The following is a 173063-nucleotide window of genomic DNA, read 5'->3' as shown; positions in this document are numbered from 1 at the left end:
CGCCGTCAATACAGTGGAATTAGTGGTCGTTGGGATACCATGTGTGAATTTAAGAGGAAGCACCAAAGCGGGAAATGGTGCAAAGGTAAGGCCTCTAGCCAAGCAATTCATCCATCACCCTCAGAAAGATAGGACAGCCATATCTTTTGTCTTTTGAGCTATCTCTTACTAGGCTTTAAGTTATCTTGCTTTAGTTTTCTATGAGGTAGCTTCTATGACTTCAGCTCGCCGGATTTTAATCGATGCAGAAACAACGCCATTTTATCATGTGATTAATCGTTGTGTTAGAAGGGCTTACCTCTGCGGTGAAGATAAACTGACGGGAAAGAGTTTTGAGCATAGACGTGGCTGGATTGTCGATAAAATCAAAGCGCTTTCTACCATATTTTGTATTGATATATGTGCTTATGCGGTGATGAGCAATCACTATCATTTAGTGCTCAAGATTGACTTGAATGAAGCTAATGCCTTAAGTCATCGAGATGTGATTAGTCGCTGGCAGCAGTTATTCCACGGTAATGAAGTGGCTTCTAAATACATGAAAGGTGAAGGGCTTATTGAGGGGGAGCAGATACTGCTGGATGGCCTTATCGCAGAGTGGCAGGAACGCTTATCGAGTATTAGCTGGTTTATGCGCTGCCTCAATGAGGAGGTTGCACGCAAAGCTAATCGTGAAGATGAGTGTAAAGGTGCTTTCTGGGAGGGACGTTTCAAGTCACAAGCTTTGCTCGATGAACAAGCAGTCCTTGCATGTATGATGTATGTGGATTTAAACCCTATCAGAGCGGGGATTGCTGACTCGCTGCAAACTTCTGATTTCACTTCTATTCAAGAGCGTATTACCGAGTTAAATACAACACGAAATACTGAAGAAAAAGCGCTAAAAACAAAAGATATGGCAGTCACTATCACTGTGATGCCATTAAAAGCCCTTGCTGAATTTGATGGTGCAGCTCACCAGGGAACACAATCCGGTATTCCATTTCACTTTTCTGATTACCTACAACTCATTGATTGGACAGGCAGAGCTATTAGGCATGATAAGAAAGGCTTCATTGATTCAAGTCGTCCTAAACTACTTTGTGAACTTGGTATTTCATCAGATGCTTGGTTAACCTCAACCCAAGAGTTTCGCCGTCAATACAGTGGAATTAGTGGTCGTTGGGATACCATGTGTGAATTTAAGAGGAAGCACCAAAGCGGGAAATGGTGCAAAGGTAAGGCCTCTAGCCAAGCAATTCATCCATCACCCTAAAATGACGAGAAGCCAAACGCCGCTGCAGGTTACAAGACTCCCCCGTTGGAAGTTGCCGAAGTATAGAGTTTCAAATTGCGTAAAGCTCGCATGGATGCGAGCTTAGCTTTCGAGGTACAGGATGTACCATTGGAAGCGTTAGCTATTTGAAATGGAATACAAGGCCCGAACTCAATGCATGTAACTTCGTCGGGGCGGCAAGGGGAGATGCAAGGCGAATAGTCACCTTTGGTGACTGTGCTTATGAGCGAGAGCCAAGGAGGGCGAACTGGCCTTTGTGCATGGAAGCATTTGGATTGCTGTTGATCCCCTTCTTGCCCTACTTTTTATTACAAGAAGGGAATGGAATTCCACGACCTTAATCCAAACGAAGTTTGGACATAAAAAGAGTAACTCTATGATTACTCAACATCATAGTCCAACACTGGTGCAAGCCAGCGCTCTGTATCCTCAATACTCATCTCTATTCCTTTGTGCATAATCCTCTACCTGATCTCGGCCTATAGTTGGTCACGCCAAAGTAACGTGATTTAGGATGGGCAAAATACCAGCCAGATACAGCAGCCGTTGGGAGTATGCGTAGCTCTCAGTGATACTTAACGCTTTTTATGTTTTTAAGGTTATGATTTTAAGACTTTTATTTTTTCTAGCTCAGAAACCGCAACTTTGTTGCTATACATTCATGTAGCGACTAGTTACATATCTAGTATTTTAAAAATTGGAGTTGAAATGAGAGTTGTTAAATCAAAGTTGGTCGAGCGTAAATATTCGGTTTTTATAACCACATTTTTTGACGATTCAGTATACTTTTCGTCAAAAATAAGGGGCCCTGAGAGTGCAAAGGCAAGTTTTAAATGGGCTAGAGATCAAAAAAATAATCGCCCACTAGTTCAAAGGTATCTGAAATATAATGGCGAAGCAGAAAGTGTTAAATTTGCTAGTGGAGTCTCTAAATTAGAGGCTGAGCTGATTAAATATATACTTATAGAGTCTTATCTAAGTCATGGGCATGTGATTCTTAATATTAAGATGAAAAAAGAGATTCTCTTGAACAGTAAGAGGATCTCTTTTATTCAGCGTCAGTGTATGTGTGGCTACAATAGAGCTGTGGAATTAACGAGTATTATTGATAAGTTGATATCAAATAAATCTACATTAGCTACGGATATAACCTGACCGCCTTCTGATACTTGAATTCTAGTCAATTATCTGAAATGAGATTAGATTAGATTAGATTAGATAGAATAATTATGGATGCCTTAGTTAACTTGTTTCTCTTCGCTTCACATTATTGCGATTATTAATCACTATTTATGATGGTGTAATCGTTAAAGTTCAAATGAGGTTTTAATATGTATAAATTTACAGTTTTACTAAATAGATCGAAAAATATGGCTTACCTTTCAGGTAACAATAATTGTATGCCCGATTTAACACTGAATGAGATGTATGAAATTGCAATTAATGTTGAAAATCTTTCTCCTACGTCACCTTATGTTTTGTGGGCAAGTCTCTTGGAATCAGTTACTGATTTCGAGTTCTGTATTTTCTACAGTGAATCTAAAAAAGAAGTAACTTCTCAAGCTGAGGCTTATGCTAGAAAGATGGGGTGTACGAATATTTCTAAGGGGCGCCCGTCAATAGCTAAAGAAAAAAGACAGGACAGCCATACCTTTAATTGATTCCAAACGCCGCCTAAAGCTACAACATTTTCCCGTTGGAAATCCTTCGTTTTTCAGAAGGATTTCGCCGGGGCGCCGAGGGATTTCCAATAAGGGGGACTGGCGCTTTCCCCCTTTTGGTCGGGTGTGGGTTGAAAACCCACGACCTTAATCCAAACGAAGTTTGGAAAAACTAACCTTCTAAAGCCAAGAATAGATCCCGGCTAAAAGCATCGCCGGGATGACGATCAAACATAAAAAGAGTAACCCGCTTACTATCCCGCTCAGGGCTGCCTACTCAACATCCTTTTTATTCAGGGTCATAGTCCAAAACTGGTGCCAACCAGCGCTCTGTATCCTCAATACTCATCCCTTTCCTCATCGCATAATCCTCTACCTGATCTCGCCCAATATTGGTCACGCCAAAGTAACGTGATTTAGGATGGGCAAAATACCAGCCAGAAACAGCTGCCGTTGGGAACATGGCGTAGCTTTCAGTGATGTTCAAACCTATGGTTTCATCAGGCTTTAGCAAGTCCCACAACAGCCCTTTTTCGGTGTGATCAGGACACGCAGGGTAACCCGGTGCTGGACGTATGCCTTTGTACTTTTCACGGATCAGTGACTCGTTATCGAGCACTTCATCAGGTGCATAACCCCAGAACTCTTTACGGACTCGTTCATGCATACGCTCGGCAAAGGCTTCGGCTAAACGGTCAGCGAGACACTTGACCATGATGGCGTTGTAGTCATCGTGGTCAGCTTCGAAACGTGCCACGTGTTCGTCGATGCCATGACCTGTGGTGACGGCGAAGCCGCCCATGTAATCGGCGACGCCAGAGTCTTTTGGCGCAACAAAATCGGCTAGACAGAAGTTGTCGTTACCGACACGTTCTATCTGCATGCGCAGGTGATGTAGGGTCATTATAGGCTTGTCGCGTGTTTCGTCTGTCCCCTCAGAAGAGTAGAGTTCGATGTCATCATGTCCCACTGTGTTTGCTGGGAACAGGCCGATCACTGCTTTGGCGGTGAGCCATTTTCCATCGATGATCTGTTTAAGCATGGCTTTGCCATCGGCAAACAGCTTAGTGGCTTCTTCGCCGACGACTTTGTCGGTTAAGATTTGTGGGAAGTGCCCGTGTAGCTCCCAGCTGCGGAAAAACGGCGTCCAATCGATACGCTCAACTAAGTCTTCGAGTGGATAGTCATCAAACACCTGACGACCCAGTAGGTTAGGCACAAACGGAGTGTAGTTTTCCCAATCGTGCTGGCAGCGATTTTCACGCGCCGCTTCAATAGAGGTGATCACTTTGCGTTTTGCCTGTGACAAACGCTTTTCGCGCATTACATCATACTCTTGGTAAGCAGCATCAATGGTCGCTTGGCGAGTTTCGTTGTTTATCAGTTTCGATACCATAGGCACGGCGCGTGAGGCGTCGGCAATGTAGATCGCGCCCGTTGGTGCATGGGGGGCAATCTTAACTGCGGTATGGATTTTTGAACAGGTCGCGCCGCCGATAATCGATGGGATTGTTAGGCCTGCTTTATGGAAGGCTTTAACGTTGTGAACCATCTCATCGAGACTTGGGGTGATAAGCCCTGACATGCCGATGATGTCGACGTTTTCGGCAACGGCCACATCGATAATCTTCTCAACGGGCACCATCACGCCTAAATCAATCACTTCATAACCGTTACAGGCCAGTACCACGCCGACAATGTTCTTGCCGATATCGTGGACATCCCCTTTTACCGTGACCATTAAGATCTTACCGTTCGATTGACCTGGGGTCTTTTCGAGTTCGATATAAGGGTTGAGGTACGCCACGGCTTTTTTCATTACGCGGGCTGATTTAACCACCTGCGGTAGGAACATTTTACCTGAGCCAAAGAGATCGCCAACGATATTCATGCCGTCCATCAGCGGACCCTCAATCACATCCAGTGGTCGTGTTGCGGCAGCACGGGCTTCTTCAGTATCTAGGTCAATAAAGTCGGTGATGCCTTTAACCAGTGCGTGGGCGAGACGTTCATTGACTGGCTTAGTGCGCCATTCGAGATCTTCTTTCTTGGCAGCTTGGCTGCCGTCACCACGGAACTTCTCGGCGACTTCTAATAGCAGCTCAGTGTTGTTCGTCGGCTCACCGTTTTTATCGACAGCGGTACATGGCAAGTTCTGCACAATCGCCTCAACTCGCTCCTTTAACTCAGGGTCGATATCATCATAAATCGCCAGCTGTCCGGCGTTGACGATACCCATGTCCATTCCCGCTTGAATCGCATGGTAGAGGAACACGGCGTGAATGGCTTCTCGTACAGGGTTATTACCACGGAACGAGAACGACACGTTCGATACACCGCCGGATATCATGGCGTGTGGCAGGGTACGTTTAATCTCGGCAGTCGCTTCAATAAAGTCAACGGCGTAGTTGTCGTGCTCTTCGATACCCGTGGCGATGGCAAAGATGTTTGGGTCGAAGATGATATCTTCAGGTGGGAAGCCCACTTTGTCGACCAACACGCGATAAGCGCGGGTACAAATTTCGATTTTACGTGCTTTAGTGTCGGCTTGGCCTTGCTCATCGAACGCCATGATAATCGCCGCCGCGCCATAGCGTTTCACTAAAGTGGCTTGCTCGATAAACTTCTCTTCGCCCTCTTTTAGGGAGATGGAGTTAACGATGCCTTTGCCTTGGATACACTTAAGTCCCGCTTCAATCACTTCCCATTTAGAGGAGTCGATCATAATCGGTACACGAGAGATATCAGGTTCAGAGGCGATAAGGTTGAGGAATTTGTGCATCACCTCTGCGCCATCAAGCATGCCTTCATCCATGTTGATGTCGATGACCTGTGCGCCACTTTCAACTTGCTCACGGGCGACACTGAGTGCTTCTTCATAGGCGCCGGTTTTTATGAGCCGCAGGAACTTGGCTGAGCCAGTCACGTTGGTGCGTTCACCGACGTTTAAAAACAGTGAATTTTTGTCGATGGTTAGCGGCTCAAGCCCTGATAGGCGGCAAGCCACTGGAATATCGGGTAACACACGGGCTTGGTGCTTAATGACGGCTTCACGGATCGCGCGGATATGAGCTGGCGTGGTACCACAACAGCCACCGATAATATTGAGGAAACCCTCTTGGGCCCACTCGCCAATAATATCGGCCATCTGTTTAGGGGTTTCATCATAGCCACCAAACTCATTTGGCAGTCCCGCATTCGGGTGAGCTGAGACAAAACATTCAGAAATCTTAGACAGCTCTTCGACGTAAGGGCGCAGCTCTTTGGGACCGAGGGCACAGTTAAGGCCGATAGACAGGGGCTTAACGTGACGTAATGAGTTGTAAAATGCTTCGGTTGTTTGACCTGTGAGTGTACGACCAGAGGCATCGGTAATGGTGCCAGAGATCATAATTGGCAGACGTCCGCCTAAGGTGTCGTAGACGGTTTCGATAGCAAACAGCGCAGCCTTGGCGTTCAAGGTATCGAAGATGGTTTCGACCATGATGAGATCGGCGCCGCCTTCGATAAGGGCATTGATCGATTCAACATAGGCTTCGACCAGTTCATCGAAGCTGACGTTACGGTAACCAGGATCATTCACATCTGGGCTGATTGAGCAGGTACGGTTGGTCGGGCCAAGCACACCAGCGACATAACATGAACGGCCAGTCTCAGCTTCGACTTCATCACAGGCAGCACGCGCTAAGCGTGCGCCTTGAAGGTTGATTTCTGCCGACAAGTCTTGCATGTCGTAATCGGCCATGGCGATACGGGTGGCGTTGAAGGTGTTGGTCTCGATAATATCGGCACCAGCAAGCAGGTAATCTTTATGAATGCGTTTGATGGCGTCAGGTTGTGTGAGCACTAACAGGTCATTGTTGCCTTTGACATCGCTTGGCCAGTCTTTAAAGCGTTCGCCGCGAAAATCTTCCTCTTCAAACTTACGATCTTGGATCATGGTGCCCATGGCGCCGTCGAGAATGAGGATCCCTTCGCTCAGTTGCTTAGTCAGCTTGAGTTCGAGCTGTTGACCTTTTGTTTTAAATTCTGTGGTGTTGAGGATGCCAGTGGTCATAGATTCTACCTGTTTTAACGACTTAATTGCTCAGGCTCAAGCATGTGTCTATTATTATAGTTACGTACTTTCAACTATTTATCTGATTCTTTTGACAGTTGTGATGAATAGCATGTTCAAAAAATATTTTAGATGTTTATACGTATAGACGTCCATAATAAACCAGACGTCCATGAGTGTCGAGTACCCTTGTTTATACCTTATAAACATTAAAAATAAGCATTAAAAATACGCTAAATTTTTGTCGAACAATCGCATCTTGATATCGATTGGTATTAGAGTGTTATCGTTATAGGCTATGTGAAGCAAGCACGATGAGTTAGATAAGTGGTATTTGATGCGCGATGGTGATTGTGGTTGATGATGGGCAAATACTCGCTGCTTAGTGAACGTTGAAAGGTTAAGGGGATTAGCATGGTAAAGAGTGAAACTCAGGGTTGGGGTAGAGAGAAGTAATGGTAAAACAACAAGTCTGTATTTGATGCGCCAGATGAGAGATCGATACTGCTTAGTGAACGTTGAAAGGTTAAGGGGATTAGCATGGTAAAGAGTGAAAGTCAGGGTTGAGGTAGAGTGAAGTAATGGTAAAACAACAAGTCTGTATTTGATGTGCTAAATGAGAGACCGATACTGCTTAGTGAACGTTGAAAGGTTAAGGGGATTAGCATGGTAAAGAGTGAAAGTCAGGATTGGAGTAATGGTAAAACAACAAATCTGTATTTGATGCGCCATGGTGAATGTGAGGGAGGCCAGATACTTCGAGGTCAAACCGATGTGGCTTTAAGTGCTCTTGGTAAAACACGGATGAAGCAAGCGATTGAGCAGCTTGACCTTGACCCTGAATTTGACCGAGAAACCGGCTTTGAACAGGTGATCTGTTCGCCATTACGCCGCTGCAGTGAGTTTGCGCTGTCAATTTATCTCGAAAAAGGGATCCCGTTAAAGATGGAGGATGGCCTGAAGGAGATTGATTTTGGTGACTGGGATGGCGAAACCTTAGAGACCTTATATGAAAACAGTGCCGATGTGATTGAGATGTACTGGAAAAATCCGTGGGCTTTTACTCCGCCTAATGGCGAGACAATGCAGGCATTTGAGTCAAGAGTGAATAAGAGTTGGGACAGTATCGTGAGTCAGTATGCTGGGCAAACACTGTTACTTGTCACCCATGGCGGGGTTATTCGTCATCTGATGTCCAAAGCTTTAGGCGCGACTGGCGTTGCAGGGTTTTATACTCAATTGGCACTCGCTTACGCATCGATTGTTAAAATCACCGTTTATAGCTCACCTCAAGGGGAACACTTCACTAAGTTGCATTGGGGTTGATTTCAACTCACTGCAAGAGGCTGAGTTGTCCCCCTAACGTTGGGGGATTTAAAGATTAATGACTGACAATTCAATCGCTACTGTTTGCCTAGCGTGTTAAACACGGCATAATAGCGCCACTTAGGATCTGTGATGACTCTGCTATCGAGATTTACTCGTAGAGAATGACAGATCCGCAAAGTTAGGTGTTGGGAGCGAGCAAGTGCTGAGTACAACAAAGCGCTTGAAAGCGAACTCAATCTTAAAAGGGAATTGGGAACCGTAAATGTTAATCATTAACGGAGATAGCCCAAACTGTACCCGCAACTGTGAGTGCTTTAAAGAAGCTGTGAGGACCTAAATCTAGGGCTTAGAACCTAGAATCTGATCCCTTCCTTAAAACATGAGTCAGGATACCTGCCTAATTTTGTCGCGATTGAACTCAAGCGGGTGACTTGAGGGGGCATTTCAGATGATTTTTTTTCACTGTGCGAAAGCGCTGTGCCGCACTTTTCTCATCAATACTCAAGCTTACGAGACCAGTCGTGTCTCGATTTTCATGCTGCCCCCAAAACGCGCTTTCATTGATTTAATCCATGGCGAGACAGATTCACATGCCTGAAGTGACCCCCTCTAAGAACGCAGTGCTAATGGTTAAAGGCTTAACCTGGTTAGCGGATCGACGTGAGATCTTATCTGACATTCATTTCTCTCTGCCTGAGGGAAAGATGTTAGGCATTATTGGCCCTAACGGCGCTGGAAAGTCTAGCTTGCTGCGTTGCTTGTATCGTTATATTAAGCCACATTCTGGCAGTATTACCCTGTTTGGCGAAGATATCTCAATCCTGTCTGCCAAGGAGTTTGCTAAGCAAGTTGCTGTGGTGCTGCAAGATACACCGCACCATTTTGATTTGACCACTGAGCAGTTGGTGGCCATTGGTTTAACGCCGCACAAAGGGCCTTTTGAGGTAACGAATGCAAGTGATCGAGAGATTGTGAGCGATGCTTTGGCCAAGGTGGGATTGTGCCATAAGGCAAAGCAGGCTTATGAGCATCTTTCAGGTGGTGAAAAACAGCGTGCGCTTATTGCCAGAGCCATCGTACAGCGACCTAAATTGCTGATTCTAGATGAGCCGACGAATCATCTCGATATCCGTTACCAGATCCAGATTTTAGAACTGCTGCGTAGCCTGAGCATTTCGGTTATCACCTCTATTCATGATCTCAATCTTGCCAGTGCATTGTGCGATCAACTATTGCTTCTGGACAGCGGCAAAGCCATCTCCCATGGCACCCCGAGTGAGGTGTTAACAGAGCAGCGAATTGGCGAGGTATTCGGCGTGTGTTGCAAGGTGGAGGTGCATCCCCAGCACGGCAACCCACAGATCAGTTATTTCTACGGCTACGATAACCTTAGTGCAGGGGATAAAGATCATGAAGGCTAGTGTCAATAATGCTTGGGTGATTAGTGCTCTGCTGGTGCTCAGTATTATCTCATTGATATCCGCTGCCAGTTTTGGTGCTGCTAACCTGTCATTTGCTGATGTGGTGAATGTGTTGCTGCATAACACGTTAGATATCGGCAAGGTGTCGGGGATTGCCGAGCGGATTATCATCGAACTTAGATTTCCGAGAGTATTGCTGGCGTTCATTGCTGGCGCGGGGCTGTCTATTGCGGGCAGCGTGTTGCAAACCGTCACCCGTAATCCTTTGGCGGATCCCTATCTGTTTGGCATTTCCTCCGGCGCTTCGTTTGGGGCTGTGATGGTGCTGACCTTGTTTGGTGGCTCAGGGCTGCTGGCAAGTTCAGGGCTCTTTTCTGGTTTAAGCCTGTTTGCAGGGGCTGATCTGCTTGACACTCTGGAGTGGTTTAGTCTGCCACTGGGCGCCTTTATTGGGGCTGGATTATCAGTGCTTATGGTGCTGAGTTTATGTGGCCGAACCATGAGCAGTCAGATTGAGCGAATGCTGCTTTCTGGTGTTGCTATCTCATTCATGTTTGGGGCGTTAACCAGTTTGTTGCTCTATTTTTCCAGCCCGCAAGCGGCGGCTTCTGTACTGTTTTGGAGCTTGGGCAGCTTTGCTAAAGCCAGTTGGGAAGGATTGATATTACCTGCCATCGTGGTGAGTGGTGCAACGGTCATCATACTGTTATTTAAGCGTCAGATAATGGCGATGCGAGCTGGAGATGAAACGGCTCATACCTTGGGCGTGAATGTCGGCCGTCTGCGTTTGCAGATGTTGCTGCTGTGCTCGTTAATCACCGCCATTTTGGTGGCTAACTGTGGTGGGATAGGCTTCGTTGGTTTAATGATCCCTCATACGGTTAGGATGTTGTTTCCAGGGTCTTTTTCCTTGATGACTACCGCCCTGTTTGGTGGGTTGTTCATGGTGTGGGTTGATGTGCTGGCCCGCAGTCTTTTAAGCCATCAAGAGTTACCCGTTGGGATCATTACAGCTGTGATTGGCAGTGTCTTTTTCTTGGCTATTTTGGGACGGAAAAACTGAATTCTAAGGTAAATATGAGGAGGAGGGCTTGCGACCTTTTCGCTTTCATGCTTTCTTGGGTGGGTCTTTAGCTACGACTTATGACTTATTTCTTTAACAGTAAAATTAAAGCTAAAACTAAAAATAATTAAATTTAAGGTACTAAATATGTTCGCTATTGGGTTTGATATTACGCCGGTCAGTCATGAATTCGATGACGAGATACAGAGCATCATTGATAATAAAACCAAGCCATTAGGGGCACTAGGTGAGCTTGAACACCTAGCAAAGCAGATAGCGCGAGTGTTAGGTAAGGATCAACCTAAAATATCGAATCCAAAACTTTTGGTTTTTGCCGCAGATCATGGCATTTCCGCTTTTGGGGTATCGATAGCACCGAGTGAAGTGACGACTCAAATGGTGGTGAATTTCATTAATGGTGGCGCTGCCATCAATGTCTTTTGCCGTCAGGTAGGCTTTGATCTTGAAGTGATTGATTGTGGGATTTTGAAGCCGTTGGAAGGCGTTGATGGCATTATCGATCAGCGACTGGGCGCGGGAACAGCTCCTATTCATCGTCAAGCTGCGATGCCTTTAAAGAGTGTGATGCAAGGTATGGAGATGGCACGAGAGCGTGTTGAGTATCATCACCAACAAGGCTGTAATTTAATCGCGTTGGGAGAGATGGGCATCGGTAATACTTCATCTGCGGCGGCGATAATGGCGACGCTTATGGAGATGGATTGCATAGATTGTGTGGGACGCGGCACCGGCATTGACGCCGATACCTTAAAACATAAACAAACGCTGGTGGAGCAAGCACTGCATATTCATGAATCAGAGTTGACCGACCCTTACAATATTCTGGCCTGTCTTGGTGGGTTTGAAATCGTGCAGATGACCGGTGCTATGCTAGCCGCTGCAGAAAGAAACATGTTAGTGATCATCGACGGTTTTATTGCCACCGCCGCGGCGCTTCTTGCGGTTAAGATTAACCCGAATGTGCGTGATTATATGATTTTTGGTCATCAATCCGATGAGCGTGGTCACTGTTTAATGATGGAGCATCTACATGCGCGTCCACTGTTAAAACTTGATATGAGACTGGGTGAAGGCTCTGGGGCTGCGCTTTCGCTGCCGATTATCCAAGCCGCTGCCGCATTTTATAATGAGATGGCCAGTTTCAGTGATGCGGGAATTGAGATTTAACTACGGGTTTCGCCCATTAGTTAGGGGCTGCGAGCTAGAGCTTACTGGCTGTGAGTGATGAGTCGTTAGGTTCACGTTAAAGCCGGATTTTGAGTTTATCTCAAGATCCGGCTTTAATTTGTCATCTGAGGCTCATTTCCCCAGTTTTTAGCCCAAAATTTTACACTGCCTGTTGTTCCTTTTATGGATGTATTTATGGACGTTTGTCGTAAACAAGTGACGCTTTTTTTGATTGCCATGGGCTTCTTTACTCGGATCCCCATGCCCGGATGGCTCAAAGTCGATGCCGAGAATCTTAATCAGGCCAACCGTTACTTCGGCTTGGTGGGGCTCTTAGTTGGGGGGATTAGTGCACTGGTTTATGGACTCAGTACTCAATTTCTGCCAGCTTCGGTGAGTATCATTTTGGCCATGATGACGGGAATAGTGGTGACGGGCGGTTTTCATGAAGATGGCTTAGCTGATACTGCTGATGGTTTAGGCGGTGGTTGGACTGTTGCTGACAAACTCAGGATCATGAAAGATTCGACAATAGGCACTTATGGGGCTTTAGCTCTGGTGATGGCGCTCATGCTGAAGTTTGTTGTGCTGAGTGAGCTGGCGCTTTATAACCCTGAAGTGGTGATTGTGGCTCTGCTCGTTGGCCATTGTCTGAGCCGAGTGCTGGCCGCGAGTATTATCTTCTCTCAAGCCTATATTCGTGACGATGCAAGCAGTAAGAGTAAACCTCTGGCTCAGAACCAAACGCTGAATGAATTGTTGATCCTGTTGGCCACGGGTGTTGCCGTACTTTGGTTTAGCAATCTAAGTGCTGCTGTGTATATTGCCGTTGGTCTTGTGCTACTACGTTGGGTGATTATCCGTTTCTTTCATCGTCAAATTGGCGGGTATACCGGAGACACTTTAGGAGCTGCTCAGCAAGTGTCTGAGTTAACTTGTTATCTTATATTATTAGGATTTTTACTGTGATCCATTTGATATTAGGCGGCGCAAGAAGCGGTAAAACCCGTTTTGCGACCCAAGCTGCCACTGAGTTGTCAGCTCAAGGCTATGAATGTGTTTATCTGGCGACGGCTCAAGCGCTCGATGATGAAATGCGTGACAGAATTGCCAGACACCAAGTTGATAGAGCGCAAGATAGGGTGCAATGGCAGTCCTTTGAAACCCCGTTTACCTTAGTCGACACACTCAGAGAGATTGCCAGAGACGATAGGGTCATCGTGATCGATTGCTTAACGCTTTGGTTAACTAACCATCTGCTTATCGAACCCCAAAGTGAGGTTGATGAGCGTTGGAAAGCCGCGAAACATAGCCTATTACAAGCACTGCCTACGCTTGCTGGGGAGATCTATCTCGTCAGCAATGAGGTGGGATGTGGCATCGTGCCGCTGGGGGAGTTGAGCCGCCGTTTTGTCGATGAGGCAGGCTGGCTTCATCAGGATATCGCAACCATTGCCGATGAGGTTGTGCTGGTTACCGCGGGATTACCGATTAGATTGAAAGGCTAAATCCTGTATCTTGAAATGATATGGGCAATAACAACAATAACTAAAAGTTAGCAGAGCATAAGCTCAAGGCGAGACAAGTATGAAACCAAGTCATCCATCTAAGAATAGAGGCGATGAGAGTCAAGCTGCCAAGGTACTCATGGTACAAGGCACAACATCCGATGCGGGCAAGAGCACGTTAGTGGCAGGGCTATGTCGCCTGTTTGCTCGCCGTGGTGTTAACGTCGCCCCCTTTAAGCCACAGAATATGGCGCTCAATTCAGCCGTAACCGCCGATGGTGGTGAAATTGGTCGAGCGCAAGCGTTGCAGGCGATCGCCTGTGGGCTACCACTGCACACAGATTTCAACCCCATCTTACTTAAACCCAGCTCTGATACTGGGGCTCAGGTAATTGTGCAGGGCAAAGCATTGGATCAAATGGAGGCTAAAACCTTTTTTGGTCTGCATGGCGAGCGCGTTAAAGAAAAACAGGGCTACAGAGTTAAGGCGATGTCGGCGGTGCTCGACTCTTTTAATCGTTTATCAGCCCAATATGACACCATTTTTGTGGAGGGAGCGGGCAGCCCGGCAGAGATAAACCTGCGTGAAGGTGATATTGCCAATATGGGGTTTGCCGAAGCGGTGGATTGCCCGGTGATTATCATTGCCGACATTGATAAAGGCGGCGTGTTTGCTCATCTCGTTGGCACGCTAGCGCTGCTTTCTGAATCTGAGCAAGCAAGAGTGAAAGGCTTTGTCATTAACCGTTTTCGTGGCGATATTGCCTTACTCCAATCAGGTTTAGATTGGCTTGAGGCTTACACGAATAAGCCGGTACTTGGAGTGTTGCCCTATTTGCACGACCTGCATCTTGATGCTGAAGATGCCCTGATTGAATCGCCAACGAAGTCACAAGCGAGCAAGCTAAAAGTGCTGGTGTTGGTCTTCCCACGGATCAGTAACCATACGGATTTCGATCCGCTGCGATTGCATCCTCAGATACAATTTAATTACGTCTCGATGCAGACCCAATCCCAAGCCAATAGCACTGAACTTCCACAAGCGGATCTTATTATCCTCCCCGGCAGTAAAAACGTGAGGGCTGATTTGGCCTTTATGCACGAGCAAGGCTGGGATATCGGTGTGGCTAAACATCTTAGATATGGTGGTAAGGTGGTGGGGCTGTGTGGCGGTTATCAGATGCTGGGTTTACTGATTGATGATCCTAGCGGCGTTGAAGGCGAAGCGGGAGATTGTGACGGCCTAGGCTACTTCTCTTTGGTGACCGAACTTAAGCCTGACAAGGTGTTAAGGCAAGTTAGCGGTCAGCTATCTCTACTTGGTGAACAAGCTGAGGTTAAGGGGTGTGAGATCCATTGTGGACAGTCCCGCGTATTAACTGCCGATCCAACGCCAAATCAACCGATGAGAATCGTGACCGAGGATGAATCGTTCAGCGACGGCATGCTGTCAGCTGACGGTCAGATATTTGGTACTTATCTGCATGGCTTATTTGATTCTCCTGAGGCGTGTACGCTTATTCTCAAATGGGCGGGACTAGATAATGCGGAAGTGGTGGACATTGATGCCATTCGCGAAGAGCAGCTAAACCGGTTTGCTGATCAATTAGAACAAGATTTAGACATAGAGAAAATAGAAGACATTTTAACAGCATCTTAGCGACAAGCAGGGAGCTTCGAGTTGGAGCTGGTCATCTTGAGTTTATCTCTGGAGCTAGATTTCACTCGACACGATTAATTAATTTACGGAAATACCATGACTGATAATAATGAGACTTCAGGCGCCAAAGATAACACCGAACTGACGCTGGAAGAGCGCAAAGCTGCTCGTCATAAAGAGAGACAGCAAAGAGTCAAAGAGACCGTTGATGCTAAAATAGCAGCGGCTCAAGAGGAGAAAGGGATCCTGCTGGTATTAACTGGCAACGGTAAAGGTAAGTCCACCTCTGGTTTTGGCACCATCGCTCGCGCTGTTGGCCACGGCCAAAAGGCTGCGGTAGTGCAATTTATTAAAGGTAACTGGGCATGTGGCGAACGCACCTTACTCGAAGGTGCAGGCGTTGATTTCCATGTGATGGGCACTGGTTTTACCTGGGAGACCCAAGACAGAGAAAAAGATACTCAAGCCGCTGAACAAGCGTGGGAAGCCGCAGAAGCTTTACTCAAAGATGAGAGCATAGATTGTCTCATGCTCGATGAGTTGACCTACATGGTGAGTTACCACTACCTCGATGTTGAGCGAGTCATAGAAGCACTGAAGAACAGACCGAAAATGCAGCATGTGATAGTGACGGGCAGAGCATGTCACCGGGCAATCATTGAGTTAGCTGATACCGTGAGCGAGGTGGTTCCCCTCAAACACGCATTTGATGCAGGAATCAAAGCCCAGCCTGGCTTCGATTACTAAATTTCTTTGTGCTCACCACCGTGGCGTTATTGTCTGCGCTTTCTCACCCAATTACATACTACTCGTATGCTCATGGGCTGAGAAAGCTTGACGGCTTAGTCACAACTTCGAGCGCTGTGAAATATCCAGATTTGAAATATCTTCCTGCTCAGAATGAGGGCGGTATTGTCTGCGTTTTTGCTTCCCATTACATGAGCCCTCAGCGGCTTTTGGGTGAAAAGTGCATATGCTCAGGGACAGCAAAAAATCGACGGCTTAGCCACGAAGGCGATCACTTTGAAATTGCATTTCTTCGGGGTCTTTGTGGTGACGTATAGTCTGCAGAACCCAGAACCTGCTGCTTTTGGCTTTTGATTGTATAGCAGGACGAAGTCCGCTCTAGCCGCGAAGCGTCCTAGCAGTGAGCTTGCGAACGCTCTAGAGTCCTAAAACCTAAACTTAAAAAATATGAAAGGGATGTTGATGCAACATAGTGTAAAAGGGCTGCTGCTGGCCATGGTCTGTTCTCTATCTGTTTCTGTGGCGGTTGCTGCGCCTGCGAAACGTATTATTGCCTTGTCGCCTCATTCGGTGGAGATGCTGTATGCGATAGGGGCGGGGTCGAGCATTTTGGCGACTACAGATCATGCTGACTTTCCTGCTGCGGCGCTGGATATTCCTCGAATTGGTGGTTATCACGGGGTTCAAATTGAACGTGTGATTGAGCTCAATCCCGATCTTGTGTTGGTGTGGGGCAGTGGTAATAAAGCGGAAGATATTGAGCGGATAACAGAGTTAGGCTTTAAGGTGTTTAACAGCGATCCCAAGAGTTTAGAAGCGGTTGCGTCGGAGTTAAGGGCATTGGGTGAACTCACGGGTTATGAAGATAAGGCGAACAAGGTTGCCGATGAGTACCTTGCTGATTTGGCTGAGCTGCGTAAGCAAAATTTGGAAAAATCGGAAGTGAAGGTGTTCTATCAGCTTTGGTCTACCCCCTTGATGACCGTCTCGAAGAATAGTTGGATCCAACAGATCATAGAGGTTTGTCATGGAGATAATGTCTATTTTGATGCTGCGAGTGATTACCCTCAAGTGAGTTTGGAAGCGGTGCTATTGAAGATGCCAGAGGTGATATTACAGAGTCAGGATAAGGGCAATATTTTAGGGGTTGATTGGAGTCAGTGGCAGGAGATACCGGCAGTAAAGCATAAACATATCTACCCGTTAAACGCGGATCTTTTACATAGAGCTGCACCTAGGGCACTATTGGGAGTTAACGCGCTCTGCGAAGCGTTGGATAAAGCGAGATAAGCGTTAGCTTAGCAGCTCTGTTTTATGAGCCTTAGCTCGCCACTGTTTTTAACCAATAATAAAAAGGAACTCTGATCTATGACCACGTTACTTATTTGTCTGTTTATCGCCATGTTACTGCCCTATCTTGCCAAAGGCCCTGTTGCAGTGGCGATGGCTAAAGCTGGGGGATACGATAATGCGCACCCAAGAGATCAACAGGCTAAGTTAACGGGCTTCGGCGCGCGCGCTGTTGCTGGGCATCAAAATGCGTTTGAGTCGCTTCTTATTTTTGGACTTGCCGTGGTGACGGTTATTGCGAGCGACAGTGTGAATAGTACTGCGGTGACCTTTGCGATAGTCTATGTTATTGCACGTATTGCTTATCAGGTTTTATACCTTATCGATAAAGGAACATTACGTTCACTGAGCTGGTTTGTGGCGATTATCTCCTCCTTCGTTATTTTCTGTCAGGCTTTTTAGCACAGGGTAACAACCCTATACCTGTTCCCTTAAGTAGTTGACGACTTTATCTTCAAACGTGACATTAGAATAGAATTGTTTAATCAAATTAATGGGGCTTATATCGGTGCGTTCCATCAAAGGTGCTGCGCGTCCCGTTGCAGTGACATAGGCATGGATATCAGTATACCGCGTTAATAGGGGCTTAATAATATCAAGATACATTACATCAGCGAGTAGAGTCGCATACCCCTTATTACGATGTTCATTGATTGTGACAAAATGAACCACACCTAAATCTTGATAAATCGTCCCTTGATAATCCGTTATTTTGTCAGCACGTGCTGTGTAGTTTTCAAACAAACTGTATCCGACTAACTCGTTATCTACATAGAGTTTAATCATCTCTGCTTGTGTGCCATGTGGTAACTCATCATGTTCAGTTAACCACTTAAAAAGATACCACATCTTCGTGTTGTCTTGCCCTAAGGCAAGCAACTCTTCAGCACATGTTTTGGCATTACAGTGTTCAAATCGTTGCATGTTTTGAAATCTAACTATTTGCTGCGCAAATCGCGTCTAATTTACAGGTGATGGCCCATACATTGTTATAACCCATTCTGACCAGTTGCTCAGCCGCTAAACAAGCCCTAACCCCTGAAGCACAGTGAACGAAGATGGCTTTATCTGCATCGGGATATAGTGTCAGCATTTTCATCTCTAATATCCCACGGGGAACAAGTATCGCGCCATTAACGGCCTGTTGTGCGGCTTCTACAGGTTCGCGTACATCGATCAATGCACCCTGCATCTCTTTGCACTTAACCGCCGCTTCTTCTGCATTGATGCACTGGATGGTGAGCTTGGTCTCGACAAGGAGATCGGCTATTGTCTTTAGCATGTTAGTTATCTTCCTTTTAGGTTAACTGTTTGAATTAATATCAAGTTAAAGCATTTTAGTCATGGTGCATAGAGTTTCAGTTTTTATCTTTGCTCAATTTCTATGAGTTTAGCTGAATTTGTTTTTCATCACTGCATAGTAAAGGACAGGGATCACCACTAAGGTGAGCAATGTCGAGATTAAGATGCCGAAGATTAAACTGATGGCTAGACCGTTAAAAATGGGATCGTCGATAATAAACAGCGCGCCAATCATGGCAGCAAGGGCTGTCAGCATAATGGGTTTTGCCCGAACGGCGCCGGAGTGAATGACCGCTTGCTCGAAAGGCACCCCTGCAGAGGTCTCTTTATTGATGAAATCCACCAATAATATGGAGTTTCGAACGATGATCCCTGCAAGGGCGATCATGCCTATCATCGAAGGTGCGGTGAAGTTTGCCCCAAGTAGCGCATGACCCGGCATCACACCGATAATCGTCAATGGGATGGGGGCCATAATAATCAGAGGCACAATGTAGGATCTAAATTGTCCAACGACTAGCAGGTAGATGGCTATCATTCCGACGGCGTAGGCAATTCCCATGTCCCGAAACGTCTCGTAGGTGATCTTCCATTCCCCATCCCAGAGTACGGCGACCGAATCCAGCCCTGATGGTTGATTGATGTAATGTTGCTCGAACCCAAGCCCTTCCGCTTTATCTATATTGGCAGCCATATCAAACATGCCATACAACGGACTGTCGATTTTCCCTGCCATGTCGGCAACCACCATGATCATCGGGATCATATTTTTGTGGATGATAGGGGCATCAATCACCCCTTTATTGATGGTCACCAACTCTGAGATTGGCACGCGACTGCCATCCTTAGCCGTGAGTTTTAAGTTGAGTACCTGATCTAGGTTAAACTTGGCTGATTCCTTGAGTTGCAAGCGGATTGGAATGGGCTTTTTTTGCTGTTTATCATGCAGGTAACTCAGATCTTTACCGCCTACGGAGGTGGCAATAAGGTCGACAATATTCTGATAGGGTACGCCTAACAAGCTGGCTCGGCTTCTGTCTATGATCACCTGCCATTTCTGCTGTGCGGCGGGAAGGAAAATATCGACATCGACGACACCATGAGTCTGCTTGAACAGGGCTTGCAGCTCATTGGCTGCAAGCTCACGGATCGCTTCGTTGGGGCCATAAACCTCAGCGACAATGGGAGACCAAACCGGCGGGCCAGGCGGCACTTCAACAATCTTAATATTGGCGTTATAACGCTGACCTATCTCTTGCAGTGGCCCGCGTACCGATTGAGCGATGCTATGACTGTCGCGTTCACGCTCGCTTTTATCCAGTAGATTGACTTGAATATCGCCAAGCTCTTGGCTCTCTCGAAGAAAGTAGTGTCTGACCAAGCCGTTGAAGTTCATCGGCGCATTGGTGCCGGCATAGAGTTGGTAGTTTTCAACTTCATCAACCGTCGACAGATAACGGCCAAGATCCTGCAGTACTCGCTGTGTCTGCTCAACTGGCGTACCTTCCGGCATGTCGACCATCACCTGAAACTCGGATTTGTTATCTAGAGGCAGCATTTTGAGAATAACCTGCTGACCGATAGGCAGAGCAACAGCGATGCCGATTAACACAAAGATAGCGGCTGCGAGTCCGAATCTGGCTTTTCTGGCTTGCTTGCCCTGTACAAATGGGCCGATGAGACGAGTAAAGAGCTTGAGCATAAAGCCGCTTTCTTCGACATTATGCGTGTTGTCAGCCTGATCCTGTTCCAAGTTGTGATGCTTATTTTTCAGCAGTTTACGGCTGAGCCAAGGCGTAACGGTGAAGGCAATCGCTAATGATATCAACATGCCCATGCTGGCATTGATAGGAATTGGTGCCATGTACGGCCCCATCAATCCAGACACAAAAGCCATCGGCAGTAGGGCAGCGATAACGGTAAACGTTGCCAAGATGGTGGGACTGCCGACTTCATCGACGGCGGCTGGGATCAGCTCACTCAGGCTCTTTTTCCCCATGGCCATATGTCGGTGAATGTTCTCCACCACCACGATGGCGTCATCGACCAAAATGCCGATCGAGAAGATAAGCGCGAAGAGCGATATTCGGTTCAAGGTGAAACCCCATGCCCATGAGGCAAACAGGGTGATAGCCAAGGTGATTATGATGGCGGCACCAACCACTGCGGCTTCTCTTGCTCCCATCGTTAACAGCACTAAGATCACTACGGCTGCGGTCGCAAATATGAGTTTAACGATCAGAGTATTGGCTTTATCGCCAGCGGTTTTACCATAATCCCTTGATATGCTGACCTCGATATTGTCGGGGATAAGGATGTTTTTAACCCTGTCGACACGGCTTAAGATCTGCTTCGATACCGCGACCGCATTCTCGCCTGCTTGCTTGCCGATGGCCAAGGTCACCGCAGGATACATTCCCTGTTTGTCACCATGCCAAGCACTCTTTACGGGGATGTCGGCTTTGAGTGACAGCTCGGCGATATCATTGAGATAAACGGGCGCACTTTGGCCATCACTGCCACGATAGACAGAGACAACCAGCTGCTTAACATCATCTATATTTTGTAGAAATTGACCCGCCTGAACCTTTATCTCTTGATTGCCTTGAATCAAGGAACTTGGCATGGATATCTGATTATTAGCCGACAGGGATTGACTAATGGCATCAAAACTTAAGCCGTAATAGTTCATCTTTACGGGGTCGATACGGACATTCAGTACCAGCTCATGATCGCCGACGGTGGAGATTTCACGTGTACCAGGGATGCGTTTAAGTTCGGTTTCTAACCCATTTGCGACATGGGTTAATGCCTCTGCAGAGACATTGGGATCTTTAGACCATAAGGTGAGGCTGACAATCGGCACATCATCTATGCCTCTAGGCTTAATAAGCGGTTCGCCGATGCCAGAGCCTTTGGGGAATCTATCTGCACTGGAATAGATCTGGTTGTAGAGTTTTACGATGGCTTCACTGCGCGGGATCCCCACTTCGAAAATGGCGATGATCAGCGCGCCGTCTGGTTGAGAGAAAGAGTACAAGGTGTCTATGCCCTTAATCTCTGAGATGATCTGTTCTGCTGGCAGGGTGACTAAGCTTTCAACTTCCGCAGGGCTTGCACCAGGAAAGGGAATATAGACATCAGCAAAAGTGACATCAATCTGCGGCTCCTCCTCTTTTGGAGTGACGAGCACTGCAAACAGGCCGAGTAACAGCCCGAGAATGGCCAAGAGGGGAGTGATCGCACTGAGCTGAAATGCAGCGGCTATCTTGCCTGAGATCCCAAGCTGTTTTCTAGCCTGGTTATTGGCTGCATCAGTAGGTTTAGGGGTGAGTGAATTGCTCATATCGTCCCCCTTATTTCGACTGCTGACTGAGAAGCACTTGGTAAGCATCAAGTGCCACGGTGTCGCCTTCATCAAGACCGGACAAGATCTCAACATTGTGACTGTCAGTTTTACCAACCCGCACTTGATTCAACACGAAACGCTCACCAAGTTGTCGATAAACTGCGCTTAGCTCCCCACGCTCAATTAAGGCTGACTTAGGCAGTGTGATACTGCGGGTGACTCCTGCTTTGAATTTGGCTTTTGCCCACATGCCAGGCATTAGATTGGCTTCACCTTTAGGCAGTAATATCCGCACTTTGTAGCTGTGACTTTGGGGATCGGCAAAGGTGAAGATGGTTAGTTTGTCTGATTGAAAGTTGCGTCCATCGTTGAGGGTTATTGCAAATTCAGGCTGCTGTTTCAAGGCATCAATGTAGCGCTGAGGCACTTGAGTGACGGCGCGCATCTGGCTTAAGGAAAAACCAGATAGCAGCGCTTGGCCTGGGCTGACCGTTTCGCCTTCTTCAACATATCTGTGGGTAACAATGCCTGAAAATGGCGCTGAAACAGAGGTGTAGGTGAGTGATTCGTTGGCGCGAACAATATTAGCATTCGCCGCCGAAACAGCTTGCTCGGCTGACTTTGCTTGGGCGATGGCTTCATCCATATTCCCTTGTGATATCGCCCCTTGTGGAAATAACGCGGCATAACGTTGTCTGGTGAGTTGGGCTTGGGTGTCTTGGGCTATGGCTTTGGCCAATTCCGCCTCTGCGGCAGCGAGCGCTGCGCCTTGCTCTTTACTGGTGATTTCTAGCAGAGGGGCACCGTGAGGCACGATATCGTTGACATCATAGTGAAGGGACAACACCCGTCCTGAAGTTTGAGCTGATACGGTGGCAGCTTTAACGGCTTCAAGTTTGGCATCAAGCTCAATCCATCTGGTGTGATCACTGAGTAACACTTTTATGGTTTTAGTATGTGAATCAGCAGCACGTAAAGAGAAGCTTGTTAGTAGCACTAAGGTGATGAACATTAAGCGGAGATAAAAGCGCGTCGAGCTAGTCATGGTAAAACCCAATAAATAATCCATAAGAAAATTCTAATGGACTTGGTGCTAGCTTGTAAATAGTCCATTAGGAAAAAACGATTAACTATGCATAATCGTCATTTTTTTAGTGTTTTATGCTCCACAGCGAGTATGTACTTTGAGAATGTAATGCGGACACATAAGTCAATATCGGACACTTTTCTGTGTCTCTGCAAATAATCGGACACTTTTCCAGTGTGTCCGCGGACACTTCCTCCTCTTTATCATTATTTGAATTTAACTAAGGTGCTGATAATAAAGGTTTTATTGTTTTTGGCATGTAACTTGTAATACTTAGTTGTAATTGCAGGTGCTGGACACTTATTAGGTTGGCACTCACCACACGGACAGGAACAAGACGATGATTCAAGATACGAGCGGACAGGACACAGTGGTACAACCAAATATGGGAAAAAAGCTTAAGTGGCCCTTGGTCGCTGGTGCTGTGGTAGTACTCATCTCGGGTCTGGTTTGGTCAAGTGTCGGTGGTAGCCAAGTCAGTGAGTCTATTAAACGTAGCGAGTTGAGATTTGCCACCTTAGAGCAAGGCACACTCACTCGTGATATCGCCACCTCTGGTAAAATTGTCGCGGCCAATGCGCCGATCCTTTATAGCACCGACCAAGGCACTGTGACGTTACTGGCCAAGCCGGGTGACAGAGTGGAGTTTGGTGATGTGGTGGCTACCATCGAAAGTCACAAACTAACCAACAGCCTTAAGCAACAAGAAGCCTTGTTAGAGGGAATGCAGAGTTCACTGGAGCGAGCACGTCTTGATGCTCGCCGCGCACAACTGAAGGCGCAACAGACGCTGGATATGGCCAAAGTCGACCTTGCCGCTGCTGACAGAGAGAGCCGCCGTGGTGATGAGCTTATTCAAAATAAGTTGATTTCAAAAATTGATTTCGAGAAGGGTAAGGATGACCTGTATAAGGCTAAGTTATTGTCCGCCCACGCATTACAAGAAGCAGACTTAATGCGCGATACCTTAACGTTTGAGGTAAAGAACAAGGTCTCAGAGGTTAATCGTCAGAAGCTGGTGGTCAGTGAGCTTGAACGTCAAGTCGCCGCGTTAAGCGTTAAAGCTCCAGTGGGCGGGATTATCGGCAACTGGTTAACCGAGCAGAAAGCCCGTATTGGGCAAAGCCAACCGATATTAACCGTGGTTGATTTAAGCGCCTTTGAAGCTGAACTAGCAGTGCCTGAGTCTTATGCCGATGAGTTGGGGCTGGGCATGGATGTTGAGCTGCGTTTCGGTGATTTGACCTTGATAGGCCAGCTGTCATCGATTTCACCGGAAGTGAGAAATCGTGAAGTAACGGCTCGTGTCCGATTTGAGCAAGATGATCGTTTGAAGTTACGTCAGAATCAGCGCTTAGCCGCTCGAGTATTACTGGAAAACAGACCTAATGTGTTGATGGTACAGCGCGGTGCATTTGTGTCAACCGGTGGTGGTCAAGAGGTGTATGCCATGAACGGTGATATTGCCGAGCAAAAGAATATTCAGTTAGGTGCCCGCAGCATGAGTCATATCGAAGTGCTTCAGGGCGGAAAAATTGGTGATGTTTGGGTGATATCCAGCATTCAAGATTTCAACAAAGCGCCGCAAGTGCTCGTTCGCTAAGGAGAACAAGATGAACAGATTAACTCACAGTCAACACGATGAAATGAGCGGACAGAAAGTCTTTAGCACACAAAAAATCATCACGATTACTGCACTTTTATTACTGCTTATCGCAGTGCAAGTGTCGACTCAGAATGCCAGTGATTGGTTTGTATTTGGTTTGAATGTGTTGGAGGTCACGGCTCCGCTCCACGTGCCTGTTAGTGAAATGTCTACTGTTAGCACGGGTGTTGTTAGCGGCTTACATCACGTAAGCGACATGATTTGGACCTTGGTGATAGCACTGATTGAGTTCATTGCTAACTATTAATGATTAACCTCTAGCAGTTAAGAGGTTACAAGAATAAACGATAAAAAAGGGAATAATAAAATGTTATCGATGAAGAATATCAGCAAGGTATTTAAAACAGATTTAGTTGAGACCCATGCGCTGCGAGATTTTAATCTAGAAGTTAAAGAGGGTGAGTTTGTCGCGGTAACAGGGCCCTCTGGCTCAGGTAAAACCACCTTTCTTAATATCGCAGGACTGCTAGAAGGGTTTACTCATGGTGATTACTTTCTCGATGGCGTCAATATCTCTAATTTGAGTGATAACAAGAGCGCGACAATTCGAAATGAGAAGATAGGCTTTATCTTCCAAGGGTTTAACTTAATTCCTGATCTTAACTTGGCCGAGAACGTTGAAGTGCCATTGCGCTACCGTGGTTTTAATTCGGCGGAGCGTAAGCGACGTGTACAACATGCACTTGAGCAAGTGGGACTGGCTGCACGAATGAAGCATCTGCCATCACAGCTTTCTGGTGGCCAGCAACAAAGAGTGGCAATTGCCCGCGCGCTTGCTGGTGAGCCAAGATTCCTGCTCGCCGATGAGCCCACGGGTAACCTCGACAGCATGATGGCACGTCAGGTGATGGAACTGCTAGAGGAGATCAATAGAGCGGGGACGACCATTATCATGGTGACCCATGATGCCGAATTGGCCCGTCGTGCTCAGCGTAATATTCAAATCGTGGATGGCCAAGTCTGTGACTTTACCATGTATCAACATGGCGCTGTGGCAGACAAACCACACTTAGTTGCCGGTGATAAGCGAGCTGTTGAGCCGTCATCGGTTGAAGCCGAAGAAGCGACAAGCTAAGGAGAGTATTTATGTTTTTTTATTATCTAGATCTGGCTTGGCGCAGCATTAAAAAAACGCCTCTTTTGTCGCTTTTGATGGTGTTAGCTATCTCAATTGGGATTGGAATTACCATCACCACCTTGAACGTTTATCAACTCATGTCAGAAAACCCAGCGGGTGATCGCTCCGATAAGCTCCATGGAGTACAGCTTTGGAGCCAAGGTAAAGATGCGTGGAAAGAGTTTAATGGTCAAGTGACCTATCAAGATGCCTATAACCTGCGCAAAAGTGATGTACCTGTGCGTCAAACTGCGATGTTTGTCACAGGGTTAGCCTTGCAGACCGAGGATCCAGACTTTTCGCCTTTGTTAGAGTCTGTTCGAGTGACGGATAGTGATTTTTTCGAGATGTTTTCGGTGCCATTTCTCTACGGTAAAGCTTGGGATAAAGGCGTTGATACCGAGGCCATGTATCAAGTGGTGATCAATGAAGATCTTAATAAACAGTTATTTTCCGGTGAGAACAGCATAGGTAAAACCTTATATCTGGATCGTAAGCCTTATCAGATTGTGGGCGTCACTAAAGCGTGGAGCCCAAGTCCACTTTATTACGATGTGACTACTGGAGCTTTTAAAGATTCAGCGAAACTCTTCGTGCCCTTTTCGCTAGCGCCGATAGAGGAGTATCAGAGCTGGGGCAACAATCAAAGCTGGAAACGAGAGCCGATTAATAACTACAGCCAACGTTTGAGTTCAGAGATGCATTGGATTCAGTATTGGGTTGAAGTGCAAGATGATAAACAGCGTGATGAATACGCCGAATGGTTAACGCGTTATGTTGAGCAGCAACAGCTTATTGGTCGCTTTGAAAGTCCAGAGGCGGCAGCCAAAGTATCAAATGTTGAGCAGTGGCTGAAGATTAATGAAGTGGTGCCTGAAGATAACAAAATTTTGGTGGGTCTCAGTGTGCTCTTTTTGTTGGTTTGTCTGGTTAATATGTTAGGTCTGCTACTGGCTAAGTTTCTTAAGCGCGCACCTGAAGTGGGTGTACGCCGCGCCATTGGTGCCAGCCGTGCTCAGATTTTCTCTCAACATATGGTTGAAGTAGGCTTGATTGGTTTCGGTGGTGGTTTACTCGGTCTGCTATGGGCTTGGGGCTCGCTGTCGATGTTGTCTGCTCACTTTGATTTGGAAGCTGCGTTAACCCAGCTGGATTTGACTATGTGGATAGTGGCACCGAGTATCGCTATTTTTGCGGCATTAATTGCTGGGGTGTATCCAGCGTGGCGGATATGTTCTACCAACCCTAGCGCTCACCTGAAAAGCCAATAAGTAGAGAAGAGAAAGGAGTTCATTATGTTACAGATTAAACCTATTTTGAGTACGTTAATGCGTAATAAGAGTGGCCCGATATTGCTGCTTATTCAGATCATTCTCTCGGTCGCAATAGTGGCAAATGCCAGCTTTATTATCAGCGAACGCATCGCTTTGATGGACAGAGACTCAGGCACAGCCGAAGAGGAGGTATTTAATTTTCGCCTTTATAGTTTCGATAGCAGTATTGAGCTTGAGTCTCAACTGCAGCGCGATATTCGAACTATTCGCGACCTGCCGGGTGTGATGGACGCATCAGCAACGAGTATGGTGCCATTGAGTGGTGGTGGCTGGTCATCGGGTTACACGGTCGGCAACACTGAGGAAACAGCCAAAGATACCGAGAGTGCTGCCGTCTATTATGGCGATGAGCATATGCTCAATACCTTGGGCGTGGACTTGATAGAGGGTCGTAACTTCTATGAAGAAGAGGTGTTGACCGGCAGCCCAGATTTGGCGACCCATGGCATCGTATCAAAAGCGTTTGCTAAAGCGAGCTGGGGTGATGAACCTGCAATTGGACAGATAATGTATGCGGGAGATTTTGGTGATAAGCCCATCCAGATCATCGGTGTGGTTGATAAGCTGCAAGGCGCATGGGTTAACAGTTCATATTTGGATAACAGTGTCATCTTAAACATAAACCTTGTTAATGTATTTACTAAGGTATTGGTACGCGCCGAGGTTGGCACCTTAGCTCAACTAAAAGAGGCGATTCCAGCGGCGTTGCATAAAGATAACCGTAATCGCGTTATTGAAGGTTTTACCTTGATAAGCGAACATAGAAAGCGGGTGTATCGTAATCACGAATTGATGGCTACGGTGTTGTCTATGATGGTGGTATTACTCTTGTTGATCACGTCATTAGGTTTGGCTGGGATGGTGATGTTCAACATTGAACGTCGCACTAAACAGATTGGTACCCGTCGTGCATTGGGCGCTAAAAAACGTGACATTATCAGCTTCTTCTTAGTTGAGAACTATATCATTTGCCTTGTGGGCGGTGTCATTGGCGGCCTGGTTGCGGTGCAATTAGGTCAACAGCTGATGAGTGTTTATAGCCTACCTAAACTTGAACCTATCTATCCGATAATGACAATTATGGGACTATTACTGTTGACGACTGTGGCGGTTATTTTACCTGCGCGTAAAGCGGCAAAGATCTCTCCAGCTATCGCAACAAGAAGTGTTTGATCTTAACTCGCTGAACTAGATCGAGAACCTTGGGTAAAGACAAGAGGATTAACCTTTAATTCTCTTGTCTTTTCAGTTAGTTTTAACCCCATGTCTGCAAACCTTTAACAGCATAAGAACGATACTAAGTATGGATACAATCCTCATTGTTGATGATAACCAAGCCGTGTGTAATGCATTGTCATTGATGTTAGAGCTGCACGGCTTTAACACGATCACCTGCTTATCACCAGAAGTGGCACTGGAGCTTATCTCGTTACATGAGATCTCTTTGGTGGTTCAGGACATGAACTTTACCCAAGACACGACATCGGGGGAGGAGGGCAAGACCCTTTTTTATGCCCTTAGAGAGGTGCAACCTCTGCTGCCGATTGTATTACTGACCGCGTGGACTCAACTTGAGATAGCCGTTGAACTGGTTAAAGAGGGCGCGGCCGACTATATGGGCAAACCTTGGGATGATGCCAAGTTACTCACCAGCATTAACAATCTCATCTCCATCTACACATTATCGAAAGCCAACACCCAATTGGTCAGAGTGGACAATGATCGAATGTCGGCCATCAAAGGCGCGGATTTGTGTGGCATCGTTTTTGGTAGCGGTGCTATGCAGCGATGCGTGGACTTAGCGTTGCAAATTGCGCGCTCCGATGTGTCGGTGTTGATAACGGGCCCGAACGGTGCGGGTAAAGATAAACTGGCGGACATTATCCATGCTAACTCTTCGCTTAAGAATAAACCGTTTATTAAGGTGAACGTGGGCGCATTGCCTATGGATTTGCTCGAAGCTGAGCTGTTTGGCGCCGAAGCTGGGGCGTTTACTGGGGCAAACAAAACCCGTATTGGTCGATTCGAAGCGGCCGATGGTGGCTCTCTGTTTCTGGATGAGATAGGTAACTTGCCCCTGTCTGGTCAAATAAAATTATTACGCGTGTTACAGACCGGTGAGTTTGAACGACTGGGCAGTCACCAGACTCGTAAGGTGAATGTGAGAGTATTAAGTGCGACGAATGCTGACCTTGCTGAAGATATTCGCGAGGGGCGCTTTAGGGAGGATCTTTTCTATCGCCTTAATGTTATTGAACTTGAATTGGCACCGCTTAACCAAAGGCAAGACGATATATTTCCTCTGGTGAAACACTTTATCGGAGAAGAGTTCTCATTGAATAAACAAGCCCAGCAAGCGCTAATTGCTCATGGTTGGCCGGGGAATGTTAGAGAGTTAGAAAATGCCTGTAAACGTGCAGTTATTTTAGCTAAAACCAGTGTGCTAACCCCCGTGGATTTCGGATTAAGCCCAACACTTTTGGTTGATTCGTTGCAAGTTGCTGGTGGCTGTGAACGCAGCGTGGATGCGCAAACGGCTTTCGCCCAGCCCAGTGTTAATCAGTCAGAGCATATTGATACCAGCCGTGTCGATAGCCAGCAAGTCGCGTCGAGCAATGAAGCGTTAGATAAAGCGGACATTGAAGCGGCAATAGCTGAACATGGCGGCGTCATTGCTAGAGTGGCCAAGTCGTTAGGCTTAAGCCGTCAGGCTCTGTATCGACGTATGGACAAGTTTGGTATCGATAAGTGAGGCTGTCTTGATGGCATTTATGTCCTATTTCTCTTTACGCACTAAGCTGATTTTTGGTGCGGTCTTAGCTTCGCAAGTTGGCTCGGGTTTGTCGCTATGGATGGTGATGCAGTTAATTCAGCCGCAGACCTTTATTGCCACATCAACGTTTGTTTTTGTGCTGATCTTTATGTTTTCAGGTCTCTGCGCTGGGGTAATGAGTCACTTTTTTACTCGGACATTGGCAACGAGTCTCAGTGCCCTTGAAGTGGGCTTACTTAATTTCAAAGATAACGATTTTAGTGTGACGATTCCGGTCAGTGGCGATCGCCAGTTGCAAGCGCTGACGACGCTATTCAATGACTCTGCGGAAACGTTAAGGCGGGAACGTCAGTACATCTATCAACGCGAATTGCTGCTTGATAAGGTGATACAAAGCTCACCTAATGTGATGTTACTGCTTGATGATGAACAAAGAATCATTTACGCCAACGATGCTGCTAGGCATTTGTTTAATCAAGGTCACCATATTGAGGGTTTTGCACTGCCGGACTTGATAGAGCGGGTGAGTGCCGAATTGTCTTCTGCGTTGAGCAAACCTAAAGACGGGCTATTTACCTTACCTGTGGAAGGCCAAGATGAGGATGACACTTGGCACTTGTCTCGTGGCCAGTTTATGTTAAACGGTCAGTATCATCACTTATTACTGCTTAAGCAGATGACCCATGAGCTGAATCGTCAAGAGGTGGCGGTGTGGAAAAAGGTGATACGTATTATTAGCCATGAGCTGAATAATTCGGTGGCGCCTATCTCGTCGATGGTGAATTCGGGGCGGATGCTGACCAAAAATCTTAACGACCCTAAGCTTAAGATGATCTTCGATACGATTGAGGATAGAAGCCGTCATTTGAGCCTGTTTATCTCTAACTACGCTCGTTTTGCTAAACTGCCCCAACCTAAAAAAGACAAAGTGAACTGGCGTAAACTGGTGGACCAATTAGGTCAGCATTATCAGTTTAGCCTCCTTGGCGAGCTGCCTGATGAGGGGGGGGAGTTTGATCTGATCCAGATGGAGCAAGTGCTATTGAATTTGCTTAAAAATGCTCATGAGTCAGGCACTCCAGCCAATAAGGTGACGCTAACCATTGAACCATCGAATCTATTTAGTGGCCATAACACCGCTAACGTCAGCGGATTGGATAACGAAGGTAAGGTTTATCAAGGCACTGTTATCGAAGTGAAAGATGGCGGTTCAGGTATGCCGGCTGATGTGCTTAAACAAGCACTATTACCTTTTTACTCCACAAAACAATCCGGAACCGGTCTTGGTTTGCCCCTGTGTAGAGAGATTATTGAAGCCCATGATGGCAGAATAACCCTACACAATCGTGATAGTGGTGGCTTGTGTGTGAGAGTCTTTTTGCCTTAAGGTACTTTTAAAATAAACATTGGGAGTATCAAGCAATGAAATATTTCGCCTATGGCTCAAATATGTCGATTGCCAGATTACGAGAGCGTACGCCAAGTGCTGAGCGAGTTGGCACCTTCATCTTAATTGGTCATGAGCTGCGTTTTCACAAGCTGGCCAATGATGGTTCAGGTAAGTGCGATGCTTATCAAACCAATGACTCCTTATCTCAAGTATACGGTGTCCTTTTTGACATCGATGAACAGGAGAAGCCCGCTTTAGATATCGCCGAGAGTTTAGGTCTTGGCTATGATGAAAAATGGGTGACAGTAACCAGTGAAAACGGTGAACAGTTTGCAGCGATTACGTATTACGCCATCAAGACCGCTCCGGCGCTAAAGCCTTTTTCATGGTACCTCAATCACGTTGTCATCGGCGCGCATGAGAGCCAACTCCCTGAGCCATATCTTAAGCTGATTGAGACTACCGAGTGCATCGAAGATGGTGATACTCTTCGGGATAAACGCGAGCGGGCAATGTATTAAGACTATATTGATAGACATAGTTATAGAGAGATTAAGATGAGTAAACCTGTCGAACAAAAAATTGGAAGTGTCGCTTTAGTTGTTGATAATTATGATGATGCTATTGAGTTTTACACTAGTAAATTACAGTTTGAGCTTATTGAGGATTTAGATTTAGGCGGCGGAAAACGTTGGGTATTGCTCTCTCCTCCTAATTCTACAGGGACTAACTTGTTGTTGGCGCAAGCGAGTAATGAAGAGCAGAAGAAATCTGTAGGTAACCAAACTGGTGGGCGAGTTTTTCTTTTCCTTCATACAAACGACTTTTGGCGCGATTACGAGAACATGAAAAGTAAAGGCGTTGAGTTCACAGAAGAACCTCGTACTGAAGAGTATGGCATGGTTGTCGTTTTCAAAGACTTGTATGGCACCAAATGGGATTTACTGCAGTTAACGAGTTCATAATATGAACATGAAGGCATTTTCGGAGTTGGTAGGCTTGTCACCGTATACACTGCGTTATTATGAAAAAATGGGCCTACTCAACAAGGTCCAACGTAATACCAGTGGTCATCGAGATTACACCAACAAAGATGTGGATTGGATTAATTTTGTTATTCGTCTGAAAGACACCGGAATGCCTTTGAGCAACATTTTGGACTATGCCAAGTTACGCGCATTAGGTTCGTGCACGGTGGAAGAGCGTCAGGACTTACTGGAACAGCATAAAGAAAATCTAAAAGCTCACATTGAATTGCAGCTAAACCACCTCAAAGCCCTAGAGGAGAAGATTTTTTTATATAAACAGAAAAAAGTGAGTTGACTTAGAGTTAACTCTAACTTGTAAGGTGTACTTCTAATGATTAATAGGAGTACACACATGGAAAACTCAAGATTTGTCACAGGCCTAGAACAGTTGTCTAAAATCGACGGTGAAGCTGGGCATAACGTCATACAAAGCCTGCAAGATATTTGCCCCGATTTGGCTAAGTTCACCATTGAATACCCCTTCGGCGATATCTACTCCCGACCCGCACTAGACCTCAAGTCCAGAGAAATTGCCACCATCGCAGCCCTCACTGCATTGGGTCACTGTAAACCTCAACTAAAAGTACATCTGAATGCTGCTTTGAACGTAGGCTGCACTGAAGATGAGATTAAAGAGGTACTACTACAAATGTCGGTCTACGCCGGCTTCCCCGCAGCACTAAACGGGATGTTCGCATTTAAAGAAGTACTGCAAGAGAACAAAGCGAATCAGCCTTAAAGCTTTTTAATACTTGTGGTGCAGCAAGTGAATAGAGCTAGTTACTCATCACCTTAAATGAGCAACATCGAAGAGGTAAACATCCAAGTGTGAATGCGGCTGTGACCTTCCAAAACAGGGTCGGAAATGTTCCCTTCATTTCTAGGCATTTCCCACACTGACCCATAGGGATATGGGAAATGTCTTTAAAGCGTCTGGAACGCTTAAGACCATGTGGGTCAGATGTTTTAGTAGAGACTATCGGGACATACTTGTGCCATGTCACAGAAGCATTTACATATTCGGCGAACCGCAGCTATAGATAGAAATGAAGTCATGGCTACGAACAATCGATCACATGAGATAAACGTTAGGTAAGAATACTCAAACTTGTTATTCGACAAGTCAGCAACTTTGGTTAGGACAGCCTCATCCATCCCCTAGATACTAATACCAATTCCATTAAATAAGTGATCAATTCAGAGTCACTCAGGTTTTTTAATTCAAGGCACATTGATGAAGAAATGGTTATTCCCTTTTAAGTTAATGCAAAGCAGAAGTGGAATACCTGAGAGGCTCACGTAGTGCGGCTGATGTTCAAAGCAAATGGCAAAGCCCTTTATGCTACGTTAGAGGCTTTCGATATAGAACAACTATTAGCTTCAAGCCTTCGCCTTGCCTGCAGGGCTTTGAACTCCCGCTGAAAAATCACGTTATTAGTGGAACTGGTATAAACATTCAGTAGAGGATATGTTAAACAGGTGTATCCCATTTAGATGACTAAATGAAAGCGGACAAGGAAGTATATGAAAACCAATGCTCAACTAGATAACTACATCAGGGTGATGGACTGCGTTTGTGATTATATCTATGCAAATTTGGATAAAGAACTCACAGTCGAGCATTTGAGCCAGTATGCGGGGTTTTCTAAGTTTCACTTTCATCGTCAGTTTTCTGATTACCTTGGTATCGGTATCGCAAAATACATCCAGCTTTTACGGCTAAAAAGAGCTTCTTATCGGCTCTATTTTGACCCTGAAATTAAGATTGTTGATATCGCTTTAGACGCTAAATTTGGTTACCCAGAGTCGTTCGCACGGGCATTTAAAAAAGCGTTTGATCAATCTCCTACTGAATTTCGTCGCCAGCCAAAATGGTTGGAATGGAATGAGAAATATCAATTTGGAGTCAAAACCATGGGTAAAGAACAGCAGGTTGAGCTAGTCAATTTTGCAGAGACTAAAATCGCGGTTTATGAGCACAGAGGGGCGCCTGAATTAGTTAATGAGTCTGCGGCTAAGTTTATTGCTTGGCGTAAACAAACTGGGTTATCGCCGGTGACTAAGAGTCAAACTTTCGGGTTGATCTATGAAGATCCTAAATCGGTATCAGGTGACGATTTCAGGTTTGATATTTGTGGTTCAGTACTGCATGAGGTGCCCCAAAATCCCCATGGAGTGATAAACCGCACTATCGAGCAGGGACGTTGCGCGGTGATCCGTCATCACGGCTCTCACGATGACCTCGATGCCAAAGTACACTATCTTTACGGTCAGTGGTTGCCACAAAGCGGCGAATCACTCAGGGATTCACCTTGCTTCTTTCACTATCAAAACTTCTTTCCAGAAGTGGCTGAGCATGAACTTATCACGGATATCTATCTGCCATTGAACTAAGGCTAGGGATGGTTGAAGAGGTGAGAGTCTTCGGTACTGGATAACAGCCACTTTAGCTCTCTTCAATGATGCGAACATGAGCCAATGCTACAGAGTCAGTGAGTTTTTACTGTTGAGTGTTTGCAAAATACTTTGTAAGGACTTCATTTGAACTGCTGATAATGGCTCGAACATTTGCTCATAGCATTGGTTCACATCACTTTCCAACTTGGCGTGCAGTGCCTTGCCTTTGCTACTGCTGATGATAAGTATCTTTCTTCTGTCTTTTGGGTGTGGTCGACGATATACCAAGCTGTCGTTAACCAATTTATCTACAACTTTAGTGAGTGTTGAATCGTTAGTGTGGGTGAGCTGCGATAAATCTTTCATGCTCAGACCTTCATTAGCTTCAATAAGATTGGTGAGTATCCGCCACTGCACGTTACCAAGCGTTTTTTTTCTTTGTTGTAAAGCCGACTCTAATTTTTTATCTAGAAGACGTTCATTTTGAACTAAAAGCTTCGCTAGCTCTGACTTTAAATTACTTGCAGTAGGACTCATCTATTGACCCTTACAGTGGGAGGTTCACTTCATAATAAGATATTCTACATCTGGAATAAATTATAAAGGATTATAATTTATTGAACAATAGTAAATAATCCCATAGAGTATATAAAATGAACAGTTGTTGTGTGAATGATCTGCATCAATGACTGTGCAATTGATATTCTCTTTTAGCTATGGCGGTATACTTTGAATGAAAAAGTGAGTGATCAAACCGTCAAGATTGGTGTGCTGTTGCCATTTAGTGGGCCAATCGGCCTTTGGGGCAACTCTTGTGAGGCTTGTTCTATACTGGCCGCAGCAGAACTCAATAGTTATCGAGGTATACTTGATTACAAAGTTGAACTTGAATTTATTGATGCCAGTGTAGCGCCGAGTGCCGTCGCCAAAGAAGTCTCAGCCAAGGTCCACTCAGGCGAAATATCAGCATTGGTTGGAACCCACACGAGTGATATACGTAAAGAGGTTGCTCATGCCATTCGAGGGCGAGTGCCCTACATATACACCCCAATGTATGAAGGCGGCGATCAATGCACGGGGATGTTCCTTACCGGACTTACCACAGAGCAAAGTGTGTTACCTACACTCGAATGGCTCTGTATTAATGTAAAATCTCAACGTTGGTTTTTTGTTGGAAGTGACTATGTTTGGCCTGCTAAAACTCACTCCTCCGCGATTGATTTTCTCCATTCAAGGCACCGTCAAGTTGTTGCTAACGAGCTTTTACCTCTCCATTGTAAAGACTTTTCAAGCACGCTTGATCGTATTGAACAGGAAAAGCCTGATGTTGTTTTTATTAATTTGCTTGGTGAAGGCTCAATTGATTTTAATCGACAGTTTGCTCAACGGGGTTTAGATACCCAAATCATTCGATACTGTAGCGCGATTGAAGAAAACATGTTGTATGCGATTGGTAATGAAAACAGTCGAAATTTATTTTCATCAATGGGGTATTTCGAGGGTTTAGATACCAATGAGGCTAAGAGTTTTAATAAGCTTTATTATAATAATTTTGGCGAGTTGGCACCTGGACTCAATCAGATAAGCGTTTCAAGTTATGAAGGTATTATGTTACTTGCTGACTTAGCGGAGAGAAGCCAATCTTTACTGACGAATGATATTGAGAAAACATCTATGTCGGCGGTTAATTTTCACAGCCCAAGAGGCGAAATAACCTTGTTAAATAAAAATGTCCAAGCGGATGTGTTTATTGTTCAAGCAAAAGATAATGGGTTTGTTCCTCTTCATCGTGTCGGTTATTAGCATTCTCTCTTTCTATTGTTAATCAGTCTATCCCATTAAACTTACTGAAAAAGAACACCGCTAATTTGAAGTTAACGGTGTTTTAATTCGTTTTAAAACTTCATCTCAAATGTTGCGCCGTAAGTTGACGGAGCACCGTAGCCTCTAAGTAACCAACCAAATGCAGGGAGGTCGTTGAGGTAAGTCACATACTGAGTATCTGTTATATTCTTCCCCCATAAAGAGATACGCCAATCATTTTCAGATGACTCGAGAGCAATTCTCGCATTCACGATCCAATAGTCATCAATTAAATTACTTGGTTGATTATTAACTTCTAGGTATTGCTCAGCTCTCCAACTCCAGTCACTGGCAAAAATCAGATCGTAACCATTGTTTAGATCCCACGCATATCGCGCTTGTCCGTTGTACGTGTATTTTGGGTTAAAAGCCGGACGGTTTCCTTGTAGTTGAACTTCACCAATTCCTGTTTTTAACGTGAGGTCACTTTTTAATTCAGCATCGACCCAACCCACACCTGAAGTGAGTTTCAAACCATCAATAGGCACCCATTGTAGGTCGAGTTCAGCCCCTATGGTTTCAATTTCAGCGGCGTTAATCGTGATGGGGACAGGGGAGTTAGGCGCATCTACATCAATGTGGCCATTTTGAAAGTCGTAACGGAAAATAGACCCGTTAAATTGTAGGCTTCTATTGGCTAAGGTAGATTTAAATCCGATTTCATAAGAGATTATCTCTTCGGGTTCTAAGCTCGTCAGTTCATCCTGTGTAGCAGCAAAAGCAACACTATAGCCTCCACTTCTAAACCCTGTTGAGATTGAACCGTAATACAGTATGTCCTCTTGAGGAGTCCACTCTAACCCAGCTTTAAAGGTGACGTTTTCATCCGTTCGTAGGCCGCCATCGCTAAGGTTTGCTGCGGTAGATGCGATACCTGTGATGGTGACGGGCTGCTCTTTACCATTGATAGATTTCAGTCCATCTCCTTTATAAGTTCCGCCTGTTAGATTTGTTTGTTCCCAGCTGTAGCGAACACCACTAATTAACCTTAATTCTTCTGTTAACTCATTCTCTATGTGTGCAAATAACGCGACAGCATCGACTTTTTGATTGTATTTTGAGTAATTGTTTAGCCCATTAAATGGCAAATAAGCCGTTAAATAATCTGCGTTATCAAAGTCGTCATGTTCATAGAATAATCCAACAATGTAATTCCAATCGTTATGATCAAAATCCGACGCTAATCTGAATTCTTGAGTAAACTGCTTAAATTCGGTGTGCCAATAAACTTCAACAGAGGTCACAGGACTACCATCAGAATCTTCGCGTTGATCTTGGCTGAATTGTTCATAGGCCGTTATAGAAGAAAATAATGCATTATCAAGCTGGTGCTCTACTCTGACTAAACCCCCTAAACTTTCATTATCGACATCGAAACTAAGATTATTTTGAGTAGTATAAGGATCATTTTCTCCAGGATAGTATTGGCTGACATCTTGACCTGGATTGAAAATAAGATCTAACCCACGTAAGCAATTAGCATTGTCACCTTGTACTGTTCCATTGAGGTATTCAGGGCAAAACCCACTGCCATCGGGTAGCGTATTACCGACCCCTTCATAGGGATGCAGTTCAGATTTGTCCTTACCATAGTGTATTGAAAGCAAAGCGGATGTTCCTTCATCATTTTCCCATAAAAGTTGACCACGAACGGCTTTTTCTTTTACAGCCCCCTCATCATCTTGACGAGTAGTATTGTAGTAATAGCCCTCACCTTGTTCTGTGATATACATGGAGAGTCTTCCGGAGAGGTTTTCAGACAAAGGCCCTGAGATAAAGTTTTCTGTGGTGAACGTGTCATAGTTGTCATAGCCAATATTGACCCCAGCTTCAAAATAGGAGGTCGGTTTGTTGGTGAAAAAATTAACAGCTCCGCCAGTCGTGTTCCGACCAAAAAGATCCCCTTGGGGGCCTTTAAGTACTTCGACATGCTCAATATCAAACAGTGTCATTCCTGTCATAAAGCCCTTACTCATGTAAACTTCATCCACATGAACTGCAACGGGGGCGTCAAGATTGGAGGTAAATTCGTTTAAACCTAATCCTCTTATATTGAAAAAGTTATTGCCTAGCCCGTAATTGACCTGCACATTTGATACGTTTGCAGCAACATTAACGACATCGGTTACACCTAACTCTTTTAGTTGATCTTCACCAAATGCAGCCATAGTGATACCGACTTTTTGTAATGGCTGAACTCTTTTTTGAGCTCTGACTTCAATAACTTCAATTTCCGAATCATCACTTAAGACAGGAAATATAGCGAAAGACATTGAGATTATTAGTGTTAGATTTATTAATCGATTCATAATATTCATCATTCCTTTTATTTGTTTATTGTTAGAATAACTAGCGAGTAAACATTGAACATTTAGGCTATGGAGAGGCTAAACGGATTTCCAATCAATGCTTTGCTCATAAGCTTGCGCAGCACGATATAACGTCGCTTCATCAAAATGATTGCCTACTAACATCATTCCGACGGGTAAACCGTTCCGCATTCCGCAAGGTATAGATAAAGCTGGGTGACCAGTTGTATCAAAGGGGCAGGTGTTACCGATCATTTCAAAGGCACGTTGGACATGCAGAAACTCATCATCGTCAGTAGTAGGAATAAGAGGGGATTGCATGGGGGTCGTTGGCATGACTAAAATGTCAAAGTGCGACAGGAGTTTGTTGTATTCGTCGGTTAAGCGACGACTTAGATTCTGGGCTTTTGCATAATAATGACCGTTATATTTCTCAAGCATGTATTGACCAGTTAACAAGCAAGACTTTAGATTATTTGGCAGCTCATTAGCACGCATGCGCCAACTTGAGTGACGGTCAATTAAACTGGTGCTGTACAACCCTTTCCAGCCTAGCCCCATACCATTACGGATCATCATTTGATCGGTTAAACCTTCTAATGCTATCGCCAGCCAGATGGATTGCCCTATGTTGTGCCAAGGAGTCGATACTTGATCAACACTTGCACCAAGTTTAGAAAATACATCGACGGCATCGAGTACAGCTTTATCTACATCACTTTCTGATTCTGGACGGTTAAACCCATCAGTGAGAATACCTATTTTCAAATCGTTAATATTAGATTTTAAACCAACAAGATAGTTATCTACTTCTTGTCTGTACTGCCTTGGATCGAGTCCGTCATGACCTGCTATGGCTTGCAAGAGTTTGGCATTGTTCTCTACATTGTTGGTGATAGGTCCTGCATTATCGATAGTATTTTCAATGGGCATGATCCCACTGTAAGGCACTAGACCCCAAGTTGGTTTCATGCCAACGCAACCAGACCAAGAGGCGGGGATTCTAATCGAGCCACCTTGATCGCACCCTATTGCCATCTCAACTTCGCCTGCGCCGACTAAGGCACCACAACCTGAAGAAGATCCCCCACTAGAGTGCAGTGGGTTGTAAGGATTTTTGACTGGATTCTTACTGTTGGTGTGACTTCCTCCAGACAAACAGAAATATTCACAGTGGGCTTTGCCAATAATTTCGCCGCCAGCGTTGAGGATTCGACTCACTATTGTTGCGTCAAACTCAGGAACATATCCCTGCAATGTCGATGCTCCGTTCATCATCGGCACCCCAGCAAGGAAAATATTATCTTTTAAAACAACTTTACATCCTTCTAGCAAACCTGATTTTGAGCCTTTGATTGAGACTTTACGATGCCATGCGTTAAGTTCATTTTCTTCCGGTTCGGGTTCGTAACCACTGGTGCGTGGATAGGTCACATCAGGAACATAATCAGGAAGTGAATCAATGAGTTCATAAGCAGCAAGGTTGGGCTGTAATAAAGAAAAATGTAATTCCAAATCTGAGTCAGATAAGTCCATAAAGAGACTTTTAGCGATCAAATTTAACTCATCTAAAGTAGGACTTTTAATTGCCATTGTTTTTATCCTTGGTCTAATTTCAAAGTACTAACGTATAGCTATGATGTTAATTGTGTCAAGAAAGATATTACATGTCGGTATATTCTACTTTGAGAATAAATGTTGCGTTTTACAAGCAAGTTTTATAAGTTATAAACTTGTTAGATAGCTGAGAGGAACACAAATGAAGCAGGGCTTAACGAAACAAAGCTACAGGGAGGGGGAGAGTCATGTGGGCTTTCTCAATAGTACGATTGGGCAGGCATTTGATCGCATCGCTTTACAATCTCCAGATGAGAAAGCCCTTGTTGTTAAGCATCAAAATATTTCTTGGAGTTATCAGCAATACCATCAAGAAGTGACTCAATTCGCCGCAGGATTAATCAAACTCAATGTGGCACCGGGTGAAAGAGTCGCTATTTGGGCCCCTAACTGTGTGGAGTGGTGTATCGCTCAGTTTGCCACCGCTAAAATAGGCGCGGTATTGGTTTGTATTAATCCTGCTTATCAGATTTCAGAACTCTCCTATGCACTTAAAAAGGTGGGTTGTAAGGTGCTAATTACAGCTACAAATTTTAAGTCAAACGATTACCTTGAAATGATTGAAAAGATAGTGCCAGAGCTCAAGTTTTGCGCGCCAGGAGAAATTGTTTCTGAACATTTCCCGCTGTTGAAAAGCATCATTCAAATGGGGAATCACAATCGTGCAGGTATGTTCCGCTTTGATGAGGTTAGTGAATATTACACCGAAGCTTTAATTGAAAAAGTGATTAACCTTAGCGAGATCTTGTCGCCTGATGATGCGATTAATATTCAATTTACAAGTGGTACAACTGGCGAACCTAAAGGGGCGACGTTAACCCACCGAAGTATCTTAAATAATGGTTTTCAAGTAGGGGAAAAAATGCGGTTAAGTCCGGAGGACAAGTTATGTATTCCTGTGCCTCTATATCACTGTTTTGGTATGGTTATGGGAAACTTAGCTTGTATTACTCATGGCTGTACCGCTGTATTTCCCAGTGATTCATTTGACCCCGTTGCATGTTTAGAAGTGATAAATGATGAGCAATGTACAGCGCTTCATGGTGTTCCGACTATGTTCATCGCCATGTTGAATGAACCTAAGTTTAGGCAATATAACCTGTCGAGTTTACGCACCGGTATCATGGCTGGGGCGTTATGCCCAATAGAGGTGATAAAAAAAGTGATCGATGATATGAACATGAAACATGTGCTTATCGCCTATGGTCAAACAGAAACGAGTCCCGTTAGTCATATGACAGACATCAATGATGCTATTGAAAAACGCGTGTCGACGGTAGGAAAAATTGGTCCAGGTTTAGAAGTAAAAGTAATTAATCAATGCGGTGATATCGTTCCTATAGGGGAGCAGGGTGAGATATGCATTCGTGGCTATGCTGTCATGAAAGGTTATTGGGAGGATGAGCAGAAAACAAAAGAAACGATCACTGAAGATGCTTGGTTACATTCTGGTGATTTGGGTGAAATGGATAGCGATAATTACTTAAAAATTACTGGGCGGATGAAAGATATGATTATTCGTGGTGGTGAGAATGTTTATCCAAGAGAAATTGAAAACTTTTTATACACACACCAGAGCATTTTAGATGTGCAGGTTTTTGGGATCAAAGATACCAAGTATGGAGAAAGTGTTTGTGCATGGATTATATGTAAAAAAGGGAGAGCATTGACTGAAAAGGAAGTACAGGATTATTGTAGAAATAGCATTAGTCATTTCAAAATCCCTGAGCATATCTCTTTTGTCTCTAAATTTCCTATGACGGTGACCGGAAAAGTTCAAAAATTTGTGATGAGAAATATGATGGAAAAGCGTCATTAGCTTACTGGGTTAAATCACTTATTTTTGTTTGAACAGTGCAGGGTTATGTGACAGAGACCTACCTCATGAGGTAAAGAGGTAGGCCATTCAGCTAGGAACGGTGAGTTATGGCAAGCCTTCTGTTTCCTAGACACTTTTATCTTTTTAATTATTACGTTAATTTTTTTGAGGTGCTGACTCTACTTGTGCTGTAGACGCCTCTTTTGCTAAGGCGCTAGCTTGCTCTTCAGCAACAACTTCAGTTTCCCAAACCAAATCTGGTAATTCTTTAAGTGCAAATTGAAGTGCACTTGAGTCTGAGGATGCTCCGACTTTTCTATTTGCCCAAACAACCTTACCAGCAGTTGTTTCAACTAAAGCAACGTCAATAAAAGAACCTTCGGTAGCTTGAATCGGAATGACAGCTCCCAAAGTCAATACTCCAATTAATACGCTAGAGGTTACATCTTTTGCAATCACACCTTTTGATTTTTCAAATGAGCGAAAATGCACTAATAGAGCTGATTCAGCCCCCGTTTTTTCTGCAATAATGTTTAGTACGCTACCAAGGTTAGTTTGAAAGTTAGCTTTATCTTTCTCTCCCACTACTCCCTTTTTATACATGTCTTTTTTTGAGATATCCCAGGCTTCGCGGGCCTGAGTTAAGGCATAAGCAAACTCTTCATCATTTTCAGCTTCTTTTTTGAAATCAAAATCGATAACTTTCAAGTTTTCAGCTTCTAACTTAGCCTTTGCAAGTGCATGAATTTCAGCTTGAATTATTTTTTCCTTATCAACTAACTTTTCGTTATCACCATCAAATACAATTAGTTCTACGTCTACGTCTGCAGGGATAATGACTACAGATTCTATGTTTCGAGCAACTTCTTGAAAATCTTCATGATGCCTAACTGTTGTTTGAGCACAACCGCTTAACCAAGTTAAAATGCTTAGTAATAGCAGACTCTTAATTATTTTTATCATTTTTAAACTCCCTTTAGATACTATCTCTTAGTGATTCAATATATCGACGGTCTCGAATGCCATCTGTTTTTAAATACTTGTTAAATAAATATTTTGCTTTTTCTTTTTCATTTTCAGCAAGCGCCAACATTCCTAAGCCACGATAGCTTAGGGTAAATGTTTCATCTATAGCGATAGCTTTTTCGTAGCTCTGTTTGGCACTGTCGAGATAAGCAATATGATTCTCTCGAAGCAAAGCCTTTAGTTGCTCATCATTTTTTTGATCATATAACCAAGAGTACTCTTTCGCAGCGGCTTCAAATTCTTGTACTTTTAAGCGATTTACTTCCCCTAAATAAAAATACAACATTGCATTTTTGGGGGCTAATTCTAGTTCCTGAGAAATAACATCTTCTGCCAATTCAAATTGTTTGTTTCTTATTCTTATATCAATGACTTGCTTTGCCAATTCAGCTCGAAATATTTGATAGTTTTCAATTGCTGGTTCTGACGTCGATAGATTCCATTGATGCTGTTCAACCCTTTGATAGTAAGTATCAATTCTATCTTCAATGCTGTCATGAGAGCCCCATATGGAAGAGCTTTCTTTAGCATGTTTGACCTGTTTTAACCGCCTAATGGCTTCCGCCCCTTCATTTAGGTTTATGTTTGTTTGTGCAATAATTTTCATCGCTTCGTAATCAGCTTCGTCTTCGGTTTCACGACTAAATGAAGCTAAATCATTCAAGGTTGCAAAATAAATAATATTAGTGCCCATCAAAAACATGTTTACAACATGCGAAGAAGCAATGGTATTTTTACTTGAGATGGTTTTTAAAAGGCCATGACGTTTAACAACGTGGGCGATTTCATGGGCGATAACAAAAGCGAGTTGTTCTTCAGACGCGAGTTTAGTAATAAGTCCTACATTGAGATAAATATTACCATTGGGCAATGCGCTGGCATTAACGGAGGCATCTTTTAAGATGTAATAATTGAGCTTTATTTTGGGATGGTTAAAGGCAGGTGCCAATGTTGAAGCAATACTTGCTACATAATTATTAGCTGCGACATTTCGAACTATTAATCCTTTTTCGACAAGTTCATCATGCGCCCGCTGTGACTTTCTCAGCAGCTTTTCCTCTTCAGGCGATTGTAAAACCGGCGAATTCGTTGTTAAAGGTAATACATCTTTAGTTTTAGTTGTGGACGTACAAGCCGTTGTTAATAGCAATCCGCTTAATAGCGCTAGTTTTTTTCCATTCATGATCGTTGTTCTTATTTTTGTTTTTAGCCTGTTAAGGGACGATGCGAACAAGATAAATGTAACAGAATGGTTGCTGGTATGTAATGTGAATTTAATGTAAATAATGTTGATGACTTAAATTAATTTATGTCTTTTATCATGCATAATATTTTTTAAATTTAAAATCAATCGGTTACTTTTAAGACGGGAATTATACACAAAGATCTTATCACTTGAATTAACGCATTTTAGGAAACTGGACGCTGGTTAACTAGTGTGGCCAGCGTTAATTAGGTTTAACTCCGATTTAGACATTCAACATTCGCTATCCGCAAGGTTATCTTTGATGTCTAGAATGAAGATCCTGGTTGAGACAGAAACTCTAACTCATCAGCTGTGGAGGAGCGCCCTAAGATCTGATTTCTATGGGGGTAACGGCCAAAGCGGTCGATGATCGCTTTATGTCTCTCTTCAAAACTTAAACTCACCTGTGCAGCTTCACGTTTAAATAGCACCATTGCGATTTCATGTATCTTGGCCGATTCACTGTGCATATAGGGCATAAACAGAAAGGGGACGTATGTGGCGTTAATCTCCTGATCTACCTTAAATGCGACCGCTTCTTGGGCTAAGACTAATGCCATAGGATCCGCTTCGAAAGCTTGGGGGGTATCGCGGTAGATGTTACGGGAGAACTGATCTAATACAATTATCTCGGCCAATCGCCCCTGTGGTGTCGCACGCCAGTGATAGAGTTCGCCAGCTTTGGCTTGCTCAAGTAGTGGACCGAAACTGGTGCGAAGTTGCTCATCAAAGTCATGGTCTTTAACCCAATGACATTTAGGGTTTATCTCTTCAAACCAAAAATTGATGATGGTTTCGGGTGTTATAAGCTGTGTTGGTAATTGCTTATTGGAATTCAAGAGTACTCTCCTTTATTTCATATCTTCAGGCTGTTGGACTTGGCACTTACCCTGATAAGTAATAGCCATTTATATCCAGTTATTAGGATTATTTACTGTGATAGCAAGGGCTCGTTCGGCGATAACTCGAGCATCTTCAACTGGCATATAGGGGATGGTTTGGGTACCACTGGCTAGACCCAGCTCGAGATTGGCAACGCCACGCTTGCGCTGACCTTTTGTTTGGGTGATTGCCACATGTTGCACCTTTATAAGGGAGATTAGGTGCCAAGACTGGCCTAATACCCCAGTGTGTATCCAGCAAGTATCGTCGTTATATAGGTAACCCCATTGACGATATCTTAAGTACAGGCCGGCAGTGAAGGAAAATCCTGCGACCCACAACATTTCTGTCATGGGGTTGAGCCCCATACCAATTGTATTCACAGCAGGGATAATAAGTGGGAGCAGAGCTCGGCGCCAAAACCAACCTATGTGTATTGGATTATAGTTAGTGGGCAGTACTTTATTGATGCTCCCGGCACCGTTAATCGCTGGCATTAAGTCAGTAATTTCTTGCCTATTCATGCTGGGGATCAACATATGCTTTTTCGCTTTTTGTTCGACCTCAGTTCCTTTGACTTGTTTAAAGCTAAGAGTCCAGAGCTTTAACAGTCGAGCTACTATCGGTTGAGAAAAACGAACGACCTGAACTCTGCGCAGTGCCAGTGCATCATTTTGTTTGGCGATGATACCGCCAGTTCTATGCAGGGTTTTACCACTTAGACTTAAGCGATAAGGATAATATTTAAGTACCGATGCGGCCATGGATATCAAAGACAGAAGCAGGTAAAAACCGATAACAAGAGTGGTAATTAACAGGATTTGATTGAGCAAGTTGTTGTCAATGGCTAAGTAATACCAATCCAGTGCATTTTTGGCAACTTGAGTTTGAACGACATCACTCCAATCAAATTGGCTTAAAATAGGGCCCGCGATAATGGAAAACCAAAATAGGTTGTTTTGATATAAACCGAAAAGAAGCAGGTCTTTAACTCCCTTGTCGACTAAGGTTTTTTCCTGAGGTTCAAGGCTGTCGTTTGCGATTGACGGTGAGCTAGATTTTGTTGAGTGTGATGCCGTTAAGCCGACGCTAGGCAGAATGTCGGAAACCAGATGTTGCTTTATCTCCATGGCTCTTTGATAGCTTACCGCTGCCAGTACAGCTTCATCTTCTTTCGATCCTGCGGTTTCGACCACTAAGCTGTAGAGCCCCATAGGTCTGAAGTAGAGGGGCTGCTCAAGTCGCACGTTTTGTATTTTACTTAAGGGGATCTCATTGGCTTTCTTGAAAATTAATCCGTGTCGAACCCCGAGCTTGTCATCAAATAAACGATAACGAAACATGGCCCATTGCACGATGGCGTATGTGATGACGACTGTCACTACGGCCGCTGCGCCTACGATAAACCATGGCGAGTCAAAGCCCTTTTGCCAGCCAGTATACACAAACGGAATAATGGCATAGCCATTACTTAATACTTGCCGAATCGTATTGAAGATATAGCTGACAATTGACCATGGAGATAGGCCTGACCATTTTACGGTTGAAGCTTGTGAGTTAGTGCTTGTCATTATCAGCGGACTTTTCTGTGTTACTTGCAATCTTATTGTCGGTGTCTGTTTGGTTCTCAAGTTGGGAGTCGTCAGATTTTTGTTGTTGATGTTGCTCTACAGAGGGGATTTCAGCCGCATTAACACTCTCGCTTTGATATGCCTCACTAAATTCTTGTTCGCTGTTTTGATTCGCTTCAATTGATAAAGATTCGCCGCTTTGTGACGCTTTCCCCGCCATGCTCAGCAGGTGTTGTCTCAGTTTCTCAGCGGTTTTACTTTCTAAGCCGGGGAGTTCAATCTCGGCGCTGCCACTACCAGCGCTAAAGCATTTTAGGGTTTTAAGGCCAAACTTTCGCTCTAGTGGACCTTGAGAAAGACTGATGTGTTGTAAGCGTGTGTAGGGGAGTGAGACACGCTTGAACCAGACGATCCCTTTTTGCAGCAAGAGCTCATGATCGCAAACACCATAGGCAATGGATTTTGCGTGGCTGACTCTGATCCAGATAATAAAAGTGGCGATAAAAAACATGCCCGGAATGATAACAGCCATGATAAGCAGTGGGATTTCAGCACCGATGAACAGAAAACTCGACATGGCAGTGATAAAGAATAGGGCCACTGCGCCAGTTTCGATTAAAATCTGGGTGACATAGCGGCTCTCAATCGGGGTCAATGGTATTTGGTCGAAGCCTTGCCAATCACGCTCTGGGAGTGGTTTATGAGTGATATTTTCTGGCTTTAGTTCCATTTCCGGTTGCGCTGTTACAGAGTTTACTGGCTCAGGCATAATCGATATCCATTTTTTATTATGTGACTGACTATATCAGCAACTTGTGTTGTAGCTCTAGAGGTAGACATATTTCCCTACAATTAAATGAAAATTGGAAGTTTATTCAAGATTCGCCAAAGTAAGCACTGCTTGCTGTCGGTTGATGACACCGAGTTTCTGAAACAGATTTTTAAGGTGAAACTTCACCGTGTTTTCTGAAATTCCCATAGCGAGACTGATCTGTTTGTTGGTAAACCCTTTAGAGAGTAAGGGGCAGATCTGTTGCTCCCGTGATGAGAGATCCCAAGGGGTTTTCTGGGTGTTATGGGATTTTTTGAGTTCTGATATCAACCAAATGAGCAAAGTTTTACTCATCTGATTGATGTCACTCTCATCGATATTCAGATTGAGCTTAAGCAGTAGTGCCTCTATTTGGTGAGGCAGTTCAAAGAAGACCTGTTTACAGCCTATATCGGCGGCTAAGTTGAGCATTTCTGTCACTAAGCTGAGTGCTTTTTTTTCATCTCCTGTGGCACTTTGGACTAAGCAGTGAATCCCAAGGGCTTTGACCTGATCTATTTTTTGTTTATTTTTTTGAGCAATCTCATTGAGTTTTTTACTGTAGGAGAGTGCTTGATTACTCATGTTGCGTGATAAATAGTGCTTGGCGATGACGTAATAATATTCACTGATTACAAACCACATAGGCTGTGGATCTTGCCAGTAAGGCTCTCGAATGATTTGGCTGTTTAATTGGTTAAAGGTATCGAGGTTACAAAATTTATCGGTGACCTTTAAACGCAGTACATCGAGCAGTTTTTCCAGTCTCACCAAGTGTCTCGACTGAGCCACTTGGTAGCCTCTTTGAAGATACCGCTGGCATTCGTTGTGATCATCGTGGGCGATCGCAAGATTGATGGCCAACCTAAAACTCACCGCATAAATGTCATGCCAGCAGTCTTTACTTTCGAGTACTTTAATGCCGCTTGCGAGCAACTCTTGTGCTTTGTCTATCTGGTAAACCTGGTAATGGATATCGGCTTTAAGGCAGCTCGCCATGGATTGTAACCCGCTATCTAAACCAAGGTGTTCTTTGGCCATTTGGCTGGCTTGTTTAAATAAACTCAGGGCTTCATTCAGTTGACCTCGATAAGCCAAACTTTGCCCTTGATGAAAAATATTGTAGTTAATGCCTACCCAGCAATTGGCCAGTTGCATCTGCTGATGGCTGGCCAATGCAGCAGACTCAGCATCATCAAACATCCCCAACTGGTTATGGATAAGCCCGAGCCCTGCGAGTACTATGCCTCGACCCAAATGGTCATTATCTTTAAGGGACTTGAGTAACTCGGTTAACGATTCAACGAGTTCACTGTTGGTGCCTCGGTCTAAATACAGGTCAATCAGCATTTTAATAATGGTAAAATCACGAGAATGACTTGAGCTGGGTTTGTTCTGTAATTGGTATTCGTTGAATAGGGTAAAAGCGAGCTCGTAGGCGATAGAGGCTTGATTTACTTCACCCAGCTTTAAGTATAAATAACACTGTATTAGCCCTAAGGTCGGGGAGTTTGTTATCTGCTCACGATTAAATTGGCTTAAGAGTGATTCTACATAACCAATACCGTGGGTTAATATCAACTCCCAGCCTCCAGCTGACGCTATTTGTGCGACGGCTAATTCAATGTGATTTGCACGAATATACTGGTTAACGGCTTCTTCAAAGTAGTCATTGTTGGCGTAGTATTTGGCGGCTTTACACCTTAAGTCTCGACAGGTTTGCTCTCCCACCTCCAGCAGTAGCCGTTTTTTTAGAAAGTCAGCAAACAGATGGTGATAACGAAAGAAACCTTGCTGGCTATCAATGGGGATCACCAAAGAGCTAAAGGGGATGATTTGCGACATTAAATGAGCTGAGTTTTCAATCTCACACACATCATTGGCAATTAATGGATCAAATCTGTCTAAGAGTGAGGTGTGCAATAAAAAGCGCTGAACTTCAGGCTCTAGCTTATGGTAGATCTGCTCAGACATATAGAGATCGAGAATATCGATGGATTGCGTGAGCAGACTGGTGAGCGCAATTTCTGGGTGTTGCTGATGAAAAATGGCGATCAACTGCATCGCGACTACCCAGCCCTCAGTTTTTTGATGAAATGCCATTATTTCACTTTGGCTGAACAGCTCTCCATAGAGCTGAATCGCTTCATCAATACTGAGCTTAAAATGCTCTGGTTGCAGCATTAACATCTGCCCACTGGCGAGTAGATTGCCTATCTCTAATCTTGGTTGTATTCGGCTGGCAATAATCAGTTGTAGTTGCTGGGGGCCGTACTGCAAAATTTGATTGAAAAAATGCAAAATTACTTTGTCTGATAGAAAATGGAAGTCATCAATAAACAGATAAACAGGCTGATTAATCTCATGCAAGATGGCCATAACGTCGATAAAAAAGGATTCATAATCTGTGTTGGCTGAGATGCTGCTTGCCCGATTAATCAATTGTTTATCGGCGATATTATGATGAACCAATGCATGGCAAAAGATATTAAAAAAACGGTTGGGTTCATTATCTGAAGGATCAATGGCAATCCAGATAACTTGGGCATTATCTTGCTTTGTTAGAATCTCAAAATATTGCGAGAGCAGGGTTGATTTACCGTAACCAGCAGGACTGACAGCAGTGATTAAAGCCTTGGTGCTTGCTTGAGTAAATTGCTCAAGCAAAGCGGTTCTCATCGACAGTTTTATCTGTTGTTGAGGCGGTTTAAACTTCTGTATCAGAAAGCTAGGTGTTGGTCTTTTTGGCAAACCTTTGTTCCCTTTTCTTATTATTATCTATTCTATTAAATACTAAAAACCCGTCGAAACACACTTACCCACTCATAACTACCCGATAGGGTAGTTTTTATCAGAATGTCTGACTGGCTACCCTTTCTCTTTATTGAACAAACCTTAGCGGATTGCAACACTTTAGTCACATTTGAACGTGAACAAAGCAGATCGATAAGGGGGAGAGATGACCATATATTCAAAAGTCCTGACCGTAACATCACTACTAACAGCGTCATTAGTGAGCTTTTCACTGCAAGCAGCAGAGAATGAGTCCCAAGAAGCTGATGTAAAAGAAACCGACTTGCAAGAAAACAGCATGGAGGTGATTGAGGTTACCTCTAGGCAACGTAAAGAGAATATACAAGAAGTGCCAATGTCTATCACCGTCTTTGGTGAGCAAGATATTGAAGATTTAGGCATAGAGCGCGCAGCCGACTTTATCTCGCTTACGCCAAACATGACTATGGTTGAGGCGCAAAATGCGGGTACTAGCTTTATCACTATCAGGGGATTAACCCAAGTTCGAAATGGTGAGTCACCGGTTGCGATTTCGGTTGATGGGGTATTGCAGATTAGCCCTAATCAATTTAACCAAGACCTTTACGATATTGCGCAGATAGAGATCCTAAAAGGGCCACAAGGGGCGCTTTATGGCCGCAACGCGATTGGCGGGGCAATCAATATCACCACCAAAGCCCCTACAGATGAGTTAACGGGTTACGCCGAGTTAGATATTGGTAACGGTGGATTAAAAGCCTTGTCTGGTGCGGTAAGTGGGCCAATGACGGATACGATAAATTACCGTATTACCGCCTCTTACAAAGACTTTGATGGCTTGATTGATAATGTTTATTTGAACAAGAAAGTCGATTTTCAAAGTGATAAAAACATCAGAGGTCGCTTTATATGGGAGCCCAGTGATGATTTCTCCGCTGATTTACGTATCGCACGAGGAGAAACAGAAGGTGGCGCTGTTAACTACATTTACCAGCCTCTGCATGGCATTAATGATGCGAATGACACTAGCTCAAAGATAGAAGCGAATAACGTTGGTGAGAATGATCGCCAAATCACCTCTGCATCGCTAAAGCTAGATTGGAATATCTCAGATGTGACCGCAGGTTTAATCCTCGCAGCCGATGAATTAACTGAATTTCTATCGGGTGATCAGTTTCCCTATAGTCGTAATATCTCAGCCACATCACCTTTTGGGCCCAATGTATTCGACGGCGTGCAAACTCAATATTTAGACACCAGTTCCCAGAGTGCTGAGCTTAGGTTTACCTCCGATGATGACAATGATTTTCGCTGGATAGCGGGTCTTTATTACTTGCAGACAGATCGTTTTATCTCATCGTTTAATGGTTTAGATCTTGGTAAAGGGATCCCTCGAGTTGAGAAAACACCGCCTATTAATGATGATATTAGTCCTGCAACGGTCTTTTTAGCCGACAACAACAATAACCAAGCTTATGCGTTATTTGCTCAATTTAATTATGACTTAACGGATACTCAAGAGTTGAGTGTGTCAGGGCGTTATGATTCTGATACTCGAGAGCAAACCAACCGTGCTCCAGTGAAATTTGATGCTAATTCAGGTCAAGTGCGCGAAAAAACCTTCAGTAAGTTCCAGCCTAAGGTGTCCTATGTGTACACCGGATTACCCAATATAAATCTTTATGCCAATTTTTCAGAGGGCTTCAGAAGCGGCGGCTTTAACCAAAGTGGTGTAGGCGCACTTGCGGCAACCGCAGGACTAGAGGGCGTGAGCGATCTCTATAAAGCGGAAGAGTCGAGCAACTTTGAGGTGGGCATAAAAGGTCTCTACCCGGATATTTCAACTCGTTTTAATGCCTCACTTTTTAATACCAGTATCGATAACCAACATTACTTTGTGTTTATCGGCTCTCTAGGGGCACAGGTGTTGACCAATATTGATGAGGTTTCACTGATTGGTGGTGAGTTTGATTTCAAAACCTCAGTTCATGAAAACATCGATCTGTTTGGCTCGTTTGGCATGACGCAAAGTGAGATTAAAGCCTACAGCTTAAATCCGGGTGATGTGGGAAATAAGGCACCTTATGTTCCTGAATATACCATCAACTTTGGTACTCAACTTCACGCTGAACTCTTCAGCGGTTGGCTCTCAACCCTGACGCTAGATTGGGAGCAAAGAGGTAAGCAGTATTGGGATCCATCTAATAGCAGTCCCCGTGATGCCATTAACTTGGTGAATGCAAGATTAGGGTTCAACCGTGATGAAGGCGATTGGAGCGTTAATCTTTGGGCCAAAAACTTAGGTAATGAAGAGTACTTAGCTGAGTGGGTATTAGGTGGTTTTGCTCATCCAGCTCAAGAGCGCACATTTGGTATCGAACTGCGTTGGAACATGGAGTAAACATGATGCCTTTTTTACCGAGTGAACTGGCTAACACTGTTAAAGACAAGCCAGCCAGTGACGTGTTTAGTGCTCTCAATCAGGAGCTGGCTAAGCACTATTCCATCAGGTTATTCACCTTAACCTTGATCGATCATCAAGGTCAGTTAGCTAAACGAATATATAGCTCAGCGCCGGCTCAATATCCTATCGGCGGCTATAAGCATATTGAAGACAATAGCTGGAGTACGCAGGTGCTTGAAGTGGGGGAGCCCTTTATCGGCAATACCGAGAAAGCGCTGGCAGAGGTCTTTTTTGATCATCAGCTTATCGCATCAATGGGTTTAGGGGCGGTGATTAACTGGCCTGTCATTGTTGAGGAGAAAGTCATTGGAACCGTGAATATTCTCTCCAGTGAAAATGCATACCTCGATTGCGACTTTGCTCAGTTTGAAGCGCTGTATAGCTGGTTCGTTATCGCCTTTTTATTGCCTGTTTTAGAGGAGGGCTCTTCATGAAAGACTTACTTACGAAAGGCATAGCTATGAAAGATAAAGTCTTTGTTACCACTGATGTGGGGGGAACCTTTACGGATCTAGTGTATTTAAGTGAAGATCCTAAAACTGGGAGACAGCAGCTAAAAACCGCCAAGGTCGATACGACTCCGCCAAATTTTGAGCAGGGTGTATTGAATGTCATGGAAAAAGCTAACGTCGATGTTAACCAAATTGACGTGATGGCCCATGGTACGACGGTGGTTATTAATGCCTTAACAGAAAGAAAAGGGGCGAAAACGGCGCTGATCACCACCCAAGGTTTTAGAGATGTATTGGAGATAGGTCGAGGAAACCGACCTGACTTCTTTAATCTTAATTACCAAAAGCCAATCGCTTACGTGCCTCGTCATTTAAGATTTGAAGTTAACGAGCGCATTAATTATCAAGGTGAGGTCACTCAAGCTTTAGGTTTACTTCCTTTGGCGAACATCATTAAGGAGTTAGAGGATAATCAAGTTGAAGCGGTGGCTATCTGCTTACTGAATGCCTATAAAAATCCACAGCATGAAATCGCCCTGTCCAATGCGATCACGGCATTAACGGATAAGTTTGATGTTATCTGCTCTCACCAAATATCCCGTGAGTGGCGGGAGTATGAGCGCACAAGCACCACTGTGTTGTCAGCGTATGTGCAGCCTATTGCATCACGATACTTAAGCCGATTACATCATGGGCTACTGGAAAAAGACTTTATTGGGCAACTCTATGTGATGCAGTCAAATTGCGGTGTTGATACTTTAAAATCTGCACAGCAAATTCCGATCACCATGGTGGAGTCTGGCCCTGCCAGCGGGATCTGGGGAGCGGCGGAGCTGGGTAAAATCATCAATGAGCCCAACCTTATCGCCTTAGATATTGGTGGTACTACAGCCAAATGTGCACTGATTAATAATGGTGAAGTTAAGATCACTTCAGATTATTACATCGAGAGAAGCAATGTCTCAGCGGGTTATCCGATCATGGTGCCAGTGGTTGATTTGGTTGAGATCGGTAATGGTGGTGGCTCGATTGCTTGGGTCGATGATTTTAATAAACTCCATGTCGGGCCCCAAAGTGCGGGTGCATCTCCAGGACCTGTTGCCTATGGCAGAGGGGGCAAAGCTGCCACAACGACAGATGCCAACCTTGCTCTGGGGCGTATTAACCCTGAGTTCTTTTGTGGTGGAGAGTTAAAAGCCGATATGGCGAGTGTGCAAACTTCACTTGAGGAGATCGCCAAACCATTAGGGATCTCCAGCCAAGATGTGGCACGTGGCATTGTGCGAATTGCAAATAACAATATGGTCAACGCCCTTAAGTTGGTGTCGGTGAATCGTGGCCATGATCCACGAGATTTCACCATGGTGGCATTTGGTGGCGGTGGGGCGATGCATGCAGCGGCATTAGCGGCTGAACTGGGTATTAAAAAGCTGATTATTCCTGCTACTGCAGCAGTGTTCTCCGCTTGGGGGATGATGATGTCTGACATTCGTCGAGACAGATTATTGACCTATTTAAGTGCTTGGGATGATCAAACACTCCCTTTTATCAACGAGCAGATGGCTCTGCTATATCAAGAGTTAGAGAGCGAGTTCATTAGTGAAAATCTCACTTCAGATAAAACGACCTTTCAATTTTTTGGCCGATTTAGGTATGAGAATCAAGAGCACTCAATTGAGGTCAGTTTACCTCGGGTACTTGATGAGAGTTCAATCGAAGCAGTAAGAGCGTCTTTTCAGCAGCTTTACCTGCAGGAATACACCTACAACTTAGATAATGAGATTGAACTTGTTGGCTTACATCTCGTGGGTAAAGCCGATGTGGGCAAAGTGAAGCTACCGAAGCAGCAGCAAAGTGGTCGCTTAATTGCTGAAACCATTAAAGGCGAGCGTGAAGTGGATTACGCCGAAGATGGCGTGCATACCTCAGTCATCTACGACGGTGATCTGTTGGAGCCGATGATGGCTTTTTCAGGCCCCGCCATTATCGAGCAAACAGGCACCACCATTGTTATTCACCCTAATCAAACCGTATTTCTCGATGAGTACAGCAATGTCATCGTTGAGCTGTTGAAAAACAAGGGAGGCGAGCATGCTTAATAACGACCCCATCACACTCGAAATCATTCAAAATTCATTACGTTCCATTAGTGATGAGATGTTTTACACCATCGCTAAAACGGCCATGAGCCCCATTATTTATGAAGTGCTCGATATGGCAACCGCCATTACCGATCCTAAAGGAGAACTGGCGAGTGCCGGTGCGGGTATTCCCGCCTTCGTGGGCGCTTTGGATAAATCTGTTAAAGCCATTATTGCTAAATTTGAGCCAGAGCAGATTAACGACGGCGACATCTTTATTACCAACGACCCCTATTATGGCGGTGTGACTCACCTCAATGATGTGGTGCTCATCAAGCCCGTCTTTATGGAGCAAGAGATCATTGCTTGGGCGGTGAATATTGCTCACTGGAATGATGTCTCTGGTAAATCACCTGGGTCGATGTCTGTGGATGCGACGGAGATCTACCAAGAGGGGATCCGTATTCCTGCGGTGAAGCTGTTTGTGAATGATGAACCTATATTGTCAGTATTTGACATGCTAACGGCTAATTCTAGGATGCCTGATTTTCTCAAAGGTGATCTTTGGGCACAGATATCAGCCCTTAGACTGGGTAGCAAACGCATTCTAAGCTTGATGAATAAATACGGTAAATCGACTTATATTCAAGCCGTTGATAGCTATCTTGAGTTAGGGCAAGCGATGGCAGAAAAAGCCGTAAAGGCGCTACCCGATGGCAAGTATGAGATTAATGAAGCGCAAGACGATGGTAGCCACTTGTTTGTGTCTATTGAGGTTGCAGGTACAAGCCTGATTATCGATTTAACTCAAGCGCCAGAACAAAGTGCTTTGCCGATAAACCTATCAAGAGATGGCACTATGCTGGCTTGCCAAATGGCATTAATGGGCTTGATTGGTGACAGACAATTGGCTAATGGCGGTTGCTTTAGAGTACTGGACGTTAAAACCCGAGTGGGTTCTATTTATGATGTTAGGGAGCCTGGGCCTTGTGGGATCTATTTTGAAACCATGATCCGTCTTAACGATCTCATCTGGCGTTGTTTGGCTGAAAAAATCACCGACAGCCTCCCAAGCGGTAACTTCTCTTCCATTTGTGCCACCATCATGGGCGGAAAGCATCCTGATACTGGACAACATTACTCTATTATCGAACCTGAAATCGGTGGTTGGGGAGCGGGAGATGGTTTTGATGGTGCGAATGCCATGTTCTGCGCCATGCACGGTGATACTTTCAACTGTCCAGCTGAAATCGCAGAGACCCGTTATGGCGTGACTGTGGGTCAAGTGGCACTTAACGATGAAGATGCTGGGGCTGGTGAGTTCCGTGGTGGTAAAGGGGTGGTGATTGATTACGTTATTCGTTCCGATAATAGCTTTCTAACTTGCGCTTATACTCGCAATAAGATTGCGCCTTGGGGGTTAAATAACGGCGAAGATGGCAGTGTTAATCGCGTCGAAGTGATTAGAACCAATGGCGCAGTGGAGGAGTATGCCATGGCGTCAGAAGTGAGCCTTGATACTGATGATATTGTGCGAGTGATTACCGCAAATGGTGCTGGTTTTGGTGATCCTAAGAAGCGAAAAACCGCCTCGTTAATTGAAGATATTCGTAATGGTTATGTGAGCCTTGAGTACGCCAAGGAGCATTATGGATTCAGCGTGATGCGGGGAGGAAGCCATGAGTAGTCAGAATCGTAAAATTCGTATTCGCTGGATAAACCCCATCGCGCAACCCCATTATGATGAACCCATGGGGATGGCACTAAAGCAGGTTGCTGAAGTGGGAACCGAGGTGGAGGTGATCTCGCTGCGATCCGAAGCCAAGATGGATAATCTTGAATACCGTTTCTATGAATCTCTAGTGATTGGGGATGTAGTTAAAGTGGCTAAGGAGGGGGATAGCCATGGTGTTGATGCGATGGTGATTGGCTGCTTCTATGATTTAGCCTTGGAAGATTGCCGAGAGATCTGTCAAAACGCCATTGTGGTTGCACCGTGTCAGGCGAGTATGCAAATCGCAGCCAATATTGCCAACAAATTCTCTGTGATTGTGGGGCAAGTAAAGTGGATTGAGCAGATGACGGAGCGGGCACATCGCTATGGTTTTGGAAATTATCTCGCCTCAATGCGCTCAATTGATATGAGTGCAAACTCACTGCAATGTGATACCGAACTGACCACTAAACGAATTATCGAAGCGGGCAGGTTGGCGATAGAGGAAGATCATGCGGAGGCGTTGATCTTAGGTTGTACCTGTAATTTTGGTTTATATGAAAAGGTGCAGCAGATATTAGGTGTGCCAGTGATTGACCCACTTATAGCCGCTTTTAAACAAGCAGAGATGCTGGCATCAATGAAGCAAAATTTTAATTTAGCCCCCAGCAATAAATGGAGCAATGAGCCACCTTCTGAGAGTGAGATGCTCAAATTTGGTTTACATGATCTATCGGATCCAATCGGTAATCGTTTTTTGATAAGTTAGTTGTTAACAACAGGGAGGTGTTAACTCTGGAGTAGCATTGATACTCAGATCTATGGGTATATTGACTCAAGCCCCAAGGTAGCTAATACAGATCACCCTAAATCTGCATTTGATATTTTCTTGGGGCTTTTTTAGGGACTGCTGGCCTTTATATTTATACTGATTGGTATTTATCTCTGTTAGCATGGCTTTATAAAATCGGATTAATTAAACACAGTTAGGTACTCATTGGATATTGAAGTTTCTAAACAGAAGAAAGCCTTTTTACGTAAGCTCTATCTTGCGCATCATATCGACAGTGAACAGCACAATTTACTCTCATTAAATAAGTTAACGGGCATGCCCAGACGAACGCTTCAAGATGCCATTGCTGTACTGGGTGATATTGGTATTGAATGCCAATTTATTCAGGATGGTGAGCGTAACAATTCTGGCTATTATCGTATCCAGGCTTGGGGTCCCATCAATAGTGTTTGGGTCAGTGCCAACTTAAATGAGATCACTGAAATATTGGCTGCTTAAATCAGAACCTAATTTGGGGCTGTTTATGCAAAGCGAGAGGCACTAGCCAGACTCGTGCTAGATACTGCCGATTGGAGTGATGACTCATCACTCTGAGCTTGTTTTATAATCTCGTTTTCTGCTAAACCAGTTTGCCCCCTCTTCTTTTATTAAGACAAACTTAAGTAATCTCTGCTAGATTCGCTCGGTTGTGACTCTGGCTGACAAGTCACTTTGTCTGTTAGTCTTGAATTCCCGCTTTAATACCCATACATAAACAATGAATACATTCTAGGAGAATGACGTGCTGGCAAATGTTTCTGGCCTTCAGAGCAAGCTTAAGCTTATTGATAACAGCAAAGCCTTTCAGGGTTTTGTGATTTTTGTGATTATCGTTTCCGCCCTTTCAATCGGTGCCCATACTTATCATCTTCCCTATTGGTTAGAGCAAACGCTGGTGGTACTCGATGTGGGTATTACGGTGTTCTTTGCCGTCGAAATTGTGATCCGTTTTCTGGCCAGTGATGGACCCAAGAAATTCTTTAGTAATGGTTGGAATGTCTTCGACACGCTCATTGTAATAGGCAGCCTTATTCCGGCAGGTGGTTCGGGCATCTTGATTGCTCGACTGTTACGTATTTTTAGAGTGTTACGTCTGGTGTCGATGATTCCAGAGCTAAGAATGCTGGTGAACGCACTGCTTAAAGCGATTCCGCGCATGGGCTACATTGCCTTGCTGATGTTTGTGATTTTTTACATTTACGGCGCGATAGGCAGCATGTTATTTGCTCATATTAATGACTTCCTCTGGGGCGATGTGTCTGTGGCCATGCTAACCCTGTTTAGGGTTTCAACTTTTGAATCATGGACCTCGGTGATGTATGAAACGATGGCGGTTTACCCGTTGAGTTGGATCTATTACTTAAGCTTTATCTTCCTGACCGCGTTTGTGTTTTTGAACATGATGGTGGGAGCGGTGCTTGATGTGATGACTCAGGAAACCCAAGCCATGCGTGATGAGGAGGCCGATGAGCTGGCTTTAGAATCAGGCAAAAGTGTTGAAGCCGATAAACCCGCTAGCGTTGCTGATGTGGTGGAGTTGAAAGCCCAGATAGCCGAACTGAAAGAGATGTTAGTGCAAAAGAATCAGGGCTAGTGTCGAGCGACTAGCCATAGCCATAAGATACAGGTATTGCGCTGGATGCTGAGAAAACTCAGCATCCAGCGTTAACTCAATACTTCGTTTCGTTACCCTACGCTTATCTTCGCAGGCAAGGCTTGTCTTGCTGCGGAGCCCACAACCCAGTCGAGTAGCACACCTTTACCTTGGCGAGTGGGATCCGTTAGACCCAAATCGTTAATATTTACTCCATCGCTTGTTTTCATCTTCACTGGTTGCTGAGTATCCCCAATCCAATGGGCGCGTTCTCCCAGCTCTTTATGGCCGAATCCATGTTCGAACCCGAGTGTGCCAGGTGTTACACCATCAACAATGAGCGCAATAGCCTCAATGGAGCTCGATGGCGTCGTGATGGTAAAGATATCTCCGGTACTCAGTCCATGTTTATCCGCATCGACAGGGTTGATGTAAACAGGGTTAACCCCTTTAATCGAATTTAAGCGTGGAGAGAGGTTTGACACCGCGCTGTGAATATTCGATTTAAAGTTACTTAAGGTAAACGGCCATTGTGACTTAGGGTATTGCTCATCAAGCGGCGTACCATCGGCCATTTTCTGTGGGTGCCAAGTGGGACAGCCAGAGTAGTATTCGCCTGTGATGGTGTTACGTGAAGTGCCGACTTTCTCGTTCCAAATCGCAAGAGGCTTACTCCATTTGTGCTTCATCTGCTCGCCTTGATAGGATTTCTCAGCATCTTCAAAACGCCCGCCACGGGCAAATATATAGGCGACTTTACCTAGCTCCTCACTGGTAAGCACCCGCTTCATGTCGGGTAATAAGCGCTCAAGACCTGACCAATAAACATCTTCACCACAGGCTTGTGGCACTCCATTGGCCGCATAGGCAAGGTTGGCTGCGCTGCGAAGGTAGAAATCCTCGGCGCTGTGCAGTCCGTGTAATTTGCCTTTGGCATCGGCAATGGCATTATCGCCAAAACCGGGTAACGCCATCATCTTTGCGGTATCGATGAGGAAGTTTTCCAAATTAATCGAACGTCCATCAGCGGTTTTTGTCGTGCGCGCCTCGACAATCGGCCAACGTGCTGTGACGGCCTTGGTGGGCACGCCATGCCATGGAGAGGTCATGCCCCAGCTTTCATAGGTCACGGTATCGGGCACAATATAATCAGACAATGCCGTGGTTTCATTGATAAAGGCATCTACAGACACGATAAGAGGCAGCTCCTTTGGATCTTTGAGTTTATCGCCTAGCAGGTTCGCCAATCCTGGTACGCCATAGAGAGGATTCGCCATGTGGTTGATCCACGCTTTGAGTCGGTAAGGATAGCCATCAATGGCCGCCGATAAATGCTCTGTAAGTAGGGGCGAAGATATCGGATACCAAGGTGAGCGAGTTGGATAAGGCGACTCACCTGCGGCGACTCGGCGCTTATATTCACTGGTTTTTTCGTACGGGAATTTACTGCGAGAAAGGAAGATCCCTTTAGGCTGTACTTTGCCTTCGAATTGAGTGAAATCATAACGCGGTCCTTTGCCTGATGTTGGGTAGCCGCCGGCTTTAGCCATTGCGCCACCTTTAAGATTGATATTACCAATCAAGGCATTGAGCATCAGTATGCTGAAGGCGTTATAGAAACCGTTACTGTGCATATTTCCGCCATGGGTATCCACCACCGCTTTGGTGCCATGACTGGTAAACTTGTCGGCAAGTGCGATTATCTTATTGGTCTCAATGCCACACTGTTCACTGTAAAAACTCAATTCATGTTTAAAAGTGGCTTCTTTAAGTTGCTGCAGAGAAGACTTAACTCGAATGTCTCCGTTAGGGCCTTCAATGGTGCGATCGACAAATAGCTGAGCAGGCGCTGTTTGGGTATGCAAACCAAGCGCGTTGGAATCAGCATCGACAATCACGTAGGGATCGCTGTCCGACAAAGGCTTGCCTTCGAAGGTTAATCCAACTTCTGATGCCCGTAAGAAGGCGCCGAAACGAGGATGTTGTGCATCGCTAATGACCAAATGCGTCGCGTTACACCAGTGGGCAGTGCCTGCGTGTTGCATTGCATTGGGCCCCGGTTGGGATAAAAAGCGATCGTTGAGCCTGTTATTGTCGAACATCCATTGGATCATCCCCAACACAAGTGCAGAGTCAGTGCCGGGTTTAATCGACTGCCATCGGTTGTTATCACCGCTGGCGAGGCTCATTGAACTCGGTAGCGTGGGCGATATTACCTGATATTCGAAATTGTCTCGGGTACGGGCAGTGGCAAGCTGTCTTGCTTGGCGCTTAAACGGGTTCCCCGCTTGGGCGGGTGACATACCAATGTAGAGAATGAACTCAGCATGTTCGATATCAGGTTTTACGTGCGCGAACTTTTTAAGGTCATTCATCAAGGCGCCAGAGCCGGCGCGGAATGCATAGCCACAATATGAACCGTGGTGACCAAAGTTACGGGTGCCAAAGCTGTTGAATGCGAAACGTTTAAAGATATCGTCTCGGCCTTCATTGCCAGCGTTGGTCATCAATAGTTGATTGGCTTTAGGGCCATATTCTGGGTTTTCACTATCAAGCGGCGTATTCACATCTCGGATGGCCCTTAGGCCGTCGACATGTCCTTCGCCAAACAGATCTCCACCTTCGACGACCTCAGTTAATAGCTGCTCATAACTAATGGGTTGCCATTTGCCTTCGCCACGCTTTCCCACTCGTTTGAGAGGTTGCGTGATTCGGTAAGGACTATTACGGATCTCCAACATGCCATTACCACGGGCACAGGCTGTTGAGCGACCCTTTAAGCCAGCTTCGCCAGTGAGCGACAGATACGCCTCTTTTACTGGAGTATCAAACGGCAGTTGATGCTCATTTGACAGTGGATGGTAAGGATTACCAGAGATGCGTAGGATCTCATCGCTGTTATTATCAACTCGTACCCTAACGCCGCATAAGCTCCAGCAACCAAAGCACATGGAAGGCGCGACTCTTTGATCTGGATTGGCGATTAATCGCCCCTGTTGGTTGACCTTAAATTCAGGATCCAGTGAGTTACCAAAATGTGGGTGCTTGGTTTTCTCTCCAGAGGTACCTTCAATCAGTCCATGGACCATATGCTTGGTGGTTGATGCGTATCCTGCTGCAAATGTGCCCACTCCACCGACAACTAAACCTGATTTTAAAAACTGACGACGTTTATTATCCATTGCTTAATGCCTCGTGTGAGTGAGCGTGATTTTTGCGGGTGTGAGTTGATTGCTTAACGTTGAGCAGTTCAGTGACAACAGTGGCGATGGCTAGCCATAGTCCGAGCATGCCTAAGATCCCCAGTAAGCCATTAGGGCCCATGGGTAAGCTATATGGATAAGGGCCAGCATCGTAGTTTGGTAGTGTTTGTACTTCCATCATGGTCACCCAACGCAGATACCAACAACTCAGCAGTGTGACTAGGCTAAATAGCAAGAGTTGTGGTCGTTTAAGTGTGCTGCGAGTCACCCATATGCCAACAATGATGCAGGCAATAAAGCCGATGAACAGAGTGGCAAATCTGAGTTGCCATTCGTAGATATCAAACAGGTTGTTGTGGACATGATTTGATGCCCATATAGGGAGAAAAACCATCGCCAGCGTAGACATCAAGATTAAGGTATGTCTGATAATTTTACGGTCAGTGAGACTCATGCGCTCGTGTTTTTTGACGGATTGACTCTTCATCAAAGCAACGATGACCATTGATAGTCCAATCGCGCCGATAAAGGCGGTGACAAACCAGAGTAGCGGCGAAGCGGGTTGATGCCAGAGCGGGCGGCTGGCCAATACTGCGATTTCTAAACCTGTATAGAGTGCAATGGTTAATCCAGACAATCCCGTCAGTGAAGCGGTGCTTAGCATCAGTTTATTTGATGTTTTCCACTGCCCCAACGTGAGTAAACTCAGGCGTTGAATCCAGATATTACTGCTCTGTTTAAGCTGAGCTATGTCATCTCTTAAGTAGAGCCAAGCTGTGATCACAGCTAAGCCTGAGAAGGTTGGCAATAGCAGTGAACCAATCGACATCCAAGACCAAGGCGTAAAGTGCAGGAAGAAGTGCAGCGAACGACCAGGTTGATGCAGATCGGCAGTAAGGGCGATAGGACCAATCACGGCAGATATCGCCATCACTAAGACTAAGGCACTGCGCCATTGATGACTGGTGTGTGAGCGACAGATGAAGCTGATGACAAATAAGATCGCAGCAGCGTAGGCTGAGCCGATATAAAAGAAGTACTGTACAGCCCAAGGTAACCAAGCGAGTGCTTGGGGAGGGACTAATATTTCGGTAATGTTCATGCTCTGTCTCCTTTAGGATCGTAGATGGCCGCTTTACCCTCTACATTCGACACAAACTGATTATCTAAGCTGATATAGAACACATGGGGCTGGGTGCCCGCTTCAGGTTTTAGGACTTTAATCTCTTGTCTATGCTTGGCCATTAACAGGCTTATTTCACTGCCGAGATCTTTGATGTCGCCAATTACGCGTGCTCCGCCTACACAGGTTTCAACACAGGCTGGGAGCAGACCTTCTTCAATTCTGTGGGCGCAAAAGGTGCACTTATCTGCGGTCAGGGTTTCTTCATTGATAAAGCGGGCATCATAGGGACAAGCTTGTACGCAGTAGGCGCAAGCGACGCAGCGTTCGTTGTCGACCATGACGATGCCATCTTCACGTTGAAAGGTGGCTTGCACTGGACATACTGCAACACAAGGGGGATTTTCACAGTGGTTACACAATCGAGGTAGCATAAAGCTGGTGACATTTTTGGCTTCGGTGCTGCCATTATCTAAAGTGACTTCATACTGTTTTACTGTGGTGCGGAACTGGCCTATTGGGGCTTGGTTCTCAATACTGCAGCCGATGGTACACGCTTGGCAGCCCACGCATTTTCTTAGGTCGACTAGCATGGCGTAGCGTTTACCTACCATCCCTTTACGGTCCGCTGCTTCGTTATTGCGGATAATGACTGTAGCACTTGCATTTGCACTACTGATAGGTGCAATAACGGCACCTGCCGAGATGGCGCCAATACTGCCAATTAAGCGTCTTTTGCTTTTATCCATCTGAAACCCCTTGCCCTTGTAGTTAATGGGGTCATTCTCAGATATGGAAGAAAAATGAACTATAGTGGTTTTCCGCAATTTGGAAGTAACTGTGATTTAGAACAAGAAATAGTGTCACTTTAGCCCTGCTGTAGGCATATCCCAGCCCCAAAATACGCGTTATTATAATGCGATATTTATTTGTTTTTAATGGGTTTATAATGCGGTTGGAAGTATGTCGTTAATCAAGATGTGCAGGCTAAGTTTATTTGCATTGTTTTGCATCCTACCGGTAAGACTCTTTGCTGTGGAGCAATCGGGAGAATCCCGTGTTGAAGTGATGCAAGTTATCGATATTGGCGTGTTGGCGACAAGGGGCAGTGCAAAGGCGCAAAGCCGATGGTTACCCACATTAACTTGGTTAGAGTCTCAATTGCCGCAGTTTAATTTTGTGCTGCATCCTTTCACATTAGAAGAGCTGGCAAGTGCAGTAAAAAATCAAACTGTTGATTTTATTATTACCAACCCAGGTCAAGCGGTGATGTTAGGTCGTCAATTTTCACTGTCCTGGTTGGCCACCTTGATCAGCACTAAATCCGGTGGTACCACAGACACGATTGGTTCAGCGCTGGTGGTGCGCACGCCATCCCATTATTACTCGTTTGAAGATGTTGCGGGTCAGCGAATTGCTGCGGTATCAGAACAAGCTTTTGGCGGCTACCAAACACTTAAATTTCACTTGAAAGATATAGGCAGCGATCCTGAGCGATTTTTCGCTAACGTGATCTTTTCCGGTTTCCCTGTCGACGTCAGTTTATATCAATTAAAAGAGCGCTACGTCGAAGCGGCAGTGGTGCCAATATGCCAGCTCGAATCCATGGTGGGGGAGGGGTTACTCAATCCACATGAGTTTCGAGTGATAGGAAGTATGGCGCCGCTAGGATTTTCCTGTCAGGCATCAACAGCCCTTTATCCCAACTGGTCTTTTGCCAAAACCGATAATGTTTCCAGTGTGCTAGCAAAGCAAGTCACGCTGGCATTGCTGGCACTCCCAGTGGATCATCAAGCGGCCATCGCTGCTCGGTCTTTAGGCTGGACTGCACCGACGAGTCCGTTGATTATCGATAAACTTTATAGTGAGTTAGCGATACATCCACTGCAACGACCTTGGTGGCAATCGGGATTGATTTGGCTGAAAGGTAATCAGCAATGGGGCTGGTTCTTTGTGCTCTTAATCGTCATCTTAAATGGCTATCACTTCCTGCTTGAGTATCGATTTAGTCGAAGTCAGAAACAGCTGATTGAGACAGAGAAAAATCTTAAAGAGAAACGCGCAATGCTGGAACACGCCCAGCGAGTGTCGGTGATTGGTGAACTTGGAAGCAGTTTGGCCCATGAGCTTAATCAACCTTTAGCGGCCATTCGAAATTACAGTCAGGGTGGTTTACTGAGAATTAACAAGGGACATACCGCCGAAGAGATAGCGCCTATTTTTGATAAAGTGCAGCAGCAGGTCATTAGAGCCGATGAAATTGTTCAAAGGATCCGTTCGTTAATCAATAAGCGCCCAATTGAGAAACGAGAGTGTGATCCTGAACTGTTGATCTCAGATACGCTACAGCTACTGGAATATGAGTTAGAAAGCCGGGGGGTGTCGATTCAACGTGAACAAGCTGGGCAGGCGAGTAGCATGTTGCTCGATCCGGTTGGCTTTCAGCAACTGGTGCTCAATCTATTAAATAATGCCGCCGATGCGTGTGTGATGACCACGGAATTCGAGCGTAATGCAGCTGAGATAAAGATTGAGACGGATTATGGTCATTATGAACTGATCTTGAAGATCACAGATAATGGGGTTGGCTTGAACAAGAACCAAGATACGCTGGCATCTGCTTTTTATACCACGAAACAAGATGGTTTAGGGTTAGGTTTGGTCATTTGCCACGATTTTGTAGAGGCACATGAGGGACTGTTTACGCTCACTAATATTCTGGCTAACACGCAGACTAGCACCCAGACGAGCACCCAGATTAGCGGCTGTATTGCCACGGTAACGCTTCCTTATAAATGAGTCGCTGACGACCTGAAAGATTAAATACGAGAAGTAAATCAATCCAATGAAAATCAATAATAAATTACCCGTGTATGTGGTCGATGATGATCAGTCAGTGCGAGAGTCACTTAGCTTTATGCTTGAGGGCTATGACTTTGCTGTCACCAGTTTTTCAGATGGTCAGGCATTTATCGACAATGCGCCGCTTAATCAAGCTGGGTGTGTGGTACTCGACAGTCGAATGCCGAAACTGCGTGGTCAACAAGTGCATCAACAATTAACCGAAGTTGGCAGTCCTCTGGGGATTATATTTCTCACGGGACACGGTGATGTACCCATGGCGGTGGAGGCGCTAAAGCTCGGGGCGGTGGACTTTTTCCAAAAACCGGTAGATGGCGATAAGCTGGCCGCAGCGATAGAAAGAGCTTGTGATATATCCCGCCAGAAAGCACTGAACCTTTCAGCGTTTACAGCCTATAGAAGCTTGACGGTGAGAGAGGTGGAGATATTAAATCTAGTGGTTCAAGGTAAGCGTAATCAGCAGATTGCCGATGAAGTGTGCGTGGCGATCAGGACATTAGAGATCCACAAAGCCAATATTATGAAGAAGTTTTCCGCTAAAACCGTGGCTGAATTAGTGATGCACTATTCGGCGGTAAAAGCCTTGGAGCCGCTATCGGTTTAAGGGGCCGTTACGGAAGGTGAGAGAGCTTACTTATTGGTTAAAAGCCTGCTGACTAAAGTCCGCTGATTAAAGTCTGTTGGTTTAAGCTTGTTGACCTAGATGCAATGGTCATAGCATCTAGGCTGTAGCATCGAGACAACTATCTATTTCATAAAGCTAAAAGCAATAAAACCTATCCAGCTGATGATCAGCAATCCCCAAGGCAAGCGCTGAACACTAGGCTTGTCTTCAGGCTCAATCACTTCATTATCAGAGTCTGCATTCGCTCGCATTTTGCTTTTAATATCTTGCTTACGCGCTTTATCTCTATCACGGGCTTTGCTTTTGTGTTGTTTCTTAAATTCGGCAATGCCTTTTTCGACACCTAAGGCAATGAGCTTAGTTTGCTCTTTTGTTTGACCCGGTTTTTGGGTGGCTTTTGCCACCTTCATTGCTTCATCTTGGGTTTCGTTCGAAATCGTTTTTGCCATCATCAATATTTGTTTAAGCGAGAATGGCAAAGACTATAGCGAAAATCACCCCTGATTACGACAAAACACCCTGATAACTCAATATAGCAGAGGAGTGTCACAGCCCGGCGCGTTAATGAACTGAGGTTCATACTGCCAGACTTGTTTGATGGTATCGGGGGTTAACGTGCTTTTAGCGGAGCCTTGGCTGACAATTTGACCGCGCTCAAGAATGACCAGTTCATCTGCGTAACGTGAGGCTTGATTAAGATCGTGCAGTACAACCACTACGGCATAGTCTTGCTGGTGGGCCAAGCTTCTTGCAAGCGATAACACACGGTGTTGCTGGGCCAAATCTAAGGCTGAAGTGGGTTCATCTAAGAGCAGTACTGGTGGTTGCGTTGCTTGTTGGAGCTGGGTTAGCACGCGAGCCAGTTGTACTCGTTGTTTTTCACCGCCAGAAAGCGTTGGATAGCTGCGGTGTTTAAGCGCGCTTAAAGACAATAATTCCAGTTGTTCATCGATAAGGATCATGCCTTGTTTGCTGCTTAAGGTGAGAGGATAGAGCCCCATCGCGACGACTTCATGAACCTCAAAAGGAAAAGTGAGACTGGCATGCTGTGGCAGTACCGCAAGGTTTTTCGCTAGCGATAATCTATCCCAATCTTGAATGGGGCTATTAGCCAACATGATTTGGCCAGCATCGAGTTGGTTGTCCTGACATAAGCTTTTGAGCAAGGTGGATTTACCCGCACCATTGGGACCTAGCAGGGCGGTGACCTTACCGGCTTTGATGTGCAAATTGATGTTGGTCAATACGGGTTTATGTTTGATTCTGACTGAAACATGTTTGATGTCTATCATGATCATATGCGCCTAAATGAGTCTGTTCTTTTGCTTTAGCAGCATAAAGATAAAGAAAGGAGCCCCAAGCATGGCAGTGACCAGCCCCACGGGAAGTTCTGCGGGGGCAACCAAGGAGCGGGCACCAATATCAGCTAACGCCAGAGTGATTGCCCCCAATACCGCACTGATAGGCAGTAATCTTTTATGATCTGGGCCGATGACCATGCGCACTAGGTGAGGGATAACCAATCCGATAAAACCGATAATGCCAGTGGCGGCAACTGAGATCCCAACGCCAATCGCACAGAGCACGATCAACCTTAACTTCAGTTTATCGACCTCAATCCCTAAATGGCGCGCCTCGGCTTCACCTAATAACAAGGCATTTAAGGCTGTCGATGAGCGTGAGAATTGCCAACTTATCAAGAGCAGAGCAAGCAAACTTAAACTGACATATTGCCACTGAGCACCAGCAATGGAGCCCATTTGCCACAGTGTTAGATCCCTCAAGGCCATATCGTCAGCAAGGTAGGTGAGCAGGCCTATTCCAGCCCCAGCCAAGGCGGCGATAGCTACGCCAGAAAGCAGCAGAAGTACCACCGACGTGCCAGAGGGACTACTTGCTAGGCGGTAAACGATTAAGGTGGTGATAAGCCCAGCGATAAATGCACTGAACGCCACGGTGTATTCGCCACTGCCAGGCAGTAGTACGATACAGATAGCCGCTCCAAGAGCGGCCCCTGAGGATACGCCGATGATTCCCGGGTCGGCTAAGGGATTGCGAAACAAGCCCTGCATGACGGCGCCGCATTGGGCCAGAATCGCCCCCACTGTCATGGCCAAAATCGTTCTGGGTAAGCGCACATTATTGATCACTAGCTGTTCGTGGGGAGCGACAGTGGCGAGATCTAAATGCGTTGCCCAGTTAAGCACGGCATTAAAGCTGGCCAAAGGCGTGATTTGCAGCGGCCCTGTGACGATAGATAACAGGCAAGTGATTGCTAATAGGCCCAAGATACCAGGCCAGAGCCAAGGCGGATTTTGCATAGGGAATATCTTTCTCTTCAGTTTATGTTGTCAGTGGTTAACTAATAGCGTTTTTGTATCTCAATCAGATCTGTCGCCAGTTTATCTGCGGCGTCAATCGAACTCAGTCCTAGTCCACCGAGCAGCGCTTGTGATTGCAATGTTTGGATCATCTTATGTTTACCTGCTGGAGTATGAAGTAGCAGTGGCATCTGTTTAAGCACTTTAGTGGCGCTACTGATTTGCTCTTTTTCTGAGCGACTGGAGACTAGAATAAGGTCTGGCTGCAGTGACAAAATCCCCTCTTGTGAGAGACTCTTGTAGCCCATGAAGTTAGCGATGTTTTTACCGCCAGCCAATTTGATGATGATATCTGCCGCGGTGCCTTCACCACCAACCCGTACTGGTCTGCCATCTTGCAGTAACATAAATAGAATGGAGGGAACCTTGCCTGAGTTGGCTAAATCGGCTCTTTTTTGTTTAATAGAATCGAAGGATTGAGCAACGCGAAATTTAAGTGACTCAGCCTGAGTCTCTCTGTCGAGTAACTTTCCCAACGTATCAATATTATTCAGTAGCTGCTCTGCCGTTTCAGCTCCGGTCAGTTTAACGACTTTGACATCAGCGCCTCTTAATACCTCTAAGGTGGTTTCTGGTCCCATGGCATCAGTGCCCAGCACCAAGTTAGGATCCAGCGCTAAAATTCCTTCAGCCGATAACATTCTGTGGTAGCCCAGCTTCTCTACCGTCGTGAGTTCTTCAGGGATCAAACTGGTGGAATCTACCGCAACCAACTCTGTTCCAGCATCGAGGGCAAGCACAAGTTCAGTCATGCCAGCTCCCGCACTGACCAGGCGATTGGTTTCGGTATGTTGTGCTGAGTCATGGGCCGATACATTCGTTGCAAGCGCAGCTGTGAGTCCGGCCCATAGTAGAGTGCTTGTCAGAATGCTCGGGGGAATAAGGGCGCTTAACTTGGATTTTTTCGGGTCGGACATTTCTCTCTCCAAATGGATAAAAGTGCTAATGGTGATTTAGTTTAAAACTAATGTTCCATCAAAATTTGAGTGTTAGTGATCGCTTGCCTTTGCAGTAGTGCCAGTAGCGTCATCAAAGGTTGCACTGGGGCTGTTTTGTCAGCGGCAATAATCACTTTTGCTTCGCTTTGTGACTGATACTGTTTGATAAACGCAGATTCAAATTCAGCAAAGTTATCAAATGGTACGCCATCGAGCGCCCAGTGAGGCTTAGATGCCAGTACGTTAACGGTGATGTTTTCAACTTGGCTTATGGGAGCCAGCTGTGATGTGGATTCAGTTGGTACATCCACTGACAAGCTGAGTAACTGAGTGTTCGCGGTGAGCAGCAAAAACACTAAGATAATAAAGATAATGTCGATAAGTGCGGTTAAATCTAAGCCTAAAATCGGACTGCTCTCTGCGTCATCGAGCCCTATCATAGGGCTAAGCTCTCAGTGCTGTTCTTGTTGCTCTCATTGACATTTTTCAGTGCCACTTTCTGCTGTTTACTGCCTGAGTCTTGGCCGATATTCATGGCTTGATCGCATCCTTCTAACCAGAGGTTTAGCTGGTTTAACGAGTGGGCAATATTGCTACAGCGCTGGTCGGCCCACAGGCTAAAGAGGTGAGCTAAGGTGATGGCTGGCACTGCAATGATTAATCCTGCTGCGGTGGTATTCATCGCCAATCCAAGACCTGAAGCCAGTTGAGAGGGGGTCACTGGACCCTGAGATACACCGAGTTGGTTAAACATTTCAATGAGCCCGAGCACAGTACCCAGTAGCCCGAGTAGGGGAGTGATGAGTCCCATCACTTGCAATACTTTGAGCCCAGATTGCAGTTTGCCTTTTTGTTTTATTAGCCAAAGATTAATGATCTCTTCGCGCATGTAGCGGTTCTGTTCCCTATGGGTGAGCAACAGATAACTCCCTTTGGCCAACATGCTATTGCCTGTGCTCAAGTGAGTTAACAGTGTTTGGCATTGTTCAGGCGTTGCTGTGGCGGCGTCTTGTCTTAATTTTGCTAACCAGATATCACGCTTAGGCAGTTCAAACAGAATTAAGGCGAATCGCTCTAATGTGATCATCAAGGTGATAAAGGCACAGATTAAGAGGGGCCAAGTTAGGTAGCCTAATTGTTCATTCAATGTTTGATATAGCGGGTGAGACATGGGTGATCCTTGATGTCGCTTATATTCATGGAAAGTTAGTTAAGTGCAAACTTAACCGGCACTCTCACTGTGTAGGCGTAGGCTGTTTGTGGTGACGGAGCTGAAAATTGCCATTTCTCGACGGCGTTTAATGCCGCCTTATCGAGCAAGGTAAAGCCTGAACTATCAATAAGGGTGAGAGAGAGTTGTTCGCCAATCTGGTTAAACATCACCTCGACAGTCACCGTGCCTTCAAATCCCCGTTTTCTGGCTAATTTTGGATATAAAGGCTGGGAGGGCGGCGATGAAAAAGTGGGACGATTAAGCATAATATTAGTTTGCGCGACTCCCTGTTTAGACTGAGTTTCACGCTGCTGTGCATGTGTATCAGCATCTGAAACTGGCAGTGGTGTAGTGTCGGCAACGAGAGGACCAGTGTTAGTTTTGGGGAGCTTATTGTCGCTGGCAGGCTGCTTAGCTGTCAGTTGCTCATCCGATTTAGTATGTGAAACAGGCTCGATTTTCTTTACTACAGGTGGCGTTTTCACTATCGACAGAGGGTTGGTTTTAGGCTCCGCTGTCGGTGGCTTAACTATAGCCTTAGGTTTGTTTGGTGCTGCTTTAGTCAGTTGTTTTTCTACTGCTGCTGGTGGTGCAGCAGCAGATGTCGATTGGGTCGTTGGGGTGGTGATAGTGAGATTAATGCTTTGAACCGATCCCATCGGGACACCAGCAGTGCGCAGCTCAGATGGCTGGCTTTGAGATGCAATAACGCCTCCTTGAATCAAGGCCGTTAAACAAGCAAAGGTTAAATATCGTTTAGGTGTCATGTTCGGTTAACTTCTTAATGCTACAACTGAACGCAAATGGTTTGATTTAAGTCATTGTTATTAAATAGTAATCATTGATGTGTACGCCAAAGTTTAACGCTGTGCTTATGGCTGGTTCATTGATTACTTATTAAAGATATACGAATCGTAATAGGATCGCAAATGATAATCATTTTCATTTGATCTATTTTTTTGCCTCAGGTAAAGTGCTGAGAATAGACCTACCAATCCATAAAACCTCGAGGATGAACATCATGACCAAGAAGCCTGTAGTGGTTGCACTAGCCATGGCTTTTAGCTCAACAGCTTATGCCCAACAAGTAGAGCAAATTACTGAATTTGATGAAGTGCTGGTAACGGCGACCCGAATAAGCGAAAAGGCATCAGATTCCAGCCGCAGTGTGGTGGTGGTTGATGAAGAGGAGCTGCAAGAAGCTCAGTCGACATCGGTGGCAGACATATTGAGAAATGAGGCCAATGTGAATGTGGGTAATGGTCCTCGTGCTTCTTCTCAGGGGGTTGAGATCCGTGGTTTGGGTGGTCAGCGAGTATTGCAAACCATAGATGGCGCAAGACAGAATACGAGTTCAGGCCATAGAGGGACTTACTTTATGGATCCTGAACTGTTGAGTTCTGTTGAAGTGGTGCGCGGCCCCGCGAGTAGTTTATGGGGCAGTGGTGCGATTGGTGGTGTAGTGGCACAAAACACTAAGTCGGCCAAAGAGATGCTTGATGAGGGTGATACTTTTGGCGGCTACCTTAAGCAAGGTTTTGAAAGTAACGGCGACAATACTAAAACCAGTGGCGCTGTGTACGGGGTTGCTGACACATTTGATTGGTTGATTAACGGCAGTTATAACGACAGCAACAATATCAAAAGTGGCAATGATAAAACATTATCTAACAGTGGTTCACAAAGAAGCAGTGGGTTGATGAAGTTTGGTTGGGAGCCTAGCGATGATCAACGTCTGCAGTTTTCTGGACGCTTCTCTGATACCGATGAATTGGTTCCCAGTAATCCAGCTGTCGAAGTGGGCAGTTCAGTACCGCTTATTCAGCGTAGGACTAAAGATAGGAATTTCATATTAGAATACGCCTTAAGCCCGAGCACGAATCCCTATCTGGATCTTAACAGCACATTATATTGGAATCATACCGATTACGATGAAGACAGGGTGACGAAAAATCAGCTCGACAGCACTGAATATGAAACAGTCGGTTTTAGCATTAATAACACCTCTATCTTTGGTGGCACAACCCTCACTTATGGTGTTGATGGTTATCAGGACAAGATAAACACTGTGCGTGATGATTTTGGTCAGGCAGGACAAAGACCGAATGATATCGATGGCAAAGCGACAGTGTGGGGAGCTTTTGCTCAGGCAAGAGTGAACATCACAGAGTCGGTTTATGTTGAGCCAGCTCTAAGATATGACACCTATGACAATGAGAGCATTAATCTGTCTGAATCTTCAGACGACAATGCTTGGTCACCCTCTTTAGGTCTAGTTTGGAACACCAATTCTTGGTTAACCTTGAGTGCTCGTTACGATGGCGCGTTCCGTGCTCCGAGTATCGAAGAGATGTATTCGACAGGCACCCATTACTGTATTCCACCCATTCCCGGTTTTCTACCCGGTGGTCTGTGTAATACCTTCGAAACCAATCCGAACTTAAAGGCTGAGAAGGCAAAGAACAAAGAGCTGAAAGCAGATATGCGCTTCACTGATTTAGCCGGTGACGACGAACTGGCTATTACGCTTAACGTCTTTAGAAATGACGTGGATGATTTTATCGAGCAGTCAGTGTCTAACCCACTGATGGGTATTCCTGGTCTTGAACAAACAACCTCTTGGAATAACGTTGATGATGCACGTTTAACCGGATTTGAGTTTACAACACGTTACCGTATTGGACAGACTCGAATGATACTCAATTACGGTCAAACCGAGGGCAAGGATAGAGACTCCAATGAGTATTTAAGTGATATTCCTGCGCACAAACTTGGTGTCGATCTTTCACAAGGGATCATGGAAGGGGACATGAAGTTAGGCACACGAGTGACCCATGTGGCTCAGCAAGATAATTTGCCAGAAGGCAACCTTAATGACTATGACTCATATACCTTGTGGGACGTGTATGTTGCATGGGAACCCGCCATGGGCACCTTTGAAGGATTACGTGTGGATTTTGCCATCGAGAACATTGGAGATGATGAATACCGTCAAGCGTGGAATACCTTATATGGACAGGGACGCAACATGAAGTTGTCTGCCCGTTACCATTTCTAACCTAATTAGTTTAAAAAGAGCGGATCAGATAGCAAGGGTCAGGCCTTGTTATCTGATTTTAGCTTCAGAATGAGGAGTCTGTTGATGCAGCCCAGTAATGACATGATACGCCAGTACCTTGATGATAATCCCAATGCAATGCCAAGTCAGGCCGCAATTGAACTTGGTGTTTCTGAGTTGGCAGTGGTGTTAGCTCTGCCTGAAGCACAGGTGAGTCAATTCCCATTATCAGACAAGGATGAGTTGCTGTCGTGTTTACCCCATTGGGGACGGATGACCACCATCATAGCGGTATCAGGCAGTGTTTTTGAATTTAAAGGCGAATTCCCCCAAGGGAAATATGCCTACGGTTACTACAACCTAATCACAGAAGATGACGGTTTACATGGCCACCTTAAACTCGACAGTTTAGGCGCGATTTCTTTGGTGAGTAGACCATTTAGAGGCAAAGAGAGCCACTCAATCAACTTCTTTGGCAGTGAAGGCGAGATGATATTTAAGGTGTATTTGGGGCGCGATAGCAATCGAGTGCTACTTCCCGATCAAGTGGCTCGCTTCAACGCATTAAAAGAGCGATCCTTAGCAGCATAGGACTCCTTCTTTTATAGACATTTTTTGCAGGATTAAAGTAAGAGAGAAGATGATGTCAGACAAGCAGACAGAGAGTCACAAAACCGAAAGCACAGAAGTTAGTACTGAGACTCAGCAAGACAAAAATCAACGACTCAGAGATAAATTACTCCCTGAAATTGAGAGTTTTAAAGCTGAACGGTCAACGTTACAACTGGCCACTCAAGACGCCGCCGGATTGCCGAATGCCAGCTATGCGCCATTCGCCTTGGCCGATGATGGATTCTATATTCTCGTCAGCGAACTTGCCCGTCATGGTACCAACTTAAAAGAATCATCTTCCGTTTCAGTGATGTTACTGGAAGATGAAAGTGAAGCGAAAACGGTGTTTGCTCGCAAACGATTAACCTTCGATGCGGTGGCCGAATTAGTGGCTCGAGACAGCGAACTGTTTACTAAAGGGGTTGCGGCTCTGTCGGAACGATTTGGTGAGATGATAGATAATCTGTCGCAACTGAAAGACTTTAATCTATTTAAGCTCAATCCTCAGCAAGGCCTGTATGTGAAAGGGTTTGGACAAGCATTTAGTCTGACAGGTTCAGAGCTACTCGATGTGAATTGGAAGCGTGATGGTCATCATGGGACATCATCTCAGCCCGCTTTTTCAACACCAGCCGCGCCAATGTAAAAGTTAACCTTAACTTGGGATAGCGGTATTAGGCAGCATGGCTTATCCCTAGTTCAGGTTGCATATTCACTTACTGATACAAACAAAACCCGCGATCTCTCGCGGGTTTTGTTATTATATACCCAAATACCGTCATGCTCATTTTTTGTCATTGCTCCTAAGGATATTGCCTTGAGTCAAGATATCTCCACTGCGCCAATTGCTGCTAGCCCAGCGACTGAACCCGCTCAGTCCATCTCTCCTAAGTCGGCTAAACACGCTGTGCTTCCATGGATTATCTCCTTTCTTCGGCCCTATAAAGCCCGGGTTATTGCGGCCATTGTCTTTTTGTTTATTGGCTCACTTGCCTGGCTCTCATTAGGTCAAGGTGTCCGCTTGATGGTGGATGAGGGCTTCTTGCACGATAACGGCGACAGACTGAATGAGATCATCTTTCTGCTTATCGGTATCACCGCCATCAGCAGCGCAGCTGTGTTTTGTCGCTTTTATCTGATGACCTGGCTTGGTGAGCGGGTGAGTGCGGATATCCGCCTGAAAGTGTATGACCATTTATTAAAACTCTCCCCCGGTTTTTATGCCAAATTACGTACTGGTGAAGTGATTTCTCGCTTTACTGCTGATTCAACCTTGTTGCAGTCTGTGGTGGGATCGAGTCTGTCGATGGCACTGCGCGCGAGTGTCACTGTGATTGGTGGCATCGCGATGATGGCAGTCACTAGCCTTAAGATGACCGGACTTGTTTTATTGGCCGTGCCATTAGTGCTGGGCCCTATCTTCTTTTTTGGCAGCAAGGTACGCGACCTATCCCGTAAGAGCCAAGATAGAGTGGGTGATTTAGGTGCTTATGTTGATGAGTCCTTGCATGAGATACACACAGTGCAGGCTTATACCCATGAAGCACGAGACAGAGCTCTGTTTGGGGATAGAGTCGAAGCGGTCATGGATGCAGCCAAAGGGCGAATAAAATACCGTTCAATCTTAATTTCAACCGTGATGTTTCTCAGTATTTTAGCTATCTCATTGGTCACCTGGGTTGGTGCGCAAGATGTCATGGGTGGCACTATCACAGGTGGCGAGCTGTCGGCCTTTATGTTTTATGCTGTGATGGTGGCAGGCTCGGTGGCGACCATTAGTGAAGTGATTGGTGAGATCCAACGCGCAGCGGGTGCCACAGAGCGCTTGATAGAGCTGATTGAAGCGCCTATCGATATTCCTAGCGTGACCAGTCCTACGCTTTTACCTGCCAAGATAACGGGTGACATTAAGCTTAATCAGGTGCGTTTTTCCTATCAACATATTCAAGAGGGAGGGGTAAACGAGGAGCTTGATGAAGAGGTGATTCGCGGTTTGGATATCCATATTCAACCCGGTGAGCGAGTCGCTTTAGTCGGAGAAAGTGGCGCCGGTAAAAGCACCCTATTTGAGTTACTACAACGATTCTATAACCTAAACTCAGGGGGGATTGAGCTTGATGGGATCGATATTGCTCAGTTAACGCCACAAGATCTCCGTCAGCAATATGCCTTGGTGCCGCAAGACTCAGTGATTTTTGCCATGAGTGTATTGGAGAATGTGCGTTACGGCAGACTCGATGCCACTGAAGATGAGGTGATTGATGCGTGCAAGGCTGCCAAGGCCCATGAGTTTATCAGCGACTTTAAAGACGGCTATCAAACCTATCTAGGTGAACGAGGTGTCAGACTGTCTGGCGGACAGAAACAGCGAATTGCCATTGCCAGGGCCATATTAGCCGACCGTCCCATACTCTTACTTGATGAAGCGACCAGCGCCTTAGATGCCATTAGTGAGCAGAAGGTCAAGCAAGCACTCGACACGCTAATGCGGGGCAAAACAACCTTGATTATTGCCCACCGCTTGGCGACGGTACTCAATGCTGACCGTATTTTGGTATTGGATAAAGGAAAGCTTGTAGCCAGCGGTCGTCATCAAGACTTGATGCAATCAAGCGAGCTTTATCGTGAGTTTGCCAGCTTGCAGTTGATAACAGAAACTTAGGAGCTTGTGGGATAACAAATAGGCTTAACCGGTCTGATAACCAATAGTAAATATCTTTTTTGATTGGGTTCATTGGGCTGGATTGTTGTTTAGAGGTTTATGGGGAACTATAACCTCTATTGAGTTTATAGCCTGCGGCTCGCCAAACGTGTAAATACTTCTGTGACACACCAATAGGGCGACTTGCCTGATATCAAGTTTCAAGTCTCTTTTGTGTTGTTCATTGGGATTAGTTTGTGTTTGATTAGATTGTTGGGAACCATAGCTGAATTGGTATTTATTGCTTGCAGCAGGCCGATGTGCAGATACTTCTGCGACACGCCGCAAGTATATCTGACCTCCAGGGATGGAGGAAATGCAGAAAAATGTCTGGAACATTTTCTGCCCTGTAGTCTCTACAATGACATCTGATGTGAATGGATTCACAAATGCCGTGGTGACTGGATGTAATAGAACGGCCCTGTCATCGAAGCCCACAGCCGAATTCACACCTGATTGTTTATCTCTTCGATTTAGGTTTTTCTAGTATCTAGCTCATTTTTGGACAAAAACGTTTTAGAGCTTTGGGGCAGGTATGAGCCTGGTCAGATTCGGCTTGATCGTGAAACCTTAAACAACTCTTTAGTTTAATTCTTCCACAGACCTACATTTGGGGAATGCAGAACAACCCCAAAACTGTTTTCCTTTATTGTCACCACGCTTTGTTTCACGCATAACCATTGCGGATCCACAGCGTGAGCACTTCTTTACGCCGACTTTTGATGCGACCAACTCTGTAACATGTTGTTGATGCTTAAGGTCTGTAACAACGCCCCTCTTTAGTTTGACGTCATTGATGACTTCAATAATTTGAGTGTACTCTGTCTCTGAGAATACAGGCTGTACGAACTGTTTTATGTAGTTCAAGCACCCTCGTGCATTAGTAACGTTTTCAGGCATATCTGTTTTGAACGTACTATCACCGATAAAAACAATTACTGAGTGTAAATTTGATGAATCTATGCCTAACAATGATTCAAGGGTTTTGACGTGTTTAAAATTTTGATGGAGAGGGTTTTGGAATTTTGAAGAGTGACGATAGATTTTTTGTGTCCACTGTTTTTGATTTTTTGAACCAAAAATCCAGCCTTTCATGTTTTTAGTTTCGACGATGAAAAGACCAAACTTAGATACAACAACATGGTCAATTTGAGTTGTACCATCATCTGTGGGTAATGTTACATCTTTTACTAACGTGTAATCTGATTCTGGCAACCGTGACAATATCTGATTTACCAAAAACTCGCCGAACACACCTTTAAACCAACGACTCCTAAAGATCGATACGATGAGCAGTAAAGGTATGATGTACCACACTTGAGCTAAAGCACCTGAAAATAGACCTAATATATCCACGAAACTTCCTTATTCAACTAACTCTACTTTGACGACTATAACAGCCGCTTTTAATCCTCACAGAATGCCGACTTTTATTCATCACTTCAATTTATAATTAATGGGTTAGTGACAGTGCTAGGAGATTAGGCTGCTCAGTGATACATAATTTCTAGATGAGTTGAATTCGGATAACTTTTTGTACGGGAAAGGCATATGAACAAGATATGAATGAGTTTTTACTCTAAATAATAAAGGGGCATAAATGAGTTTCGAAATCCAAGTAAAGCCAAATCGAAGAGATAGATGAACAGGTGTAGATACGGCTGCGAGCTTCGACTTCAGGGATGAAGTCGTAGAGCGTATAGGGATATATTCACAGCGTCTCGCAGAAGTGTCTGCACATACCCCGCTGGAGGCGATAAACAACCATGAAGGTACGACCTTCAATGGTCAAACTCAATACCATCCTGCCAGAAGCCAAATCGAAAATGTAACCACTTCATTCGAAGGCTAACAAGCTGGATCCTGAAACTAGTTCAGGATGACGGCAAAAAAGAGTAACCCCAATACCAACTCAACTAAAAGCCAAACCAGAAAATGTAATCAATCTTCATTCCAAGGCTAACAAGCTTTCACCACGGCGAATATGGCAAAGCCATGTGCTAATAAGCGAGAGCTAGGGTCGTTCTCGGACTCCTGTCCTTCACGACATTGAGACTTCCTGTCTGGCAGATACGAACTGGCTGTTAAACAGGGATGTTGTTGGAACACAGAGGGCCACGGAGAAGTGCAAAATCACAAGCCAAACCGTAGCGATAGATAACAGTGAAGGAACGACCTTCAATAATCAAATCCAATGCCAATTCAGCCAAATGCTAAATTAAGAAAATGTATCAGCCTTCATTCAAAGGCTGGCAAGTTTTGGGGAATATTCGTGTTAGCGACTTACTCAGACAAGTCAAAATCGAAGAGATAAATAACCAAGTGTAGATGCGGCAGTGACCGTCCGTGACATGGCCGTTCAATGACATCCATGTCAACACGGCATTTGTGAATCCATTCACATCAGATGTCACGGCCGAGACTATAGGGATATACTCGTGTCGTGTCACTGAAGTAGCTGCACATACCCCGCTGGAGGCGATAGATGACAATGAAGGTGCGACCTCCAATGATCAAACTCAATATCAAATGAGCCAAACCAGAAAATGTAATCAGCCTTCATTCGAAGGCTGGATAAAAAACTATGCGTCTAGCGGATAACCACAATCAGTCAGGAACTGCAAAAAGCCATACTCAGTTAACCAACAAAGCTGCTCTTGGGAGCTAACTAAGAATCGACCGCTGTAACCTAGGCCATGGCCAGATACTGGGCCGACTCGATTGGTAGAGCGTGGCACAATTAACATCCATCGTTGAGTTAATAGAATATTATAGGGTAAACACTCGCTATAACCTTGGTTCAATGTCGTTGTGTAGCGGTCAAACTGGAGCATGGCTGCGCTATAGTGCTGCATCAACAATTCAGCATCTAATTGTTCAAATTGGATCAGATAATGTTTAAAGGGTAATTGGCCTGAGAGTATCAAGTCTTCTAACAAAATAGGCGTTTTAACTAGCTGCATATGAAGATGCATTTGGCTAGAACCTGCATCATGACCAGCATTAAAAAAGCCTAGCGTATCTGCCGAAGAAAAGCCCTTCATCCATGCCTCAAAATCGACTAATCTCAAAACCGATGTTTGCGGAATATAGTCCTTAGCGCAGATCAATATATGGGGAGTGAGAATAGGAAATTTATTGAGCAAGCAGATATGCTCAGACCCGACTTGGTCAATGTAAAGTGCGGGATCATAAGGCGCAACAAAGGGATCGTGTAGCGACATCTGTGGCTGGTGTTTTATGGTCATGTTTTTTGTCACTATATTGCCAACATAGCTCACGCCAGAACACTCAACTAATGTATCGACATCCGTTAATGGCAGTAATACACCCGATTGCACGCCACTTTTTGTAAGCTTTTCCGCCTTAGTCCAAAGCATTAAATGATACCCGCTCTCAAACATAATGATCTGATAATAATCTTTTTATTACAGTAAAAATAGCTGTTTAGGCTGCCTTATTGAAGGCAGGTAGTCTTAAATCACTTTTTGGTAGATATGAGATAGCTAAAAGATAGGAGAGCCATTCCTTTTTTGATGCAGCCAAATCGAAGAGACAACCTTCTTGTAAAACATCCAGTGTAGATGCGGCAGTGACCGTCCAAATCAAGAAAATGCATCAGCCTTCATTCGAAGGCTGACTAGAAAGCTATGACTCCCACTAATGAGTCGTCAGGGCCATTAATTCAAATCTGAAATTATGGCTGGGATGCCAGGTAATAAACCAACGATTGCCATAACGCCAGTCAATACCACAAACATAATACTGGGGATAATCCAGCGATTCATCTTAGTTAATTTTGCACTGCGATCTTTACAACCAATCAAACCGAGGTTATCAAGTAGCATGGTGAGCGACCAACCAAAAGCGGGGTTAACGAGTACCGACGAAAATACCACAATGGCCGCCGACTGGGTTGTTTTGCCTTCTCTGGTCATCTCCATGCCTGCTTCAAGTAAGGGGATAAACACCCCGACCACTAATGCAACACACAGTACAGGTTCCCATATCGCTAAATCCATTGGATAACCCCATAACGCGGCGATAATGCAAAATAGTGCCGTGAGTAGCGCACCTGCTGGGATCGGACGTTTAGCGATAGCTGCAGGGATGATATAAGTTCCCCAAGATGAGGTGAAGTTGGCTCCTCCTAGCAGTGATCCAAATGTTTGACGAATAGAGGCACTTGTCATGGTGTCGTCAATGTTCATTTGTACTTTTTCAGTGCGTTCTGGATAATTTATTTTTTGAAATACTTGATGACCTAAGAAGTCTGGCGACCACATTGCTACGGCTAAAACCGCGAAGGGTAACACGACCACAAAACTCTCTAAGGTGGGTAAACCTAGCATCCAGCCGGTATTGTCACCCCACCAATACATAGGATTCATGTTAGGTAAACCAGGGCCCGTATTGAACTCAAAGGGTGCACCCAGAGCAAAAGCTAATGTGCCGCCGAGTAAGCAGCTTAAAGGGACTGCTAGCCAACGTTTACGCCAATGTTCAAGCAATGCATATAAAATGATCGTACAAAAAATAACAATAAAGGCGATGTGCGCCATGCCGATATCATTTGCCCAAGAGTACAATTTTTCAACCTGTGAAACCGTACCAACAAAGCCTAGGTACAAGAGTAATCCGCCGCAAACGCCTTTGCTGGTCAAGTTTGCCAGCAAACTACCGCCTTTGCTAATCGCTAAGATTAATCCCAGCGCACCAATGAGTAGACCAAATGCCATTGGATGCCCCCCTGCTGCCACCACAATAGGAATAATGGGAATGAGTGGGCCATGGGTACCCGCTAAGTTTGCTGTAGGTAATAAGAAGCCTGAAAAAATAACAATAAAGAAGGCTGCAATGATTAACTCATAGCGCACATTTTCTAATATAAAGCTCTCTTCTAGGCCCAACGATGTGGCAAAAGTCGTTGCGATTGCGCCTACCATCACGACTTTACCAATCGTTGCCGCCATGGCTGGAATGGAGTCTTCTAGTTCAAATCGATAGTCTTTAAAAGGCCAATTAGGACGCCAGCGTTTGGGGCCCATTATTTGCAATTCGTGTTCTAAATATTCTTCACGGGAGTTAAACGCAGAACTGGGTTTATGTTGTTGCTGGTAATTCGACTCATCTACGGTTTTTGGAGGTTCACTTTTTTGTTCATGCTCATGCACAGATCCAGAATTACTGCTCATATCATTCCTTTGTTCACTCTCTAAAAAGTGCTATGCCATATAAATTTAGAAGCACTTTATCTGAAGCCAGAAAGCATAGCGAACAATAGAAAGCACTTTAGACTCAGACATTAGTCGTAGGTAAATATATATTTACAGGTTTAAAATCAGTATCTTGTGTTAATTCGTAGTTTTATTGTCAAAGAGGGGAGAGTGTTTTAAACGGAATTTTACGCTTTGTTTAGTGAGTTACTTACTAAACAAAGTTGCAGGCAGAATAAACGGGGATAGAATAACTTATTCAGCCATAATAGAACCAATCGTCATAGCAATAATGACCAAGGTATTTCCATTATTGGTTAGCAAACCTGACTCGGCTTATTTTGATGCGGAAGTTGTGGGGCCTTAAAAAATAGGGCTACTATATTTTTGAAGAAGATAAATCGCAGAGATAAATGAACGAGTGTAGGTGCGGCAGCGACCTTCAATAACCTACCCAATATCTAACCAGCCTTCATTCGAAGGCTAGCTAACTTTGATTGACTACTAGATTAATCGTCTATCCAGTCCATGTTGGGTAATTCATCCAAATGCTGGTTATAACGTTCTGCGTTAAAAGAGGCGCCATTTTCCATTACATCGGATACTTCGACTGCCAGTGCGCAGGCCATCCATTGCATCGCTTCTTCACGTGGTGTCCCTGTCATGACCAAACGCATCAAGGTTTCTTTTACCTTTTTTGGTTCGCCGTCGGCAATTTGATTTTCGACTGTGTCAATTAAGGTTTCTTCAGTCATGTAGCTGTCTTGTTCATTGTCCATTATTACGACTCTGTTATGTGCTTAACGCCATTATGCCACAGGCATAAGAAAAGATAGGATACCTATAAATGATCGGGCAGACATATTTGAGCTTGAAGAGAGCATAAATCGAAGTGAAACTTTTCTTATTGATCTGCAAGAGTCGGTGTGGTTGCGAACTTATAAAAAAAGAGGCTGAATAGCCCCTTTCTATTTAACTCGCACCTTATGGATTATTTATCCCTTAACTCACGTCTTAGAATTTTACCCACGGTTGATTTTGGCAGTGCAGGGACAAATTCGATAATGCGCGGGACTTTATAAGCGGTGAGTTGCTCTCGACAGTAAGCATCAATCTGAGCTCTAGCTTCTTCATGGTTGGCGTTTTGGTCATTTAGCACGATAACCACTTTCACTTTCTCGCCAGCGCGCTCATCTTTTACGCCGATCACAGCACACTCTAATATTGCGTCGTGATTAGAGAGCACATCTTCAATTTCGTTAGGGTAGACGTTAAAGCCTGAGACAATGATCATATCCTTGATGCGATCGACAATCTTATGAAATCCATCGCTGGTAGCAACGCCAATGTCACCGGTTTTAAAGAAACCATCTTGAGTCATGACATTTGCGGTCTCTTCTGGTTTGTTCCAGTAACCTTGCATCACCTGAGGGCCACGTACTGCCACTTCTCCACTCTCACCTAATGCGACCTCTTTATCACCGGTATCGAGAATTTTGACTTCGGTGCCTAAAACGGGCTTGCCGATGGTGCCAATTTGCTCAAGCCCTGGTGAGTTTAGTGAGACCACAGGGGAGGTTTCTGATAATCCATAGCCTTCAGATATGGTGCAGCCTGTGGTTTGTTGCCACACGTTGGCGGCGGCATGAGTCAGGGCGGTGCCACCAGAGATAGTCACTTTCAGATGACTAAAGTCTAAGGCTTTAAATTCAGGTTGATGACACAGGCCGACAAAGAGGGTGTTGAGTCCGGCGAATCCGCTAAATTTGTATTGAGATATGGTCTGGATGAGTGAAGAGATATCTCTTGGATTCGGAATAAGCACCGAGCACGCGCCGCGTTCAAAGTAGAGCACGAGATTCACCATGAAGGCGTAGATGTGATAAATCGGCAGAGGTGCGACGAAGATCTCTTCACCTTTAATGAGCTTGTCACCGACCCGAGATTTAATCTGCATGGCATTGGCGATAAGATTACCGTGACTTAGCATTGCCCCTTTAGAAAGGCCGGTAGTGCCACCTGTGTATTGTAAGGCGGCCAGCTTATCAAGCTGAGACGTGATGGGTTGATATTCAAGTTCAGCCCCTTGGCTTAAAACCTGAGCAAAAGTCAGGGTTGGGAAGGGGACTGTAGGCTGAGCTTGAGGTTGATCTTTTGGGGTGATCAAATCTAAAGCATGGGTTGAGATAACGGTGTCAATCTGGGTTTTAGCCACCACGTTAACCAGTGTTGGCAATAGGTCTGATAGTACGACTAAAGCTTTGGCACCTGAGTCGTTGAATTGGTGAATAAGCTCTCGCTCTGTATAGAGTGGGTTAGTGTTCACTATCACCATGCCTGCTCGTATTGCACCATAGGCGGCGATAACAAACTGGGTTATGTTAGGCAGCTGTATTGCAATACGGTCGCCGACATTTAAGCCCTGAATACTTTGCAAGTAGGCGGCAAAATAGCGAGAGTCACGCTCTATTTCACTAAACGATGTGTGGTGCCCAAGGCATGCATACGCGGTTTTATCACCATACCGTTCACTGGTTTTTTCAATCAGATCGATAAGTGAAGTGTATTGGGTTAGGTCTAGTTCCAAATCTGAATCGTATGCCATGCTATGCCCTTGTTCAGTAGAGTAGTTAGGTTCGACAGTATTTATTATTGTTATACAAAATCAAACAGGCGTTTAGATTAGAGCTAAAAATAGGCTTAGGTCAACAATAATTATCAAATAGACCGCAATTGAAATCTTTGTTAGTGGCTTGTTGTAAATAGAGCTAATACTCAGTACTGATGCAGGTTTGAGCCAACTTTATGCATCAAAAGTATGGAGTTAGCTCTCAACAATAACCCCATGCTGATATGGATTAGCCGGGGCCGAAGAAGTTGGTTTGTTGGAATACACTATTCTCTGGGTTACTGATCTCAGTGATGAAGAGTTTTATTTTAGTTCTATTGGCAGCCAGTGCATCGCTGTGGGCTATTAGCGTGATGGGGTGATCTAGCTGCTCACCTGGATTTATCACCAGCTCAGGGTTGTTTTCTAATTGAAATCGCGAGTTATCGACCGATAATCGGTAGTGTCTCGTCTGTTGGGTTTTATTACGTATCTTGAGCGTGTAGCTGTTCTCAATTAAATTGTCTGAGGTTTCTCGGTAAAGACTTTGCCTGTCACGCAGTACGTTGAGTTGTATGTCACTTTTATTGGCCATGTCGAGGCCTATCACGACCAACATGACGAGTACTGACACGCCATAGCCGATAAATTTAAGCGATCGATATACAGGCTCATGTTGTCCTTTAAGGGCGTTTTCGCTGACATAAGAGATAAGGTTTTTCTGGTAGCCAAACTTATCCATGGTTTGGTTACAGGCATCGACACAAGCGCCACAATTGATGCACTCGTATTGCAGGCCATTGCGTATGTCTATACCGGTTGGGCATACATCGACACATAGGTGACAGTCAACGCAATCGCCAAGCTCGGTGGGTTGCTTACGTTTTCTGGGTCCTCGACTTTCTCCACGATTGGCATCATAGGTCACTGTTTTGGTGTTGGCATCGAACATTACAGATTGAAATCTTGAATAGGGGCAGCAGTGCAAGCACATCTGTTCACGCATCCAACCAGCATTGAGGTAAGTACAGATAGCAAAAAACCACACCCACACAGCGACCCAAAAACTGGCTTGAAAGCTCACTATATCGATATAGAGTTCCCGTGCTGGTACAAAATAGGCGATAAAGGCGCAACCTGTCAGTAAAGCGGTTATTCCCCATGCCGCGTGCTTGGCCATCCTTTTGAGGAGTTTTTGACTAGTCCACGGGGCCTTGTCTAAGGCGACACGTTTATTTTGATTGCCCTCTATTCGGGTTTCTATCCAGACATACATAAAGGTCCAAGCCGTTTGAGGACAGAGGTAACCACACCAGACTCTGCCCCAAAATACCGTGATAAAAAACAGCAGAAAGGCGGCGGCGATAAACACCCAAGCTAATACGGTAAAGTCTTGTGGCCATAGTGTGGTGCCGAAGAAGAAAAACTGTTGTTCGTTTAAATCAAACAGTATGGCTTGGTGGCCTTGATAGGAGATAAAAGGCAGTAGGAAGAACAAACAAACTAACAAACTGTTCGTTGAGGTCCGTATTCGCTGAAAGGTGCCTTTTTGCTCACGAATATGAATGTGTCCCGATTCAAGCGGTGATTTTTTACTGGTTTTAGCAGGCTGAGGGGTCGCTGAGATCTCTCTTATCTCAATAGCCTGCTCATTAATTAAGTATTTGGATGTTTCTGGAGTTGGAATGAATATTTTAGCGGAATTGTTCAATGGACTGATTTTATTATTGCTCATCTGGCTTCTCTAAGGGGGGATAAACTCAACACTTACCCACTCTTAGCAATCGTCAGGCCAATAAGGCGAGGTTTTAACTCGCTGAAAATAAACGTTTTTATTATAGGGGTTATTAATTAAGATCACGATATGTCGCGTTTTTGTGTTATATCGCGAAATGATTTATCACAACATCCCAGTTTAAAGCTAAATCGGGCGCTTAATGTTGAGTTTTTTCATACGAGATCTCAGTGTGCTAGGAGGCAAGTCCAAAGTGGCAGCTGCACCATTGGATCCCGATATTCGCCATTTAGTCTGTTTTAGCACTTTGATGATATGCCTCTTTTCAACTTCTGCTAAGGTGTGAGCTGCCGAGTCTGAGCTGTGAGGAGTTTGAGATGCCGATAACTGTGTCAGTTTAAGCACCGGACTTTGTGAGAGGATGGTTTCTCTCTCCAATACATTTTGCAGTTCCCGTACGTTGCCAGGCCAAGTATGTTGCATCAGTTTCTGCACTCCTTGTTGGCTGACACGAGTGATCTTTTTACCGAGTTTTCTATTCAATTCCTGAATGATGTGACTCACAAGTTCAGGGATATCACTGATCCTGTCTCGCAGTGCAGGAACCTGAATAGGAAATACATTGAGGCGATAGTAGAGATCCATGCGAAACAAACCTTGCTCAACACGTTTGAGCAGATCATGGTGCGTGGCGGTAATGAGTCGTATATCAACCTTAATCGTTTCACTGCTCCCGACACGCTCGAACTCCTTTTCCTGAATCACTCTCAGTAACTTAGATTGAGCCTCAAGGCTTAATTCCGCGACTTCATCGAGAAAGAGTGTGCCCTTGTCGGCCAGTTCAAAACGCCCCTTACGGCGATTAGTCGCTCCGGTATAAGCGCCTTTTTCATGACCGAAGAGTTCACTTTCAAGCAAACCCGCAGAAAATGCGGCGCAGTTAACGCAGACCAAAGGTTTGTCGGCCCGTTTGCTTAACTTATGTAGATTGCGGGCTACCAGTTCTTTGCCTGTGCCATTCTCACCACTGATCAGTACCGTACTGTCTGTATTAGCCACTAGCTTAATCTGTTGAATTAACAGTTTTATTTTAGGGCTGTTACCTGATATTCCCACATCTCCCGTTTTGTCTGCCAACTCTAATTGCAAATATTGATTCTCTGAAGACAGAGTTTCAGAGAGAGCTTGAACCTGTGCTAGGGCTTCTCTGAGAGACTTTTCCGTTTGTTTCTGAATACTGATATCACGAAATATCGCGACTACACCCATCATCTTGCCGTCTTTATAAACCGGAGTAGAGGTGTAATGCACTGGGAAGCTTGAACCATCTTTACGCCAAAACACTTCATGACTGATTTCACGGGCTATACCGTCATTAAGCGTGTTGTAAATCGGGCAGTCCTCTTTGGGGTAGTGGCTGCCATCATTGTGGCTATGATGATGACAATCATGAATATTGTTTCCCAGTAAATCCTCTGACTTCCACCCAGTCATTCGTTCTGCAGCCGGATTAATAAACACGGCATTACCATCCAGATTAAAGCCATATATCCCCTCGCTGACTGCGTTAAGGATCAACTGGTTTTCGGGAAGGAACTCAGATTGAAGTGGGTTTGCATCCAGATTGATATTGGCCATATGAAAGTCAGTCGCATAAGTGATAAATAAGTTAACAGTATAACTTTTTTGCTCAGGTCACGAAATAGCGTGAGTATAAGCCAAGTCTAATCATGGGGAAAAAGTGACCTTTTAGTATTAGATAGCTGCATTTTCATATTTATTTCCTTAGCCTTTGAAATTTCGAGAGTAAACCGAACAAAATATAGACTGATGAAGTTGAGGCTGTAGTACTTATGGACCAAAACGTCTAAAAGTTGTTAATTAATTGTGTCTTTAAGTGGTTGAATAATTGAAGTAATCATTTTAGCTCGATAGTTTCCCTAATTTAGCAATAGCAATTATGAAACTTTTGTTATAGAAATGTGTCAGGAATGATTTACATTTCCGTGGGGTTATTCGAACTTAAAGCCAATTAAAATGGTTAAGTTTGGGTAGAGATGAGATAAAAAATAATAAAGAGAAAAATGATGACAACAAGAAACAGGAAGACATTTGGCTTAAACTCGTTGAGTTTAGCTGTATCAGTAGCTCTAGCAGGCTCACTAGCGACTTCATTTGCATTTGCTGCAGATGAGGAAGGTGAGAAGCTAGATAATGTAGAGAAGATAGCCGTAGTAGGTTCACGCTCTGCACCGAGGTCAATCGGTGATTCGACGGTACCCATCGATATTATCAGTGGTGATGATATTCGAAAGTCTGGTAACTCAGATATGCTTGAAATCTTGAAGGGGGCTGTTCCTTCATTAAATGTTCACTCTAATCCCATCAGTGATGCTGCTAGTCTAGTTCGACCAGCGAACCTACGCGGTTTGTCAGCAGATAGCACGCTTATTCTGCTTAATGGTAAGCGTTTTCATCGCTCATCTGTGATTGCCTTTCTAGGCGGGGGTATTAATGACGGTGCACATGGCCCTGATATCTCTGTTATTCCAAGCATTGCCCTTAAGCAAGTAGAAGTACTTCGTGACGGTGCTGCGGCTCAATATGGTTCTGATGCGATTGCTGGTGTGATGAACTTTGTACTGAAAGATAATGCAGAAGGCGGTTCTTTAGAGGTGAAAACAGGCGAGTACTATGAAGGTGATGGTGCGACAACTGAAATCGCGGGCAATATTGGTATGCCATTAACTAAAGATGGCTTTGTTAACCTGAGCTTTCAATATAAGAATGCTGATGCAACCAGTCGAAGCGTACAGCGTCCTGACGCGGCTGCGTTTGCTAATGCGGGACTTGACGTGGCTAACCCTGCTCAGATTTGGGGTTCACCTGAGATCAATGATGATATCACTCTGTTTGCAAACCTAGGGCTAGATCTAGATGACCACTCAGAGGCTTACTTATTTGGTAATTACTCGGAGCGAGATGTAAAAGGTGGCTTTTACTACCGTAATCCCAATTCACGACCAGGAGTGTATGGTGGGATAGTACGTAATGTGGACGGTACAAATAGTTATCGTCCTAGACCAATGGATGCTAATGCTCCTACTGACGCAGAACAAGCCGCTATGGATGCTTGGGATGGAGCAACTCCAACTGTACTCGTTGGTTCTTTAGATAGTCAGGATCAACAACTTAATTGTCCACTGGTTGAGATCCAATCCAACGGTCTTCCTGATCAAGCTGCGTTAGATTCGCTAGCGGCTGCAAACTGTTTTGCGTTTAATAATACAATTCCTGGTGGGTTTACACCTAATTTCGGCGGTAATATTGTCGACACCTCTCTTTTTGTTGGAACAAAAGGTGAATTTCAGATGGATTTCCTCGAAGGCATTTTATATGACTTCAGTGGTTCATACGGCAGTAATAAATCTAGCTATAAAATTGTCAATACCTTAAATGCTTCAATGGGCCCTGACTCACCACGAGATTTTAATCCAGGCAAATACATTCAGACTGAGTGGAACTTTAATGCAGATTTTGTCAAGTTTGTCGATTGGGGACTCGACGATGACGTGAGCATTGCGACAGGTTTAGAGTGGCATGATGAAACATTTGAAGTGGTTGCTGGAGATGAGGCTTCCTTTAAAGTAGGACCGCTCTTTTCGCAAGGTTTTGGTATCGGTTCTAATGGTTTTCCCGGTTTTCAGCCATCAGCAGCTGGGGAATATACTCGTAAGAATAAAGCGATATACTTAGATACCAGCATGCCTCTTCTTGATAATTTAGTGGCAGAGTTTGCCGTTAGATATGAAGATTATGACTCGTTCGGCTCAACTGTAAATTATAAACTTGCGGCTAACTGGAACATCATCGATGAGCTTGCGGTTCGAGGCTCGTTTAATACAGGTTTCCGTGCGCCAACAGTGGGTCAAGCGAATGTGAGTAATGTACAAACTAACCTATCTGATGGTGTATTGGTTGACTCGGCGCTGTTGCCGCCAACCAACCCTATCTCTGTACAACTTGGTGGTACAGAGCTTACACCCGAAGAGTCAAAAAGTTTCACATTTGGTACCATTTATACTGAAGGAGATTTCTTCTTAACAGTTGATTATTATAATATTAAAGTTGACGACCGTATTAGCCAATCTGAAAAGATTGAGTTAACCGATGCTGATAAGGCAACCTTGAAAGCAGCTGGTGTGCCTAATGTTGATGGTTTGTCACAGGTGAGTTTCTTTACTAATGACTTTGATACGACCACTCAGGGCATTGATGTCGTTGCCAACTATACTGCTCAGCTGTTTGCCGGGGATTCAACCTTTGCTTTAGCTTATAATTGGAATGAAACTAAGGTTGATAGTTACTCTGAAATTACTGGTGACTTTAAAGTTTCTCGTTTAGAGAACGATCTGCCAAACCACCGTGCTACATTTACTTGGGGGCAGAGCTGGGATCAGTTTAATCTGTTTACCCGTGTGAACTATTTCGGTGAATATCAAGGTGTGCACGTGGATTATATTGATACCGTCAATACAGGCAAAGCTGCTGTTACAGTGGATATGGAGTTGAGCTACTTTATTAATGACTCCTTCAGTGTTGCTCTAGGTGCGCAAAACTTGTTTGATCAAGATGCCACTGAGATCAATTTTACCGAAGCAGGAGCGGCTGCGTGTAATAGTGCTGATGATCCCTGTGTTAATAACCAATGGGGTGGTATCTATTATGAGACATCGCCATTTGGATTTAATGGTGGTTACTACTACCTTAAAGGCACCTACACTTTCTAACTCTTTTGTAATGGTTAGTTAAGAGTAAGCCAGAGCCCGAACAACTGTTCGGGCTTTTTACTTCCATCGTTTGCCGCTAACTCTATTAACAAAACGATAGAGCTCACTTGCAAACGGTACGTGCAACTTTTACCATTCAACTCACTTTTAAAGAGACGTTTAGCGCTCTTTTATTCGGGAGATCACCATGAGTTTTACTGCTTGGCTAGGATTACTGGCTATCTGTTGTTTAGGGGCCATGTCACCAGGACCGAGTTTGGCCATGGTGGTTAGGCACACGTTAGGTGGCGGCAGAGGTAAAGGGATCATCTGTGCTTGGGCTCACTCCATAGGTATTGGTATCTATGCGTTAGTGACACTCTTAGGTTTGGCCGTCGTGTTAAAAAAAGCCCCAATGGTCTTTAATGGTATTGCCATTATAGGTGCGCTTTATCTGGCTTGGATGGGCGTGCAGGCGCTTCGTTCTAAAGGCGGGATGTCTGATAAGTTAGCGGCGGGAGAGGCGACAAGTGGGTTGACCGCAGCGCGTGATGGTATCGCTATTTCACTGTTTAATCCCAAAATCATGCTCTTCTTTCTGGCACTGTTTAGTCAGTTTGTGATGGTTGCCGATAATTTTGTGGGCCAGTCATTAATCGTGTTGACGCCTTTGGTGGTCGACGGACTCTGGTATACCATCATTGCTCTGGTGTTATCACATCCCTCTGTATTGCCTAAGCTAAGGGCAAAAGCGGCATTGATCGATAAGTTATCCGGTGTGGTGTTGATCTTGTTGGCTATTAGAGTGCTAGTGACAATCTAATATTAAGCAATGAGATTAGAGATATAAAATATCAGTTATAAGATGGTCGTTACAAAATAAAACGACGAGCTATGAGTGTCGAACTGGAAGCCTTTGGCGGCTTTCTTTGTTCTTTCATTAGCTCATCGTTATATTTCTTAGCCTTTAAAAACCTGCACAGCTTCATCTTCAACAGCTGGCTCAGTATCCGATACTGGCGGGTTTTTGATATGGTCGTCGAGGTTGTCACTCAACATCCCTTTGTATTCATTAACAAACCATTCAAGCGCGTTCTCTTTCTCAGCTGCAAGATCGGCAGATTTAAGTGCGGCTTCAAAGGCGTTGAAACGTGACGCTGCGAAACGCAGGGCTGTGCCGACTTTGCTAACATCTTGCTCTGTTGCGCTAAGTTCGTTAGCAAGGGCAATAAATTGATCGGCTAACTGAAAAATGGTGGTCTCTTTACCTGCTTCTGACATGGTGCCTCTCTGTTTAATATTATTATACTGCTTGGATTCTAACTTAAATAAGTGACGAATGAACCCTTGGGATTAACAATTGAGATCTGAATCAGGCGATAAGCCTAGGGCTTGAGCTATGGCTTGTAAGTTAAGGGGGAGCTACGAGCTTGATCTTCAACTTGACCTAATAGACTCTATTTGTTTTTTTAGTTACTTGGATCTTTGTCGACAGTGACGCTGCCATTACGGGAGTCATAACTGATGCTCAAATTGAGATTATCAGCATAGTCATAGCGACATTGATGTAGGGGAATGTAGTTTGCCTTATATTCTGTTTCATCAGTGCTTGTACTTGATGAAACAGTAAGGTCATCACCTGCAAAAATGGTTACCCAGACAGAGATACAATCGTCTACATTATCTAACTTTGGCGATACTTCATCATCGGTAAAGTAGTGCTGGGCTGGCCATCCTGCGTCATTGAAGTCCATCTCTCCAGCTTCACTATCACCAAAGGTTGGCAGGTTTTCCGCAGGCCCTGAACCGACACGTACGGCCCAAACACTGTGGGCTAAATTGATCCCGGATTTAAAGGCTCCGCCAGTACCTGACACTACTGCGACATGAGCATCTTCAGATAAATTCATAAATTTAGGCAAGGCGACCACAGCAAGGATCCCGAGTATAATGATCACCACAACGAGCTCGATCAGGGTAAAGCCTGTATGTCTTTTTGGCGAGCTGAGACAAGAGCGATGGTTCATTTAAATGATTAACCTAGATTTATTGATTACAGGATTGTATCACTTTTTATTTACGTGTTCCCTCCTGAAATGATGACATCAGACGAGTGAAATCTTATTCGGACTTTTTTGATAGGCGTGAGTATGAAAATGATGAGGAATGTATGACTGTATTACCGAGTTGGGATGATTTTATTGCTGAGGAGAAAAGCAAAGCCTACTTTAGCGAGTTGCAAGCGTTTGTCTCTGAAGAGCGGGCGTCCGGAAAGGCAATATTCCCACCTGAGGACGAAGTGTTCACTGCATTTAACCTGACTCCTATAGATAAAGTGAGAGTGGTGATCATTGGTCAAGATCCCTATCATGGTCCTGAGCAGGCACACGGTCTCTGCTTTTCGGTGAAGCATGGAATTAAGACTCCTCCTTCATTAGTGAACATGTATAAAGAGTTAGCGACCGATATTTCCGGGTTTACTACGCCTGAACATGGTCATCTTTCAACGTGGGCTGAGCAGGGGGTATTGATGCTCAATACGGTTTTAACCGTAGAGCAAGGTAAAGCACATTCCCATGCTAAATCGGGTTGGGAAACGTTTACCAGTCATGTGATGGAACATCTAAATCAACAAACATCGCCTATTGTCTTTATTTTGTGGGGGGCTCACGCGATCAAAAAGGGCAAAGTGATCACGGGCAAACAGCATCATATTTTATCAGGGCCTCACCCTTCGCCGTTATCTGCTTATCGTGGTTTCTTTGGCTGCCAGCATTTTTCTAAAACTAATGAGCTGTTGATGGCAATGGGAACGCCAGTCATAAATTGGCAGGTATAAACTGTAATAAAAAGGAGCTCACTGGCTCCTTTTTATTTGCTTTCATGATGTATGAAAACGTTACTTTTCTTTGGTCAATCGGTAGTTATCTGCCAGTGCGCCCGTGATCCTTTGCCCTTGGCTACCTAACATAAATAGCTGGTTTTCACCGACTAAAAATTGCATGTCAGGACCTTTTTGATTGGGGGCTATGAGAGTGATTTTTCCGCCACTCTTATTCCACTTAAGTTTACCTGTTTCGGTAAAGAGATTGTCCTCTTCACCTAGGTACTCAGTATTAAGCTTATAGGTGTTGTCAGAATAGAGGAACAGAGTGGTTTTAATTCCCTCACAACTGGCACAGGGAGTAATGCCTGAGTAGGTGCCATTCCAATCAAGTGAATTTTGGCTGTTGTCGCCAATAGCGTGTTCAGCTGCTGGAACTTCATTCTTTACATCACTTTGAATAACTTCTGAAACCGGCTTGTTTTCAGTTGAGTTGGGCTTCTGTTCTGAGCAGGCCAAAAGGCCTATTGCCAGCAATGGAAGTGCAATTAGTTGTAATTTCATCATAATCCTTAAGAAATAGATGTCGTAAAAGCATTATACCTAGGTTCATTTATATATCTCTTAATTGTGATGTCATTATGCGTCGTTTTACCTCCGACTTTCTAATAAGTGTCATATAATTTATGAGTGGCGGCATAAACGACAAGGAGGATAACGAAATGAGTTTAAAGAGCGCTTATGTACTCGTTTTGATGCTAGTTTGGCTAACTCCTAGTGTGCTTGCTGGTGATAACAAACCAACCTTGAATATTGTGTCGACTAACTACCCACCATTTTATAGCGAAAGTTATAGCCAAAATGGGGCTGTGGCCCATATTGTGGCGACGGCATTGCAACGCCGTGGTTATAACGTGTCACATAAATTTTATCCTTTTACTCGCGCCACCTTACTGGTTAAAACTGGTAAGGCTGATGGTATTGTTGGGCTTTGGTACCGCAAAGAGCGCGAACAGTGGGCGGAGTATTCACAGCCTATTGTCCCATTAAACATTGTTCTTTATAAACGTAAAGACAGTGACATCAGTTATCAAACACTCGCTGATCTGCAAGGCTTACGTATTGGCATAGGCAGGGGGTATGCCAATCCAGCGGTATTCACTGAAGCAAAGCTAACTACTGAAGAGTCCAGCTCTGATGAATTGAATATGAAGAAGCTATTTCTCAAGCGTATTGATCTAGTTTTGATAGGACGGGAGCTAGCGCGATACATTATTCGTACAGGGCCAGATGAGTACGCTAACGTTTTTGAAGAGGTGGGGGAGCCATTGAGTGTTGAGGTGTTTCACTTTGGCGCTTCTAAAAATATTTCTGGGCACAAACAGTTAATCAAGGAGTTTAACTTGGGATTAGATAGTATGCGAGAAGACGGCAGCCTAGATAAAATCCTGCAGGATTATGAACTCACGCAGAGTATAAAAACGCCCTTAGTGGTTGTTAATTAATGTGTGACTAAAAGCACCACAGCTTTGTCGGTGTCACTATGATAGGCAATGGAATATCCCAATGCTCACAAGGTAAATGGTCGACTTGTTGGCAATCATGGGCGTAGCCGATAGGCAAAGGTGCCCTCACTTTCTCCCAATTAACCAATGTCCTGTCATAATATCCTCCCCCCATTCCCATGCGATTTCCTGTTCCATCGAAGGCCACGAGCGGTGTAATGATCACATGGAGCTGCTCTGCGGGTATGAGAGTGCGAATATCAAGCACGGGTTCCAATATTCCCAGTTTATTACGTTGCATGGGAGTGTGCTGGGTATAAGCCAAAAAGAGTAAGTTACCTTTGCTAAAAGGGTGAAGTCTGGGCAGGTAAACATTAATGCCGCGTTGCCAAAGTGCTTGTATCAAAGGATTGGTATCGAGCTCTCCATCATTTGTGAGGTAAATAGCCAGATGTTTAATGGTCAAAGGTTCGAGTTTTGAGAGCATCAGAGCACAAGCTTGTAGACCTAAGTTTGTCTGTTGCTCTGGGGAGATACTGCGCCTTGCTGCACGTATGCTCGCTCTGATCTCATTGCGAACCCTCTCTTTTTGAGGGAGGCTCGATAGCGTTGGGGCATTGGTAGGGGGTTGCTCCACAGTGGTCACCTTTAATTGCTAGCAATATAAATATCTTACCACTAAGCGCGAGCTTGGATAAGGTTGAACTCTGTTTTGTTTTTAGCGTAAAAGCTGAATAAAAAATATTTTTATCTTTTTGCATCCACCTAACTCTCTTAGCCGTATAAGTGGTAGTTATTAATTAAGAGAGTCATTTATGAAACCTATTTTTACAGTGTTAGTTCTATCTATCGCGTCATGTATCTCCATGAACGCTTCTGCCCAGTGGTCACTAGCCCCATCGTCGGCAGAGCTGAACTTTTTATCGACTAAAGTGCTGTCGAATATGAACAGTATTACCGAACAATCACGTTTTCAAACATTATCAGGTGCAGTTTCTGATGACGGAGAGTTAACGCTAAAGGTTAAGCTTGCCAGTGTTGACACCCAAGTCCCTATTCGTGATCAACGTTTACGAGATTGGGTGTTTGAGGTATCAAAATACCAAGAAGCGGTGATTTCTGCCAAGATAACGAAGGCCAATTTGAACGCATTAGCCGTTGGTAAGCCTTTACGTATTAAACAAGGTTTGATATTAAAAGCACACGGTAAGACGATTCCCTTAGAGGCTGAGTTACAGTTAGTCAAAAGCCAAAATGGTTCGATTTATGTTTCGACTACTTCGCCTATTTTGCTTGATGTTAAGCAACTGGAGTTGAATAAAGGGGTCGAAAAGTTGATTGACGTGATGGGGCTAGCGTCGATAAACCAGCAAATCCCCATTACCTTCTACGGAAAGTTTATTGAAAGTTAGCGAGTAGGATGAAATCGATAGCAGATTTCATCCCAATGTTTTTAAATATATGCGGCATCAATTAGAGAGTTATTTCATTGAGTGAGACAGATGAGATCCTATTAGCACGAACAGCGATGGGGGATAGGGGGGCATTTAAACGCTTGTATCTGAGCCTTTCGCCACGACTTTTCCCCGTATTGATGCAGTTAATGCATGATCATCAGCTAGCAGAGGATCTTCTTCAGGAGACCTTTGTGCGGATCTGGAATCAAGCATCTCGCTATGACTTAAATAAAAGTGGGGCTTATACATGGAGTTATACCATAGCGCGCCATCTCGCTCTGGATCATCTGCGTCGTTTATCCTTACGCCGCACTCAACAGTTGACGGATTTGGAGATCGCATTTGAGATTGAAACTGCCAGCGAGTCATTATCGAGTCAAAATACCCTGAATAAAGTAGATCATTGCTTATCTCAGTTGAAAGACAATCAACGTCAGGTGCTGATATTGAGTTATCGCTACGGCTATGAACAAGGCGAGTTAGTGAGTCTTTTAGAGCACCCACTAGGTGCTATTAAGTCTTGGTTAAGGCGTGGAATGGAGTTTATGCAAAAATGCGTGTCCCATTAAGATACTACGATCCAAAATTGCAAAGATTGCTTATCAACCACTATGTTAGTGGTTCTATGAGCTATCGGGCACGCAGGCGAATGTCGAGCTTATTACAACAGATCCCGCAATTAGAGGAGCAACTGTTGATGGTTGAAGCTCAGCTTCAATCGCTACACACCAATCAAGTACAGGTTCCTCCTAAGGCTCAAGTCTGGAATAAAATAGAGGCTCAATTAGGCTGGCACTCGGTTCGCTGGTGGCAAAAGGGTAACTACTGGCGAGCAAGTTCTGGTGCGTTAGCGCTGTCGTTGTTATTGGTACTCACTTTACAGATACAAGATCCAAGTGAAGTTAGCTCCGAATATGTGCCTATCAGCTATGTTGGGATTTTAAATGGCCATGATTCGACGACAAGTCTAGCTGCGGCTGTTCATCGGGAAACCGATGCTCCAAATGCCCCATGGATGATGACCTTACATTTGACTCAACCTTGGTCTGAATCCAATGAGGCTGCCAGCTTATGGATCACCGATGACAAGGGCCGCAAACTCTCCATGGGACCCATTCAAGTTAAAGATACCCAGCAATTTCAGCTATCCGACACCCAGTGGCAATTTATTCAAGGTGCTGTTTGGATGGAGTTGATTGCAGATAACGGCGGTAGGGTCATTTTACAAGGCCAGTGTCTCTCTTTGAAACAGTGGAAAAGCTAATTCAATAACCTCTCGTTCATAGTGTAATCAGTTACTGAAAGGCTTAATTTACTAGAACTGAAGGCCACAGAGGTGGGAGAGTGACTTGATTAACGTACAAAGTTGAGAGTGGTCGTCATTCTGAACTTGTTTCAGAATCCAGCTTTACTTGGGCCCTCACATTTCAGGCATAAAAAAACCACAGTTATTGCTAACAGTGGTTTCTTTATTACTGGAAACTCGCGACTTAAAGTCCTTGCGATTTTCTTTTATAAATTACTCTCCAGGCTACCGTTACCAGCGTAGCCCTTGAACCGTAGGTTCAAGGCGGGTAAATGAATAACTCCTAAGGCTTCTCGATACGAGCCGAGCCTGCACAATGTCATTAATACATTCATCCTGGGTTTGTAATTATCGGCACAGGGACATTGCCGGCTCACGCGAAACCCAGAGAGCAAAACAGGTGTATCTAATTCGTTGTAAACATTTCTACTGTCTTGTTTCTATAGCTTAACTATAGCGTTTATTTTGTCTTTACGAGCGAATTAAATAACTATAATTTTTTACGTTTCTCTTGCATTGACTCAGTTATCACTAAGCTCTTGCTACAGAGTTTAATCTTCTTTAATCGAACGCTCAACTAACGCGTTTTCTAAAGTTGATTGCAACAGACCGATTTTTTCATCCATCTGTCGATTATAATCTTGGTTTTTCTGCTGTTCTTCTAAGAGTTCATAACCAATATTCAAGGCCGCCATAATGGAAATCTCTTCACGGCTTAAGTTGTTGGTTCTCGACTTAAGTGAGATTAATTGCTTCTCGAGTTTTTCTGCCACGTGCTGCAATGCCTTCTCTTGTCCCGGAGGGCAAGCGATGGAGTAAGTGCGGCCTAGTAAGCTAATCTCGATAGCATGGCTACTCATGAAGCGGTTGGTCCTTAAGTTGGTCTCTTGATCGGACTATAAAGGTCTGCCTTTCAAAGTGCAACACGAGTAAGGCTTTAGATGCCTAACTTTAGATTAAATGTTGTTAAGATAGTCAGCGTTGAACAAATTATAGTCATTTAGTTGGGTTTTATACAGTTCTTCAAAGGTCTGCTTTGTTAGAGACTCTGTCTAAACGCACGTGTATAAACTCTTTATTTCGACAGAATACCGATCTTGCTGCTATTTCACCCATAACCTCTGTTAGATCAGAGTACAATCAGACGAGTGTCGGGTTTTCTTGGCCGAACGTCCCACTTCTGCTAGCATGAACTTAGAAATTTGTGTCATTGGAATCTTGTTATGGCGACCCCTCCTTCTTTACGTATTGATAACTTAATGGCGGCATTGGATCTAGCTGAAATTGCTCAGCATCCTGTCGAAGTTCACGGCGCTCTGGTTGGCCTTATTTGTGGCGGTATAGAGCAGTCTAAACGAGAGTGGAATACCTCTCTACTTGAGCTGATGAATGATGGTCAAGCACTGCCTGATCCACTGCAACAGCTTATCGATGAACTGTATCAAGACACGTTAGCTAGGATCTCAGATGTCGACTTCGGTTTCTCTCCTATGCAGCCTGAAGAGGAAGAGCCTGTGTCAAAGCGGGTTGAAGCGCTATCACTTTGGGTGCAAAGCTTCCTAACTGGCCTCGCGATTGTGCAACCTAAACTGAATAATGCGTCGGGGGATGTGCGTGAAGTGATTAAAGATTTGGCCGAGATCGCCTTGGTTGAGTTTGATGTTGCCGATGACGATGAGTCTGAAGCGGCTTATATGGAACTGACAGAGTTTGCCAAGATGGCTGCCCTGCTTTGTTATTCCGAGTTTGGCCCAGAGCCGTCGGATCAAGAAGCCGGTGTTATCCACTAGTCTCGGGCGCCGATGTTAAACCTTGCCCTGAGTCCATGTTAATTGTCTATCGTCGCAGCTAACCATGTTGTGACGAAATAGAGAAGGTTAATGAAAGCGCAAACTGAACAAGATGCTAATTATATAAGTGTCGATGTCGCCATCGTAGGTGGTGCAATGGCTGGGGCGACATTAGCCCTTGGCCTTAAAGCTTTGTCGGAATCACTTAAACGTCCTTTAAAAATCGCGTTAATCGAAGCGCACCATCCCAATCAAGACCATCCAGGGTTCGACGCCCGCTCTATCGCTATTGCCCACGGTTCTATCTTTGAGTTAACTCGACTTGGCCTATGGCCTAAATTGGCGTACTTAGGCACGCCAATAGATAATATTCATATCTCAGACCGTGGTCACATGGGAATGACGGAGCTTAATGCCGAAGCCTTTCACCTTAATCATTTAGGTCAGGTGGTTGAGCTAGAGCGAATAGGGCAGGTGCTGTTCAAACTGCTCGATGAAGCCGATATATCACTTTACTGTCCCAATAAGCTGGCCTCTGTGGAGGCAACCATTGATGCGCAGCTGTTAACTCTTGACGACGGCACCCGCCTAAGTGCTTCATTATTGGTGGCGGCGGACGGAGTGAACTCTAAAGTGAGAGCGGCATTTAAACAGCCGTTAGAACAAGTGGATTTCGGGCAAGTGGCGATCATTGCCAATATAGAGCTAGCGCATGTTGAAACCGATAAGATCAATGAAAATTGGGCCTATGAGCGTTTTACCAATAGCGGACCATTAGCACTACTCCCCATGTCATCGGTTAAAGGGGTTGAGCGAAAGTCATTAGTCTGGGCATTAAATCCAGACAAAGCAAAGCGCTTGCTCAGTATCCCTAAAGATCAGTTTTTGATTGAGCTTCAGCAAGCTTTCGGCTCCCGTGCCGGTCAATTTACCGCAGTGGGTGAGCGCTATTCATACCCGCTAATGCTCTCTTATATGTCAAAACCCATCTATCACAGAACCGTGTTTATCGGTAATGCCGCCCAAACCCTACATCCCATTGCGGGTCAGGGCTTTAATTTAGGCTTACGTGATCTGGTGAGTTTGATTCAGGTGATTGAACAACATTTATTAGATGAGACCAGTGCCGCTCCAGCTGACTTGGGTAGCACACAAGTGACTTATGCGTATCTGAATAGCCGCGAAAAAGATAGAAAACAGACCATGACGAATATCGAGTTCTTAGTACGTGGTTTCTCAAATGATTATTGGCCCTTAGTGGCAGGGCGCAGCTTAGGCCTGAGAATGCTGTCGTGGCTACCGCCTCTTAAAACGCCTGTTGCTCGTACTGCAATGGGCTGGAAGGCGTAATACTGATTGGTATAAGTTAATAAACCAAATTTAAGGAAAAGAAATGTTGAGCACTAAAACCTATGACGTGGCGATTGTTGGAGGTGGCATGGTTGGCCTAGCCACTGCGGTTGGCTTGGCTATGGAGAATTTTCGTGTTGTGGTTATCGACGCAGGAGAGACTCCTACCGTCACTGGTGAGCCTAAACTTAGGGTCAGTGCAATCAACAAGGCAAGTCAGCGGTTACTGCAAAATATCGGCGCTTGGGCTTATCTCGATGACGACCGCCTCAGTCCTTACCAAAAGATGGACGTGTGGGATAAAGATAGCATAGGTAAGATTAGTTTCGATGCCCACAGCCTGAGTGAGCAGTACCTCGGTAGCATTATCGAAAATGATAACATTGCCCATGCACTGTCTATGCGAGCCGCTGAGTTCGATGAGATAACCCATATCGAAAATCACGCATTAGATAAAATAGCCTTCGGTGAGCGTGAAGCCTGGTTAACCTTAGATAATGGTGAAAACATCAGTGCCGCATTAGTCATTGGTGCCGACGGCGCTAATTCTTGGGTACGTGAGCAGTGCAAGATCCCGATGACATTCTGGGATTATGGCCACCATGCCATTGTTGCTACCGTGCGCACCGAAATCCCCCATCAAGATACAGCCCGTCAGGTATTCCTTAAAGATGGCCCATTAGCTTTTTTGCCACTTTATGAGCCTAATTTTTGCTCTATCGTCTGGTCAGTGCCGCCGGCAAAAGCCAAGCAACTGCTGGAGAGCGACTCACAAACACTTGAGCGTACCTTAACGGCTGAGTTCGATGGCCGTATGGGAATGTGCAAGTTAGAGTGTGAGCCACAAGCTTTCCCGCTGCGCATGCGTTATGCCCGTCACTTTGGTCGTCATCGTCTGTTTTTGGCTGGTGACGCGGCGCATACTATTCATCCATTAGCGGGCCAAGGGGTTAACTTGGGCTTGCTTGATGCTGCCGCCATTATTCAGACCTTAGGTGAGCTAAAGCTTGAAGGAAAAGACATTGGTGATTATGCAAACCTTCGTTCATTAGAGCGCTGGCGTAAGGCCGACGCGCTGGAGATGATCGCCGCGATGGAAGGTTTTAAGCGATTGTTCGAAGGTAGCAACCCCGTTAAGAAGGCGTTGCGTGATTTCGGCCTAAATCTGGTCGATAATATTGCTCCTGTGAAAACACTGTTTATGCAACAAGCCATGGGCAACAAAAACAGCCTGCCTAAGCTATGTAAAGCTCAATAGGCACAAGTCAGACTTATGGGTAATAAGTCTGACTTTTCAGTAACTTGTTCTTATTTTTTCTGTAAACATTTTTCAAACACTAAAATAACGAATGTTTCACATGAGAAAAAGTAATGATAAAACGACTCGGATTAGAAAATTTTTTTGTATACAAAATGAAGATGCAAGGTATAATTTCGCCGCATTTTAAGACCCTTGATGGGTCTGATACATCTTATCTGTCGCATTCGATTAACATGTCGAATGCGAAAAACACACTGGCCTGAGTTACCCTACGCCAGGTAAGACCCGAAAAGGGCATAAAAGAAGAGATTATAATGGCTAATAAAACAGTACTCTTTAACAAGCACTTAGAATCAGACGCTAAGATGGTAGATTTCCACGGTTGGGATATGCCACTGAACTACGGTTCTCAAATCGAAGAACATCACGCAGTACGTCAAGACGCGGGCATGTTCGATGTGTCGCACATGACTGTTGTTGATGTGACTGGCACCGATGCTTGTGCTTTCCTACGTAAATTATTAGCAAACGATGTGGCAAAACTTAAGGTGCCGGGCAAAGCGCTTTATGGCGGCATGTTAGATCATAATGCTGGCGTCATTGACGATCTCATCACCTATTACCTTTCTGACACTCATTACCGCATTGTGGTTAACTCAGCGACCCGTGAAAAAGACTTAGCTTGGATTGCCGAGCAGGTTAACGGATTCGACGTGGTGATCACTGAGCGTCCTGAACTGGCGATGATTGCCGTTCAAGGCCCTAACGCAAAAGCCAAAGCAGCGACCGTATTTAATGCTGAGCAAAATGCCGCAGTGGAAGGCATGAAGCCTTTCTTCGGTGTGCAAGCAGGCTCACTCTTTATTGCGACAACAGGTTACACTGGCGAAACAGGCTACGAAATCATTGTTCCTGAAGATGAAGCGCAGGCCCTATGGCAAGCATTACTTGAAGCCGGTGTTAAACCTTGTGGACTCGGTGCGCGTGATACATTACGTTTAGAAGCGGGCATGAACCTTTACGGCCTAGATATGGACGAAACGGTTAATCCACTTGCGGCTAACATGGGGTGGACTATCGCATGGGAACCTGCTGATCGTGATTTCAACGGTCGTGAAGCATTAACGGCAATTAAGGCCGCAGGAACTGAAAAGCTGGTTGGCCTGATTATGGAAGCCAAAGGCGTTATCCGTCCTGGTATGTCAGTGTTCTTCACTGATGCTGATGGTGCTGAGCAACAAGGCACCATTACCAGTGGCACATTCTCGCCAACGTTAGGCTACTCTATTGCCATGGCGCGTGTTCCTAGAAGTATCGGTGATACGGCTGAAGTCGAAATGCGTAAGAAGCGCGTAGCGGTTAAAGTGATCGCACCAAGCTTTGTACGTAACGGAAAACAAGCATTCTAGTTATTTAACGGGTTTATCGCTATTTGATTCGATTTAGTTGTCGATAGTGCTCATTGATACATATCAACTGCGCGCTATCTCCTATAACTCAAATCAAATATCAGCTAACCTTGTCAAATAATAGAGACATGATTAAGCGCTTTATCGTCTGTACCTATAAATACAAAAATCGATAAATTGGCTAAACATTCAGAATTAGAATAATCGAATAAGGACTAAGAACAATGAGCAACATTCCTGCTGAACTAAAGTACGCTTCGTCTCACGAGTGGATCCGTAAAGAAGAAGATGGTTCATATACTGTTGGGATCAGTGATCACGCTCAAGAGTTATTGGGCGACATGGTATTTGTTGAACTTCCAGAAGTGGGTGATTCAATCAGTGCTGGTGAAGATTGTGCTGTTGCTGAATCAGTCAAAGCGGCTTCAGACATCTACGCGCCAATATCTGGTGAAGTGGTTGCAGTAAACGAAGCCCTTGAAGATTCTCCAGAGCTCGTTAATGGCGATGCATTTGGTGACGGTTGGTTCTTCCGCGTTATGCCAACTGACCTAACTGAAGTCGATAACTTGCTTGATGCAGAAGGTTATCAGTCAGTCATCGACGAAGAGTAATCGCCGATTAAAAACAAAGCCTCATTTCTTCGAAAATGAGGCTTTGTTCGTTATAGGGTTACCCGATTACAAACCCTATTTATACCTAAACTACTTTAAGGTGCTCCACTGCGCATCTCTTGAGGTAGCTTAGGTATAATTACACCACAACGAGACCGGTAACTTAGCCCCCTACAGGCGGATACTGGCAAATATGGAATTAGATTCATGACCACTGAAACGCTTACTCAACTTGAGCAACACGATCTCTTTCTCAGTCGCCATATCGGCCCTGATAGCGAACAACGTCAGGATATGTTGAATTATGTTGGTGCTGAATCTCTAGAAGATCTTACCGCGCAAATCGTCCCTGGTTCGATTCTCCTTAACCGCGATCTTGCCGTTGGCGATCATGTGAGTGAGGCCGAAGGTCTGGCTTATATCCGCGGTATCGCAGATAAGAACAAAGTCTATAAGAGCTACATCGGTATGGGTTACTACGGCACTGAAGTCCCTTCAGTTATCCAGCGTAACGTGCTTGAAAATCCAGGTTGGTACACGGCCTACACGCCATACCAGCCAGAGATAGCTCAAGGTCGCCTAGAGGCGATACTTAACTTCCAGCAGCTTTCTATGGATCTTACTGGCCTTGACTTAGCGTCATCATCACTGCTCGATGAAGCCACGGCTGCTGCTGAAGCAATGGCACTGGCTAAGCGTGTATCGAAAGCCAAAAAAGCCAATATCTTCTTCGTTGCTGATGATGTATTCCCACAAACGCTAGACGTGATTAAGACCCGCGCCGAGTGTTTTGGTTTTGAGATTATTGTTGGTCCTGCTGAAGATGCCGTGAACCACGAAATCTTTGGTGCGCTATTCCAGTACACCAACCGTTTTGGTGAAATCACTGATTTTACTGACCTATTTACCGCACTGCATGAGAAGAAAGCCCTTGTATCGGTTGCTGCCGATATGATGTCACTTGTCGTGCTTAAGTCTCCGGGCTCTATGGGCGCTGACGTGGTATTTGGTAATTCACAGCGTTTTGGTGTTCCAATGGGATTCGGTGGTCCACACGCTGCGTTCTTCGTGACACGTGACGCCCACAAGCGTTCATTACCGGGTCGTATTATCGGCGTATCACAAGATACCCGTGGTAACCGCGCCCTACGTATGGCGATGCAGACTCGTGAGCAACATATCCGCCGCGAAAAAGCCAACTCAAACATCTGTACCGCGCAGGTATTGCTTGCGAACATGGCCTCTTTCTTTGCCGTGTTCCATGGCCCACAAGGGCTTAAAACTATCGCTGAGCGTATCCATCGTCTAACTGACATTCTTGCTGCTGGCTTAACGGCTAAAGGCGTAGAGCTGGTTAACAACACTTGGTTCGACACTATCTCGCTTAAAGGCGTCGATGTTGCCGCTATCATCAAGCGCTCTGATGCTGCGGGTATTAACCTGCGGGTTGACAGCGATGCAGCCGTGATGGGCGTCAGTTTAGCCCAGACCACGACACGTGAAGATGTGGCGCAGTTGTTCGATGTGATCTTAGGTGAAGGCCATGGCCTTGATGTGGCTCAGCTTGATAGCGACATCGTGACCAATGGCAGCAAATCAATTCCAAGTGAACTCGTGCGTCAAGATGCTATCCTGACTCACCCAACGTTCAATCGCTACCACAGCGAAACCGAGATGATGCGATACATCAAGCGTCTCGAGAATAAAGATTTAGCCCTTAACCACTCAATGATCTCATTGGGATCATGCACCATGAAGCTCAACGCTGCCACTGAGATGATGCCAATCACTTGGCCAGAGTTTGGTAACATGCACCCGTTCTGCCCACAAGATCAGGCGCAAGGTTACGCACAACTCTTGAATGAGCTTTCTGAATGGTTAGTGGATATCACAGGTTACGATGCAGTATCACTGCAGCCTAACTCAGGTGCACAGGGCGAGTACGCGGGTCTGTTGACGATTAAGCAGTACCACGAGTCTCGCGGTGACGCACACCGAAATATCTGTCTTATTCCACAGTCTGCCCACGGCACTAACCCAGCATCTGCACAGCTAGCTGGCATGAAAATCGTGGTTACCGCCTGTGATAAAGCCGGTAATATCGACATGGAAGATCTTAAGACTAAAGCTGCTGAAGTGGCCGATAATCTTTCTTGTATCATGGTGACTTACCCATCGACTCACGGTGTATACGAAGAGACGATTGGCGAGATCTGTGAAGTGATTCATCAGTTCGGTGGTCAGGTTTACCTTGATGGCGCCAACATGAACGCACAAGTGGGTTTAACGTCACCTGGCTTTATTGGTGCTGACGTATCTCACCTTAACCTTCACAAAACCTTCGCAATTCCACATGGCGGCGGTGGACCAGGTATGGGCCCAATTGGTGTTAAAAAGCACCTTGCACCTTTCCTATCTGGCCATGCGGTAGTGAAGCACGGTTTAGATTCTGACAACAATGGCGCGGTATCTGCTGCACCATTTGGTAGTGCCGGTATCTTGCCTATCACTTGGATGTACATCAAGTTACTCGGCAAGCAAGGCCTGAAACAGTCAACTCAAATGGCACTGCTCAACGCGAACTACGTGATGAAGAAGCTATCTGAGCACTATCCAGTGCTTTACTCTGGTCGTAATGACCGCGTAGCGCACGAATGTATTATTGATCTGCGTCCGTTGAAAGAAGCGTCAGGCGTCACTGAGATGGACATTGCAAAGCGTCTTAACGATTACGGTTTCCACGCGCCAACCATGAGCTTCCCAGTTGCGGGCACCTTAATGATTGAACCAACGGAATCTGAGTCTAAGGTTGAACTTGACCGCTTTATCGAAGCGATGATCTCTATTCGCGGCGAAGTGTCACGCGTCGAGTCAGGCGAGTGGCCGGTGGACAATAACCCACTGCACAATGCCCCGCATACACTGGCTGACATCATGGACCCTGAATTTGATTCACGTCCATATAGTCGTGAGATTGCCGTGTTCCCGACGGCAGCGGTTAAGAAGAACAAGTTCTGGCCAACGGTTAATCGAATTGATGATGTATACGGTGATCGTAATTTGATGTGTAGCTGTGCCCCAATCTCCGATTACGAATAAATGACTACTTAACCTCGGTAATACGGCTTCAGCCTCCGGTTTTCGCTGCTCATTGACAACAGTCAACTCCGCGGCGATAACCATCGGCTTCCTTGTCTTACCGTCGGCAGTAACGTCATTTGATTAGAACGCACCCTTAGTGGTGCGTTTTTTATTGGGTGAGAATAAGGCTCAGGTCTGTTTTCGTAGGTCTCGAAATAAAGAGTTTGACTGGAGTCAACTCCACGGCGAAAACGTCAAACTTCATTGTCTTATCATCGCCAGCAACGCAATTATGGCTTCAATGATTTCATCGGGCTGTGAGATTTAAAAGCATTAAAAAAGCGAACCGATTGGTTCGCTTTTTTGTGGGTGGATGTAAACCTTACTCTGCCCATATTTATCACTCGAAACTCTCCCCCGTCATATTATCTTCACCGTAGAGGTAAGTCATTCTAATAAAACGATTAATAAAGTGATAGAGTGGAGTTGTTTCTGCTTCGATTAGTGTTCGGCGAGCTGAAGTCATAAAACTATCCCATACCAAGCTGAGTCAAGATAACTTAAAGCCTAGTATTAGATAGCTTTAAAGACAAAAGATGTGGCTGTCCCATCTTTTTATCTAAACAGGTTTTATCGTGGACTTCCATGTTGATGGACGGTAGGCTTAATGTTGCCTTTATGTTTTTTTGCTCTTTTTGATGATAAGACGACTTAGGTCTTGTTTTTCTAGGCTGATCAGAATTACTTGCAGTACTTCGATTTTTTAAATTAATCACTTTACTCTATTTTTAAAAGGACATGGAATTGTCTAAATTTATACTATTTATTTTTATACTTCTGCCAATTTGTACCGTTTCTGCTCAAGATATTTATAAATGGGTTGATGAAACTGGCAAGGTTCATTATTCAGATCAGCCTTTACAAGGACAGGGGGCAATAGTAGGAAGTTACAAAACAGATGCCTCTAAAGCAGATAAAAAGAAGCAAGAATTGGCCATTCGCGACGAAAAAGATATTGAGGATAGATTTAAACTCAAATTAAAATCATTTTTAAAGATCTACTATTGCGATGGTGAGAGCATCGGCCAACGGACTGACCTAATTAAAGATCCTTATTCAAAAGGATTGCGCATTATGTCTTATGAACGAGAGGGGAGTGAGAAGGTTCGTGAGCAAGTGGCACTGAAAGAGCAGTTGAAAAATTCGATGTTACGACTTGACAGTGCTTTTCAAAATGAAAGAGAAGAAGTGACTAAGATCGTTAATTTTTTGACTGTTCAAATAGCACTACAACAATGTTATATCGATTATAACGCTGAACAAATTAGAATTCTCAATGCAGGAGCGTATTAACCATGGTAAAACTATTAATCGTTCTGTTTGTCACATTTCAAAGTTTTTGTGCTTTAGCTGATATTTACCAATGTACAGATAGTTCAGGGAAAGCCATTTTTACTGATATGCCTTGTGAAAGGAAAGAGCATCAAACAGTAACAGCACCTCAAACTAAGCCAGATATTAACCCAACCGTATTATTAACGAATACGCCTAATCGTGTTAGAACGGCCAAAGATGCATTGGAGTTTATAGGTCGTAACCAAATTGTAACCATGAACTTAGATAGGTTGGAGCAGAATTACATTCTTACGAATAAGCCTGCAAACTTTTTTCAAGCTTTCGATGGAGACCCCTCTTTAGATAATAGCTATTCAAATAACAAACATACGATTAGTGCAAAGTTTGCTAATGGCGTAGGTGAAATAATCTACAAATCATCGACTTTGAAAAGCAATTGGCTTGACGCTCATAGAAGCTTTTTTTTTAATATATCATTTGATGATATAAATAGTCGTTTAATGGAGCTTGGATTAAAAGATAAGTCTCTTCAAGGACTTCAGTATGGATATGCGCGCTGGCGTTGGAAGCATCGAGTATTTACCTGCGATGCTAAAGCAGATTTTGAGGCTGATAGTTATTATGTGAGTTTTGAAGTCAGGTGTATTGCTAGATGAGTGCGGTCATTGATAAAAGACCATAAACAGAGCCAGCCATATTAAATGGCTAAGCCAACAAATTAACTAAGACACCCACAATTAAACCAAACTAATTAGGTGTTTTTTGGGGCACACTCTCACGGCTATTAGTGTGAAAAACAGGAGGGGAAGATTGGTTCGGTTGCTTGCCTTCATTCGCTTGAATGGCTGTTCTAACTCTTTCTTAAGAGCTTCTAGTTGCCAGTATTCCCTAACTGCAAACAATAACCTACTAAATCTATAGGATTCAATGTGTATTGATCTAGTTCACTGAAATATAAGGGTTTGTACTGACTTATTTTGATAATTGGAGAGAAATACTAACTCAATGGCTTTAGCCAGCTTTTTGCTCTGGCGGTTTTATCTCTTCTCTGTCTTTTGCTCCTCTCCGTTGCCCTCTGTGTTCTCCGTGGTAAATCGCTTTTATCTGACAGCCCTGTCAGTCTCTAATGTTGCCATTGATTATTGATGGGTGGCAATGGCTTTTTGGATTATAATAGCGCGAGTATACCCAAGCTACTTCAAGATGCAGGATTCAGCATGTCGAGAAGTGACAGAGTTCAAGGCATGAAATAGTTGGACTAGTTATTCTAATTCACTTTTTCATAACGCAGAAACATGTTGCTTCTCGCCGTGCCCTTTGGGAGTTCCCGTAGAATACCTGCACTATGTTAGTGATATTAATAAGGGAATAACCATTATCCTCAATCACTGCCTTGTTCAGCTATCCTACGGGGGCTCTGAAACGAGCATCTTGAGGTGGCTTGGGTATAGACAAGCTTGGGCAGATACTCAAGCTTGTTACTTTTTAGGGCACAGATAAACTCATGGCCCTTTTTTCGATATACATTATGAGGGTTTAGCATGTCTAAACAAGATTATTACAGCGTGCTAGGTGTTTCAAAAGCCTCCTCAAATCAAGAGATAAAAAAAGCCTACAAAAAGTTGGCGATGAAATACCATCCAGATAAAAATCCTGGTGACGCAGTGTCAGAGACTAAATTTAAAAATGCTAAAGAAGCGTATGAAATTCTGACCGATACTGACAAGCGTCGTAAATATGATGAGTTTGGTCATGCAGGGATTGAAAACAATGGCCAAGGTGGATTTAACGACGCGTACGGTGGCGGATTTAGTCAGCGTGAACGTGGATTTGGTGGTCAAGGTTTTGGTGGTTTTGATTTTGATGATATTTTCTCTCAATCAAGAGGCGGACAAAGTCGAGCTCAAAAAGGGCAAGATAAAGAGTTTGTGTTCACTGTGGACTTTGTTGATGCAGTGCAAGGTGCAGAGACTGTAGTTGAATTACCGGTTAATGGAGAAACTAAAAAGATAAAGGTTAAGATCCCTGCAGGTATTAAAGACGGTGAAAAAATACGTTTCACTGGCAAAGGTAGTGCAGGCGTGCATGGTGGAGCCGCAGGTGATCTATTGCTTGTCATTGCAACCCGCGAACATGCGTTTCTTGAACGCGAAAACAACGACCTCATTTATACTACGGGCGTCGATATGGTGATGGCGGCACTGGGTGGAGAGATTGAAGTTAACGTATTGGATAAGCGCTTTAAGCTTAAAGTGCCTTCAGGGACTCAACCGGGGCGTAAGTTCAAAATAAAGGGTAAAGGTGTTACGGATCGTAAGGGAGCTACTGGTGATCTGTTTGTGAAAATTAAAGTGGAAATTCCGCAGGATATAACGGAACAACAGCGTTCATTACTAGAACAATTCAAAGAGTTAACGGAAATAAATACACTTTCGTAAACTTATCATTTCCGATAGTCGTACCTTTGTTAGTAGCGTTACGTATTTGGATCGTGAACTGAGTAAATAGGGTCAGACTCTGATCCTATTAAGCACTATTTATTCAGGACAAAGCCAGTCAGTTTGCACTGACTGGCTTTGTTTTTACATTGTTTTTAACAAGGAAGTGATGTCTAAGCGCTTATTGCGGAGTAAGACCTAGCTGTTCTAGTACTAACTTAAAGTTCTCACGGCGCTCTTTCACGTTGTGAACGTCACCCGTTGAACAGGTTAAATCAGGACAACCACGGTTAACAATACCAGATACGTCATCAATAAAGTCTGTACCTTTCATGCCACCATCAACATACTTTTTAAGTTCTTCATGGTAGTTCCAGTTACCGTATTGACCTGTTTCGTCAGGGTATGCTTGTACTGAGGTTACCCAGTAGAACAGACCTGCAATCCACTTGATCTCTTTGTTTTCTTCAGAGCTACAAATTAGACCTGGGTTCGAACAGAAATCTAGATCTGCGTATAACGGGTTCTCAGGTGGTGCTTCAACAGTAACACCATCAATTGTTTTACCAATTGTCTCAGGATCAACATGTGAACGACCTAAGTAATGGTTAAGCGTACCGAAGTTTTGACGTCCGGTAGTTTGAATTACACCACGACCCCACCAACCACAACCTTGCACGTCTTCTTGGCTGCTGCCATCCCAAATAAACGAACCTGCTTTTTGGTCAACGTAAGTTTTACATTCGTCACGTTCCCATACTTGCTTAGATGTATCTACTGATGTGGGTACGTCATTACAGTGACCGCTGTTAGTCCAACGGCCAACGCTACCGTTAACCAGTAAGCCACGTTCTTCAAGTACTGCATTTGGTGCTGCGAAAACAGGAGCTGGAGCGCCATACCATTTAGCATGAGTAAAGGCACTTACTTCCATTTTATCATCACGAGGACAAGAGTAAGCGTAATCTAAACCAGACTCAGCGTTCACACCGTAATCTGCGTACTTCTGGCCAAGTTGACCACAGCTCGCTGACATTGGGTAATCTGTAGCTGCGCCATATTTAATTTCAGCCCAGTTATTCTCATCACAAGCATTGTAGCGAATGGTCTCTTGCATACTTTGTGCTAAGAAGGCTGCAATTGCCACTTTTGCATATTTGATGTTGGTTGCATCATCAAGGCTTTCATCTAGTAGCCAGAACTTGTTACCAGCTACACCGACGTTATGCATTGCATTTAAGCCCTTCATGAAGTCAGCCCACTTGTAAACAGTAGACGGAACCCATTGTGATTGAGGCGTTTCATACAAAAATGCAGTGTTGTTCATTGCATCTGCAGCGTTCGCTAACTCACGGTTTAATGCTTCAATAACCGTTAGATTGCCGCTTTCTGTTGTTTTACCTACATAGTAGAGTGGCATTTTAGCTGCTTGGTAATGCTCAATTTTACTTGTCAATTCTGCAGTGTCTTTGTCAAACAAAATAGCAAATACGTTACTGAATGCCGCTTTACGAATTTGCGATTTGCTGGTCTTGTCACCCATGAAGTAACGAGCGGCTTGCTTAGTTGGGATCTTGTCTAGCATTGCAGGTGTGTTAACAAAGTCAGTAACTTGCTTCACGTACTCTAGCGCATTGTGCCATTGCTCATTTGACAAGGCTGCTGTTGAGCTTGATTTAGTGAAGGCAACAAAGTCAGCTTTGTTTGCAGCGTCAGCTTTATATAATTCAAGCTTGTCCAGTAGATCGGCTGTGAATACCGATGCTTCATCCCAAACAGACTGTCGACCAGAATGCGTATCGAAAGCAAAGTCACCAATGCTTAAAGACCAACCGTAGCTTGCTTGTGGCGCTAGGGTAGCAATGATGAGGTGGTGAGCTTGAGCCCAGCCTTTCACGTCGTTGCTAAGCGCGTTGATGTCATCAATGTCAATGCTATTGCCAGTGATATCCATCGCTGTGGTTAGTGCTTCTTTAACAGCAATACTGCCTGAAGATAAGGCTTTATCTTGTGTGGCTTTATCAAGCACATCACTGCTGATGATAATGGATGAAGATTCCGCTTGTGCAGCCATTTCCATAATTGACACGAAAGACGCTGTTAGCTTATCGAAATCAGCTAATGCTTCGCTGCTGCTCGTTTTGATGGTCAATGTAACTGGTGCTAGCGATGATGGGCTCGCAACCACCAAGGTATTTGGCCAACCAGCCACTTCTAGACGGACAGGATCCATCGGGTTTTGTAGCGCAAGTAGCGGTGCGGTACCTGGCTCAGTGCCGTCACAATTGAGGTGAAGAGCCCATGAGGCGTCACTACCTGGAAGGGTTTTAGTCCAGTAAATCGCAGAGTATGCGATGTTGTTGTGCACCATAATGTCACCACCTGTTGCATGGTCACCACGCGTCCAGTCTGGGTAAACATTGAATTCAGTACATAACTCACCTGGTGGTGTTACTGGCGGCTCAACGGCTTCCTCTTCAACGCTGATGTTTACACTGACAGTTGAAGACAGTCCTTCAGCGTCAATGGCGACAGCTTTTAGTGTTACGCTACCGATTTGAGTCGGCAGCCAGTCACAGGCAAATGTGGCGACTTGAGCGCCATCAAATGTACAAATTTGTTTGCTATTGGCTGTAACAAGCAGTGTGGTTAAATCATCATCAGCATCTGTGGCATTAATAGAAATAGAGACGGTATCGATTTCGTTGAAAGTTGCACCACTGGTTGGTGTAATGAATGTCACCACAGGTGCGGTAAAATCTTCTTCAGCATCGGCTTCTACGGTGACTGAGACAGATTTCTGTTCAATTTTTTGGTTGTCTTTGTCGAATACAAACACGTTAATCGCTGCGCTGCCTGCTTCATTTGGCGTCCAGCTTTGCGAGTAAATCGTCTGGCTCTGGTCAATCGCTTTTTGAGACAACTTCTGGTCGTTCACCCAAAACTCAACTCTTGCTGCTAATTCACCGTCAATGCTTGCTTGAATTAGCGTCGCAGCGTCAACTTTTAGCTGCTGACCTGCCACTGGAGACAGAATCGATAATTCGGTTGCTTCTGGCTCGCCAGGTTCGCTTGAACATTCAGTTAGATCCCAAAACCATGAATCTGCACTTGGCGATTCCCATACACCAGGATTGTTTTTAGCAATAAAGCATTGGCCTTCAAATGAAACAACTACGCCATTTGCAACCTGAGTTTTACCTGGAACAAAAGCAATAATATCGCCTAAATCTGGTCCTGGCTCGGGTTCAGGTTCAGGTTCTGGCTCAGGCTCACCCGAACATACTGCAGTATCCCAAAACCATGAACTTCCGTTTGGGGATTCCCATACACCAGGGTTGTTTTTGGCAATAAAGCATTCGCCATTATAAGAAACCATATCTCCGTTCTGAGCTTTTGTTTCTCCCGGAACAAAAGTGACAACACCAGACGTTAGCATTGCTTCAGTGGCATATAGATAGCCACTGAACATCACGCTGGTAAGTGCGATAGTGATTGTATTTATTTTCATCAAGGTTTAGTTCTTCTTTTATTCATTTATCCTTGCAGATAAATTCATTAATTATTAAAGGTATCGATTAGAAACTTAGTTGCCTATCAGGACCAAGGTAACCACATGGTGAGTTAATATAAGACACTAATTCGCGGCGAAGATAGCAGGTAGATTGCTTTAATACACTTATTTTAAAGTGGGTTTATGTGTAAGAGAGCAAAGAAAAAGCAATCAGTTAAATTAAGTGTAAATATGGATTTAAAAGCGAAAAGAATGATTCAGTTTTAACGGAAGACTGTTGCTGAAAAGTGCAAATAATTGTGAATAAGAGGTGCTGGCTCTGACTCTGACTCAACTTAAGTTAAATGGCTGCCCTGTCTTTTTGTAGAGGTTTCCCTTTGTTACGCACTTCTGTGTGCACTCCGTGGTGAATCGCTTTTATCTGATAGTCCCATTTCAAGTTCGTATTAGATATCATTGTTGTAGTTGCATCAGAGGTTGTTAGATAGCAAAATCTAACGTTATCATTAGAATGTCCCATGATTCACTACCCTTGATTTACTCTTTACGACAAAGCTAAGGAAAAGACAAATATGCAGCAAGGATTTCCCATTACGATAGTGGCCGATGGCCAATTTTCAGATTCGCTTAAGCCGTTGTTGATCCAGCTGGAGATGTGGATCAATTTTACGGCGCTAAAAGCGGAATGGTTCGGTAATGAAGATTATATCCTCTCTTTTGATTTTACTTTACTCAGGTCATTGGAAGAGAAAAAGCTGCTTTTATGCGAAGATAACTGGGTTGTAGAATCGGGTTATGCTTATCATTATGAAAGCAGCAACCAGACGACGATTGCTTTTATTGCTGTTGATGATTTGGCTCAGGAGGGCGTTGGTATTGAAGAGGCGATAAAAGCGAGATTGATCGCTGTGGCTAATGCTGTTGCCAGCTCTGTGGGAAGTGGGCATGACTTATTGGCTTTGTCGTAGAAGGCATCCCATTATTTTCATCCCCATTATTTATCATGGAGGTTCAAGTTACTTAGATAGCTTGAATCTCGATAGAAGTAACTGAAAAGACAAAAAGTAAGATTGTATTGTCTTTTCTCTCCGCTCTTTGTTTGTATCCTCTTAGTATTCGCCCCTATTTAACGGCCATATTGTAAATTTCGAGGGATACAACCGATAGCTTATTGTTTATTCATAATGCTAATGGTAGGTTGCTCAAAAGTAGTCGTGAGTGGTGTCTCATTGAGGCGTTAAGCACAATCATTACGTTGAGAACTGATATGAATAAGTCCGCACAAATATTACTAGACCGTCTTGCCATAACAGGTTCTGCATTATGTGCATTGCACTGTATCGCGGGGCCATTGTTATTAGTCGTGTTCCCGTCACTGCTCGCGTTTCCAGTAGATGATCATTTTTATCATATTCTCATGGTTTGGTTTGTTATCCCAACAAGCTCTATTGCTGTATTACTCGGTTGCACACGACACAAAGACCCTATGGTATTAGTGTTAGCTTTCTTCGGCATCATCGGGCTTGGCATAACCGCTATTTATGGGCATGATTTTTTAGGCGAAACAGGAGAAAAACTGGCGACACTAGCTGCTACTTTCTTGTTGGCTTTTGCACATTGGCGTAATTATTCACTTTGTCGCAGCGACTCATGTGGATAAATAGGGCTGAGTTGGGTCCGTGCACTCTGTGGCGAATTGCTTGTCTTTTTGTTTGGGTGCTGTTTGTGGGTGCTTGATGTCATTGTTATGGTTGCATTGATTCTCGTGTTAGCGCTTTAATCTTCCATAATAAAGCGGCTTGCATATCGCTATGCAAGCCGCTTGCGTTTACAAAATAAGCTAAACGTTATCGTCAGTAGATTAACTCTACTCCTACTCGAACCTAGCCAATAAAGACCATAAATAGGTAAGACGCTAGAATCACGGCGACCCAAAGCACCATGTTACCCGAAGGATATGAGCCTGAGAGCAAGCCTCCTAAGCCTTTATGCTTGTTGGCAATAGCAGACTGATATTGGCTTAGTTTGCCTCGTATCGCTTGGCGCAGCGCGCCATCAGCTTTCCAAATCACTGCAAACACTTTTTGCAGCGCAGCGGGAATAGCACGGCGATAGATCCAGTCCACATCTAAGTTAGTCGAGCGCAACTCCGGTGGATACATGCCTCTGAGATTTAACCAAACAAACGCTAATGCTGAGAACAGTAACAACTGAGTTTGCGCCAATACGTGCGTCGCATCGTAAGGGTTGTAACCCGTATCATATGGCAGCAGCGAATAGAGTGCTGCTGGATAGATACCGATGGCAATACACAGGCTAGCTGAAATAAACATGGCGAACAGCATATTATTTGGTGGGTCACTGGCACGCAGTCCCGAGTCGTGGGCGAAGAATGCAAAATAGGGGATCTTGATCCCTGCATGATGGAATACACCCGCGGAGGCAAACAGAAGCATCAACCAGACCCAGTCATGACCCGTCTCAAGCGCGGCAGACATCACCATCGACTTGCTGACAAAGCCGCTAAACAGTGGGAAGGCTGAGATAGAAGCGGCACCTACGATACAGAGTATCGTGGTCTTGGGCATGGTTTTATACAGACCGCCCAGATCTGAGCCGTTTATTCTGCCGGTCATATGTAGCACCGCGCCCATGCTCATAAACAGTAAACCTTTAAAGATCACATCGTTGAAAGCATGTGCAATGGCGCCGTTGAGGGCCAGCGCAGTACCAATACCGATCCCGACTACCATAAAGCCCACTTGGTTGATTAGGCTGTAGGCCAGTACTCTGCGCAGATCATTTTCAATCACCGCAAAGAAGATCGGGAAGCAGGTCATGGCAGCGCCAATGTATACCAACAGCTCGGTGCCTGGGTAGGCGCGGGCCAGAGCATAAACGGCGACCTTAGTGGTAAATGCACTGAGGAGTACTGTACCGGTAGGGGTCGCTTCTGGGTAAGCATCGGTGAGCCAGGTATGGGCAATAGGAAATGCACATTTAATACCAAAGGCGATAAATATTAGCCAGCCAGCGACACCTTCAAGACCGATGTAACCAAAGGCGAGTGAACCTGTTTCTGCAGCATAAAATAGTGCGCCCACAAGCAAGATGACACCGGATAATACCTGAATGATCAGGTAGCGCATGCCTGCATGATAAGCACGAGAGGTTCTGCGTGCCCAGATCAGAAATACCGAAGTAAAGGCCAGTAACTCCCAAAATACAAACAGCGTTAGCAGATCGCCAGCAAACACTGCGCCCAGCGCACTACCTGCATAGAACATAGCTGCGACCTGTTGAACGGTATCTTTGACATGGAGCGAATAGATAATGGAGATGAAAGCGGCAATATGAAATACATAGCCAAACATCAGGCTCAGCTTATCTGCGCGGTATGGCACCAACTCATAATCTAAAAACGTCAGCTGTAGATGAATGCCTTCAGGCACCGTCCACAGGTGAATAGCGCTAATAACAGGAATCGCAACCATTATTGCCCCGCGCAATTTACCGCGGGTCATTGCAGCAATAAGCCCGCCTATAAAGAACAGGGTGAAGGGCGGTAACTCAAGCATCCACATCGTGACCACCTATAGTGTTTGTTGTTTGATCTGTTTGACCCTTGTGGGTGTTTTCATCAGCAGCATTTTTTAACGTGTGCTCGCTATCAACGTCATCAGGGATGTCATAATCGTCTTTTGGGTTGTCATAATAGTCTTCTGGGCGCATCAGAAACGTTCGCATCCACTTTGCTACAAACACCAAGACGACACAGCCAACAAAGCCGTAGAGGGGATAGAAAAGTGGTAGGTTTTCCCAACTATGGTAGACATGGCGATGAATGACAAAATCTAGCACCACAAGCAGGAAGCAGCTGGCATACAAAGTATACAAAACCCTTTTGATATTTTTTGGGTTATCAAAGAGATACTGCTTGTCTTTTGTCTTGTTAGTGTCCATGGCTGACTCCAGGTGCAGTTAAGATGGTTTTTGCCAATTCATAGAGGGGTTGCGGATAGATAAATAGAATCAAGCAACCTAAAGTGGTGATTGATAGCGCGATTAATGACATGAGAGGCGCCTCCTTGATCCCCGTCTTAGCTGCTGGGTGGTCCTTCCCAGGGAAAAAGGCATAGTATGGGATAGGCAGCAGGTAGGCGATATTGAGCAGTGAGCTCACCATCAGTACTATCATAATGACCCAATGTTCAGTTTCCATTGCGCCCATTAACAGGAACCATTTACTCCAAGTTCCACCTGCGGGCGGCACACCAATAATACTCAAGCTGGCGATAAAAAAGGCCGCCATGGTCAGAGGCATAGTAAAGCCGAGGCCGCGCATTTCACTTATTTTCGATTTATGGGTTGCCACCAGAATGGCGCCAGCGCAGAAGAATAGGGTGATTTTGCCAAAAGCATGGGTAGCAATGTGCATCGAGCTACCGATAACCCCAGATGAAGTAGCGAGCAGTGCGCCTATGGTGATATAGCCCAACTGGCTTACCGTCGAGTAGGCAAGTCGTGCTTTTAAGTTATCCTGACGCATCGCCACTATCGAGGCTAACAATACCGATGCACTGGCTAAATAGAGCAGGAACTCAGTGGTCGGGAGAGTTGGCAGTAACTCGATGCCAAAGATAAACACGCAGATCTTTAAAATGGTGAATACACCTGCCTTGACCACTGCAACGGCGTGCAGCAGGGCACTCACTGGTGTTGGTGCCACCATAGCGGCAGGTAGCCACCGATGAAATGGCATGATGGCCGCTTTACCAATCCCAAACACAAACAGTACCAGTATGGCTCCCAGTAAGTTGGTATCAACATCGGTATGAAACACACCGCCAGGTTTGAAGTCCAAGGTGCCGGCCACAGACCAGGTCAAGATAATCGCCAGCAGGAAGAAAGCGATGGATGTTCCGAGCAAGATCCCTAAATATACGCGTCCTCCCTGTTTGGCCTTTTCTGTCCCTGCATGGGTCACTAAAGGATAAGTAGACAGGGTCAACACTTCGTAGAAGATAAATAGGGTAAACAGGTTGGCGGAAAATGCCAGCCCCATTACAGCACCTATGGCTAACGCGAAGCAGAGGTAAAAGCGAGTTTGATTCTTCTCGTGGTGGCCACGCATATAGCCGATGGCATAAAGGGTGGTAATGAACCACAGAAAACTGGCAATTAGGGCAAACAGCATGCCTAATGGCTCAACCACAAACCTGACGGCTAAGCCAGGTAGAAGCTGCCACCAAAAGACCTCGATAGATTCGCCAGCACTGAGTCCTTGATATAGGTTTATCACACAATACATAACGACAAGGCTGATGCTAATCGTTACAGCCTCACGGATGTTGGGGTGTTTTCCCGTTGCCAAAATCGCCAATGTGGCGATTAGAGGTAATATAATGGTTAGCTGTAATAACAGCTCCAAAGATAGATTCATGGGTTAATTCCAAACAAGCTTTGAGAAGCCGCCTGTGCCACCTGCACACTAAGGCGAGTATCGATGCCAAAATAGATATTGGCCAGCACCAGTATCCAAATAGGGGCGAGGAAGGTCCAAGGTGCTTCCTGCACCGCTTCACGACCCGGTAGGGGAGGCTTGAAATAGGCCGTTTCAACGATTCGCCATACATACAGTACTGCCAGTAGTGAACCGAGCAGCAACAAGACTGCCACCGGCCACATTCCTGCCTCAATCACGGCAAGTAACAAATACCACTTACTGATAAATCCTACTGTCAGAGGCACACCAATCAAACTTAATCCGCCGATGACAATGGCAGCCATTGTGAGTGGCATCTGTCGTCCTAACCCTTGGAATTGGCTTAGCTGTACACTGCCGATGCGGTACATCACTGCGCCTAACGCTAAAAACAGCGCGCTCTTCATCAAGGCGTGATTAAACAAGTGCAGCAATGTGGCCATAAGTCCTGTGGTGGTGTTGATGGCGTAGCCAATAATCATGTAGCCCACCTGAGCGATGCTCGAGTAGGCGAAGATATGTTTAACATTGGTTTTATATATCGCTGCGGTAGAGGCGGCGAATATGCCAACCAACCCCAGAATAATAAATAAGTTCTGTAGGGGGAGGATGGAGAAGGAAAACTCGATGCCAAATACCGTATAGGTGAAGCGGATCAGTAAGTAAACCGCAACTTTAGTTGCCGTCGCGGCGAGAAAAGCGGTCACTATTGAAGGGGCATATGCGTAAGCGTTAGGTAACCACAGATGCAGAGGGAATAGGGCTAATTTTAAACAGATCCCCACAATCAAAAAAGTAAATGCAGCAAATACGGTACGTGTTTGGTTAACTTCTGCAAGCCGATTGGCGAGATCGGCCATATTCAGCGTTCCCGTCATTTGGTACAGCAAGCCGATGCCAATCAGAATAAAGGTGGCGCCTATGGTGCCCATTATCAAGTACTGATAAGCGGCCCAAAGAGCGCGTCTATCCTTGCCTAAAGCAATCAGCGCGTAGCCTGAGAGTGAGGATATCTCCAAAAATACGAATACATTAAACACATCTCCAGTGGAGACGATGCCGAACATACCCGTTATTGACAGTAGATACAGGCTATAAAAGAGCGTATGACGACTTTCTGGCAGCTCCTTTTGGATACTGGTATGTGCTGCAAACAGCACTATGGTTCCAACGGCTGAGATGATCAGCAGTAACAGGGCGTTGAGTTCATCGATGCGATATTCGATCCCCCAGGGTGCGTCCCATCCACCGAGTTGATAGATAATGGTGCCAGAGGACATCACCTGCTGCAGTAAAAATATGCTATTAACGAAGGTAAAAGCGCAAACTAATAGGGCAAACAGCCACACTAGCTTGGAGCGGTTTAGGAACAAGCATAAAGGTGCAGCCATCAGCGGCACAACAACTTGTAAAATAGACAGATGGGCTAACACTATGTTTTGTCCTCAGTCAGCTGATCTTGAATTTGAATCTCATCTTCCTCGATAGAGCCGTATGACTCTTTGATTCTGACGACCAATGCAAGCCCTAGCGCGGTAGTTGCGATACCTACGACAATCGCGGTGAGAATAAGCACATGGGGGAGGGGATTAGAGTAGCGGCTCAGTCCTTCAGCCAAGATTGGCGCGCTACCATTTTCGACATTGCCCATGCTGATGTAAAAAATAAAAACCGAGGTTTGAAAAATCGTTAAGCCAACCAATTTTTTGATCAAGTTGCCATGAGCGATAACGATATAGAAACCTATCATCATCAGCAGTACCACGATCCAGTAGTTATAGAGTCCCAGTACCATCATTCCCCCTCACGGTTGTTCTGTTTAGTATTGTTTAGTTCAGTACTTTTTAGTTCAGTACTTTTTAGTTCATGACTGTTGTTTAGCTCAGTGCTGTTCTGTTCATTAGCGTCCTGTTGTGCTTCTCTACGGCCGACAAAGTTGAAAAAGATAATGATCATTACCGCGGCGACAGTGCAGCCCACTCCCAGTTCAATAAGCAGAATGCCTAAGTGCTGGCCAGCAACAGGGTCGTCAGCTAATACGTTGTAATCTAGGTAGTTAACGCCGCTAAATAGCGAGACTACACCGACGCTGGCATAGAGCAGCAAGCCGATTGCGGCGATCAGTTGGATAAGCGTCTGATTAAAGACACGCTTTGCGGTGTCGAGTCCAAATAACATGGCATAGAGGATGATTGCCGCGGCAAAAATCACACCCGCCTGAAACCCTCCTCCAGGGCCAAAGTCGCCGTGAAACTGTACGTAGAGTGCAAACAACAGGATAAAGGGGATTAATGTTTTGCTAACAATGCGCACCACCATATGCTGTTCATGCATCAGCTCTTTTTTGCTCTCATCTAAGCGATAAGATCTTCGGCGTTGAGGCAGTGACAGGAGTGATAGCACACCAATACCAGCGGTAAAAATAACGGCAACTTCACCTAAAGTATCAAAAGCACGGTAGCTAGCGAGTACGGAAGTGACAATGTTGGGAACACCGACCTCTTGCATAGAGTCGTTAATGTAGCGAGGGGCGACATGTTGATGAACTGGTGCTTCGAAGCTGCCAAAATAGGGCATATCCAAGGTGCCGTAAATTAGCATCCCACCTGTGACAAATACCACCAATAAAGCCAGCAGAGGTTTGTGACGTTTAGGTGCCTCTGTGCGTCCAGTCATTGTGATGGCTGCCAGCATTAGCAAACCTGAAATTCCAGCGCCTACAGCAGCTTCGGTAAAGGCCACATCCACTGCATCTAATACAACAAAAAAACTCGCCGATAGTAACCCATAAATTCCGGTCAACATCACTACGGCCAATAGATCTTTCGTTCTAACAATGGCAATCGCTATCACGACGAGAAAGGTTAGTAGTACAACATCAACTAAGGTTTCGATGGCTTGTCCCCTCCTTTGTCAGTTGATTCGTCAAGCACCATATGCAAATTGTTACGCAGTGCTGCTTTGGCCAGTGCATGACTTGCAGTAGGGTTGATAAATAGTGTGAGCAGTAAGATCATTAATAACTTAAGCAGTACCAACCCAGTTGGGTTTTGTAGCATTAAGCCAATGAGTATCATCCCGGCCCCTAAGGTATCGGTGACGCCCACTGCGTGCATACGGGTAAAGAAATCAGGGAAGCGTAAGATACCTACACCACCGGATAGACAGAGAAAGCAACCAAGCAGCAAACAGATCCCGCTGCCGATCTCGAGTAAGATATTCATTGTTTACTCTCCTTGGTTGACGCTTGATCTTGATGCTTAAATTCAACAGAGTCAGAAAAGCGCAGTACGCCGATAACACTGATAAAGTTGATCAGGGCGTATACCAGGGCAATATCGAGAAACTCGGGGCGTCCCATCAAAAAACCCAGTATTGAGATAAGCAGTACCGTTTTGGTGCCGAACATATTAAATGCTAGGATCCGATCATATAGCGTAGGCCCCACGATGCAGCGAATGATCGCGAGGAACATGACAACAAGAATTGCGATAGTGGCTGCAGTTAACATTTATTTTCCAGTTCAGTTACTCGGCGATCCATCTCGCCTGCTTTTAAGGTATCGATATTTTCTTTGATCAATGCGTGTATGGTCATGCGATCGCCGACTAAGTCCACTGTGACCGTACCCGGCGTTAAAGTGATGGAGTTGGCGTAGATAACCTTGCCGAGATCTGTACGCTGACTGGCATCGATCGTGACAAGAGTGGGACTGATGCTGCTATTACCCAGCCAAATGTGTTTGACCACAGAGATATTGGCAAGGATGATCTCTTTGGTTAGCCAAAGCAGATAACCCGGTATTTTTATTGAAAGGTGAACTGGCTGAGACTCATGGTCGATCACATCCATCCTGTAGGCAATGAAGAGCACGAGTAGGATAGAGGCTGCACCGAGCGACAGTAGAAGTAGGTTGCTGTAATTTGAGTTAATCCACCAAAAGAGAGAGAGGGTAATGCCGAGACTTAGTGTATGGACCGGCCAATACTTCGATTTCTCTTCGAGCGTTACTTTATTATCATTCATTGACATTTTCTCACTGTTACTCATGAGTTTGTTGGGTTGACTAAAGGCTGATACATGGCTTTTCTATTGTATTTAACCTGTGTGTCCGGTTGGTTATGAGCATGAAAGTTCGACCGCGAGTGCATCGAAAATCTGTGTATGCAATAATTTTATCGATTCTATTGGGGGCGAGAAATTCCCAATGAGTTGCTCAGTTAACTGCTCAATATTTTTATCCTTAGGCAGGCATAATTGGATCGGTTGCTCCTCCGAAGTCCGATTGCCTACTCTCGTTCGATAGGCTCTATCGAGAAATGCACCTGATGTTTCATGCAGGATATAATTTGATTCTGTGGTTAGGGAACCAGCCAGAAATCCTTGAATGTAATAAACACAAGGGGCTGCAGCTAGGTCTTTAGGCGCATTATTAAGTGATGTACAAGATTCAAGTACAACTCTCTCTCCCTTTGTAGGAACAGTAGAGTCTGCAAATAAGGAAAAGGAAAAAGCTAATGTTAGTAATATTATTAATTGGCTGCTCTTCATTTTAACCCCTTGTCTATATGTTGACTTATTCGATAGTCATTACTGCATTGAAAGAAAATGGTTGTATGTAATTGGCAAGCTTATTGTCTTTATTGTCATTTTCAACGCCGATACTCTCTTGTAGTATTTAGATAATTACTCTGATGGGTTTAGAATTACCTGTATCAGTTGATAGCAGCCTGATCATAGGTTTAACATACTATCAGCTTAGCCATTATTCCAATTAATATACTAATAACTTATAGAAATTGTTCAGCATAGTCACTACTTGACCATCCCAGTTAAGAGTAAATGACTCGTTAGTGTAAACTCGGATATTATTGGCCTATCCATCGGGAATTCCGATGTATTTAAGTATAGCATTGTTTTTTAACGTGTAAATTGTATTTATCAGTGTTTATCGATGTAAAAATCAGCACGGTTAAGTTTGCATTTATGTTAATTCAAGCTTTTTTAGGTAGTTTTTTAAGATTTTTGCGGTGGCTAATTTATGAGTTAACTAGTATCTAGCTGAAGCCATAGCATGCCTAGATTGCTTGTTATTAATAAGTTTGGTTAATTAATCAAATGAAGACGTTTTTTTGCGTTATTAATATATGTTTAGGTGCAGTGACTTTATAGGCTGTTCACTATAAAACTTAAAGCAAAGCATTTGTGGTTACGCTTATCATTATGTAAAGCAGCAACCTTACGACGATAGCCTTTATTGCGGTTGATGATTTGGTTCAGGAGGGCGTTGGTATTGAAGAGGCGATAAAAGCTAGGTTGATCGTTGTGACTAATGCTGTTGCCAACTCAGAGGGAAGTGGCATGACTTATTGGCATTGTGGTAGAAGGCATCCCATTATTATCGAGGTTCAAGTCACTTAGATAACGAAAACCTCGATAGTGGTGACTGAGAAGGTAAATATCACTGTTGTCACATCATGGCATCGTAGGTTTTATTCACGGTTTCAACGGAAATATTATTATTTCCATAGCTACCAACAATGCGGTTTAATCTGAGCTGTTTATTGCGAACAAAATCAATAAAGGTTCTAGTGTCATTGGGGATGACCTTGGCGATGGTGTTATCGAATGGTATGTGAAGGAAGTCGGATTGAAAAATAATCCCGCCGTCTTTGAAGTGAACAAAGCTTTGGCGTTTGGCGTGCACGCTCTCCAAGACATAAAAACTCGCACCATTAATTACTTGGGTATTTTGGATTAGACGAAACTTGAATTTATCGATATCGTCAGAAAATAGTGGGTATGCTTTGATGGCAGAAATAGTATATTCATCGGCAAGTATTTCGATACCTTGTTTAACATAAACGTTGAGACCTGCTATTTCATCGCCATGAGGATGAGTTACATGGACTGAGGTGATTTTCAGCTTTGGAAATTGCTCATGTATAAGTTTAATCGTTCTCTCTGCTATTTTGGTGCTGCTTGCGCCAAACACGATTATTTCATTACCAGTGATTTTAAATGAGCTATTACGCAGGCCTGCGGAGTCGGTAACAAGATAGAGGTCGGTTGAAATTTCTTTTGATACAAGCACCCCATCACCTTTTGGAAATTCTGGGCCATAACCTTGTGGAAGCTTAAGTCTGTTTGGATCGACTTGCTCAATGATGTTGAAACTGTCATTGAAGGTGATGTAATTTGGCTCTGAAAATCAACAGAACTTTGTATAAGAAATTAACTTTTACCAATACCCTGTCGGTGAATGAATTTGACTACTATCAACAAGTGTATAATCCGGTCACCAAGCAGCAACAGCAAGTACTATCGCCACTCTCAAGCTTAAGTCATTTACAGTTAAACAATGAGCAACCAATAAAAGGATTAGTTGGCTATTTTCAATATGACAGCCAAGGTCATTTTAATAGTCCAATCTGGCCAGAATCCTTATCAAAGCAGGATTTATCAGAACATAGCCAAACAAAAGATGATGGAAACAAGGTCAACCAAGAGGCGTTGTATCCGGCACTCCCCCTGGAATTAGCGGTACGCAAAAAAGCAGCATTGAAAATCTAGCTGATGATCAAGCTAAAGTGAGCCATCCCTTACAACTAGATAGCCGTTTTGAACAGCAAGCTATTTACCATACTAAGCTGGAATGGCCATACGAAGGCTATTCATTATCCTTGTCGACGCACTCGTTACCTTTGACGTCGGCGATGGTGTATAGCGGTATTGTGATTATTATTCTGATTGCAGCAATATTGTCAGCTTGTTTTGGTTTTTATCGTTTAGGGGTTAAGCAACTGGCATTAGGCGAACAAAGGCTTAACTTTGTGTCTTCGGTTAGCCATGAGTTAAAAACACCGCTAACCTCAATTCGTATGTATTCACAAATGCTTAAGGAGAGAATCGTAATATCCGAGAAGCATAAGCAAAATTATTACGCATTTATTTATGATGAAAGTGAACGTCTTACGCGATTAATCAATAACATTTTGCAATTGTCTGCACTTAGCAATCAACAGCAAAATATACAGCTGGAATATACCCTATTAACTATTTTACAGGATGTTATTCGTTCTAAAACTTCTTCAATCATTGATAAGAGTCACTTTCAACAGAACATAATAATGGAAATAGCTGACGTTAAAGAGGTGCAGGTTTTTGTCGAACAGGACACTTTCTCCCAAGTGATTATCAATATTACTGACAATGCCGTTAAGTTTTTTGACTCGCAGCTGATCAATGATCCTAGTCGACAGAAAATCGATTTTATATTCCGTCAACATCCCAAGCATAAAGACATGATACAGCTGGAAATCCGGGATTATGGTGAAGGCATAACTCAGGAGCAAGAAAGTAAAATTTTTGAACTGTTTTATCGTGGCGGTAATGAGTTAACTCGGTCCACGCAAGGGACAGGAATAGGATTGGCTTTAGTTAATGAGCTGGTATTGGCACAACAGGGAGAAATTGAGGCTGAAAGAAGATCGCCTGGATTAGCGATGCTGATTTCACTTCACATTCGAGTTTGATTCATTGAAGCGTGTCATTGGGGTTAGAGTAAGGCTCACCGTCGTGAGCTGTTCTGAAGTGGACTGAGTATATTGATATAAGCTTTACCCAGTCCCCACAAATTCGTTCAACTTGGTTATTCTGCTTGCATCCAGTCGACTTTTACGCCGGCTTGGTTGAACATATCTTGGCTGATTTTAAGTGATGTATTTCATGGCGGAAACCTTGGATATCTTAATTTAATTATTTCCTTACATATTTTATGGATGATTTTTAGAATATAAATTACTTTTAATTTTCTGTTTATTAATACCACTTACCACTTACTAATAGCACTTATAGTCTACGACTTATTAATTATAAATCACTTGATTTATGCTTTTCAGCTACTACTTATTACTTATTTATTGATTTTGTTGTTAGTGGTTTTTTGTTTTTGTTGATTGAGGTTTGCTTTGTTTTTCTTGCGGGTTTGTTGTCTTTGTGTTTTATTTTTAAAAGTCTTTATGATGCTCTTTTAATTGTGCTGATTAATTTTAGTTAAATGTTATTGATGTTTTTTAATTAGGAGGCTGGTTAATTTTATTTTGTTGGAATTAACTTTATGACTCTACTGATTTGTTATTATATGTTGTTTTTAATTCATTGTAATAAAAGGGAGAGTCGTTTTGCCTGAAGGTGATGAACCTAAAAACCTCCTGAAAAGATACTTTGACAGAAAAGGATCTACCACTCAGTTCTTTAATGATCTGGCTGGCTCCGATGTGCAGGTTTGTATTCTTAATCAACAACTAAGTGAATATTATCTTCATCGTGAGTCATTGCTTTTTATAAATGATTGCAGTGAACCTGTTCTTCTTGCATCGGGTGTATTCTTCATCGAAAACCTATCAAAAAGTCAGGTTGATGAGTTAATTCATACCAGTATCCCTGCGGGAATCATATTAGGTGTCAATAATATCAGTAAAAGTCATGAGCGGATCTGTGTGTCACACGACAGGGCACTGCTGTCGAAACTAAAGGTGTCAGAAAAGGCTTGTTTCAAGCGTTCGTTCCAATTGATGAGCGGTGCTATTAAGGTGGCAAATTTAACTGAGGTGGTGAGCTGTCAAAGTTTAGCAAGAGCACTAGGAGGTTCAACACCATGCAAATTCTGAAATTGGAATAGAGGTCGATTAATGAATGTTCTTGATTTATTAGAGCAATGGAAACAATCCGACACATTTAACAATACCCTCAGTGATGATCATCAGGTGATTAGTTATCAAGAGGCTTATTTGCGTATTAGTGTTTACAGTGATTGGTTGGCGTCTAATTCATTTACTCAACCAATGGCCTTTTATTGTGCACAATCGATTGAACATCTGCTGATGTTGATAGCTTTAATGTTCAACGAAGTAAACTTTGTTCTATTACCTGTTAAATCGACTGATGTAGATAAAGAATTATTTGCTGATCAACTTACCTTAAAACCTCATTTTTGCGACATGTTACGACATATACAACTGACGAAACAGGCTCAATGTAAAACGGTTGCCACCCCGGGCAGAATATATTTTAAAACCTCCGGCAGTTTAGGTACACCTAAATTGGTGGTCCATCAACGTCATAATTTGATTGCTAATTCTCGTAACGTCTTAACGCGTTTACCGCTAAATGCATCCAGTCGCGTGTTAATTCCAGTGCCGATGCATCACATGTATGGTTTTGGCGCGGCACTTTGGCCCTGTTTACTGGTGGGAGCCAGTATCCACTTAACCAGCAACCTGAACATTCTTAGATTTAAAGCGGTCGAACGACAATTCGCTCCTACCGTGGCTTATTTGACGCCATCGACTGTCGGTGCCCTGTTGCTACGCTCATGTAAATCATCTCAATATGAATTTATCGTCAGCGCTGGTGATTGTTTTGACCGTCAAACGTTTCAACAAGCTCAAACCAAATTTGGCCGGGTATTCAACTTATATGGCAGCACTGAATTGGGTGTGGTTGCTATTGGAGAAATTCAAAGTAAAGGCGAAGCCGTTGACGATTGTGTGACAGCTCTGCCGGGGGTAAAAATCAAAATCGAGTCAGAGCAAATTGCAGTAAAGCATCCTTTTGGTTTTGACTTTTATCTGTATCAGCAAACACGTGATGTTTTTTTTAATACAGGTGATCTGGCTCGTGGTGATGAAATTACCGGTTTTAGCGTGATTGGGCGCGCCAAGCTTAGTATCAATCGGGAAGGACGTTTAATCGCTTTTTCCGAATTGGAAAGCCAAATAAAACAACATCAACATATCCAGGATGTTGCTCTGGTAAAAGGGCGAAAGGATAGTAAGGGACATACTATCGTTGCCATCGTGGAATCGACAACTGAGTTAGCACCTGACGAGCTGCGTCGCCAACTAGGTAAGTTTTTACCGCGGTATGCAACACCTTCAAAAATAATAATTGAGCCACAATTACCCCGATTGGTCAGTGGCAAAATTAATCGAAAACAAATAGCACTGCATTATGAGGAGACTGAATTTTGATTAATTCAATAAAACAATTAATTGTCGAAAAGTTGGATGTCAACGTTGGCTATGACGAATTTGATCAAACAACCCCGCTTTTTGAAGGGGGACTAGCGATGGACTCTATTGTATTTACAGAGTTTATTGTTTTGCTGGAAAAGACATTCAAAATTGAGTTTGATGACGATGCTTTGGCTGTAGAAAACTTTTCTAACGTGGAGAAGATTGCAGAGACTATCGCTCAGCATACTCGCTAAGCGTATTTTTAATCGTCGCGCATTTTGGCCTATATAATCACGAGTATTAAGAAACCATTATGGATATTGAAAATAACGAAACGGCATCATCTGTTGATGATTTACCCGCCGATGAGCTGCATCGAAAAGGGTTTATCACTAACTATCCACCGAGCCGTTATTGGAAGGGCACGTTTCAATCACAGGCGCAGGCCAATGATAGGCTGAATTTGTATATTCACATTCCTTATTGTATTCAGCGATGCAGTTACTGCTTTTTTAAGATCACTGAGTTGTCTGACAGCAATCAAAAAGAGATCGATCATTATGTGGATTACCTGTGTCGTGAAATTGTTATGGTTTCCGAGTTGTATGGTTGGTTCAAGCGTCCGGTGGATACCTTGTATTTTGGTGGAGGCACGCCGAGTTTATTAAAAGCGCGGCATATGGACCAAATTTTAACGGCATTACATGACCATTTTAATATGGCACTGTCGGAATTTGTCTTCGAAGTAGAGCCTATTACTTACTCAAAAAGCAAATCTAAAGAACTATCACAATTTGGTATTACTCGACTGAGTTTTGGTATTCAATCATTTCATGACGAAATTGTTGCCAAAACAGGCCGTAAAGACACCGAAAAAATGAATGTAGCGGCGATTAAACGAGCCTTGGATACTGGGGTTATCTTAAATATTGATCTGCTTAGCGGACTGGAAGGTGAAACCGAAGAGACTTGGCGTTATAGCGTAGATCGTGCCGTTTCACTGGGGGTTCAATCGATCACTGTATACAAAATGGAGTTGTATCAAAATTCTAAGTATTACGCTGATCTTCGTAGTGACAGCATCATATTGCCTACAGACGATCAAGAAATGGTTTTTATGAATTATGCCATGGAGCAGCTGTATGCAAATAATTACCTTAATTCGACTTATTTTACCTTCACCAAAAATGGCGAATATCGACAAAAACACCTTCATCAGCGCTGGCTTGGGGAAGACACTTATGGCTTTGGGGTTTCAGCCTTCTCTTCTTTGGAACGAGAATATATTCAAAACACATCGAACACAGATAAGTACATTGAATTTATCGACAAGGGTGAGTTGCCCGTAGAGCGTGGTATGAGGCTGAGTTCTATGGATTTGATTGCCAGAGATATCGTGTTGGGCATGAAAACATCGAGCCTTGATTGCAGATGGATAAAAGCCAAGCATGGCGTCAATTTGTTGTCAAAAAATAACAATATGCTGCAGAAACTGATTGAGCATGAATTTGTAATAGTACTGGATAAAACCATAAAAATGACCCGCAAAGGCATATTTTACGGTGACTTTGTCGGTAAGTCGTTAAGTCGTCACTTGCTTGATTCGGTAGAGTAACGGGAGAGGTTATGTTTATTACGCCTGATTTCGTCTTTGTGCATATGCCAAAAACTGGCGGTACATTTGTCACCAAAATGCTTAAGAAACTCTACCCCGATGGCATTGAGCTGGACAAACATGGCACCTGTTCTGATATTCCACACAAATATGCCCATTTACCGATTGTATCTGTGTTAAGAAATCCGTTTGATCGTTATGTTTCGCAGTATTTTTATGGTTGGTGGCAGCGCAACCTTGAGCTGTATTGCGGTCGTGAGCATTTTTACGCTCATTTTGAAGACGGTAAGCAAAATATCGAAAAAATAGAATTCGAATATTTTGTTTATTTGACCGACAAGTGTTTTAAAGGTTTTTATCAGGGTGAACCTAACGGTTATCATAATAAGAGTGCTGCGCCATTGGGGTGGCACACTGAACAGTATTTTAGGTTTTTTTTTCGGGAGCCAAAAAATACTTTTAATCAGTTGACCGAAGCTGATATTCAAAGCAAAGCGTTTATTGAACAGCAATACCCTGTGACGTTTATGTTTAATGAAACATTAAATCAGGACTTGCATCAATTTCTTTCTGCCTTTGGGCATAGTGCCCAAGATTTGGCCTTTATTATTCAAAGTGATCGTATTTTGCCGGACGGTGGTCAGCCTAGAAATGATCGAGATTGGCGAAAACATTACACTGATGTCTCGCTAACTTTTGTGGCGCAAAGAGAACGTATTTTGTTTGATCTATATTCTCATTATAAGGAGGTTGCATGACCCGTCAAAAAACGGCTCTGGTGACTGGTGGCAATCGTGGCATTGGCTTTGAAATTTGCCGTCAATTGGCTGCTGATAATATCAAAGTAATTTTGGCTGCTAGAGATCTTCAAAAAGGCGATAAAGCGATGGCTAAGCTCGATAACCCCTTGGTTAGCTGTATAAAACTTGATGTAACCAATGATGCTGACTTGCAATCACTGAGTTCTAAGCTTGAAAGTAGAGAGCTGGTCGTGGACATTTTGGTGAATAACGCAGGGATCTCTCAGGGCATACGCTACAGCATTCTTAATGAACCGAGAGAACTAACAGCACAAACCATGGATATCAACTTTTTTGGCGCATTACGTTTGAGTCAAATCGTGGTGCCTTTTATGCAAAAGAACCATTTTGGAAGGGTGGTCAATATATCCTCTGGGCATGGTTCATTTAGCAAAATGGATAAACAAAATCCAGGTTATCGATTTTCAAAAGTGGCCATGAATGCCATGACTGTGATGCTGGCTGATGAGGTTAAAAACGACAATATCTTGGTTAATGCAATGACGCCAGGTTGGGTAAGAACACGCCTGGGTGGATTAAATGCACATCGTAATGTGGAGGAGGGGGCTGAAACCGCAGTCTGGTTATGTTTGCTCGATGATGATGGCCCCAATGGTGAGTTCTTTAAAGATAAGGCAACCTTTTCGTGGTAAATCATTATCCCAACCTGTTTGTGGTCGGCGCACCACGTTGCGGCACAACGGCAATGTGTTTGTATCTAAAACAACATCCGTCAATTCACTTATCAATTTTAAAAGAGCCGCATTACTTTGCGACCGATTTAATGGTGCAACCACACACCGTTACAGATGAAGATGAATATCTAGGATTATTTACTGACAGGCCGATAAATGCTGAAGGTTCAGTGTGGTACCTACAAAGTGAAGCTGCTCCAAAAAATATTCAAACCCACTGCCCAGATGCAAAAATTATTATTATGCTACGTCGCCCGTGGCAACAAATTCAATCATTACACTCACTCTATTTACGTACTACTAATGAAGATCAAGCAGATCTTGAAAAGGCCATTGGCTTGTGCGAATCACGACGGCAAGGTCGGGAAATACCGTCAACAAGTTATTTTCACGACGGTTTACAGTATCTTCGTAATGCCAGTTATTATGACAATGTGAAGCGTTATCTGGATATCTTTGGTGATCGGGTTAAAGTCATTTTATTTGACGATTTTATCAAGAAAACATCGGCGGTGATGGCTGATACCTTTGAATTTATAGGTGTAGAGCCTTGCTCTGAGATTGAATATGACCAACATCAGGCTACCTTAAAGTTGCGTAACACCGCGTTACATCAACTCCGGCGTCAACCAGATTCAGTCCGTAACAAATTACATCGAAATCATGTTAGCGTTCACGAAACCAAAGAAGCGGCACATATGAGCGAGGCACTTAAGCTGCACTTGATGGATCATTATCGTCAGGATGTGGCTGCGACTGCTGAGTTATTGGAGCGAGACCTACTGAGCCTGTGGTATCAGAATTAGGAGTGTGGTGATGATTAATATGGAACATGTCAGACTGTTAAAGGGACTTAAGCATAAACATGATGACTTGAATGGTGAGCCAGTTGATAAAACATTTCGCCGTTTACTGTCGTTGAAAGCACCTGAGATTAGATTAGAACAACTGCCTTACAATGACCAATGGCCGCAATGGTTTGCTAAAGAATTATTGCGTTTAAACCAGCAGGGAAATGAGCTTGGCTTAAGTGAAGTTCAGCATATCGGCAGTACATCTATTGAAGGTATGACATCCAAAGGTATCATTGATATGGTGGCGGTCTCTCTCTTTATGCCTGACGATGAAACAGTGCAAGCCTTGATGGCTAAGTTGGGATACGAGTTTTACGGCAGCAGTCCAATTAACGAAAAAAGCTGTTGGTATTGGCGTGTAGAAACCGACCGTTGTTATGTGATTCATTTAGCTAATTCATCGCAAGCTCTTTTTGTCGCCCCGTGTTTATTTCGCGATTATCTTAGGGCTGAACCGGACAAAAGAGACTTATATCAGGCTTACAAAATACAGGCGTTAGCTGACAGCCCAGATTTATTCTCATATTCGGTGCGCAAGATGGATGCGTATTGCGATATTCTCGCAGATGCAGAAAAGTGGAAGCAATCGAAGTTTCACAAACAAAGTGCTTTGACAGATTAAAATGAATGTGACGCAAAGTGCAGATAATCCTTTATTACACCATTCGGTAAAAAAACGTCTGCTTGTTAATACTCTGCATATCCTTATTGGTTTATTGGCTGTGATTAGTTTTAATCTGGTGGATACCTGGTTTATCAGTCAGCTGGGTGTTGATGCATTAAGTGCGATGGGTTATTTAGGGCCCGTTGTTCTTATACTGATAGCAGTATTGATTGGTACAGAAATGACGGCTTCCATTCATGTGGCTGAAAGTGTGGCATTAAATGATAGGCGTCGTACTGCGCACACCATTCTGGCTGGATTATCTTTTAGCCAAGTGATAACTCTTCCTATAAGTGTCATTGGTTTTTTTGCAGCTCCTGCAATTTTTAATTTATTGGGGGCTAATAACCAGATAGCTTTGTTGGGTCAGGACTATTTAAAAATTTGGTTCTTAGGTTATCCGCTATTGGCATTTTGCATGGTTGGCACAGGTTTGTTGCGGGGCGGTGGTAATGCCAAAAGTGCTGGGCGTTTGTTATTGCTGGCGACGTTAATTAATGTGGTCATTGATCCGTTATTGATTTTTGGCGTCGCTCAATGGGACGGTCTAGGTATTGTTGGTGCGGCCTGGGCTAGCTTTTTGGCTAGATTAGTTTGTTCCGTGTTCGTCGTAAAAATACTCAAAGATAAATATCAACTTCATGAGCACCAGTTGGAAGGCCTAAATAGGCATATCGCCTTATGGAGTGAATTCATCGCATTAACTGCTACCGTTGCATTTAACCGTCTACTTATTCCTCTTAGTACTGCTATCGCCACCATCATGATTGCACAGTTTGGCGATTTTGCCGTGGCAGCTTTTGGTTTAACTAATTTATTAACCACTTTGCCGCTGGCTTTTGTGTTAGCGATTAATGCAGCAGTGGTGCCTTTCATCAAGCAAAACTTGAGTTTAAATCAACATGAACGAGTTGTTGAAGGGCTTCGCTTTGTGGTTTGGCTTGTGCTTGGCTGGGGAGTTGTACAAGCTGTGTTTTTTTGGCTGATATATCCATTCATTGTGATCAGTTTTACTAAGGATCCATTGGTAGCTGACTTGTTGGAGTTTTATTTTCAATGGGTGCCATTGACGCTAACGGGAACAGGGCTATTTTTAGTTAATAATGCCGTATGTTATAGCTTTAAACAGAACCGAGATGTACTAATGCTTAACCTACTACGATGTGTTGGGTTCTATTTACCCTGTGTGTATTTAGGGGGGCAGTACGGTGGTAGTTATGGCGTTTTTATTGGTATTTCTTTGGCAAATATAATGATGGGATTGCTTGCTTTATATAGATTAAAGCAAGTGATTAATACTAGTAAGGATCCCTTTCCATACTAGGTTTTATCAATCTCAAATGAGAAATCTTGTGTATTTATGCAACAAAATAGGGGCAGGCCTTAATCCTGTCCCTATTTTCTTCAAAAGGCACTGAAGGTTCTTTATTTAACAGCCGCTGAAGGCTCAATTTGCATCCAGTCGACTTTAACGCCGGCTTGGTTGAACATATCTTGGCTTATTTTAATCTTATCACCCCAGCGTGATAGGAAGTCTTCACTTGGTTGTGGGCTATGCACTGTACTCAAACCTGTTTGGATAATCTTCGCAGCACAGTTAGGGCAAGGAAAGTGGGTAACCCAGATTTCGCAGCCGCTGAGATCGCGCTTAGCATAGAGAATAGCATTCTCTTCTGCGTGGAGAGTTTTGAGGAGCTTCATCTCACGATTATCGGTTTCGGCACTATCGGAGATCCCGTGTGGGTAGCCGTTGTAGCCTAAGGAGACTATACGGTTATCTTCGGTGATCACCGCACCCACTTGAGTGGAGGGATCTTTACTCCAAGATGCGACGAGTTCTGCCATCTGTAGAAAACGTGTCGCCCATTTTGTCATCATCTTAAAGCAACTCCTATTCTAGGTTACTGAATAATATATTCTCATTAGGTGCTAGTTTCTATTGAGAATCATGATAAATCAACCTTTAGCTAACCTACTTTAGTTAAAAAGAAATTAACGGTGTCAAAAACATAGCAATCAATAATTACCGGTCATTTTTTGAGCTGGCGATGTTGAGGGCAACTTAAGTTTTTTGGCTTATAAAACTAGCGAAGCGTGATTACTTAAGATAATAATATGGAAGATAATCTAGGTGATGGGATTAATCTGAATGAGTGATCGCAATCGTCGTCATATGTAGACTTATGGAAATATTAAGGATAAAGAATGTTAAATATCAAAGGATTTATCGCTATCGGTTTTATTGTGATGATGGGATCAGCGTGCTCAAACTTGCCAAGTGATGTGGCAACTGAATTGGTCGCTCGGGGTTTGTGTCACTCTCAAAGTGGACATCAAACTGAGTATGAAAAATCTGAATGCCGGAAGTTAGTGAGTAAAGAAACCAAAGAAAAAACAAAAGAGAAATAACACTGCCTGTCGTTGTGTCCCGATAGCGTGTCGCGCTATTGTTTAGATTATAGCAATAGTACACTCACATTTATTACTGCCGCGCTTGAGCAGATGGCCTGTATTGACTACAATAGCGGACTATTTTTTACAGCAATTTTTACTACAGGCCACAACCATGAACGATACTACATCGCTACCAACTTTACCGGATCGCCTTTCCGTCAATCCTCGTAGCCCACATCATGTGGCTGAAATATTCGAGCACGAAATAGGTATTATGCTTAATGGCAAAGAGCGTTTTGATGTTGAAGAATATTGCATCAGTGAAGGTTGGGTAAAAGTCCCGTCGCACAAAGCCTTAGATCGTCGTGGGCAACCGCTTATGATGACGGTAAAAGGGACTGTTGAAGTCTTTTATAGCAAAGGTTAAGCCGCACTGTTAACGCTATTGCTCTGTTCTTGGTTGCCATATAGAGGCCGTTAATTCACAGGGCAATAGATAAGTTTTCTGCGGTATCAGTTAATGAGTATCAACAAAGATAAATTTGAAGATAAACAGCAGTGCTACAATCGCAACTCCGGGGTGAATTTCACGCCAGCGATTGGTTCCGACTTTCAAGACACAGTAAGTGATGAAGCCTGCGGCAACTCCTTCGGTGATTGAAAAGGTAAAAGGCATCATTATGGCAGTAATAAAGGCTGGTGCTGACTCAGTTAGATCGTCCCAGTCAATTTTAGCAAGCTCTGATGACATCAAAATACCGACATATATTAAGGCGCCAGCAACGGCGTAACCAGGCACCATCGCGGCTAGCGGCGAGAAGAAAATAACTAAAATAAACAGCAGACCTACCACGATAGCGGTTAACCCTGTACGTCCTCCAGCTGCGACACCCGCCGAGCTTTCAATGTATGCGGTCACGGTTGATGTGCCCATATAGGCACCAGCAACGGATGTGACTGAGTCGGTCATCAAGGCTTGTTTCATGCGAGGAAAACGGCCACGCTTATCGGTAAAACCACACTTCTCGGTGACACCAATCATGGTGCCTGAACTATCAAATAAGCTAACTAAAGCAAAGGAGAAGATGATCCCCATTAGCGCGACATCTAATGAGCCAACCAGATCGAGTTGGCCTACAGTGTTGGTGATGCTTGGTGGCATTGAAATGATGCCTGTGTACTCAATATCTCCCATTAATGCGGCAATGGTGGTGATAATTGCAATCGATATCAGTACGGCAGCATGAATTCCTCGTGAGGCGAGGATCACGATAATAAAGAAGCCTAAGGCACCTAAGACACATTGCAGCGAGCTTAAATCGCCTACTGTCACCATGGTTGCAGGGCTTGCGACCACAAATCCTGCATTGCTAAAGCCGACAAAGGCAATAAGCAAACCGATACCACTTGGAATACCCACACGCAGACACTTAGGTATATTGCTTAAGATCCACGATCGTATTCCTAATATCGAGATGATAGTGAAGCAGACAGCCCCCCAGAAAATGGTGCCCATGCCTGTTTGCCAGCTGATCCCCATCCCAACTACAACAGAGAAAGCAAAAAAGGCGTTGAGTCCCATGGCTGGCGCGAGTGCGATAGGGAGGTTAGCGATTAAACCCATACCAATACAACCGATAGCACTGATCATACAGGTAACCACAAAGACCGCGCTGGGGTCCATTCCTGCCGCTGAGAGAATTTGTGGATTTACAAATACGATATACACCATGGTCATGAAGGTCGTAATACCTGCGATGATTTCTGTCGAGAAAGTGGTGTTATGGGCTGATAGTTTAAAAAAACGTTCAAAAAAACCGTTTTGATTAGCAGTGTCTGCATCTTTATTTATGTTTGTCATATCTTCGTCTAGACATTCGTTAGCATGAAGATCGGATTTATTGTTTGGGGTACTCATTTATTGCTTTTTTCCATTTTATTTAGCAGTTCTGCGCCCTAACGAATAGGATCAAAGTGTGCATGAGTATCTCCAAGCGATCTCAAGATGCTGAACCTTGCGGTTTGAACTTGTTTGGGGATTTAGTACCAATGGCGCACTCTTACACCGCCAAAAAATGTTTCTCGGCAGTGACGACATAGTTATTCTGATTTTAGTTTACTAGGAGGTAATATTGTATTGTACGAATGCCCTGAAGCTTAAGTGATTAAGCTCACATATTTCAGAGTTATTTGTCACAGCCTTGATTCTCTTACAGATTGATTTTAAGAAATAAATCACATTCGAACGGTATGATGTTATGCAAACTTAGGATAAGTAAGTGTCCATAAAGTTGCGTAGCTAAAAGTGTGTTCTACTGCAGCATTTTTGTCACAACTTATCGCTATAATCTACGCCAAGATACACATGGTTAACTTATCACAAGGAGTATTTATGTCCCTTAGCCATCAGCAAAAAGTGTACGTACCCAAGGATGTTCGAAGCAATCAATATATCACTGCAGAGATCAAAGTAACGGACGCTTTGTTGGCCCATTATCCTGATTACAAAACGTGTTACCAAACTCTTAGTCGAACCATTTTTAATCTAGCGGAGCAAGAGGAGTTATATAATCTTCACGTTATCACTAACGATAAACTCCCCGTCGTGCGTTTCCACGCTGAAGCGTATTGTTTCCCAACGGCAGAGCAGATCATCTTTTTTTATAATCCTGAGTATCATGAAGCGCAAAGTCTGCATAGTCAGGATGATTACCGAGCCCGTAAAATACGAGTTGTATTCCTAGCAACTGGTGAAGACATTCGCAGTAACTCAGCGAGTTTTCATATTAAAGTGCAGCATTTTCTCGCGAAACTGATGCCTCAGTTACCTGAGAAAAACCTCACAATTAAAATTCGTGATCATCAACATCTCTCTTATGATCTGTTTGCTCATGCTAAGGGCAACAAAGAGAGCTATGGGTACAAGCTACGCTCTATCAGTGACAGGTATACCGCAAGAGATTGTCCGCTCCCAGAAGGGCATGGCTCATTATGCTACGTTACGGTGAAATTGCCTTTAAGTCGCAAGCTCAAGCAGGCTTTTTTACCTGAACAAGCCACCGACTTTTCGCCACTGTATCAGAAGCTAGAGGATGCGTTTGTTCAAGCTACATCAGCCAAACAACTTAAGCAGATTGCTATGGTTGCTAATGGGTTAACACCATTAGTGCGTAACAGTAAATATGATCAAGTCGATGGCACTGATGAAGTGCAGATGCTCGGTTTCGACCCGAATGTAGAAGAGCAACAATATATTCGTCATTGGGCTGGTGATCATTTGGCTGAAATGGTCAGCTTTACCATTGCTGCAGGAGTTAAAGATTGTAAAGGTGGCGGACTTGGTCGTTTTTTAAATCGAGCAGAAGAGGCATTAAAGAGTTTAACTTCTGAATTAGCGTTAGATAAATCACGTGAAGAACTGATTGTACGGTTCCATCAACATATTAGTTATCAAGCGCCTGAAGAGTTAATTAGCTAATCATCTAGCCATTACCGTTAGATTTTGTAAATCACTCTGAGAGGAGTGGTTTACAGCAAAGCGTTATTATTGTTTGAGGTCGCCGCTTAAGTATCACTATGAAGAGTATTCGTCTTGATACTCTGTGACGTTGACATACTGTTGTCGATTTGTAATTTATATTTGGATCGTCTACTCTATTTCTCATATAGGCCATTGCATAACGGTTTGATTTTTTGAATAAACCTTAAGTTATATTGGATGCAAATAACCGCAGGAGAAACATGTCTGACTCTGGTATATCACCTCAATTCAGTTCAAAAATGGGCATTACCGATTATAAACAAATAATCCAAGATGCTGATAACTACTTTAATGAAAACTTTACCCACGTTGCCATCGACGAAATTGTAAAGCTACGCTCTGATTTTTTTGACTCCTTACTTCTCCACCTCTGGGAATGCGCAGATCTTGCTACCGAAGACATATCTCTCAATGCCGTAGGCGGGTATGGTCGTCAAACTTTACATCTCTATTCTGACATCGATATTTGTGTATTATTTTCTCATGAACTCAGTCCTCATCAAGCCTCACAGATTGGTCATTTCTTTACTCAACTTTGGGATTTAGGTCTCGAACTTGGTCACACCGTTCTTGGGCTGAATGAAATTGATAAGGTGTGTGAAGAGGACGTAACGATAGCGACTTCCCTCTTTGAAATCCGTCATTTAACCGGACCTGAGTCGCATGCTAAAGAGGTGTTAGAAAAACTTTATGGCGATACGCTCTGGAGCAGTGAAGTTTTCTTTAAAGCGAAAGTAAATGAGCAAGATGAACGACATCAAAAGGCGCAGGGGAGTGCCTTTAGCTTAGAACCCAATCTGAAAAATAGCCCCGGTGGCATGCGTGATATTCAAACCTTGATTTGGGTAACCCGTAAATATTTCGCAGCAAAAGATATGGCAGCTTTAAGACGGTTTGGTTTCTTTACTGCCGACGAATATGCCGAATTATTAGAGTCACAACATTTTATCTGGCGTACACGCTGGGCGCTACATGCGGCAGCACAACGATCTGAAAACCGATTGCTTATCTCTTTGCAAAGCGATGTTGCGCGACTGATGGGGTTTGGAGACAACAGTCACCTTGCTATCGAAAAAATGATGCGCCAGCTATACCGTGCAATGAGGCGGATCAGTGAACTTAATCAAATGCTGTTGCAGTACTTTAAAGATGAAATACTTGAACAAACAGATAAAAAATCAACTCCGCTAAGTGAGCATTTTGAAATCAATAATGGATTGATCAACGCATGCCACGATGATGTTTTTGTTGATCGTAAGCAGCTTATTGCGCTGTTTACGCATATTGCTGAAAACGCGGATGATATTGTTGGTATTACGCCGCAGACGATTCGATTAATCCGTCAGGTTAGACGAAGACTGCTTGGTGATCTGCAAGATTTTCACAGTTGCCGTAAAGAGTTTATCTCTCTATTTCGTCATCCACAGGGCATGGGACTTGCACTTTCGTTAATGCATAAACATGGAATATTAGCGTCATACCTTCCACAGTGGCGTGAAATTGTGGGTCAGATGCAATTCGATCTATATCATGTTTATCCCGTTGATGAACATACACATAAACTCCTTAAGTACTTATATTCACTCAACGATAAACCAGAAACTCAGGCGCTTACGCACCCTTCAGCAGTTTACAAAGCTATCGCCAATAAAGAGGTGTTGTTGTTGGCCGCTTTGTTCCATGATTTAGGTAAAGGGCGTGGTGGTGATCATAGTGAATTGGGCGCTGTCGATGCGATGCAATTTGCTACTTTTCATGAGCTAAAACCATCGCAAGCTAAAGTGATCGTCTGGTTAGTTAAAAACCATTTGTTGTTATCATTATCCACCCAGAGATTAGATATATATGACCCTTCGGAAGTAAATAACCTTGCGAAAACCATCGGGACGAAAGCTAGACTTGATGCGCTCTACTGCTTAACGGTTGCCGACATTAGGGCGACAAATGATGATCTGTGGACTAACTGGAAAGCGACGTTACTGCGAGATCTCTATATGTCGATCAGTTTCGCACTGCGTAATGGCTTAGAAAACGTGTTAGAGCAGCGAACGATAGTCCGTGAGCACAAGAATGAAGCACTGGAACTCATGGGGCTGAGGGTCATTCCTGATGAAATTAAACAGCTTTGGAAACGATTGCCGTTATCCTTTTTCAGTAATGCTCAGCCCAGTGAAATAGCTCGTTACTCTATCGCGATGGCGCAAAGCCCTGTTGAAGATTCACTTGTTTTATTGGATGAAAGCAGTACTAAAGGTTTCAGTGATTTGTTCGTTTATATGAAGGATAAACCAGGCCTGTTTGTGACACTGTTTAATACCTTGGCTTCATTACAGATCTCAGTTCAACAAGCTAATATCTCCAAAACCAAAGATGGGTATGTGGTGGAGTCATTAAAAATACTGGATTATGATGAGCTTCCAATAAGAACCACTGGGCGACGCGCCCGTATCAAGCAAAAGATCAAAGAAGTATTGTTTGAAAATAAAAAAATCCCTAAACAACGTCTTAATAATAACATTAGCTCTTTTGTCAGCGAGCCCAAAGTGGAGTTCTTGCGCTCTCGTAAGAAGGATAGAACGCTTATTAGTGTCACGGCACTTGATAACCCGCAATTTATGAGTCACTTCTGTAATGGCTTTAGACTGTTTGAACTTAATATTCACTCAGCCAAAATCACCACAGTTGGTGAGCAAGTCGACAATGTATTTTTGGTGTCTGACAAAGATGGCCAGCCATTAGATGATGAGAGAAAGCTTGAGTTGAAGTCTTTCTTTGTCGACTTCATTAAAGAGCAACCTACAGCTTAGCAAACTGGTTACTATTCAGAGTGTCATCCACCTGTCCCCGTTTAAGGTGGATGGCACTGCATTACTCCATCCGTTATATGGCAATGCATTATTGTGACCTGTATCATACGTGCCAGACTTTTTATGATGTAGACAGATAACAATATGAGCAATGCTGATAAACCAGCCACCAGTGCACTACTAAAACAAGCCCACAACAACATGCCTTTAGGTGTCGCCGATAGCTACCGTTATTGGGGCGAAGAGAACACTGTATTCGTTAAGAGTAGCTTAGGCTGTACGATCACAGATGCTGACGACCAGCAGTTTATCGATTTCCGCCTAGCATACGGACCTATTATCTTGGGTTACCGTGATAGCAGAGTGGATCAAGAAGTCGTGGCAGCGATCACTGAACGTGGCACAATTTCAGGATTCTCAACCGAGCTTGATTCTCAAGTTATTGAACTGATAAAGCAGATGTGTCCAAATATTGAAAAGATGCGTTTTGCTAACTCAGGAACTGAAGCGGTGATTGGTGCAGTACGCACAGCTCGTGGTTTTACGAATCGTAACAAGATTGTGGTCGTTGAAGGCGGTTTTCATGGCCTCTACGATGAGATGATGTGGAAATCAGATGTTGATAATTGGGATAGCGAAACCCAAGCAGCACCAAAGATCACCGCTTTTGGTGGCGGAATTCCTGAAGCGAGTCGTGAGCATCTGGAAACCGTTCCTCTCAATGATTTTGCTGCAATCGATGAAGTCTTCACTCGTGTTGGTGATGATATTGCCGCCATCGTCATAGAGCCGATATTGGGTAACTGTGGCAGCATCGCATCCTCGCAAGAGTACATGCAGAAATTGCGTGATATGTGTGATGCCAATGGCACACTATTGATCATGGATGAAGTTAAAACGGGTTTTCGTGTGGCTAAAGGTGGTGCACAAGAGCTTTATGGTATCCACGCCGACCTCACGACTTACGCTAAGGCGATGGGCAATGGGTATCCTGTTGCTGCCTTCGGTGGTCGTAGCGATATTATGGACGTGATCAGCTTCGGGAAAAAGGGGGTCACTCATGGTGGTACTTATACCGCGAACATGATTGCATTAAGTGCAGCTAAAGCAACGCTAACCATTTTGAATGAAACCAATGCCTATGACAGCATCAATAAAGCCGGTGCCGATATTCAACAGGTGTTATCTCGCGTATTTACCAAGCACGGTATTGAGCACCAGTTTGCTGGCCCTGATGCGATGTTCGGTATTCATTTTGGTTGCCAGGTACCGCAAAACTATCGTGACTGGAAGAAGACTGACAGCAACTTATATACCGAGTTTGCTCATAACTTGATTAAGAGCGGTATCATGTTAGAGCCTGATTCACGTGAGCCTTGGTTTATCTGTGAGTCCCACAAAGATATCGATTTGGCTAAACTTGAATTGATTGCCGATGCAGCCATGGCGAAAGCAATTGCTGAACGCAAGTAAATTAATGTTAGGGGAGTAGGTGTTTTAAGAAATGCCTACTTATTAGAAAGAGTGTGAGGGAGATGATTTATTTTTAAATCAATCTCTTGCATAAATCTCTTATGAAGAGGGCTCTTTCTAATATGCGTGTCTATGTAAAAGACTAGTAGGAGACAGAGAAGTTACCGATAAGCTTATTTTCATCGTTTAAGATCTTACCTTGGCAAGTTTCGTCACAATAGGCGAAATCTACATTCCTGCTATCTAGATTACCTTTCATTGAAACATGACGTAATAGTACATCACCATTTAACTGGTGGATTAGCGCGTTCCAAGAGATGTTGCCTTTAAAAATATTAAAATTTATTTTCATTTATTACCTTTCAGTATTGAGTGTGTTTGTGTTTGTGTTTTTAATTTTTGAAACATAAGTAGCTTCAAGTTTGAATAATTTATCAGCTTGAATAGGACATAAAAACGACAAAGTGAAATTAGTCTTAAGCTGGGTACGTTTAGTATTAATGTTTATTTATAGGGATATAACGAAGTGAATGAGAAACCTAACGACATATACAAAAAGCAGATGATTGAAATGTTAATATTTTCGCAGATACGGTATAAATTGACGATTAAAAATTGTTCTACAATCGATGTTTAACGATCGATTTAAAAATGACGTAAATGGTCATTAAACCATTTACGTCAACTTTCGAAATTACAGACCAACTACGTTAGCTGCTTGAGGGCCTTTTTGACCCTGCTCTACTTCGAAAGATACTTTCTGGCCTTCTGCTAAAGTCTTGAAACCTTCAGAAGCGATTGAACGGAAGTGAACGAACACGTCAGCGCCGCCATTGTCTTGAGTAATGAAACCAAAACCTTTATCTTCGTTGAACCATTTTACGATACCAGTTGTTGAATTAGACATGATGTGTCCCTTATAATTAAATTCATAAAATTATCGCAGTATGCGATGAGCTGAAATTGAATTATTTAATGTGGCGATGAAGATAAGGGAAAACTGAGGATAACAACAATGACGAAGAAATTCTGAGATTTTACTTTTTACTTTATGTTCACTAATAACTCTAAACAGCCGAGTGATTTGAATACTACCCGATAAATTTTTATTGTACAGAATTATTTTGATTTATTTTATGTCGGGACTGCATAAGATGAGAGGTTCGTTAGAGGAATAGTTTATTCTGGCAAATACAAGAGTAAATGAGATGCTGTTATGAATGATAAAATCACCATCTCACTGCCTTCCCTTATTCATAGAATAGGCAGGGAAGAGGTAAAACAGGCCAAAGACATTGCACTGCAACATGACTGTGAGCTTAAGCGTGTGCGACGTTCCAGAAATTGGGGCGTTTCTGGTGAAGCCATCAAGATTCAACAGTTTTCAGTCACATTGAAAATAGAAAATGGTGATAAATTTCGTTATCTTATACAAAAAATCACCACCGCTTTACTTGATCATAGCGACAAGCTAGAACCGCTTGATGCCAAGTTGGTTCGTCTGATCACTGACAATCCCAATATCACCCTTGCTGAATTGATACACATAACAGATTGCACAATGACAGAAGCCAGAACTGCGCGCTTTGATGCAGATTCTTGGTAAATATTTTAATAAAAGCTCAGATAAAAACACCTGACATGCAGATTGACTCACAGTAAGCCACTTTCTGTGGGCGTAATATCAATTTATTTGCAAGTAACAACAGGTAGATAGAATGATTATTGCAGTACCACTGAGTAGAGGTAGATTGGCGAGCCATTTTACTAAAGCCAAAGAAATTGCTTTTTATAATGAACAACAGCAATTAATTGCACGTTTCGACAACCCCGCATTAGCTGGCAGCTGTAGCGCTAAAAAAGCCATGTTAACCCTGATTAAAGACCAAGGTACGTCGATTGTACTTGTTGAAGAGATTGGTCAGCGCATATTAGGTAAGCTGCTTGCTGCGGGCATTAGCGTGAGTCGATGCAATCGTAATATGGAGTTAACTGAACTGTTTTCTGCTGCCATCGATCTCTCTCGTCGCTTAGTGGATGTGGAGCAAGGTCGTGAATGCTTAAATCATGAGAAGAAAGGCGGTTGTGGCAGCGGCTGTGGTGGTTCAGCTGGTGGTTGTGGTTGCTCAAGCAAGAAGAGTGAGCCGAATCTGTTGTCGCAATTAGCGCCACAATTAAATGATAAGCCAGTTACTTTTGCTGGTTTTAGACCGCTTTAGTTTACTTTGCTCAAGATTAACAATGATTAAAAGTCAGCGCCCTATAACAGAGGTATAATACTGGGCATCTAGTGCCTGTTTTGGAGATGGATTCATGTCATTTAAAACGCTTGTTGTACCTGGGATGTTGCTGCTCAGTTTAAGTGGTTGTGGTTATTTCGACCTTGATGAAAAACAACAGCTTGAACAAGCTTGGTTAGCCAAGAATGAACAGCTTCAGTTAGTCATTGAGCAGATCCGTAGTCAGGGCCTTGATGCGGTTGCTACCGGTGCTGAAGCTGGCAGTGTTGCCGCCTGTGTGGCTGGTAAGCTTGATAGCGATCCGTTAGGGGAGTTTATCAATGTTGAGGGGTCACTGGTTGAGTCGGCGCAAGTTGCTGAGCTTCTAAACGAATTACAAGGCTTAATGGAGCAAGATATCAGCTTTGAGATGGTCTCTAACTTATTACAGAAGGGCGCTGATGCTGCTGTGTATGCGAAGCAGATAGTGGCAGATCAAGGTATGGAGCAAGGATTAGAGAGCCTACAGCAGATGGTCGCATCGAGTCGTGAGTTTGCCAGCCAAGACTTAGGTGCACATTTCCAACAATTATTAGCTGAGTGTCAGTAGTCATAACGATTATCCCACTTTAACGAACGGTATTCGTTAAAGCGGGATAAGTGAGTGTTTAGCTTTGCACCATAGCATTCCAAAACATTGAAAAGCTGGCTTGTTTATGAGTGTCCACTTGCCACTTTTCAGGATTATCGAGAAAGTAACGGGTGGCCGCTAAGTATTGACCGTGACAATTATCTTGCATCAAGGTGAGCGGGTAAGAGGCAAACAACCCTTGAGTTTGCCCTTGCTGCATTAAGTTGCCCATAAAGCTCAATATTGAGTTCATCGCTTGCTCTCTGATCTCAATGGCGATGGACGGCGACATGGAGTATTGTTGGAAAAACTCCTGTTTAAGTGGGTAATCGATGGCCCACTGAATAGCACTGTACCAAAGGTGCTCTGCATCTTGTTTTAGATCGCCGCTGTCTTTAATCGACGCTGTAATCGCGTCAGCAAACTCTTGCTTTATCGAGAGAAACAGGTGTTTCATCAGTTCATCTTTCGAGGGGAAGTGATGAAAAAGTGTACCGGTTGCAACTCCCGCTTTTTTGGCAATCGAAGCCGTAGAGGTCGCATAAAACCCTTGGCTGACGAATAGTGTGAGTGCGGTGTCTAAAATAGCCTGTTTTTTATCTGGTTTACTCATCTAATACTTAATTCTCTTCGAATGACTTTTCATAACTAACAGAACAAAGCTAGATCCTGAGATACACTCAGGATGCAACTCTAATGTCATTCTGAACTAGTTTCAGTAGTCAGCTTTTAACCGACATCGTGTTTTACCGCCGACTGTTAACGTAAAAATAGCTTATATAACATGGCCTGGATACCCGTGCCGTATGGCGGGTGGACAAACTTACCTGTGTTTAGCTTGCCTCTGCTCAATACTGTTTTAGCATGGCTTAAGGTGAGGAATCCCTCTTTACCATGGTAGTGGCCCATACCTGAGGGACCAATACCGCCAAATGGCGCATCATCGGCTGCGACATGAAAGACCGTTTCATTAATGCATACACCACCTGAATGGGTGTGAGTCAGCACTAAGTCTTGAGTTTGTTGGTTAAAGCTCATCAAGTAGAGTGCCAATGGACGTGGTCTGTCATTGATATAAACAATCGCTTCATCTAAGGAGTCGTAACCTATGATTGGTAGAAGCGGCCCAAAAATCTCATCTTGCATCAAGGTCATTTCATCGCTGACATTGGTGATGAGCTGAGTGGGGATTTTTCGTTTGGCGGTGTTGATCTCTTCACCGTTAGCGCTCACTACAGTGGCGCCTTTAGCTTTTGCATCTTCTAACACAGAGGTTAAACGATCGAACTGGCGCTCATTGATGATTGAGCCGTAATCATTATTGTCGCTAACCTTGCCATACATGGCGTTAAACTTCTTTTGGTAGGCCGCGATAAATTCAGCCTGTTTAGCTTTTGGCACTAATACGTAATCAGGTGCGACACAGATCTGTCCTGAGTTGAGACACTTACCATAGATCATACGCTCAACAGCGGTATCGATTGGCATATCTGGCGCCACAAGCACGGGTGATTTTCCGCCAAGCTCAAGTGTTACTGGGGTTAAGTTGGCTGCTGCTGCTCGCATCACATGACGCCCGACGGTGGTAGAGCCGGTAAAGAGCAAGTGATCAAAAGGCAGTGAAGAGAACTCAGCAGCAACATCAGCCTCTCCCTCAACGACTGCGACAGTGGTTTCATCAAAAATGCTGGTTAACATCTCTGTGATCACTTTATTGGTTTCAGGCGTGAATTCTGACAGCTTTAACATGGCACGATTACCAGCAGAGATTGCCGTGATCAAAGGACCCACGGAGAGCATGACCGGAAAGTTCCACGGCACGATAATGCCCACAACGCCTACGGGCTGGTATTGGACTTTAACCTTAGCGGGAGCAAGTAAGAGGCCTGCATGGCGATGGCTTGGTTTCATCCACTTTTTAAGATTTTTAAGGCTGTAATTGACGTTGTTAATGCAGGGCATGATATCTGAGATTAAGGTGTCATCCAGAGAACGACTGCCATAGTCTCGGTTTAGCGCTTCGGCTAACGGCTGCTTAAATTTGAGTAGGGCAGTTTTAATTGCACTGAGTTGTTTGATTCTGAGTTCATAAGTTGGCGCAGGTTGAGAACGGTAGCTTTGCTGCTGAGATTGAAGTAACTCGGTTAAGTTCACTCCCTTAGTGACTTCATCTTCAGTTTGTTGAATTGGCATATTCATCCGCTCGCTCTCCTGTTTTGCTGTGGTTGTCTTATTACTCTAATCATAATCATTAAAACCGACTGATTGGTCGGTCTGTTGTTGATATGCTAATCCAGTGAGTGAAAAACGTCCAGTATTTATATTTGTTGTTGAATGTTGAAAGGGAATGAAGAGCTGTTTCTTGTTTTTTGAATATTGTAAAGGGTGAGGGCTGTCTATTGACTGTTGATTAGCCTCGGAGCTAGCGACGTTGTTTATCTTGCCTCTAGCTCGAAACTTATGGCTTAAGCGATAGCGCGGATGATCCCCATCTCGAACCAAGCACGTATGGCTTGCAGTACTTTTGTTGGGGCTTGCTCCTCATCGAAATAGTTAAGCATTAATTCACACTGTTGCGCCAAGCTTTGCCCCTGAAGAAATCCCTCTAATAAAACCAATTGATACTCAGTAAGAGAGATAAACTCGGTCAATCTCTCTTCACCTCGCCAAAGTAACCACGCGCAGGCAATGCTGTAGTCGGGTTGTGGAGGCGTTTGTTGATTCTTCAATGCTTGCCAGCTTTCTACCGCGTTACTTTGGCACTTAAATATTTGCACACTAGAGTGAAACCTAAAGCGGCTCTCTGGCCAATGTTCTGGAGCAAGTTGCTCAAGTTCAGAAAAGCTCGCTCTTGATTGTTCTTCTGCATCAAAGGCATTAAGTAGACGTCGCTCGAAAGCGGCAATATGGGACAGAATAGGGTATTGGCTGAAAAAGGCATCATCTTGTAAAAATGGTGGCAGAGCATCACAAAAATGTCGCAGGGAGCGATAAGATGAAGGATGAGCGTTGATGTACTCTTGTGCCATCTTGTCAAAAAGTTCATCGCCGAGATAGATGCCTAACATCTCGTGATCTGTCTCTATCGTCTCAATGAGTCGCAGCCGATAAGCGCTGGCATAGATCCCCAAACGAGTTTGACCATCTTCATCACTTTTAGCTGTGATAAGGGAGGTAAAAGCTGAACATTTATCGTCTTGGGCGTTGTCGGTGCTCTTATCCGATAAAATGTAAGCCATAAAGAGTTCTTGGGTTTGTTTAAGACTTGCCATCAAAGACATTCCTGTTGCTGTTTTTATTAAGGCCATCTAAGTGAGTTTGTAACCCAGGTAATGTCTTAATTGCAATATCTCTGGCGATGTTTAATTCCTGCTCAAGGCCAGAAAACTCGGGAATGTTTCCGTCTCTTTCGATCATTGTGCTGACCGCACCAAAGCGCTCTAAAGCGGTACCGTAAAGATCCCAAACACTGTCTGGTACGTCGTGGTCATGGGTATCGATGACATAATCTCCGTAGTCTGAGTGACCCGCCAAATGAAATTGTTGTACTCTTTTAGGCTCGATCTTATTCAGGTATGTCACGGGATCGAAATGATGGTTTCTGGCGCTCACATAGATGTTGTTGATATCGAGTAATACTAGGCAATCAGCTTGTTCTGCAACGGCATTGAGAAAGGTCCACTCATCCATGGTTGAATCTTTATAGGAGAGGTAGCTTGAGACGTTCTCTAACAGGATCCGTCTACCAAGAAAGTCTTGTACTGTTCTCACGCGCTCGGCGACGTGATTAATGGTCTCCTCTGTATAAGGCAGTGGCAGGAGATCATGGCTATTCACATCGTGAATGGAGGTCCAGCAAATATGATCTGATATCCATTTAGGTTGCACATCGTTGGCTAATTTTTTCAGGGCAGTTAAATACTCCATGTCTAACGGATCTGTACTGCCGATGGACATTGACACGCCGTGCATAACAATAGGGTACTGTTCGGCTATCGATTCAAGGTAATACCTGGGTTTACCGCCTGCAACCATGTAGTTTTCTGATAAAACCTCGAACCAATCTATGTCGGGACGAGTGTTCAGAACATGATCAAAATGATTGGTTCTTAAGCCCAATCCAAATCCAAGAAAATCTTGTGTCAGTGCAGTTTCTGTCACTCAGTGGTTACCTCAATCAATGGTAAATAAATGAAGGCACCTATAACCAATAGCGATAATAGGTACCTGTATTTCTAATGATACCGACTGGTATTAAGCGCCTACTTTGCCGCCAATATCAGCACACGCTTTTGCTGGAGCAGCAACAAAGCCAGTGCCTTTACAGCTAGCATGTCCGCCACAAGCGTTATTTGCTGTTTTACAATCATTGTGGCCTTTACAAACGTTCACACTGTAGCAATGCACTAGATCTGTTTTAGCGATACTACCGACCCAATCATCTTGTACTTTTCCGCCCACATCGCCACAGCTTTTAGCTGGCATGGCGACAAATCCAGTGCCTTTACAGCTTGCATGGCCGCCACAAGCATTGGTTGCTGTTTTACAGTCGTTATGGCCTTTACATGCATTAACGCCGTAACAGTGAACGAGATCGCTGCTACCTTTTGCCATTGCAGCTTGAGTCGTCTCTGATTTGTCAGTGCTATTACAACCGGTTAGTCCTGCCATTGCGAGAGCGAGTGCTGCACCTGTCAGAGTGGCTTGAGCTTTAGTATTCATGATATTACCCTTTTTGATTAATTATTAAACTCAGGTATAAGATTAGTGGCTATTTTTAGGTACCACATAAAAAAACTGTCTGTGTTGCGAACAGTTTGTTTATCTGGTCTCAATGGCCACCATACCTACCTAGATTCAAGACCGAGTATAGAGAGCTAAAATTTCATCAGTATGGAAGTTATGAATAGATATTTAGGTTTAATATCTGGATGTTCACGGTTTGAATAGCGATTAAATCCGTTTTTTTAGCGGGTTTTAACGTATGTGTTTGTTGTGGTATTAGTGCGGGACAAATAAGCTGTAGGTATTGGATATTGTGGTAGGGGAGATTTTTCAGACTTGAAGGTTTGTGTGATCCTGGTCAAGATTTTTATTCAAACTTCAAACTAGAATTAATGTAAAGGTCAGTTGTTAAAGCGTAAATTGTGACATTATTAACCTTCTCTTTAGTGAGAGTTAAGTGGTCATTATTTTATCGAACAGGGCTCTGGAAGTGAGCCTAAAACGGGCATCTGAACTGGCTTGAGCATATAATGATAGAACCATAGGAGGTCGTTATGAGAACCCGACAAATACTTTGTCCTACAGATTTTTCTGAAACTGCGTCTCATGCTTTAAGATACGCGATTGAAATGGCCAATTTTTATCAGGTGGGTTTGAGATTGATTCATGTAGTCGATCAACCGCTTGGTGCTGAGAACTATCAAATACTAGCCATTACTCCCGCAGAGCTAGCTCAAAGTATGGAAGATACGGCCGCAGATCAAATGCGCGACCTTCTCGCTGGGCTTAAGAGTGAGCTTCCCATGGAAACCGTGATTAGGCGAGGTTCGCCTATCGATGAGATTTTAGCTGACGCCATTGAATTCGATGCTGGTATGATAGTGATGGCCAGTCATGGTCGGAGTGGTTTATCTCATTTCTTACACACGAATGTCGCCGAAGGCGTCGCTAATAAAGCTAAGTGTCCGGTATTGGTCGTGAAGTGACATTTAGTAAACCGTTAATTGTCAGTAATATGGTTTAATAGACATTTAAATAATGGGTTAGATAGGAGGTTATTGTGCGTACTCGACAAATATTATGTCCAACCGATTTTTCTGAAACAGCATCACATGCGCTAAAATATGCCATCGAAATGGCAAATTTATATCATGTGAACATTCGATTATTGCATGTGATGAGCGATGTTTATAGCCAGCATAATTATGGGATTATTGTTGAAACACCGGTCGATTTAGAGCACAAAGTGGAAGATTTTACGCGTGAAAAGCTCACTAAATTAGCTTCAGAGATCAACACTCATTTAGATGAAGAACTCAGTGTTATTCCTGTGATCAGAAGTGGGGATGTTATATCACAAGTCCTAGAGGAAAGTGTCGAGCAGGGAGTGGGCATGGTAGTGATGGCTAGCCATGGTCATACAGGCCTATCCCATCTACTTAACCCTAATGTGGCTGAAGCAATCACCAATAAGGCCAAGTGCCCAGTGTTAGTGGTAAAATAAGCTGGTTAGATTTAGGCAAAGGCGAGTTCATTTCGCCTTTGAACTTGCTCTTTTTACAGTTTTCTTCGGCAAACTGAGATAACAGCGGCAATCATAGGCTCACTGATCCTGCTGGCATTATAAGCCAGTCCTATCTGCTTTATCAGTTTCTCCCCCGCAATTGGTCTTAACACTAAGGCATTATTGTGTTTTATCTCTTGCCAATCAGGCAGCAATGCAGCGCCAACACCTGCACAGACTAAGGGCCAAGTGTATTCAATTGTGCGTATGTTGGCTCTCGTTTGCATCTGAACACCTGATTTTGTCATGGTTTGCTTTAATCTATCGAGGGCGTCACAGGGGGTACGATTGATAAAAGGCAGTGCATTAAGATCATCAATTTCAATGATAGGCTTTGAGGCCAGTGACCAATTACAGGGAATGGCAAGCTGGTATTTGTCTTCCCAGATAGGGATGAAGTCTTCGCTGCTCGATACCGATTGAGCTAGCACGACTCTGACATCACAGGGCTCATCTGGATCAACAAGGGTTAACTCAACATTATCGATCCTTTGGGTGAGTTCGGTAAGCAGCTCACTCATCCGTTGTGCGCCCAAAGAGCGCATTAATCCTAGGCGGAGTGGAACGGGTGTGGGAGTGTCACTGAACAGATGTAGAATCTCTTGTTGGTTTTCACTCATCTTTCTTGCCAGCGGATAGAGTTTATCGGCGGCTGAAGTGGGGCGAACACCACCTGGATGACGTACAAAAAGCTCGACGTTAAGTTGCTGCTCTAACTGAGATATCGCTGCGGTGATAGAAGGTTGAGAGACAAAGCATTGGCGTGAAGCCGCGGTGATACTGCCCTGTTCATAGACAGACTGAAAATAGTGTATCGATCTTAACTTCACTGAATATCCTTAATAAGCGACGAGCGATTAGATAAATGGCTAGCGTTAGCTTACTCAGGATAGACTATGTTAACAAGGCAGGGCTATAGGCAAGAGTTATAGCCCATTCTCACTGCGTTCAACTTCACACTCGTAGGAGGCCATCTCAAATTCGCGACATACCCAAGGGCGATTTTCGTAGATGGTACACATCTTGGTTTCACGATCTAAAGCTACACACCAGCCATCATCTAAGCGTTGCATTACATCTCCGCCCCAATCTGACTCTTCGATATACTTCTCTGGCACACCGGTTTCAGAGATAATGATGACCTGAAGACGACAACAGCAGGCCTGACAGTTGGAGCAGGTTATTTCTGGGTTTGGAATGTTGGTGACTTCTATGATCATGGTGAACTTTCGTAATATCTGAGGGCGACAGAATACAGCAGAAACAGGGGCTTTGTCTGTGCTTATTGTAATCTATTCGAGGCTGGTTCAAGCTAATCTTTATCATCTCATTCTTTCAATAACATCGGCCTTCACATTTTTTTCACCTTGTTAGGGGGAAAATCCCTATTGGTTTTTTTGGGGTAAAAATAATGGGCAAGTTAACTGAGCACAGAGTGAGCAAAGAGGTTTTTCTACGTCGACACCTCCTCTTTCCGGGACTCATGTTCGCCACGCTGGCGACTGTTTTCGAATATCTACAGCTCGATATCCCTATTGCTAAATTTTGGTTTGAACTTGAGGGCGGGGTGACTCAATGGTCACTAAGACACACATGGGTGTTAGATAATGTGATTCATGTAGGTGGCCGTAATTTTGTGATATTGATTAGTGCTATTGTACTGGTGTCCATGATAGTAAGTTTCTGGAAATCTAGCCTAAAACCTTTTAGAAAAAGCCTAGTTTTGTTGTTTCTTAGCGTACTGAGCACCGTTTTGCTTGTCCGGCTTGGAAAAGATCTTAGTCATGTTAGTTGTCCCTGGGATCTGTCCCTATTTGGCGGAAGCCACGAGTACTTGCCTATTTTTGCTATATCACCTTCCCATGGCGAGCTTGGGGTGTGTTTCCCTGGCGGTCATTCCAGTGGCGGTTTTGCTTGGGTCGCCCTCTATTATTTTGCCTACCAGCATTGTCCAAAACTGAGGTGGAAAGGCTTAATGTTTGGCTTGGTTCTAGGTGGGGTTTTTAGTTTGAGTCAGCAGCTACGTGGTGCTCACTTTTTTTCACATGGAATATGGAGTCTAGGCATCGCTTGGCTGGTCTCGACGAGTTTCTATTACCTGTTTTATGTTCGAAACTGGCAATCATCAACGACCGAATCGACTCCGAGACAGGGCGAGTTGGCGTAGGCTAACGTGATTGACTTAGCCTATTCAAGATAGTGACTAGGCACAGATATCTTGGAAGAGCTGATCCGCTAGCTCTTGTAAAGTTTCACCCTGAGGATGGGTGTGTGCGAAAGTTCTTAAACCGTAAATTCCCATGGCTAAAAAGCGTGCCAAATGCTGGCTATCACGTTGAGAGCTGAGTTCACCTTTCGCTTTGGCTAAATCAAATACATCGGCGAGCCCTTGCTGCCAATTTGCCAAGTTCTCGGTAATGATGTTTTGCACTTCTTCATCTTGTTGAGCCATTTCATTAAGGGCTTTAGTGAGCAAGCAAGCCTTTGCAGCCTCGCAACTGATGCACTCTTGCACTGTGTTATCCAGATAGGCTTTGAGCTCAACTAGTACGGGTCTGTTTCCAGTGAAGAAACCTAGAAACTCAGTGCTTCTATCGGTTTTATACTGCTCTAAAGCTGCCAGTAATAAGCCTCGTTTATTGTCGAAGGCACAGTAGATAGAGCCGGGGTGTAACCCTGTGGCTTTAGTCAGATCTTGCATACTGGTTTTGCCGTAACCCTTGTCCATAAAAGCGGTCATTGCCGATCTCAGTACTTTCTCTCTATGACTGATAACTTATTTCAACCTTTTGTGCTTAACGAGACCATTACCCTTCAAAATAGGGTTCTAATGGCGCCACTGACTCGTTGTATGGCTGATGAAGAGTTAGTTCCGACTCAGGCCATGGCTGACTACTACGCTCGCCGTGCCGAAGCGGGGTTAATTATCTCAGAAGCGGTGATCATTCGCCCCGATGCACAGGGTTATCCCAATACTCCCGGTTTGTTTACGTCAGCTCAGATAGATGGTTGGCGAGTGGTGACTGATGCTGTTCATCATGCTGGTGGTAAAATATTTGCTCAGCTATGGCATACAGGCCGTGTTGCGCATCCTCATTTTTTTAAGAAATCCAGTTCAACTCAGGCATTGGCTCCTTCTGCTATTGGTGTAGAAGGGAGCGTACCTAGAATGCGAGAGTTAACTTACCAAGTACCTAAAGCGGTCACGTATGATGAGATCACCCAGTTAGTGGCTGATTACTCTCAAGCGGCCTCTAATGCGATAGATGCTGGCTTTGATGGTGTCGAAATCCACGGGGCTAATGGTTATCTCATCGATCAGTTTCTGCACTATGCCAGTAACCACCGCACTGATGAATATGGGCAAACACCAGAAAACATGTCACGTTTTGCACTAGCGGTTGTCGACGGAATTTCAGCCAGAATCGGCAGCGACAGAACGGCACTACGAGTTTCACCTGGTGCATATTTCAATATGGCTGGCGATAATACAGATCGTGCCGTATTTGACTATTTGTTAGGTGAACTTGAGCAACGTAATTTGGCTTTTTTGCATATCGGGATTTTTGATGATGCGATGGAATTTGATTATCTCGGTGGCCGTGCATCTAGTTACGTTCGAAGTGTTTACAGCAAGACCCTTGTTGGCGTAGGAAGTTACAGCGCAGAGTCTGGCAGTGCGGCCATTAGTAACGATAAATTTGATCTGTTAGCGATTGGCAGACCATTTATTGCCAATCCTGATTATGTTGCCCGCGTCCGTGCTGGTGAAGAGTTGGTGGCATATTCAGATGAGATGTTGGCCAGCCTAGTGTAGAAAGTTAGTGTAAAAATTTGCTAAAAAAATCATCAATCTTGTGTCTGTTTTAGACAAATGAGGTTAGCCGTCAGGTTAACCTCTTTTTTTGTTTTACGATAATGCTTAAGGAAATACGTCTTTTGTCGATAAAAAGAGATAGGGTGATACATAATGATACGGATTGTTTCTTACTTACCTAGTTAGATGAATAATCCACTTGAATCTAGCTGTCTTTGAATGTGTTTTTACGATGAATACTAATCAGTATGAAGGGAATGGTTTTGAATATTGACGGGTTGAATATTGGTAGCGTTTCTTCAGGAACACGATCTGTGTCAGAGGCTTTTGTTGCCCCCAAAGCTGATACAGAACCTGCTAGTAGCAAGACTGAAGCCGTTGATAAAGTGTCTATTTCCGATGCTGGTCGAGCAGCACATAAGTTAGATGTTGGTCGCTCAATGGGAGAGAAGCAGGAAAAGGTGGCAGAAGCTGCAGAACAAAGCGAAGTGGGCCCAGCTTCTATTGTGGATACACAGATTGAACGCATTAAAGAGCGGATAGAAGAATTGAAGCTAGCGCTTAAGGATTTACAAGGTGATAAATCGGAGGCCGCTGATAAGAAAAGAGAAATGATTAATGCTGAAATCTTGCAACTATCAGGAATGCTTATAGAATTGAATAAAGAGAAAGCTAAAAAGGAGGGATTTGAGTAACACTGATGAAAAGGAATCTTCGAAGGTTACTTGATTAAAACGAGATGAAAAAATCAGACAAGAAGATTGAGCAAAATATCAGAGAAAGCCTGACTCAAGTGTGCGAAATTGCACAGGAGAACGTCGAGGGTTTTGAATGGATTAGTCATAAGGTGCATTATGGCAATGTCGCTGGTTCAATTCAGATCACCTGCATGTTCACAGAGTTTCGCAATGCCAAAATGGCTAAGCATGATGAGTATCTCTACCAGTTAATCCAGCAGTCCCTCTCCTTAATCGACATCGATATTAAAGATATTCGACGCCACGTTGATTTCGACAACGGCAACCCATACGAAAAATCGAAGCGCAGCATGGCCTGACCATATTGATACTCACCCTCTAATATTTTGCGCCTTCAGTGAGAATAAAGTTCTTTAAAGTCAGACTGTTAATCTTTTTTCAGCATTGCTGTCAAAGTTTGCAACAGGATTGAGTTCACCAAAGCATCAAGTCATACATTTACATAGCCAAGCATTGTCTTGGGTGTTACGTTTAGCCTCAATAATGCCGTAGTCATAGAGCTCAGCTCTCTCGGCAACGAGCTTTAAAGCTAACGTACTATCTAGTATTTGAGTTTTGCCTCTTTGCAGTATTTGTGAATCCCAAAAAATGAAATATTTTATTGAGTCCTCGACGCTTAACTCGATAGAGTTGCTATCCCACTCAGTGATAGTTATTTCGTCCATGACTGACTCCTCAAAGTTGCCCTAGAATATACTCAGCTGCGGCATCAATGGCTGGGCTGTTACCAATTGTGGTTGCAAATGTCTCTCTCTCCTTGATTAATGAGGCTTTTTCTTTGATTAAACTATCTAGTGTATTTTTATCAATAGGCTGCCTATTGTAGGTCATCGCTCGATTAACCAGCATCTCATCGAGGACTATAAGGCTACCTTCAATATCAGTGATATATCTGAGCACGCCTTTAAAAGTACTGGGTAAGCTTGATATTTTATTGTCTTTAATACCTGTAGCATTTCCTTTAGCGTCCATAGTGAAGCTATAAAATTTAATTTTGCTCACATCAGGTAGCAGTTTACTTAGGTCATCTAACCGCTTGCTTAAGCTTTTAGCTGTTTCGTCCTCTTTCATTGTGTTTAAAGTTTGGTAGATACTTTGGGCAATCGACTTTTTACGAACATTAAACTCACCTAATGTATCGCTGCCTAAACCACCTTTTACGGCTAATATGCTCTGGGTGCTGGCAAGTGTAGCGGCTTTACCTGTCATAAATGTACTGCTGATCTCTGTGGTTCCAAACTTGTACCAGCTCTCATTGGGCTTACGTTTTAGTTCAAAGTCACTGACGACATTGGTTGATTTTCCGCTTTGTTTGTCCACTTTTGGGGTGACGACTATGGTGCGGGTTTTAATTCCTATATTGCCTTGAACCGGTTGTTGTGGATCTGTAGCCCGGGTCTCGAGGGCAATACTGTTTCGCTCAGAATGGTGATAAGTGACCGCATTGCTACAACCTGCTAAATGTGTCATAGCAAAGAGAGAGATTAAAACTAAATGTATGATTTTCATTATTTAATCTCTCCATATACCTTTTCGCGTAACTGATTGATAGAGTTAGCACTTTCAGCCAGTTTATCAGCAGCCTCTCCACTTGCGACAAACTCCGACACTTCCATATCGTCAAGGCCGGTTACTTTTACTTTGTTCACAGAAAATAGCGACATAGCATCTGAATCTTCTGTTTTTTTAGGAACAATGGCATACACATCCCTATCGTAACCAAGGGACATTTTATTACTGCCTTCGGTACTGGCTGCAATCGTTAATCCTAAAGATGTTTCTTGTACATAGACTAAATAGTTTGACTGACAGCCAGCCAAGAGCAGAACCAGTAATGGGCCTGATAATCGTTTATATATCATCATTAATATCCTTATCTGTGGGTTTTGAAGTTAACACGGCGCAAATGTCCTCATCACGCTGCTGCGCCTCATTTATATAATAAATAGAAACAGAGTCTGCTTGGTTAATTCGGAGGGTGTTACGTGAAGTGGTGCCTAGGTTTACACGAATATGGTAAGAGGAAGCTGATAGTCCCAACCCTGTTTGTTGACTGCTAACAAACAGGGGAATGGCTGAATACTCTTGTTGGTCTGATGGATTGTTATTTTCCGAACTTTCACCAATAACTTGGTCAATACATAAATCATGGTTGTCGCTAAATAAGGGGTAGACTAGTCGTTGTTTTATATAGCCTAACTGTATACCGACGACAGGTTCAGTATAAAGGTGTAAGCCATAGGCTTGATGCGTGACAATTTTTGCATGCTTATAAAGCTCAATATGAGATTCGCTGGCAAGTCCTATATTATTTAGTGAGCAGCCACTGGCTAACAGCGTAGCTAATAGCCAGGTAAGGTTAAGTGCTAGTTGGTGATTAGCCATTAGATGCATCGTATTCCTTTCGATGGCGGCAATTCTAATATTGAACGAATAACTTAAACTGGTAATAAGTGAAGTGGCTTGAAGTTAGCGTTTATGTTTTAACGGGTAGCTTAATAAAAAGCGGTGCCGTAATTAGCTTAATATTCGTACGGTAAAATAAGATAACCTATCTATATGTTGGTGTCCAATGAGGCATTGGGGTTGGTATCACTTCGCCGAAATTCAATGCTAATGCTCAATGGCTGACAAGAAGTATGCTTTGTCGCCTTTCTTCAGTGTAAATCGCCGCTGATTATGAGAAACTTTGCGTCTAAGTAGATATACAGCAATTAAGAGTATTAACGAATGAACGATGAACTGAATGTAATCGATAACCTAGATGAGTTAGGGCGCTTTTTACTCTCGGTTGAAAGTGGTGGTTTAGGGCTAGATGGCGTCGAAGGCGTTGGCATGGCGACCAATAATGCTGATGGCCGTCATTTTGTTGCGGTTTTCGATAGCAACCACAAGGTGTTACACGCACGTTGGATCACCAAGGATGTGTTTGAAACGGGCAAAGATATGGTGCGTAACGGCGTAAAACCCAAGCATTAATTCAATATGAGCTAAGCATTAGTTATCAACTTTATATTGGCTCAGTGTTGAATAATGGCATCGATTAAGCAGTCTATGGAGATCATAGGCTGCTTTTTTTATAGCTTAAGCTTGATAAGGATTGATATTGTTTAAGCATGATAAGAGCTCTTATTTATCTCCCAGTTAGGTGAGTCGCCAAAATACTCAATGTAATAATCAATAAATGCTCTCACCTTTGGGGCTAATAATCTCGAGCTTGGGTACACGGCCCAGATCGCAGCTTCGGGCACCAAAGGATAGTCTTTCAATATTTGGACTAACTCACCACGTTGAAGATGTTGATATACACTCCACTTTGAGTTTATCGTTATGCCTAGACCATTGGCGCAGGCATCTCGGATAGCTTCACCATTGTCGGTACGAAAATTCCCTTTTACTTTTATGTTTAGCTGGCCGTTTGGGGTAGCAAAGCCCCAGTCTTCAAGTCCAAACAGGGTGATACAGTTATGCGCGCTGAGCGCTTTAGGAGTTTCTGGTTCGCCATAGGTTGCTAAGTATTGAGGTGATGCACACAGGATGCGATTGTCGGTTGCGAGTTTCCTTGCGATTAAGCTGGAGTCTTTTAGATATGAGTTGCGAATCGCAATATCGAACCCACCTTCAACCAAGTCGACAATGGTATCGGAAAGCTTTAAGTCCACATTCAGGTTTGGGTACAGAGCGATAAACTGGTTCAAGGCTGGGAGTAAATGCATACGCCCGAAGGATGCGGGCGCTGTGATACGTAAAGTCCCTTGTGGAGAAATACTGCCAACACCAACAGATGATAGCGCTGCATCCACACTTGAGAGCACGTCTTCTGCATAGGGAAGAAACGATTTTCCCTCTTCAGTTAATGACACTTTACGTGTGGTGCGATGAATAAGGCGCACCCCAAGACCTTCCTCAAGTTTATTGATATGTGCACTTGCCACTGCAGGGGATAAGCCAAGATCTTGCCCCGCCATACTGATATTGTACGTTGCGGCTATTCGGACAAAAAGTTTGAGGTGCTCAATGTTCATCATTATCAACGAAAACTAAAAAGTTATTCCTTACTCTGCTTTATTATCAAGATAAACACCATTAATTATACTGTTTTTAGCCATTCTATTGAGATAAAACCAAATGGAAGTCATGGTGGTGCAAGCTCTGAAGTTGCTCGACTTATGTCCTGACGACGAGATAGATCAGTCGTTACTTTAATATGAATAAAGGGAGTTTCTATGTGTAAGACAATACTGTTGACCGGTGCGACAGATGGCATAGGGTTAGCGACAGCAAAAATGCTGGCATCAAAAGGCCATCATTTATTAATACATGGGCGCAATGCAGAGAAGCTGATGCAAGTTGAAAATCAACTTAAGCAGTTGCCCAATGTAGGCACTATCGAGTGTTACTTGGCTGATTTCTCAGACCTTGCCGATGTAAAGGCGATGGCCAAAAAGATTCAATTACTGCACACCAGCCTAGATGTGATTATCAACAATGCAGGTGTATTTAAAGTTGATCAACCAATGACGAAAGAGGGGCTTGATGTCAGGTTTGTGGTCAATACTATCGCTCCATACTTATTAACCAAGCAATTATTACCAATGATGGGTACCGAGAGTCGCGTTATTAATCTCTCTTCTGCAGCGCAATCCGCAGTGGAGATAGATGCGTTGCTTGGTAACACTCAGCTTTCTGCTATGGATGCTTATGCCCAGAGTAAACTGGCAATTACCATGTGGACAGCGCATCTGGCTAAATTACTAGGCGAGAGTGGTCCCGTCATTATCGCCGTTAACCCAGGCTCTATGCTCGCCAGTAAAATGGTGCAGGAAGGATTTGGGGTTGCAGGGGGAGACATCAATATTGGTGCAAATATTTTGACTAAACTAGCACTAGAGGAGCAGTTTTCAACCCACTCAGGTGAGTACTTTGACAATGATTCAGGTCGATTTTCAGCTCCTCATCCTGATGGTGATAATCATCAGAAAATGGAGCAATTAATGACAGCATTGAACGTGATGGTACAGGCGCAATAAAGTTGATTGTTGGTGATTGTAAAATTGTCACGATTGTCTCATTCGAACACTCAGTTTTTAAGTATACTCGGCCTTAAGATCAATCCTACTTTATAATCTGAAAGGTATTCATATGCAGACGGCCGACGAGTTTATCCAGCATTTAGAACTAGAGCAACATGTTGAAGGAGGCTATTACTGTTCATCTTATCGCTCTGCCGAGTCGTTCGATGATAAGCGGGCGCTCTGGACCAGTATCTACTTCCTCTTGCGTACAGGCGAAGTTTCAAACTTTCACCGTTTGACCGCCGACGAGATGTGGTATTTCCATGCTGGAGAATCACTCACGATCTACATGATTGATCAAGAAGGGACGTTAACCACTGCTCAGTTAGGGTTAGATTTAGCTGCGGGGCAAAGGCCGCAATTTTTAGTGCCTAAAGGCTCTATTTTTGGCTCAGCAATGAACCAGCCGGGTTTTTCGTTAGTTGGTTGCATGGTTTCACCGGGTTTTACGTTTGAAGATTTTAAGTTGTTTAGCCAAGAGTCATTGTTAGAACTGTACCCTGAGCACAAAGAGATCATAGTGCGTCTTAGTCGCTGCAGTGGTGAGTGATAACCAGGTTGCTGTTTAGTAAACTCTGCTAGCCGATGGAATAAAAAACCAGTATTAACCTATGTTGATACTGGTTTTTAACGTTTAAATATCTACACGTTTATTATCTAAATTTAAGCTTGGCTCGGCCTTTGAGGTTATCGTTATCCTTCACGATAAGTTTCACTTTCGATGCTCGAGAGCCAAATTTGATGGCGACAAGACCCGATGCTCGGCTGCCATCATTAAACTTCCATCTATGGCGAGTAATATAGCCATCCTCATCATAGCTTAGCGACACAAACAGATGAACAAACCAAAGATCCACATGCTTGATCACCGCCACAGGTTTTAGTTTTTCTGGTTCTGTTGATACCGAAACAGTTTGTGTGCTGGTATGAGAAAGGCCGCCATTATCGGTAACCGTTAAGCTTACCGTATACTCGCCGTCTTCAGCATAAGTGTGACTTAAAGTGTCGGTATCGGCACTTTGACCATCGCCGAGATCCCATTGATAACTAACTAGCTCACCATCTTCATCAATGGAGGTGCTGGTAAAGTTAACCACGTTATATTGAGCATTAACGGTAAAGCTGGCTACTGGTGCAACATTCGGTGCTTCATCCTCTTTAATTGTGACCACTAAAGGCGGGTTATCGATAGGGGCGTTACCACCAGACAGTATGATATTGAACTGAGTATCACCAGCTAGATCATCGTTGTCCAAAATATTGATGGTTACGGTTTTAGTGGTTTCATCAGCGGCAAACATCACATGTGAGTTAATGGCTTCATAATGAGTGCCTGCAATGGCGGTTAGATCTTCAGTGGCGACCAATATGGATGTTTCGCCAGTTACCGTGCCTTCCCTTTGTAGGGTAAATGAGAAGGTTTGTGCATCTTCGTCAACGTCGTCAGATGTTTTACTGGTGAAGACCTTATCTTGTGATTGGGCATTGAGCTGAATGCTATCTATTGATGCGTCACCTTTTTCCCCTTTGACTTGATAATCAAGTCGTAGCTGAACCTTCTGTCCGGCGTACTCCTCTAAATCAACACTGACTTGTTCCCAGTCTCCATCTGTGTGTTTCTGGCCGCTCATCTGCCAGAGTGGAAGCCAATTTTGACCATTATCGAGTGTGGCTTCAATTGACAGAGTCCCCATATCTTCACCATACATGGAGAAGGAGAAATCTAGTGTTGGTGTATTCTTAGTGGTTAAATCAAAGCAAGGGCTGAGCATGGCAACATGATCACCATAGCTAATAAAATCATCCATCTTGCTGGTGTCTACGTGGATAAAGCTGTGACCCTCTACAGGTTCATCTGCTCCGGTGCGTGATGATGAGGTGTCGCTGTCAAACCGCCAGTTATAGCGGTTGTTTTTAACATCCTGAACCCAAGGTGTTTCGGCCACAGCCTCGTTGACGTTAAAACCTTCGTGATGAGGATATTGAATGACTTGTGTCGAGTTAGCGCAAGTCGGCACGGTACGCCCATCACCATATTTATCATAAAGGTGGTATTTGTCAGTGGAGATTAGGCTTAACATGCGAGTTTGCTGTTGAGGTGAAAATCGGTTTCGGCATCTGTTGCTGCCTCCGCTCATAAAGTTCATGGCGTCAGGGGCATAGAGTACGCCTTCATCATCGACAACATCGCCGTTATAAACACAGTTTTCAATGAGGTCATCTCTGTCGGGATCCGGCGGTGTATCAATAATATGGTCGCCATATTTCCACCCCATTTCACCTGCAAGCAGTGAGATCGGGCCATTACTGTTACTTTGATAAGTGTGTCTTATGCTGAGGTTATGGCCTATTTCATGGGCAGGAGTGGTACGAACCAGATCGACTGGGTCGACTTCGACCGCATCGGTTGCTTCATAGGGCCACCAAGCGTGACCATTAACCCGTCTGAGTTCAGTCACGAGTATGTTGTAGCTATCGAGCGCGAAGAAAGGTCTGACTAACTCCTCTCCTTCGTAGTCCCAACCATTTTCAGGGTCGTGAAAACCAGGGACATCTTCATTAGTAATATAAACCGTGTCTTTGTGATTAAACTGCACTCCCATAGGCAGGTAACTTACATTTAATTTGTCTATACCTTCCCTGAGTGCGGCATCATTTGCTTGTGCATCTGTTCCCTCGTTATCTTGTGCTGCTACAAGAAAGCGAACATCGAGCGTGATAACGTCATTATCTGCTGCAGTAGATTGAGCAGAAAAGAGTAATAAGGCTATAGCACCGTATAAGTTGCGATATGTATCTCTCACTTTAATACCTCCATCAATTTATCTATTTTTGTTTTCAGTTCATTGGCTAAGGTCATTGTTTAGACAGCACTCACTCCCCGTGCTGACCAATAAATCATCAAATAGGGTGTTGGATAGTTAACAAACCTCTTAAAGCTCGTTTTTATCTCTATTTATTATCTTTTGATGTAACAGATTGATTCGATAGCGGTGTTTTGGTAGGTTTTTGTATCGCTAACTTGTTGGCTGGTAGGTTTACTGTCTTTACTTTGTGTGTTTGGTAGTTCGATATGTTAAGTTTTGCTTTGGGTTTTATCCTGTTTAATAAAAAATGCCAGTCAACAGACTGGCATTTTAACTATTCGCTTAGTAGCTAAATACTGAGGGGTTTACCAGATGCGTACACGCTGATCTTCTGGCAGATAAAGCTCATCACCAGGCTTAACATCAAATGCCTTGTACCAAGCATCGTGGTTACGCGGTGCTTGTGCGCGATATTGACCAGGTGCATGGGTGCCAGCACGAAGCTGGTTGAGCATGCTTTGCTCAGTGCGTTTCTCTTTCCACACTTGAGCCCAAGCAAGGAAGAAGCGCTGATCGCCAGTTAGGCCATCGATGATAGGGGCTTCTTTGCCGTTTAGGCTAAGTTGGTAAGCGTGATAAGCCATGGATAGACCACCTACATCACCAATATTTTCACCTAAACTGTTGCGACCGTTGACGAAGTTGTCAGGTATCGGCTCGTATTTGCTGTATTGAGCAGCCAAACGATCGGCCTTTGCGTCAAAAGCAGCGCGATCGGCGTCAGTCCACCAGTTGCGTTGAATACCATTGGCATCGGATTTAGAACCTTGATCATCAAAACCATGTCCCATTTCGTGACCGATCACAGCACCAATACCACCATAGTTAACTGCAGGATCGGCATTAGGGTCAAAAAATGGCGGTTGTAAGATGGCAGCTGGGAATACAATCTCATTAAATGAGCTGTTGTAGTAGGCGTTCACCCGTTGTGGTGTCATGCCCCAGCGATTACGGTCGGTTTTCTCAAGCTCTTTCGCGATGCTATCGGCTTTAAAGAACTGACGTAAGTTTTGAACATTGCCCACAAGATCTTTATTGGTCAGGGTTAAACCATCAAACTCTTTCCACACATCTGGGTAACCGATTTTAGGCGTAAAAGCGGCAAGCTTAGCGTGCGCGTTAACTTTTGTCTCTGCGCCCATCCAGTCGAGACCATCGATACGTTGACCTAAAGAGGTGCGCAGGTTTTCAACTAACTCAGCCATCTGCTGCTTAGATGATTCAGGGAAGTAACGACCGACATAGACCTTACCGATAGCGAAGCCCAATGATTGGGTATCAGACATTTCTGAAATCGCACGCTTCCAACGCGGACGCGGCTCTTCTTGTCCGTTTAATGTTTTGCCATTAAAAGCAAAGTTGGCGGTATAGATATCTTCAGACAATAAACTCGCGTTGTTGCTAATCGTGTGGAAAGTGAGGTAATCCTGCCAAACATTTAAAGGTTGTTGTTTGGTCAATGCGATCATGGCTTTGATTGGATCAGGTTGAGATACGTTTAGCTGTGGTACTTGATAACCTGTTTCTGCGAAGTAAAGATCCCAGTTAAATCCAGGGTATTGCTTAGCTAAATCTGCACGCTTTACCTGATTAAGAGTCAGATCGCGGTTACGACGTTTTTCTCTCGGCCATTGACCTTCGGCCATCTTGGTTTCTAAGGCTAAAATTGCCGTTGAACGGGCTTTACCGTCTTTGATACCTGCAAAGGCAAGCATTTCGGCGATATGCTCAACGTAAGCGCTGCGAATGTTAACAAAACGCTCGCTGTCCTCAAGGTAATATGAACGGTCAGGTAGTCCTAATCCTCCAGCCCCGATAGACATCTCATACTGGTTCGGGTCTAAGCGGTTAAACCACATGCCGCCAGCGATAGGCGAGGTGGCACCAGTGAGCCATGCACCGCCGAATACCTTGGTTAAATCATCGGTGGATTTAATGGCTGCAATTTGATCTAAGCTGGCTTGAATTGGCGTGATACCTAGCTTGTTGGCGGTATCAGTGTCCATGTAGGCTTGATAAAAATCAGCGATCAGCTGCTCTTCAGCGTTAAGACCGCTACGACTGGCTATGTCATCGATGATGGCTTTAACTTGCTTCTCACTGCGCTCTGCCAAGCCTGTAAATGCACCAAAGCGGGTTTTATCCGCTGGCATAATGTAGTTGTCATACCAAGTGCCGCTGGCATACATAAAGAAGTCATCGCCAGGTTTAACGGCCTCGTTACGCGCCGTTAAATCGACACCAAAACTACCGAGTTCAGCTTTGTTTGAACTGGCTACTGTCACTTTCTTTTCTACTTCAGTACTCTTAATGTCTGCATTGGTTGTATCTGATGTGCCACAGCTAGCCAAAAAAGTGCTGGTTAATGCGATAGCGATTAAGGATTTTTTCATTGTTATAGGTGTCCTTGCTTAAAGTAGGTCGCTGTTAAATAACGTGCTTTATATTCTAAGATTGCCAGAAAATGTCAATACCTGATTTGTTAGCAAATTTATGTTGTTAGGGCGACTCACTTGAATACAGAACGCGTTGCTCACGGTATAGCCTGCGGCTACAGGAACGCTTAGCTTACAGTAAAAGCAAAACTGAGCATTTGTCATTGCCGTCATCCCGGGCTTGTTCCGGGATCCATTCTTTCTTGTAAAAAAAACAAAGCTATTCTCACCACGGAGGCTTCGCTACACGGAGTTCACGGAGGAAAAGATGGAGGTGAAGATGGAGGTGAAGCGAAGAAGGATGGGTTTTGCCCTGCTAGAACGGCACTGCGTGCCTGCGAGGTCGTTCGCAAGCTCACTGCTAGTGCGCTTCGCTTCTAAGTAAAAATGGAGGCGAACGTATACAGAACGCGTTGCTTACGGAATAGCCTACGGCTACGGGAATGCTTCGCTTACAGTAAAAGCAAAACTGAGCATTTGTCATTGCCGTCATCCCGGGCTTGTTCCGGGATCCATTCTTTCTTGTAAAAAACAAAGCTATTCTCACCACGGAGGCTTCGCTACACGGAGTTCACGGAGGAAAAGATGGAGGTGAAGCGAAGAAGGATGGGTTTTGCCCTGCTAGAGCGCTTCGCTTCGGTAAGTTCAACAGATAAAGGCTTAAAGTACATTGACCTTTTGGCTGTTGCTTTTCTCCGTGGCCCTCCGTGTTCCAACAACGTCCCTGTTTAACGGCCAGTTCGCTATCCCTAGCTCTCGCTTATTAGCACATGGCTTTGCCATATTCGCCGTGGTGAATAGCTTTAATCTTGGTGTTTAAAGCTGAGATGCTAGAGCTACTCACTTGAATACAGAACGCGTTGCTCACGGAATATTAAAGCTGAGAAGGACGGGCTTCGCCCTGCTAGGACGGCACTGCGTGCCTGCGAGGTCGTTCGCAAGCTCACTGCTAGTGCGCTTCGCTTCTAAGTAAAAATGGAGGCGACCGTATACAGAACGCGTTGCTCACGGAATTGCCTGCGGCTACAGGAACGCTTAGCTTACAGTAAAAGCAAAACTGAGCATTTGTCATTGCCGTCATCCCGGGCTTGTTCCGGGATCCATTCTTTCTTGTAAAAAACAAAGCTATTCTCACCACGGAGGCTCCGCTACACGGAGGAAAAGATGGAGGGAAAACTAAGGCTATTTTATGGTGAAAAAGATGTGGGTGTCCTGTCTTTTTTAATAGTTAGCAAATTTAAGTGAAGAAGGGCGACTCACTTGAATACAGAACGCGTTGCTCACGGAATAGCCTGCGGCTACAGGAACGCTTGGCTTACAGTAAAAGCAAAACTGAGCATTTGTCATTGCCGTCATCCCGGGCTTGTTCCGGGATCCATTCTTTCTTGTAAAAAAACAAAGCTATTCTCACCACGGTGAATATGGCGAAGCCATAAGTTTATGAACGAGATACAGGGACTGTAGAACTGGCTATTAAACAGGGACGTTATTGTGCTTCGCTACAGCGAATATGGCGAAGCCATTAGCTTATGAGAGAGAGCCAAGGATTGGCGAGCTAGCCGTTAAACAAGGACGTTGTTGAGTTCACGGAGGAAAAGATGGAGGTAAATCAAAAACTAGTTGAAGACTGACTGAGAAAACAAAAGATATGCCTGTCCCGCCTTTTCTACATAAAGTCGCAAGACCGCGACCTATGCCATGCTGTGAAGGGTTATTTATCGAATAACGCTAACCTGAAGCAAAAAAACAGGACATTGAGATTGCTAAACTCAATGTGACCGTATACGTCCTGTCTTTTAGTCTATTAATAAATAATTAATTTTACAAAAAAATCTAAACCTAAATTTGAAATTGAAAAATAGATTACACAAATAAGAATGGCGAATAGTACACCGACAACATAGAGGTGATAGTTGTTTG

General features: G+C 44.1%; 155 protein-coding genes, 1 other RNA gene, 1 pseudogene and 1 riboswitch (1 of these 158 only partly in view). Of the genes and pseudogenes, 86 read left to right on the top strand and 71 right to left on the bottom strand.

The window, feature by feature from the left end:
- The first annotated feature begins 214 nt into the window (after positions 1 to 214).
- A complete protein-coding gene (locus FN961_RS05580; RefSeq protein WP_143563563.1) occupies positions 215 to 1255 on the top strand; it encodes a transposase in 1041 nt (346 codons plus the stop codon).
- A 401-nt stretch (positions 1256 to 1656) separates the two neighbouring features.
- Here the strand turns inward: FN961_RS05580 and FN961_RS26245 are convergent.
- A pseudogene (locus FN961_RS26245) lies at positions 1657 to 1855 on the bottom strand (vitamin B12 dependent-methionine synthase activation domain-containing protein); the annotation flags it as partial.
- A gap of 129 nt (positions 1856 to 1984) precedes the next feature.
- Between FN961_RS26245 and FN961_RS05570 the strand changes: the two are divergent.
- Positions 1985 to 2431, top strand: coding sequence for a hypothetical protein (locus FN961_RS05570; protein WP_143563562.1), 447 nt, complete (start codon positions 1985 to 1987; stop codon positions 2429 to 2431).
- 176 nt (positions 2432 to 2607) lie between these two features.
- The gene (locus FN961_RS05565) at positions 2608 to 2937 is read left to right on the top strand and encodes a hypothetical protein (protein ID WP_143563561.1); all 330 of its coding nucleotides are present in this window, start codon (positions 2608 to 2610) and stop codon (positions 2935 to 2937) included.
- A 289-nt stretch (positions 2938 to 3226) separates the two neighbouring features.
- On the opposite strand, the gene metH is transcribed toward FN961_RS05565, so the two are convergent.
- Positions 3227 to 6994 carry a methionine synthase gene (gene metH, locus FN961_RS05560; RefSeq protein ID WP_229814667.1) on the bottom strand — a complete coding sequence of 1256 codons (3768 nt, stop codon included), beginning with the start codon at positions 6992 to 6994 and terminating at the stop codon, positions 3227 to 3229.
- Between the two features lie 666 nt (positions 6995 to 7660).
- Here metH and FN961_RS05555 point away from each other — a divergent pair.
- The 10 genes from FN961_RS05555 to FN961_RS05510 all read left to right on the top strand — a co-directional run bounded on the left by FN961_RS05555 (position 7661) and on the right by FN961_RS05510 (position 17662).
- Positions 7661 to 8320, top strand: coding sequence for a histidine phosphatase family protein (locus FN961_RS05555; protein WP_143563560.1), 660 nt, complete (start codon positions 7661 to 7663; stop codon positions 8318 to 8320).
- 200 nt (positions 8321 to 8520) lie between these two features.
- A riboswitch (cobalamin riboswitch) is annotated at positions 8521 to 8738 on the top strand.
- Between the two features lie 157 nt (positions 8739 to 8895).
- Positions 8896 to 9744 carry an ABC transporter ATP-binding protein gene (locus tag FN961_RS05550; RefSeq protein ID WP_143563559.1) on the top strand — a complete coding sequence of 283 codons (849 nt, stop codon included), beginning with the start codon at positions 8896 to 8898 and terminating at the stop codon, positions 9742 to 9744.
- A complete protein-coding gene (locus FN961_RS05545; RefSeq protein WP_143563558.1) occupies positions 9734 to 10807 on the top strand; it encodes a FecCD family ABC transporter permease in 1074 nt (357 codons plus the stop codon). Before FN961_RS05550 ends, FN961_RS05545 begins: the two co-directional genes overlap by 11 nt.
- Positions 10808 to 10954: 147 nt before the next feature.
- On the top strand, positions 10955 to 11995 hold the full coding sequence (gene cobT / locus FN961_RS05540) for a nicotinate-nucleotide--dimethylbenzimidazole phosphoribosyltransferase (RefSeq protein WP_143563557.1): 1041 nt from the start codon (positions 10955 to 10957) through the stop codon (positions 11993 to 11995).
- A gap of 195 nt (positions 11996 to 12190) precedes the next feature.
- Positions 12191 to 12964 (top strand): adenosylcobinamide-GDP ribazoletransferase, encoded by a 774-nt coding sequence (locus FN961_RS05535; RefSeq protein ID WP_143563556.1) that lies wholly within the window; start codon positions 12191 to 12193, stop codon positions 12962 to 12964.
- Entirely contained in the window at positions 12961 to 13503 is a 543-nt protein-coding gene (gene cobU, locus FN961_RS05530) for a bifunctional adenosylcobinamide kinase/adenosylcobinamide-phosphate guanylyltransferase (RefSeq protein WP_143563555.1), read from the top strand. The genes FN961_RS05535 and cobU overlap by 4 nt, the downstream gene beginning before the upstream one ends.
- Positions 13504 to 13582: 79 nt before the next feature.
- Positions 13583 to 15163, top strand: a complete 1581-nt coding sequence (locus tag FN961_RS05525; RefSeq protein WP_143563554.1) for a cobyric acid synthase — start codon at positions 13583 to 13585, stop codon at positions 15161 to 15163.
- Between the two features lie 96 nt (positions 15164 to 15259).
- Positions 15260 to 15910, top strand: a complete 651-nt coding sequence (gene cobO, locus FN961_RS05520) for a cob(I)yrinic acid a,c-diamide adenosyltransferase (protein ID WP_143563553.1) — start codon at positions 15260 to 15262, stop codon at positions 15908 to 15910.
- Between the two features lie 456 nt (positions 15911 to 16366).
- Positions 16367 to 17200: a cobalamin-binding protein gene (locus FN961_RS05515; RefSeq protein ID WP_185972734.1), complete on the top strand. Its 834-nt coding sequence runs from the start codon at positions 16367 to 16369 to the stop codon at positions 17198 to 17200.
- Positions 17201 to 17278: 78 nt separating this feature from the next.
- Positions 17279 to 17662, top strand: coding sequence for an MAPEG family protein (locus FN961_RS05510; RefSeq protein ID WP_143563551.1), 384 nt, complete (start codon positions 17279 to 17281; stop codon positions 17660 to 17662).
- Positions 17663 to 17677: 15 nt separating this feature from the next.
- Here the strand turns inward: FN961_RS05510 and FN961_RS05505 are convergent, their stop codons facing one another.
- The 4 genes from FN961_RS05505 to FN961_RS05490 all read right to left on the bottom strand — a co-directional run bounded on the left by FN961_RS05505 (position 17678) and on the right by FN961_RS05490 (position 22956).
- Positions 17678 to 18184 (bottom strand): GNAT family N-acetyltransferase, encoded by a 507-nt coding sequence (locus tag FN961_RS05505; RefSeq protein ID WP_143563550.1) that lies wholly within the window; start codon positions 18182 to 18184, stop codon positions 17678 to 17680.
- A gap of 10 nt (positions 18185 to 18194) precedes the next feature.
- Positions 18195 to 18542: a rhodanese-like domain-containing protein gene (locus FN961_RS05500; RefSeq protein ID WP_143563549.1), complete on the bottom strand. Its 348-nt coding sequence runs from the start codon at positions 18540 to 18542 to the stop codon at positions 18195 to 18197.
- A gap of 108 nt (positions 18543 to 18650) precedes the next feature.
- Positions 18651 to 21908, bottom strand: a complete 3258-nt coding sequence (locus tag FN961_RS05495; protein ID WP_143563548.1) for an efflux RND transporter permease subunit — start codon at positions 21906 to 21908, stop codon at positions 18651 to 18653.
- 10 nt (positions 21909 to 21918) lie between these two features.
- The gene (locus FN961_RS05490; RefSeq protein WP_143563574.1) at positions 21919 to 22956 is read right to left on the bottom strand and encodes an efflux RND transporter periplasmic adaptor subunit; all 1038 of its coding nucleotides are present in this window, start codon (positions 22954 to 22956) and stop codon (positions 21919 to 21921) included.
- 382 nt (positions 22957 to 23338) lie between these two features.
- Between FN961_RS05490 and FN961_RS05485 the strand changes: the two genes are divergently transcribed.
- From FN961_RS05485 to FN961_RS05430, 12 genes are all read left to right on the top strand, one after another.
- On the top strand, positions 23339 to 24601 hold the full coding sequence (locus tag FN961_RS05485) for an efflux RND transporter periplasmic adaptor subunit (RefSeq protein ID WP_143563547.1): 1263 nt from the start codon (positions 23339 to 23341) through the stop codon (positions 24599 to 24601).
- A gap of 10 nt (positions 24602 to 24611) precedes the next feature.
- Positions 24612 to 24911 (top strand): hypothetical protein, encoded by a 300-nt coding sequence (locus FN961_RS05480; RefSeq protein ID WP_143563546.1) that lies wholly within the window; start codon positions 24612 to 24614, stop codon positions 24909 to 24911.
- 60 nt (positions 24912 to 24971) lie between these two features.
- The gene (locus FN961_RS05475) at positions 24972 to 25739 is read left to right on the top strand and encodes an ABC transporter ATP-binding protein (RefSeq protein WP_143563545.1); all 768 of its coding nucleotides are present in this window, start codon (positions 24972 to 24974) and stop codon (positions 25737 to 25739) included.
- An 11-nt stretch (positions 25740 to 25750) separates the two neighbouring features.
- Positions 25751 to 27052, top strand: coding sequence for an ABC transporter permease (locus tag FN961_RS05470; protein WP_143563544.1), 1302 nt, complete (start codon positions 25751 to 25753; stop codon positions 27050 to 27052).
- Positions 27053 to 27076: 24 nt separating this feature from the next.
- Positions 27077 to 28288: an ABC transporter permease gene (locus FN961_RS05465; protein ID WP_143563543.1), complete on the top strand. Its 1212-nt coding sequence runs from the start codon at positions 27077 to 27079 to the stop codon at positions 28286 to 28288.
- Between the two features lie 130 nt (positions 28289 to 28418).
- Positions 28419 to 29867, top strand: coding sequence for a sigma-54-dependent transcriptional regulator (locus FN961_RS05460; RefSeq protein WP_143563542.1), 1449 nt, complete (start codon positions 28419 to 28421; stop codon positions 29865 to 29867).
- A gap of 10 nt (positions 29868 to 29877) precedes the next feature.
- Positions 29878 to 31275 (top strand): sensor histidine kinase, encoded by a 1398-nt coding sequence (locus tag FN961_RS05455; RefSeq protein ID WP_143563541.1) that lies wholly within the window; start codon positions 29878 to 29880, stop codon positions 31273 to 31275.
- Between the two features lie 35 nt (positions 31276 to 31310).
- Entirely contained in the window at positions 31311 to 31799 is a 489-nt protein-coding gene (locus FN961_RS05450) for a gamma-glutamylcyclotransferase family protein (protein ID WP_143563540.1), read from the top strand.
- Positions 31800 to 31835: 36 nt separating this feature from the next.
- Positions 31836 to 32243, top strand: coding sequence for a VOC family protein (locus FN961_RS05445; RefSeq protein WP_143563539.1), 408 nt, complete (start codon positions 31836 to 31838; stop codon positions 32241 to 32243).
- A gap of 1 nt (position 32244) precedes the next feature.
- Positions 32245 to 32601, top strand: coding sequence for a MerR family transcriptional regulator (locus FN961_RS05440; RefSeq protein ID WP_143563538.1), 357 nt, complete (start codon positions 32245 to 32247; stop codon positions 32599 to 32601).
- A 57-nt stretch (positions 32602 to 32658) separates the two neighbouring features.
- On the top strand, positions 32659 to 33045 hold the full coding sequence (locus FN961_RS05435) for a carboxymuconolactone decarboxylase family protein (protein WP_143563537.1): 387 nt from the start codon (positions 32659 to 32661) through the stop codon (positions 33043 to 33045).
- Positions 33046 to 33830: 785 nt separating this feature from the next.
- The gene (locus tag FN961_RS05430; RefSeq protein WP_143563536.1) at positions 33831 to 34700 is read left to right on the top strand and encodes an AraC family transcriptional regulator; all 870 of its coding nucleotides are present in this window, start codon (positions 33831 to 33833) and stop codon (positions 34698 to 34700) included.
- An 87-nt stretch (positions 34701 to 34787) separates the two neighbouring features.
- Here FN961_RS05430 and FN961_RS05425 read toward each other — a convergent pair whose 3' ends face one another.
- A complete protein-coding gene (locus tag FN961_RS05425) occupies positions 34788 to 35240 on the bottom strand; it encodes a MarR family winged helix-turn-helix transcriptional regulator (protein WP_143563535.1) in 453 nt (150 codons plus the stop codon).
- 192 nt (positions 35241 to 35432) lie between these two features.
- Between FN961_RS05425 and FN961_RS05420 the strand changes: the two genes are divergently transcribed.
- Positions 35433 to 36506, top strand: a complete 1074-nt coding sequence (locus tag FN961_RS05420) for a substrate-binding domain-containing protein (RefSeq protein ID WP_143563534.1) — start codon at positions 35433 to 35435, stop codon at positions 36504 to 36506.
- Positions 36507 to 36598: 92 nt separating this feature from the next.
- On the opposite strand, the gene FN961_RS05415 is transcribed toward FN961_RS05420, so the two are convergent.
- Together FN961_RS05415 and FN961_RS05410 are read right to left on the bottom strand one after the other, a co-directional pair.
- Positions 36599 to 38875: a TonB-dependent receptor gene (locus FN961_RS05415; RefSeq protein WP_185972733.1), complete on the bottom strand. Its 2277-nt coding sequence runs from the start codon at positions 38873 to 38875 to the stop codon at positions 36599 to 36601.
- 78 nt (positions 38876 to 38953) lie between these two features.
- Positions 38954 to 40468 (bottom strand): amidase, encoded by a 1515-nt coding sequence (locus FN961_RS05410; RefSeq protein WP_143563532.1) that lies wholly within the window; start codon positions 40466 to 40468, stop codon positions 38954 to 38956.
- Between the two features lie 166 nt (positions 40469 to 40634).
- On the opposite strand from FN961_RS05410, the gene FN961_RS05405 reads away from it, so the two are divergent.
- A complete protein-coding gene (locus FN961_RS05405) occupies positions 40635 to 42311 on the top strand; it encodes an AMP-binding protein (RefSeq protein ID WP_143563531.1) in 1677 nt (558 codons plus the stop codon).
- Positions 42312 to 42467: 156 nt separating this feature from the next.
- Here the strand turns inward: FN961_RS05405 and FN961_RS05400 are convergent, their stop codons facing one another.
- From FN961_RS05400 to FN961_RS05375, 6 genes are all read right to left on the bottom strand, one after another.
- Positions 42468 to 43274: a hypothetical protein gene (locus FN961_RS05400; protein ID WP_143563530.1), complete on the bottom strand. Its 807-nt coding sequence runs from the start codon at positions 43272 to 43274 to the stop codon at positions 42468 to 42470.
- 13 nt (positions 43275 to 43287) lie between these two features.
- Complete coding sequence (locus FN961_RS05395) at positions 43288 to 44520, bottom strand: M48 family metallopeptidase (protein ID WP_143563529.1); 1233 nt, start codon at positions 44518 to 44520, stop codon at positions 43288 to 43290.
- A 329-nt stretch (positions 44521 to 44849) separates the two neighbouring features.
- On the bottom strand, positions 44850 to 45422 hold the full coding sequence (locus tag FN961_RS05390) for a DUF924 family protein (protein WP_143563528.1): 573 nt from the start codon (positions 45420 to 45422) through the stop codon (positions 44850 to 44852).
- A 69-nt stretch (positions 45423 to 45491) separates the two neighbouring features.
- Entirely contained in the window at positions 45492 to 47036 is a 1545-nt protein-coding gene (locus FN961_RS05385; protein ID WP_143563527.1) for a PH domain-containing protein, read from the bottom strand.
- Positions 47023 to 47805 carry a PH domain-containing protein gene (locus tag FN961_RS05380; RefSeq protein ID WP_143563526.1) on the bottom strand — a complete coding sequence of 261 codons (783 nt, stop codon included), beginning with the start codon at positions 47803 to 47805 and terminating at the stop codon, positions 47023 to 47025. The genes FN961_RS05385 and FN961_RS05380 overlap by 14 nt, the downstream gene beginning before the upstream one ends.
- Before the next feature lie 102 nt (positions 47806 to 47907).
- Positions 47908 to 50598: a winged helix-turn-helix domain-containing protein gene (locus FN961_RS05375; protein WP_143563525.1), complete on the bottom strand. Its 2691-nt coding sequence runs from the start codon at positions 50596 to 50598 to the stop codon at positions 47908 to 47910.
- A 208-nt stretch (positions 50599 to 50806) separates the two neighbouring features.
- Between FN961_RS05375 and FN961_RS05370 the strand changes: the two genes are divergently transcribed.
- The 7 genes from FN961_RS05370 to FN961_RS05340 all read left to right on the top strand — a co-directional run bounded on the left by FN961_RS05370 (position 50807) and on the right by FN961_RS05340 (position 59756).
- Positions 50807 to 53020 (top strand): TonB-dependent receptor, encoded by a 2214-nt coding sequence (locus FN961_RS05370; protein ID WP_143563524.1) that lies wholly within the window; start codon positions 50807 to 50809, stop codon positions 53018 to 53020.
- A 2-nt stretch (positions 53021 to 53022) separates the two neighbouring features.
- A complete protein-coding gene (locus FN961_RS05365) occupies positions 53023 to 53517 on the top strand; it encodes a GAF domain-containing protein (protein ID WP_143563523.1) in 495 nt (164 codons plus the stop codon).
- Complete coding sequence (locus tag FN961_RS05360) at positions 53514 to 55634, top strand: hydantoinase/oxoprolinase family protein (RefSeq protein WP_229814666.1); 2121 nt, start codon at positions 53514 to 53516, stop codon at positions 55632 to 55634. Before FN961_RS05365 ends, FN961_RS05360 begins: the two co-directional genes overlap by 4 nt.
- Positions 55627 to 57303, top strand: coding sequence for a hydantoinase B/oxoprolinase family protein (locus FN961_RS05355; protein ID WP_143563522.1), 1677 nt, complete (start codon positions 55627 to 55629; stop codon positions 57301 to 57303). The genes FN961_RS05360 and FN961_RS05355 overlap by 8 nt, the downstream gene beginning before the upstream one ends.
- Positions 57296 to 58099, top strand: coding sequence for an aspartate/glutamate racemase family protein (locus tag FN961_RS05350; protein WP_143563521.1), 804 nt, complete (start codon positions 57296 to 57298; stop codon positions 58097 to 58099). Before FN961_RS05355 ends, FN961_RS05350 begins: the two co-directional genes overlap by 8 nt.
- Before the next feature lie 228 nt (positions 58100 to 58327).
- Complete coding sequence (locus FN961_RS05345) at positions 58328 to 58621, top strand: winged helix-turn-helix domain-containing protein (RefSeq protein WP_143563520.1); 294 nt, start codon at positions 58328 to 58330, stop codon at positions 58619 to 58621.
- A gap of 283 nt (positions 58622 to 58904) precedes the next feature.
- Positions 58905 to 59756, top strand: coding sequence for an ion transporter (locus FN961_RS05340; RefSeq protein WP_143563519.1), 852 nt, complete (start codon positions 58905 to 58907; stop codon positions 59754 to 59756).
- A 92-nt stretch (positions 59757 to 59848) separates the two neighbouring features.
- Here the strand turns inward: FN961_RS05340 and FN961_RS05335 are convergent, their stop codons facing one another.
- The 3 genes from FN961_RS05335 to dsrO are packed head-to-tail and all read right to left on the bottom strand — an operon-like array spanning position 59849 to position 64831.
- On the bottom strand, positions 59849 to 62938 hold the full coding sequence (locus tag FN961_RS05335; RefSeq protein ID WP_143563518.1) for a tetrathionate reductase subunit A: 3090 nt from the start codon (positions 62936 to 62938) through the stop codon (positions 59849 to 59851).
- Entirely contained in the window at positions 62931 to 64061 is a 1131-nt protein-coding gene (gene nrfD, locus FN961_RS05330; RefSeq protein WP_143563517.1) for an NrfD/PsrC family molybdoenzyme membrane anchor subunit, read from the bottom strand. Before nrfD ends, FN961_RS05335 begins: the two co-directional genes overlap by 8 nt.
- Positions 64058 to 64831: a sulfate reduction electron transfer complex DsrMKJOP subunit DsrO gene (dsrO, locus tag FN961_RS05325; RefSeq protein ID WP_143563516.1), complete on the bottom strand. Its 774-nt coding sequence runs from the start codon at positions 64829 to 64831 to the stop codon at positions 64058 to 64060. The genes nrfD and dsrO overlap by 4 nt, the downstream gene beginning before the upstream one ends.
- Positions 64832 to 65045: 214 nt before the next feature.
- Between dsrO and FN961_RS05320 the strand changes: the two genes are divergently transcribed.
- A complete protein-coding gene (locus FN961_RS05320; protein ID WP_143563515.1) occupies positions 65046 to 66881 on the top strand; it encodes a sensor histidine kinase in 1836 nt (611 codons plus the stop codon).
- Between the two features lie 52 nt (positions 66882 to 66933).
- Positions 66934 to 67548 carry a response regulator transcription factor gene (locus tag FN961_RS05315; RefSeq protein WP_221936097.1) on the top strand — a complete coding sequence of 205 codons (615 nt, stop codon included), beginning with the start codon at positions 66934 to 66936 and terminating at the stop codon, positions 67546 to 67548.
- A 143-nt stretch (positions 67549 to 67691) separates the two neighbouring features.
- Here FN961_RS05315 and FN961_RS05310 read toward each other — a convergent pair whose 3' ends face one another.
- From FN961_RS05310 to FN961_RS05280, 7 genes are all read right to left on the bottom strand, one after another.
- The gene (locus tag FN961_RS05310; protein WP_143563572.1) at positions 67692 to 68018 is read right to left on the bottom strand and encodes a DUF2956 domain-containing protein; all 327 of its coding nucleotides are present in this window, start codon (positions 68016 to 68018) and stop codon (positions 67692 to 67694) included.
- 78 nt (positions 68019 to 68096) lie between these two features.
- The gene (locus FN961_RS05305) at positions 68097 to 68861 is read right to left on the bottom strand and encodes a heme ABC transporter ATP-binding protein (protein ID WP_143563513.1); all 765 of its coding nucleotides are present in this window, start codon (positions 68859 to 68861) and stop codon (positions 68097 to 68099) included.
- Positions 68862 to 68873: 12 nt separating this feature from the next.
- A complete protein-coding gene (locus FN961_RS05300; protein WP_143563512.1) occupies positions 68874 to 69890 on the bottom strand; it encodes a FecCD family ABC transporter permease in 1017 nt (338 codons plus the stop codon).
- A gap of 41 nt (positions 69891 to 69931) precedes the next feature.
- Positions 69932 to 70867: a heme/hemin ABC transporter substrate-binding protein gene (locus tag FN961_RS05295; protein WP_143563511.1), complete on the bottom strand. Its 936-nt coding sequence runs from the start codon at positions 70865 to 70867 to the stop codon at positions 69932 to 69934.
- A gap of 47 nt (positions 70868 to 70914) precedes the next feature.
- On the bottom strand, positions 70915 to 71328 hold the full coding sequence (locus FN961_RS05290; protein WP_143563510.1) for an ExbD/TolR family protein: 414 nt from the start codon (positions 71326 to 71328) through the stop codon (positions 70915 to 70917).
- The gene (locus FN961_RS05285; protein WP_143563509.1) at positions 71325 to 72059 is read right to left on the bottom strand and encodes a MotA/TolQ/ExbB proton channel family protein; all 735 of its coding nucleotides are present in this window, start codon (positions 72057 to 72059) and stop codon (positions 71325 to 71327) included. Before FN961_RS05285 ends, FN961_RS05290 begins: the two co-directional genes overlap by 4 nt.
- Positions 72060 to 72094: 35 nt before the next feature.
- The gene (locus FN961_RS05280; RefSeq protein WP_143563508.1) at positions 72095 to 72868 is read right to left on the bottom strand and encodes an energy transducer TonB; all 774 of its coding nucleotides are present in this window, start codon (positions 72866 to 72868) and stop codon (positions 72095 to 72097) included.
- A 254-nt stretch (positions 72869 to 73122) separates the two neighbouring features.
- On the opposite strand from FN961_RS05280, the gene FN961_RS05275 reads away from it, so the two are divergent.
- The 4 genes from FN961_RS05275 (at position 73123) to FN961_RS05260 (ending at position 78433) form a co-directional block, all read left to right on the top strand.
- A complete protein-coding gene (locus FN961_RS05275) occupies positions 73123 to 75159 on the top strand; it encodes a TonB-dependent hemoglobin/transferrin/lactoferrin family receptor (RefSeq protein WP_143563507.1) in 2037 nt (678 codons plus the stop codon).
- 84 nt (positions 75160 to 75243) lie between these two features.
- The gene (gene hutX, locus FN961_RS05270; RefSeq protein ID WP_143563506.1) at positions 75244 to 75750 is read left to right on the top strand and encodes a heme utilization cystosolic carrier protein HutX; all 507 of its coding nucleotides are present in this window, start codon (positions 75244 to 75246) and stop codon (positions 75748 to 75750) included.
- Between the two features lie 49 nt (positions 75751 to 75799).
- Positions 75800 to 76417, top strand: a complete 618-nt coding sequence (gene hutZ, locus FN961_RS05265) for a heme utilization protein HutZ (RefSeq protein WP_229814665.1) — start codon at positions 75800 to 75802, stop codon at positions 76415 to 76417.
- Between the two features lie 198 nt (positions 76418 to 76615).
- Positions 76616 to 78433, top strand: coding sequence for an ABC transporter transmembrane domain-containing protein (locus tag FN961_RS05260; RefSeq protein WP_229814669.1), 1818 nt, complete (start codon positions 76616 to 76618; stop codon positions 78431 to 78433).
- A 621-nt stretch (positions 78434 to 79054) separates the two neighbouring features.
- On the opposite strand, the gene FN961_RS05255 is transcribed toward FN961_RS05260, so the two are convergent.
- The 7 genes from FN961_RS05255 to FN961_RS05225 all read right to left on the bottom strand — a co-directional run bounded on the left by FN961_RS05255 (position 79055) and on the right by FN961_RS05225 (position 89669).
- A complete protein-coding gene (locus tag FN961_RS05255) occupies positions 79055 to 79828 on the bottom strand; it encodes a nuclease-related domain-containing protein (RefSeq protein ID WP_143563505.1) in 774 nt (257 codons plus the stop codon).
- A gap of 1226 nt (positions 79829 to 81054) precedes the next feature.
- Positions 81055 to 81852, bottom strand: coding sequence for an ATP adenylyltransferase family protein (locus FN961_RS05250; protein ID WP_143563504.1), 798 nt, complete (start codon positions 81850 to 81852; stop codon positions 81055 to 81057).
- Between the two features lie 300 nt (positions 81853 to 82152).
- Complete coding sequence (locus FN961_RS05245; protein ID WP_143563503.1) at positions 82153 to 83667, bottom strand: DUF3360 family protein; 1515 nt, start codon at positions 83665 to 83667, stop codon at positions 82153 to 82155.
- A gap of 530 nt (positions 83668 to 84197) precedes the next feature.
- Positions 84198 to 84467, bottom strand: a complete 270-nt coding sequence (locus FN961_RS05240; RefSeq protein WP_143563502.1) for a hypothetical protein — start codon at positions 84465 to 84467, stop codon at positions 84198 to 84200.
- A 212-nt stretch (positions 84468 to 84679) separates the two neighbouring features.
- The gene (locus tag FN961_RS05235) at positions 84680 to 86293 is read right to left on the bottom strand and encodes an AMP-binding protein (RefSeq protein ID WP_143563501.1); all 1614 of its coding nucleotides are present in this window, start codon (positions 86291 to 86293) and stop codon (positions 84680 to 84682) included.
- 253 nt (positions 86294 to 86546) lie between these two features.
- Positions 86547 to 88031, bottom strand: coding sequence for a cytochrome c oxidase accessory protein CcoG (gene ccoG, locus FN961_RS05230; RefSeq protein WP_143563500.1), 1485 nt, complete (start codon positions 88029 to 88031; stop codon positions 86547 to 86549).
- A gap of 186 nt (positions 88032 to 88217) precedes the next feature.
- On the bottom strand, positions 88218 to 89669 hold the full coding sequence (locus tag FN961_RS05225) for a sigma-54 interaction domain-containing protein (protein WP_143563499.1): 1452 nt from the start codon (positions 89667 to 89669) through the stop codon (positions 88218 to 88220).
- A 449-nt stretch (positions 89670 to 90118) separates the two neighbouring features.
- Here FN961_RS05225 and FN961_RS05220 point away from each other — a divergent pair, with 449 nt between their 5' ends.
- A complete protein-coding gene (locus FN961_RS05220) occupies positions 90119 to 92821 on the top strand; it encodes a TonB-dependent receptor plug domain-containing protein (RefSeq protein WP_143563569.1) in 2703 nt (900 codons plus the stop codon).
- Between the two features lie 187 nt (positions 92822 to 93008).
- Entirely contained in the window at positions 93009 to 93623 is a 615-nt protein-coding gene (locus FN961_RS05215; protein WP_143563498.1) for a LysE family translocator, read from the top strand.
- A 137-nt stretch (positions 93624 to 93760) separates the two neighbouring features.
- Here the strand turns inward: FN961_RS05215 and FN961_RS05210 are convergent, their stop codons facing one another.
- Together FN961_RS05210 and FN961_RS05205 are read right to left on the bottom strand one after the other, a co-directional pair.
- Entirely contained in the window at positions 93761 to 94081 is a 321-nt protein-coding gene (locus FN961_RS05210; protein WP_143563497.1) for a DUF3144 domain-containing protein, read from the bottom strand.
- 188 nt (positions 94082 to 94269) lie between these two features.
- Positions 94270 to 94827 (bottom strand): type II secretion system protein, encoded by a 558-nt coding sequence (locus tag FN961_RS05205; protein ID WP_143563496.1) that lies wholly within the window; start codon positions 94825 to 94827, stop codon positions 94270 to 94272.
- Positions 94828 to 94970: 143 nt separating this feature from the next.
- On the opposite strand from FN961_RS05205, the gene ung reads away from it, so the two are divergent.
- A complete protein-coding gene (gene ung / locus FN961_RS05200; RefSeq protein WP_143563495.1) occupies positions 94971 to 95639 on the top strand; it encodes a uracil-DNA glycosylase in 669 nt (222 codons plus the stop codon).
- Positions 95640 to 95699: 60 nt separating this feature from the next.
- Here ung and FN961_RS05195 read toward each other — a convergent pair whose 3' ends face one another.
- Entirely contained in the window at positions 95700 to 96188 is a 489-nt protein-coding gene (locus FN961_RS05195; protein WP_229814664.1) for a copper resistance protein NlpE, read from the bottom strand.
- A 191-nt stretch (positions 96189 to 96379) separates the two neighbouring features.
- On the opposite strand from FN961_RS05195, the gene FN961_RS05190 reads away from it, so the two are divergent.
- A complete protein-coding gene (locus FN961_RS05190) occupies positions 96380 to 97129 on the top strand; it encodes a substrate-binding periplasmic protein (RefSeq protein WP_444544669.1) in 750 nt (249 codons plus the stop codon).
- A 7-nt stretch (positions 97130 to 97136) separates the two neighbouring features.
- Here the strand turns inward: FN961_RS05190 and FN961_RS05185 are convergent, their stop codons facing one another.
- Positions 97137 to 97766, bottom strand: a complete 630-nt coding sequence (locus FN961_RS05185) for a 5-formyltetrahydrofolate cyclo-ligase (protein ID WP_229814663.1) — start codon at positions 97764 to 97766, stop codon at positions 97137 to 97139.
- A gap of 178 nt (positions 97767 to 97944) precedes the next feature.
- On the opposite strand from FN961_RS05185, the gene FN961_RS05180 reads away from it, so the two are divergent.
- From FN961_RS05180 to FN961_RS05170, 3 genes are all read left to right on the top strand, one after another.
- A complete protein-coding gene (locus FN961_RS05180) occupies positions 97945 to 98541 on the top strand; it encodes a YceI family protein (protein WP_143563491.1) in 597 nt (198 codons plus the stop codon).
- 77 nt (positions 98542 to 98618) lie between these two features.
- Complete coding sequence (locus FN961_RS05175) at positions 98619 to 99155, top strand: RNA polymerase sigma factor (protein ID WP_143563490.1); 537 nt, start codon at positions 98619 to 98621, stop codon at positions 99153 to 99155.
- A gap of 80 nt (positions 99156 to 99235) precedes the next feature.
- Entirely contained in the window at positions 99236 to 99850 is a 615-nt protein-coding gene (locus tag FN961_RS05170; protein ID WP_143563489.1) for a hypothetical protein, read from the top strand.
- A gap of 255 nt (positions 99851 to 100105) precedes the next feature.
- Here the strand turns inward: FN961_RS05170 and ssrS are convergent.
- Positions 100106 to 100286, bottom strand: a non-coding RNA gene (ssrS, locus tag FN961_RS05165) — 6S RNA.
- 157 nt (positions 100287 to 100443) lie between these two features.
- Positions 100444 to 100752 carry a cell division protein ZapA gene (locus FN961_RS05160; protein ID WP_143563488.1) on the bottom strand — a complete coding sequence of 103 codons (309 nt, stop codon included), beginning with the start codon at positions 100750 to 100752 and terminating at the stop codon, positions 100444 to 100446.
- Positions 100753 to 101115: 363 nt separating this feature from the next.
- Here FN961_RS05160 and FN961_RS05155 point away from each other — a divergent pair, with 363 nt between their 5' ends.
- The 6 genes from FN961_RS05155 to gcvP all read left to right on the top strand — a co-directional run bounded on the left by FN961_RS05155 (position 101116) and on the right by gcvP (position 109415).
- Complete coding sequence (locus FN961_RS05155) at positions 101116 to 101682, top strand: UPF0149 family protein (RefSeq protein WP_143563487.1); 567 nt, start codon at positions 101116 to 101118, stop codon at positions 101680 to 101682.
- 90 nt (positions 101683 to 101772) lie between these two features.
- Positions 101773 to 103032, top strand: coding sequence for a 2-octaprenyl-6-methoxyphenyl hydroxylase (ubiH, locus tag FN961_RS05150; RefSeq protein WP_143563486.1), 1260 nt, complete (start codon positions 101773 to 101775; stop codon positions 103030 to 103032).
- 43 nt (positions 103033 to 103075) lie between these two features.
- A complete protein-coding gene (locus FN961_RS05145) occupies positions 103076 to 104290 on the top strand; it encodes an FAD-dependent oxidoreductase (RefSeq protein ID WP_143563485.1) in 1215 nt (404 codons plus the stop codon).
- A gap of 317 nt (positions 104291 to 104607) precedes the next feature.
- Positions 104608 to 105702: a glycine cleavage system aminomethyltransferase GcvT gene (gene gcvT, locus FN961_RS05140; RefSeq protein WP_143563484.1), complete on the top strand. Its 1095-nt coding sequence runs from the start codon at positions 104608 to 104610 to the stop codon at positions 105700 to 105702.
- Positions 105703 to 105926: 224 nt separating this feature from the next.
- Complete coding sequence (gene gcvH, locus FN961_RS05135; RefSeq protein WP_143563482.1) at positions 105927 to 106316, top strand: glycine cleavage system protein GcvH; 390 nt, start codon at positions 105927 to 105929, stop codon at positions 106314 to 106316.
- Positions 106317 to 106523: 207 nt separating this feature from the next.
- Complete coding sequence (gcvP, locus tag FN961_RS05130) at positions 106524 to 109415, top strand: aminomethyl-transferring glycine dehydrogenase (protein WP_143563480.1); 2892 nt, start codon at positions 106524 to 106526, stop codon at positions 109413 to 109415.
- A gap of 382 nt (positions 109416 to 109797) precedes the next feature.
- Here the strand turns inward: gcvP and FN961_RS26040 are convergent, their stop codons facing one another.
- Entirely contained in the window at positions 109798 to 109923 is a 126-nt protein-coding gene (locus tag FN961_RS26040) for a hypothetical protein (RefSeq protein ID WP_373293388.1), read from the bottom strand.
- A gap of 278 nt (positions 109924 to 110201) precedes the next feature.
- Here FN961_RS26040 and FN961_RS05120 point away from each other — a divergent pair, with 278 nt between their 5' ends.
- From FN961_RS05120 to FN961_RS05110, 3 genes are all read left to right on the top strand, one after another.
- Positions 110202 to 110750, top strand: a complete 549-nt coding sequence (locus tag FN961_RS05120) for a DUF4124 domain-containing protein (RefSeq protein ID WP_185972731.1) — start codon at positions 110202 to 110204, stop codon at positions 110748 to 110750.
- Between the two features lie 2 nt (positions 110751 to 110752).
- The gene (locus FN961_RS05115) at positions 110753 to 111409 is read left to right on the top strand and encodes a DUF4124 domain-containing protein (protein WP_143563476.1); all 657 of its coding nucleotides are present in this window, start codon (positions 110753 to 110755) and stop codon (positions 111407 to 111409) included.
- Positions 111410 to 112294: 885 nt separating this feature from the next.
- A complete protein-coding gene (locus tag FN961_RS05110; protein WP_143563474.1) occupies positions 112295 to 113191 on the top strand; it encodes a DnaJ C-terminal domain-containing protein in 897 nt (298 codons plus the stop codon).
- Between the two features lie 181 nt (positions 113192 to 113372).
- Here FN961_RS05110 and FN961_RS05105 read toward each other — a convergent pair whose 3' ends face one another.
- Positions 113373 to 116702, bottom strand: coding sequence for a cellulose-binding domain-containing protein (locus tag FN961_RS05105; protein WP_229814662.1), 3330 nt, complete (start codon positions 116700 to 116702; stop codon positions 113373 to 113375).
- 575 nt (positions 116703 to 117277) lie between these two features.
- Between FN961_RS05105 and FN961_RS05100 the strand changes: the two genes are divergently transcribed.
- Both FN961_RS05100 and FN961_RS05095 read left to right on the top strand, forming a co-directional pair.
- Positions 117278 to 117673, top strand: coding sequence for a hypothetical protein (locus FN961_RS05100; protein WP_143563473.1), 396 nt, complete (start codon positions 117278 to 117280; stop codon positions 117671 to 117673).
- A gap of 299 nt (positions 117674 to 117972) precedes the next feature.
- Positions 117973 to 118365: a MerC domain-containing protein gene (locus tag FN961_RS05095; RefSeq protein WP_143563471.1), complete on the top strand. Its 393-nt coding sequence runs from the start codon at positions 117973 to 117975 to the stop codon at positions 118363 to 118365.
- 223 nt (positions 118366 to 118588) lie between these two features.
- Here the strand turns inward: FN961_RS05095 and FN961_RS05090 are convergent, their stop codons facing one another.
- The 11 genes from FN961_RS05090 to FN961_RS05040 all read right to left on the bottom strand — a co-directional run bounded on the left by FN961_RS05090 (position 118589) and on the right by FN961_RS05040 (position 128284).
- Complete coding sequence (locus FN961_RS05090) at positions 118589 to 120289, bottom strand: Na(+)/H(+) antiporter subunit D (RefSeq protein ID WP_143563470.1); 1701 nt, start codon at positions 120287 to 120289, stop codon at positions 118589 to 118591.
- Positions 120276 to 120668: a hypothetical protein gene (locus tag FN961_RS05085; RefSeq protein WP_143563469.1), complete on the bottom strand. Its 393-nt coding sequence runs from the start codon at positions 120666 to 120668 to the stop codon at positions 120276 to 120278. The genes FN961_RS05090 and FN961_RS05085 overlap by 14 nt, the downstream gene beginning before the upstream one ends.
- On the bottom strand, positions 120658 to 122148 hold the full coding sequence (locus FN961_RS05080) for a monovalent cation/H+ antiporter subunit D family protein (RefSeq protein WP_143563468.1): 1491 nt from the start codon (positions 122146 to 122148) through the stop codon (positions 120658 to 120660). Before FN961_RS05080 ends, FN961_RS05085 begins: the two co-directional genes overlap by 11 nt.
- Entirely contained in the window at positions 122145 to 123623 is a 1479-nt protein-coding gene (locus FN961_RS05075; RefSeq protein ID WP_143563467.1) for a monovalent cation/H+ antiporter subunit D family protein, read from the bottom strand. Before FN961_RS05075 ends, FN961_RS05080 begins: the two co-directional genes overlap by 4 nt.
- Positions 123623 to 123985, bottom strand: a complete 363-nt coding sequence (locus FN961_RS05070; RefSeq protein WP_143563567.1) for a cation:proton antiporter subunit C — start codon at positions 123983 to 123985, stop codon at positions 123623 to 123625. The genes FN961_RS05075 and FN961_RS05070 overlap by 1 nt, the downstream gene beginning before the upstream one ends.
- Positions 123985 to 125040 (bottom strand): Na(+)/H(+) antiporter subunit B, encoded by a 1056-nt coding sequence (locus FN961_RS05065; protein ID WP_268241153.1) that lies wholly within the window; start codon positions 125038 to 125040, stop codon positions 123985 to 123987. Before FN961_RS05065 ends, FN961_RS05070 begins: the two co-directional genes overlap by 1 nt.
- A 32-nt stretch (positions 125041 to 125072) precedes the next feature.
- Positions 125073 to 125414 carry a monovalent cation/H(+) antiporter subunit G gene (mnhG, locus tag FN961_RS05060; RefSeq protein WP_143563465.1) on the bottom strand — a complete coding sequence of 114 codons (342 nt, stop codon included), beginning with the start codon at positions 125412 to 125414 and terminating at the stop codon, positions 125073 to 125075.
- Positions 125411 to 125701 (bottom strand): MrpF/PhaF family protein, encoded by a 291-nt coding sequence (locus tag FN961_RS05055; protein ID WP_143563464.1) that lies wholly within the window; start codon positions 125699 to 125701, stop codon positions 125411 to 125413. The genes mnhG and FN961_RS05055 overlap by 4 nt, the downstream gene beginning before the upstream one ends.
- Positions 125695 to 126216: a Na+/H+ antiporter subunit E gene (locus FN961_RS05050; protein WP_229814661.1), complete on the bottom strand. Its 522-nt coding sequence runs from the start codon at positions 126214 to 126216 to the stop codon at positions 125695 to 125697. Before FN961_RS05050 ends, FN961_RS05055 begins: the two co-directional genes overlap by 7 nt.
- A gap of 93 nt (positions 126217 to 126309) precedes the next feature.
- A complete protein-coding gene (locus FN961_RS05045) occupies positions 126310 to 126741 on the bottom strand; it encodes a hypothetical protein (RefSeq protein ID WP_143563462.1) in 432 nt (143 codons plus the stop codon).
- 919 nt (positions 126742 to 127660) lie between these two features.
- A complete protein-coding gene (locus FN961_RS05040) occupies positions 127661 to 128284 on the bottom strand; it encodes an MBL fold metallo-hydrolase (RefSeq protein ID WP_143563461.1) in 624 nt (207 codons plus the stop codon).
- 104 nt (positions 128285 to 128388) lie between these two features.
- Between FN961_RS05040 and FN961_RS05035 the strand changes: the two genes are divergently transcribed.
- From FN961_RS05035 to FN961_RS04985, 11 genes are all read left to right on the top strand, one after another.
- Positions 128389 to 128763 carry a hypothetical protein gene (locus FN961_RS05035; protein ID WP_143563460.1) on the top strand — a complete coding sequence of 125 codons (375 nt, stop codon included), beginning with the start codon at positions 128389 to 128391 and terminating at the stop codon, positions 128761 to 128763.
- A gap of 17 nt (positions 128764 to 128780) precedes the next feature.
- Complete coding sequence (locus tag FN961_RS05030) at positions 128781 to 129725, top strand: sensor histidine kinase (protein WP_143563459.1); 945 nt, start codon at positions 128781 to 128783, stop codon at positions 129723 to 129725.
- Between the two features lie 648 nt (positions 129726 to 130373).
- The gene (locus tag FN961_RS05025; protein ID WP_143563458.1) at positions 130374 to 130862 is read left to right on the top strand and encodes a hypothetical protein; all 489 of its coding nucleotides are present in this window, start codon (positions 130374 to 130376) and stop codon (positions 130860 to 130862) included.
- Positions 130863 to 130883: 21 nt separating this feature from the next.
- Positions 130884 to 132224 carry a class I adenylate-forming enzyme family protein gene (locus tag FN961_RS05020; RefSeq protein WP_143563457.1) on the top strand — a complete coding sequence of 447 codons (1341 nt, stop codon included), beginning with the start codon at positions 130884 to 130886 and terminating at the stop codon, positions 132222 to 132224.
- Entirely contained in the window at positions 132221 to 132463 is a 243-nt protein-coding gene (locus FN961_RS05015; protein WP_185972729.1) for an acyl carrier protein, read from the top strand. The genes FN961_RS05020 and FN961_RS05015 overlap by 4 nt, the downstream gene beginning before the upstream one ends.
- A 59-nt stretch (positions 132464 to 132522) precedes the next feature.
- A complete protein-coding gene (locus FN961_RS05010) occupies positions 132523 to 133824 on the top strand; it encodes a coproporphyrinogen-III oxidase family protein (protein WP_143563455.1) in 1302 nt (433 codons plus the stop codon).
- An 11-nt stretch (positions 133825 to 133835) separates the two neighbouring features.
- Positions 133836 to 134582: a sulfotransferase family 2 domain-containing protein gene (locus tag FN961_RS05005; RefSeq protein ID WP_143563454.1), complete on the top strand. Its 747-nt coding sequence runs from the start codon at positions 133836 to 133838 to the stop codon at positions 134580 to 134582.
- A complete protein-coding gene (locus FN961_RS05000; protein WP_143563453.1) occupies positions 134579 to 135277 on the top strand; it encodes an SDR family NAD(P)-dependent oxidoreductase in 699 nt (232 codons plus the stop codon). Before FN961_RS05005 ends, FN961_RS05000 begins: the two co-directional genes overlap by 4 nt.
- Positions 135271 to 136125, top strand: a complete 855-nt coding sequence (locus FN961_RS04995; protein ID WP_143563452.1) for a sulfotransferase domain-containing protein — start codon at positions 135271 to 135273, stop codon at positions 136123 to 136125. Before FN961_RS05000 ends, FN961_RS04995 begins: the two co-directional genes overlap by 7 nt.
- Positions 136126 to 136135: 10 nt before the next feature.
- The gene (locus FN961_RS04990; RefSeq protein ID WP_143563451.1) at positions 136136 to 136795 is read left to right on the top strand and encodes a GrpB family protein; all 660 of its coding nucleotides are present in this window, start codon (positions 136136 to 136138) and stop codon (positions 136793 to 136795) included.
- Between the two features lies 1 nt (position 136796).
- Complete coding sequence (locus FN961_RS04985) at positions 136797 to 138161, top strand: MATE family efflux transporter (RefSeq protein WP_143563450.1); 1365 nt, start codon at positions 136797 to 136799, stop codon at positions 138159 to 138161.
- Positions 138162 to 138262: 101 nt separating this feature from the next.
- Here the strand turns inward: FN961_RS04985 and FN961_RS04980 are convergent, their stop codons facing one another.
- Positions 138263 to 138715: a dCMP deaminase family protein gene (locus FN961_RS04980; RefSeq protein ID WP_143563449.1), complete on the bottom strand. Its 453-nt coding sequence runs from the start codon at positions 138713 to 138715 to the stop codon at positions 138263 to 138265.
- Between the two features lie 327 nt (positions 138716 to 139042).
- Between FN961_RS04980 and FN961_RS04975 the strand changes: the two genes are divergently transcribed.
- Positions 139043 to 139246 (top strand): hypothetical protein, encoded by a 204-nt coding sequence (locus FN961_RS04975; RefSeq protein WP_143563448.1) that lies wholly within the window; start codon positions 139043 to 139045, stop codon positions 139244 to 139246.
- Between the two features lie 157 nt (positions 139247 to 139403).
- Positions 139404 to 139658 (top strand): DUF3297 family protein, encoded by a 255-nt coding sequence (locus FN961_RS04970; protein ID WP_143563447.1) that lies wholly within the window; start codon positions 139404 to 139406, stop codon positions 139656 to 139658.
- 90 nt (positions 139659 to 139748) lie between these two features.
- On the opposite strand, the gene FN961_RS04965 is transcribed toward FN961_RS04970, so the two are convergent.
- Complete coding sequence (locus tag FN961_RS04965; protein WP_143563566.1) at positions 139749 to 141092, bottom strand: NCS2 family permease; 1344 nt, start codon at positions 141090 to 141092, stop codon at positions 139749 to 139751.
- A gap of 531 nt (positions 141093 to 141623) precedes the next feature.
- Here FN961_RS04965 and FN961_RS04960 point away from each other — a divergent pair.
- The 3 genes from FN961_RS04960 to FN961_RS04950 all read left to right on the top strand — a co-directional run bounded on the left by FN961_RS04960 (position 141624) and on the right by FN961_RS04950 (position 147052).
- Complete coding sequence (locus tag FN961_RS04960) at positions 141624 to 142709, top strand: DUF3083 family protein (RefSeq protein ID WP_143563446.1); 1086 nt, start codon at positions 141624 to 141626, stop codon at positions 142707 to 142709.
- A 263-nt stretch (positions 142710 to 142972) separates the two neighbouring features.
- Complete coding sequence (glnD, locus tag FN961_RS04955) at positions 142973 to 145579, top strand: [protein-PII] uridylyltransferase (RefSeq protein ID WP_143563445.1); 2607 nt, start codon at positions 142973 to 142975, stop codon at positions 145577 to 145579.
- A 144-nt stretch (positions 145580 to 145723) separates the two neighbouring features.
- On the top strand, positions 145724 to 147052 hold the full coding sequence (locus tag FN961_RS04950) for an aspartate aminotransferase family protein (RefSeq protein ID WP_143563444.1): 1329 nt from the start codon (positions 145724 to 145726) through the stop codon (positions 147050 to 147052).
- 142 nt (positions 147053 to 147194) lie between these two features.
- On the opposite strand, the gene FN961_RS04945 is transcribed toward FN961_RS04950, so the two are convergent.
- Positions 147195 to 147404: a hypothetical protein gene (locus tag FN961_RS04945; RefSeq protein WP_143563443.1), complete on the bottom strand. Its 210-nt coding sequence runs from the start codon at positions 147402 to 147404 to the stop codon at positions 147195 to 147197.
- Between the two features lie 342 nt (positions 147405 to 147746).
- Positions 147747 to 147959, bottom strand: coding sequence for a transcription antiterminator/RNA stability regulator CspE (gene cspE, locus FN961_RS04940; RefSeq protein WP_143563442.1), 213 nt, complete (start codon positions 147957 to 147959; stop codon positions 147747 to 147749).
- Positions 147960 to 148268: 309 nt separating this feature from the next.
- Here cspE and FN961_RS04935 point away from each other — a divergent pair, with 309 nt between their 5' ends.
- From FN961_RS04935 to FN961_RS04925, 3 genes are all read left to right on the top strand, one after another.
- Positions 148269 to 148658 carry a ribosome recycling factor family protein gene (locus FN961_RS04935; RefSeq protein WP_143563441.1) on the top strand — a complete coding sequence of 130 codons (390 nt, stop codon included), beginning with the start codon at positions 148269 to 148271 and terminating at the stop codon, positions 148656 to 148658.
- A gap of 112 nt (positions 148659 to 148770) precedes the next feature.
- Positions 148771 to 149271: a NifB/NifX family molybdenum-iron cluster-binding protein gene (locus tag FN961_RS04930; protein ID WP_143563440.1), complete on the top strand. Its 501-nt coding sequence runs from the start codon at positions 148771 to 148773 to the stop codon at positions 149269 to 149271.
- 94 nt (positions 149272 to 149365) lie between these two features.
- Positions 149366 to 149881: a hypothetical protein gene (locus FN961_RS04925; RefSeq protein WP_143563439.1), complete on the top strand. Its 516-nt coding sequence runs from the start codon at positions 149366 to 149368 to the stop codon at positions 149879 to 149881.
- 58 nt (positions 149882 to 149939) lie between these two features.
- Here the strand turns inward: FN961_RS04925 and FN961_RS04920 are convergent, their stop codons facing one another.
- The 5 genes from FN961_RS04920 to bufA2 all read right to left on the bottom strand — a co-directional run bounded on the left by FN961_RS04920 (position 149940) and on the right by bufA2 (position 154624).
- Complete coding sequence (locus FN961_RS04920; RefSeq protein WP_143563438.1) at positions 149940 to 150515, bottom strand: TetR/AcrR family transcriptional regulator; 576 nt, start codon at positions 150513 to 150515, stop codon at positions 149940 to 149942.
- Between the two features lie 146 nt (positions 150516 to 150661).
- The gene (locus FN961_RS04915; protein WP_143563437.1) at positions 150662 to 152101 is read right to left on the bottom strand and encodes a coniferyl aldehyde dehydrogenase; all 1440 of its coding nucleotides are present in this window, start codon (positions 152099 to 152101) and stop codon (positions 150662 to 150664) included.
- Positions 152102 to 152367: 266 nt separating this feature from the next.
- Positions 152368 to 153174, bottom strand: coding sequence for an HvfC/BufC N-terminal domain-containing protein (locus tag FN961_RS04910; RefSeq protein WP_143563436.1), 807 nt, complete (start codon positions 153172 to 153174; stop codon positions 152368 to 152370).
- On the bottom strand, positions 153161 to 154063 hold the full coding sequence (bufB, locus tag FN961_RS04905; protein ID WP_143563435.1) for an MNIO family bufferin maturase: 903 nt from the start codon (positions 154061 to 154063) through the stop codon (positions 153161 to 153163). The genes FN961_RS04910 and bufB overlap by 14 nt, the downstream gene beginning before the upstream one ends.
- Before the next feature lie 93 nt (positions 154064 to 154156).
- Positions 154157 to 154624 (bottom strand): BufA2 family periplasmic bufferin-type metallophore, encoded by a 468-nt coding sequence (gene bufA2, locus FN961_RS04900; protein ID WP_143563434.1) that lies wholly within the window; start codon positions 154622 to 154624, stop codon positions 154157 to 154159.
- Between the two features lie 557 nt (positions 154625 to 155181).
- Here bufA2 and FN961_RS04895 point away from each other — a divergent pair.
- A complete protein-coding gene (locus tag FN961_RS04895; protein ID WP_143563433.1) occupies positions 155182 to 155613 on the top strand; it encodes a universal stress protein in 432 nt (143 codons plus the stop codon).
- Positions 155614 to 155687: 74 nt separating this feature from the next.
- Entirely contained in the window at positions 155688 to 156131 is a 444-nt protein-coding gene (locus tag FN961_RS04890; protein WP_143563432.1) for a universal stress protein, read from the top strand.
- A gap of 53 nt (positions 156132 to 156184) precedes the next feature.
- On the opposite strand, the gene FN961_RS04885 is transcribed toward FN961_RS04890, so the two are convergent.
- Both FN961_RS04885 and FN961_RS04880 read right to left on the bottom strand, forming a co-directional pair.
- Positions 156185 to 157021: a LysR family transcriptional regulator gene (locus FN961_RS04885; protein WP_143563431.1), complete on the bottom strand. Its 837-nt coding sequence runs from the start codon at positions 157019 to 157021 to the stop codon at positions 156185 to 156187.
- A 96-nt stretch (positions 157022 to 157117) separates the two neighbouring features.
- Positions 157118 to 157411, bottom strand: a complete 294-nt coding sequence (locus FN961_RS04880; protein ID WP_143563430.1) for a YkgJ family cysteine cluster protein — start codon at positions 157409 to 157411, stop codon at positions 157118 to 157120.
- Between the two features lie 191 nt (positions 157412 to 157602).
- Between FN961_RS04880 and FN961_RS04875 the strand changes: the two genes are divergently transcribed.
- On the top strand, positions 157603 to 158358 hold the full coding sequence (locus FN961_RS04875) for a phosphatase PAP2 family protein (protein WP_143563429.1): 756 nt from the start codon (positions 157603 to 157605) through the stop codon (positions 158356 to 158358).
- Positions 158359 to 158394: 36 nt separating this feature from the next.
- Here the strand turns inward: FN961_RS04875 and FN961_RS04870 are convergent, their stop codons facing one another.
- Positions 158395 to 158919, bottom strand: coding sequence for a TetR/AcrR family transcriptional regulator (locus FN961_RS04870; protein ID WP_373293391.1), 525 nt, complete (start codon positions 158917 to 158919; stop codon positions 158395 to 158397).
- 36 nt (positions 158920 to 158955) lie between these two features.
- Between FN961_RS04870 and FN961_RS04865 the strand changes: the two genes are divergently transcribed.
- The 3 genes from FN961_RS04865 to FN961_RS04855 all read left to right on the top strand — a co-directional run bounded on the left by FN961_RS04865 (position 158956) and on the right by FN961_RS04855 (position 161065).
- Positions 158956 to 160008 carry an alkene reductase gene (locus FN961_RS04865; protein WP_143563427.1) on the top strand — a complete coding sequence of 351 codons (1053 nt, stop codon included), beginning with the start codon at positions 158956 to 158958 and terminating at the stop codon, positions 160006 to 160008.
- Between the two features lie 263 nt (positions 160009 to 160271).
- The gene (locus tag FN961_RS04860; protein ID WP_143563426.1) at positions 160272 to 160703 is read left to right on the top strand and encodes a hypothetical protein; all 432 of its coding nucleotides are present in this window, start codon (positions 160272 to 160274) and stop codon (positions 160701 to 160703) included.
- Between the two features lie 44 nt (positions 160704 to 160747).
- Positions 160748 to 161065, top strand: a complete 318-nt coding sequence (locus FN961_RS04855; protein ID WP_143563425.1) for a Fis family transcriptional regulator — start codon at positions 160748 to 160750, stop codon at positions 161063 to 161065.
- 126 nt (positions 161066 to 161191) lie between these two features.
- Here FN961_RS04855 and FN961_RS04850 read toward each other — a convergent pair whose 3' ends face one another.
- Genes FN961_RS04850 through FN961_RS04835 form a run of 4 tightly spaced genes read right to left on the bottom strand, consistent with a single transcriptional unit; the run spans position 161192 to position 163151 of the window.
- A complete protein-coding gene (locus FN961_RS04850; RefSeq protein ID WP_143563424.1) occupies positions 161192 to 161431 on the bottom strand; it encodes a ubiquitin family protein in 240 nt (79 codons plus the stop codon).
- A gap of 10 nt (positions 161432 to 161441) precedes the next feature.
- Positions 161442 to 162275, bottom strand: a complete 834-nt coding sequence (locus FN961_RS04845) for a hypothetical protein (RefSeq protein ID WP_143563423.1) — start codon at positions 162273 to 162275, stop codon at positions 161442 to 161444.
- Entirely contained in the window at positions 162275 to 162631 is a 357-nt protein-coding gene (locus FN961_RS04840; RefSeq protein WP_143563422.1) for a hypothetical protein, read from the bottom strand. Before FN961_RS04840 ends, FN961_RS04845 begins: the two co-directional genes overlap by 1 nt.
- The gene (locus FN961_RS04835) at positions 162618 to 163151 is read right to left on the bottom strand and encodes a hypothetical protein (protein WP_185972728.1); all 534 of its coding nucleotides are present in this window, start codon (positions 163149 to 163151) and stop codon (positions 162618 to 162620) included. The genes FN961_RS04840 and FN961_RS04835 overlap by 14 nt, the downstream gene beginning before the upstream one ends.
- A gap of 345 nt (positions 163152 to 163496) precedes the next feature.
- Here FN961_RS04835 and FN961_RS04830 point away from each other — a divergent pair, with 345 nt between their 5' ends.
- On the top strand, positions 163497 to 163745 hold the full coding sequence (locus FN961_RS04830; RefSeq protein WP_143563420.1) for a hypothetical protein: 249 nt from the start codon (positions 163497 to 163499) through the stop codon (positions 163743 to 163745).
- 131 nt (positions 163746 to 163876) lie between these two features.
- On the opposite strand, the gene FN961_RS04825 is transcribed toward FN961_RS04830, so the two are convergent.
- On the bottom strand, positions 163877 to 164791 hold the full coding sequence (locus FN961_RS04825) for a LysR family transcriptional regulator (RefSeq protein WP_143563565.1): 915 nt from the start codon (positions 164789 to 164791) through the stop codon (positions 163877 to 163879).
- A 201-nt stretch (positions 164792 to 164992) separates the two neighbouring features.
- Here FN961_RS04825 and FN961_RS04820 point away from each other — a divergent pair, with 201 nt between their 5' ends.
- Both FN961_RS04820 and FN961_RS04815 read left to right on the top strand, forming a co-directional pair.
- On the top strand, positions 164993 to 165796 hold the full coding sequence (locus FN961_RS04820; protein ID WP_143563419.1) for an SDR family NAD(P)-dependent oxidoreductase: 804 nt from the start codon (positions 164993 to 164995) through the stop codon (positions 165794 to 165796).
- A 112-nt stretch (positions 165797 to 165908) separates the two neighbouring features.
- Positions 165909 to 166391, top strand: a complete 483-nt coding sequence (locus FN961_RS04815) for a cupin domain-containing protein (protein ID WP_143563418.1) — start codon at positions 165909 to 165911, stop codon at positions 166389 to 166391.
- A gap of 103 nt (positions 166392 to 166494) precedes the next feature.
- Here FN961_RS04815 and FN961_RS04810 read toward each other — a convergent pair whose 3' ends face one another.
- The 3 genes from FN961_RS04810 to FN961_RS04800 all read right to left on the bottom strand — a co-directional run.
- Positions 166495 to 168645 (bottom strand): PKD domain-containing protein, encoded by a 2151-nt coding sequence (locus FN961_RS04810; protein WP_143563417.1) that lies wholly within the window; start codon positions 168643 to 168645, stop codon positions 166495 to 166497.
- 368 nt (positions 168646 to 169013) lie between these two features.
- The gene (locus tag FN961_RS04805; RefSeq protein WP_143563416.1) at positions 169014 to 171101 is read right to left on the bottom strand and encodes a M13 family metallopeptidase; all 2088 of its coding nucleotides are present in this window, start codon (positions 171099 to 171101) and stop codon (positions 169014 to 169016) included.
- 1846 nt (positions 171102 to 172947) lie between these two features.
- Positions 172948 to 173063, bottom strand: the final stretch of a protein-coding gene (locus FN961_RS04800; RefSeq protein WP_143563415.1) for a hypothetical protein. Its footprint extends 1267 nt past the window's final position; the window shows 116 of its 1383 coding nt (coding positions 1268-1383); its start codon lies off the right edge, out of view; the stop codon is at positions 172948 to 172950.

The sequence above is a fragment of the Shewanella hanedai genome (assembly GCF_007197645.1).
Classification (GTDB): domain Bacteria; phylum Pseudomonadota; class Gammaproteobacteria; order Enterobacterales; family Shewanellaceae; genus Shewanella; species Shewanella hanedai.
Note: the sequence above shows the minus strand (reverse complement) of the source record. Positions and strands in the feature narration are given on the sequence as shown.

Excerpts from the sequence above, each read along its gene's own strand:
- FN961_RS05545 (WP_143563558.1), top strand. The coding sequence starts at position 9,734 with ATGAAGGCTAGTGTCAATAATGCTTGGGTGATTAGTGCTCTGCTGGTG.
- FN961_RS26040 (WP_373293388.1), bottom strand. The coding sequence starts at position 109,923 with ATGACTTCAGCTCGCCGAACACTAATCGAAGCAGAAACAACTCCACTC.
- FN961_RS05220 (WP_143563569.1), top strand. The coding sequence starts at position 90,119 with ATGACAACAAGAAACAGGAAGACATTTGGCTTAAACTCGTTGAGTTTA.
- FN961_RS05225 (WP_143563499.1), bottom strand. The coding sequence starts at position 89,669 with ATGGCCAATATCAATCTGGATGCAAACCCACTTCAATCTGAGTTCCTT.
- FN961_RS04815 (WP_143563418.1), top strand. The coding sequence starts at position 165,909 with ATGCAGACGGCCGACGAGTTTATCCAGCATTTAGAACTAGAGCAACAT.
- FN961_RS04865 (WP_143563427.1), top strand. The coding sequence starts at position 158,956 with ATGACTGATAACTTATTTCAACCTTTTGTGCTTAACGAGACCATTACC.
- FN961_RS05370 (WP_143563524.1), top strand. The coding sequence starts at position 50,807 with ATGACCATATATTCAAAAGTCCTGACCGTAACATCACTACTAACAGCG.
- FN961_RS05500 (WP_143563549.1), bottom strand. The coding sequence starts at position 18,542 with ATGCTAAAGACAATAGCCGATCTCCTTGTCGAGACCAAGCTCACCATC.
- FN961_RS04825 (WP_143563565.1), bottom strand. The coding sequence starts at position 164,791 with ATGAACATTGAGCACCTCAAACTTTTTGTCCGAATAGCCGCAACGTAC.
- FN961_RS05290 (WP_143563510.1), bottom strand. The coding sequence starts at position 71,328 with ATGATAGGGCTCGATGACGCAGAGAGCAGTCCGATTTTAGGCTTAGAT.
- FN961_RS05415 (WP_185972733.1), bottom strand. The coding sequence starts at position 38,875 with ATGAATCGATTAATAAATCTAACACTAATAATCTCAATGTCTTTCGCT.
- FN961_RS05055 (WP_143563464.1), bottom strand. The coding sequence starts at position 125,701 with ATGTTAACTGCAGCCACTATCGCAATTCTTGTTGTCATGTTCCTCGCG.
- FN961_RS05110 (WP_143563474.1), top strand. The coding sequence starts at position 112,295 with ATGTCTAAACAAGATTATTACAGCGTGCTAGGTGTTTCAAAAGCCTCC.
- FN961_RS05445 (WP_143563539.1), top strand. The coding sequence starts at position 31,836 with ATGAGTAAACCTGTCGAACAAAAAATTGGAAGTGTCGCTTTAGTTGTT.
- metH (WP_229814667.1), bottom strand. The coding sequence starts at position 6,994 with ATGACCACTGGCATCCTCAACACCACAGAATTTAAAACAAAAGGTCAA.
- FN961_RS05550 (WP_143563559.1), top strand. The coding sequence starts at position 8,896 with ATGGCGAGACAGATTCACATGCCTGAAGTGACCCCCTCTAAGAACGCA.
- FN961_RS05000 (WP_143563453.1), top strand. The coding sequence starts at position 134,579 with ATGACCCGTCAAAAAACGGCTCTGGTGACTGGTGGCAATCGTGGCATT.
- FN961_RS05190 (WP_444544669.1), top strand. The coding sequence starts at position 96,380 with ATGCTAGTTTGGCTAACTCCTAGTGTGCTTGCTGGTGATAACAAACCA.
- FN961_RS05095 (WP_143563471.1), top strand. The coding sequence starts at position 117,973 with ATGAATAAGTCCGCACAAATATTACTAGACCGTCTTGCCATAACAGGT.
- FN961_RS04950 (WP_143563444.1), top strand. The coding sequence starts at position 145,724 with ATGAGCAATGCTGATAAACCAGCCACCAGTGCACTACTAAAACAAGCC.
- FN961_RS05350 (WP_143563521.1), top strand. The coding sequence starts at position 57,296 with ATGAGTAGTCAGAATCGTAAAATTCGTATTCGCTGGATAAACCCCATC.
- FN961_RS05490 (WP_143563574.1), bottom strand. The coding sequence starts at position 22,956 with ATGACTAGCTCGACGCGCTTTTATCTCCGCTTAATGTTCATCACCTTA.
- FN961_RS05320 (WP_143563515.1), top strand. The coding sequence starts at position 65,046 with ATGTCGTTAATCAAGATGTGCAGGCTAAGTTTATTTGCATTGTTTTGC.
- FN961_RS05505 (WP_143563550.1), bottom strand. The coding sequence starts at position 18,184 with ATGCAACGATTTGAACACTGTAATGCCAAAACATGTGCTGAAGAGTTG.
- FN961_RS05485 (WP_143563547.1), top strand. The coding sequence starts at position 23,339 with ATGATTCAAGATACGAGCGGACAGGACACAGTGGTACAACCAAATATG.
- FN961_RS05005 (WP_143563454.1), top strand. The coding sequence starts at position 133,836 with ATGTTTATTACGCCTGATTTCGTCTTTGTGCATATGCCAAAAACTGGC.
- FN961_RS04960 (WP_143563446.1), top strand. The coding sequence starts at position 141,624 with ATGTCCCTTAGCCATCAGCAAAAAGTGTACGTACCCAAGGATGTTCGA.
- FN961_RS05160 (WP_143563488.1), bottom strand. The coding sequence starts at position 100,752 with ATGAGTAGCCATGCTATCGAGATTAGCTTACTAGGCCGCACTTACTCC.
- gcvT (WP_143563484.1), top strand. The coding sequence starts at position 104,608 with ATGGCTAATAAAACAGTACTCTTTAACAAGCACTTAGAATCAGACGCT.
- FN961_RS04980 (WP_143563449.1), bottom strand. The coding sequence starts at position 138,715 with ATGATGACAAAATGGGCGACACGTTTTCTACAGATGGCAGAACTCGTC.
- FN961_RS05195 (WP_229814664.1), bottom strand. The coding sequence starts at position 96,188 with ATGAAATTACAACTAATTGCACTTCCATTGCTGGCAATAGGCCTTTTG.
- FN961_RS05215 (WP_143563498.1), top strand. The coding sequence starts at position 93,009 with ATGAGTTTTACTGCTTGGCTAGGATTACTGGCTATCTGTTGTTTAGGG.
- FN961_RS05525 (WP_143563554.1), top strand. The coding sequence starts at position 13,583 with ATGAAACCAAGTCATCCATCTAAGAATAGAGGCGATGAGAGTCAAGCT.
- FN961_RS05180 (WP_143563491.1), top strand. The coding sequence starts at position 97,945 with ATGAAACCTATTTTTACAGTGTTAGTTCTATCTATCGCGTCATGTATC.
- glnD (WP_143563445.1), top strand. The coding sequence starts at position 142,973 with ATGTCTGACTCTGGTATATCACCTCAATTCAGTTCAAAAATGGGCATT.
- FN961_RS05580 (WP_143563563.1), top strand. The coding sequence starts at position 215 with ATGACTTCAGCTCGCCGGATTTTAATCGATGCAGAAACAACGCCATTT.
- FN961_RS04975 (WP_143563448.1), top strand. The coding sequence starts at position 139,043 with ATGTTAAATATCAAAGGATTTATCGCTATCGGTTTTATTGTGATGATG.
- FN961_RS05475 (WP_143563545.1), top strand. The coding sequence starts at position 24,972 with ATGTTATCGATGAAGAATATCAGCAAGGTATTTAAAACAGATTTAGTT.
- FN961_RS05335 (WP_143563518.1), bottom strand. The coding sequence starts at position 62,938 with ATGGATAATAAACGTCGTCAGTTTTTAAAATCAGGTTTAGTTGTCGGT.
- FN961_RS05435 (WP_143563537.1), top strand. The coding sequence starts at position 32,659 with ATGGAAAACTCAAGATTTGTCACAGGCCTAGAACAGTTGTCTAAAATC.
- FN961_RS04935 (WP_143563441.1), top strand. The coding sequence starts at position 148,269 with ATGAATGATAAAATCACCATCTCACTGCCTTCCCTTATTCATAGAATA.
- ccoG (WP_143563500.1), bottom strand. The coding sequence starts at position 88,031 with ATGAGCAATAATAAAATCAGTCCATTGAACAATTCCGCTAAAATATTC.
- FN961_RS05310 (WP_143563572.1), bottom strand. The coding sequence starts at position 68,018 with ATGGCAAAAACGATTTCGAACGAAACCCAAGATGAAGCAATGAAGGTG.
- FN961_RS04910 (WP_143563436.1), bottom strand. The coding sequence starts at position 153,174 with ATGGCAAGTCTTAAACAAACCCAAGAACTCTTTATGGCTTACATTTTA.
- FN961_RS05465 (WP_143563543.1), top strand. The coding sequence starts at position 27,077 with ATGTTACAGATTAAACCTATTTTGAGTACGTTAATGCGTAATAAGAGT.
- FN961_RS05170 (WP_143563489.1), top strand. The coding sequence starts at position 99,236 with ATGTCGAGCTTATTACAACAGATCCCGCAATTAGAGGAGCAACTGTTG.
- FN961_RS05245 (WP_143563503.1), bottom strand. The coding sequence starts at position 83,667 with ATGAGCAGTAATTCTGGATCTGTGCATGAGCATGAACAAAAAAGTGAA.
- FN961_RS05430 (WP_143563536.1), top strand. The coding sequence starts at position 33,831 with ATGAAAACCAATGCTCAACTAGATAACTACATCAGGGTGATGGACTGC.
- gcvP (WP_143563480.1), top strand. The coding sequence starts at position 106,524 with ATGACCACTGAAACGCTTACTCAACTTGAGCAACACGATCTCTTTCTC.
- FN961_RS05360 (WP_229814666.1), top strand. The coding sequence starts at position 53,514 with ATGAAAGACTTACTTACGAAAGGCATAGCTATGAAAGATAAAGTCTTT.
- FN961_RS05440 (WP_143563538.1), top strand. The coding sequence starts at position 32,245 with ATGAACATGAAGGCATTTTCGGAGTTGGTAGGCTTGTCACCGTATACA.
- FN961_RS04845 (WP_143563423.1), bottom strand. The coding sequence starts at position 162,275 with ATGAAAATCATACATTTAGTTTTAATCTCTCTCTTTGCTATGACACAT.
- FN961_RS05515 (WP_185972734.1), top strand. The coding sequence starts at position 16,367 with ATGTTGATGCAACATAGTGTAAAAGGGCTGCTGCTGGCCATGGTCTGT.
- FN961_RS04870 (WP_373293391.1), bottom strand. The coding sequence starts at position 158,919 with ATGGACAAGGGTTACGGCAAAACCAGTATGCAAGATCTGACTAAAGCC.
- FN961_RS04985 (WP_143563450.1), top strand. The coding sequence starts at position 136,797 with ATGAATGTGACGCAAAGTGCAGATAATCCTTTATTACACCATTCGGTA.
- FN961_RS05400 (WP_143563530.1), bottom strand. The coding sequence starts at position 43,274 with ATGATAAAAATAATTAAGAGTCTGCTATTACTAAGCATTTTAACTTGG.
- FN961_RS04805 (WP_143563416.1), bottom strand. The coding sequence starts at position 171,101 with ATGAAAAAATCCTTAATCGCTATCGCATTAACCAGCACTTTTTTGGCT.
- FN961_RS05425 (WP_143563535.1), bottom strand. The coding sequence starts at position 35,240 with ATGAGTCCTACTGCAAGTAATTTAAAGTCAGAGCTAGCGAAGCTTTTA.
- FN961_RS05295 (WP_143563511.1), bottom strand. The coding sequence starts at position 70,867 with ATGTCCGACCCGAAAAAATCCAAGTTAAGCGCCCTTATTCCCCCGAGC.
- FN961_RS05450 (WP_143563540.1), top strand. The coding sequence starts at position 31,311 with ATGAAATATTTCGCCTATGGCTCAAATATGTCGATTGCCAGATTACGA.
- FN961_RS04840 (WP_143563422.1), bottom strand. The coding sequence starts at position 162,631 with ATGATGATATATAAACGATTATCAGGCCCATTACTGGTTCTGCTCTTG.
- FN961_RS04945 (WP_143563443.1), bottom strand. The coding sequence starts at position 147,404 with ATGAAAATAAATTTTAATATTTTTAAAGGCAACATCTCTTGGAACGCG.
- FN961_RS05285 (WP_143563509.1), bottom strand. The coding sequence starts at position 72,059 with ATGTCTCACCCGCTATATCAAACATTGAATGAACAATTAGGCTACCTA.
- FN961_RS05565 (WP_143563561.1), top strand. The coding sequence starts at position 2,608 with ATGTATAAATTTACAGTTTTACTAAATAGATCGAAAAATATGGCTTAC.
- FN961_RS04930 (WP_143563440.1), top strand. The coding sequence starts at position 148,771 with ATGATTATTGCAGTACCACTGAGTAGAGGTAGATTGGCGAGCCATTTT.
- FN961_RS05455 (WP_143563541.1), top strand. The coding sequence starts at position 29,878 with ATGGCATTTATGTCCTATTTCTCTTTACGCACTAAGCTGATTTTTGGT.
- cobO (WP_143563553.1), top strand. The coding sequence starts at position 15,260 with ATGACTGATAATAATGAGACTTCAGGCGCCAAAGATAACACCGAACTG.
- ubiH (WP_143563486.1), top strand. The coding sequence starts at position 101,773 with ATGAAAGCGCAAACTGAACAAGATGCTAATTATATAAGTGTCGATGTC.
- FN961_RS05480 (WP_143563546.1), top strand. The coding sequence starts at position 24,612 with ATGAACAGATTAACTCACAGTCAACACGATGAAATGAGCGGACAGAAA.
- FN961_RS04990 (WP_143563451.1), top strand. The coding sequence starts at position 136,136 with ATGATTAATATGGAACATGTCAGACTGTTAAAGGGACTTAAGCATAAA.
- FN961_RS04895 (WP_143563433.1), top strand. The coding sequence starts at position 155,182 with ATGAGAACCCGACAAATACTTTGTCCTACAGATTTTTCTGAAACTGCG.
- hutX (WP_143563506.1), top strand. The coding sequence starts at position 75,244 with ATGCAGCCCAGTAATGACATGATACGCCAGTACCTTGATGATAATCCC.
- FN961_RS05405 (WP_143563531.1), top strand. The coding sequence starts at position 40,635 with ATGAAGCAGGGCTTAACGAAACAAAGCTACAGGGAGGGGGAGAGTCAT.
- FN961_RS05235 (WP_143563501.1), bottom strand. The coding sequence starts at position 86,293 with ATGGCATACGATTCAGATTTGGAACTAGACCTAACCCAATACACTTCA.
- FN961_RS05050 (WP_229814661.1), bottom strand. The coding sequence starts at position 126,216 with ATGAATGATAATAAAGTAACGCTCGAAGAGAAATCGAAGTATTGGCCG.
- FN961_RS05250 (WP_143563504.1), bottom strand. The coding sequence starts at position 81,852 with ATGCTTTGGACTAAGGCGGAAAAGCTTACAAAAAGTGGCGTGCAATCG.
- FN961_RS04925 (WP_143563439.1), top strand. The coding sequence starts at position 149,366 with ATGTCATTTAAAACGCTTGTTGTACCTGGGATGTTGCTGCTCAGTTTA.
- FN961_RS04920 (WP_143563438.1), bottom strand. The coding sequence starts at position 150,515 with ATGAGTAAACCAGATAAAAAACAGGCTATTTTAGACACCGCACTCACA.
- FN961_RS05070 (WP_143563567.1), bottom strand. The coding sequence starts at position 123,985 with ATGGTACTGGGACTCTATAACTACTGGATCGTGGTACTGCTGATGATG.
- FN961_RS04875 (WP_143563429.1), top strand. The coding sequence starts at position 157,603 with ATGGGCAAGTTAACTGAGCACAGAGTGAGCAAAGAGGTTTTTCTACGT.
- FN961_RS05555 (WP_143563560.1), top strand. The coding sequence starts at position 7,661 with ATGGTAAAGAGTGAAAGTCAGGATTGGAGTAATGGTAAAACAACAAAT.
- FN961_RS05460 (WP_143563542.1), top strand. The coding sequence starts at position 28,419 with ATGGATACAATCCTCATTGTTGATGATAACCAAGCCGTGTGTAATGCA.
- FN961_RS05205 (WP_143563496.1), bottom strand. The coding sequence starts at position 94,827 with ATGAACCATCGCTCTTGTCTCAGCTCGCCAAAAAGACATACAGGCTTT.
- FN961_RS05355 (WP_143563522.1), top strand. The coding sequence starts at position 55,627 with ATGCTTAATAACGACCCCATCACACTCGAAATCATTCAAAATTCATTA.
- FN961_RS05470 (WP_143563544.1), top strand. The coding sequence starts at position 25,751 with ATGTTTTTTTATTATCTAGATCTGGCTTGGCGCAGCATTAAAAAAACG.
- FN961_RS04880 (WP_143563430.1), bottom strand. The coding sequence starts at position 157,411 with ATGATCATAGAAGTCACCAACATTCCAAACCCAGAAATAACCTGCTCC.
- FN961_RS05010 (WP_143563455.1), top strand. The coding sequence starts at position 132,523 with ATGGATATTGAAAATAACGAAACGGCATCATCTGTTGATGATTTACCC.
- FN961_RS05275 (WP_143563507.1), top strand. The coding sequence starts at position 73,123 with ATGACCAAGAAGCCTGTAGTGGTTGCACTAGCCATGGCTTTTAGCTCA.
- nrfD (WP_143563517.1), bottom strand. The coding sequence starts at position 64,061 with ATGAACATTACCGAAATATTAGTCCCTCCCCAAGCACTCGCTTGGTTA.
- FN961_RS05085 (WP_143563469.1), bottom strand. The coding sequence starts at position 120,668 with ATGGACACTAACAAGACAAAAGACAAGCAGTATCTCTTTGATAACCCA.
- FN961_RS05020 (WP_143563457.1), top strand. The coding sequence starts at position 130,884 with ATGAATGTTCTTGATTTATTAGAGCAATGGAAACAATCCGACACATTT.
- FN961_RS05100 (WP_143563473.1), top strand. The coding sequence starts at position 117,278 with ATGCAGCAAGGATTTCCCATTACGATAGTGGCCGATGGCCAATTTTCA.
- mnhG (WP_143563465.1), bottom strand. The coding sequence starts at position 125,414 with ATGAATATCTTACTCGAGATCGGCAGCGGGATCTGTTTGCTGCTTGGT.
- FN961_RS05365 (WP_143563523.1), top strand. The coding sequence starts at position 53,023 with ATGATGCCTTTTTTACCGAGTGAACTGGCTAACACTGTTAAAGACAAG.
- ung (WP_143563495.1), top strand. The coding sequence starts at position 94,971 with ATGACTGTATTACCGAGTTGGGATGATTTTATTGCTGAGGAGAAAAGC.
- FN961_RS04820 (WP_143563419.1), top strand. The coding sequence starts at position 164,993 with ATGTGTAAGACAATACTGTTGACCGGTGCGACAGATGGCATAGGGTTA.
- FN961_RS05145 (WP_143563485.1), top strand. The coding sequence starts at position 103,076 with ATGTTGAGCACTAAAACCTATGACGTGGCGATTGTTGGAGGTGGCATG.
- FN961_RS05115 (WP_143563476.1), top strand. The coding sequence starts at position 110,753 with ATGGTAAAACTATTAATCGTTCTGTTTGTCACATTTCAAAGTTTTTGT.
- FN961_RS05305 (WP_143563513.1), bottom strand. The coding sequence starts at position 68,861 with ATGATAGACATCAAACATGTTTCAGTCAGAATCAAACATAAACCCGTA.
- FN961_RS05395 (WP_143563529.1), bottom strand. The coding sequence starts at position 44,520 with ATGAATGGAAAAAAACTAGCGCTATTAAGCGGATTGCTATTAACAACG.
- FN961_RS05570 (WP_143563562.1), top strand. The coding sequence starts at position 1,985 with ATGAGAGTTGTTAAATCAAAGTTGGTCGAGCGTAAATATTCGGTTTTT.
- FN961_RS05280 (WP_143563508.1), bottom strand. The coding sequence starts at position 72,868 with ATGACACCTAAACGATATTTAACCTTTGCTTGTTTAACGGCCTTGATT.
- FN961_RS05510 (WP_143563551.1), top strand. The coding sequence starts at position 17,279 with ATGACCACGTTACTTATTTGTCTGTTTATCGCCATGTTACTGCCCTAT.
- FN961_RS05535 (WP_143563556.1), top strand. The coding sequence starts at position 12,191 with ATGGACGTTTGTCGTAAACAAGTGACGCTTTTTTTGATTGCCATGGGC.
- FN961_RS05155 (WP_143563487.1), top strand. The coding sequence starts at position 101,116 with ATGGCGACCCCTCCTTCTTTACGTATTGATAACTTAATGGCGGCATTG.
- FN961_RS05090 (WP_143563470.1), bottom strand. The coding sequence starts at position 120,289 with ATGTGGATGCTTGAGTTACCGCCCTTCACCCTGTTCTTTATAGGCGGG.
- FN961_RS04965 (WP_143563566.1), bottom strand. The coding sequence starts at position 141,092 with ATGACAAACATAAATAAAGATGCAGACACTGCTAATCAAAACGGTTTT.
- FN961_RS04835 (WP_185972728.1), bottom strand. The coding sequence starts at position 163,151 with ATGGCTAATCACCAACTAGCACTTAACCTTACCTGGCTATTAGCTACG.
- FN961_RS05210 (WP_143563497.1), bottom strand. The coding sequence starts at position 94,081 with ATGTCAGAAGCAGGTAAAGAGACCACCATTTTTCAGTTAGCCGATCAA.
- FN961_RS05495 (WP_143563548.1), bottom strand. The coding sequence starts at position 21,908 with ATGAGCAATTCACTCACCCCTAAACCTACTGATGCAGCCAATAACCAG.
- FN961_RS04830 (WP_143563420.1), top strand. The coding sequence starts at position 163,497 with ATGAACGATGAACTGAATGTAATCGATAACCTAGATGAGTTAGGGCGC.
- FN961_RS05080 (WP_143563468.1), bottom strand. The coding sequence starts at position 122,148 with ATGAATCTATCTTTGGAGCTGTTATTACAGCTAACCATTATATTACCT.
- dsrO (WP_143563516.1), bottom strand. The coding sequence starts at position 64,831 with ATGGATAAAAGCAAAAGACGCTTAATTGGCAGTATTGGCGCCATCTCG.
- FN961_RS05240 (WP_143563502.1), bottom strand. The coding sequence starts at position 84,467 with ATGGACAATGAACAAGACAGCTACATGACTGAAGAAACCTTAATTGAC.
- FN961_RS04850 (WP_143563424.1), bottom strand. The coding sequence starts at position 161,431 with ATGGACGAAATAACTATCACTGAGTGGGATAGCAACTCTATCGAGTTA.
- FN961_RS04970 (WP_143563447.1), top strand. The coding sequence starts at position 139,404 with ATGAACGATACTACATCGCTACCAACTTTACCGGATCGCCTTTCCGTC.
- bufA2 (WP_143563434.1), bottom strand. The coding sequence starts at position 154,624 with ATGAATACTAAAGCTCAAGCCACTCTGACAGGTGCAGCACTCGCTCTC.
- FN961_RS05410 (WP_143563532.1), bottom strand. The coding sequence starts at position 40,468 with ATGGCAATTAAAAGTCCTACTTTAGATGAGTTAAATTTGATCGCTAAA.
- FN961_RS05380 (WP_143563526.1), bottom strand. The coding sequence starts at position 47,805 with ATGCCTGAGCCAGTAAACTCTGTAACAGCGCAACCGGAAATGGAACTA.
- FN961_RS04855 (WP_143563425.1), top strand. The coding sequence starts at position 160,748 with ATGAAAAAATCAGACAAGAAGATTGAGCAAAATATCAGAGAAAGCCTG.
- hutZ (WP_229814665.1), top strand. The coding sequence starts at position 75,800 with ATGATGTCAGACAAGCAGACAGAGAGTCACAAAACCGAAAGCACAGAA.
- FN961_RS04915 (WP_143563437.1), bottom strand. The coding sequence starts at position 152,101 with ATGAATATGCCAATTCAACAAACTGAAGATGAAGTCACTAAGGGAGTG.
- cspE (WP_143563442.1), bottom strand. The coding sequence starts at position 147,959 with ATGTCTAATTCAACAACTGGTATCGTAAAATGGTTCAACGAAGATAAA.
- cobT (WP_143563557.1), top strand. The coding sequence starts at position 10,955 with ATGTTCGCTATTGGGTTTGATATTACGCCGGTCAGTCATGAATTCGAT.
- FN961_RS05045 (WP_143563462.1), bottom strand. The coding sequence starts at position 126,741 with ATGAAGAGCAGCCAATTAATAATATTACTAACATTAGCTTTTTCCTTT.
- FN961_RS05385 (WP_143563527.1), bottom strand. The coding sequence starts at position 47,036 with ATGACAAGCACTAACTCACAAGCTTCAACCGTAAAATGGTCAGGCCTA.
- FN961_RS05105 (WP_229814662.1), bottom strand. The coding sequence starts at position 116,702 with ATGAAAATAAATACAATCACTATCGCACTTACCAGCGTGATGTTCAGT.
- FN961_RS05300 (WP_143563512.1), bottom strand. The coding sequence starts at position 69,890 with ATGCAAAATCCGCCTTGGCTCTGGCCTGGTATCTTGGGCCTATTAGCA.
- gcvH (WP_143563482.1), top strand. The coding sequence starts at position 105,927 with ATGAGCAACATTCCTGCTGAACTAAAGTACGCTTCGTCTCACGAGTGG.